Annotated in this window: 144 protein-coding genes and 3 pseudogenes; 83 read left to right on the top strand and 64 right to left on the bottom strand. The window is 58.4% G+C overall.

Annotation, left to right across the window (positions count from 1 at the left end; all coding sequences use genetic code 11):
* The first annotated feature begins 184 nt into the window (after window positions 1-184).
* From benA to KRR23_RS19500, 7 genes are all read left to right on the top strand, one after another.
* Window positions 185-1,549 (top strand): benzoate 1,2-dioxygenase large subunit, encoded by a 1,365-nt coding sequence (gene benA / locus KRR23_RS19530; protein ID WP_216743842.1) that lies wholly within the window; start codon window positions 185-187, stop codon window positions 1,547-1,549.
* Complete coding sequence (gene benB / locus KRR23_RS19525) at window positions 1,546-2,034, top strand: benzoate 1,2-dioxygenase small subunit (RefSeq protein ID WP_216743841.1); 489 nt, start codon at window positions 1,546-1,548, stop codon at window positions 2,032-2,034. The genes benA and benB overlap by 4 nt, the downstream gene beginning before the upstream one ends.
* Window positions 2,035-2,044: 10 nt before the next feature.
* Window positions 2,045-3,058 carry a benzoate 1,2-dioxygenase electron transfer component BenC gene (gene benC, locus KRR23_RS19520; protein ID WP_216743840.1) on the top strand — a complete coding sequence of 338 codons (1,014 nt, stop codon included), beginning with the start codon at window positions 2,045-2,047 and terminating at the stop codon, window positions 3,056-3,058.
* Window positions 3,059-3,073: 15 nt separating this feature from the next.
* Complete coding sequence (locus KRR23_RS19515) at window positions 3,074-3,847, top strand: 1,6-dihydroxycyclohexa-2,4-diene-1-carboxylate dehydrogenase (protein WP_216743839.1); 774 nt, start codon at window positions 3,074-3,076, stop codon at window positions 3,845-3,847.
* A gap of 119 nt (window positions 3,848-3,966) precedes the next feature.
* Window positions 3,967-4,725, top strand: coding sequence for a DNA polymerase III subunit epsilon (gene dnaQ, locus KRR23_RS19510; protein WP_145016520.1), 759 nt, complete (start codon window positions 3,967-3,969; stop codon window positions 4,723-4,725).
* Window positions 4,726-5,059: 334 nt separating this feature from the next.
* Window positions 5,060-7,315 carry an Orn/Lys/Arg decarboxylase N-terminal domain-containing protein gene (locus KRR23_RS19505; RefSeq protein ID WP_216743838.1) on the top strand — a complete coding sequence of 752 codons (2,256 nt, stop codon included), beginning with the start codon at window positions 5,060-5,062 and terminating at the stop codon, window positions 7,313-7,315.
* Window positions 7,316-7,329: 14 nt separating this feature from the next.
* Complete coding sequence (locus tag KRR23_RS19500) at window positions 7,330-7,944, top strand: GNAT family N-acetyltransferase (protein WP_216743837.1); 615 nt, start codon at window positions 7,330-7,332, stop codon at window positions 7,942-7,944.
* Here the strand turns inward: KRR23_RS19500 and KRR23_RS19495 are convergent.
* Both KRR23_RS19495 and KRR23_RS19490 read right to left on the bottom strand, forming a co-directional pair.
* The gene (locus tag KRR23_RS19495; protein WP_216743836.1) at window positions 7,910-8,803 is read right to left on the bottom strand and encodes a LysR substrate-binding domain-containing protein; all 894 of its coding nucleotides are present in this window, start codon (window positions 8,801-8,803) and stop codon (window positions 7,910-7,912) included. The two genes, KRR23_RS19500 and KRR23_RS19495, sit on opposite strands and share 35 nt — an antisense overlap.
* A gap of 88 nt (window positions 8,804-8,891) precedes the next feature.
* The gene (locus KRR23_RS19490) at window positions 8,892-9,128 is read right to left on the bottom strand and encodes a hypothetical protein (protein WP_216743835.1); all 237 of its coding nucleotides are present in this window, start codon (window positions 9,126-9,128) and stop codon (window positions 8,892-8,894) included.
* 184 nt (window positions 9,129-9,312) lie between these two features.
* On the opposite strand from KRR23_RS19490, the gene KRR23_RS19485 reads away from it, so the two are divergent.
* The 4 genes from KRR23_RS19485 (at window position 9,313) to KRR23_RS19470 (ending at window position 12,844) form a co-directional block, all read left to right on the top strand.
* On the top strand, window positions 9,313-9,870 hold the full coding sequence (locus KRR23_RS19485) for an NADPH-dependent FMN reductase (RefSeq protein ID WP_054597141.1): 558 nt from the start codon (window positions 9,313-9,315) through the stop codon (window positions 9,868-9,870).
* 100 nt (window positions 9,871-9,970) lie between these two features.
* Window positions 9,971-11,074 carry a DUF2855 family protein gene (locus KRR23_RS19480; RefSeq protein WP_216743834.1) on the top strand — a complete coding sequence of 368 codons (1,104 nt, stop codon included), beginning with the start codon at window positions 9,971-9,973 and terminating at the stop codon, window positions 11,072-11,074.
* A 96-nt stretch (window positions 11,075-11,170) separates the two neighbouring features.
* The gene (locus KRR23_RS19475; RefSeq protein WP_216743833.1) at window positions 11,171-11,518 is read left to right on the top strand and encodes a metalloregulator ArsR/SmtB family transcription factor; all 348 of its coding nucleotides are present in this window, start codon (window positions 11,171-11,173) and stop codon (window positions 11,516-11,518) included.
* A 42-nt stretch (window positions 11,519-11,560) separates the two neighbouring features.
* On the top strand, window positions 11,561-12,844 hold the full coding sequence (locus tag KRR23_RS19470; protein ID WP_216743832.1) for an arsenic transporter: 1,284 nt from the start codon (window positions 11,561-11,563) through the stop codon (window positions 12,842-12,844).
* A 153-nt stretch (window positions 12,845-12,997) separates the two neighbouring features.
* On the opposite strand, the gene KRR23_RS19465 is transcribed toward KRR23_RS19470, so the two are convergent.
* Window positions 12,998-13,948: a DUF1853 family protein gene (locus KRR23_RS19465; protein WP_103314475.1), complete on the bottom strand. Its 951-nt coding sequence runs from the start codon at window positions 13,946-13,948 to the stop codon at window positions 12,998-13,000.
* A gap of 101 nt (window positions 13,949-14,049) precedes the next feature.
* Between KRR23_RS19465 and KRR23_RS19460 the strand changes: the two genes are divergently transcribed.
* From KRR23_RS19460 to KRR23_RS19400, 14 genes are all read left to right on the top strand, one after another.
* On the top strand, window positions 14,050-14,940 hold the full coding sequence (locus KRR23_RS19460) for an NAD(+) kinase (RefSeq protein WP_019690613.1): 891 nt from the start codon (window positions 14,050-14,052) through the stop codon (window positions 14,938-14,940).
* Window positions 14,937-15,911, top strand: a complete 975-nt coding sequence (locus KRR23_RS19455; RefSeq protein WP_216743849.1) for a metallophosphoesterase — start codon at window positions 14,937-14,939, stop codon at window positions 15,909-15,911. Before KRR23_RS19460 ends, KRR23_RS19455 begins: the two co-directional genes overlap by 4 nt.
* Entirely contained in the window at window positions 15,908-16,783 is an 876-nt protein-coding gene (locus KRR23_RS19450; RefSeq protein ID WP_216743831.1) for a rhomboid family intramembrane serine protease, read from the top strand. Before KRR23_RS19455 ends, KRR23_RS19450 begins: the two co-directional genes overlap by 4 nt.
* 44 nt (window positions 16,784-16,827) lie before the next feature.
* Complete coding sequence (locus KRR23_RS19445) at window positions 16,828-17,088, top strand: YeaC family protein (RefSeq protein ID WP_019690610.1); 261 nt, start codon at window positions 16,828-16,830, stop codon at window positions 17,086-17,088.
* On the top strand, window positions 17,085-17,915 hold the full coding sequence (locus KRR23_RS19440) for a DUF2797 domain-containing protein (RefSeq protein WP_216743830.1): 831 nt from the start codon (window positions 17,085-17,087) through the stop codon (window positions 17,913-17,915). Before KRR23_RS19445 ends, KRR23_RS19440 begins: the two co-directional genes overlap by 4 nt.
* A gap of 12 nt (window positions 17,916-17,927) precedes the next feature.
* Window positions 17,928-20,591, top strand: a complete 2,664-nt coding sequence (pepN, locus tag KRR23_RS19435; RefSeq protein ID WP_216743829.1) for an aminopeptidase N — start codon at window positions 17,928-17,930, stop codon at window positions 20,589-20,591.
* A gap of 397 nt (window positions 20,592-20,988) precedes the next feature.
* The gene (locus KRR23_RS19430) at window positions 20,989-22,041 is read left to right on the top strand and encodes a YCF48-related protein (RefSeq protein ID WP_216743828.1); all 1,053 of its coding nucleotides are present in this window, start codon (window positions 20,989-20,991) and stop codon (window positions 22,039-22,041) included.
* A 15-nt stretch (window positions 22,042-22,056) separates the two neighbouring features.
* Complete coding sequence (locus KRR23_RS19425; protein ID WP_216743827.1) at window positions 22,057-24,441, top strand: RND family transporter; 2,385 nt, start codon at window positions 22,057-22,059, stop codon at window positions 24,439-24,441.
* Window positions 24,442-24,597: 156 nt separating this feature from the next.
* Window positions 24,598-24,888, top strand: a complete 291-nt coding sequence (locus KRR23_RS19420) for a DUF5629 family protein (RefSeq protein WP_103314690.1) — start codon at window positions 24,598-24,600, stop codon at window positions 24,886-24,888.
* The gene (locus KRR23_RS19415) at window positions 24,875-26,050 is read left to right on the top strand and encodes a lactonase family protein (protein WP_301542428.1); all 1,176 of its coding nucleotides are present in this window, start codon (window positions 24,875-24,877) and stop codon (window positions 26,048-26,050) included. Before KRR23_RS19420 ends, KRR23_RS19415 begins: the two co-directional genes overlap by 14 nt.
* A 158-nt stretch (window positions 26,051-26,208) precedes the next feature.
* Complete coding sequence (locus KRR23_RS19410; RefSeq protein ID WP_054597153.1) at window positions 26,209-26,388, top strand: hypothetical protein; 180 nt, start codon at window positions 26,209-26,211, stop codon at window positions 26,386-26,388.
* Window positions 26,389-26,599: 211 nt separating this feature from the next.
* Window positions 26,600-26,725, top strand: a complete 126-nt coding sequence (locus KRR23_RS29320; protein WP_301542427.1) for a hypothetical protein — start codon at window positions 26,600-26,602, stop codon at window positions 26,723-26,725.
* A 115-nt stretch (window positions 26,726-26,840) separates the two neighbouring features.
* The gene (locus KRR23_RS19405) at window positions 26,841-27,050 is read left to right on the top strand and encodes a hypothetical protein (protein ID WP_216743826.1); all 210 of its coding nucleotides are present in this window, start codon (window positions 26,841-26,843) and stop codon (window positions 27,048-27,050) included.
* On the top strand, window positions 27,047-27,304 hold the full coding sequence (locus tag KRR23_RS19400; protein ID WP_216743825.1) for a hypothetical protein: 258 nt from the start codon (window positions 27,047-27,049) through the stop codon (window positions 27,302-27,304). Before KRR23_RS19405 ends, KRR23_RS19400 begins: the two co-directional genes overlap by 4 nt.
* A 4-nt stretch (window positions 27,305-27,308) precedes the next feature.
* Here KRR23_RS19400 and KRR23_RS19395 read toward each other — a convergent pair whose 3' ends face one another.
* The 10 genes from KRR23_RS19395 to KRR23_RS19350 all read right to left on the bottom strand — a co-directional run bounded on the left by KRR23_RS19395 (window position 27,309) and on the right by KRR23_RS19350 (window position 41,057).
* Window positions 27,309-27,920 (bottom strand): glutathione S-transferase, encoded by a 612-nt coding sequence (locus tag KRR23_RS19395; protein WP_216743824.1) that lies wholly within the window; start codon window positions 27,918-27,920, stop codon window positions 27,309-27,311.
* A complete protein-coding gene (locus tag KRR23_RS19390) occupies window positions 27,917-31,558 on the bottom strand; it encodes an AAA family ATPase (protein ID WP_216743823.1) in 3,642 nt (1,213 codons plus the stop codon). The genes KRR23_RS19395 and KRR23_RS19390 overlap by 4 nt, the downstream gene beginning before the upstream one ends.
* The gene (locus tag KRR23_RS19385; protein WP_216743822.1) at window positions 31,555-32,799 is read right to left on the bottom strand and encodes an exonuclease SbcCD subunit D C-terminal domain-containing protein; all 1,245 of its coding nucleotides are present in this window, start codon (window positions 32,797-32,799) and stop codon (window positions 31,555-31,557) included. The genes KRR23_RS19390 and KRR23_RS19385 overlap by 4 nt, the downstream gene beginning before the upstream one ends.
* 62 nt (window positions 32,800-32,861) lie before the next feature.
* Window positions 32,862-34,502, bottom strand: coding sequence for a BatD family protein (locus KRR23_RS19380; protein ID WP_216743821.1), 1,641 nt, complete (start codon window positions 34,500-34,502; stop codon window positions 32,862-32,864).
* On the bottom strand, window positions 34,499-36,250 hold the full coding sequence (locus KRR23_RS19375; RefSeq protein ID WP_216743820.1) for a VWA domain-containing protein: 1,752 nt from the start codon (window positions 36,248-36,250) through the stop codon (window positions 34,499-34,501). The genes KRR23_RS19380 and KRR23_RS19375 overlap by 4 nt, the downstream gene beginning before the upstream one ends.
* Window positions 36,247-37,323: a VWA domain-containing protein gene (locus tag KRR23_RS19370; RefSeq protein WP_216743819.1), complete on the bottom strand. Its 1,077-nt coding sequence runs from the start codon at window positions 37,321-37,323 to the stop codon at window positions 36,247-36,249. The genes KRR23_RS19375 and KRR23_RS19370 overlap by 4 nt, the downstream gene beginning before the upstream one ends.
* A complete protein-coding gene (locus KRR23_RS19365; protein WP_054597167.1) occupies window positions 37,316-37,810 on the bottom strand; it encodes a DUF4381 domain-containing protein in 495 nt (164 codons plus the stop codon). The genes KRR23_RS19370 and KRR23_RS19365 overlap by 8 nt, the downstream gene beginning before the upstream one ends.
* On the bottom strand, window positions 37,807-38,751 hold the full coding sequence (locus KRR23_RS19360; protein WP_054597168.1) for a DUF58 domain-containing protein: 945 nt from the start codon (window positions 38,749-38,751) through the stop codon (window positions 37,807-37,809). The genes KRR23_RS19365 and KRR23_RS19360 overlap by 4 nt, the downstream gene beginning before the upstream one ends.
* A 5-nt stretch (window positions 38,752-38,756) precedes the next feature.
* Window positions 38,757-39,716, bottom strand: coding sequence for a MoxR family ATPase (locus KRR23_RS19355; protein ID WP_019690591.1), 960 nt, complete (start codon window positions 39,714-39,716; stop codon window positions 38,757-38,759).
* Between the two features lie 279 nt (window positions 39,717-39,995).
* Window positions 39,996-41,057 carry an autotransporter outer membrane beta-barrel domain-containing protein gene (locus KRR23_RS19350; protein ID WP_216743818.1) on the bottom strand — a complete coding sequence of 354 codons (1,062 nt, stop codon included), beginning with the start codon at window positions 41,055-41,057 and terminating at the stop codon, window positions 39,996-39,998.
* Between the two features lie 771 nt (window positions 41,058-41,828).
* Between KRR23_RS19350 and ccrA the strand changes: the two genes are divergently transcribed.
* The 7 genes from ccrA to KRR23_RS19315 are packed head-to-tail and all read left to right on the top strand — an operon-like array spanning window position 41,829 to window position 54,258.
* Window positions 41,829-43,037, top strand: coding sequence for a crotonyl-CoA carboxylase/reductase (gene ccrA / locus KRR23_RS19345; RefSeq protein WP_216743817.1), 1,209 nt, complete (start codon window positions 41,829-41,831; stop codon window positions 43,035-43,037).
* A 4-nt stretch (window positions 43,038-43,041) separates the two neighbouring features.
* Window positions 43,042-44,898 carry a non-ribosomal peptide synthetase gene (locus KRR23_RS19340; RefSeq protein ID WP_216743816.1) on the top strand — a complete coding sequence of 619 codons (1,857 nt, stop codon included), beginning with the start codon at window positions 43,042-43,044 and terminating at the stop codon, window positions 44,896-44,898.
* A gap of 1 nt (window position 44,899) precedes the next feature.
* Entirely contained in the window at window positions 44,900-50,689 is a 5,790-nt protein-coding gene (locus KRR23_RS19335) for a type I polyketide synthase (RefSeq protein WP_216743815.1), read from the top strand.
* A complete protein-coding gene (locus KRR23_RS19330; RefSeq protein ID WP_216743814.1) occupies window positions 50,679-51,407 on the top strand; it encodes a thioesterase II family protein in 729 nt (242 codons plus the stop codon). Before KRR23_RS19335 ends, KRR23_RS19330 begins: the two co-directional genes overlap by 11 nt.
* On the top strand, window positions 51,397-52,302 hold the full coding sequence (locus tag KRR23_RS19325; RefSeq protein WP_216743813.1) for a serine hydrolase: 906 nt from the start codon (window positions 51,397-51,399) through the stop codon (window positions 52,300-52,302). The genes KRR23_RS19330 and KRR23_RS19325 overlap by 11 nt, the downstream gene beginning before the upstream one ends.
* A 17-nt stretch (window positions 52,303-52,319) precedes the next feature.
* The gene (locus KRR23_RS19320) at window positions 52,320-53,078 is read left to right on the top strand and encodes a class I SAM-dependent methyltransferase (RefSeq protein WP_216743812.1); all 759 of its coding nucleotides are present in this window, start codon (window positions 52,320-52,322) and stop codon (window positions 53,076-53,078) included.
* Entirely contained in the window at window positions 53,065-54,258 is a 1,194-nt protein-coding gene (locus KRR23_RS19315; protein ID WP_216743811.1) for an MFS transporter, read from the top strand. Before KRR23_RS19320 ends, KRR23_RS19315 begins: the two co-directional genes overlap by 14 nt.
* Before the next feature lie 53 nt (window positions 54,259-54,311).
* Here KRR23_RS19315 and proS read toward each other — a convergent pair whose 3' ends face one another.
* The 13 genes and pseudogenes from proS to KRR23_RS19250 all read right to left on the bottom strand — a co-directional run bounded on the left by proS (window position 54,312) and on the right by KRR23_RS19250 (window position 72,698).
* Window positions 54,312-55,802 carry a proline--tRNA ligase gene (proS, locus tag KRR23_RS19310; protein ID WP_216743810.1) on the bottom strand — a complete coding sequence of 497 codons (1,491 nt, stop codon included), beginning with the start codon at window positions 55,800-55,802 and terminating at the stop codon, window positions 54,312-54,314.
* A gap of 267 nt (window positions 55,803-56,069) precedes the next feature.
* Window positions 56,070-56,222, bottom strand: a pseudogene (locus KRR23_RS19305) (EEP domain-containing protein); the annotation flags it as partial.
* 7 nt (window positions 56,223-56,229) lie between these two features.
* Window positions 56,230-56,988 carry a PIG-L deacetylase family protein gene (locus tag KRR23_RS19300; RefSeq protein WP_216743809.1) on the bottom strand — a complete coding sequence of 253 codons (759 nt, stop codon included), beginning with the start codon at window positions 56,986-56,988 and terminating at the stop codon, window positions 56,230-56,232.
* Window positions 56,989-57,218: 230 nt separating this feature from the next.
* Window positions 57,219-59,378 (bottom strand): glycogen debranching protein GlgX, encoded by a 2,160-nt coding sequence (gene glgX / locus KRR23_RS19295; protein WP_216743808.1) that lies wholly within the window; start codon window positions 59,376-59,378, stop codon window positions 57,219-57,221.
* 116 nt (window positions 59,379-59,494) lie between these two features.
* Complete coding sequence (locus KRR23_RS19290) at window positions 59,495-59,812, bottom strand: DUF2934 domain-containing protein (protein ID WP_216743807.1); 318 nt, start codon at window positions 59,810-59,812, stop codon at window positions 59,495-59,497.
* 21 nt (window positions 59,813-59,833) lie between these two features.
* Complete coding sequence (locus KRR23_RS19285; protein ID WP_216743806.1) at window positions 59,834-62,620, bottom strand: malto-oligosyltrehalose synthase; 2,787 nt, start codon at window positions 62,618-62,620, stop codon at window positions 59,834-59,836.
* Window positions 62,617-64,698 carry a 4-alpha-glucanotransferase gene (gene malQ / locus KRR23_RS19280; RefSeq protein WP_216743805.1) on the bottom strand — a complete coding sequence of 694 codons (2,082 nt, stop codon included), beginning with the start codon at window positions 64,696-64,698 and terminating at the stop codon, window positions 62,617-62,619. The genes KRR23_RS19285 and malQ overlap by 4 nt, the downstream gene beginning before the upstream one ends.
* On the bottom strand, window positions 64,695-66,500 hold the full coding sequence (gene treZ, locus KRR23_RS19275) for a malto-oligosyltrehalose trehalohydrolase (RefSeq protein WP_216743804.1): 1,806 nt from the start codon (window positions 66,498-66,500) through the stop codon (window positions 64,695-64,697). The genes malQ and treZ overlap by 4 nt, the downstream gene beginning before the upstream one ends.
* A 13-nt stretch (window positions 66,501-66,513) precedes the next feature.
* Window positions 66,514-68,082, bottom strand: a complete 1,569-nt coding sequence (gene glgA, locus KRR23_RS19270; RefSeq protein WP_216743803.1) for a glycogen synthase GlgA — start codon at window positions 68,080-68,082, stop codon at window positions 66,514-66,516.
* A 551-nt stretch (window positions 68,083-68,633) separates the two neighbouring features.
* A complete protein-coding gene (locus tag KRR23_RS19265; protein WP_216743802.1) occupies window positions 68,634-69,587 on the bottom strand; it encodes a D-2-hydroxyacid dehydrogenase family protein in 954 nt (317 codons plus the stop codon).
* Window positions 69,588-69,684: 97 nt separating this feature from the next.
* A complete protein-coding gene (locus tag KRR23_RS19260) occupies window positions 69,685-70,119 on the bottom strand; it encodes a YqaA family protein (protein ID WP_216743801.1) in 435 nt (144 codons plus the stop codon).
* Window positions 70,119-70,562 carry a DUF411 domain-containing protein gene (locus KRR23_RS19255; protein ID WP_054597178.1) on the bottom strand — a complete coding sequence of 148 codons (444 nt, stop codon included), beginning with the start codon at window positions 70,560-70,562 and terminating at the stop codon, window positions 70,119-70,121. Before KRR23_RS19255 ends, KRR23_RS19260 begins: the two co-directional genes overlap by 1 nt.
* Window positions 70,563-70,703: 141 nt before the next feature.
* Complete coding sequence (locus KRR23_RS19250) at window positions 70,704-72,698, bottom strand: methyl-accepting chemotaxis protein (protein WP_216743800.1); 1,995 nt, start codon at window positions 72,696-72,698, stop codon at window positions 70,704-70,706.
* Window positions 72,699-73,141: 443 nt separating this feature from the next.
* Here KRR23_RS19250 and KRR23_RS19245 point away from each other — a divergent pair, with 443 nt between their 5' ends.
* Complete coding sequence (locus KRR23_RS19245) at window positions 73,142-73,678, top strand: hypothetical protein (RefSeq protein ID WP_145016560.1); 537 nt, start codon at window positions 73,142-73,144, stop codon at window positions 73,676-73,678.
* A gap of 57 nt (window positions 73,679-73,735) precedes the next feature.
* On the opposite strand, the gene KRR23_RS19240 is transcribed toward KRR23_RS19245, so the two are convergent.
* The gene (locus tag KRR23_RS19240; RefSeq protein WP_216743799.1) at window positions 73,736-74,731 is read right to left on the bottom strand and encodes an aldo/keto reductase; all 996 of its coding nucleotides are present in this window, start codon (window positions 74,729-74,731) and stop codon (window positions 73,736-73,738) included.
* 117 nt (window positions 74,732-74,848) lie between these two features.
* Here KRR23_RS19240 and KRR23_RS19235 point away from each other — a divergent pair, with 117 nt between their 5' ends.
* On the top strand, window positions 74,849-75,775 hold the full coding sequence (locus KRR23_RS19235; protein ID WP_216743798.1) for a LysR family transcriptional regulator: 927 nt from the start codon (window positions 74,849-74,851) through the stop codon (window positions 75,773-75,775).
* Here the strand turns inward: KRR23_RS19235 and KRR23_RS19230 are convergent.
* The 6 genes from KRR23_RS19230 to KRR23_RS29315 all read right to left on the bottom strand — a co-directional run bounded on the left by KRR23_RS19230 (window position 75,733) and on the right by KRR23_RS29315 (window position 83,295).
* Window positions 75,733-76,698 carry a GNAT family N-acetyltransferase gene (locus KRR23_RS19230; RefSeq protein ID WP_216743797.1) on the bottom strand — a complete coding sequence of 322 codons (966 nt, stop codon included), beginning with the start codon at window positions 76,696-76,698 and terminating at the stop codon, window positions 75,733-75,735. The two genes, KRR23_RS19235 and KRR23_RS19230, sit on opposite strands and share 43 nt — an antisense overlap.
* A complete protein-coding gene (locus KRR23_RS19225; protein WP_216743796.1) occupies window positions 76,695-77,987 on the bottom strand; it encodes a phenylacetate--CoA ligase family protein in 1,293 nt (430 codons plus the stop codon). Before KRR23_RS19225 ends, KRR23_RS19230 begins: the two co-directional genes overlap by 4 nt.
* Before the next feature lie 34 nt (window positions 77,988-78,021).
* A complete protein-coding gene (locus KRR23_RS19220) occupies window positions 78,022-80,454 on the bottom strand; it encodes an acyl-CoA reductase (protein ID WP_216743795.1) in 2,433 nt (810 codons plus the stop codon).
* 1 nt (window position 80,455) lies between these two features.
* Window positions 80,456-81,586, bottom strand: coding sequence for an acyl-protein synthase (locus KRR23_RS19215; protein ID WP_216743794.1), 1,131 nt, complete (start codon window positions 81,584-81,586; stop codon window positions 80,456-80,458).
* A 22-nt stretch (window positions 81,587-81,608) separates the two neighbouring features.
* On the bottom strand, window positions 81,609-82,856 hold the full coding sequence (locus KRR23_RS19210) for an MFS transporter (RefSeq protein ID WP_216743793.1): 1,248 nt from the start codon (window positions 82,854-82,856) through the stop codon (window positions 81,609-81,611).
* Between the two features lie 307 nt (window positions 82,857-83,163).
* Window positions 83,164-83,295: a hypothetical protein gene (locus tag KRR23_RS29315; protein WP_019690574.1), complete on the bottom strand. Its 132-nt coding sequence runs from the start codon at window positions 83,293-83,295 to the stop codon at window positions 83,164-83,166.
* A gap of 157 nt (window positions 83,296-83,452) precedes the next feature.
* Between KRR23_RS29315 and KRR23_RS19205 the strand changes: the two genes are divergently transcribed.
* Window positions 83,453-83,641, top strand: coding sequence for a hypothetical protein (locus KRR23_RS19205; protein WP_216743792.1), 189 nt, complete (start codon window positions 83,453-83,455; stop codon window positions 83,639-83,641).
* Window positions 83,642-83,654: 13 nt separating this feature from the next.
* On the opposite strand, the gene KRR23_RS19200 is transcribed toward KRR23_RS19205, so the two are convergent.
* Window positions 83,655-84,032 (bottom strand): fe2+ zn2+ uptake regulation protein, encoded by a 378-nt coding sequence (locus KRR23_RS19200; protein ID WP_216743791.1) that lies wholly within the window; start codon window positions 84,030-84,032, stop codon window positions 83,655-83,657.
* 355 nt (window positions 84,033-84,387) lie between these two features.
* On the bottom strand, window positions 84,388-89,217 hold the full coding sequence (locus tag KRR23_RS29165) for a DUF6543 domain-containing protein (RefSeq protein ID WP_253912181.1): 4,830 nt from the start codon (window positions 89,215-89,217) through the stop codon (window positions 84,388-84,390).
* A 253-nt stretch (window positions 89,218-89,470) separates the two neighbouring features.
* Between KRR23_RS29165 and KRR23_RS19190 the strand changes: the two genes are divergently transcribed.
* Window positions 89,471-90,511, top strand: coding sequence for an Ldh family oxidoreductase (locus tag KRR23_RS19190; RefSeq protein ID WP_216743790.1), 1,041 nt, complete (start codon window positions 89,471-89,473; stop codon window positions 90,509-90,511).
* A gap of 111 nt (window positions 90,512-90,622) precedes the next feature.
* Here KRR23_RS19190 and KRR23_RS19185 read toward each other — a convergent pair whose 3' ends face one another.
* Window positions 90,623-90,940: a YqjD family protein gene (locus KRR23_RS19185; RefSeq protein WP_216743789.1), complete on the bottom strand. Its 318-nt coding sequence runs from the start codon at window positions 90,938-90,940 to the stop codon at window positions 90,623-90,625.
* Between the two features lie 165 nt (window positions 90,941-91,105).
* On the opposite strand from KRR23_RS19185, the gene KRR23_RS19180 reads away from it, so the two are divergent.
* Complete coding sequence (locus tag KRR23_RS19180; RefSeq protein ID WP_019690567.1) at window positions 91,106-91,357, top strand: hypothetical protein; 252 nt, start codon at window positions 91,106-91,108, stop codon at window positions 91,355-91,357.
* Between the two features lie 16 nt (window positions 91,358-91,373).
* Here KRR23_RS19180 and KRR23_RS19175 read toward each other — a convergent pair whose 3' ends face one another.
* Complete coding sequence (locus tag KRR23_RS19175; RefSeq protein ID WP_216743788.1) at window positions 91,374-92,297, bottom strand: LysR family transcriptional regulator; 924 nt, start codon at window positions 92,295-92,297, stop codon at window positions 91,374-91,376.
* Window positions 92,298-92,381: 84 nt separating this feature from the next.
* Between KRR23_RS19175 and KRR23_RS19170 the strand changes: the two genes are divergently transcribed.
* Window positions 92,382-93,302 (top strand): carbon-nitrogen hydrolase family protein, encoded by a 921-nt coding sequence (locus tag KRR23_RS19170; protein ID WP_216743787.1) that lies wholly within the window; start codon window positions 92,382-92,384, stop codon window positions 93,300-93,302.
* Here KRR23_RS19170 and KRR23_RS19165 read toward each other — a convergent pair.
* The 4 genes from KRR23_RS19165 to KRR23_RS19150 form a co-directional block, all read right to left on the bottom strand.
* Window positions 93,295-93,840, bottom strand: a complete 546-nt coding sequence (locus KRR23_RS19165; protein ID WP_216743786.1) for a GNAT family N-acetyltransferase — start codon at window positions 93,838-93,840, stop codon at window positions 93,295-93,297. The genes KRR23_RS19170 and KRR23_RS19165 overlap by 8 nt on opposite strands.
* 53 nt (window positions 93,841-93,893) lie before the next feature.
* The gene (locus KRR23_RS19160) at window positions 93,894-94,367 is read right to left on the bottom strand and encodes an LEA type 2 family protein (RefSeq protein WP_054597189.1); all 474 of its coding nucleotides are present in this window, start codon (window positions 94,365-94,367) and stop codon (window positions 93,894-93,896) included.
* A 58-nt stretch (window positions 94,368-94,425) separates the two neighbouring features.
* The gene (locus KRR23_RS19155; RefSeq protein ID WP_216743785.1) at window positions 94,426-95,898 is read right to left on the bottom strand and encodes a nucleobase:cation symporter-2 family protein; all 1,473 of its coding nucleotides are present in this window, start codon (window positions 95,896-95,898) and stop codon (window positions 94,426-94,428) included.
* A 321-nt stretch (window positions 95,899-96,219) separates the two neighbouring features.
* A complete protein-coding gene (locus KRR23_RS19150; protein ID WP_216743784.1) occupies window positions 96,220-96,594 on the bottom strand; it encodes a DUF6124 family protein in 375 nt (124 codons plus the stop codon).
* Between the two features lie 449 nt (window positions 96,595-97,043).
* Between KRR23_RS19150 and KRR23_RS19145 the strand changes: the two genes are divergently transcribed.
* From KRR23_RS19145 to zapE, 3 genes are all read left to right on the top strand, one after another.
* Window positions 97,044-97,760: a YafY family protein gene (locus KRR23_RS19145; protein ID WP_216743783.1), complete on the top strand. Its 717-nt coding sequence runs from the start codon at window positions 97,044-97,046 to the stop codon at window positions 97,758-97,760.
* 51 nt (window positions 97,761-97,811) lie between these two features.
* On the top strand, window positions 97,812-98,153 hold the full coding sequence (locus tag KRR23_RS19140; RefSeq protein WP_216743782.1) for a nuclear transport factor 2 family protein: 342 nt from the start codon (window positions 97,812-97,814) through the stop codon (window positions 98,151-98,153).
* Window positions 98,154-98,277: 124 nt separating this feature from the next.
* Window positions 98,278-99,396: a cell division protein ZapE gene (zapE, locus tag KRR23_RS19135; protein WP_216743846.1), complete on the top strand. Its 1,119-nt coding sequence runs from the start codon at window positions 98,278-98,280 to the stop codon at window positions 99,394-99,396.
* Between the two features lie 10 nt (window positions 99,397-99,406).
* On the opposite strand, the gene KRR23_RS19130 is transcribed toward zapE, so the two are convergent.
* Window positions 99,407-100,312, bottom strand: coding sequence for an AraC family transcriptional regulator (locus tag KRR23_RS19130; RefSeq protein WP_054597194.1), 906 nt, complete (start codon window positions 100,310-100,312; stop codon window positions 99,407-99,409).
* 89 nt (window positions 100,313-100,401) lie between these two features.
* Window positions 100,402-101,265 (bottom strand): phospholipase, encoded by an 864-nt coding sequence (locus tag KRR23_RS19125; RefSeq protein WP_216743781.1) that lies wholly within the window; start codon window positions 101,263-101,265, stop codon window positions 100,402-100,404.
* A gap of 305 nt (window positions 101,266-101,570) precedes the next feature.
* Here KRR23_RS19125 and KRR23_RS19120 point away from each other — a divergent pair, with 305 nt between their 5' ends.
* Window positions 101,571-102,407, top strand: coding sequence for a phospholipase (locus KRR23_RS19120; protein WP_216743780.1), 837 nt, complete (start codon window positions 101,571-101,573; stop codon window positions 102,405-102,407).
* 62 nt (window positions 102,408-102,469) lie between these two features.
* On the opposite strand, the gene KRR23_RS19115 is transcribed toward KRR23_RS19120, so the two are convergent.
* Window positions 102,470-103,765 (bottom strand): glycosyltransferase, encoded by a 1,296-nt coding sequence (locus KRR23_RS19115; protein WP_216743779.1) that lies wholly within the window; start codon window positions 103,763-103,765, stop codon window positions 102,470-102,472.
* On the opposite strand from KRR23_RS19115, the gene KRR23_RS19110 reads away from it, so the two are divergent.
* Together KRR23_RS19110 and KRR23_RS19105 are read left to right on the top strand one after the other, a co-directional pair.
* Window positions 103,764-103,928, top strand: a complete 165-nt coding sequence (locus KRR23_RS19110) for a hypothetical protein (RefSeq protein WP_216743778.1) — start codon at window positions 103,764-103,766, stop codon at window positions 103,926-103,928. The two genes, KRR23_RS19115 and KRR23_RS19110, sit on opposite strands and share 2 nt — an antisense overlap.
* A 17-nt stretch (window positions 103,929-103,945) precedes the next feature.
* On the top strand, window positions 103,946-104,824 hold the full coding sequence (locus KRR23_RS19105; RefSeq protein WP_054597198.1) for a GntR family transcriptional regulator: 879 nt from the start codon (window positions 103,946-103,948) through the stop codon (window positions 104,822-104,824).
* A 2-nt stretch (window positions 104,825-104,826) separates the two neighbouring features.
* Here KRR23_RS19105 and KRR23_RS19100 read toward each other — a convergent pair whose 3' ends face one another.
* Entirely contained in the window at window positions 104,827-105,189 is a 363-nt protein-coding gene (locus tag KRR23_RS19100; protein ID WP_216743777.1) for a response regulator, read from the bottom strand.
* Between the two features lie 194 nt (window positions 105,190-105,383).
* On the opposite strand from KRR23_RS19100, the gene KRR23_RS19095 reads away from it, so the two are divergent.
* The 4 genes from KRR23_RS19095 to KRR23_RS19080 are packed head-to-tail and all read left to right on the top strand — an operon-like array spanning window position 105,384 to window position 111,320.
* Window positions 105,384-108,872 (top strand): response regulator, encoded by a 3,489-nt coding sequence (locus KRR23_RS19095; protein WP_216743776.1) that lies wholly within the window; start codon window positions 105,384-105,386, stop codon window positions 108,870-108,872.
* Complete coding sequence (locus tag KRR23_RS19090) at window positions 108,873-109,694, top strand: protein-glutamate O-methyltransferase CheR (protein WP_216743775.1); 822 nt, start codon at window positions 108,873-108,875, stop codon at window positions 109,692-109,694.
* The gene (locus KRR23_RS19085) at window positions 109,684-110,898 is read left to right on the top strand and encodes a hybrid sensor histidine kinase/response regulator (protein ID WP_216743774.1); all 1,215 of its coding nucleotides are present in this window, start codon (window positions 109,684-109,686) and stop codon (window positions 110,896-110,898) included. The genes KRR23_RS19090 and KRR23_RS19085 overlap by 11 nt, the downstream gene beginning before the upstream one ends.
* Before the next feature lie 44 nt (window positions 110,899-110,942).
* Window positions 110,943-111,320 carry a response regulator gene (locus tag KRR23_RS19080; RefSeq protein WP_216743773.1) on the top strand — a complete coding sequence of 126 codons (378 nt, stop codon included), beginning with the start codon at window positions 110,943-110,945 and terminating at the stop codon, window positions 111,318-111,320.
* Window positions 111,321-111,652: 332 nt separating this feature from the next.
* Here KRR23_RS19080 and KRR23_RS19075 read toward each other — a convergent pair whose 3' ends face one another.
* Window positions 111,653-112,708 carry a HEAT repeat domain-containing protein gene (locus KRR23_RS19075; protein ID WP_216743772.1) on the bottom strand — a complete coding sequence of 352 codons (1,056 nt, stop codon included), beginning with the start codon at window positions 112,706-112,708 and terminating at the stop codon, window positions 111,653-111,655.
* Between the two features lie 175 nt (window positions 112,709-112,883).
* Here KRR23_RS19075 and KRR23_RS19070 point away from each other — a divergent pair, with 175 nt between their 5' ends.
* From KRR23_RS19070 to KRR23_RS19060, 3 genes are read left to right on the top strand one after another with little or no spacing between them, the layout of a single operon-like run.
* A complete protein-coding gene (locus KRR23_RS19070; protein ID WP_216743771.1) occupies window positions 112,884-115,019 on the top strand; it encodes an FUSC family protein in 2,136 nt (711 codons plus the stop codon).
* The gene (locus tag KRR23_RS19065; protein WP_216743770.1) at window positions 115,009-115,209 is read left to right on the top strand and encodes a DUF1656 domain-containing protein; all 201 of its coding nucleotides are present in this window, start codon (window positions 115,009-115,011) and stop codon (window positions 115,207-115,209) included. The genes KRR23_RS19070 and KRR23_RS19065 overlap by 11 nt, the downstream gene beginning before the upstream one ends.
* A 4-nt stretch (window positions 115,210-115,213) precedes the next feature.
* Window positions 115,214-116,179: an HlyD family secretion protein gene (locus tag KRR23_RS19060; RefSeq protein WP_216743769.1), complete on the top strand. Its 966-nt coding sequence runs from the start codon at window positions 115,214-115,216 to the stop codon at window positions 116,177-116,179.
* A gap of 122 nt (window positions 116,180-116,301) precedes the next feature.
* Here KRR23_RS19060 and KRR23_RS19055 read toward each other — a convergent pair whose 3' ends face one another.
* From KRR23_RS19055 to mexE, 3 genes are read right to left on the bottom strand one after another with little or no spacing between them, the layout of a single operon-like run.
* Window positions 116,302-117,723, bottom strand: a complete 1,422-nt coding sequence (locus KRR23_RS19055) for an efflux transporter outer membrane subunit (RefSeq protein ID WP_216743768.1) — start codon at window positions 117,721-117,723, stop codon at window positions 116,302-116,304.
* The gene (locus KRR23_RS19050; RefSeq protein ID WP_216743767.1) at window positions 117,720-120,899 is read right to left on the bottom strand and encodes an efflux RND transporter permease subunit; all 3,180 of its coding nucleotides are present in this window, start codon (window positions 120,897-120,899) and stop codon (window positions 117,720-117,722) included. Before KRR23_RS19050 ends, KRR23_RS19055 begins: the two co-directional genes overlap by 4 nt.
* 15 nt (window positions 120,900-120,914) lie before the next feature.
* Window positions 120,915-122,168, bottom strand: a complete 1,254-nt coding sequence (gene mexE, locus KRR23_RS19045) for a multidrug efflux RND transporter periplasmic adaptor subunit MexE (protein WP_216743766.1) — start codon at window positions 122,166-122,168, stop codon at window positions 120,915-120,917.
* Window positions 122,169-122,828: 660 nt separating this feature from the next.
* On the opposite strand from mexE, the gene KRR23_RS19040 reads away from it, so the two are divergent.
* Entirely contained in the window at window positions 122,829-124,115 is a 1,287-nt protein-coding gene (locus tag KRR23_RS19040) for an MFS transporter (protein WP_216743765.1), read from the top strand.
* 96 nt (window positions 124,116-124,211) lie between these two features.
* Here the strand turns inward: KRR23_RS19040 and KRR23_RS19035 are convergent, their stop codons facing one another.
* The 6 genes from KRR23_RS19035 to KRR23_RS19010 all read right to left on the bottom strand — a co-directional run bounded on the left by KRR23_RS19035 (window position 124,212) and on the right by KRR23_RS19010 (window position 133,445).
* Complete coding sequence (locus KRR23_RS19035; protein WP_216743764.1) at window positions 124,212-127,232, bottom strand: EAL domain-containing protein; 3,021 nt, start codon at window positions 127,230-127,232, stop codon at window positions 124,212-124,214.
* A complete protein-coding gene (locus KRR23_RS19030) occupies window positions 127,220-128,239 on the bottom strand; it encodes a substrate-binding domain-containing protein (protein WP_216743845.1) in 1,020 nt (339 codons plus the stop codon). The genes KRR23_RS19035 and KRR23_RS19030 overlap by 13 nt, the downstream gene beginning before the upstream one ends.
* 554 nt (window positions 128,240-128,793) lie before the next feature.
* Entirely contained in the window at window positions 128,794-129,117 is a 324-nt protein-coding gene (locus KRR23_RS19025) for an isochorismate lyase (protein WP_054597213.1), read from the bottom strand.
* Between the two features lie 36 nt (window positions 129,118-129,153).
* Window positions 129,154-130,380 carry a histidine decarboxylase gene (locus KRR23_RS19020; protein ID WP_216743763.1) on the bottom strand — a complete coding sequence of 409 codons (1,227 nt, stop codon included), beginning with the start codon at window positions 130,378-130,380 and terminating at the stop codon, window positions 129,154-129,156.
* A gap of 27 nt (window positions 130,381-130,407) precedes the next feature.
* On the bottom strand, window positions 130,408-132,243 hold the full coding sequence (locus KRR23_RS19015) for a (2,3-dihydroxybenzoyl)adenylate synthase (RefSeq protein WP_216743762.1): 1,836 nt from the start codon (window positions 132,241-132,243) through the stop codon (window positions 130,408-130,410).
* Window positions 132,244-132,269: 26 nt separating this feature from the next.
* Complete coding sequence (locus KRR23_RS19010; RefSeq protein WP_216743761.1) at window positions 132,270-133,445, bottom strand: isochorismate synthase MenF; 1,176 nt, start codon at window positions 133,443-133,445, stop codon at window positions 132,270-132,272.
* A gap of 131 nt (window positions 133,446-133,576) precedes the next feature.
* On the opposite strand from KRR23_RS19010, the gene KRR23_RS19005 reads away from it, so the two are divergent.
* Window positions 133,577-137,911 carry an amino acid adenylation domain-containing protein gene (locus KRR23_RS19005; RefSeq protein WP_253912179.1) on the top strand — a complete coding sequence of 1,445 codons (4,335 nt, stop codon included), beginning with the start codon at window positions 133,577-133,579 and terminating at the stop codon, window positions 137,909-137,911.
* Window positions 137,912-138,002: 91 nt separating this feature from the next.
* The gene (gene basC / locus KRR23_RS19000) at window positions 138,003-139,322 is read left to right on the top strand and encodes a putative histamine N-monooxygenase (RefSeq protein WP_216743759.1); all 1,320 of its coding nucleotides are present in this window, start codon (window positions 138,003-138,005) and stop codon (window positions 139,320-139,322) included.
* Between the two features lie 58 nt (window positions 139,323-139,380).
* Here the strand turns inward: basC and KRR23_RS18995 are convergent, their stop codons facing one another.
* Window positions 139,381-141,549, bottom strand: a complete 2,169-nt coding sequence (locus KRR23_RS18995) for a condensation domain-containing protein (RefSeq protein ID WP_216743758.1) — start codon at window positions 141,547-141,549, stop codon at window positions 139,381-139,383.
* Window positions 141,550-141,777: 228 nt separating this feature from the next.
* On the opposite strand from KRR23_RS18995, the gene KRR23_RS18990 reads away from it, so the two are divergent.
* The 8 genes from KRR23_RS18990 (at window position 141,778) to KRR23_RS18955 (ending at window position 152,156) form a co-directional block, all read left to right on the top strand.
* The gene (locus KRR23_RS18990; RefSeq protein WP_103314543.1) at window positions 141,778-142,296 is read left to right on the top strand and encodes a sigma-70 family RNA polymerase sigma factor; all 519 of its coding nucleotides are present in this window, start codon (window positions 141,778-141,780) and stop codon (window positions 142,294-142,296) included.
* A 160-nt stretch (window positions 142,297-142,456) separates the two neighbouring features.
* Entirely contained in the window at window positions 142,457-144,247 is a 1,791-nt protein-coding gene (locus KRR23_RS18985) for an ABC transporter ATP-binding protein (RefSeq protein ID WP_216743757.1), read from the top strand.
* Window positions 144,241-146,010, top strand: a complete 1,770-nt coding sequence (locus KRR23_RS18980; protein WP_216743756.1) for an ABC transporter ATP-binding protein — start codon at window positions 144,241-144,243, stop codon at window positions 146,008-146,010. The genes KRR23_RS18985 and KRR23_RS18980 overlap by 7 nt, the downstream gene beginning before the upstream one ends.
* The gene (locus tag KRR23_RS18975; RefSeq protein ID WP_216743755.1) at window positions 146,007-146,951 is read left to right on the top strand and encodes an ABC transporter permease; all 945 of its coding nucleotides are present in this window, start codon (window positions 146,007-146,009) and stop codon (window positions 146,949-146,951) included. Before KRR23_RS18980 ends, KRR23_RS18975 begins: the two co-directional genes overlap by 4 nt.
* A complete protein-coding gene (locus KRR23_RS18970) occupies window positions 146,948-147,898 on the top strand; it encodes an iron chelate uptake ABC transporter family permease subunit (RefSeq protein WP_216743754.1) in 951 nt (316 codons plus the stop codon). Before KRR23_RS18975 ends, KRR23_RS18970 begins: the two co-directional genes overlap by 4 nt.
* Window positions 147,895-148,677, top strand: a complete 783-nt coding sequence (locus tag KRR23_RS18965) for an ABC transporter ATP-binding protein (RefSeq protein WP_216743753.1) — start codon at window positions 147,895-147,897, stop codon at window positions 148,675-148,677. Before KRR23_RS18970 ends, KRR23_RS18965 begins: the two co-directional genes overlap by 4 nt.
* A complete protein-coding gene (locus KRR23_RS18960; RefSeq protein WP_216743752.1) occupies window positions 148,674-149,657 on the top strand; it encodes a siderophore ABC transporter substrate-binding protein in 984 nt (327 codons plus the stop codon). Before KRR23_RS18965 ends, KRR23_RS18960 begins: the two co-directional genes overlap by 4 nt.
* 459 nt (window positions 149,658-150,116) lie before the next feature.
* Window positions 150,117-152,156 (top strand): TonB-dependent siderophore receptor, encoded by a 2,040-nt coding sequence (locus KRR23_RS18955; protein ID WP_253912178.1) that lies wholly within the window; start codon window positions 150,117-150,119, stop codon window positions 152,154-152,156.
* Window positions 152,157-152,313: 157 nt separating this feature from the next.
* Here KRR23_RS18955 and KRR23_RS18950 read toward each other — a convergent pair whose 3' ends face one another.
* Together KRR23_RS18950 and KRR23_RS18945 are read right to left on the bottom strand one after the other, a co-directional pair.
* Window positions 152,314-153,360 carry an alpha/beta fold hydrolase gene (locus tag KRR23_RS18950; RefSeq protein WP_216743750.1) on the bottom strand — a complete coding sequence of 349 codons (1,047 nt, stop codon included), beginning with the start codon at window positions 153,358-153,360 and terminating at the stop codon, window positions 152,314-152,316.
* Between the two features lie 422 nt (window positions 153,361-153,782).
* Window positions 153,783-154,157, bottom strand: coding sequence for a helix-turn-helix domain-containing protein (locus KRR23_RS18945; RefSeq protein WP_216743749.1), 375 nt, complete (start codon window positions 154,155-154,157; stop codon window positions 153,783-153,785).
* 102 nt (window positions 154,158-154,259) lie between these two features.
* On the opposite strand from KRR23_RS18945, the gene KRR23_RS18940 reads away from it, so the two are divergent.
* The 3 genes from KRR23_RS18940 to KRR23_RS18930 all read left to right on the top strand — a co-directional run bounded on the left by KRR23_RS18940 (window position 154,260) and on the right by KRR23_RS18930 (window position 157,933).
* Window positions 154,260-155,378 carry an NADH:flavin oxidoreductase gene (locus tag KRR23_RS18940; RefSeq protein WP_216743748.1) on the top strand — a complete coding sequence of 373 codons (1,119 nt, stop codon included), beginning with the start codon at window positions 154,260-154,262 and terminating at the stop codon, window positions 155,376-155,378.
* A 457-nt stretch (window positions 155,379-155,835) separates the two neighbouring features.
* On the top strand, window positions 155,836-156,462 hold the full coding sequence (locus tag KRR23_RS18935) for a TetR/AcrR family transcriptional regulator (protein WP_216743747.1): 627 nt from the start codon (window positions 155,836-155,838) through the stop codon (window positions 156,460-156,462).
* Window positions 156,463-156,661: 199 nt separating this feature from the next.
* Entirely contained in the window at window positions 156,662-157,933 is a 1,272-nt protein-coding gene (locus KRR23_RS18930; RefSeq protein WP_216743844.1) for an OmpP1/FadL family transporter, read from the top strand.
* Between the two features lie 111 nt (window positions 157,934-158,044).
* Here KRR23_RS18930 and KRR23_RS18925 read toward each other — a convergent pair whose 3' ends face one another.
* Both KRR23_RS18925 and KRR23_RS18920 read right to left on the bottom strand, forming a co-directional pair.
* Complete coding sequence (locus KRR23_RS18925) at window positions 158,045-158,830, bottom strand: SDR family oxidoreductase (RefSeq protein ID WP_216743746.1); 786 nt, start codon at window positions 158,828-158,830, stop codon at window positions 158,045-158,047.
* A 140-nt stretch (window positions 158,831-158,970) separates the two neighbouring features.
* Window positions 158,971-160,431: an efflux transporter outer membrane subunit gene (locus tag KRR23_RS18920; protein WP_216743745.1), complete on the bottom strand. Its 1,461-nt coding sequence runs from the start codon at window positions 160,429-160,431 to the stop codon at window positions 158,971-158,973.
* Between the two features lie 220 nt (window positions 160,432-160,651).
* On the opposite strand from KRR23_RS18920, the gene KRR23_RS18915 reads away from it, so the two are divergent.
* Genes KRR23_RS18915 through fabF form a run of 3 tightly spaced genes read left to right on the top strand, consistent with a single transcriptional unit; the run spans window position 160,652 to window position 166,258 of the window.
* On the top strand, window positions 160,652-161,761 hold the full coding sequence (locus tag KRR23_RS18915; protein WP_216743744.1) for an efflux RND transporter periplasmic adaptor subunit: 1,110 nt from the start codon (window positions 160,652-160,654) through the stop codon (window positions 161,759-161,761).
* The gene (locus KRR23_RS18910) at window positions 161,758-164,907 is read left to right on the top strand and encodes an efflux RND transporter permease subunit (protein WP_216743743.1); all 3,150 of its coding nucleotides are present in this window, start codon (window positions 161,758-161,760) and stop codon (window positions 164,905-164,907) included. Before KRR23_RS18915 ends, KRR23_RS18910 begins: the two co-directional genes overlap by 4 nt.
* 58 nt (window positions 164,908-164,965) lie before the next feature.
* Window positions 164,966-166,258 carry a beta-ketoacyl-ACP synthase II gene (gene fabF / locus KRR23_RS18905; RefSeq protein ID WP_216743742.1) on the top strand — a complete coding sequence of 431 codons (1,293 nt, stop codon included), beginning with the start codon at window positions 164,966-164,968 and terminating at the stop codon, window positions 166,256-166,258.
* Between the two features lie 63 nt (window positions 166,259-166,321).
* Here the strand turns inward: fabF and KRR23_RS29160 are convergent.
* Window positions 166,322-166,565, bottom strand: a pseudogene (locus KRR23_RS29160) (integrase); the annotation flags it as partial.
* Between the two features lie 122 nt (window positions 166,566-166,687).
* Complete coding sequence (locus KRR23_RS18900) at window positions 166,688-167,602, bottom strand: LysR family transcriptional regulator (protein WP_253912177.1); 915 nt, start codon at window positions 167,600-167,602, stop codon at window positions 166,688-166,690.
* Between the two features lie 267 nt (window positions 167,603-167,869).
* Here KRR23_RS18900 and KRR23_RS18895 point away from each other — a divergent pair, with 267 nt between their 5' ends.
* The 4 genes from KRR23_RS18895 to pgm all read left to right on the top strand — a co-directional run bounded on the left by KRR23_RS18895 (window position 167,870) and on the right by pgm (window position 174,195).
* Window positions 167,870-168,892 carry a zinc-dependent alcohol dehydrogenase family protein gene (locus KRR23_RS18895; RefSeq protein WP_216743741.1) on the top strand — a complete coding sequence of 341 codons (1,023 nt, stop codon included), beginning with the start codon at window positions 167,870-167,872 and terminating at the stop codon, window positions 168,890-168,892.
* Between the two features lie 599 nt (window positions 168,893-169,491).
* Window positions 169,492-170,967 (top strand): hypothetical protein, encoded by a 1,476-nt coding sequence (locus KRR23_RS18890; protein ID WP_216743740.1) that lies wholly within the window; start codon window positions 169,492-169,494, stop codon window positions 170,965-170,967.
* 55 nt (window positions 170,968-171,022) lie between these two features.
* The gene (locus KRR23_RS18885) at window positions 171,023-172,423 is read left to right on the top strand and encodes a PLP-dependent aminotransferase family protein (protein WP_216743843.1); all 1,401 of its coding nucleotides are present in this window, start codon (window positions 171,023-171,025) and stop codon (window positions 172,421-172,423) included.
* A gap of 125 nt (window positions 172,424-172,548) precedes the next feature.
* Entirely contained in the window at window positions 172,549-174,195 is a 1,647-nt protein-coding gene (gene pgm / locus KRR23_RS18880; protein ID WP_216743739.1) for a phosphoglucomutase (alpha-D-glucose-1,6-bisphosphate-dependent), read from the top strand.
* 204 nt (window positions 174,196-174,399) lie between these two features.
* Here pgm and KRR23_RS18875 read toward each other — a convergent pair whose 3' ends face one another.
* Window positions 174,400-175,095: a pirin family protein gene (locus KRR23_RS18875; protein WP_216743738.1), complete on the bottom strand. Its 696-nt coding sequence runs from the start codon at window positions 175,093-175,095 to the stop codon at window positions 174,400-174,402.
* A gap of 276 nt (window positions 175,096-175,371) precedes the next feature.
* Here KRR23_RS18875 and KRR23_RS18870 point away from each other — a divergent pair, with 276 nt between their 5' ends.
* A complete protein-coding gene (locus tag KRR23_RS18870) occupies window positions 175,372-177,846 on the top strand; it encodes a UvrD-helicase domain-containing protein (RefSeq protein ID WP_216743737.1) in 2,475 nt (824 codons plus the stop codon).
* Window positions 177,847-177,933: 87 nt separating this feature from the next.
* On the opposite strand, the gene KRR23_RS18865 is transcribed toward KRR23_RS18870, so the two are convergent.
* Window positions 177,934-178,206: a DUF1652 domain-containing protein gene (locus tag KRR23_RS18865; protein ID WP_054597310.1), complete on the bottom strand. Its 273-nt coding sequence runs from the start codon at window positions 178,204-178,206 to the stop codon at window positions 177,934-177,936.
* Between the two features lie 258 nt (window positions 178,207-178,464).
* Between KRR23_RS18865 and KRR23_RS18860 the strand changes: the two are divergent.
* The 10 genes and pseudogenes from KRR23_RS18860 to KRR23_RS18815 form a co-directional block, all read left to right on the top strand.
* Window positions 178,465-178,599, top strand: a pseudogene (locus KRR23_RS18860) (spermidine/putrescine ABC transporter substrate-binding protein PotF); the annotation flags it as partial.
* A gap of 462 nt (window positions 178,600-179,061) precedes the next feature.
* A complete protein-coding gene (locus KRR23_RS18855) occupies window positions 179,062-180,486 on the top strand; it encodes a serralysin family metalloprotease (RefSeq protein ID WP_216743736.1) in 1,425 nt (474 codons plus the stop codon).
* Window positions 180,487-180,589: 103 nt separating this feature from the next.
* Complete coding sequence (locus KRR23_RS18850) at window positions 180,590-180,976, top strand: AprI/Inh family metalloprotease inhibitor (protein WP_216743735.1); 387 nt, start codon at window positions 180,590-180,592, stop codon at window positions 180,974-180,976.
* 216 nt (window positions 180,977-181,192) lie between these two features.
* Window positions 181,193-182,986: a type I secretion system permease/ATPase gene (locus KRR23_RS18845; protein WP_216743734.1), complete on the top strand. Its 1,794-nt coding sequence runs from the start codon at window positions 181,193-181,195 to the stop codon at window positions 182,984-182,986.
* 14 nt (window positions 182,987-183,000) lie between these two features.
* Complete coding sequence (locus KRR23_RS18840) at window positions 183,001-184,317, top strand: HlyD family type I secretion periplasmic adaptor subunit (RefSeq protein ID WP_216743733.1); 1,317 nt, start codon at window positions 183,001-183,003, stop codon at window positions 184,315-184,317.
* Window positions 184,318-184,319: 2 nt separating this feature from the next.
* The gene (locus KRR23_RS18835; RefSeq protein WP_216743732.1) at window positions 184,320-185,684 is read left to right on the top strand and encodes a TolC family outer membrane protein; all 1,365 of its coding nucleotides are present in this window, start codon (window positions 184,320-184,322) and stop codon (window positions 185,682-185,684) included.
* Between the two features lie 60 nt (window positions 185,685-185,744).
* Window positions 185,745-188,711, top strand: coding sequence for an autotransporter serine protease (locus tag KRR23_RS18830; RefSeq protein WP_216743731.1), 2,967 nt, complete (start codon window positions 185,745-185,747; stop codon window positions 188,709-188,711).
* 112 nt (window positions 188,712-188,823) lie between these two features.
* Complete coding sequence (locus KRR23_RS18825; protein WP_216743730.1) at window positions 188,824-191,919, top strand: autotransporter domain-containing protein; 3,096 nt, start codon at window positions 188,824-188,826, stop codon at window positions 191,917-191,919.
* A 43-nt stretch (window positions 191,920-191,962) separates the two neighbouring features.
* Window positions 191,963-193,657, top strand: coding sequence for a polyurethanase (locus tag KRR23_RS18820; protein WP_216743729.1), 1,695 nt, complete (start codon window positions 191,963-191,965; stop codon window positions 193,655-193,657).
* 93 nt (window positions 193,658-193,750) lie between these two features.
* Window positions 193,751-195,604, top strand: coding sequence for a polyurethanase (locus KRR23_RS18815; protein ID WP_216743728.1), 1,854 nt, complete (start codon window positions 193,751-193,753; stop codon window positions 195,602-195,604).
* Window positions 195,605-195,711 lie beyond the last annotated feature (107 nt).

The raw sequence follows: 195,711 nt of genomic DNA, 5'->3' as shown, positions 1-195,711 counted from the left end.
AACTCAGGCCGCTCAGGCATAGACATGTAAACGTCCAGCTTTTTGGGGTCAGATCAGAGCGTGGGAACGATCAACCTGAACCCTTTGCACAAAACGGATAAAGGTCTGCACCCAGCGGATATTGTCCAGTAGTCGCCCGCCCTAGCATGAGCCTGCCTGAATAAAAACAATGGAGGCGGCGGCCATGTCCCTGCGACCCGAATACCTTCACTCCCTGCTCGAAGAAGACAAAGACCAGGGCATCTACCGCTGCAAGCGGGAGATGTTTACCGACCCACGCTTGTTCGATCTCGAGATGCAACACATCTTCGAAGGCAACTGGCTGTACCTCGCCCACGAGAGCCAGATTCCGAACAAGAATGATTTCTACACCACCACCATGGGCCGGCAGTCGATCTTCATTGCGCGCAACAAGGACGGCGAGCTCAACGCGTTCATCAACGCCTGCAGCCACCGTGGCGCGATGCTCTGCCGACACAAGACCGGCAACAAGGCTTCCTACACCTGCCCGTTTCACGGCTGGACCTTCAACAACTCCGGCAAGCTGCTCAAGGTTAAGGATCCGGCGTCGGCCGGCTACCCGGCGAGCTTCAACTGCGAAGGCTCCCACGACCTGACCAAAGTCGCGCGCTTCGAATCCTATCGTGGCTTCCTGTTCGGCAGCCTCAAGGCCGATGTGGTGCCGCTGGTCGAGCACCTGGGCGAGTCGGCGAAGATCATCGACATGATCGTCGATCAGTCCGCCGATGGCCTTGAAGTACTGCGTGGTTCATCCAGCTACATCTACGAAGGCAACTGGAAACTCACGGCTGAAAATGGCGCCGACGGCTATCACGTCAGTTCCGTGCACTGGAACTATGCCGCCACCCAGAACCAGCGCAAGCAGCGCGAATGCGGTGACGAGAACCCCACCATGAGCGCCGGTACCTGGGCCAAGCAGGGCGGTGGTTTCTACTCCTTCGACAAGGGCCACATGCTGCTCTGGACTCGTTGGTCGAACCCGGAAGACCGGCCGTTGTACGAGCGCCGTGATGAACTGGCCAAGGACTTTGGCCAGGCCCGCGCCGACTGGATGATCGAGAACTCGCGCAACCTCTGCCTGTACCCCAACGTGTACCTGATGGACCAGTTCAGTTCACAGATCCGCATCGCCCGGCCGATCTCGGTCAACCGTACCGAAATCACCATCTATTGCATCGCTCCCAAAGGCGAAAGTGACAGCGCGCGTTCGAGCCGGATTCGTCAGTACGAAGATTTTTTCAACGTCAGCGGCATGGCCACTCCGGACGACCTCGAAGAATTCCGCTCCTGCCAGACCGGCTACCAGGGCAGCGTCACCACCTGGAACGACATGTCCCGTGGCGCCGAGCACTGGGTTGAAGGTGCCGATGAGGCGGCCAAGGAGATCGACCTGCACCCGTTGCTCAGCGGTGTGCGTACCGAAGACGAAGGCCTGTTCGTGCTGCAACACAAGTACTGGCAGGAAACCATGCTCAAGGCCTTGAGCGAAGAACAGTCGGAATTGATCAAGGTGGAGGAGCTGTCATGAGCATCACTTACGACGCCGTGCGCGACTTTCTTTACCGCGAAGCGCGCTACCTCGACGACAAGGAGTGGGACAGCTGGCTGGAGCTGTACGCCGCCGATGCGTCCTTCTGGATGCCGTCCTGGGACGATAACGACGAGCTGACTGAAGACCCGCAACGGGAAATCTCGCTGATCTGGTACGGCAATCGCACGGGCCTGGAAGACCGCATTTTCCGAATCAAGACCGAGCGCTCCAGCGCCAGCGTGCCGGACACCCGGACCTCGCACAACATCAGCAACATCGAACTGCTCGAGCAGGTCGACGGGCTGTGCAAGGTGCGCTTCAACTGGCACACCCTGAGCTTTCGCTACAAGACCGTCGACAGCTATTTCGGCAGCAGCTTCTACACCCTCGACGTGCGTGGCGACAGCCCGCTGATCAAGGCCAAGAAAGTGATCCTGAAGAACGATTACGTTCGTCAGGTCATCGATGTCTATCACCTGTGAGGCAGCCGTCATGACTCATTCCATCGCACTCAATTTTGAAGACGGCGTCACCCGTTTCGTTGACGCCAACCCTGGCGAAACCGTGGCCGACGCAGCGTATCGCCAGGGCATCAACATCCCGCTGGACTGCCGCGACGGCGCCTGCGGCACCTGCAAATGCTTTGCCGAGGCCGGGCGTTACGATCTCGGCGAGGAATACATCGAAGACGCCCTGAGCAGCGACGAGGCCGAAAAAGGCTTTGTACTGACCTGCCAGATGCGCGCCCTCAGCGACTGCGTGGTGCGCGTGCCGGTGTCCTCGGACGTCTGCCGTACTCAAAAGGCCCACTACAGCGCGGCCATCAGCCAGGTACGTCAGCTGTCGGACAGCACGATTGCGCTGTCGATCAAGGGTGAAGCCCTGAGCAAACTGGCGTTCCTGCCGGGGCAATACGTCAACCTGGGCATTCCCGGCAGCGAGCAAACCCGTGCCTATTCGTTCAGCTCGTTGCAACGTGACGGTGAAGTCAGCTTCCTGATCCGCAACGTGCCCGGCGGGTTGATGAGCAGCTTCCTCACCGGTATCGCCAAGGCCGGTGACAGCATGAGCCTGGCCGGGCCGTTGGGCAGTTTTTACCTGCGCGACATTCAGCGTCCGTTACTGTTGCTGGCCGGCGGCACGGGGCTGGCGCCGTTCACCGCCATGCTGGAAAAAATTGCCGAGCAGGGCAGTGAGTATCCGTTGCACTTGATCTACGGCGTGACCAACGACTTTGACCTGGTGGAACTGGACCGGCTGCAAGCCTTGGCCGCGCGGATCCCGAACTTCAGTTTCAGCGCCTGCGTGGCCAACCCGCAAAGCGCGCACCCGCTCAAGGGTTATGTGACCCAGCACATCGAACCCAAGCACTTGAACGACGGTGATGTCGATGTCTACCTCTGCGGCCCGCCGCCGATGGTCGAAGCCGTGAGCCAGTTCATCCGCGAGCAGGGCGTCGCGCCGAAAAATTTCTACTACGAAAAATTCGCTGCGAGTGCTGCGTAAGCGCGGGAGGGTTTGATGAACAGATTTCATGAAAAAGTCGCGCTGATTACCGGCGCGGCCCAAGGGATTGGCCGTCGCGTCGCCGAGCGTATGGCCGCCGAAGGTGCGCGGCTGATTCTGGTCGACCGTTCCGAACTGGTGTTTGAGCTGCAAGAGCAGCTGGGTCAAACCAGTGAAGTGCTGACCCTCACCGCCGACCTCGAACAGTACGCCGAGTGCCATCGTGTGATGACGGCGGCCATCGAGCGTTTCGGCCGTCTGGATATATTGGTCAACAATGTCGGCGGGACCATCTGGGCCAAGCCTTTCGAGCATTACGAAGAGCATCAGATCGAAGCGGAAGTCCGTCGTTCGCTGTTTCCGACACTGTGGTGCTGCCATGCCGCATTGCCGTTCATGCTGGAGCAGGGCAGCGGCGCCATCGTCAACGTGTCATCCGTTGCCACGCGCGGGGTCAATCGCGTGCCTTACGGCGCAGCCAAGGGCGGAGTCAATGCGCTCACCGCGTGCCTGGCGTTTGAAACCGCCGAACGGGGCGTGCGGGTCAATGCCACCGCGCCGGGCGGCACCGAAGCGCCACCACGGCGGATTCCGCGCAACAGTGGCGAGCAGAGCCCCCAGGAGAAGGTCTGGTATCAGCAGATTGTCGATCAAACCGTCGACAGCAGCCTGATGAAACGCTACGGCACGATTGACGAGCAGGTCGGGGCGATCCTGTTTCTGGCCTCCGACGACGCGGCCTACATCACCGGGCTGGTAATGCCGGTTGGCGGCGGTGATCAGGGCTGAGCCGCGCAGGTTTCGAGCCGATACCCGACGGGACAACTGCCGGGTATCGGCGGCACTTTCAAGCTCTGTGTTAACATCGCCGCCTTATGCAAAACGGCACGAAGAGGGGTTGAAAGAAGATGGCTCAGAGGATGGTGGTGCTCGACACCGAAACCACCGGCATGCCGGTGACCGACGGCCACCGGATTATCGAGATCGGTTGCGTCGAGTTGATCGGTCGACGCCTGACGGGCCGGCACTTCCATGTTTATTTGCAACCAGACCGGGAAAGTGACGAGGGCGCGATTGGCGTCCACGGCATCACCAACGAGTTCCTGGTGGGCAAGCCGCGTTTCGCTGAAGTGGCCGATGAGTTCTTCGAATTCATCAAGGGCGCACAGCTGATCATCCATAACGCGGCGTTCGACGTTGGCTTCATCAACAACGAATTCGCGCTGATGGGCCAGCAGGATCGGGCGGATATCACCCAGCATTGCTCGATCCTCGATACCCTGATGATGGCGCGTGAGCGTCACCCGGGGCAGCGCAACAGCCTCGATGCCTTGTGCAAACGCTATGGCGTCGATAACTCCGGCCGTGAGCTGCACGGCGCCTTGCTCGACTCCGAGATTCTCGCTGACGTTTACCTGACCATGACCGGCGGCCAGACCAGTCTGTCGCTGGCCGGTAACGCGTCTGACGGCAACGGTTCGGGTGAGGGCTCGGGCAATCAGGCGAGCGAGATCCGTCGTCTGCCAGCGGATCGCACGCCGGCACGGATTATCCGCGCCAGTGAAGCGGAGCTGGCCGAGCACGCCTCGCGCCTTGAAGTGATCGCCAAGTCTGCCGGTGCCCCGGCGCTCTGGACCCAACTGGCCGAGGCCGAGGCACAAGCATAACCACCGAGCATGAATAGGACGGGCTCCTGTGGTGAGGGAGCTTGCTCCCGCTCGGCCGCGAAGCGGTCGTAATCCGGCAATCGCATTCCATCTGAATACTCGCGGTGCCTGATTTTAGGGTCGCTTCGCGACCCAGCGGGAGCAAGCTCCCTCGCCACAAGGTATGAACTCGGCGAGTTTTTCCTTAACTGACTGGCATCAGGGCAAGTCCCGTCGCCACAGTATCGAATGGGGCGTGACCTGTTTTGGGGCATCCTCTCGCCACACGGGCCGCAACCCTCTACCCTGAGTGTATTGGCAGACCACGGTCTGCTGCCTCAGGACGCCGAGCCCCATGTATAAAGACTTGAAGTTCCCGGTCCTTATTGTCCACCGCGACATCAAGGCTGATACGGTCGCCGGTGATCGCGTGCGTGGCATCGCCACGGAGCTTTCACAGGAAGGTTTCAGCGTCCTTTCGGCGGTGGATTACACCGAAGGGCGGTTGGTCGCTTCGACTCACCACGGCCTCGCGTGCATGTTGATTGCCGCCGAAGGCGCCGGGGAAAACATCCACCTTTTACAGAACATGGCCGAATTGATTCGTGTGGCCCGCGCCCGTGCGCCGAATTTGCCGATCTTCGCCCTGGGCGAGCAAGTCACCCTGGAAAACGCCCCGGCCGATGCCATGAGCGAACTGAACCAGTTGCGCGGCATCCTTTATTTGTTCGAAGACACCGTGCCGTTTCTGGCGCGCCAGGTCGCCCGGGCGGCGCGCAGCTACCTCGATGGTTTACTGCCGCCGTTTTTCAAGGCGCTGGTGCAACACACCGCCGACTCCAACTATTCCTGGCACACCCCAGGGCATGGCGGGGGTGTGGCTTATCACAAAAGCCCGGTAGGGCAGGCGTTCCACCAGTTTTTTGGGGAAAATACCCTGCGTTCGGACCTGTCGGTCTCGGTGCCGGAACTCGGCTCGTTGCTGGACCACACCGGGCCACTGGCGGAAGCCGAGGCCCGTGCAGCAGGTAATTTTGGCGCCGATCACACGTTTTTCGTGATCAATGGCACCTCGACGGCCAACAAGATTGTCTGGCAAGCCATGGTCGCGCGTGACGACCTGGTACTGGTGGACCGCAACTGCCACAAATCGGTGTTGCACTCGATCATCATGACCGGGGCGATCCCGTTGTACCTGTGTCCGGAGCGCAATGAACTGGGGATCATCGGGCCGATTCCACTGAGCGAATTCAGCCGTGAATCGATCCAGGCCAAGATCGATGCGAGCCCGTTGACCAAGGGCCGAGAGCCAAAGGTCAAGCTGGCGGTGGTGACCAACTCGACGTACGACGGCCTCTGTTACAACGCCGAGCTGATCAAGCAGACATTGGGCAACAGCGTCGAAGTCTTGCACTTCGACGAAGCCTGGTACGCGTATGCGGCGTTTCACGAATTCTTTGCCGGGCGTTATGGCATGGGCACTTCGCGCACTGACGACAGCCCGCTGGTGTTCACCACCCACTCCACCCACAAACTGCTGGCGGCCTTCAGTCAGGCGTCGATGATTCACGTGCAGGATGGCGGCGCTCGGCAACTGGACCGCGACCGTTTCAATGAAGCGTTCATGATGCACATCTCCACCTCGCCGCAATACAGCATCATCGCCTCGCTGGACGTGGCGTCGGCGATGATGGAAGGCCCGGCCGGCCGGTCGCTGCTGCAGGAAATGTTCGATGAAGCCCTGAGTTTTCGCCGGGCGCTAGCCAACTTGCGCCAGCACATCGCCACCGACGACTGGTGGTTCTCGATCTGGCAGCCGCCGCTGGTGGAGGGGATCGACAGGGTCACGACCTCCGACTGGCTGTTGCAGCCCGAAGTCGACTGGCACGGCTTTGGCGACATCGCGGAAGATTACGTGCTGCTGGACCCGATCAAAGTGACGCTGGTGATGCCCGGCCTGACAGCCGGTGGCGCGCTGAGCGAGCGGGGGATTCCAGCAGCAGTGGTCAGCAAGTTCCTCTGGGAACGCGGGTTGGTGGTGGAGAAAACCGGTCTGTATTCATTCCTGGTGCTGTTTTCCATGGGCATTACCAAGGGCAAGTGGAGCACCTTGCTCACCGAGTTGCTCGAATTCAAACGCAGCTACGACGCCAACGTCAGCCTGGCGGCGTGTCTGCCGTGTGTCGCGCAACGAGACGTGGCGCGTTATCAAGGCATGGGGCTGCGCGACCTGTGTGATCAATTGCACACCTGCTACCGCAGCAATGCCACCGCCAAGCACCTTAAACGGATGTACACCGTACTACCGGAAATCGTCATGAAGCCGGCCGACGCCTATGATCAATTGGTTCGTGGTGAGGTCGAGGCGGTGTCCATTGATCAATTGCAGGGACGTATTGCTGCGGTAATGCTGGTGCCATATCCGCCGGGGATTCCACTGATCATGCCCGGCGAACGTTTTACCGAGTCGACGCGCTCGATCATCGATTACCTGGCGTTTGCCCGCACGTTCAACAGCAGCTTCCCGGGCTTCGTCGCCGATGTACACGGCCTGCAGCATGAAGGCGAGGGCAGTGGGCGGTGTTACACCGTCGATTGCATAAAAACTTGAGGACTTTTCCGAGTATGCAGCCGGTCATCAATCCCAAGCACCCGGGTTTGGCGGTACGTGTCGCCGATCAGGGATTCGCTGCGTATATCTGGGGCAGTGACTTCAGTTTTGAGGTCCGGGCCTACGCGGTCGCAGAGCTCAATAAGCCGGTGGATCAGTGGCCGCTGGAAACCATTACGCCCTACCGCAAGTGCTATGGCATCGACCCGGAGGAGTTCGCCAGTTACCGGAACGCGGTCGACAGTGCGATTTTCATGGCGTTTCTCGACGATCACCCGGTGGGGCACATTGTGATCAGCACTAACTGGAACGGCTTTGCCCATATCGATGAGCTGGCAGTGCACGCCCCGGCGCGTCGCCACGGGGTGGCCAAGGCGTTGCTGGATGTCGCGCAGTTCTGGAGTCGCAAGAAGAAACTGCCGGGCATCATGCTGGAAACCCAGAATAACAACCTGGGTGCCTGTCGACTGTATGAGCGTTGCGGCTATGTCCTGGGTGGCATCGATCACTTGCGTTATCGCGGCATCGATCCGCAAACCGCTGAGGTGGCGTTGTTCTGGTATCGGCTGTTCGATAATCCGTTGGAAAGTCCGATCAGCTCGCCAGCATCGCCTCGGCTTGTTCCTTGATGATCTCCAGTAACGCCTGGGCCGCAGGCGCTATCTCGGCATTGTTCAGGGTCAAGGCGTAAAGACTGATCGGAACAGCCGGCGAGACGGGGCAAACGTCCAGTCCGCTGGCCTTGGCGCCGATCGCGGTAAACGGATCGACAACGGCCAGGCCTTCGCCGGCCTCGACCATGCTGCGCATCATCTGATGGGTCTGAACCCGGGTTTGCACCACCGGTGCCGGGCGCAAGGCCTGCAGTTTGCTCTCGAACATCACGCTGAGCGGGTCGTGACCTTCCAGCCCGACCATCGACTGGCCGGCCAGGTCCTGCACGGAAATGTATTTTTGCTTGGGTTGCAGCCAGCCATGAGGCGCCAGGAGCTGGAGTTTGCCTTGGGCAATGATCTGGCACTGAATGTCGGGGTGGTCGGGGTCGTGCAGGCTCAAGCCGAGATCGCTTTCACGCAGCAACAGGCTTCTGACGATGTCACGCGTGGGTTGGCTGAGCAGCGAGCAGGGCGCATCTGGAAAACGTCGACGCAGGGTGGCAATGCCCTGTGGCAACAATTGCTGCGCCAAGGGGGGCGTGCAAATGATCCGCAACGGCGGCGCCAGGTATTGTTTCAGGCTGTTGGCCAGCCGCTGCAGCGGTTCGAGCGCGTCAAAGACGTGGGCAATCTCGACCTGCAACTCCCGCGCCTCACGGGTAGCCTGCAATCGCCCGCGTACGCTGGCAAACAGCATGAAGCCGAGTTGATCCTCGGCTTCGCGCAAAATCCCCTCGACCCCGGCCACCGGCAATTGCAGCATCTCGGCAGCGGTGCCCAGATGACCGGTCTGCAGGAGCGCCTGGATCACTTCGATATGACGTAAACGCATGCGTGAAGTCCATGTTCAGCAGGTGAGGGAGTCAGTGTCTGAATCCTAACTCAAGTCCGTGCCTATGACTTCAGCTCATAACGGAGGCTTATGAGGCGACGTTTGGTTCAGGCTCTCGGATGATGGTAACGCCCGATTGAACCAATACAAATTCGTTGTCATCAAGTTTGTTGATGCGATCGCCAATCGCCAGCTTATAGGTGGTGACAGGCGCAAGGCCGGCGATACCGTCCGGCGACGGGGTGGATTCCTGGAACTCATGCACTGAATAAACACGGCCTTCCGCGTCTCTTGCATGGAATTGTCCGACGAGTACTGCTGCCATCTGCTTAGAACCTCTGGAGATAAGTCACTCAATTTGCGGTTCTGTAGACCGTCGATAAGCTTGGTAAGTTTTCCTACAGGAAAAAAATAGTATTTAACCGCTATTCCGCGACACGGAGCACGTTAAGTGGTGCCGAATCATCTATAACTACAGGCTCCTTTAGCCAGATAGTCGGGAATTTCCAATGAGCAAGGTCTATACGATTGCTGTCCTGGTTGGCAGCTTGAGAAAACAGTCGATCAACCGCAAAGTCGCGCTGGCGCTGGCTGAACTGGCTCCGGCAAACCTCAGGCTGAACATCGTCGAGATTGGCGACCTGCCGCTCTACAACGAAGACATCGACGTAACACCGCCGGCAGCCTACAGCACTTTCCGTCAACAGGTGAGCTCATCCGACGCGGTGCTGTTCGTGACGCCGGAATATAACCGCTCGGTGCCTGCCCCCCTGAAGAACGCCATCGATGTCGGTTCCCGACCTTATGGCAAGAGTGTCTGGGGCGGTAAACCGGGGGCGGTGATCAGCGCATCCCCCGGCGCTATTGGTGGTTTCGGTGCTAACCATCACTTGCGTCAATCCATGGTGTTTCTCAATGTGCCTTGCATGCAGCAGCCGGAAGCCTACCTGAGCAACGCCGGTACGGCGTTCGACGAGTCGGGCAAGGTGTCCGAGTCGGTCCGGCCGTTTTTGCAGAGTTTCATCAACGCCTACGCCGAGTGGGTCGAGCAATTTAAAAAGGATTGATCGATTGGGGGGCCAGTGCTTGCGCGCAGGAAGCGCTGGCCAGTCGACTGATGATCGAACCATTGGATAGTGGACGGCCACACGACAAGGAGTCTGAATAATGCAAAGCCTGGGCACGGTCACACGGCTGATCACCCGTAAAAACGCCATCGACCAGAGTCGTGTCGAGCATGAGCAGCGCAGCCTGGTTCCGGCGGTTGGTGAAGTGATCCTGAAGATTGATCGCTGCGCTCTGACCACCAATAACATCACCTACGCAGCCTACGGCGATTCGATGCATTACTGGGAGTTTTTCCCGACAGGGCAGGTGGAGTGGGGCCACATCCCGGCCTGGGGGTTTGCCGATGTGCTTGCGTCTGGAGTCGATGGCATTGTGGTCGGGGAGCGCCTTTACGGGTACTTTCCACTGGCCAGCCATCTCTGGGTGCGTCCAGAGCGGGTGACCGAGCGTGGTTTTCATGACGCCGCCCCGCACCGTCAAACACTGAGCTCGGTTTACAACCAGTACACCCGTTGTAGCTGGGATCGGTACTACAGCCCTGCAAATGAAAACCTGCAAATGCTGCTTAACCCGCTGTTTTTGACGTCATTGATGTTGGCAGACTTCCTACAGGACAATCAGTTCTTCGGTGCGACTCGCGTGGTGTTCTCCAGCGCATCGAGCAAAACCGCTTTCGGCACTGCTATTTGCCTGGAGGACCAGTCGAATCTGCAACGAGTGGCGCTGACATCGACCGGGAACCAGGCGTTTGTTGAGCAACTCGGGTGTTACGAGCGCACGCTTGAGTACGCCGAGTTGGCGTCGTTGCCCGCTGACCGTCCGACCTTGTACGTGGATTTCTCTGGCCGTCTGGACTTACGCGATCAGGTGCATCAGCATTTCGCCGAGCAATTGGTTTACAGCTGCGCTGTAGGTTCTACCCAGAGCACGGATGAGGCGCAGCTGAGCGCTATAACAGGGCCGCAGCCGGCGTTTTTCTTCGCGCCGATCCAGATTCGCAAACGCAACGCTGAATGGGGAGCTCCGCGGCTTATCGAGTACATCGGTGAGGGCGGGCAGAAGTTTTATCGGCGAGTGATGGCACCGGCCAATCCATTGCTCAGGGTGGTGGAGAGTGATGGGCTTGAAGCAGCGCAAACGGTGATTTCGCGGCTGTTTCACGGGCAGATCGCGCCGATCGAGGGGCATGTGATCCGTTTGTGAGGCTCTACGGGTTGCGTGCAATGCAGTTTATTTGCTTTACCGCATATTCGAAATTCCATATATTCGCGCTTCGTTTGTTCAGGCGCATTCACTTCCATGTCCGATTCCTGCAATCCCGTCGATGTGTTCAAGGCGTTGGCCGATGACACCCGCAGTCGTATCGCTTTGCTCATTGCCAAAGAGGGTGAGCTGTGCGTGTGCGAGCTGACGGCGGCGCTGGACCTGAGCCAGCCAAAAATCTCCCGTCACCTGGCGCAATTGCGCAGCCATGGTTTGCTGGCGGACCGTCGTCAGGGGCAATGGGTGTTTTATCGCCTGCACCCGCAATTATCCCCGTGGGTCATGACGTTGTTGCATGGCGCGCTGGCAGCCAACGGTGCATGGCTTGGCGCTGATGTCGCGCGACTACAGGCGATGGGCGACCGTCCGGTCCGTTGCTGCTGATTCTCCCTACACCTTTTTACCCCTTACTCAAGGCTGTTTCGAATGCTGATCGCGTCGTTGATTTTCCTCCAGACCATTACCCTGGTGATCTGGCAACCCAAAGGCCTTGGCGTCGGCTGGAGTGCGGTGCTGGGTGCTGTGTTGGCGCTGCTCTGCGGGGTGGTCCAGGTCAGCGACATTCCGCTGGTATGGGACATTATCTGGAACGCCACCGGGACGTTTGTGGCACTGATCATCATCAGCCTGCTGCTGGATGAAGCGGGTTTCTTTGCCTGGGCGGCGTTGCATGTGGCTCGCTGGGGGCACGGTAACGGGCGCAAGCTATTCGCTTACATGGTATTGCTCGGGGCGCTGGTATCGGCCTTGTTCGCCAATGATGGCGCAGCGTTGATCCTCACGCCCATCGTCATTTCGATGCTGCTGGCCTTGCGATTTTCTCCGACGGCGACGCTGGCGTTCGTGATGGGCGCCGGGTTTATCGCCGATACCGCGAGCCTGCCGCTGGTGGTGTCGAACCTGGTGAACATCGTCTCCGCGGACTTCTTCCACATTGGGTTCAACCGTTATGCAGCGGTCATGGTGCCGGTCAACCTGGTGGCCGTCGCGGCGACGCTGGCGGTGTTGCTGTGGTTCTTCCGACGCGACGTTCCTGCCGATTACGACCTAGAACAACTGGAAGACCCGAAGACCGCGATTCGCGACAAGCCAACGTTCATTGCCGGTTGGTGTGTGCTGGTGATTTTGCTGCTTGGCTGTTTTGCCCTGGAGCCGCTGGGGATTCCCATCAGCGCGATCTCTGCGGTATGCGCGGCATTGCTGTTGGCCATTGCCGCCCGAGGGCACAAGATTTCCACGCGCAAGGTGATGAAAGAGGCACCGTGGCATATCGTGATTTTCTCCTTGGGCATGTACCTGGTGGTTTACGGCTTGCGTAATGCCGGGTTGACCACATACCTGGCCGGTTGGCTGGACGTGTTCGCGGACTACGGCGTGTGGGGCGCGGCCATGGGCACCGGGCTGCTGACCGCGCTGTTGTCGTCGATGATGAACAACCTGCCGACGGTGCTGATCGGTGCGTTGTCGATCGATGCCAGCCAGGCCACCGGGGTGGTGAAAGAGGCAATGATCTACGCCAACGTGATCGGCAGCGACCTGGGGCCGAAAATCACCCCGATCGGTAGCCTCGCGACCTTGCTTTGGTTGCACGTGCTGGCGCGCAAGAATATTCAGATTGGCTGGGGATATTATTTCAAGGTCGGGATCGTATTGACGGTGCCGGTGTTGCTGGTGACCCTGGCGGCGTTGGCGTTGCGCCTGTCCATCTAAATAGCTTCCTGTAGGAGCACGGCTTGCCGGCGATGGTGTCCTTGAGATCGCCATCGCGAGCAAGCTTTGCTCCTACAGAGTTCTTCGTAGGATAGAGGGTCCCGTGTGGGAGCGAGCTTGCTCGCGATAGGGCCGGTCCAGACGCCACAAGGCTCAACCCTGGCCCGGTACGTTCGGCCACAGATCCGCCACCAGAAACAACCGCTCGGCTTCTTCCCAGTCACCGTCGACGTTTTCAGTCAGGCGTACCAGCAACTGCGCGGGTGCCTGAGGGTCGAGCCCGCTCAGCCAGGTCTCCAGTTGTGTGCGCTCCCAGGTGTGCTCGGCAAGATAATGGGCGGGCGCGAGCCAGGCGTGCCGTGGCAAGGGTTGCCAGCGACCGGGCGGGCTCTGGGCGATAAAGTGAGCCCAGTCTCGCTGATGCAGCCAGCGTCCTTTGAGGTGTTGCGGATGCGCACAGTCGGGTGACCGGGTTTTGCCGGGCCATGGGTACAGCAGATAACCGCCCAGCCACAGGTGTGCGCTGAACCCCAGGATATCCAGCGCGGCCAGCGCATCACGGCTTTCGGAGCGCGCGGAGATCGGCAGTTGATGGTGGGTCAGGTGCGCCAGCTTGCGGTCCAGTCGGTCATGGCAGCCCGGTCCGAGCCACTGGGCAGTGTCGTGGCCTTCGCCGTTCTGGGGGCCCAGATACAATTTGATCGCCAATTCCAGGTGATGCACGCCGTCGCGGTCACGCAGCAGCATGTCCAGCTCGCCCAGCGTATGGCCCTCGCGGCGAATCGGCAGGTTGGCGGCAATCAACTCGACGCCCGGCGCGTGCTGCACGGCAAACTGCCAGAGGCGTTCGTAATACAGGCCCAGGCGACGAGTCGGGCCGAGCGCCAGCCAGCGCTGCAGCTCGCGGCTGTCCTGATCGAGCTGAAGCAGCCAGTGTTGCAGTCGTTCGGGGGCTTGTACCCAGTCGCTGCCGGCCAGTGGATGGCGTTGTGGCCAGGGTGTTTCGCAGAGCATCGGTGGCGCGAGGATGACCCAGGCCAGGTCGCGCACTTCGGGATGGCGCAACTGACGAGGTAAAGCCAGCAAGTCAGGAAATAAGGTCATCTTGCGAGCATAGCGCTTTGGTTCGCGGCTGAAAGGATTTTGTCTGCGGCGCGCTTTCGCCCATAATCGTGTTTTTCGCCGTCGTAGACCCTCGGAGTCCCATGGAGCAATTTCGTAATATCGGCATCATCGGTCGCCTGGGCAGTTCGCAGGTGCTGGATACCGTTCGCCGACTGAAAAGATTCCTGCTTGACCGGCACTTGCACGTGATTCTCGAGGACACCATCGCCGAAGTCCTGCCTGGCCATGGCCTGCAAACGTCATCGCGCAAGATGCTCGGCGAAGTCTGTGACATGGTGATTGTGGTGGGCGGTGACGGCAGCCTGCTGGGCGCCGCTCGGGCATTGGCACGGCACAACATTCCGGTGCTGGGGATCAACCGTGGCAACCTGGGCTTTCTGACCGACATCCGCCCGGATGAACTGGAAGTCAAGGTCGCCGAAGTGCTCGACGGGCACTATCTGGTCGAAAACCGCTTCCTGTTGCAGGCCGAAGTTCGCCGCCACGCCGAGGCCATCGGCCAGGGCGATGCGCTGAACGACGTGGTGCTGCACCCGGGCAAATCGACGCGGATGATCGAGTTCGAGTTGTACATCGACGGCCAGTTCGTTTGCAGCCAAAAAGCCGACGGCCTGATCGTCGCCACACCCACCGGTTCCACGGCCTATGCGCTCTCGGCGGGTGGTCCGATCATGCATCCCAAGCTCGATGCCATTGTGATTGTGCCAATGTACCCCCATACCTTGTCAGGAAGGCCGATTGTGGTCGATGGCAATAGCGAGCTGAAAATCGTCGTGTCGAAGGATATGCAGATTTACCCGCAAGTCTCCTGTGACGGGCAGAACCACTTCACCTGCGCCCCCGGTGACACCATCACTGTGAGCAAGAAGGCGCAGAAACTGCGGCTGATTCATCCGCTGGACCATAACTACTACGAAGTCTGCCGGACCAAGCTGGGCTGGGGCAGCCGGTTGGGCGGTGGAGGCGACTGATGCTCGATCCCGCGCGTAGCTACGACCTGATCGGTGACGTGCACGGTTGCGCTCATACCCTTGAGCATTTGCTGGACCGACTCGGGTATCACAAGCAAGCCGGCGTCTGGCGCCATCCGTCACGCATGGCCGTGTTTCTCGGTGACATCATCGACCGCGGCCCGCGGATTCGCGAAGCGCTGCACATCGTTCACGACATGGTCGAGGCCGGTCAGGCGCTGTGCATCATGGGCAACCATGAATTCAACGCGCTCGGCTGGAGCACGCCAGCGCCGCCCGGCAGTGGCAAACAGTTTGTGCGTGAGCACACGCCTCGGCATGCGCGCCTGCTCGACGAAACCCTGACTCAATTTGCCGATCACCCGGCGGACTGGCACGACTTTCTTGCCTGGTTCTACGAGATGCCTCTGTTCGTCGACGCCGGACGCTTCCGGGTCGTCCACGCCTGCTGGGACGGTGGCCTGATCGATGTGCTGCGTGCGCAGTATTCCGATGGCTGCATCGATGAACACTTCGTCCAGGCAGCGGCGGTTTCCGGCAGTTTTGCCTGCATGGCCTTCGACCGCTTGCTGCGCGGCACCGACATGCGCCTGCCGCATGGCTTGACCATGACCAGCGGCGACGGTCTGACGCGTTCGTTTTTCCGCACCAAGTTCTGGGAAGACAACCCGCAAACCTATGGCGATATTGTGTTCCAGCCAGATGCCTTGCCCGAATCCGTGGCTCGCACGCCGCTGTCGCCGGTAGAAAAAGATAACCTGTTGCGCTACGGCATCGACGAACCGCTGTTGTTTGTCGGGCACTACTGGCGCAGCGGCAAACCGGCGCCGATCCGTCCGAACCTGGCCTGCCTGGATTACAGCGCGGTGTTGTACGGCAAGCTGGTTGCCTATCGGCTGGATCAGGAAACCCGTCTCGATCCACACAAGTTTGTCTGGGTCGATGTTGAACGGCCAGAGGTATTGCGATGAGTGTCGTTGCTGTTTTACGTCTGCCGCTGGCGGTGGACCTCAGTGGTTTCGTCAAATTGCTGCAACGCATGCACGTGCCGCATCGGGTCAGCGAAGAAGCCGGTGAGCAGGTGCTGTGGGTGCCGGACGCGATCAGCGAAGACGTGCGCTCGCTGTACGAACGGTTCCCTGCGGGCGATCCCGAGCATCAACTGGATATCCCGGCTGCACAAGCGAACATTCAGCGTCCGGGGTTCGTCGAACAACTGCGCAACAGCCCGGTGACGGCGCTGATTCTGCTGTTGAGCATGATCGTCGGCGCGGTGACATTGCTCGGCGAGAACCTCGACACGATGCGCTGGCTGACGTTCCTCGATTTTCGCGTGGTGGGCGAGTACATCCACTTCACGCCGTTGGCCGACAGTCTGGCAGCGGGGCAGTGGTGGCGTCTGGTGACGCCAATGCTGATTCACTTCGGCGTTCTCCACCTGGCCATGAACGGCATGTGGTACTGGGAGCTGGGGCGGCGTATCGAGTCGCGTCAGGGCAGTGTCAACCTGCTGGGGCTGACGTTGCTGTTCAGCCTGGTGTCGAACTACGCCCAATATTATTACGGCGGCGCGACCTTGTTCGGCGGCCTGTCCGGGGTGCTTTACGGCCTGCTCGGGCATTGCTGGATCTACCAGTTGCTGTCGCCGAACCCGGCGTATCGCCTGCCTCGCGGGGTGTTGGTGATGATGCTGGTGTGGCTGCTGCTGTGTATGTCGGGGCTGATCTCGATGATCGGCTTCGGCGAAATTGCCAATGCGGCGCACGTCGGCGGGTTACTCGTCGGATGCTTCACCGGTTTGTTGGGCGGCTTGTACAGTCGCCGTAGACTCTCTGTCCAATAAACTGCCGTCTAAATTGTGCTGTGAATAACGAGCGCGGAGACCTGATGTCCTCTTTTAACGAAATGATCAAAAACATCACGCCTGAGATCTACCAGAGCCTGAAACTGGCGGTAGAGATCGGCAAGTGGTCCGACGGCGGCAAGCTGACTGCCGAGCAGCGCGAACTGTCGTTGCAGGCGATGATCGCCTGGGAAGTGCAGAACCTGCCCGAGGAACAACGCACCGGCTACATGGGCCCGCAGGAGTGCAGTTCGAAGTCGATCACTGTGCCGAATATCCTGTTCAAGTCGGATGCCATCCATTGATCGAGATTGGCCGCGGTGCAATCAGCAAGATGTCGGCGCGCCTCGAAGCGTCGACCGTGCAATACGCTTTTCGCCTGGGCGATACCGAGGTGCCGGTCAATCCCATGATCGGCAGCACGGTTCGCCTGGAATACCTGGGTGCGATCCACTGCATCCATTGCGGACGCAAAACCAAAACCAGCTTCAGCCAGGGTTACTGCTACCCGTGCATGACCAAACTGGCGCAGTGCGATGTCTGCATCATGAGCCCGGAGCGTTGTCATTACGATGCCGGGACCTGCCGTGAACCGGCTTGGGGCGAGCAGTTCTGCATGACCGACCACGTGGTGTATCTGGCCAATTCGTCGGGCGTCAAAGTCGGGATTACCCGCGCCACTCAACTGCCGACCCGCTGGCTCGATCAGGGCGCCAGCCAGGCATTGCCGATCATGCGCGTGTCGACCCGCCAGCAGTCCGGCTTCGTCGAAGACCTGTTCCGCAGTCAGGTGGCCGACAAGACCAACTGGCGCGCCTTGCTCAAGGGCGATGCGGCACCGGTTGACCTGAAACAGATTCGTGATCAACTGTTCGAAAGCTGTGCCGAGGGCATGCAAGGACTGCAGGAGCGCTTCGGCCTGCAAGCTATTCAACCGGTATTTGATGTCGAGCCGATTGAAATCCGTTACCCGGTCGAGCAGTACCCGGCCAAGATTGTCAGCTTCAATCTGGACAAGAACCCGATTGCCGAAGGCACGCTGTTGGGGATCAAGGGGCAATACCTGATCTTCGATACCGGCGTTATCAATATTCGTAAATACACGGCTTACCAGCTCGCCGTGCATCAGTAAAAGGACTCCAGCATGCGCACCGAACAACCGAAGATGATCTACCTGAAAGACTATCAGGCGCCCGAGTACCTGATCGACGAGACGCACCTGACCTTCGAGTTGTACGAGGACCACAGCCTGGTCCATGCGCAACTGGTGATGCGCCGCAATCCTGCCCGTGGCCCGGGCCTGCCGCCGCTTGTACTGGATGGCCAGCAACTCGAGCTGCTGTCGGTAGCCTTGGGCGACGCCGAACTGAGCGCCCGCGACTATCAACTGACGGAAAACCATCTGACCCTGCACCCGACCAGCGCCAGTTTCACGGTCGACACCAGCGTGCGGATTCATCCGGAAACCAACACCGCGCTGGAAGGCCTGTACAAGTCCAGCGGGATGTTCTGCACCCAGTGCGAGGCCGAGGGCTTTCGCAAGATCACCTATTACCTCGACCGCCCGGATGTGATGAGCAAGTTCACCACCACGGTGGTCGCCGAGCAGCACAGCTATCCGGTGCTGCTGTCCAACGGCAACCCGATTGCCTCGGGTCCCGGTGAAGACGGTCGGCATTGGGCGACCTGGGAAGACCCGTTCATGAAACCGGCCTACCTGTTCGCGCTGGTGGCCGGTGACTTGTGGTGCGTCGAAGACACCTTCACCACCATGACCCAGCGCAGTGTGGCGTTGCGCATTTACGTCGAGCCGGAAAACATCGACAAGTGCCAGCACGCCATGAACAGCCTGAAGAAGTCCATGCGCTGGGACGAAGAAGTCTATGGTCGCGAGTACGATCTGGACATCTTCATGATCGTTGCGGTCAACGACTTCAACATGGGCGCCATGGAGAACAAGGGCCTCAATATCTTCAACTCCAGCTGCGTGCTGGCCCGCGCCGAAACCGCGACCGACGCCGCGCACCAGCGGGTTGAAGCGGTAGTGGCCCACGAATATTTCCACAACTGGTCAGGCAACCGCGTGACCTGCCGCGACTGGTTCCAGCTGTCGCTCAAGGAAGGTTTCACGGTGTTCCGTGACGCCGAGTTCTCCGCCGACATGCACTCGCGCACCGTCAAGCGCATCGAGGACGTGGCCTACCTGCGCACTCACCAGTTTGCCGAAGATGCAGGTCCCATGGCCCATGCGGTGCGCCCGGATGCGTTCATCGAGATTTCCAACTTCTACACCTTGACCGTCTACGAGAAAGGTTCGGAAGTGGTGCGCATGATCCGCACCTTGCTCGGCGCCGAAGGTTTCCGCAAAGGCAGCGACCTGTATTTCGAGCGTCACGATGGCCAGGCGGTCACCTGCGACGATTTCATCAAGGCCATGGAAGATGCCAACGGCGTCGACCTGACCCAGTTCAAACGCTGGTACAGCCAGGCCGGTACACCGCGTCTGGCGGTGAGCGAGTCTTATGACGCGGCGGCGAAAACCTACAGCCTGACCTTCGGTCAGAGCTGCCCGGCAACCCCGGACAAGGTTGAAAAACTGCCGTTCGTGATTCCGCTCGAATTGGGTCTGCTGGACAGCAAAGGTGCGGCGATCGCATTGCGTCTGGCCGGTGAAGCGGCCGCTGACGGGACTTCCCGCGTGTTGTCGGTGACTGACGCTGAGCAGACTTTCACCTTCGTCGACATCGCTGAACAGCCGTTGCCATCGCTGCTGCGCGGTTTCTCGGCACCGGTGAAACTGAGCTTTCCGTACAACCGCGATCAGCTGATGTTCCTGATGCAGCACGACAGCGACGGCTTCAACCGTTGGGAAGCCGGCCAGCAATTGTCGGTGCAGGTGTTGCAGGAACTGATCGCTCAGCATCAAGCGGGTCAGGCGTTGGTGCTGGATCAGCGTCTGATCAGTGCATTGCGCTCGGTGCTGGCGGATGAATCCCTGGATCAGGCCATGGTCGCCGAAATGCTCTCGCTGCCAAGCGAGGCTTACCTGACCGAAATCAGCGAAGTGGCGGACGTCGATGCGATTCACGCAGCCCGTGAGTTCGCCCGCAAGCAACTGGCGGATAACCTGTTCGACGTACTGTGGCTGCGTTATCAGACCAATCGTGATCTGTCGAAGCAAACCCCTTACATCGCTGAAGCCGAGCATTTCGCCCGTCGTAGCCTGCAAAACATCGCACTGTCGTACTTGATGCTGAGCAGTAAGCCAGAATTTCTGGTGATGGCATCGACGCTGGAGCAGTTCGAGACTAGCGACAACATGACCGAGCGTCTGACCGCATTGGCGGTGCTGGTGAACTCGCCGTACGAGGCCGATAAGGCCAAGGCACTGGCCAGTTTTGCCGAGCACTTCAAGGACAATCCGCTGGTCATGGACCAATGGTTCAGCGTACAGGCCGGCAGCACGTTGCCGGGTGGCTTGCAGCGAGTTCGGCAGTTGATGAAGCACCCGGCGTTCAACATCAAGAACCCGAACAAGGTGCGGGCGCTGGTCGGTGCGTTTGCCGGACAGAACCTGATCAACTTCCATGCGGCCGATGGTTCGGGGTATCGCTTCCTTGCGGATCTGGTGATCGAGCTGAATGGCTTCAATCCGCAGATCGCTTCCCGTCAATTGGCGCCATTGACGCGCTGGCGTAAATACGACAGCGCCCGTCAGGCGTTGATGAAGGCGGAGCTGGAGCGCATTCGCGGCTCGGGCCAGCTGTCCAGTGATGTGTTTGAAGTGGTCAGCAAAAGTCTGGCGTGAACCTCGGGCTTTCATCTGTAGCAACTGTGGCGAGGGAGCTTGCTCCCGCTGGGCTGCGAAGCAGGCCCAATTCTCAGTCACCTCGTCCTGTATGGCAGGGAGGCTGAGATTGGGAGTCCTTCGGCCTCCAGCGGGAGCAAGCTCCCTCGCCACATTCGTACATCACCCCACCGAATACTCCCTCATTCAGCGCCTGCCCATAACCTGCGGGTTAACAAAACATAACGTGGCGTTGATTGTCAGACCTTTCGAAAGCTGGATAGGATAGGCCAGCTTCCGAAGGGGCTCTAGATTGCGCGTTTCAGGACTATGCTCCAAAAACGCTCAATCGCTACGTGTACCCCTGCGGCGCCCTGAAAGGTTGAACGACCTAACAATAATAATGGGGGAAAGGTCTATGAGTGAGCCTGTCATGGGTGTGGGTTTTGGCCGCCCGCCGGCGTTACGCAGATTCGCGTTGCTGGCTACAGCGCTCTCGCTGTTGGGTTCTGCCGTGCTGTCGGCACCCGTTTTGGCCGCTGACGCACCGGCGTCCGATACGGTCTATTCGATTGAGTCCGCGAAGTCCGCCAAGGGTCTGATGCTTGATGTTGCGCATGCAGGCAAGCGACTGGTGGCCGTCGGCGATCGTGGCCATATTCTGTATTCCGATGACCAGGGCCAGACCTGGACCCAGGCCAAAGTGCCCAGTCGGCAACTGCTGACCGCGGTCTATTTCGTCGATGACAAGCATGGCTGGGCGGTCGGTCATGACGCGCAAATCCTCGCCAGTGAAGACGGTGGCGTTACCTGGATCAAACAATTCGAAGATTTGAAGCGCGAAGCGCCACTGCTGGCTGTCTGGTTCAAGGACCTCAGTAGCGGGTTTGCCGTGGGTGCTTACGGCGCTCTGCTGGAAACCACTGACGGTGGAAAGAACTGGGCAGACGTCGGCGATCGCCTCGATAACCCGGATCAGTACCACCTCAACGCGATTGCAGCGGTAAAGGATTCCGGGCTGTTCATCGTGGGCGAGCAGGGCAGCATGTTCCGTTCCCCTGACTGGGGGCAAACCTGGGAACGCCTTCAAGGTCCCTACCAGGGTTCGCTATTCGGGGTGATCGGCACCGCCAAACCGGCGACGTTGCTGGCCTACGGTCTGCGCGGCAATTTGTTTCGCTCCACTGACTTTGGCAGCACCTGGGAGCAGGTCGAACTCAAGGCTGCGCGCGGCGCGCTGGAGTTCGGTTTGTCCGGTGCGGCCTTGCTCGACGACGGCAGCATCGTGATCGTCGGCAATGGCGGCAGTGTGGTGCGCAGCAGTGACGACGGTGTGACCTTCAGCGTATTCAACCGACCCGACCGCATTTCCGTTTCGGCGGTCACGGCGGCGGGCAATGGCAACTTGATTCTGGTAGGACAGGGCGGCGTTCGCGCTACTTCGCCAATCGGCGCCGAGCTGGGCAAATAATAAGAAGGCGGAGCTATGACATCCATGAGCAGTCATCATCAGGACAAGGCGACGTTTCTCGAGCGCCTGATTTTCAACAACCGCCCGGCAGTGATCGTCATCTGCCTGCTGGTCAGCATGTTCCTGTTCTGGCAGGCGACGCTGATCAGGCCGTCCACCAGCTTCGAAAAAATGATCCCGCTCAAGCATCCTTTCATTGAAAAGATGATGGAGCATCGCAATGACCTGGCCAACCTCGGCAATACCGTGCGTATTTCCGTGGAAGCCACCAATGGCGACATCTTCTCCAAGGAGTACATGGAAACCCTGCGCCAGATCAACGACGAGGTGTTCTACATCTCCGGTGTCGACCGTTCCGGCCTCAAGTCGCTGTGGAGTCCGAGCGTGCGCTGGACCGAAGTGACCGAGGAAGGTTTTGCCGGAGGCGAAGTGATCCCGCAGAGCTACAACGGCTCGGTCGACAGCCTCGATCTGCTGCGCAACAACGTGCTCAAATCCGGTCAGGTCGGTCGGTTGGTGGCCAACGATTTCAAGTCGAGCATCGTCGATATCCCGCTGCTGGAGTCCTACCCGGACCCGCAGGACCAGGGCAAGTTGCTGGCGCTGGACTACCAGAAGTTCTCCCACGAACTTGAAAACAAGATCCGCGACAAGTTCGAAAAACAGAACCCCAACGTACAGATCCATATCGTCGGTTTTGCCAAGAAGGTCGGTGACCTGATTGATGGCCTGATCATGGTGGTGATGTTCTTCGGCGTGGCGTTCGTCATCACCCTGATCCTGCTCCTGTGGTTCACCAACTGCCTGCGCAGTACCGTGGCGGTGTTGAGCACCACCCTGGTGGCGGTGGTCTGGCAACTCGGGTTGATGCACGCCTTCGGCTTTGGTCTGGACCCGTACTCGATGCTGGTACCGTTCCTGATTTTCGCCATCGGTATTTCCCACGGCGTGCAGAAGATCAACGGGATTGCCTTGCAGTCCAGCGATGCGGACAACGCCTTGACCGCTGCCCGGCGCACGTTCCGACAGCTGTTTTTGCCGGGGATGATTGCGATCCTCGCGGATGCGGTGGGTTTCATTACCTTGCTGATCATCGATATCGGGGTGATCCGCGAACTGGCCATCGGCGCGTCCATCGGCGTGGCGGTGATCGTGTTCACCAACCTGATCCTGCTGCCGGTAGCGATTTCCTACGTCGGCATCAGCAAACGCGCTGTTGAACGCAGCAAGAAAGACGCAATCCGCGAGCATTCGTTCTGGCGTTTGCTGTCCAATTTTGCCAGCTCGAAAGTCGCCCCGGTTTCTATTCTCCTGGCGCTGATCGCCTTCGGTGGTGGTCTCTGGTACAGCCAGAACCTGAAAATCGGCGACCTTGACCAAGGTGCGCCGGAGCTGCGCCCGGATTCGCGCTACAACCAGGACAATAACTTCATCATCAAAAACTACTCCACCAGCTCCGATGTGCTGGTGGTGATGGTCAAGACCAAGGCGGAAGGCTGTTCGCGTTACGAAGCCATGGCGCCAATCGATGAACTGATGTGGAAGATGCAGAACACCGAGGGCGTGCAGTCGGCGATTTCCCTGGTGACCGTCTCCAAGCAGATGATCAAGGGCATGAACGAGGGCAACCTGAAGTGGGAAACCCTGTCGCGTAACCCGGACGTGCTGAACAACTCCATCGCCCGTGCCGATGGCCTGTACAACAACAGCTGCTCGCTGGCGCCGGTGCTGGTGTTCCTCAACGACCACAAGGCCGAAACCCTCGACCGTGCAGTGCATGCGGTGCAGGACTTCGCCAAGGAAAATAACAAGGACGGCCTGGAGTTCATCCTGGCTGCCGGGAACGCCGGGATCGAAGCGGCCACCAACGAGGTGATCAAGGAATCCGAGCTGACCATCCTGGTGCTGGTGTACATCTGTGTGGCCACCATGTGCATGATTACCTTCCGTTCCTGGGCGGCGACCTTGTGCATCGTGTTGCCGCTGGTACTGACCTCGGTGCTGGGCAATGCGCTGATGGCGTTCATGGGCATCGGCGTGAAAGTCGCGACCTTGCCGGTGGTGGCGCTCGGGGTGGGGATTGGCGTGGATTACGGCATCTACATCTACAGTCGCCTCGAAAGCTTCCTGCGTGCCGGTCTGCCGTTGCAAGAGGCTTACTACCAGACCCTGAAGTCCACCGGTAAAGCGGTACTGTTCACCGGTCTGTGCCTGGCCATTGGCGTGTGCACCTGGATCTTCTCGGCGATCAAGTTCCAGGCAGACATGGGCCTGATGCTGACCTTCATGCTGCTCTGGAACATGTTCGGTGCGCTGTGGCTGTTGCCGGCGTTGGCGCGTTTCCTGATCAAGCCTGAGAAGCTCGCGGGAAAGAAGGGCAACTCGTTGTTCGCTCACTGATCGAGGTCGAAAATAACAAAGCCGCAACCTTCGGGCTGCGGCTTTGTTATTTCTCGAATTTCACACCGCCCCCTGTGTGCGAGCCTGCTCGCTCCCACAGGGTTTGCGGCAACAATGCGCTATCATTGCTGTTTTCCCCTGAAAGACATGATTGCCATGACTGCCGAAACCCTTCTCAACGCCCTCGAACACTGCACCATGGTCGAAATCGACGGCTTTCACGCCTTCGAATTCGCTCTCGACGAAGACGACAATCTGCACATCGAATGCATGGATGGCCGAGCGGCCAAGCACTGGGAGTTCAGCCCGGCTCAGGTTAAGGCTGCGACCTTCGATCAAGACCTGCAGAGCTGGCTGATCATCGGTGATTCCGGTGAGCATCGTCTGGTCTGCCTGGACGCGTTCGGCGGTAACGACGACGAAGACGAAACCAATGAAGATGCGTAAACTCTGGCCGCTGCTGATGGCCGGCAGTGTCGGGGCAATGAGCCTTTCCAGCGCATCCGCCGAGAGCTTCCAGTTGCTGATCGGCACCTACACCCAAGGCCAGAGCCAGGGGATCTACCGACTCAAATTCGATAGCCAGAGCGGTCAACTTGACGCGACGCCGTTGCAGGTGGTCAAGAGCGCCAACCCGTCGTGGTTGACCTTGTCCAGCGATCAGCGTCGACTGTTTGTGGTTAACGAAAACGGTCCAGGGCAAGCCGATCCGGTAGGGCGCGTCAGCAGTTTTTCGGTCGAGCCGAAAACCCACCAACTGAGCCTGATCAGTCAGGTCCAGAGTCTGGGCAATGAGCCGACCCATTCCAGTCTGAGCGCTGACGGCAAGCACCTGTTTGTCAGCAACTATTCGGTGGCCGAAGACCCGGGTGGCAGCCTGGCGGTATTGCCAGTGAGCGCCGATGGCAAGCTGACGCCGCCTGTGCAGTTGAGCAGCCATCAGCCGAGCCGGGTCAATCCCGAGCGGCAGATGTCGGCGCACGTGCATTCGACAGTGTCCTCGCCGGACGGTCAGTACGTGTTTGCCAATGACCTGGGCGCCGACAAGGTCTTTGTCTATCGCTATGACCCCAAGGCCAACCCAGAGCGACCGCTGACCGCAGCCACACCAGCTTCGGTTCAGTTGCCGCCCGGCAGCGGGCCGCGGCATTTGCTGTTCAGTGCCGACGGCAAGCACGCGTACCTGACCCTGGAAATGAGCGCGCAAGTCGCGGTGTTCGATTATCAGGCCGGCAAACTGACCCAGCGGCAAATGGTCGACCTGGCAGCCGGCAAACCTCCGGCGCAGAAAGCCGCCGCTGCGCTGCATGCCTCGTCGGATGGCAAGTTCCTCTACGTCAGCAACCGGGGCACCACTAACGAGTTGCTGGTGTTTGCCATTGATCCGGTCAGTGGCGAGCTTAAGGAGCTTCAGCGCCGTTCGGTGGAGGGTGATCACCCGCGTGAGTTCAGTCTCGATCCGAGCGGCAAGTTCGTGCTGGTCGCCAACCAGAAGAGCAACCAGATCGTTATCATCGCGCGTGATGTGAAGACCGGTCTGCTGGGCAAAACCGTGCAAAAACTGCCGTTCGATTCACCCAGCGATATCAAGTTTTTCCTGCGTCAATAGGCCGCAGGCCCTGTGCGCCGGGGCCTGCACGGTTCTATTAATCTGAGTGATATCCGCTACTGCTACAAAAGATTTCAAGAGCGTCAACCCTCGGGCGTAAGTTTGCTTCACGGCCTGAACAGGCAAGCAAGCCAACTGAATCTACGAGGGTTACCACCATGAACTTCAATCTCTTCTCCGTGATCGCCGCATCCGCCATCTCAGCCAGCGTTGCTCTGCCAGCCAGTGCCAACACTGAGATCAGCTCGAAAAAATCCGGCACCCACAGCTACACCCAGAAATACCTGCAACAAAGCGCCAACTTCTACGCCGCGCTGGATCACAAGATCCAACACTGAGATTAAAGCCCTGCCGACTTTATGCAGGAGCGAAGTCACTTGATCCGATCAGCGATCCTTTCGCTGGAAAGACCAGAGTGATGTCGCTCCTGCATAAAGCATTTGCGACTCCGCACCCCAATCAGCACAAATATCTCGTGTAATGTCACATGGCCATGTGTTTAAATTTGACGCTAATTTATTGACTCAATCTTTCCCAAGGATCGATGACATGGCGATGCGTCTGGCAGTGGTGCTGCTGTTTCTCTATTCCACCCCGATTCTCTCGGCTGCCCGCCCGGTTGACGGCGAGCCTGAAGCCGCACACGAGCGTTTGATGAGCGTGTTGCAGGGCTGAAAGTTGTCGGATTTTCGATCAATTAAACTGATAGCTACTATGCATAAAGGTCGCTATTCATAGCAGGCTGATTGATTGATCCTGTGGGCACTGAAACATGCCCACGGAGAATCCCATGGCCAGCGCAATCCTTTCTTCTGCCAAACACGGCGCGTATGTAGCCATTGGTTTATACGTGGCGATGGTTTTGGTGGTCAGCCTTTCGGCCCAGTCGCAGCGCGTCATGCAAGCGCCGATTCAGGTCGCTTATCCCGCCATCCAGTTTGAGCACGCGCAGCACGTCAGCGCTGAGCATTCCGACGTCGCGGGAGCCGTGGGGGTATGAAAGGGCGCAAACTGATGGTCGTCGCCTTCCTGGCATTCCTGACCAATGGATCTTCACTGCTCGGCATCGGCCAAGGCTCGGCGGGTTCGCTGGCACGGGCCATCGAGTGCAATCACAACATCGCCCACAACATCCAGACCGCCAAGGCGCTGGGGTTGTTGGCGGGTAATCCGCCGGCCAAACCCAAAGCAGTGGTTCTGGGGCCGTTTGAGGTTGATTGCTCGGCGCTGCAAATGTGCAGCGCGTTGGCGTAGGAAGTCAGGTTGGTTGTTTGGCCATGATGGCGCCGAACAACGCTGATTCAAGAATCCCCTGCAACCAGGCCTGAAGTTGCCGATACGGCGTCTGCGCAAACCACTCGCGGTCGACATGCGCGAACTGGCGTATGAACGGCGCCAGGGCGATATCCGCCAGGCTCACATGATCGGCCACCAGATAAGCTCGCTGTTGCAGCAACTCATCCAGTTCGCGCAAAAACACTTCGCCTTCCGCGCGGTAATGCTCCATGGGATGTTCCGGGTAGCGTTCAGCGTATTTGTAGCGATTGAGGTGCAGCTTGAATGTCTGATCGTTTGCTTCGATCAGCGCCGCGCCACGTTGCTGCGCCGCAGGATCGTCCTTGAGCAACCAATCCTGCGGGTCGTTCTGTTCCAGCGCCCATTGCATGATCTCCAGGCTTTCCTCGATCACCCGACCGTCCAGGCTCAGCACCGGTACGGTGCCTTTGCTCGACAGCGCAAGCATCTCCGGCGGCTTGGCTTTAAGGCTGACCTCGACAATGTCCACCGCCACTGAACTGTAACGCAACGCCATGCGTGCGCGCATGGCGTAGGGGCAGCGGCGGAAAGAGTAGAGCGTCGGCGTGCTCATTTGACCTCCAGCGTACTCAGGCCATTGCCTTGTCGACGCACCTGGATCTGCACCGGGATTCGCTCGTGCATTTCCTGTACGTGGGAGATTACGCCGACCTTGCGACCCTGCGCCTGCAGGCCATCGAGGGCGTCCATCGCCAATTGCAGTGACTCGGGATCGAGGCTGCCGAAGCCTTCATCGATGAACAGCGATTCGATTTTCAGCGTGCTCGACGCCATCGAGGCCAGGCCCAGCGCCAGTGCCAGCGACACCAGGAAGGTTTCGCCGCCCGACAGCGAATGCACCGAGCGCAGTTCGTCGCCCATCTCCGTGTCCATCACCAGCAAGCCGAGCATGCTTCCGCCGCGCTTGAGCCGGTAGCGGCGCACCAGTTGGCGCAACTGGGCGTTGGCGTGATGCACCAGCAAATCGAGGTTGTAGGCCTGGGCGATCTTGCGGAAAGTGTCTCCGGTGGCCGAGCCGATCAAGGCATTCAGCCGTGCCCAGCGCTGCCACTCGTTGTAGGCATCGCTAATGCGTTGTGCCAGCGCCTGATTGGCGTCCTGACGGCGTTGATCTTCGGCTTGTTGCGCACGCAGTTCGGCGCAGAGCTGTTCGCTGATCCCGAACTGGTTTTGCAGCTCGCCAAGGGCTGTGGCCAGTTGTTCGGCATCGAGGTTGCCGTTGTGCTGCGCCTGATGGCTGTGCAGGCGCTGTTCGCGTTCATGCAGCAGAACCTTGGCTTGCTCGATGGCTTTTTCGCCGAGCTGAAGCTGTTGACGCAGCTGGCTGACGTGCTCGTCGCTGAGCGCCAGTAACTGCTCCAGACCGCCATCGTCGAGTTCTGGATGATGGGCGCGCCATTCGGCAATCCTGCCGCTCAGCTCATGACTTTCGGCTTCCAGCGCGTGCTGGCGTTGTTGTTCCGCCCTGAGCTCGGCGGCCAGTTGAATCTGCTGGCTGCGGACTTCCTGCAAGTGCTGATTGGCCACCGCTTCGGCCTGTCGAGCCTGTTCGACGGCCTGATCCAGTTGCTGTTGCCACTGTTCGGCGCTCGGCTGCTCACCCAGCAGTTCGGCGAGTTTTTGTTGGGCGGCGTGTTGCTGCTCGGCGAGTGCGCTGAATTGCAGCTGTGCGGCTTCCAATTGCTGCACGCGTGTCAGCTGCCGGTCCTGTTCTTTCTCGAGGGTTTGCTGACGCTGTTGTTGTTCGCTGAGTTCTTCGCGTTGCAATTCCAGCTGTTCCAGCCGCTGGGCGACCTGCTGATCGAGTTGCATGAAGGTCGCAGCGGGCTCGTTGCGCAAACCGTCAAGGGTCGCCGCCGGAAGCAGGGCGCTGAACGCTGCCAGTTCTTCTTCAAGGCGCTGGCTGTCATTGCTCAACTCGCGCTGCTGGATCGCCAGTTGCTGGGCAGCCTGCTGGCTGGCCTGGTCGGCGGCTTGCAGCTGTTGCTGAAGACGTGCGGCGTCTTGCTGCAAGGTGAGCAGGGCGCTTTGTCGCTGTTCGTCCTGGGCAATGCTCTGATTCAGCTGAGCACTTTGCTGATTCAGCCAGGCGTCACGTTTGCCGGTTTCCTGGATCAGCAACTGGGCGGCCAGTGGATGCGCTTCAACGTTCGGTGTCAGGCTCTGCTGCTGGGCTGCCAGCTGTTCCTGTTGTTGCAGCAGTTCTTTTTGCTGGGCAATCAGCCCGCCGACTTCGGCACGCAGGTCCGCGAGTTTTTCCTTGAGCAGGTCAACGGCTTTTTGTGCATTGGCCTGTTCGCTTTCATCGTGCCGGCCGAGGCTTTGCAACAATGCTTCTGGCTGATGATAAGGATGCTCGACGCTGCCGCAGACCGGGCACGGTTGATCGTCCTGTAACTGCCCGCGCAACTCTTCGACGCTGGCACTGCGCGCCAGGCGCTGACGCTCCAGCAGTTCCCGGGTGACTTTCAGGGTCTGCTCGGCGACAGTCAGTTCGGCCTTGGCCTGGACGCCTTCGCGGGTCAGGCGTTCGCGTTCTGTCTGGACGGTCTGCAGGCGCTGTTGCAGTTCCTGCGTGCGCTTGTCCAGTTCCTGCTGACGGGCCCACAATCGCGCGAGCTCTTCGATGGCGCGTTGCTGCTTGCGGTTGTCTTGCAGCAGGCTGCCGAGGATCTGAATCTGTTCGGCAACAGCCGCAGGTTCAGCGCCGGCTTCGCTGTAGAGCAGCTCCAGGCTTTGCCGTTGCGCGCTGAGCTGGGCGGCGGTGTCCGCCGCCCGTTGTTCCATTTGGAGCAGTTCGGCCTGACCCTTTTTCAGGCGATTGCCGACCAGCATCAGTTGCTGTAATCGTTCGCGGTAAGCGTTCCAGGCGTCACTGACGGGAGCCAGTTGGAGGCTCTGTTCCAGTTGCGTCGCAATCGTCGCCAGGCGTTCGGCAGCCCGTTGTTGCTGTTCGAGCATTTGCGCGATGGCTTGTTGGCCTTCAGTGCTGGCCAGTTCGGCGTTGTGCTTGAGTTCGGCTGAGGCGTTGATGGTCTGGATCAGGCGTGCCAGGTTGCTCTGTTCTTCGAAGGCCTGACGCAGCAGTGGGGCGTTGTTGCTGTGCTGGCTTTGGGCCTGGATCAGCGCGGCTTTTGCGGATTCCACGCTGTGTTCGAGTTGAACCTGACGGGTTTGCAACTCGCTCTGTTGTTGAGCGTGTTGCTGAATCAGCGCGGCCAATGGGCTTAGTTGCGCGCGCAGCTCGGTTTGCCGGGCAAACTGATGCCGCTGCGGTGCCAGTTGTTCCAGGCGCGCCAGGTTCAGCCGTTCGCCAGCCTGGGCGTCCCACGACTGTTGTGCCTGTTGCAACTGCTCGGCGGCGGCCTGTTGCTGGTCCTGCAACTGCTGCAGTTCTTTGAGCCAGGTGTTTTGCAGCTCGAGCTGCTTGAGCTGTGCTTGCTGGTTTTTGAGTTGTTGCTGGGCTTCGTTGAAGCGCTGATCGAGTTCAGCGCGGGCCTCGGGTTCAAGGGGCGTTACGCCAGTGGCCTGATCTTGCAGCAACTTGTGGGCTTCGCGGGTTTCCTTGCTTTTGTCGAAAGCACGCTTGCCCAAGCGCGTGTAGAGCGCGGTGTCGGTGAGTTTTTCCAGCAGTTCGCTACGATCGTTGTCATCGGCCTTGAGAAACGCGCTGAACTCGCTTTGAGCGAGCATCACCGCGCGGGTGAACTGTTCGAAGTTCAGGCCCAGCACGGCTTCAAGTTGAGTTTTGTATTCGCCTTTCTGGCTGGCCAGCAGTTGATCGGTGTCGAGGTCGCGCAGGCTTTGACGGCTGGCTTGCAGTTTGCCGTTGGCTTTTTCACGGGCGCGATTGGCCTCCCAGCGTGCACGGTAGCGACGGCCGTCGATGCCGACAAAGTCGACCTCGGCATAGCCGTCACCGGTGCCACGGCGCAGCAGGGTGCGCGGGTCGCCGGTGGCGATCTCGCCGTCTGCATCCGGTACTTTGGCGTCTCGTCCGGTGTTGTTGAGGCGCGGCACTGCGCCAAACAGCGCCAGGCACAACGCATCGAGCAAGGTGCTTTTGCCGGCACCGGTTGGCCCGGTAATCGCAAACAGACCGGAACTGGCCAAGGGTTCGGCGGTGAAGTCGATTTCAAAGGGGCCCGCCAGCGAGGCGAGGTTTTTCAGGCGGATCGCGAGGATTTTCATGGCTGTTCGCTCTCCTGCTGAACGTCTTGCAGCAGCACCGCAAAGTCCTTGAGTGTCTGTTCGTCGACGGCGCTGCCGTAGTTATCGAGCCAGGCACGGCTGAATAATTCCTGTGGCGTGAGCTGGTCCAGTTCGACCAGCTGACCCGTATCATCCGCGCCGTCTCGACCGCCATTGCCTGCGTATTCGGCAGCGATTCGCACCAGCCGCACGGCTTTGCCTTGCAGGGCGGTTTCGACCTGTTGGCGCAGGTCCGGTTGCGGTTCATCGAGGCGTACGCGGACTTCAAGCCACGGTTGGCGCTGGAGATCGGCCAACAGGTCGATGTTCGGCAAATCCGCGAGCTGCGTCAGGATTTCACTGAGCGGAGCAGGGCCCAGGCGTTGCAGGTTGACCGCCCGGGGGATCAACCGGGGTTCGACGCTGAGCAGCGTCTCGCCGTCGAGCGTGATGTCGAGAATCTGATGCTGATAGCCGATTTCGGAAAACGACAACGGAATCGGTGAGCCGCTGTAGCGAATGCGCTCCTCGCCGTTGACCTTCTGCGGCTTGTGCAAATGGCCAAGGGCAACATAGCTGATACTCGGCCCGAACAGGCTGGCGGGCAGGGCTTCGGCGTTGCCAATGATCAGGCTGCGCTCGGAGTCCTCGGACACCGAACCACCAGCCATGTGCGCGTGGCTGATGGCGATCAATGCCTGACCGGGTTGGCGCTTGGCATTGGCAGCTTCGATCAGCCATTCATGCACCTGACCAATGCCGCGTAGATAGTTGTCGCCCAGATGCGCGCCGGTAACTTCGGCGGGTCGCAGAAACGGCAGTGCCAGGCACCAGCCAGCGATTTCACCCGAGGCATCGGGCAGCGGAATCAACAAGCGCTCGGCGTCCAGTTGCCCGTCATCGAGCCACAACACCCGACCCAGTGCATGAGTGCGCAACCGGCGCATCAACGGCGCGGGCAATTCGATCCGCGAGCCGGAGTCATGGTTGCCGGCGATCATCACGATGGTCAGCGATGGCTGTTGCTCGTGCGCGCTGACGATGAAGTCGTAGAGACGTTCCTGGGCTTTGACCGGTGGATTGACCGTGTCGAAGATGTCGCCAGCGATCAGCAGCACCTCGGGCTTTTCGAGCGCCAGCTGACGCAGCAGCCAGTCGAGGAAACAGCCGTGTTCAAAGTCGCGCTCCTGGCCATGCAGGTTTTGCCCAAGGTGCCAGTCGGAGGTGTGGAACAGACGCAAGGCAAACTCCGCGAATACTCAATATGAAAAAAGAACCCGTTGATTGGGTTTGGGACGAGCGGTTACTTCGGATAAAGCGGCGGCAAACCACTGTCGCCCACCGGGTCATGGACCCGTTCGGCAATCGGGATGGCGCGGATCGCGCGCCAGAGTTCTTCGCCTTGCCAGTAATGCCCGGTTTCGCTGTAGAGCGCGCCATTCAAGCCGTCCAGGGCGTCGGACAGCGGTACGAAGCGTGCAGCCATGTCGGCCAGGGTTTCCGGCTGTTGGCGGGCCCAGGCGTCGAGCGCCTGACGGGTGGCTTGAGGGTCGTTGGCCTGGCACGCACGCTTGAGGTCGTCAAGTAGCGTGCGCGGGCTCGGGCCCGTTTGCGCGGCGCGCAGAATCGCCGGCTGCCAACGCGCACGCCACCACAGGCCGAAGCCAAGCAAGGTGGTGCAGGCGAGGATCAAGGTGCTGAGCTTCCAGTACCAGAGCGCTTCACTGCCGAGCGCTACCGTAGCCGGCACGTTGCCCGCTGGAGTGTCGACCATCAGGCTCGGGTTGCTCACGGTGTTCAGGGTGCGAGCGGGCAGGCTGCTGCGCTCCAGATGATCTTGAAGGGTGTTCCACCAGACCACTTCCACGGGCGGCAATTCGATCTGCCCGATACGAGTGGGCACCAGTGCTTCGCGGTCTTCGCGGATGCCGGTCAACCCCCGGTCACTGGGCTGATTGCTCAATTGTGGCTGATCGGGATAACGCCGCAATCCGCTGGTTTCAGTGGCGGGCAGGGGCGGCAGTTGCGAGCTGGCCAGGCCTTCGGCTTTCAGGGTCAGGCTGCGGGTCATGGAGTCGCCCACTTGAACGTGATCAGGCGTAGGGTTCCAGCTTTCACTGAGACTCAGGCTGCGTGCTGGTAGCCAAGGAGCGTCGGCGGGATAATCGGCCGGTTTGGGCTTGACGGTCAGGTTGAGCCCGGTGGAGCTCACGCGAATCAGTTTGCCCGCTTTTGGCCCTTGCGGGGCCGACTCCTGAGAGGGTTGTGTCTCCACCAGGGTGGCGCTGAACATCTGCGCGGGAATCGTCAGCACGCCACTGTGTTGTGGGTAAATTGCGTAGCGCCGTTCGATCACACCGTGGCGCAGGTCATTGATGACTTTTTCGTAAGTGCGCGACTCGCCGAGTTGTTCGACGCGCGCATCGGGGATTTGCAGCGGGGTCAGGCTGCTGTCGTCATACAGCGACACCGAGTGATAGATGCGCAAGGTCAGAATCGCCTGGGCCTGCACGTACACCGTGTCCTGATCGAGGCTGGTCTCGATGAACACGGGCGCCAGTTTGTCGGCGCTGTCCTGCTTCTCGCTTTCGACCACCTGCAAGTTGATCGGCTGGCTTTTGTACTCACCAAGCGCCAGGGACGGGATGACCAGTGTGCCGTTGTGGCGGGGCAGAAGGGTGATGATCCAGCGGGTGGTGGCGTGGCTGTCGTCGCCCAGGGTTGTGAGCTGGTTGACCTGGCGGGTGCCGCGAACCTCGAACAGTGGGTCAAGTGCGCTCAGGTCAGGTTTGCCGAACTGCGTGACATCGCTGGATTCGAGGGTCAGTTCGACCGTCTCGCCGGAATTCACGCGGCTGCGATCGATGCTGGCAACCAGACCCGCAGCCTGGGCACCCACGGTCCAGAGCGAAAGGCTGAGCAATAGAACGGTGAAGCGGGTCATCGAGTTTTTCCCTGATCCTGATGTTGTTGCTGTTCGTACCAGAATTTACGTTTAAGCAGTTCGCCCGGCTCATCCGGGATTTTACGCAGCCATTGCTCCAGGGCCTGGCGGTGCTCGCCGTCGAAGTTGGCGTCGGCGGTGCGGATCGGCGGTGTGCTGCGTTGTTCATCGCCCAACTCACTGCCCGGCACTTCATTATTGCCCGGTTGTGGCGGGCTGTCGGTCTGGTTTTCGCTGTTGGCGTCGACGTGCGATTGCGCGGTTTGCGTGTCGGTCTTTTGCTCGTCACCGGTCGAGGTTTGTGTCGACGCACCCGGTGGCGGGGGTTGCTGGGTTTGCAGGTGCTCTTCGCCGTCGGTTTTATCGGGCTCATTGGATGAAGTGGAGGCTTTCTGTTTGATCAACGCTTCTACCAGCGCTTTGTTGGTCTGCGCCGGGCGTAAATCAGGTTGCAGCTCAAGGGCTTGTTCATAGGCATCGACGGCAGCTTCCAGTTCACCGCTTTTAGCCAGGGCGTTGCCGCGATTGTAGTTCGCACGGGCGTCGTTGCCTTCGGCGAAACGCTCGGCGGCAGCAGCATACTCACCGGCCTCATACAGCGCGACGCCTTGCCATTGCCGATCCTGAAAACGCTGCGCGGCCTCCGCGGGCTGGTGTTGCTTGAGCAAGTGCAGGCCCTGTTGGTCCGGGCGCAGCCAAAGATCGTTGAACTCGAAGGCGTAACTCGGTTGCGGCAGCATGAACAGCAATGGCAGGCAAAACAGCCAGCCTCGGCGTCCGGCGCAGGCCGTCAGCAGCAACAGCGGCAGTAACAGCCAATAGCCCTGATCGGCCCAGGTATCGAGGCGCAGGGTCTGGCCATCGTTACGCACGCTATGCGGGCTATCGAGCAGCCCGAGACCGCGCAGGTCGCTGTCGTCCAGCTGCGCTTGCCGGTAACTCCCCTCCATTTCGCTGGCAAAGGCTTTAAGGCTTGGCCCGTCGAGACGCGGCACGAGGATCGCGCCTTGCGCATCCTTGAGGAAGCTGCCGTGTTCGTCAGCGATCGGTGCGCCTTGCGGGGTGCCGATGCCGAGCATCAACCATTGCGGTGCCTGACCGCGCAGAGCCTGACGAATACCCTGGCGCTCCTGTTCGCTGAGGGATGAGCCAATCAGCAGAATCCGGCCCTGGCCGAGGGCGCCGCGGTTGAGTAATGTCAGCGCCTTGGTCACGGCCAGATCGGCGCGATGACCGGCCTCGGGCATGATCGAAGGTTTCAGCGCTTCCAGCAGGTTGCTGCTGGTGGCCAGGTCGTCCGAGAGCGGCACCAGCGTGTGCGCGCTACCGGCATAGACGACGATGGCGGTCTGTGCGTCGCTGCGGGCTTGTAATAGATCGAGCAGCTTGCGCCGGGCCTGTTCAAGGCGCGTGGACGGCACGTCGGTGGCGAGCATTTCCGGGGTCAATTCAAACAGAACCACCAAGGGGTCGGCAGGTTTCTGCGCGGATTGTTCGACCCGTTCCCAGCTGGGCCCCAATAGCGCCAATACCGCCAGAACCCAGGCCAGGCCCAGGGCGACCCACGGCAACTTGCTTTCATGCCCGTTGCCACCGCTGAGCAGGGTGGCGTGGAAGGCCGGCGGCAGGATCATCTGCCAGCGACCCGCGCGTTTTTGCCGGTGCCAGAGTTGCCACAGCAACCAGCCCAATAGCGGCAACAGCAGCAGCCACCAGGGACGGAACCAATGCGGCCAAAGCGCGATCATCGGCGCCTCCGCAGGCGCAGGCGTTTAAGCCGCTGGCGCCAGTCAGGGTGCTGTTGCAGAAAATTCGACCGGGTGAAAAAACGTTGCATCGGGTTGTCTGGCCAGCGTTCGCGAATCACCAGCAACAGGCTCATCAGCAACGCGGCGGCCAGCGGCCAGTTGTACAGCGCTTGCGCCGGGCGAGCCTGGGTTGGTTGTTGAGTCACAGGTTCCAGTTGATCAAGGGTCTTCTTGATCTCCAGCAATTCCTTGCCGTCACGTGCACGGAAGTAGCGCCCGCCGGTAGCTTCGGCGATGGCTTTCAAGGCGGGTTCATCGAGGTCCATGGTCGGGTTTCCCGCCAGAAAAGCCAGAGGGCCGGCTTGCTCCGGATCGGCACCAATGCCGATCGGGTAGATTTTCACGCCTTCTTCGGCAGCCAGTCTTGCCGCGGTCAGCGGATCGATTTCACCGCCATTGTTGGCGCCGTCGGTGACCAGAATCAGCACGCGGCTCTGCGCCGGACGTTGGCGCAAGCGCTTCAAGGCCAGGCCGATGGCGTCGCCAATGGCGGTGTTCTTGCCGGCAATGCCGATCCGCGCTTCGTCAAGCCAGATGCGCACGGTGCGCCGGTCGAACGTCAGCGGTGCTTGCAGATACGCCTGGCTGCCGAACAGGATCAGGCCGACGCGATCGCCATCGCGCTCTTCAAGGAAGTCACCGAGCAAGTGTTTGACCAGTGTCAGGCGGCTGACGTCTTCGTCTTGCCACTCCATGTCGGGGAAATCCATGGAGCCGGAAACGTCGACGGCCACCAGCAGATCGCGCCCACTGGCGGCAATCGGCAGCGGCTCGCCGAGCCATTGCGGGCGTGCGGCGGCGATCAACAGCAGCAGCCAGAGCAGGATGAACGGTGCTTGCTGGCGCCAGGTCGGCAGGTTGGCACGCGCGCGACGCCGGGCCAGGCCTTCAAGGTCGGACAGAAAGCTGACCTTGAGCGCCGGTTCGCCGCTGTCGGCGACCGGCAGCACAATCCGCATCAGCCACGGCAGTGGCAGCAGGGCGAAGATCCAGGGCCAGGCGAACTCAAACATGCTTGCGAATCCAGGTGTCGACGGCTTGTGTCAGGCCGGCGATGGCCTTGTCGTCGAGTTTGCATTCCGGTTTGTAAGCGCCTTCAACCAGAATCATCCAGCGGGTCAGGCCGGCAGCCGGGCAACGGTTGTCGAGAAACGCCAGCCATTTACGACCGTTCAGGGTGTGGCTCTGGCTGTAGGGGTAATGGTTGCGACACAGGCGCTTGAGCAGCCCGTTGAGTTGCTGCAACCAGGCACCGGCGGGCGCACCGTCATAGGGTTTGGGCATTTGCGCCAGTTCCGCCAGTGCTGCCAGTCGCACCGGGTCCAGCGGCTGTTCGGCGCGCACGATAGAGCGCTTGACGGGAATAAAGCGGCGCAGTTGCCACAGGCCAAAGCCGATCAGTGGCAGCAGCACCAATAGCAGCCACCAACCCGGCGCCGGCGGCCAGAACTCGATGGGCGGCGGAGTCATCAGGGGTTGCAGTTGATCGAGGCTGTTCATTGGCTTTTACCCGGACGTTTCGGGTTCAGGTATTCACGCAATTGTTCGACCATTTCGCTTTGAGTGCTCAGCGGCATTAACAGTACGCGCAGTTTCTGCGCCAGCAATTCCCAGCGGGCGATGCGGGCTTCGGCCTGGGCGCGATAACTTTGGCGCAGGTCGACGTTCAGCGTATCGAGTTCAAGTTGAGCCCCGCGCTCGGCAAAACGCAGCAAACCGGCAGCGGGCAGGGCGTGGTCCAGAGGGTCGGAGACTGGCAACAACAGCAAGTCACAGTGCCGCGACAGCAGGCTCAGTTGCTGTTCGGCGCCTTCGGACAAGGCGCGCTCGTCGCAGATCACGATCACCAGGCTCCCCGGGCGCAGCACTTCGCGCGCGCGGCGCAAGGCCATGCCCAGACTGTCGCGATCCGGCTCGCTTTCGGTCGTGAGGGACTGGTTGACGCGCACCATGCGGTTGAGCAATTGCAGCAGGCTTTGCTTGCTGCGCCGGGGTTTGATTTCGTAGTGCTCGTTGTCACCGTACACCAGCCCGCCAACACGGTCGTTGTGTCCCAGTGCAGCCCAACCGATCAGGCTCGCGGCTTGTGCGGCCAACACCGATTTGAACATCAGCCCCGAGCCGAAAAACAGCCGACGACTTTGCTCGACCATGATGAAAATCGGCCGCTCGCGCTCCTCATGAAACAGCTTGGTGTGCGGCTCCTGGGTGCGTGCGGTGACGCGCCAGTCGATGGTTCGCACATCGTCGCCAGCCTGATAGACCCGCACCTGATCGAAGTCCACGCCACGCCCGCGCAACTTGGAATGGTGCAGGCCAATCAGCGGGCTGCGCTGACTCGGGGTGGAAAACAATTGCACTTCGCGCACGCGATGGCGCATCTCGATCAGCTCGGAGAGACTGACACGGATACCCGGTTCGGGCGCAAGCGGCTTGGTCATCGGGGTCAAGCGACGGCAACGACGTCGAGAATCCGCTGGACCACACGGTCCTGGTCAATACCAGCGGCTTCGGCTTCGAAGGAAAGAATGATGCGATGGCGCAACACGTCGAACAGCACCGCTTGAATGTCTTCGGGGCTGACGAAGTCACGACCGGCCAGCCAGGCGTGAGCGCGGGCGCAACGGTCGAGGGCGATGGAGCCACGCGGGCTGGCGCCATAGGCAATCCACTCGGACATTTCCGGGTCGAACTTGCCCGGCGTGCGGGTCGCCATGACCAACTGCACCAGGTATTCCTCCACGGCGTCAGCCATGTACAAACCGAGGATTTCCTTGCGCGCGGCAAATATCGCTTGCTGGCTGATCCGGCGCTCGGGTTTGGTTTCGCCGTGCAGCGCTTCACCGCGGGCCTGTTGCAGGATGCGTCGTTCGACGGCCGCGTCCGGGAATCCGATTTTGACGTGCATCAGGAAACGGTCGAGCTGGGCTTCAGGCAGTGGGTAGGTGCCTTCCTGTTCGATCGGGTTTTGGGTCGCCATGACCAGAAACAGCGGCGACAGCTCATACGTGCTGCGCCCGACGCTGACCTGCCGCTCGCCCATGGCTTCGAGCAAGGCCGACTGGACCTTGGCCGGTGCCCGGTTGATTTCGTCGGCCAGCACCAGGTTATGGAAGATCGGTCCCTGCTGGAACACGAAGCTGCCGGTTTCCGGACGGTAGATCTCGGTGCCGGTGATGTCGGCAGGCAGCAGGTCGGGCGTGAACTGGATGCGATGGAATTGTGCTTCGATACCTTCGGCAAGCTCTTTGATGGCCTTGGTCTTGGCCAGGCCAGGGGCGCCTTCGACCAGCATGTGGCCGTCAGCGAGCAGAGCGATGAGCAACCGCTCGATGAGTTTTTCCTGGCCGAGAATCTGCGTTGAAAGAAAGGTTCGCAGCGCAAGCAGCGCTTCACGATGTTCCATCGATGACTGTTCCTGGAGAGGGTGAGCAAAGGCGTTCGAATAACGCCAGGGCTGGGGGCGCTACTTTAATCCATCGCAGGGGGTGGAGACTAACGGCGATCAGGGATTTTTTGGGTTTTGTGGGTTGGTTTGGGGGATATTCAGGTTTTTTGCTGTGCAGAGCCTGAATCAGCGCTGTTTTGCGCGCGACGTGTGGGCGCATGTTTGCCGGCGATGGCGATTTTACGGCTGCCATCGCTGGCAAACCGTGCGCCTACGGTTCGCAAATCTTCCTGACAGTCACCAAAGCATCCGCACCCCGAGGCTGCCGATCAACCCGTTCAAGTCGTTGTTGACGGTCGCGCTGTTGTAATCGCCGCTGACATACAGGCTGACAGAGGGCGTGACTCTGGCCACCAGGCCCAGTCCCAGTTCAATCGAGGACGCGTTCCGGCTGCTGCTGAGCTTGTCGACCTGACCGAGGGTCACAGTGTCGGAGGTATTGACCGTATGCCAGAAGTTGGTACGAACATAGGGTTCGATCGGTAGGCCCTTGATGTCATAACTGCCTTTCAAGCTTGCACCGACCCTGCCGCTCCAGGACGTCAGGTCGGTGGATGAGGCATTGCCGCTACCGGCATACGGGGTGTCCAGGCTAATACGCTGGTTGATCAATTCGGCCTGGGGTTCGATTACCCAGTTTTCGCTGATGCCGATGGGGAACCCGCCTTGCACCGAGAGGGTCATTGCGCTGCCTTCGGCAGCTTGGCGCTGGCCCTGATCATTGAGGCTGTAGCCATTGACCCGACCACCGCTGGCGGTCAAATCCACGTGCCAGCCGTTTGCGCCGGTCAGGCTCCAATAGGCGCCAAGATTGGGGCCTTGCACGTTGAGGGTGTTATTCGGGTCGACAATGGCAGAGCTGACAAGGCCATTGCCATTGCCCTGAAACTGGTTTATACCGCCCATCAGGCCAACACGCTGAGTGCTGCCGCCGCTGCTTTGCAGGGTAATCAACGCCGGGCCCTTGAGTTCCGAACCGCTCACGCCGGAAAACGGTGAACTGAGGACGTCGCGCTCTGCGCTCCTGGCAGGCTGGCCATAAACTCGATCCCAGGCAGAAGGAGCGGCTTGCTCGACTGTCAGCAACTGGTTATCAAGACCGGGATTGCGGATGAAGCGGATGCTGTTACTCGTATCAGGCGTCGGCAGGGTGAGCGCCGGGACATCTAGCTGATACCAGGGTATCGCCTCGTTCTCGGTAGGGGACGCCTGAACCTCCATGGATGTGCACAGCAACAACGAAGTGGAGACGGTGTACAGGGTGATTTTGATCTCGTGTTGGATGAGGGAGGTGTTCATGGAGGTCTACCTTGCAATCGCATGCCATGACTCTGTTTGGCGTCTCTCCTACCCCGAATGAGGGGCGACCGATTTCATTGAGGCAAGACCCGGCGGCCCGCTTTAACGGGTTTTCGAGGCGTGCCCCAGGAGGTATTTCCGGGGGTAGTAACGTTTAGCTAAGAAGACCGTTGGCGTTGCGTCAAGAAATTGAACGATGAGCGGTATGACTAATTTAGGCGCTGCAACTGGCTGATTATTGGTAATTATCTAAGTTGTTGTTTGTCTGGATAATCATATTTTGACGTCAAATTTGAGGTTTTTTTCGCGTCCCAAAGGCTTTGGTCCAAGGCGTGAGTGGTGCCGTGAGAAGTTTTTCTTGGAGGTGTCATCCTCCGAACGGCTTACGGTCCGCCTTATGTTCCATAACAAGAAAAAATCTTACCGCTCGTTTTGTTTCGGTGAATATAGAGCCTTGCAAGCAACTAATAAATTGATGTTCATATGTTGATATGGTTGTAGGAAGAAAGTTACGCAATTTCGAGAAATTTCTGGAGTTGAATTAGGATTAGTAGTTCGCTGATTGTACGTAAGTTCCGAAATTTTGGGGTTTTCTTTGCGATAATTTTTTATCTGTACTAGTTTTGGTTTGTCGGCGATCTGGCGTCGATTTATCTACTGGTCTACTTTGCGGTGTTTTTCGAATAATTGATCTGCTGTTTGTTGGGTTTGGTACGGCTGGTAGAAAGGATTTCTAATCAAATAATAAAAAATCCCAAGGATGATCAGAATATGAATAGGGTGGTTATGATCCCTGATCCTACAGATCTCAATGTTCCTGAGATGATGTTGGCTCAAACTATTAGACCTGAAAGGTATGGCGAACCTTTAAGCGCTTTTGCTCTTGAGTCTGTACCTGTGCCTTATTTCCAGTCTGATGAGTGCTTAATCAGGGTCATGGCTGCAGGTGTCAATCACAATGGAGTTTGGGCTGCACGAGGATATCCAGTCGACGTCATTGATCTTCAAAGATCCCGTGGTGAGAAACATGATTTTCATATCGCCGGGTCTGATGCCTCAGGCATCGTGGTGGCTGTTGGCGCTGATGTCGACGATATAAGTATTGGGGATGAAGTTGTTTTGCACTGTGGTTGGTGGGACTCAGATTCCGTTGCCGATGAGATCATGGACAAATCGGCAAGAATCTGGGGGTACGAAATCAACTTTGGCGCGTTTGCCGAATTCACCCGGGTCAAGCGGCAGGCGATCCTACCCAAACCCGCTCACTTGAGTTGGGAGCAGGCGGCTTCCTATATGCTCTGCGGCGCGACGGCCTATCGCATGCTCCACGGCTTTGCCCCCCATACGGTCAAACCAGGTGAGGTGGTCCTTATCTGGGGTGGTAGCGGCGGAATGGGGTCGATGGCCATTCAACTCGTCAACGCCGTTGGAGGGATTCCGATCGCTGTCGTCAGCAGCGACGAAAAAGCCGCTTACTGCCGGCAGATTGGTGCCAAGGGCACTATCAATCGCCAGGATTATGGGCATTGGGGCGTGCTGGATGATATCGAGAATCCGGTCGAATATGCCCGATGGTTAAATGAAGCCAGGCGTTTTCAGAAGGAAATCTGGTGCCTGGTAGGGGAGAAGAAAAGTCCCAGTATTGTCATTGAACATCCTGGCGAAGATACCTTTCCGACGTCCTCCTTTGTGTGCGCTCCCGGTGGCATGGTTGTTATTTGTGCTGGCACCAGTGGGTATAAGGGAACGTTTGATATTCGTTATCAGTGGATGCGGCAAAAAAGATTCCAAGGATCTCACTTTGCCAATTCAGCCCAATGCAGTGCGTTCAATAAACTAGTTTGTCAGGGTGTAATAAATCCTTGTCTGACAAGAGTTTTCGACTTCGAAGCTTTGCCGTTGGCTCATCAGATCATGTTTGAGAATCGGGAGCCTCTGGGTAACTTTGTGATTCGAGTCGGTAGTCAACGGGAGGGATGACTGAATGTTATTTATTCAAAGATTTGTCGGCGTCGTTCGTGCTTCTCCGGAAGCATCGGGAGTTCTCGATACTTTTTCGGAGGTCTCATACGGTGAGTTACATAGTCGGGCTCTACGTTTGGCTGAAGTTGTCGGAGCGCAAAGCTCGGGTGTAATGATCGGTGTGTTGATGGAGAAAAGTGTCGATTATATCGTCTCAATACTGGCTGTTCACTTGTTGGGGCGAACGGCCGTACCACTGGACAGCAGTTACCCGGTAGAGCGATTGAGGCAAATGATCACATCAATCGACTTGTCTTTATGCCTGGTGAACCAACAGCACAGTATCGAACTGACCAGGATGCTGGACGAACATACCCACCTGTTGCGTATGGACGAGCCTGTGGCGATGTCGGTACATGCCTCTGGCCTCGAGATCACTCCTGAGGCGCTGGATGAAGTCCCTGCCTACATGGTTTTTACCTCAGGGACCACCGGGCAGCCCAAACCAGTAATGGTGCCTTATCGATCGCTGAGTACCCTTATTGACTGGATGGTGGAGGCGCCGGGCCCGTCTGGCACCACCCTGCTTTATGCCGCCCAAGGGTTTGACGTCTCATTTCAGGAAATCTATAGCGCCTTGTGTCGGGGTGATCGTCTGCTGGTCATCACGGACCTGCAAAAGAAGGATCTGCACGAACTGACTCGGCAGTTGGCCTCAAGGGCGGTCACCCGTCTGTTCTTGCCGACCTCCATGCTGATCCCTTTCGTCACGTTTAATCTGCACGAAGCGCAGGCATTGGCAGATCTCAGGGAAGTGATCTGTGCCGGAGAGCAGTTGAAGATCACTGACGCCGTCAGGCAGTGGTTCAAGACGCATCCCCAGTGTCGCCTTATCAATCACTACGGTCCGGCCGAAACCCATGTAGTGATGGAGCATCGACTCAATAGCGAGCCACAAGGCTGGCCGGATCTTCCGCCCATCGGCCAAGTCACCCTTGCCAGTAAAGCCTATTTGCTGGACGACCAGCTACAGCCTGTAGAGCCGGGCACAGTTGGACAGCTCTATATCGCAGGCCGGTCACTGGCGCTGGGGTACTACGGCATGCAGATGCAAACGGCTGAAAGATTTGTTACGCATCCCCAAACACATGAGCGGATGTACAACTCCGGCGACATCTGTGTCCTGAACGAACAAGGGTTATTCGAGTACAAGGGGCGCTGTGATCGGCAGTACAAGGTTCGGGGTTACCGGGTTGAGTTGAAAGAGATCGAGGCGACAGCCATCGCCTCCGGGCTGATTGACGATTGCCTCGTCGTTGCCCGGCAGTCAGGTCTGACCACTTCGCTGATCATGTACTTTACTGCGCAGGACAGCGATCAAGACATCAGCTTGAGCCTACATGGACACTTGGTGGCAAGACTACCCGATTACATGCTGCCCTCGTTCTACAAAAAAATAGTGGCCATACCATTGACGCTCAATGGTAAGGCCGATGTCGACAAGTTGCCCCTGGTCGGTGGGCTAAGGTCCGAAGTGTCGTCGAGCTACCTTGCGCCGCAGGGCGAACTCGAAACGACCCTGTGTGTGCTGGCGGCGTCCTGCTTCGGTCTGGATCGGATCGGTGCCAACGACAACTTTATCGAAGCCGGCGCGAACTCCATCACTCTGGTTACTCTGGTGGCCGAGTTGCGTTACCTGCTGGCCTATGACTTCCGCCAGACCGATCTGTTCGAGTACCCCACTCCGAGGCTTCTGTGCAGCTTTTACCAACGCTCATTAAGCGCGACGGGAGAGATTGCCCCGACCATTGCGCCCGCCAGCAGTTGGAAGCTGAGAGCGGCGGTCATTCATGGTTTTCAGGGAAGAAAGAGAGGCTGACATGCACGATCACGAGGAGCATCAAGTATCGCCGGTTGAATGCGGCATTGCGATTATTGGCATGTCCTGTCGTTTTCCAGGGGCCACATCGGTCCACCAGTACTGGCAAAACCTCTTGTCCGGTGTTGAAAGCATTCATGTCGAGACCGAAGCCGATGGACGAATTTGTGCTCGCGCCGAACTTCCCGGTATTGAAGACTTCGATTACAACTTTTTCGGATTCAGCTTCAAGGAGGCCCAATTGCTGGATCCGCAGCACAGAGTATTGCTTGAGTGCGCGTGGGAAGTACTTGAGGACGCATCGCTGCACGCTCATACCGAGTCTATTGGCGTTTTCTGCGGCGCCGGGCCTAGTTCCTATTTCATCAATAATGTACGCGGCCTTCATGCTCGCGACGGTGCCAGCGGTTTGTATCAGTCATCCGAGACGCTAGCGCAATTTATGGCCACGGACAAAGAGTTCCTGGCCAGCCGTATTGCATACAAACTCAACTGCTGCGGCCCTGCCGTTAACGTTCAGGCAGCCTGTGCGACGTCGATGTTCGGCATTCAGGCCGCTATTCAGGCGTTGTTACTAGGGGAGTGCGATGCCGCGTTGGTCGGTGCAGCTGCGGTCTCGGTTCCGCAATCGATACCGTACTTTTTCGAGCCAGGTATGCCTTTTAGTTCCGATGGGCATTGTCGCCCGTTCGATGCTAGGGCCAGTGGAACGGTGTTCGGCTCGGGTGCAGCTGTCATAGGGCTCAAGAGGCTTGCCGACGCTCTGGCTGATGGTGATCAAATTCATGCTGTGATTCGCTCGGTCGCCACCAACAACGATGGTGCTCATCGAGCAGGGATGTCGGCGCCTTCTGTGGCAGGTCAGTCGCGGGTCATTCGCGAAGCACTCGATATTGCGGGTATCGGCCCCGAGCACGTGAGCTACATCGAGGCTCATGGCACCGCGACGCCTATTGGTGATCCCATCGAAATCAAAGCCCTGGCCAATGCCTTTAACAGTCGTGACCGCGAGCAAACGTGTTACTTGGGGAGTGTCAAAGGCAACATTGGGCACCTGGGCTGGGCGGCCGGGATGGCCGGTCTTATCAAGGCAGTATTGATTGCCAGACATAAAGTGATTCCCCCAACCCTCAACTTCGAACAGTACAATCCTGAGTTGTACATCGAAGAAACACCCTTCGCCATCAACCGGCAATGTGTTGCCATACAGACACCTCACGTCATCGTGGGTGTCAGCAGTTTTGGCTTGGGCGGCAACAATTCGCACTTGATCGTAGAGTCTGCACCAGCACGGGAGCCTGCACATTCATCGTCTACCAATGATGCGCTTTGCTTGATCCCTATGACGGCGAGGGAGTGCGACGGCTTGCAGCACTTGTGCGGCAGCTACCGGCAGTTCCTCGACACGCAGTCTGACGAATGTTTCCCGGCATTTGTCGATAATCTCCTGCGATCCAGATCGTTGTTTGTACAGCGTACGTTTATCGTCGCGAGCAGCCGCAAGGAAGCGATCGACAGTCTGGCCGGCTTGTCTGTCAACGTCGAAACGCATACCAAGGGCGCACCTCAGGTTGGCCTGATGTTCTCCGGGCAAGGAGGCGAACATCGAGCAATGGGGCTGGAACTCTACAAATATGAAGCTGTATTCAAAGCTGAGCTGGACGCTTTCGACTCAGTCTGCCTGGACGTCTTCGGAGCCACTGCCGCGATGCTCTTGTTCGATCCGCAGATCAATGAGCGGATTGAGCAAGATATTGCCTGTTCGCAGCCCATGACGTTCGCCTTACAGGTTGCGATGGCGCGTCTGCTTCTTAGTTACAACGTCACCCCAATGGCTTTTTTTGGACACAGCCTTGGAGAGTACGCAGCTGCCTGCATCGCGGGAGTGTTTACTCCTGAGCAAGGTTTCAGAATGCTGGTGGAACGTAGCAGGCTTCTGGATTCGCTGGGTGATATCGGTGCTATGGCGGTCCTGGGGTGCGATCAAGAGCGCGCGTTGAAGTTGATTGAGGTTGCGGGGGCGAGTCTTTCGATTGCCGCCTTGAATGCAGCGAACAACACTGTGATTTCCGGAACCGTGGAGGCAATTGAAAAGCTCATTGAAGCCGCGGGTGACACAGGGCTGAATGCGACACGGTTGAAGATTTCGCGACCCGGGCATTCCTATTTGCTCGACCCGTTGCTGGACCGGTTTGAGGTCTATCTGGACAGCGTCGAGCTGAGCGCACCCACACACCCATTCATCTCGAGTGTGACGGGGAAACTGGCTACTCATGAAGTAGCAACCTCACAGTACTGGCGTCGTCATCTGCGTGAAACGGTAGATTTCAGGGCTAGCGTTGTCTACGCACATGACTTGGGTTGTACCCACCTTGTCGAGATCGGGCCAAAAGCCACGCTGTCGGGCCTGCTGATCAACGGCGCAGAGGATATGTTGACCGCGCTTCCTATGGCCAGGGGCGGTCATAGGGATCATCGGCAGTTTTTGACTGTGCTGGGTGAGCTGTTCCGGGCTGGTGCCGACATTCACTTCGCAACCACAGGTTGGCGGGCACCTGTGCTGGAGGGATTACCAATCTATCCTTTCCAGCGCGCTCGCTGCTGGATCGAAACGGCTGAGCCGGTTCAATCCATTGCCGACAATACTTATCAGACGGTCTGGCATGCGTTGACGGTTGACCAGATGAACAGCCAACCGACTGCCTGCCAAAAGGTTCTGTTTCTTGCTAGAAACGAGGTGTACAACGACGCGGAGACCGGTTTTCTGGAAAAGGTCTTCGATCAGTTTCACTGCTTCGCGTTGAATCGGCTGGCTTGCGTTCATGCGCCGTCTGGTGGGGCCCAGTACAAACCAGCACCACAAGATTACGATCAGCTATGGGGGGAATACCGCGACGGTATCGATAGGGTTTATCTCGACCTGCGGCACTCCCTGGCATCGCCGGCCACACTGGAATCGGGGAATGACGTGGCAACAGCGGTCAGTACCTGTTCGCTGGTCTTGAATCTGTTGCGCTCGGTGATCGGATTTTTTGAGCTGCGACCGCAGATTTGCATCTTGTTTTCCACTGCAGCCAGCGGTGATAAGGACATGATGCTTAACCCTGTGGCGAACAGTGTCGTTGGCATGATCCGTTCGTTGTTGATCGAGGAGCCAGGCTTAAAGGTCATGGCCCTGAACTTCATCAGAGAGCAGCCGCTCACGGGAATAGAGGAGGCCAGCTACCTCCAATTGTTGCCGTTGACCGATGAGTTCGTCATCACTGTAAGGCAGACCGAAGCCTTTGTGCCCCGGTTGGAAAAGACAGTGTTCAATGACGTTTCTTGTTTTACCTACTCTAGCGATCAGAGCTACTTCCTGATCGGAGGCGGTGGAGGAATAGGTAGGCGATTGATCGAAAGCCTCTGCGCCGACAAGGCCCGATCCATCTATGTTGTCGGGCGGACGGAACATCCTGGCGAGGCGTTGAGCGAGCTTATGGAACGTCACCCGACGATCCGGTATCTCGGGCTCAATCTGGCCACCGGCAAAGATCGCCGCGAATGTGCGAAGTGGCTCGAGACCTTGCGGATTCAGAGGGTCGCAATTTTCAATCTGGCTGTCGATCTCAATGACAAGCTGTTTGACGAAGTTCAGGAAGAGGATCTGACGCGCTCGTTTCAGTCCAAATGCAGTAGCGTCCTGACCCTTTACCAACTGTTGTGCAACCATGGAGCGGCGGTCGACTTCGTTTTCAACTTCTCTTCGGCCACATCGATTTTAGGCAACGGCGGGCAGTCGGCCTATGGCGCTGCCAGCGCGTTTCTTGATGCTGCCCATTCGCATTTGTTCGCCAACGCCGGGAGCGTACTGACGGTCAATTGGGGTATATGGGGCGATGCTGGAAAGCTGCGCGCCGACGGTCAGCGAATGCAGGTGCTCAAATCCAGTGGTTTGAACAGTCACAGCAGCGAGCAGGGTCTGCTGTTTATCCGCCAGCTTTTGGCCGGGCCTTCTCGTTCCGCTGCTTTCATGAACATTACGGCAAACGTCCTGCGCAACAGAACTCCGGTCACGGCACGTTTTCTTGAACGGCTGACGACTCATGATACGGGCAACGACAGAGCGCAGGCGGTCAGCGTTTCGGCACGCATACTCGGTTGTGCCGACGAAACCCAGGTTGCCGGCATCCTCGAGACCTGGCTCGCAACGACAGTCGATGACCTTGTCGGTCTGGAGGTGTCGACCCGTGGCCGCTATGACTTGATCAAGGATGTCGATTTCAGGGCGCTAGGTTTCGACTCCCTGGCACTCGTGCAGCTCAAGAATGCACTCATCGCCCAGTTGGGCTTGCATTGCACTCTCAAGAGCTTTTATTCGATGCGGGCATTGAGTGAACTCCATGCCACCCTCGCGTCCCACGTCAACACGTCGGCGTGGCGTGATATGAATCGCGACGTCAACAACGATGCTGATACGTGTGCGCAGGAAACAGCCGTTTCGTTGCAACAGACGAGGTGGATTTCGCTTATCGGCAAGGATTACGGCCTGCGCATCATTCCATATCTGATCCACTGTCCGCTGAATGCAGAGCACTGTCGAAAAGCGTTGGCCCAGGTTGTGGACGAGCATCGGTTGTTGAGGACCTTTTTCCCCAATGGGCGGCCAACGGTCAGAACAACAGGGCAGGTGCTCGCTGATTTTGGGGCGTTATGTACGGACCTGTCGTTGCTAACACCTTTGGACAAGGCGAAGCAGATCGGGGATCGTGTTCGGGTAATGGCGCGGGATCTGTCCAAGCCAGAGGATAACGTCACTTGGGCTATCCATTTTATCGATGTCGGCGAACCTTTCTTTATTGCGCTGCTGGGCGTTCAGCACCTGGAGTTCGATGGTAAATCCCTGACCTTGCTGTTCGATCGATTGGGCGATTGTTTGCATGACCTTGCCGCCAATGAACCATTGACTCCGATCGAGAACGAGTTTGGCTATGTCGATTATGCGCGACGTCAGCAGCAATATCTAAACCAACAGTGGCCAACCGATGCGGGCTTCTTCAAGGGACTTTACAACGCATTCGAAAGCACCACGGTGTTACCCGCGCATCCGGGCTTCGCATTGACGACCGCCTGTTCGTCGTCCCGACACAGCGTCGAAGTTCCGGGTGCTAACCGTACCCTGGTTGAGTTGGCAAAGCGGCAAGGGTTCAGCGTCTTCAATGCGATTTTGTATGTCTACGCCACGACCATGGCCGAAGTCATCGGTTGCGATCAGTTGATTATCAGCGCGATCAATAGCGGCAGGGGTTTGAGCGAATTCAACAACGTCATCGGTCCCTTCACTTCGCCGTTGCCCGTGCCAATCACGGTGCATCACGACTGGTTGAGCGGAATCTCGATGGTCGCACGCACATTGGAGGCCATTCAAGGCTATCCACTGATGCATCCGTCAATGTTGATAGGTGAAGTGTCGGCTTTTTCAGGGATGGCACAAGACTCCTACTTCTCGGACCTTGGGATCAACTTCCTCAACTATCGCCAAACCGCCGACTCCCCCGGCAAGGTGCAGATCGAAGGCGTGGAGATCCTCGGACCGGTGTCGGGTGATTTGCTAGCTGGCGCAAATATCGAAGACATGCGACGGGTACCGGGGTTGCATTTGGTGGTGGAAATCAACGCTGATGATTTGCGCTTCAACTTCTGGTTCCACACCCAGCGTTTTTCGACCGCTGAGGTTGAAGGCTGGGGGCGTCGCATGGTCGTCCACCTGGGGCAATTGCTGGAAATGGCGAGGACAACTCATGGCCAATGAGCCACTGTCTCTACTGTGCTTCTCGTACGCTGGCGGTAGTGCAGGGTTCTACTCGCGCTGGCGTCGTCTGCTTCCATATATCAAGGTTATTCCGATCGACATTCCTGGGAGAGGACGGGCGCTGGATATACCGGCACTGGTGACGCGCGACTCCTTGATCGACTACCTGCTGAGCCACTACGCAAAGTTGTGTGTGCCGCCATTTGCGCTTTTCGGTCATAGCCTAGGGGCGCGGATTGCCTTTGAATTTCAGTGGGCACTTGAGCAAGTCCTCGGACTGAAGGCCGCAAGGTTGTTTGTCAGCGGATGCTTGGCACCAGAACGATTTGCCCGGGCAATGAGTATCCGGGAGCAGGATCTGAGCGATGAAACACTGCTTCGTGTACTCGAAGACCTGGGTGGCACTCCGCCGGAACTTATGTCCAATCCAGGTTTGATGGAGGCGGCTCTGCCAATGATCAGGGCCGACTTTCTCTTAGCCATCGATCTGTCAACAAGCCGCGGCACGTTAATTGACGCACCTATCAACCTGTTGCTGGGTAGCCGGGACAAGGTGACCAACCTGTTCGAAGATTATCCGGGGTGGATGCGTCATACCACCCAGCAATGCCAAGTATCGGTCATCGAAGGGGATCATTTTTTTATCCGATCCCAAACAGCATTGGTCGTGAGTCTGGTGGGTGAGAAGCTGAAGGAGTTTGCATTGAATGTGGACTGACTACGAAGTGCTGCGCGTAATGAATGACGGTGGTTATTCGTCCCTTCAGGTCATCGGGCAACGAATGATCGAATGGGCACAACGCGAGCAGGCCTGTTCATACCGCTGGTATATACGTGACGTCGTTTGCGGTACCCATCATGATTTCAATGGCCGTGCTCGCAGTCCCTCCTCAAGTACCCGAAAGCTGTACATCTTGGTCACGGTGCTCTTGCTGATTGAGCGTGGGGAGTTTGCCCTGAGTGACAGCATCCTTGTGGATAAGGAGAGGGCGGGTCATCAAACCTGCGGTTGTCTTTGGTTACTGGATAGTCCGCGAGCTTTCACGGTTGCAGAGTTGCTTAAGTTAATGATGGCGCTGAGTGATAACGTCGCCACTTTCTATCTTGTGGAAATGGTCGGTCTTGATCGCCTTAACGCCTTGTCGAGTGTCTTGGGACTATCCGGAACCTGGCATTTGTCTGCTGTGCCGAGTCAGGCATTGACCGTTGATCATGCATTAAGCGCAGTCAATACCACCACTGCATTGGATCTGGTGACGGCCTTGTCGGTACTCGTCAACGGCACGAAAAACCGGTTGCCCCACGACGGGTATTTCATCGGCAAGGCGTTGTGTGAGTTTGGTCTGCACGTAATGCGCGGGCAGCAGGACACGACCGCCATCAGGAGTTGGTTGACCGATGTAGAGCAGGTTGGCGACAAACATGGCATCGGTTATCGCAACTACAACAACGTGGGTTATCTGGTGTGGGGAGGCGAAGTGAAAATTGTTTTTTCGATCATTGTCGACGACCTGCATCGCATTGAAGAACCCAGGCCTGCCTTTGCTTATGCCAGGGATTTCATTGCCTTATTTTCGCGCTTGCTGGATGACTACAGCCGGCTTGAACACTAATTCCGAGGACCACCAAATTGGCAAACTCCTTAGCCACAGCCTATGTGAATAAATCCGAAATCTATGACAGTGCGAGACCTTCCTATCCGCAAGAGGCCGTCGATTTCATCAAGAGTCAGCTTGATATGTCGCTGGCATTACCCGTTCTTGATGTGGGGTCCGGAACCGGGATACTGACCCGGCAATTGGCGACAACGGGCATGCCTGTGATCGGGGTTGAGCCCGATGCACAGATGCTGGACAGGGCCAAGCGGCACGAGGTGCAACAGAGTGCGATCTATCATCAGGGCTCGGCAGAACACTTGAACGTCCGGGACCGTAGTGTGGCTGCGTTGATATGCGGGCAATCCTTTCATTGGTTCGAGCCGAACAATACCAGGCTCGAATTCAAGCGGGTGCTGGCTACCGATAATCCAGTGTTTCTTGTCTGGAATATTCGAAGCCCGGATTGCGATGGGTTTCATGTCGCCTACGAGCGTCTGTTGAGCGGTGCCTTCGACCGATACTCGGAGACATTGCAAATCGACGATGCGTTGGAAGACAAGATTCGGCAGTTTTTCAGCGGGCCCTTTCAGGAGCGGACTTTCCACAACTGTCAGCGGTTGAGCGCATCGGGACTGCTGGAAAGGACCATGTCCTGTTCGTATGCGTCACAGCCTGGGACACCCGAGTATGTGGCGGCCAGTAACGCCTTAAACACCTTACATCAGGAACACCAGCAAAACGGCGAAGTCACGCTCAATTACAGAACGCGTGTTGTCTATGGCCGTGTTTAAGGCCATCCGAAAAGGTTCGCTGTTCAGTGGTTCGGCAATCGTTGTACCACTGTCTTTCTTTCCGACGCTGGCAAGGGCCGCCTTCCTATCTTATTTTTTGATTTTTCTAAAGGAAAGGTTTTCACTTTCAGTCGATGAGATCGGGCTTTTTGTCGGCGGCTTTATTCTCTTGAGTTCCTTGGCCAGCCTGTTGTTCGGTGCGGTACTCGACAAACTGAGCATCAAGGCACTGATGCTCACGTCATCGATCATTCAGTCGGCGATGTACATGAGTCTGTTTGTGTTCAACTCGCTGACCCTGGTTTTTGTACTCTGTCTGTTACTCAACTTTGCATATCTAACGCTGGAAACTGCGGTACGCATGTGCATTGCTCGGTTGTTTCCCCCGCAGGAAACCTCGTCGGTGCTATCGCTCAAGTACACTTTCACTAACACAGCCTATGCATTAGGGCCCTTGGTCGGGCTTTGGCTTAATCGGCAAGGCGTTTCGCCGTTATTGTTTTGCAGTGTATCGGCGTTGTTTTTTGTCCTAGTGGCTGCCAGTCCCTTCGCACTGCCACGTGTGGTCGAACAGGAAAACGTCGAAGGCGAAGGCGTGTTCGGTTCTCTGGCAATCATGGCCAAGGATCGCAACCTGTTGAAATTCACCATTGCCAGTGTTCTGTTGGCAGGTGTGTTCGGGCAGTTTCATATTTATGTGGGCCAGTATCTGATCACGACCCACTCCACGGCCCAGATGTACGAGATCATCAACGTTGTATTTGTCACGAATGCCCTGACTTCGATACTGCTGCAGTATCTGATCGGTCGACGGGTTGCCGCTGAACGATTCAGAATCTGGATCGCCGGGTGCATTCTGGCATTCGTAGTCGGGCTGATCGGCTTCGCTTTTTCCCAGACCCTCTACGCCTGGATCTTCTTCACTGCTATTTTTACTGTGGGGGAAATTATCATTCAACCCCTGGAATTTTTTTACATCACCCGTATTGCGCCGGCCGGGATGAAAGGGGCGTATTACAGCTCGCAAAACCTGACCTACCTTGGAGCGGCCTCGACGCCAGTGGTATGCGGTTTCATCCTTGCGGGCTTGAATCCGCTCTATTTTCTTTTGTATTTGATGGTTTTGCTTCTTGTGGGGGGGCTGATCTTCTATGTCGAAGGCGGCAAGCTGGCTCAATAAGAATTGTCTAAAAAAAACAGCCCCTTTCAGGAGGGGCTGGTCATGATCAAGGATTAATACGATTTCGCGTAAAGAGCCCACGTATTGGTTGGCTTTCCAGTGAATAAACAGGTCGCTGTATTCTTGGGTTGAACCAAAGGGATGCAGCGGACTGTTACGCCGAACTCTCCAATGGCCTTTTCAACTTTTTCATCCTCAATGAAAGGCGCCAGAATGAACGCATTCAATTTATCTTTTCGCTGGAAGGCGTTCTTGAAGTCTTTGAGGCTGGTCACTGTTTTGGTGTGTGCGGAAAGTTTTGATTTTGCACTGTCTAGCATTGATCTCTGAATAGTGAGTAGAGTTCGCTGGATTTCTTTGACAAAAGCGTCCGAGTCAACTTTCAAAATGCTTTTGATGTTGTCTCTGCAAGAATAAGAGACCACATTTTGTTCGAGCTCCTTTATTCCCACTTCAACCCGAACGGGCACGCCGCGTTTTATGTGATACCACTTCTTCTCGCCGCCGTTCATCTCGCGTTTATCGATACTGACTCTGAGGTACTGGCCTTTTATTTTTTTGCGAGAGATTTTCTTTTTCAGATCATTACAGTAAGCATAGATAGCCTCGGCATCCTGTTCGTTGCGGACTATCGGAACGATGATGATCTGTGTTGGTGCTACCAACGGCGGTATTACCAGTCCGTCGTCATCTCCGTGGGCCATGATCATGGCACCAATCAATCGTGTGGAAACGCCCCATGAGGTTGTCCAGGCAAGCTCCTTGATCCCGTCCTTATTGACGAAACGAATGTCCGAGGCCTGGGCGAAGTTTTGACCCAGGAAATGCGAGGTTCCGGCCTGCAAAGCCTTGCCATCCTGCATCATCGCTTCAATGGTGTAGGTGTTTACAGCGCCAGGGAATCGCTCCCATGAACACTTTTCACCCTTGATAACCGGTATGGCCAGATAGTCGACGGTGAAACGCTCATAGATATCGAGCATCTTCAATGTCTCGTCCAGAGCCTCTGCTTTGGACGCATGAACGGTATGACCTTCCTGCCACAGGAATTCCGACGTTCTGAGGAAGATCCTTGGGCGCATTTCCCAGCGGAGCACATTGGCCCACTGATTGATAAGTAAGGGTAAGTCTCGGTAGCTTTGCACCCACCTTGAGAACGAGGCACCGATAACTGTTTCACTGGTGGGTCTTATGATGAGTGGCTCTTCCAGTTCACCGGCAGGGATCAATTTTCCATTAGCTGATTGTTCGAGTCGATGATGGGTTACAACTGCACACTCTTTGGCAAAACCATCTACATGCTCTGCTTCTTTTTGAAGGAAGGATAGCGGGATTAAAAGTGGAAAATATGCGTTCGCATGCCCTGTTTCTTTGAATTTTTGATCAAGTTCTCGCTGAATCTGTTCCCATATTCCATAGCCCCAAGGGCGGATGACCATGCAACCTCTAATGGGAGAGTTTTCAGCAAGTTCAGCCTGGCTGATGACTTGCTGATACCATTCGGAAAAATTTTCATTTCTTGTAGGCGATATCGCGTTTTTCATAATGCCTCGGGCCTAGAAAAGGCTGCGTGTGACTTTGGATTTGGTGTTGAATAGGTCTATGTATATTTTTTGGAGGTTGGAATTTCAAGTGTTTATGTTTTTGTTTGGATATTTCGGAAATTTCTTTCAGATAAATCTGCTCTTTGACAGAAGGGGCGCGCTTAAAGATGTGGTTCATTCGGCAATCAGGATCGTTTGTAGTAACAAGAAGAAACCGAGGAATTCACCTGCAAGCCCAAGGAGAAACATTAAACATACACTTCAACCGCCAGCCATGATCCCGGGGGCGTCATCCGGCAGCGACTCGATCAATTGACAGAGCAGGGCAAACTGCAATTGGCGATGGTTTTCCAACAGGCACAGGTGGACACAGATCGCGTGTACTTCGGTGTGCCCCGGCACATCGAGCACGCAATGCAGCTCGCATTTATACAAAAACGATTTCATAGGGCTGACGCATCCGCGCCAGGATAGCCCTGGGTAGCTTCGGCGCGATGCCGATCTCCGGTTCACCGTTCAGCTGGCTGGCGTACGCATGGGTGGCGTGGCATTTGCGCGCGACGGTCCAGGTATCGAGGCGAACCTTGCGGGCGCGGTGCCAGGGAATCAGCCCCTGATCGCGGGCCGGCCAGTGCCAGGCCCAGACCGGCACTTCATTGAAACTCGCGCCCACCATAAGGGCGGCTTTTGCGCTGGCCCGACCTACGGTGTCATGGTCGATGATGCCGTCCTCGCTCCAGGTGCTGAACACCACATCACCCGGTCGCAGGTAGCGTGCGATGAATTGCGTCAAATGGAGTTCACGCTCGGCCAGTCCGTTGTCGGTAAAACCGCCGCGAATCCATTTCAGGCTATGCATGGGCAAACCGAGGCGACGCAGGGCTTCGACGCTCTCCTGGGGGCGGAACACACTCAGGCGCTTTTCCGACCACAGGTTCGAGCCTGGATGACTGGCGCTGCCGTCGGTGATCGAGATCAATTGCAGAGGGTGGCCGAGGGTGGTCAACAACTGCAGCAGGCCACCGCAGGTCACGACTTCATCACCCGGATGCGGTGCGATTATCACCGCGCGAGCACCTGCGGGAATAAGGGTAGATGTGCTGATGACTGGAATATTGTCCAGTTGCCGGGCAGTGTTCCAGATCTGCACAGGCAAACTACTATCGACGAGGGTAGTGGATTTCATGGCGATACGTCCTTGTTCTGGTGTGCCGTCACACGTATTGCAGCTGGCTGAACACGCCGGCGCAGACCCCTTGCGGCTGGATGATCGCAGGGCACAGCGCTCCAAACCCTGGATTGCTGCGAGCAGAGTATTGCTCATACATCACCATTCGTCGCCCCCGTCACCTCCCTAACGGGCGTTTTTGTGACGTAGCTGGCTCAAACGCTGCCGATGAGGGGCGCAATTGCGTATCAGTCTTGCTCCTCATGCTGCAACTCGAACAACAGCAACGAGCGTCCGGTTACCGAATATTGATGATTGAAGTCGAACCGCTCCTGGCCCTGAATCGAGGGTTGGTTGGTGTCAATCATGCAGGTCCAGAATCCGCCGTCAGGCACTTCTGGCAGTTGAAAATTGACAATGTCGTGATGAGCATTAACCACCAGCAGCAAGGTAGCGTCGGCGCCTTTGCGACGGATTCCGGTTTCCTGGGCGCGTCCATCGAGCAACATCCCCAGGCATCGCCCGTGGCTATCCTGCCATTGTTCGGTGGACATTTCGCTGCCGTCGGGCGCCAGCCAGGTGACGTCCTTGACGCCAATATCCTCGTTGTAATTGCCCACCAGAAAACGTCCGCGCCGCAGAATCGGATAGGCCAGGCGCAGCTTGATCAGGCGTTTGACAAATTTGAGCAAGGCCTTGCCGTCTTCGCTCAAGTCCCAGTTGACCCAGCCAATTTCGCTGTCCTGACAGTAGGCATTGTTGTTGCCGTATTGGGTTCGGGCAAATTCGTCACCGGCCACCACCATCGGTGTGCCTTGGGCCAACAGCAGGGTGGCGAAGAAATTACGCAACTGCCGCTGGCGCAGCGCATTGATCTCGGGATCGTCAGTGGGGCCCTCAACGCCGTGATTCCAGGACAGGTTGTGATTACTACCGTCCTGATTTTCTTCGTCGTTGGCTTCGTTGTGCTTTTCGTTGTAGGAGACCAGGTCATTCAAGGTGAAGCCGTCATGGGCGGTGACGAAGTTCATGGAGGCGTAGGGACGGCGGCCGCGTTGATTGAACATCTCACCCGATGCCGTCATGCGTGCGGCGAAGTCGGCGAGCTGGCCGTCATCGCCTTTCCAGAAGGCGCGCACGGTGTCGCGGAAGCGGTCGTTCCACTCGACCCAGCCTGGCGGAAAATGGCCGACCTGATAGCCACCAGGGCCAATGTCCCAAGGCTCGGCGATCAATTTTACCTGACGCAGAATCGGGTCCTGGCGGCAGGCAACGAGGAAGCTGTGACGCTCGTCAAAACCATCGTGATATCGCCCGAGGATGGTCGCCAGGTCGAAGCGGAAACCGTCGACGTGCATTTCCGAGGCCCAGTAACGCAGCGAATCGGTGACCATTTGCAGCACACAGGGATGGCTCAGGTCCAGCGTGTTGCCGGTACCGGAGTCATTGATGTAGAAGCGTTTGTCATCGGGTTTCAGTCGATAGTAGGAGACATTGTCGATGCCGCGCATCGACAGGGTCGGGCCTTGTTCGTTGCCCTCGGCGGTGTGGTTGTAGACCACGTCCAGAATCACTTCAAGATTGGCTTCGTGCAGGTGCGCGACCATTTCCTTGAACTCGGCGATCTTGCCACTGGCCAGGTAACGCGGATCGGGGGCGAAGAAGGCGATGCTGTTGTAGCCCCAGTAATTGGTCATGCCCTTGTGCAACAGGTGCTGGTCATTAACGAAGGCGTGTATCGGCATTAGCTCCACCGACGACACGCCAAGTTTGCGGATATGTTCCAGCAGGTCATCGACCATCAACCCGGCGAAGGTCCCGCGCAGCGCTTGCGGGACGGACGGGTGACGCATGCTGATGCCGCGTACGTGAGCCTCATAAATGATCGTTCGATCCCACGGCACATTGACCCGATGGTCATGGCCCCAGGTGTGCGCCGGGTCGATGACCTTGCACTTGGGCACGAAGGGTGCACTGTCGCGCTCATCGAAACTGAGGTCGGCGTCGGGGTGGCCGATGGTGTAGCCGAACAAGGCTTCGGACCACTTCAATTGCCCCACCAACTGTTTGGCGTAGGGGTCGATCAGCAATTTGTGATGGTTGAAGCGGTGACCGTTTTGCGGGTCGTAAGGCCCATAAACCCGGTAGCCGTAGATCAGCCCCGGATGAGCGTCCGGCAAGTAGCCGTGAAAGATTTCGTCGGTGTATTCCGGCAGTTCGATACGTTCGAGCTCGACTTCGCCGGCATCGTCGAACAAACACAGTTCGACCTTGGTGGCGTTAGCCGAAAATATCGCGAAGTTGACCCCCAGACCATCCCAGGTCGCACCGAGCGGGAAGGGCAAGCCTTCACGGATTCGCGAGGCCTCGACGTGAGGTTCTGGCGCGGTCTTTTTTGGCGTGGTCATCATTGCTCCTGCAATTGGGCTTGGGTGATGGCGCCGGCATTGCTGGCCTCTCAAGGCCGCGCCATCCCCGAAGTGGCGAATCTGCTCGCCACGCGGTCAATCAGGATCGGGCCCCCTCAACTGGCCGGCTTGTGTGGCGCTCGAGGCTTTTTCGCGGTCACAGGCTTTTCACCCGGTGGCGTTGCGACCTTGGCGGGTGTAGTGGCTTTGGTTTTGGGCTTGGTCGCCGTGGGTTTGCTGGCTGCTGTTTTACTGCTGTTGGTTTTGCCGCTATTGGTTTTGGCGGTCCGGGCAGGCTTGGTCGGGGCCAGGGCTTCGGCCTCTGCCAGCTTGCAGGCCATCTCCCAGTGGCGCGCTTCCTGGCCTTCGGGTTTCCCCTCGGACTCCCAGATCTGATAGGCAAATTCACGAACGCGTTTGTCATCGGTACTCATCGCAATGCTCCTGAGTTGAACTCAAGTCTGGATAAACAGATTGACCGGGAAGTCTCCCAGCGCGGCGCTAATCAGCAACTCCTTGTGGTGTGTGACTGCACCTGTTGTAAAAAGTCCCTTCAGTTTTTCTTCGGCGGTGGAGAACGGCAGTTTGACTCGGGTGTCGCCCCAGAGCAGGGCAGGCACCTGCGGTGTGGCACTGCTTTCCAGCAGCGACGCAACCCGCACCGGCACCAGCACAATCGCCCGTTGGCCGTCGAGTTCGCGGGCGAAAGCCAACACCCGCCCGGCCTGACTGCCCACCACCTGCAACGCTTGATAACGGCCCCGCCGAAACAGTTGCGGGTATCGCGCGCGTAACGCCAGCGTGTGGGCGATCAACGCCTGTTTGATGTGCCCGTCACGCCAGTTGTGCAGTAACTGTCGAGTGTCCACCGGGGTGTGCAATGCCTGCTGGCGGACGCTGAAATCAACCGCTCGCCGATTGTCCGGATCCACCAGGCTGAAATCCCAGAACTCATTGCCCTGATACAGATCCGCAACCCCCGGCACCGTCATACGCAGCAAGGTTTGCGCCAATCCATTGAGCGCACCGCCGCAGGCAATCGCTTGCGCAGCATCGGCGATAGCACCGCGTAAAGGCAGGCCTTCGGGGCTGAGCAGAAGGCGCTCGAGGAAGGCCCGCGTGGCCTGCTCATAAGGCTCGTTCGGTGCGCTCCAGCTGCTCTGGAGTTTGGCTTCGCGCAGGGCTTTTTGCTGCCACTGCCACAGTCGCTCGGTGTAGGCCGTCATCGACTGCGCGTCTTCGCAATGCAGCTCCAGTGGCCAACTGGCGAGCAAGGTCTGGTAGAGCAGCAGTTCATCGGCGGGTGAGGGCATCGACGGATCGCGGCGCAGGGCAGCACTCCGTGTCCGCCAGCCTTCGACTGTTTCGGCATACCAGGTACTGCGTTCGCTGAGTAATGCCAGACGTGCGCGGCTGTCTTCACCGCGTTTGTGGTCATGGGTGGCGCTGGTCAGCAGCGAGTCCGGGAATTCGCCGAAGCGTTGGCTGCACGCCGTGTGGAAGTCGGCGAGTGGGGCGCTGAACTGCTCGGTGTTGAAGCCGACATCGTTCCGTGACAACAACACGCCTGAGCGATAGAGGGCGGTGTCTTCCACGGCTTTGGCGGCGGTCGGCGAGGTCAGTTGCTGAAAGCGCACGCAGGCGTGCTTGAGGATCTTGCGTTGACGGCCCACCGGGCGCTCGCGCCAGGGCTGCCCACCCAGCCACAGCGCCAGATAGTCGAGCACCGGCCAGTCGGCTTCGCTCAAGGTCTGGCGCGCGCCGCTCATGGCCTGCTGAAAAAACACCTGGTCTTGCGCCGAGCGTCCGCACGGGCCGATGTACGTTCGGTACACCGGGAAATGCACGATCAGTTCCTGCAATGCCCGACGAATCGCACCAAGGGTCAGGTCTCGGCTCATCAGGTCATCGCGGGCTACTTGCAGCAAGGCCTGCGCGACACTTTCGAAGTCGCCGGCCAGCGAACCGTTGAGCATTTGCTGGCGTGCCAGTTGGGCTTCCTCGATGAACGCTGCGGGCCGTTCGGTATGTCGGCTCCACAGTTCGCCAAGGACTTGCTCGCCTTGCGGGTCGTGTTGCAGCAACGACAGCTGATTCATGAACTCATAGCCCGTGGTGCCATCGACCTGCCAGTCGCGACGCAGCGTTTCACCGTCGCCGAGGATTTTTTCGACATAGATCGGTACGTGCCGCAACGGTGACAGGGCGTTCACCCGACGCCTGAGTTTGCGACAGTAACCCCGCGGGTCGGCAAGTCCGTCGATGTGGTCGATACGCAATCCGTCCACCAGTCCCTCGGCAATCAGCTCGAAAATTTTTGCATGGGTAGCTTCGAACACGGCCGGGCGTTCGACCCGCAGCCCGGCCAGCTCATTGACGTCGAAGAAGCGCCGCCAGTTGATGTCATCGGCCGCCGTGCGCCAACTGGCCAGGCGATAGCTTTGGCGTTCGAGCAGCTCGTGCAGACGGCTGAAACCTTCAGGTTGGCGGGAGTCATGGCGGCTGAGGTTGTACTCGATGCAGCGCAAGATCGCCGGATCAGTCGCCAGTGTGATCAGCGCTTGCTGCAAGGGGTGCGCAAGGGAGTGGGCATCGGTCTGGTAATGCAGGGTGGTGAATTGATCGGCCAATGCCTTGAGTTGCAGTACCCGTTCGACGTCGAGCGAATCGTCAGGCTTGAGCAGTTCAGCGTAGTCGGTGGGGCAGATCGGAAAGTGGTGCTCATAGTGTTCGACATGGAAGCTGCCCCGTCCCGGATCGAAGCGCAGCGTCAGCGTGCCGTCCTGCAAGGCGCTGCCGTAATCGCTACCCAGAAACGGCAGCAATAGCTGGCCTTCGAGTAACGGGTCTGGCGAATGCCATTGAATGTCGAAAAACGCACCATAAGGACTCAGCCGCCCCCATTCCAGCAAGTCCAGCCACCAGGGATTGTCGGCGCCGCCGACGGCCATGTGGTTGGACACGATGTCCAGGATCAGCCCCATGTTCTGGGCGCGCAGCGCACTGACCAGTCGCCGCAGGGCTGCCTCGCCGCCCAGCTCGGGATTGACCCGGCTCGGGTCGACCACGTCATAGCCGTGCATCGACCCGGCCCGCGCACTCAACAGCGGCGAGGCATAGAGGTGGCTGATGCCCAAACCGCAGAAATACGGCACCAGCGGTACGGCGTCATCCAGGGTGAATCCCTGATGAAACTGCACGCGCAACGTCGCCCGTACCGGGACGGTTGGCACCTCACTCATTGATCACGCTCGGCTGCCTGAAGGCGTGCGCAAGCGAGCAGTTCCAGCCGTCGTGCGGCATCCGTATCGTCCAGCAGCACGTCGCTTTCATCGGCAAAGCGCCGACGCCAGTTCGGATGACTGTCGGTGGTGCTGGGGAGGTTGGCCTGTTCATCAATGCCCAGCGCATCTTCCAGCGGCAGCAACACCAAAGGGGCGCGGGTGTGACCCAGGAAGCGCACGCTGGCGTCGAGCACCTGGTCGGTCTCGTGGGTCTCCTCGCGGAAGTTTTGCGGGTCCTGACTCAAGGCCCGACGCAAACCTTCACGCTCGCGCTGACGGTGTTCACGCCATTGCTGTTCACCGTGGCTGTCGACCAGCCCCAAGCGGACACCCCATTCGATGTCGCGACCATGCCACCAACCGTTGAGCGTCGGCAGGTCATGGGTGCTGGTGGTAGCCAGCGCGTTGTCCGGCCAATCGAGAATCGGTTTGAAGTGTGCCCCGTGGTCCTGCTCGAACAGCAGTACGCGCATACCCAGGATCGAGCGGGCGATGAGTTTGTCGCGCAGGCCATCGGGCACGGTGCCAAGGTCTTCGCCAAGCACGATCGCCTGATGTCGATGGGACTCCAGCGTCACCAAACGCAGCAGATCGTCCACTGGGTAATACAGATACGCGCCGTCACTCGGCGGCGCACCGAGGGGAATCACCCATAACCGCTGCAAACCCATGACATGGTCGATGCGCAGACCACCGGTATGGGCAAAATTGGCCCGCAGCATTTCGATAAACGCGCGAAACCCATTGCGTATCAGCCCTTCGGGGGAAAACGCAGAAATCCCCCAACCTTGCCCCGTGCGGTTGAGAATGTCCGGGGGCGCGCCGACGGTGAGGGCCGCCAGCAATTCGTCCTGACGACTCCAGGCCTGGCTGCCACCGCCATCCGCACCGACAGCCAGGTCGGCGATCAAGCCGATGCCCATGCCACTGCTACGCGCAACGGTTTGTGCGCGTTGCAAACTGCGGGCGATCAACCATTGGCAAAAGGCGTAGAAGCCGATGCGATCTGCATTTTTCTCGGCAAATACCGTCAGTTCGACACTGCGCGGGTCGCGCCAGTGCTCAGGCCACTGGCGCCAGTCGAGGCTTTCGCCAAGGGCGGCACAGGCTTCCTGGAGCGCCTCGAAACGGCAGTGGTTTTCCAGGGCCTCGCCACCGTCGTGACGAAAGCTGCTGAAGTCCGCGTGCAAGGGATGATCACCCTGGGAGAATCCTTCATACAGCGCTTGCAACAATTGCTGTTTGGCCTTGGCAGCCGCGGGCCAGTCGATCAGCGGTTGCTCTTCCAGGTGCTTGAGTTCGTCGGCCAATTCAGTGGCATCGATGGCCAGGCGCAGGGCGCGTTCGCCGAGAACTTCCCCGGGTGAGGCGTACAGGCTATTGAGAAACAAACGGCTGGAGGGCGAGTAAGGGCTGTAGCGTTGTGTGTCGTTACTGAACATCGCGTGCAGCGGGCTGATGGCTAACGCATCGGCGCCGCGCTCACCGGCAACGCGGGCGAGGTTTTCCAGTGCCTGCAGATCGCCGAAGCCGCCGTCGCCGGGGCGTCGTAGTGAATACAATTGCACACTCAGGCCCCAGGCCCGGGGTATCGGGTTGTCAACGGCAGCGGCCACGCTATGGCACTGCAAGGGGGCGACGGCGAGTGTGAAGCATTGGTCGGCGATGTGAACTTCCTGATAGCCGATCGGGATCAGCCCCGGCAGAACCGCTTCGTCATCGAGTTTAAGGTGGAGGATCGCGCCGTCTTCCAGGTGAATCTCGCAGGGCGTTTCAGGGGCAAAGTGAAGCGCGAGGTCGAGGCCGGCGCCGACGTCGACGGTCATCATTGGCGGCAAGCGTTTGTTTTGTTGGTTCTGTTGCAGTTCCTGCAGGCTGGCGTCGATTTCCTGAGCGCTGCCAGCCGGGTGGCCGAGCCCGCTGAGGATCGCTCGCAATGCCGCCGGAGCGACTTTTTGGGGGCGGCCGTTGGCGTCGATCCAGTCGACTGCCAGGCCGGCTCGGCTGGCGAGGATTTCCAGTTGCGCATCGCTCATGGACGCTCTCCAGTGGTGGGTAGCAAGGGTGTCGTTGCCGTCAGACTGACCAGCGCGCAGTAGGGGGCGAGGGTGCCTTGTTGCAGGGCTTCGAAGGACCGCTGCGGGTACTCGAACAGCAACCGGGAATGGGCTTGTGATGAATGGGACACGGGCTCCGTGGTGAGGTTCAGGTCGATGCACAGCAGGCTGCCATCGCCCATGTGCCAACGTGCACTTATCGCACCCGTTGCCAGCACCGTGGCGCCCAGCGCGTGAGCACCGGGCAGGCGCGGGATGATTTCTCGATGACGGATCAGCAGCAACTGTCGATACAGCGTCAGGGTTGCTTGCTGTGTCAACGGTTCAGATGATGTCAGTGTCGGCCGCGAAGCGGTGAACGTGTGCAACGCATTCGGGTCGGGAATCTGTTCGCGGGTGTGCGGATCGGCAAAGGCGCTGAACGCCGCGAACTCATTGCGTCGACCTTCTCGCACCTGCCTGGCCAAGACTCCATGGTGGCTGGTGAAAAACAGAAACGGCTCGTCAGCGGCGTATTCGTCGCCCATGAACAGCAACGGGATCATCGGTGACAACAACAGAAGGACCGTCGCCGCGCGTAACGCCTGAGGTGCAGTCAACTGGTGGAGACGCTCGCCAAAGGCACGGTTGCCGATCTGGTCATGGTTTTGCAGAAACAGCACGAAGGCACTGGGCGGCAAATGCCCACTGGGTTCGCCTCGGGCACGGCCATGGCGATTGGTATGGCCCTGATAGGCGAAGCCCTGGCTCAGGCAGCGGGCCAGTTTTTCGCTGGGGCCCTCGGCAAAGTCGGCGTAATAAGCCTCGGTTTCTCCGGTCAGCAGTACGTGCAGCGCGTTGTGCCCATCGTCGTTCCACTGCGCGTCGAAGCCCTGCTCCAGCAGGCTGGCCTGGTTGTGCTCGTTTTCCAGGGTGAGCCAGACATGACGGGGCGGGTCGATGTGCTCGCGCACCGTCGCCGCCAGTTCCTGAAGGAAATCCGGATCTTCGATGGCGTGTACCGCATCCAGACGCAAACCGTCAAAGCGGTACTCAAGGAGCCACATCAGCGCGTTGTCGATAAAGAAGTCGCGCACCTCGCGTCGGCGGAAGTCAATGGCTGCGCCCCAAGGCGTGTGCAGGTCTTCGCGGAAAAAGCCCTTGGCATAATGATGCAGGTAATTGCCGTCAGGGCCGAAATGGTTGTAAACCACGTCGATGATCACCGCCAGACCCAGACCATGGGCGCTATCGATCAGGTGCTTGAGCGCATCAGGTGTGCCATATGACGACTGGGGCGCGTAAGGCAGCACGCCGTCGTAGCCCCAGTTACGCTCGCCGGGAAACTGCGCCAGGGGCATCAGTTCGATCGCGGTAACGCCCAGTTCTGCCAGCCGTGGCAGGTGCTTTTCGACTTCGGCAAAACCACCCAGCACACCCACATGCAGTTCGTAGATCACCGCTTCATGCCAGGGCCGGCCTTGCCAGAAACAGTGCTGCCAACGGTAAGCATGCGGGTCAACCACCACACTGGGTGACGCAAGACCGCCGGCTTGCGCCCGGGACGCGGGGTCCGGCACGTCGCGTTCGCCCTCGATGTTGTAGCGATAGCGAGTGCCGGCCGGGCAACGGGTCTCAATCACGAACCAGCCGTTCGCCTGGGGCAACATCGGCAGTGATTGCCCGTCTTCAAGCTCGACACTCACATAAAACGCATCGGGCGCCCACAGGGCGAACCGGGTGTGTTCGGCATCCAGCATGACGGCGCCGTGGGGCCAGGTTTCCGGAGTCCGTAACGGCATTCAAGAATCCCTCTCACTGCTTGACCGACTGACCCAACGCCTTGGCGACCAGTTGTTCATAGAGTTCAGCATAGGGTTCGACCGCTTTGCACCAATTGAACGGCGCGGCCATGGCCCGGCAACGCATGGCGTTCAACAGGGGCGGGTGGGCGAACACCTTGAACGCCCGGCTCAAGGCTTCCTCGTAGCTGGCAACCGTTGACTCGTCGAAGAGAAAACCGGTGACGCCATTGTCGATGGTGTCGGCCAGCCCGCCGGTATTGCGCGCGACCGGCAACGAGCCGAAACGCTGCGCATACATCTGGCTCAAGCCGCACGGTTCATAGCGTGAAGGCATCAACAGGAAATCACTGCCGGCGAACATCCGTCGCGCATCGGTTTCATTAAAACCGATGCGTACACCGATCTGCCCCGGAAAACGCAGGGCGAGGGCGCGCATGGCTTGTTCTTCTTCAGGCTCGCCACGGCCGATGATCGCGATTTGCCCACCCGAAGAGACGATGAACTCGGACACGGCTTCGGTCAGGTCCAGGCCTTTTTGGTAGACCAGTCGTGAAACCACGGCGAACAGTGGGCCCTTGGAGTCCTTCAGGCCGAACAGTTTGCGCACGTGGGCGGCATTCACCGCTTTGCCGTCCCAGTCGCCGATGCTGAACGGGCAAAACAGGTGGGGGTCGGTCGCCGCATCCCAACTTTCGTCGATGCCATTCGGGATGCCGCTGAGCAGGCCTTGTTGGGTCTTGCTGGCAAGGAAACCGTCGAGACCGCAGCCGAAGGCCGGGGTGGTGATTTCCTGGGCGTAGGTCGCGCTGACGGTGGTGATATGGCTCGAATAGGCCATGCCAGCCTTGAGGAACGACAGTTTGCCGTAGAACTCCATGCCTTCCTGTTGCAGGGCATGTTCGGGAATACCCAGCTCGGGGCAAGAGGCGAGGCTGACCACGCCTTGATAAGCCAGGTTATGAATGGTGAACAGGGTTGGTGTGCGCTGACCACGCCAGTGCATGTAGGCCGGGGCCAGGCCTGCGGGCCAGTCGTGGGCGTGCACCAGATCCGGGCGCCAGTGGATGTGTGCCAGGTTGGCGGCGATGTCGGCGGCAGCCAGGCCCAGACGGGCAAAACGAATATGGTTGTCCGGCCAGTCGCGGCCATTGTTGGCGCCGTAGGGCGAGCCCTCGCGTTCGTACAGTTCGGGGCAGATCAGGACGTAGATGACCAGCCCGTCCGGCATGTCCATGCGGCCGATCTTGCAGGGTGGCAATGCGGCGTGTCCGCCCAGTTCGCCGATGATATGGATCGGGTTTTCGCTGTGCATCACTTGCCGATAACCGGGAATCAACACCCGGACATCGTGCAAATGGGCCATGGCGCGGGGCAATGCGGCAGAAACGTCACCCAGGCCACCGGTTTTCACCAGATCGGCGATTTCCGAGGTCACGAATAACACTTTCTTCTTGTTTGGATTCTGACGTGGAGCGGGCAGTACCGTTTTCGCACCCGGGGCAAGAACCGACATCGAGGTCGGCTCGCCGATTTGCTGGTGAGAACGCTCTCCCTGGATTTCTAAAGCGGCACCGTTCATGTGTTTCTCCCGTTTTATTGATCTGTTTCAGGCATCTCACCCCATGATGCAGGTGGCCAGTTCCTGTGGCCGGGCGCAAAAGCGCTACGCAAGGAGCAGCAAACGCTGGTCAATGCGCTGAATCTGAAAGGCTGTAGTGGTCGTTGCAAGGATTGCACCAGTCGCTGCGGCCCCACCTTTAACCTGACCCGTTGCGTCGGCAGAAAGTTTCGATTTTTTCCCCACGAAATGACCGGCCGGTTTCCAGTCACAAAATGGAGTCTAGGTCAGAACTTAGAGCGGGGTGTGTGACGTTTTGAAATTGTTCGACAATCGGTCTGACGTCACGATTTCCGCGCTCAATGAGCTGCGCCCGCACCGACGAAGTGCAGGTTCTGTCGCCGCCAAGGCACAAAAGGGGGGAGGCGGTTGCCAGAGAGTGGAGCGTGGCAAAGAGTTGTCCGCACTGTATTGGTGCGAACAACTTGTAGAAGAAGACACTGCCAACCCCGTAGCAGCCAGCTGCTACGGATTGTGTGTCGGGACAGCGGTCACGGAATTTTCGGTATGGCCTAATTCAACATTCGGATCGAGTGGCCGGTTGTCCAGGCTTGAATATCTTCAATCATCTGTGAAAAGAACAACCGGTAGTTTTGCTCACTGACATAGCCGACATGCGGTGTGGCCAGTACGTTGGGCAACGTCCGAAACGGATGGTCGGCGGCTAATGGCTCGCGCTCGAAGACATCCAGCGCTGCACCCTTCAGGCGGTTCTGTTCAAGGGCCCGAATCAATGCGGCTTCATCGACAATCGGTCCACGCGCGGTATTGATCAGTAATGCAGACGGTTTCATCCAGCCGAGTGCCTGTTCATCGACCAGGCCCCGGCTGCGCTCGCTGAGCACCAGATGGATCGACAGCACATCGGCTTGCTCGAACAGCTCGCGCTTGCTGACATAAGTAACCCCGGCTTCGGCTGCGCGCTCGGCAGTGAGGTTTTCGCTCCAGGCGAAAACGCGCATCCCGAACACCTGACCGTACTCGGCGATCCGTTTGCCGATGCTGCCCAGGCCCAGAATACCCAGGGTCTTGCCGTACAGGTCGCCACCCAGGCCTTGTTGCCAGTGACCGGCCCGCAGGGCGTTGGCTTCTGCGAGCAGATTGCGGGTCAGGGCCATGATCAGCGTCCAGGTCAATTCGGGCGCCGCCTGTTTGTAGCTGTCGGTCCCGCAAACCTGAATCCCCAACGCCGCGGCGGCCTTGAGGTCGATGGCGGCATTGCGCATGCCGCCGGTGACCAGCAATTTGAGTTTGGGCAGGCTACGCAGGAGTGCTTCGTCGAACAGCGTGCGCTCGCGCATCACGCATATCACCTCGAAGGATCGCAGGCGGTCGCTCAGTGTGGCGTGGTCGGCAGGGTAGTCATGCAAAAAGCTGACCTCGCCGATGCCGTCCAGCACCGACCAATCGACCACATTGCCGGCCACACCCTGCCAGTCATCGATCACCGCAATCTGCACAGTCATGAGCATTGTCTCTTCAAAGGGGGGCGTGGATTTAACCGTTGGCCGAGGCTGTAACGTCGCGATTATGGCGACATTAACAAGGAGGCGCACCCAAGGTTCAAGGCATCCAGCCCAGTGTCGCCAGCGCCAGCACACCATAACGCGCGCCTTTGGCGAAGGTCACGATCAGCAAAAAACGCCCCACGGGTTCTCGCATCACGCCGGCCACCAGGGTCAGTGGGTCGCCAATGATCGGCACCCAGCTCAGCAGCAGTGACCAATGGCCATAACGTTGATAGTGAGTGCGGGCTTTTTCCAGATGAACAGGGCTGACCGGAAACCAGCGACGCTCCCTGAAGCGCTCGACGCTGCGTCCTAGCCACCAGTTCAGCAACGAACCCAGCACGTTGCCGAGCGTGGCGACGGCAAGCAGCAACCACACCCCATGCTCGCCGTTGAGCAGCAACCCCACCAGCACGGCCTCGGACTGCAACGGTAACAATGTTGCGGCACCGAATGCCGCGAAGAATAGCCCGAGATAGCCAGCGAGCATTACCGGGCCGGGTAGTCGGCGATCACTTTATCGGTGCCATTTTTAGTCAACCCTATGACCTGATAAGCATCGGCCATGCCGTCCATTTCCATGCCTGGCGAGCCCATGGGCATACCCGGCGCGGCCGCGCCGAGCAGGTCGGATTGACTCAAGGCCAGTACCTGTTCGGCGGGGACATGGCCTTCGACGAACTTGCCGTTGATCACCGCGGTGTGGCACGACGCCAGTCGCGGCGGGACGCCGAGGCGTTGCTTGACTTCGCTCATGTTGGTTTCGACGTGATCGTTGACCTTGAAGCCATTGGCTTCCAGGTGCGCGATCCACTTTTTGCAGCAACCGCAATTGGCATCGCGGTGGACATCGATCGGAATCAGCTCGGCGGCCTGGGCCAGGGAGCTGATGAACAGGGCGCCAAGGGCGGCCAGACGCAGTGTGGTTTTCATCGGTTATCTCTCGTTGATCATTTCACGCAGCGCATTTTGACCATTTTCCCCGATGAAAAAGAGTGCTTATGTTTCAAAGTTATTCACGGATATCCCTTGAAGGTTATGCCCACGCGGAACGCACGGGCGGCATTCACTGGTTCACTTGACCTTGAAGCGCCCCATGATCGAACTGACCCGGCTATTGGCATCCAGCAACTGGCGCGTGTTGAGGTCGGTGGCGTGACCGCTTTGCACCAGCTCTTCGACCATATGGCGGATTTGCACCATGCTGCGGTTGATCTCCTCGGTCACCGCGCTTTGCTGCTCGGCGGCCGTGGCGATCTGGGTGCTGAGGCTGTTGATGTGGCTGACCGAGCCGGCCATTTCGTCCAGACCTGCGTTGACTCGCGCCGTCGCATCGGCGGCGGACTGACAGCTGGCCTGAGTGTTTTCCATCGCCGCCACCGAAGAACTGACGCCTTGTGTCAGACGACTGAGCATCTCGTTGATCTCCGAGGTGCTGGCCTGGGTGCGGGCGGCGAGGGCGCGGACTTCATCGGCGACCACGGCAAAGCCTCGACCTTGTTCACCGGCTCGCGCGGCTTCAATCGCGGCGTTGAGTGCCAGCAGGTTGGTTTGCCCGGCAATGGCGCCGATCACGCCGAGGATTTCGGTGATGCGTTGGGCGTCCTGCTGCATGCTTTCGACTTTGTGGGTGGCGCTGGCCACTTCGCCGATCAATGCGCTCACGCTGCTTGAGGCTTCGCCCACCACCACCCGCGAGCGGTCGGCGTGTTCGTTGGCGCGCTGGGTAAACGCGGCGGTTTGTGCGGCGTTCTCGGCAACGCTGTCGGCGGTCGAACTCATCTCGGTGATGGCGGTGACGGTCTGGTCGGTCTCCGAGGCGTGACGCTGCAGTATCTGGTTGGTATGCGCCGAGGTCTGTTGCAGGTTTTCCAGGCTTGAGGCCATGGCGCCCGTGGCCTGGGTGACTTCGCCGATCATGTTTTGCAGGTAAGCGATAAAGGTGTTGACCGAATGGCCGATCGCGCCCAGTTCATCCTCGGCGCGAATGGTGATGCGCCGGGTCAGGTCGGCGTCGCCGGTGGACAGCGCGTCGATGTTGGCTTTCAAGGCTTTCATGCGCTGGATCAGTTGGCGGATTGCATAGATTTGCAGCAGCACCAGCAGCAAAACCATCGGGATCTGCAACAGGCTCAAGGTGCTCAAGACATCGTCGCGTTGAGCGGTAATCAGTTTGGTCGGCAGGGCGGTGGCAAGGAACCACGGTGTGCCTTCGATCGGACGCATGAAGAAAGTGTTCGCCACGCCTTGATTGTCGAACTCGACGCGTTGCAGCGAAGCATCACGGCGCTCCAGTGCGGTTTTGATCTGCGCCGCAAACGGTGAATTGCCAGCCAGTTCACTGATGTTTTTCAGGACAATCGGAGCACTGATGCGCGAGCTGTTGCTGATGATCTTGCCGTCGGCCTCGACGATCAGCATTTCGGCGCCCAGGTCTTTTTCCTTGCGCGCCACCAGGTCATTGAAGAAGCCCAGGGTGACGTCAATGGTCGCGACTCCGTACGGCACGCCATTGCGCGCTATCGCCATGGCGCAGTTGGTGCGCGGTTCGGCGCTGGCATCGTCTTTATAGGCCGCGGCCCAGGCGCATTGGCCGCGGGGTGTCTGCATGCCACCCTTGTACCAGGGCTGATCGTAATAGTTGGGCGCTGCGTCGCTGTTCCAGAAGGTGTTGACGGCCAGTTTGCCCGACGCATCCCGGTGCCAGAAGGTACTGAATTTATTGCGTCCCGCTTCGCGCTGGCCAGGCAACGGCCAGATCCCGCCACCAAACACCTTCAGTTCACCGTACTGGTCCACCAGGCCCGGCAACACAGTGTCGATGGTTGCGCTGTCGAGCAGGGGAATGGTTTGGGTGATGCTGCGTTGTTGCGCTTGAACCTTGTTCAACTCGCCTTGGATCTGTTCGGCCACTTCGGCGATGCGGTTCAGTGCGACCTGTTCTTCCGTGTGCCGAAGTTTCGGCGCGACCAACTGGCTGATGCCCACTACCGTCAAGGCGAATAACAACAGGATGAACAGCACCAGAAACAACATGTAACGGGCTTGAATAGTACGGAATGCGGGCATTGAACCGGTCCTTGTGCTGAGCGCTCTTGTTGATTTATTGCGGCGTTTAGCAGCTATCGGCCCGCGGCAGGCTGTCTTTAGCACCATAGTCCCAAAAAATGGTTTTTACGGACGACCGGTTGATCATCGACATGGGCCATGTGCGGTTTCATCTTGGGCTGGCGACGTGGTTTCTTTCGTGGTTTTCAAGCTTGATTCATTGACGGTCTGATTGTTAAACAATTGTTTCAAGTCAATTAATTCAAGGGTTTGGTTATTTGTATCCGAAATGTACAAGAATTGTAAAAAGCTGAAATATTTGTAGTCCGAGGGACGCTGGCACATTGATACTCGCGTACCAATTCGTCAGTTGAACAAGGACTTTTTATGGTCACCTTACAAGGACGTCTCCGCGCTTCGGGGCAGCTCCCGGTCTGGCTCACGCCGCGCACAGGAGCACTCTCATGACCATCGGTTATGTCGGAGGCTGGACCAGCAAGGCCGGATTACTGATTCGCGAGGGCGGGACGAGTGGCAGTAAACCCGTACCGCAGAACGTCAAGGTCAAGCAGATGCTCGCACTGGTGGGCAACGATCCATTGGCGCTGAACACCGCGAAAATGAACGAGCAGAAGCTCTACAAGAATTTCAAGGGATTCGACCCCGAGACCGTCACGGTCAAACAGCTCGGAAACATCAGCGCCTTTTTGCGCGATCGCGGTTTGATCAGCGATGTGACGGCCCTGACGCTGCTCAACGCCGGCGACAAGTTCGATCGCTTTGGGGTGCCGAAAAATCTGGATGAAAAATTCAATGCGCTGGAGTACTTCGCCACGCAGCTGGATAACATCCAGAGCAACAACCTCAAAGGCAACAAGTACGCCAACCACCTGATTCCCGAGTACAAGAAGGCGATTTACGTACTGCAGAACCTGAAGACTTATGGCATGGGCAATGGCCCCGCCGTTCCGAACACCAAGGGTGTCAGCGGCAAAGCCTGATCTTCAAGTGCAACAGGCCCGTCATACACGGCATGAACGGGCCTGCGACGCTCAATGTTATCGATCGAGCATCTGCATGACGGCTTGCGGGTAACGCGCCCCGAGCACCGCGTCATCCGGAAAAATCGCCTCCAGCGCCGACAAGTCTTCCAGACTTAATGCAACGTCCAGTGCGGCGACATTCTCCTCCAGATACTTGCGTTGCTTGGTACCCGGAATAGGGATCAGGTAATCGCCTTGCGCGAGTACCCAGGCCAACGCCAGTTGCCCTGCGGTCACACCTTTTTCTGCCGCCAGCGCTTGCACCTGTTGGACCAACTGCAAATTCCGCTTGAAGTTTTCGCCCTGAAAGCGCGGGCTGAAGCGCCGGTAATCGTCCGCTGCAAAATCGTCGGGACTTTTCAGGGCTCCAGTCAGAAAGCCTCGACCGAGCGGGCTGTACGGCACAAAGGCAATCCCCAGGCGCTGACAGGTGGCCAGGCAATCGTTGTGCTCCTGATCGCGGCTCCACAGCGAATATTCGCTTTGCAGCGCGCTGATCGGGTGAACCTTATGCGCTCGTTCAAGGGTTATCGCCGAGGCTTCGCTCAAGCCGAGGTAGCGCACTTTACCGGCCTGGACCAGTTCGGCCATGGCGCCCACGGTCTCTTCGATGGCTACCTCAGGATCGACGCGATGCTGGTAATACAAGTCCAGAGTGTCCACGCCCAGACGTTTCAGCGTGCCGTCGATGGCGGCACGGATGTACTGCGGTCGGCCGTCGACTCCACGTGCAGTGGGGTTGGCCGGATCACGCACGATGCCGAATTTGCTGGCCAGGAATACCTGGTCGCGCTTGCCCGCAATCGCTTTGCCAATCAGTTCTTCGTTGGTGTGCGGGCCATACATGTCGGCGGTGTCGAGCAAATTGACGCCCAGCTCCATGGCGCGATGCAATGTCGCCAATGCCTCGCGGGTATCGCCGCCCGTGGTGTAGAAGTCGGTCATGCCCATGCAGCCCAGACCGATCGCAGAAACCTGAGGGCCGTTTTTGCCCAATTGACGAGTGTGCATGGTGTCGCTCCTTTTTTGATGTGGACCCATTGTTGCGCTCGACAAAAACAAGATAAACCGGCTAAAAGTGCTATCACTGTTTGTAATTTCTAAATAATCCGCGGGTAACCAAGAGCAATGGACCGTTTTAATGCCATGCGAGTATTCACTCGCATTGTCGAGCTGGAAGGATTTGCCAAGGCCGCGGACAGCCTGCAAATGCCCCGGGCTTCGGTAACCATCCTGATCAAGCAGCTTGAGGTGCATTTGGGCGTGCAACTCTTGCAGCGCACCACACGGCACGTCAGTCCAACGGCCGATGGCTCGGCGTATTACCAACGTTGCGTGCGATTGCTGGCTGATCTGGACGAGACAGAGGCAGCGTTTTCCACCTCTCGGCAAAATCCACGCGGGCTTTTGCGTATCGACATGCCTGCCGGCATCGGGCGTTTGCTGGTGATCCCGGCCTTGCCGGAATTTACCCGGCGTTACCCGCTGATCGAGTTGGAAATCGGCTTGAACGATCGCCCGGTCGACCTGATTCGCGAGGGCGTCGATTGTGTGCTGCGCGGTGGCTTGTCTCTGGATGATTCGCTGGTAGCGCGACCGCTGGCGATGCTCGATCAGGTCACCTGCGCCAGCCCCGACTACTTGCGACGCCAGGGCACGCCGCACTGCCTGGAAGACCTGGTGGGGCATCAGATGGTCGAGTATTTCTCCAGCACCACTGGCAGGCGTTTCGGCCTGGAATTTGACATAGACGGACACGTGCACCCGGTGAACCTGCCCAAACAGGTGGCGGTCAACAGCGCAGATGGTTATCTGGCCTCTTGTGAAGCGGGTTATGGTCTGGTCCAGACGCCGTACTATCACGTTGCACGGCAGTTGCGCGAGGGAACGTTGTGCGAGGTGTTAGAGCATCTGCCGCCGCCAGGGTTACCCCTGACGGCGCTCTATCCTCCGCACCGCCAGTTGTCTCTGCGGGTGCGGGTGTTTGTCGACTGGCTGGTGCAACTCTGCGCTCAGCCGGGTAACGGGTTGGTGCGCACCGATTCAGGTAACTGACGGTGAGGCGACTCTGGCTGCCGGTGGAGTAAGGTGTCGTGCAGTTGCTGCATGTGCGGACAGTAGAAACTCACAGGCCGCGGTTTTGCACCACGATGAAACAATGCATACCAGCCAGATGCCGCGGGCGCAGGCATCAACCCGGTAAATACGAAATCGATGGCGCAGAGTCGACGCATGTTCTGTGGAGAATGCTGCGACAGATCAAGCTTGATCGAGATCATCCAGTGCGCGGGTAGCTGCTGGAGCTGCAACTGCACGCTCTTGTCCAACTGATAAAGCACGACTTCCACTCGCTCATGGTGCTGGCTGATCTGCATTGGAAAAGAGTGTTGTGGTGGCGAGTCGTTTCGGGTGCCGAATGAAGCAGACAGTTGCCTCATGAAGGTTGCACAGGTCGCAGGCCATTCCAGTTGCGGTAACGGACGTGCATGCCCTTTGACCATTTGATAGCCAATGACAACACTTTCCTCATGGGACTCACCAAAGGGCGAGGGAACATAGTCGGGAAGCAGCCCGATGTTTTTGAAACCGAGTTTTTGCGCCATTTGCTGAGTGTAGAGATGATGGGTGACCTGCTTGATCGAGACGCTCTTGAGGCCGAGTCGGCTCGCACGTCGCAACAGTTCGCGACCCAGCCGGGTGGCGATGTTTTTGCCCCGGGCTTGCGGCTGTACAAGGCACAAGGCGAATTCTGCGTGATCCAGGCTATGTGCATCCCTGCACAATGCCGCGTGGCCAACAATGCGTTCATCGATCAACGCCAGCATTGAGTGCCATCGGTTGTCGGCGTTGTGTTGGCCAATCATCGACGGCAAATAGACATCAGGCTGTACATAATTTTCCCCATACACCTGGCGAAACAATGCACTGACAGCGCTAGAGTCCGCTTGCCTGAAACGTCGAAACCTTATTGTACTCATGGAGCAGGCTCCCGCTGAGGGGCGCTATACACGCGCAGGTCAACGATCCGGCGCTGCTTTCCCGAGCGTGGATGCAGCAGCAATGCGCCGGCCGTGCAGGGGCTGACGACACATTCAAGCTGACCACTGCCGATCATTTGGCTGATGTCCGGGTACTGACCCAGCAGTGCTGTGTGAATGGCCGGGGTTGAAGCGTTTATTGACCTCGAGTCGTGCGCGGGCACCCACCTCAGGGTCATTCGATCCTTGACCCCGACACTTTCGATCACCAACTGCCATTGCCAGCAATCGGCCAGGCGTTGAAGGATTTCGGCGATCTCCTCCTGGAACAACGAGATGACACCGATGCGAATACGAATGCTCTGTTCGCTACGTCCCAGCAAGGCGAATTTGCGTTGCCGGGTACCGCTCGGCTCGCGCCAACACGCGCGATCACCGACTGGATAACGCAGCAGTGGCATTAACTTTCGGGTCAAGTTGGTGATGATCAATTGGCCTGGGCGATGACATTCCTCGATGACCTCGTGGGTGTGTTCATCGACAATTTCCACCACCGTCTGTTGATCAAACACCCGGTGTTCACCCACCTCACAATCCCGGGTGCTGGCGCCCACGAGTCCTGCGTCGACACAGGCATAGCCAATGGACGCGACGCGTGCATTGGGAAAGACCTGAGCCAGCATCGGCAATTGTGCGGCAAACAGACTTTCGCCACCGTAGAGCACGGCGGTTATCTGTGGCAGGACGCAGTGTCGCTCGGCCAGACCGGCGGCGAATCGCAGAAGTTGTGCGGGTACGCCAGCGAGGACATTGATCTGGTGTTCGGCAATGGCCGCTGCAAGCGTTGCGGAGTCGACTTCGCCGGCAAACGGGAACTCGCAGATGGAAGGCGACACATGGGCCAATGATTCATGGATAAACAGAAAACTGGCATAAAGGTCGCCGGCAAAAAACAGATTGGCAACCCGGTCGCCGTCGCACAGTTGTCCCGAGAGGGCGTTCCCGAAGTGAGTCACCATGTTCTGCCATTCATCACGGGTGTACGCCACCAGTTTTTCCTGGCCGGTTGAACCACCGGTTTTGTAAATCAGGGCGTTTTCGGTTTTACCGGTCAGTACCGGCCAGGTGTTTAAATTGTGGCTGCCATTCCAATAGTCTGAAGCGACGATGAGTGGTAGATCTTCGACAGTACAATGATGTTCTGGCAGATGATTGAAGTGTGTTTTGTAATAGTGAGAATGTTTTCGTGAGTGCAGCAGCAACTCTTCGAATGAATAGTTAGTGTTCATGAATTCAGGCTCTTGATAGTTTGAAAGTAGGCGTTCAGTTGTGATGCTTGTTCGCTGAAAATTCAGTTCTCAAGTCAATAATCAGGGGTACTTTTCCGCTGTGCCTGTTGCGTTCGAACCGGTCGGGAGAACACCTTTGAACATCAAGTTCCAGCAGGCGGTTATTTACGGCTGTTGAAATAACGGGGATGTCCAGCACGCGTTGGCGCAGAACCTGCGGATCGTGTTCCGCGCGTACCACCAAACGTTCGGTTCCGTTCGAGTCGTGATCAAGGACAAGCTGCAGTTGAGTGGCGGCTTTTTCTTCCAGATCGCTGATCGAGACAAAGTCCGAAGCGATCCGCAACAGTCGACCGTGCCTCCCTTGCAGTTCAAATCGAGGCGTGTCCAGGCCACAAGGGCAGGTTCCTGGCAGCCAACGTCCAGTGTCCCCGACCTCGTAACGGTTGATCGTCTGACCTTCGCGTGCCCGCGAGGTAAAGAGCAAACGACCGACTTCGCCGGGTTCAACAGCAGCGTCGTGTTCAAGGTTGACGATTTCCAGCCACTGAATGTCGCTCATCAGGTGAAAAACGCCATCTGCGCTCGCCGGGCACGCATGACCGAGAGGGCCGGCGTCGACAGAACCGTAGAGGGCGGAACGAATCGTCGAGACCCCACAACGCTCCATCAACCGTCGGCTGGCATTGCCAGAATGTTCGCCGCCCATGAAGACTTTATTGACCCCACCGTAGGCCTTGAGGCGATCCTGCTCGCTGAAAAACAGACGCTGCAACGTGCTGGGCATGCCAATCAGCGTGTTGATGCGCTGGTCCACAATCAGTTGGGCTATTTCACTGAAGTCGTCGTCGTGGGGGCCGCCCATGGGGAAGTGCGTGACCCCCATCTGTTCAAGGATCCTGGAAAAACTGAACAGCCCGCCATAGAGGCTGCCACCGTAGAACAGATTCATCACTCGATCCTGCCCCGGCGTCAGTCCGTTGGCGAACATGCCGTCAGCCGCCGCGCGCATCTGCCGGTTAAAGTCCCGATAGCTGTAGCCAGCCAAGGCGGGAGCGCCGCTGGTACCACCTGAGCGGAAAAACAGTTGAGCGTCGGACGACCCGGATTGCGCGATGAAATCCGCCTTGTTCATCACTGCGCACGCGTTCAGTTGCGCTGGGGCGCCAGGAGGCTGGTCCAGTGTCGCGCGGTTGCTCGATAACTGCGTCGGCAAGGTTACCGAGGTCCTGCGGGTCAAGCGTGACAGGGCAAAAACACCGTCATGGGGTTCTCCTGCATAGCCGTCATGAATCAGCTCGGGAGGGGCGATTCGATTGACGCCCGCGCTCAGCAGTTGCCTGACCAGGCTTGGCGTTTGCCGGGGTGTGCAGATCAGTGCACAACTTTGCAGATGCGTGCGCCACGGCAGCAGGGACTCGGCAATCAACGCGTTTGGCATCGGCCGTAACAACAGCGTTCGAAACAACGGAGAAGGTGCCAATCGGCGATGGTGCTCCCACATGATGCGCCATCCATCACCGGACCAGACGCGTCCTGTCTCATCGGCAAAACTTTGATCGAGTCGCGCCAAGGCAATCCGGGTGGTGATCTCGCAGGCTTCCTGAGGTGTGGGGGGCAACGCTGGCCAGCGGCTGGCGCGGCGTTCGAACGCATCAGCGAGTTGTCCGCCGACAGCGTGCAGGGTTTGCGGATCATCACTGTCAACCAGCAGCCACTGCGGGCTGGAGCACGCTTGTTGGTCGAGCCGACACACTTCATCGACCAGGGCATCCAGCACTGCGGGGGACACGGCTTCAGGCGACAGGTAGGCAAAACTGATCTTGTGGCCCCAGTCGATCCAGCGACAACCGCTGGGAATCAGCCGGCGAATGGCATTGAGTGCTGCGTCGCCACCCCATGCGCTGACGCCATCGGCGTGAGCGCATAGAAGATCAAGGCAATCGGTATCGACAGGCAGCACAGCGATGCAGTTGGCCAGTAATCCGCTGGCGTCGCATTCGAGGAACGCCGCCAGTAATTGTGCACTCAGGCTGTTGTCACTGGAGCTTGGGCGCAGCCAGTTGATGTTGCCCACCAGCAGGCTTTCCAGCACTGCGCAGAACCCCAGCAATGGCGCGTTGGCAGGCGTGATATGCACCACGAGTCCTAACGGGGACCAGTTTTCGTACTGCGGTTGATCGTAGGCAATACGCCGTAATGACCGCGGCTGCACGCCCAATTCACGCTCCAGTTTTGCACTCAAGGCGCTCCGTTGGCAGAACGCGATCAGTTCCAGGCGTTGCCCCTCATCGAGTTCAAGGCTGTGTTGATGGGTCAGCAGTTTCTGTGTGAAACGGTCCGCGCATTCAAGAACCCTTTCGCTGGTCGGTGGTTGCCCCAGTTGTTGCGCCAATCCTGGCAGCAGCGTGTCGAGGGCCGCCTCAGGTGTGAGTGAGTCGTGCAGTTGGCCATTGATCAGGTACATATCAAGCTCCCCCGATCAGTTCGGCTGCGGCCATCGCACAACTGCGACTGGCGCTGGTTCCGGCGCGGCCATGCAACTCAAACCAGTCGGTAGCCAGGCCACAGCCACAGGCGGCACCGGGGTGCAGCGTCGCCAGGTCACTCATGACCACGGCGTGTGCCGGGCTCGATGAAATATAAGGCGATACGAAGTGCAACAGACCCCGCTTGCCGTAGGGCTGGACGGCGAAGTCGCTTGGGTTGCGGACAAACACCTTTGAGTAAACCGGTGCATGAAAGTGATGGTTGGCGCATTCGATATACGGCACGGCATGCTCGACAGCGCCGTACCCGTCTCGACAACGACGGGTATCTATCCTCAATTGCTGCGCAATCCGGGAATAAAGTTGCTGTCTGGGGACTTCCTCGCTCGCCCGGGTTTTCCAGCCACCGCCAAGGAATACCAGCGAATCGGGATGCAGCTCAAGGTCGGGTGCTTCAAGGGATTGCATGCGTTGCAAGGCCTGCCAAAGAAACGCAGGGAAGCCAAAGATGCGCACCGGTAAACCTTCAATTGCAAACTGGCGCAGGGCTTCGATCACGCCGAACACATCGAACTCGTGGCCGCCGCGGCCTGTGGCCCGTAGCGCATAGACCACCCGGTTGACCGGCGCGTATTGGCACAGGAACTGGTCGGTATAGGACGTTCCCAGGCTGATGGCGCCTACAGGCTCATAACTCAGCAACAGATAGTTGCACGGGGTGTGGCTGATCCAGTCGTAATGTTCGAAGATCCGAGTCACCATGTTCTGCGCCGCGGTGATGCTTCGCACGTCATAGCGCATGCGGCTTTTCTGGCCGCTGGTGCCCGAGGATGTCAGCTCCAGGGCGTCCTGCCCGGTGGGGCTCAGCAGCAGGCGTTGCTTGAAGTAGTTGGCGTACAGGGGAGGGAGGCGCGACCAGTCGTCCAGGTCATCCAGCGCGCTGGCACGCAGGCCGTTAGCCTCCAGCCAATGCTCATAACCGGGTGTGTGATGGCAGTGAAAGAGGCTGGTTTCACGCATCGAGTTGTCAAACAACCCTGGCGGGACAGCGTCCAGACAATACGGCCGTGGCAATGCACATAAGGCATCGGTGTGGGGTAGATGAATCATCAAAAATCCTTTTTTGATTGAGTTATAGAGAGTGCACGGGCGCAGGCGTGGCCGGCAGCAGTACCCAACGTAATGGCACCAGTGCCAGAAGCCCGGCGATACCGACTGTCAGGGCGAAGTAACGCGGATCTTCGCCAGCACCCAGCGTTGCGATCAGCGAGCCTGCGCCGGCCATGAGTGCGATGGAGATCATCCCCAACATGGCCGAGACCAATCCTTTGCTGTCGTCACTGGTAAACAGCGCCGCGCGGTACAGCGCGGCATTGCTCATCCCAAGACCAATGCTGTAAAGCATCAGGCCACCGACGAGAACCGGGATCGAAAGGGCAAACCGGCTGGCAATGATGAGCGCCACAAGGCCCGCGCAGAATGGCCAGAGCGCCCATTGAATCAAGCCTTCCAGATGGGTCCTGGAAATAATCAGGTTCAGTATCAGATTGCCGATGATGACGGCGGCGAAGACCGGGATCTGCCACAGGCCGTACTCAAGAACGGATAACCCTTGCCCCTGAATCAACAGCAATGGGGACAGGCCGATCCAGGCGATCAGCGGCAAACTCATCAGCCCGAGCGCAGTACTGGCGCAAATAAATCTAAGGTTCCCGAGAAGGGCGATGTATCGATGAGCTATCGCACGCAGCTTGAATGGCGTGGGGTTTAGCCGGTTACCGTCCTGACGTAGTACGCCTATGGTTTCCGGCATCACCCAATAGAGCGCCAACCACACCACGATGCCAAGGACGCCGAACATGAGAAACAGCTCACGCCAGGAAATCCATTTCAGTATCAGGCTCCCGAGCAGGGGGCCAAGGAGCGGGGAGAGCAGGGCAACATTACCCAGCAAGGCCATGATCCGGACTGCGTCGGCTTCACAGAACACCTCCTGCAGCGCGGGGTAACTGACGGCGATGACAAACCCCAAGCCCATGCCCTGAAGCAGGCGCAGCAGGTTGAATGCAAAAATACTTTGCACCCAGAGTGTCATGATGCAGGTCATGGCAAAGACTGCACAGCCGATCAAGAGTACTGTCCTGCGTCCAAAACAATCCGCGAGCGGGCCAATCAGCCATTGCAGAAGAACACCCCCCAGCAAGTAAAGATTGAAGGCCGATGGAATATGCCGAGTACTGGCGTTCAAGTCATCGGTTACTGTCAACATGGCAGGCATTATCATGTCGCTGGCCAAGTAGGTCAGTAACTCAAAAGCTGTAATCGCCAGGCAAAAGCCTAGCGCTCGAAAGGATCCGATTTTTATAATGGGCTTGAGCATAAAATTCCAGGGTGTAGTGCTGATTTATATAAAAGTACCGCGGCATGAGTGAGAGTAGTCTGGAAAAGTAATAAGCCAAGTCAAATTATTGTTTTGAGGGCGGTAATAGTTGTCGCGTTATTTCTGGTGGGTATATTGAGTCATTATGCCGATGCCTGTTTTTGATATTACCTTACAGACCAAAGTGCAGTGCACTTGTACGAAAAAGCCCGCGGGGTGGCGGGCTTATGTCGTGGTGTTCTCAATAGTTGTCAACTATCGAGAACAGGGGAGCACATAATGAGGAGAGCGCCCCGCTTGATTCAGGTCAACGGCGGTAGTAGCCATCATGGTGATAGCGGTGGTCGCCATGCCAGCCACCTCCGCATGGGAAACATACACAACCGCTCATGGTCAGGATAATCAGCAGGGGAATCAGCAGTGTGATTCGACGGAACATTTCTCAATCCTCATCGTTTGAACCGCATGCAGCCAAAATGCTTCATGGGCTGTAACATGAGACCCCGCTTGCAGCTGCTCATCCCCGAAGAAGCGTATGGGCTTGGCATGCATCACGATACAAACCGGATACATATCTTCAGGTTCAGGAACCCGCAATGACCCAGTCGCAACGTTTGAAATATTCGATTCTGATCTCCCTTGTCGTGCTGGGGATCATGTTTGGTCTGTCGTACATGCAGAACGCCGGAATGATCAGCGAGAAGCTGTTCCAGTACATCGCTATTGGCGTTGCGGTGATCGTCGTGGTGATCAATGGGGTGATGCGTCGCAAGGTAAAACCTTAAGCGACGCGGGGCATTATCGGTTGCCGTAGAGCACGGCTGCGGCTTGCGGGTGCAGGCTGTAGCTCTTGTCTTCGTTCAAGACAATCAGGCCTTCGCTGCACAGTCGCTTCAACACTTCGCGAACGCTGAGAAAGGACAGGGGAATACCCAGGTCCAGCAAGTGGCTGTGCACCCCGCGTACTCCCTGCGGACGATCGTTTTCGGCGGCGGTCAGTAGCGCGTCGATCACTTTCAGGCGAATCAGGCTGGTTCGCAGGCCAAAGCTTTTGAGCAACTGCCTGATGCGCTCGTTGTTGTGGCGTTCAGCGTTTTTGGTGAGCGCGCGAGCGTCCAGGTTCAGCGAACCGCTTGCCGCAGGGGTGCCATCCGTTGGCAATTGCGAGTTGTACATGCAAAAACTCCTTTTCAGAGCCTGATCAGTAAAAAAGTGATGGGTGCTCTCATTGATTAATGACGAATGAGCTGCGTAAATCATGAGGGCTGGGATGTAGAAAATTTGTCGGAACCACGTCAGTGCAAGGTGAGATGTGCTGTTTTGTCGGGGTCTGCACCATTAAACTTTTTTCATGTTGGCTCGTTACTAGCAAGGCACATTAACGTGCAGTCAGGCCAAATGAAGGCCGCGACCCTCATCAGGGTTGCGGCCTTCAGTGTTTTCAGCTCGCTGATGTTGTAAATGCCGCCAACGCGAAGCATGCCGGTGGCCGTGTCCGCGAGCATTACCCTTCACGTTTGATTCACGGGCATCAATTTTCGGCCAAAGGCACCGGGTCGAGTTGACGTCCCATTTCACAGACCAGACGTGCGACAGAATCGGCATTGCGAAGGATGGTGTCGATCCGCCGATCCGCTGAGGCCCGGTCGCGAAACACTCGGCGGGCTTCGCTCAGATTGCTGGTGCCGGTGATGGTCTTGATCTGGCCACTCAGATGTTTGGCGGCAGGAATGTCATCGAGGTCCTGCCAGGTTTTCTGCGCGCTGTTCCAGTAGGCGAACAATTCATCGACGGGGGTGTGCATCGACAATGCTTCGCGCTGAAATTGCTCTTGATCCTGTTTCAACTGGCTGGCTTGAGTGGTGATCGTCGAGATCAGGTCGCTGAAGGGTCTTCTCGCTTCCAGGTACGCGATATCCAGCGTATTTGAAAACAGGTGCGAGAACTCATGGATAAGCGTTGCCGCCTGCGCATGGGCATCGACATCAAAGGGCTCTGTCAGCACATGGTTGTAGTGGTGTAGATTTTGATCGAAGAACTTCTCTGTAAAGTGCACTTTCTGTTGCTGGTCATCGTCGAGTACAAAGGCAATCAAGCCGTCCTCGGGATAACGGTTTGAACCGACGACAAAACGCTTGCTGTCGAGCCTGTCCAGTGTCGGATCTACCAGTGCTTTGCACAGCGGAACGATGGTTGCCTTGATTTTATCCAGAATGGCTCTATCGATCGTCGGCACATCAAAGAACGCTTTGAGAAAACCATCCAGTCGTGTTCCGGATGTGGCCACTTTCAATTGAGCCAGATTATGCAGGCTGTTAAATGCGTAGAACCGTGCCAGATCCAGCGACTGGACAATCATCCGGGCCCTTTCCGGGTAGAGCTGTCTGATGGCCTCCATGCCCTGGGCCTCAATGCTTATCTGCTTTCGCGCATCATGGCCAGACTGGTACTTGTTGTGCAGTCGTGACATGGCTTTACCGAAATGAACGGTATGCAGGTCGGGATCCAGCACCCACTGCGTTCCCCTGTTCTGCAGATACGGGCCCTGGCGTTGATCATCGACGATGCGAGTTGCCACACCAAACTTTTCGATTTGATACACCTTGCCGTCGACCGGGGCGTACTTGCGTCTGGTTTTCGAGTCACGGTAAGTGCCGTCGACAGCCTTGGTACCCGTTTTTTTCAACTCGATGGCGCTGGCTTCAAAGGATTGCAGCAGAGTGCGAGAAGGAGAGGTGAGATCGACCTTGGCAATGTCGGTGGCAACGAAAGGCTTTTCGACGACGGGTCCGTTGTGCACAACCGGCTCAGCGGTCGAAGCGCCAGGTTGATGCAGCAACTTGCCCAGTGTCGCCATTTGTGACACCCCATTGATAAAGGTCTTGAGCGCAGTCTTCCAATGATGGTCCTGTAGGGCCTCGGCCGACTGTTTGAATGACGTATAGCTTTCCCATAGAAGGCGCGGGAGCGCCAGTTTGCCTGGCAGAAACTCTATGCCGTACCGGAGGCCTTTGCTAAACAATGCCTTGAGCGCCTCCCAGTCGGACTGCCCGGCAGGTTGCGATTGACTGTCGAGCATGTGTGACAGCAGCGTTTTGTTGTCGATAAACAGTTGATGCAACAGATTTCCTTCGATAGGACTGGACGCGAGTCGGATGTCAGACGTGCCGCTGCCGGCCAGCAAATTTTTGTAGGTCGCCTGATGCGGATCCGGCAGGCGTCTGATCAGCAGATCCTGCAAAGCCCCCGGAAGGTTGATTGCGCTCAGGACGCTGGCTTCGTTTTCATACTCGGTGATCCCCAGATGCTTGTCGTATGGCGCGTACAGAATTTGTGGTCCGGCAGCGGGCTCCCCTATCAGGTAGAGCCCTAGTGTCTTGACGGCCGCAGCGCCTTCGGTCGCGATCAGCTCCAAGGGACGAACGATTGCGTTGGCGCCCGTTACTGCTGCGCGTGCCAGGGCATCCGGCATGTCCAGAACTTGCTGAACCAAGCCGAAGCCGCGTTCGGAAAGTTTTCCCTGAAGCTTCAGCGTGTGGGCATGCAACAGCAGTTGCCAGGGCAGCTGCTTGATGAATCGAAGCAGTCGGGTCGCGACACCTGGCGCGTCGATCGCCAATGTATCCGAAAGAAATTGACGATAGGTCGCCTTGATGTCCAGCTGCAACAAAAGCCTTTTGACTGCGCTGGCATCAAGGGCCGTCGGGAGCGTCTGGGCGATTTTCGAGGCAATGCTGAACCCGGTGTTTTGCAATGTATTGGTATGGTTCAGCGCAAAATCGGTCAATGTTCGCGCAGGACCGGCCAGCGCCAGATTGGGCGTCACCCACAGTTGATCCGGATCGAGACTGGCTCCCGGAAACTGCCTGGTCATTAGCGCTTTCAGTTGTTCGCGGGCATAGTCCGTCAGCGGCTTGACATCATGCAGGTAGTCTTTGCCGCTCTCTATGCTGTGGCGTAATTGCTCCAGTATTTCCAAGTGTCGCAGCACTTCATTCTCGGGCGCCGCCCCGAGCCAGACGGGGAGTGATTGTTGCGTAACGATCCCCTCGGCAATCTGCATCGCACGCTGAAGGTTGAGTTGGGTGGGAGTCTGTTTGTGTTGCTCGAAATCAGCCCGTACCACCGAGCTCGGCAACTCAAGTGAATGGGTATGCCTTCGGGCGTCCAGATACTGTTTGATGGCCGACTGTTGACACTCCTGAAGCATATTTCTTTCAATCAATCGAAACGGCCCAAGCGTGTAGGTTCGGTGTGGGCGATATTGCGTACGAGGGATATTTTCCAGGAGCAACATTCGTTGCTCGTCATCCAGGAGGCGCCTGCCCAGCTCGACCTTGACACTGGTGACGGAGCTGAAGGTTTCGAGCCCGCGCCCGGGCGTCCACAGGATCGCCCGACCGGAGTGTGACGGGTCAAGCCCGCCACGCTCGGTCAGCAAAAAGCAGTTGGCCAGCGGCATCAGATCCGGCTCGTTCGAGCACTCAAGCGTCAACGACCAGGCATCTGGCCGAAACCCGTGCAGCGCTTGCCTTTGCTTTCGGGTCGGTTTGTCGGGGTTGAGCACGGTATCGATGATGGCCTTTTCGTCCGCATGGAGCGTCTTGGTGCTCACACGAAGTGCGGCCTCACCGCGGATTCCCACCGACATTGCATGGGCGAGATCGGTCTTGATGGTCTCCAGAAAAGTGCCTTGTTGTTCAACACTTCCCGAAGGTTGAGCGGCTGTTTTCACCTCAAGGGAGGATTGAACGCTGCGTATTGTTTTTAGCGACAGGGCGGCCTTGTCAGCCAATACGACCGAAGGGCGATTGTCGCCGGAAATCAGCGGGCGCGTGCTCCAGCGCTCCGTGGTTGCTGTCGCCAGCAACTGATTGTCGAGCACGCCACGCACATCCAGCGCCCGGTCGAACAAGGCCTGGACATCGATGGCACCATCGCTGTGTCGGCAGGTGTCCAGTGCATCCGTGATGCTGTGTTGTTGCTTGGCGATGATGTCGTCGACCATGTCGTGAAAGACCGGACCGAACATCGGTACTCCCGAAACCTCGGGCTTGTCGAAGCCCAGAAACACATCACGCTGTTGCCGTGTCAGCAAGCTGTATAGTTCGTCGTCGTGTCCGGCCGACCTGACCATGGTTTGGATGATCGCTTTCAGGTCTGCGTAATCTTTCAGGACCTGCAAGCCATTGGACTGGGTATACAGATAAGCCGTGGAGTCGCTGTTCAGCATCATGGCGCCAGCAAGTTCGACGAAATGCTCGCGGTGTTCCCAGATGCGGATTTTTTCCGGTTTCAGGTCGCTGGCAGCGTTGTTGCGTATAGCACTTTCGCGGTCGAGGAGTGCGGTTAATGCCAGGCTTTGCTCAGGGCTGATGATTGCGCTCTGGCGCTTCAACAACAGATCCGTTCGGGCCTTGTCGCTCATGGCTTGAGCAAAGAAGTCCCGGCGAGAAACACCTGTATGCACGTCTGTTGCCCAATAGACCTGCAGCAGACTTGCCAGCATGGGCATCAAACTCGCTGCGAGCTCTTTTGTCGCCTGCTCCCACTGATACTGATGTACCGGGTTAACGGGGGAGGAGGGTTGTAGAGGATTGGTGAACTCGCGAACCTGCCCCGAAGGCCATGTCTGATGCAGGTAAAAACGCAGTAGCGCATCACTCAGGGGCATGGAGTCCACCTGGTGTCGAGCGATGGCGGTGTTCGTCGTTCCCGCGGCCCGGCTTTCAACGAAAAAGCTGACATGGGTGGCGCTTTGATCGAGCCTGGGAAAGGATTTGCGCAGCGCGTTGTTGAGCAATTGATTGAGCATGGCCGTCAGTGTCGGTATTGCACTCAGCTCCTGGAGCATGAGCTCGACATTTTTACGATGGCACTGTTTCAGAATACGGGTCTGATCTTCGAATACCAGGCCGTCAATGACTTGGCCTGTCAATGTGAATGCGTTGTTGGTACTTAGCGCAGTGCGTCGGGAGATGGGAAGAAAGCGCAACAGGTCCTTGCGCTCTGTAGCATTTTTCAGTTTGTCGTCCAGCGCCTTCAACAATGCTTGCCGGTCATCGAACTTTTGCAGCCCGCCATAGGGTGTGTAGAGGATGGCCTGTGAGCCGTTGGGCACCGGATGCATCACGAAGCTGCCCGCAAGGGGCTCGGCGTCTGACCCAGCGGCCTTCAGCATGATGTTCTCGACGGTCATTGGCGATGTTTGCGCCGAACGAAGCGCGTGGGTCGCCAGTTCAACGGTACGCAGCCAGGACAGGTCCGCGAGTGTGAAACCCATGGCCCTGATGCGTGGGCTCAATATTCTGGTGTCGCGTAATGCTTCAGGAAAAAAAAGCGGTAACGAATCGTCAGTCATTGTTTTTTGCCTCAGCTGAAGCGACGGTTCTACGTCGCAGGAAGAAAGCGCAAGGCTAGAGTCGTGGCAGTGTCAAACGGTGGTAGATAGTTAGTGCATGCGCGGCGCCTGCATCGTTGATGATCAGGTCTGTGGCAGGTCTTGGCAGCATTGAACGACGAAGGTTGACAGAGGGCTCGCAAAACGGTGTTTAATCAGCCCGTAAGGTCCCCGTACGCTGTTGCCCCCTCCAATAAAAAACCTGGAGCTTCAGATGTCTGTGCCACACGATCATGCCGTCAATGCAGTCTCGCAACACTTGTCGTACGAAGAGTTGGTTGGCTTACTGGAATCGATATTTCTAAGGCATGGCACAAGCCCCGAAGTTGCCCGGGTGCTGGCGCAAAACTGTGCGGGCGCCGAACGCGATGGTGCCCACAGCCATGGAGTGTTCCGGATGCCTGGCTATGTCTCGACGCTGAACAGCGGTTGGGTCAATGGCAAGGCCGTTCCAGTGGTCGAGGATGTGGCCTCGGGTTTCGTCCGGGTGGATGCCGGCAACGGCTTCGCCCAACCGGCGTTGGCCGCAGGCCGCGAACTGTTGGTGGCGAAAGCCCGCAGCGCCGGCATCGCGGTCATGGCGATCCGCAATTCCCATCATTTCGCTGCACTTTGGCCAGACGTCGAACCCTTTGCCTATGAAGGTCTGGTGGCGCTGAGCGTGGTCAACAGCATGACCTGCGTGGTGCCGCACGGTGCTGATCGCCCGCTGTTTGGCACCAACCCGATTGCGTTCGCGGCACCCCGTGCGGGTGCAGACCCGATCGTGTTCGACCTGGCCACCAGCGCCATCGCCCATGGCGACGTGCAGATCGCTGCGCGCAAGGGCGAGCGTCTGCCACCCGGCATGGGTGTCGACAGCCTGGGCCAGCCAACGCAGGACCCGAAAGCCATCCTGGAGGGCGGCGCTTTGCTGCCATTTGGCGGGCACAAAGGTTCGGCCTTGTCGATGATGGTCGAACTGCTGGCGGCGGCTTTAACCGGAGGCAACTTTTCGTTCGAGTTCGACTGGTCGAATCATCCCGGGGCGAAAACCCCGTGGACCGGCCAGTTACTGATTGTGATCGACCCGAGCAAAGCCGCCGGGCAGAACTTCGCCGAACGCAGTCAGGAACTGGTCAGACAGATGCATGCTGTGGGACTGCGGCGTTTGCCGGGTGACCGACGTCATCGCGAGCGGGCCAAGTCGTTGGCCGGGGGCATCGCGCTCGATGCGCAGACCCTGGCGCAATTGCACGAACTGGCGGGTAATTGACGTAGAAAGGCGAGCCCATCGACGCATGGGGGATCGCCAAGATCGCAGCCTGCGGCAGCTCCTACAGGGGCTGCGTGCACCGCAGGCTGCGATCTTTTAGGGCATGTTTGTTCAGCGACGGCCCAGCAGCAATCCCACCACCAGACCGAACCCGGCCGAGATCGCAACGGTTTGCCAAGGGTGACCGCCGATGTAGGTTTCGGTCGCCTCGACCACCGGCCGGGTCCGCTCACGCACGCTGGAGACGGAATCGCGTGCCTGCCGCAGTTTCAGCGCGACTTGTTCGCGCAGGTTTTCAGCGTCCTCTCCGACCAGCGAGGCACTGCTTTTGAGCAGTTTCTCCGATTCTTCGATCAACGCTTGAAGCTCGCTGAAGACTTGATCCTTGATTTGCTCATCGTTTGCTTGCACCGGGGTTTTTCGGGCCATCAGGTGACTCCTTGCTGGTTTTGGGACAGTGATCAATGGAGTGTAGGCGCGACGGAAAAGTTGCAGGCTTTTTGCCCTGAAACTCAACGTCAATGGAAAATCCGCCCCCGGAGATTTCCACCTACAGTGTAAGATGTTGCCTATTTTATGCAGCAGGTAACTCCCATGAGCTTCAATCTGGCCGACAAGCCCCTTGCCGAGCGCGCTGCGCTTGAAGATGAAAAGTCCCGTCTGTTCGACCTCTGGCAGAGCAACCTGGGTAAATCCAAAGGTGAAGCGGCACGCTTGTTTGGCGAGCGCTCCAAGCGCAAAGGCAAATGGGCGGAGTGGGTGCGCTCCGAACTGGACGCCATGTCACCGCCGGAATACGCGAACATGGTCCGCAGCGAAGTCAATCGCTTGATGGCTGCCAAGTAGGAACCTGCGACAGCTCCTACACGGGCGGTGTTTGTAGGAAGCTGGCGACGATTGCTTCGCGGACCTTCAGCAACAGCGGATCCAGCTGGCTGTTGGTCCGCCAGCCCAGTTCAATTGGATAGCGCGGCAGTACCAGCGGGCAGGGCAGCACTGTCAGCCCGCTGAGTGCGGCGATGCTCTGCGCCGCGTGGGCCGGGATGGTTGCCACAGCCCGACTACCCTTGAGCAAGAACGGCAACGCGGCAAAATGCGTGGTTGATGCGCACACCCTCCGACTCAGCCCCAGCCCCGCCAACCCCTCATCGGTAATGCCGATAAACCCTCCGGACGACACCAGAATGTGCTCGCGAGCGACAAACTCGTCGAGGCCTATTGCCTGTTGTCCGTCGGCCAGGCTGTCGGGGTCGACCAGGCACTGATAGCCGCCTTCACCCAGCACCTGACGGCTGAGCAAGCGTTCGGCAAAACCGCCGGCGGTGATCGCCAGGTCAACGCTGCGCTCCATCAAGGCCTGAGCCACGATCTGGCTGTGGGTCTGGCGAAAGATCAGCCGCAGCTTTGGCGCGCGCTGGGCGATTTCCTCGATCAATCGCCGACCGTAGGCAATCTCGAAATCATCCGATAAACCCACAATCACTGAACGACCTTCGTACTGGCTGGCGGCCGGATCGACCATTGCCAGGCTTTGTCGGCATTTGTTCAGCGCATCGCTGATGACCGGTTTCAATTGATTGGCGCGCAATGTCGGCGCCAGGCCGCGACCAGTACGTACGAACAGTTGATCGGCGTAGACGTCGCGCAGTCGGCGCAATGCTGCACTCACGGCGGACTGCGTAACCCCTAAACGCAACGCGGCGCGGCTGGCGCTGGACTCGTCGTGCAGCGCTTCGAAGACTTTGAGCAAGTTGAGGTCGATGTCGGCGATATTCATTTGGCTCATATCTTTCAGCAGTGAACGGGGCTTTATTCATGATCGACGGTGGCCGGAGAATGAGCAATACCTCACTGCTCAGGAGTTACCGCGATGCCAAAATCCATTGTTGCTGCGCTGCAAATCGGTTCGTTGCCAGGTGGCAAGGGCGAGACCCTGGAACAGATTCTTTCTTATGAACAGGCGATCATCGAGTCCGGCGCCGAGCTGGTGGTCATGCCCGAGGCGCTGCTCGGCGGATACCCCAAGGGCGAAGACTTCGGCACGCAGTTGGGTTACCGACTGCCGGAAGGTCGTGAGGCGTTTGCGCGCTATTTCGCCAATGCCATCGATGTGCCGGGCGCCGAAACCGAAGCCTTGGCGGGATTGTCCGCGCGTACCGGTGCGAATCTGGTGCTGGGGGTGATCGAGCGTTCAGGCAGCACCTTGTACTGCACCGCGTTGTTCTTTGAACCGCAAGCCGGGTTGGTCGCCAAGCACCGTAAACTGATGCCCACCGGCACCGAACGATTGATCTGGGGCAAGGGCGACGGCTCGACGCTGCCGGTGATCGACAGCCAGGTCGGGCGCATTGGCGCCGCCGTGTGCTGGGAAAACATGATGCCGCTGCTGCGCACGGCGATGTACGCCAAAGGTGTGGAAGTCTGGTGCGCGCCAACGGTCGACGAGCGCGAAATGTGGCAAGTCAGCATGCGCCACATCGCTCATGAAGGCCGCTGTTTCGTGGTCAGCGCCTGCCAGGTCCAGCCATCGCCACAAACCTTGGGGTTGGAAATTGCCAACTGGCCGGCCGAGCGCCCATTGATTGCCGGCGGCAGTCTGATCATCGGCCCGATGGGCGACGTGCTGGCCGGGCCGTTGTTGGGCGGTGCGGGGCTGCTCACGGCCGAGATCGACACCGATGAACTGGTGCGTGCGCGCTACGACTACGACGTGGTCGGGCACTATGCGCGCCCGGACGTGTTCGAGCTGACCGTGGATGAACGGGCCAAACCCGGTGTGCGGTTTATCTGAGACGCCGCCACTCTTCGCGGGTGATTTCCCAGAGCTCCCTGGGAAAACGCCCACCGACAAAATCGCCTTCGTCGCTGTGAATCAAGCGCATCCCGGTGCGCTCCGACAGCCGCCGCGAAGCCAGGTTGGGCGCGGCCTTGGGCACCCGCATCAGTGAACGGTCGAGGGTCTCGAACCAGTATCGAGTGACTGAGGCGCTGGCTTCGGCCATCAGCCCTAGGCCTTGCCATTGCGGACTGAGCCAGAAGCCACGGTTGTTGTCCGGCTCGTTCATCAGGCTGACGTTGCCGATCAACTGCTCGGGCGCTGATTTCAAGCGAATCGACCAATGCCATTCTTCGCCACGGGCAATCGCCGGCAGGGCGATGTCGCGCAGGTAAGTCAGCGCGCCATCCGCTGGATAAGGCCACGGGACCAGGGCATTCAGATAGCGCACCACTTCCCAGTGCGGAAAGTGCTGTTGAATCGCTTCGGCATCGGCCAGTTCCAGTGGCCGCAGGATCAAGCGTTCGGTGTACAGCGTGGGGGATCTTTCCATGGTGAATCCACTTCCCTGTTTGTCAGCAATCAGCACTGTGCTCTGCGGCTGATTTACCAGATGCCGGCTGTCGAGCCCGGCAGGTTGAGTGTGCCTTTGTCGACAAAACGGATGGTGCCTGACACGCCGCCAGACAGTTTGCCGCGTAATACATAAGGCAGGTTGTTGAGGGATTGTGTCTGGCTCAGGCCAAGGGTCTGGCGCAGCACGGAGAACGCCGAAATACTCACGGGTACGCTGATGATCGCTTCCGAGTAACGCGGGATCGATCCCGTTTGATCGCTCACGCCGGTGGCGAGGGGTTGGCCGTTGACCTCCAGGCTCAGGGCCACGCCGTTGTAATTAATCGGCGTTTCGTTGGGGTTTTGCAGACGCAGTTTCACTGCAAAGCGCACTTCCAGGTCCTGGTTTTGCAGCGGTTCAATGCCGACCACGTTGATGTTCAGCGGATCACGATTGGGGAACAGGGCGCAGGCGCTCAGGCTGAGCAACAGCAGGGAAAGGCTTAAGGCGAGGAATCTGCGCATGAACGAGCTCTCGTAAAGATAAGGGTCGAACCGCCGACGGCTCGACCCTAGAGCGGCGTTAGCGGTTCACCTGTGCGACCACGGAAGGCTTGAGTGGTTCGCCGTGGGGCGAGACATCCGGGTTCTCCATGACCGTGAGGATTGAAGCTTCCGGATCGAAATCGTCTTCTTCCAGCTCGATGAATTCTTCGGGCAGAAAGATATTCAGCACGATAGCGCACAATGCGCCGACGGTGATCGGCGACTCGAAGATGTTGTGCAACGCCTTGGGCAATTCGCGCAGCACTTCCGGTACAGCCGCAACACCCAGCCCCATACCCAGCGAAATGGCGACGATCAGCATGTTGCGCCGATGCAGTCCGGCCTCGGCGAGGATCTTGATCCCGGCCACCGCCACGGTGCCGAACATCACCAGCTCCGCGCCGCCCAGCACCGGTTTGGGCATCAGTTGCAACACGGCGCCAATCATCGGGAACAGCCCGAGCAACACCAGCAGTCCGGCAATAAAGAACGCGACGTAACGGCTGGCCACGCCGGTCAGCTGGATCACCCCGTTGTTCTGCGCGAAGGTCACCATTGGCATGCTGTTGAAGACCGCCGCCATTGCCGAGTTGAGGCCGTCGGCAAGCAAGCCGGACTTGATCCGCCGAATGTAGATCGGGCCCTTGACCGGTTGCTGGGAAATCATCGAGTTGGCGGTCAGGTCGCCGGCTGCTTCGAGCGGCGATACCAGAAAAATCACCGCCACCGGAACGAACGCCACCCAGTCGAAGTTGAAGCCGTATTTGAACGGCACCGGAACGCTCATCAACGGCACGGCGGTCATGTTGGCGAAATCGACATCGCCCATCAGCCACGCGACGACGTAGCCGAGGGTCAAACCGATAACAATGGCGCCCAGACGCAGGAATGGCACGTCGATCCGGTTCAACACCACGATGGTGCCCAGCACCAGTGCGGCCAGCGCCAGGTGGCTCGCGGCGCCCAGATCCGTCGCGCCAAAACCACCGGCGATATCGGTCATGGCGACCTTGATCAACGACAAGCCCATCAGGGTGATGATGGTGCCGGTCACCACTGGGGTGATCAACATCCGCAGCTTGCCGATGAACTGGCTCAGCACCACTTCGATGAACGCGGCAAAGAAGCACACGCCGAAAATCGTCGAGAGGATTTCATCGGTGCCACCACCACGCGCCTTGACCATGAATCCGGCACTGAGAATTACGCTGATGAACGAGAAACTGGTGCCTTGCAGGCACAGCAGGCCGGAGCCGATCGGCCCGAAGCGCCGCGCCTGAACGAAAGTGCCCAGGCCCGAGACGAACAGCGCCATGCTGATCAGGTAGGGGATTTCGCTTTGCAGGCCCAGGGCGCTGCCCATGATCAGGGTCGGCGTGATGATCCCGACGAAGCTCGCCAGCACGTGTTGCAATGCGGCGAAGACCGTCGCGGTGAAGTGCGGGCGGTCGTAGAGACCGTAGATCAGGTCGGAACGAAGCGCAGTTTTCGAGTGGTCAGATGAGGTCACGGGGAGGGCGCCAAAAAGGCCAGGTCAGAAAAGGGAGGCGCAGGATGCCAGCCGCGGGCATCGAGGGCAACGCGCGGAAACGACAAACCCGCCAGCCTTGTGAAAAGGTGGCGGGTTTTGTGTTGTCTGTGGACACGGTCCAAGGGCGGACACTGACCTGTGGCGAGGGAGCTTGCTCCCGCTCGGCCGCGAAGCGGTCGTAATCCGGTAATCGCGATCCCTCTGGATACTCGCGGTGACTGATTTTAGGGTCGCTTCGCCCGAGCGCGGACCGACCCGCGGGAGCAAGCTCCCTCGCCACAATGACTGAAGCCGGATTGGCTACTGCGGCGAATCCGGTGGGTCGAGGTGATCGAGGGCGCGATTCACGGCGAGTTCGGCCAGGGAAATCATCTGCTGGATCGCCAGTGCGGTATTGCGTTTGGGACCCTCGAGTTCAAATGCCAGATCGCTGGCCATGACATTGGCCGAGGCGAGGGTTTCGCAGGCGTGGGCCAGCAGGGTTTCAGAGTCGACATCCGGGGCAATGACGAAAATGCAGCCGGGACGGCGGTCGGCTAGCAATGTCTTGGTTTCCGGCAGCACCAGGTAATGATCGAGCGCACGGTGCGCGGCGGCGTGGAGTTCTTTTGAATCGAGGGAAGCGTAGGGGGAAACCGGATCGGTTTCGGGGGGATTGGGAGTGGCTTTGAACATGGCGAATCTCCTTACTTAAAAGTGGAGTCGCAACCTATTGCTACCAAACATTAGGGTGGCGACTGAACGCAGGTTGGTAGACCGGGTAAGGAAACCGGCGCACCCGAAGGCGCCCTGCGCACAGCCGCCATAACAAACAGCAGACGACAAAAAAGCGTCAACTGAATGGAAATGTCGGAGCTGTGCGCCTTACCCGGGCTACCAAACCCGATCACTGATAGTCAGCGACACGGAAACGATAGAGGCGAGGACCAAAGCGCACAAGCCGGCGGATTCTGGCGCAGGTGTAGGCCGTGACGCAAGGCGTTGTAGCCTGTGGCAGACGTTTCGCGATACGAATAAACACTTTGATCGCGCCATGCTCTCACAAGGTGTATTTGCTGCTGACAGTTTCTGACAGTGGCCTCTGCTAAGCTCCGCCGACCTTCATTCCATTGAGCAGGCGGATCGTGTCGCGTACCAGTCGTTTGTTGACCTTGTTGCAAGTGCTGCGCGCTAAAAGTCGTCCGGTGACGGCGGCGACACTGGCCAGTGAACTGGAGATCTCGGAGCGCACGCTGTACCGCGATATCGCGGAACTGACGGCCCTCGGCGCGCCGATCTTTGGTGAAGCAGGCATCGGTTATGTGCTGCGCAGCGGTCTGTTTCTGCCACCGCTGATGCTCAATGCCGACGAGACAGAAGCGGTGGTGCTGGGTTTGCGTTATGTCGATCAGCGTGGCGATGAGGTGTTGAGCAAAGCCGCCGCCGATGCGTTGGCGAAGATTGCCGCTGTGCTGGCGCCCGACGCTCAGGAGGCCTTGCGCAACCCGACGGTCTTGCCGGGGCCGCCGGGCTATGGCTATCCGCAAAACGCGGTGGAATTGAACGTATTTCGCCAGGCGATTCGTGCGCAGGCCAAGTTGCATATCGATTACGCGGACGTGAACAAAACTCCTAGCCAGCGGTTGATCTGGCCGTTGGCGCTGGGGTTTCTGAATGAGGCGCGGGTGATCGTTGCCTGGTGCGAGTTGCGCGGGGATTATCGAACGTTTCGTACCGACCGGATTGCCGCCGCCCAAGAGCTGGGTGAACGCTATCCAGGTCGTCGCAGTGACCTGTTGCGCGCGTGGCGCAAGGCAATGCAACTGGATGAAACGGGGCGTTTCACTCCTGACAAGAATTGACACAGCGTTGTTTTAGCATGGCTCCAGAATCAATCAACAAGGAGCCGTACCATGTCGAACCCAGCCGTTTCACTCGCACCTGCCATTGCCGCCTATATCGCTGCCGCCAATGCCCGTGACAATTCGGCGGTCGCCAGTTTTTTCGCCGAGGATGCCAATGTTTTCGATGAGGGCGCCCATCAGGTCGGCACCCAGGCCATCGCCCAATGGATGGAAGACACCGCACGCCGTTACCAGCCTCGGGTCGAGGTGCTGGATGTCCAGCAACGCACCGGCAAGGTACTGGTCAGTAACCTGATTTCCGGCACGTTCCCCGGCAGCCCGCTGGAATTGCGCTACGTGTTCCGTCTGAACGAGCAAGGCAAAATCACCCGACTCGACATCTCGCTCTAACCACATTCCCTGTGGGAGCCTGGCTTGCCAGCGATGGCGTCCGTGAGATCGCCATCGCCGGCAAGCCGTGTTCCTACACGGAGCGTGCCATACTTGGCGTTTTGTGCACTGACCCATGGCCGATATGACTTTCGATTCGCCCCTCAGCGCTTACCACTACGCAATCAAGCAAAAAGGCTTCGTCCCCGATGTCGCGCAAGAACATGCCGTTCTGGCGTTGCAGCAGTGTCACGAAGCCTTGCATCAAGGCCGAACGCCGGTCACCGGGGTTTACCTCTGGGGGCCGGTCGGGCGTGGCAAGACCTGGTTGATGGATCAGTTTTACCAAAGCCTGCGGGTGCCGGCGCGGCGTCAGCACTTTCACCATTTCATGGGCTGGGTGCATCAACGCTCGTTTCAACTGACCGGCACGGCCGACCCGCTGCGAGCGCTGGCCCGTGAGTTGGCGCGGGATGTGCGGGTGCTGTGTTTCGACGAATTGTTTGTCAATGACATCGGTGACGCGATCATCCTCGGGCGATTGTTTCAGGTGATGTTCGACGAAGGCGTGGTGATGGTCTGCACCTCCAATCAACCACCGGATCAGCTCTACGCGGACGGTTTCAACCGTGACCGGTTTTTGCCGGGGATTGCCGCGATCAAAGGCCACATGCACGTGGTGGCGGTGGAGGGTGGCGAAGATCACCGATTGCATCCTGGTGCAGCGCTGCAGCGTTATTGGGTCAGCGCACCCGGTCAGCCCGATCCGATGAGTGAGGTGTTCAAACAACTGACCGAAGGGCAGCCGGTATCCAGCGATCCGGTGATCATCGGCTATCGCTCGGTGACTGTCGTCAAGGCCAGTGAAACCGTACTCTGGTGCCGTTACGCGGACCTGTGCGAGCAACCATATGCGGCGATGGACTTCATGGCACTGTGTGACCGCTTCAACGCTGTTCTGTTGAGCGAAGTCCCCAGTCTCAGCGCCCATCAGCGTCCCGGCCGCATTGCCCGAGGCACTGAGGATGGCGCCGAGCGCGTCGAGGCCGGCGACCGTGAACTGCCGCAATTGTCTATACACGATGACAGCGTGCGGCGCTTCATCGCGCTGGTTGACGAGTGCTACGACCGCAAAGTGCCGCTGTACCTCGACGCGCAGGTGCCGATGGATGAGCTGTATACCGAGGGCTACCTGGAGTTCCCGTTTCGCCGGACCCACAGCCGGTTGAAGGAAATGCAATTACGGCGCTTTGCCGAAGCCTGAAACTATTAGGCTAACCAAGATTTTGTTCAGTCAAACGCTGCACCGCCAGCCGACGGTAATGGGAAGGGGTCATGCCTTTGAGTTGCTGAAAGCGCCGGTTGAAGTTGGAAATATTGTTGAAGCCCGACTCGAAGCACACCTCGGTCACCGGTTTATCGCCATCGGCCAGCAACTCGCAGGATTTGCTGATGCGCAAGCGATTGACGAACTCGATGAAACAGCGCCCGGTCGCCTGCTTGAAGACTCGCGAGAAGTAGGTCGGTTTCATGCCCAGGTGTTCGGCGACTTCTTCCAGTGGCAGTTCGCGAGCGTAGTGGGCAAAGATGTAATCCACCGCCCGGTTGGTGCGGTCGATGTTGTGTTCGTCGGCCAATTGCGGCGTGGTGGCGCCGGACAGCAACTGGTAATCGTCGGTGGCCGCCAGCAACTCCAGCAGAATGAAAAAGTACCCGAGGCGGGTAACGCCTTTGGCGTCGGCAATCCGCTGCATCAGGTCCATGGCCTGGCGGATTGTGTGTTTACAGCGAAACTCGATGCCGTACTGCGCACGCTCCAGCAGGGGCGTCAGGCTCTTGAGCTCGGTGAACACCTGATGGCCGCTTTCGAACAGCTCATCGGTGAAGTTCACCAGCATGTCGCGCTTGGGTACCACTTCGTCTTCGGCGACCTGGCTGATCCAGTTGTGGGGCAGGTTAGGGCCGGTCAGAAACAGCGTTTCGGGGTAAAAGTTGCCGATGTAATCGCCGATGAATACCTTGCCCGAGCTTGCGACAATCAGGTGCAGTTCATATTCCTTATGGAAATGCCAACGCACCAGCGGGCAGGGGAATCCGTGCTGGCGATAAATGATGGACAACCCATTGTGGTCGTCCATCAATTCGTATGCGGGGTCGGTGACTCTTGCCGCTCGGGTCATGGCTGCACGCTTGTGGGTAACTGCAGCCGATAATGCCTTCTTCAAGAAAGGGACACCAGTCTTGAGATGCGCGCCTGGCGCTAGCACGATCAGCGCATGCTGACGGCCTTCATACTGTTGGCTATCCAGCAATAACGAACAATTTCAGACTCTTCGACAAAGTCGGTGTTGATAATGCAGCAGCGACTCACCCAGTCTCGTGATTGATGAAACCAGTCGTTGATAGCGTTCTTGATGTCCACGGGACCTCCAAGAAACGAATAGCTGGTGGCTGACAGGGACCATAGAAAATTGCCGGAATGCTCAGTACTCAAGGTGTTGGCAATGTGGTTGCGCAAATCGTCGATATCAGTGAATGCCTTGTCGCTCCACTTGTGAACAACTCTTGGCCAGAACGTGGTTTCATCAAGATCATCCGGCCCGTGGGCGGCCAGCACTAGCCTGCGATGAGGGCTGGCTCGCTTCAGTTGCCCGATGGAGAGGTGCGATTGTGAAAATGGAATGGTTGTGTGTCCCAGCCGTCTCAAGAGCAAGGCGTTGAACTTTTTATAGTCGAAGGAGTGCTTGCCACCCGCCAGAAGGTGAAAGTCAAGCACGATGAACTCGTTGGGATTGCGTTGAAGAAACGCCAGAACGGCGTCGATAAGTTCATCCAGTACGCGATGAGACTCCAGGCCATTGTGGTGAAAATAAAAAATATCCTGATCGTGTCCCGGCTTATACCCCAGGCGTATATCGAACGCTCTGACACCCTGGGCCAGTTGCCAGGAAAATGTATCGTTTTGACAGGTTGTCCAATGGCCGATAACGACGTCGTAGTTAGGGGCCTTTTTATCCATGCCGCAATTGTGGGCGCCTGGCCAGATAATGTCGGTTAACTTCAGGGTGTCGATATCCAGGACTTCGTTCATCCAGGCCTGCTTGTTTAAATGTCCTGCAGTGTTTCGTGGCATGTGTGCTCCTGCTTTCTGTTGCACGTGTCAATCCATAGACGCGTGGTATGTTTTTTGGGTGTTGAGCGCTGAGCCTTTGCGGGCACAGGCTGCATATAACAAGATAAGTGCAGTGTGTGCCGGGTGACAGCTACTACGATCCTTTTGTTACGTAGGAATACGCTGGCGGGACAGTAATATATTGTCAATCTTGATGTTGTTGGGTGAGTGGTTAGTTGGCGTGTATGCGGATATAAAGATAGCGAAAGTTGCGAAGAGCACATTGTCATGCTACGCGCAAAAAACACATACGTATTGGATGAAATATGGCTAACAATTTTTATAAATGGATGACCGACATGCCTGTCCTCGACGGCTTGACATTGGGAGAGTTGGTATTGCCAGGCGCTCACAATTCGGGCGTCGACAAAAAGGCTGCTTATGCCGTTCCGGGCGTCAGCCACTGGGCAGCTTGCCAGAATAATAGTTTTTACTATCAACTGGTCAACGGTGCCCGTGCACTTGATCTCAGGCTTGAGTATGACGGCAAGGGCGGCTTCTGGTTTCAGCACAATGGATATCGATCTTCTCGGGCCCTGGAAGATCTGATCATGGCCGTGGACAGATTCCTTGAGCAAAATCCCGGTGAGTTCATTGTCCTGAATTTTCAGCAGCTGAGCTCCAATAGCAGTCGCTTCGACGAAAAAGAATTTTCTCGACTGCTGACGCAACACTTGGGAGGCCGGGTGATTCCCCCCGAAAATCGTTATTTGACGTTGGGGGAACTAAAAAGAATCAGTCCGTTTCAACGTATCATGCTGGCGTCTTATGGAGACGTTGATCGCAGTTACTTCAATTGGGGACTCAGAGGCGAATGGACGGGGATAGACCTTGCCAGTGTCGCTGATGTGAAGGTGTTTATTACCAAAACCATAGAGTATCCAGATGGTGTTGGGATGCCATGGTCAATGTCCGCCACGAGTTACGGTTTGGCACAAGGGCCTGTGAATATAACCACTCATTTGAATGAGTGGTTTGACCCGGCTCGCAATGAAAGGGTGTTGAATTGCAGCGTGATCAATGTTGATTTCTTTGAAGAGTCGGCGCTGGTTGCTCATTGCATGGAAGCCAATCTTATGAAGGCGAAAGCGAAACAAAAGTGACGCTTTGTTGTGTCGGGCTCGACCGAAAAGTCAGTATGAACGCCCCGCAAGTTAACGAACACTTATCCGTTAGTGCGGTTTTTTTCTTCAATCCACTGCGACATATATTGAGTGCTCTTGTGCTGATGGTGCCGCAACATACTGCCGATGAAGTTATCGTTGCGCTGTTTCAACAGGTTTTCGCGGCAACCCATCAGCCGATCAATCAGTGCCGGGCCATGGACGCGCTGTTGGTAACGACCGGCCAATAGTTTTATGCCGGCGTTTTGAGCAAGGGTCCACTGCGTCTTGTCTTGATATAGGCGCACAGCTGCATCGGCAAGGCTCTGGGCGCTTTCGGCGATCGCGCCCGGCCAAGGCATGTCCCCGGACATACCTTCGGCACCGACCGGCGTGGTGACATTCGGTGTGCCGCACAGCATGGCGTCGACAATCTTGCCCTTGATGCCAGCGCCGAAGCGCAGCGGAGCCAGGCAGATGCGTGCCGCGGACATGACCTGCAAGGCGTCTTCGGCCCAGTTCATCACGTGAAATCCCTGGCTCGGGTTGTGCAGCGCGGTCGCCTTTGGCGGCGTATAAGCGCCATAAATGTGCAGTTGCGCACCGGGCAGTTGTTGCCGGATCAGTGGCCAGAGGGTGGTTTTCATCCAGAGCACGGCGTCCCAGTTCGGCGCGTGGCGGAAATTGCCGATGCTCAGGAAGTGCGCACGGTCCTCGAAGGGTGTGAACGGCCGAGTGATCGGGTCGATCATCAGCGGGCACCAGTGCAGCACCTGGCGCGGCAGTTTGAACTGCTCGATCAGCAACTCAATCTCGACCTCCGAGACCATAAGGTTCAGGTCGCAACGGAACAGCGCGGCAATTTCACGCTTGGCCAGATCGGTATCGGCCATGAGCTCGAACTCTTCACGCAACGCTGGGGCGAACAACTCGCTGAAGTCATTGGCGTCGTCACTGGCCTTCAGGCGCTCCTTGAGCCGCTGGTGGCGGGCATGTCGCAAGCTCTGCAGGTCAGAGGTCTCAAGTACGCGCAAGGCATCAGGGCAATGTTTTTCGACACGCCAGCCGAACTGTTCTTCCATCATGAACTGATCGAACAGCACGATATCCGGAGCCAGATCGCTGACGAAGGTATCGAAGCTGCTGTTGTTCAGCTCGATGGGGACTTCACGAATACCCAGCTCCGTCAGATCGGCCTTGTGTTCGCCCGCACCGGCCGGGCTGCTGAACGTGATGTCCCAGCCTTGTTGTAAAAACGTTTCAAGGATTTGCATCACGTGTCCGCTGGCTGCGGATGAGCGCGGCTCGGGCCAGACGTAACCAATGACCAGGACTTTGGTTGCGCGGGGCTGACTCATGAACGGGATTTCCTTGATGCAGGCAAAAGACTGGGGAGAAACGCGGGGCGCAATTAAACCACAGCTAATGATGTTTATTGTGCCCGGCAATCGCCCAACGATGCCTTATGCGCTTGTATTGACTGGAAGTTTGCCGATTCATGAGTTAGCGTCTGACAGCTGATTCATGGACGTTTTTCGATGACCCAACCCACCGCACTCCAGACCAAAGTCGCTTCGCAGATTCTCATGGCAATCCGGTCTGGCGAGTTAACCCCCGGCAGTCACCTCAAAGAGGTCGAGCTGGCCGAGCGCTTTGGCGTGTCTCGCTCGCCGATTCGCGGGGCGCTGGTCTATCTGGCGCAAGAGCAGGTGATCGGACGCTTGCCCCATCAGGGTTATTGCGTGCTGGATACACCGCTCAGCGATGAGTTGGCCAAGGTCAGTCTGCCGATCGGTGAGGATGAGGAGCTGTATCAGCGGCTGATCGACGATCGACTGGCTCAGGCGATTCCCGATCAGGTGATGGAGAGCGATCTGTTGCGTCGTTACGGTGCCAGCAAAGCGGTATTGCGCCGTTGCTTGTTGCGGTTGTCCGACGAAGGTGTGATGCAGCGCAAACACGGGCACGGCTGGATGTTTTTACCCACCTTGGGCTCGGCCGAAAAGCGCTTCGAAAGTTATCGCTTTCGTATGCTCCTGGAGCCTGCGGGCTTGCTCGAACCGACCTTCAATCTACCGCGTGAACGCTTGCAGCGTTGCCGTGAGAAGCAGCAGGCATTGCTCGAAGGCACTCCCGACAGCCTGAGCTTTTTCGAAGCCAATGCCGAGTTTCACGAGTTATTGGCTGCTGCGTCCGGTAATAGCTTCATTCTGCAAACCGTGCAGCAGCAAAACCGCCTGCGCCGGCTGACCGAATTCCATACGGTGTCGAACCTGGAACGGGTCCGTACCTCATGCCGTGAACACCTGGAAATTATCGATGCGCTGGAGCAGGGCGATCGGGAATGGGCGTCGACCTTGCTGTACAGGCACTTGAAAGTGGCCAGTACCTTGAATGAAGTGCGCAAGAAAAGCTGAGCTCAAGCTGCAAGCATGCTCAGGACCTTGTCGCGCAACTGCTCGATAGAGAACGGCTTGCCAATCACCGACATGCCCTTCGGCACTTCAATACTTTCCGCATAGCCACTGGCAAACAGTATCGGCAACGCCGGGTGCAGTACACGCGCCTGAGCGGCCAGCTCCCGGCCATCCATCTCCGGCAATCCCACATCGGTCATCAGCAGATCGATGATTTGCGCGCTATCGTTGAGCAGGGCAAGCGCTGCTTTGCCACTGTCGGCCTCCAGCACCTTGAACTTGAGTTCTTCCAGTACGTCGACGATCAGCATGCGCACGATGGTGTCGTCTTCGACTACAAGGATGGTGAGCGCTATGTCTGACATGGTGGTGGCTCTCGGAAGAAGGCATTCGGTCAGCGGTCGATTGAAGTGATCGGCTTGAATCGACAGGGTAACCGTTCTGACTGAATCATGCAGAGTGATGCGGGATATTGTCGGCTAGGCTGTCAGAAAAATGGATCAAAAATGCGTTCATGGGGCAAGTTCCTTCACTAACCACAGTTCACCAAGGCCATTCAATGACCACTTCGTCTTCGGTTGATGAGCAAGGTTTCCACAAACTTTTGAGCCGCAATATCAGCCTGCCGTTGGGTATGGGCGTACTGAGCGCGGTGTTTTTTGTCTGCTTGATCACCTATCTGTTGTCGGTGATCCAGTGGGTCGAACACACGGATCGGGTGATCAATAACGCCAACGAAGCGGTAAAGCTGACGGTCGATCTGGAAACCGGGATGCGTGGTTTTCTGTTGTCCGGCGAGGAGCATTTTCTCGATCCCTATGAAACCGCCAAACCGAGAATCATTGTCGCGCTCAAGACCTTGCAGGAACTGACGGCCAACAACCCGCCACAGGTCGATCGCCTGCGCAGGCTTGAAGCATTGCAGGTTGAGTGGAACGAATACGCGCAGGCGCTGATCAATTTGCAGCGCAGCGGCGGTGACTACCGGGCCGTCGTGAAAACGGGCAAGGGCAAGCGTCTGACCGATGAAATCCGCAAGCAGTACGAAGATGTCATCGACATGGAGCAACAACTGCGCATCACGCGCAACGAAGAGGTTCGACGCACGACGATCTGGACCATTTCCCTGTATGTGCTGTTTGTTGCCGGTATCAGTGGCTTGTTGGCCTACGCTGGCCGTCGCGATTTGCTCAGCCTGTCAAAAAGTTACGGCGCCAACCTGGCTGCACAGCAGACCAGTGCGCAACGTCTGGAACAACAAGCCTGGTTGCGCAATGGCCAGACCGAGCTGGCGGAGCAGCTGCTTGGGCAACTGACGCTGAATCTGCTGGGCCGCAATATTCTGCAATTCTGCGCGCAGTACCTGAACAGCGCTGTTGGCGCGATGTACGTGAAAGAAGAGCATGGAGGCCTCACGCGCATAGCCTCTTATGGTTTCTCCCGTGAGCAGGAAGAGCGCGAGCAGGCGATCTACAGTGGCGAGGGCATTACCGGCCAGGCCGCGCAGCAGGGCCGACTGATTCGTCTGGATGACGTGCCTGCCGACTATTTCAAAGTCAGCTCCGGGTTGGGTGAGGGCGCGCCGCGCAGTGTGCTGGTGGTACCGACCAGTGATGACGAGCGGGTCAACGGTGTGATCGAACTGGGTTTCCTGCGCGCCCTGAGCGAGCGTGATATCGAATTGCTGGAGTTGATTGCCGGGAACATCGGCACCTCCATCGAAGCGGCACATTATCGCCAACGATTGCAGGAAGTGCTCGCCGAAACCCAGCAGCTCAATGAGGAGTTGCAAGTGCAGCAAGAAGAACTGAGGACCGCCAACGAAGAGCTGGAAGAACAGTCGCGGGTGCTTCAAGAGTCCCAGGCGATCCTGGAGACTCAGCAGGTCGAGCTTGAGCAGACCAACGAGCAGCTTGCCGAGCAGGCACACATCCTGGCCGAGCAGCGCGATGCGATGGATCTCAAGAACGGCGAGTTGAATCAGGCCCAGGCACAACTTGAAGTCCGCGCGCAAGAATTGCAGCGCTCCAGCCAGTACAAGTCCGAATTCCTCGCCAATATGTCCCACGAGCTGCGCACGCCGCTGAACAGCTCGTTGATTCTTGCCAAATTGTTGGCAGAGAACCCGCAAGAAAACCTCAGCGCTGAGCAGGTGAGGTTTGCCGAATCGATCTACTCGGCCGGTAACGATCTGCTCCACCTGATCAACGACATTCTTGACATTTCCAAGGTCGAGGCCGGCAAGCTTGAAGTCCACCCGGAGAATGCCAGCGTCGCGGGTCTGGTCGGTGGTTTGCGTGGAATGTTTGAACCGCTGGCTGCGGACAAGCATCTGGCGTTCGACGTCGTACTGCAAGCCGATGCACCGTTGATGCTGTTCACCGATCGTCAGCGTCTGGAGCAGGTGCTCAAGAACCTGCTGTCGAATGCCATCAAGTTCACCGAGAAGGGCAGCGTCAGCCTGACCGTCGCCAGGCAGCCGGCCGAGGGTATTGCTTTTATCGTTCGTGACTCGGGCATCGGTATTTCCAGTGATCAGCAGGACAGTGTTTTCGAAGCCTTCCGGCAGGCCGATGGCAGCACGAACCGTCGTTACGGTGGCACGGGCCTGGGATTGTCGATTTCACGTGACCTGGCGGCGTTGCTCGGCGGGTCGATCAGTGTCATCAGCGAACCGGGGCAGGGCAGCTCATTCACCCTGGTGCTGCCTGTGCAGTATGTCGAACCCGGCGATGAGCCGCGTGAGCTGCGCAAGATCGCCCCGGTTGTCGCAGTGCCCAAGGTGACTGCCGCGCCAGCAGCGTTGATCGCCGAAGTGAGCATTCCGCGCTTTGCCGATGACCGTGGCAAGGCGCCGTTCACCCGCCGTTGCATTCTGGTGGTGGAAGATGAAGTGAACTTTGCACACATCCTCTTCGACCTGGCCCACGAGCTGGGCTATCAATGCCTGGTGGCTCACGGCGCCGATGAAGGTTACGACCTGGCGACACAATTCATGCCGGATGCAATCCTGCTGGACATGCGCCTGCCGGACCATTCCGGGCTGACGGTGTTGCAGCGCCTGAAGGAACATGCCGAAACCCGGCACATCCCGGTTCACGTGATTTCCGTCGAGGACCGCGTCGAGGCCGCCATGCACATGGGCGCCATCGGTTATGCGCTCAAGCCGACCACCCGCGAAGAGCTCAAGGACGTGTTCGCGCGACTGGAAGCCAAATTGACGCAAAAGGTCAAGCGCGTGCTGCTGGTGGAAGACGATGACTTGCAACGCAACAGCATTGCCCGGCTGATCGGTGACGATGACATCGAAATCACCGCTGTCGGCCTGGCCCAGGAAGCACTGGACCTGCTGCGCGAGACGATCTATGACTGCATGATCATCGACCTGAAACTGCCGGACATGCTCGGCAATGACTTGCTCAAGCGCATGTCCACCGAAGATATCTGCTCGTTCCCGCCCGTGATCGTCTATACCGGGCGTAACCTGACCCGTGATGAAGAGGCGGATCTGCGCACGTATTCACGCTCGATCATCATCAAGGGCGCGCGCTCGCCAGAGCGCCTGCTCGACGAGGTGACACTCTTCCTGCACAAAGTCGAATCGCGGTTGTCCCATGAGCGGCAAACGATGCTCAAGACTGCCCGCAGCCGCGACAGGGTCTTCGAAGGCCGCAAGGTGCTGTTGGTGGATGATGATGTGCGCAACATCTTTGCCCTCACCAGCGCACTGGAGCACAAGGGCGCTACCGTGGTGATTGGCCGTAACGGTCGTGAAGCGATCGAGAAACTCAATGAGGTGGAGGACATCGACCTGGTGCTGATGGATGTGATGATGCCGGAGATGGACGGTTACGAAGCCACCGCCTCGATCCGCATGGACCCGCGCTGGCGCAAGCTGCCGATCATCGCGGTGACGGCCAAGGCCATGAAGGATGATCAGGAGCGCTGCCTGCAAGCAGGTTCCAACGATTATCTGGCCAAGCCCATCGACCTGGACCGCCTGTTCTCGCTGATTCGCGTGTGGTTACCGAAGATGGAACGTATCTAAGTGCAGAGAAATACCGACATCGAGCTGCGGTTGCTGGTCGAAGCGATCTACCTCAAATACAGCTACGACTTTCGTGATTACTCCGGCGTTTCGATCAAGCGTCGGGTCAATCACGCCTTGCATCAGTTCGAGTGCAAGACCATTTCCGCGCTGCAGGAGCGGGTGCTGCACGACCCGACGGCGTTCATGCAGTTGCTGCAATTGCTGACGATCCCAGTCAGCGAGATGTTTCGCGACCCGGCACACTTCCAGGCCATTCGTCAGGAAGTGGTGCCACTGCTCAAGACCTATCCTTCGATCAAGATCTGGATTGCCGGGTGCAGCACGGGCGAAGAGGTCTATTCGATGGCCATTCTGCTGCGCGAAGAGGGCTTGCTGGAGCGCACCATCATTTACGCCACTGACATCAACCCACGCTCGCTGGAAAAGGCCAAACAGGGGATCTTTTCGCTGGCGAACATCCGCGCCTACACCCATAACTACCAGCAGGCCGGTGGTCTGTGCTCGTTCGCCAACTACTATACGGCGGCGTATGACCACGCGATTTTCGACAAGACCCTGTGTGAGAACGTGACTTTCGCCGATCACAGCCTGGCGACTGACAGTGTCTTTTCAGAAACTCAATTAATTTCATGTCGTAATGTATTGATTTATTTCAATAAAAAATTACAGGATCGCGCCTTCGGGCTGTTTCATGAGTCGCTGTGTCATCGTGGTTTCCTGGTGCTGGGCAGTAAGGAAACCCTGGACTTCTCGACCTATGGCAAGCAGTTCGAACCTTTGGTCAAACAAGAACGGATCTACCGCAAGCATGCTGAGTAATATCCAGGCCAAATTGCTGATCGTCGACGATCTGCCTGAGAACCTGCTGGCGCTCGAAGCGTTGATCACGCGTGAAAATCGCACGGTGTACAAGGCGCTATCCGCGGACGAAGCCTTGTCATTGCTGTTGCAACACGAGTTCGCCATCGCCATCCTCGATGTGCAGATGCCCGGCATGAACGGCTTCGAACTGGCCGAGCTGATGCGCGGTACCGAGAAAACCCGGAGCATTCCGATTATTTTCGTCAGTGCGGCCGGGCGAGAGAGTTATTACGCGTTCAAGGGTTACGAAAGTGGCGCCGTGGACTTTTTGCATAAACCGCTGGATATCCACGCGGTGAAAAGCAAGGTCAACGTGTTTGTCGACCTGTACCGGCAGCGCAAGGCGATGAAGCTGCAGGTCGACGCCCTGGAGCAAAGCCGTCGTGAGCAGGAGGCGTTACTCAAGCAATTGCAGGCCACGCAGAGCGAACTGGAGCAGGCCGTGCGCATGCGCGATGACTTCATGTCGATCGTCGCTCACGAGGTCCGTACACCGTTGAACGGGCTGATCCTCGAAACCCAGCTGCGCAAGATGCACCTGGCCCGGGACAATGCTGCGGCGTTTACCCTGGAGAAGATGCACGCGATGGTCGATCGCGATGAGCGGCAGATCAAGAGCCTGATTCGCTTGATCGAGGACATGCTCGATGTGTCGCGGATTCGCACCGGCAAGCTGTCCATTCGCCCCAGCCGTTTTGACCTGGCGCAGTTGACGGGTAACCTGTTGCAGAATTTTGCACCGCAGGTGGAGTCTGTCGAGTCGTCGGTGACGTTTGTCGCTCCGCTACCGGTGGAAGGCAATTGGGATGAGTTTCGCATCGAGCAGGTGGTGTCCAACCTGCTGACCAACGCTCTGCGTTACGGTGCCAAGCGTCCGATCGAGGTGCGCGTGTACAGCCAGGACGGTGAAGCGCGGATGGAGATCAGGGACCAGGGGATTGGCATCAGTGAGGAAAACCAGAAACGTATTTTTCAGCAGTTCGAGCGTGTGTCGGCGAAAACCGTGGTGGCCGGACTGGGTTTAGGGCTATTTATTTCCGAGCAAATCGTCGCCGCCCATGGCGGATCCATCACCGTTGAGAGCAAGATTAATCAAGGTTCGTTATTTCGTGTTTGCCTACCGCTGCAGGAAAACAGACAAAGCAACGCAACCTCTGCGTGACCGAAGGGTCGTATCAGCAGCTATTGACCGAACAAAGGCTTCCCATGAGTGAAGATGCACAAGACGTCGTATTGATCGTTGAAGATGACCCCTCGATCCTGATGGTGCTGGTCGCCTATCTGTCGGGTGAGGGCTATCGGGTTTTGCAGGCTGTAGATGGCGAGCAGGCTTTCGAAATTCTCGCGAGCAAACCGCACCTGGATATGATGATCACCGATTACCGTCTGCCCGGTGGCATCTCCGGGGTACAGATTGCGGAACCTGCGGTGAAGCTGCGACCTGAACTCAAGGTGATTTTCATCAGCGGTTACCCGCAGGAAATTCGTGAGTCCGGCAGCCCGATCGCGCAAAAGGCGCCGATCCTGGCCAAGCCGTTCGATCTGGACGAATTGCAGGGCTTGATGCACGAAATGCTTTCGTAAGCCCCACGCAATACCCCGAGCAGCCGAAGGTTCGGGCCGCGTTCGGACGCAGTCCTCGCAAATCCTGCATACGCGGTTTACCTGTACGAACGTGTTACCTGACTTTACGACTGCTTCGCCCGAGCGCGGACCGAGCCGAACGCAGCCTCGCAAGCTCGACAGCTGCTACGGGCGCGGCCCTTGATCGTTCCCACGCTCCCGCGTGGGAATGCAGCCCGTGACGCTCCGCGTCACTGGACGCGGAGCGTCCCTAGAGGCATTCCCACGCAGAGCGTGGGAACGATCAGTGCTTTCGTAAGCCCTACGGCGCATCTATCGAACCTGGTGGTCTTTTATAGTCCCTGCTGCAACGCCGGGTCATCCGGATTCATCTGCTCAAGCTGTGCCAGCAGCACCTGAACATTCTGCAGCTGGCCACTTTCCTTCCAGTAGTTGATCAACGTTACCCGCGCCTTGCGATCGGCCGGGTGACGCTGAACGATTTCTTGAAGCTGCTTTTGTGCGGCTTCGAGTTCTTCCTGGCCGTGCAACGTGGTGGCCAGGTCGTAGCGGTATTCCTTGTTGTCGGGCGCAAGTTCCACTGCTTTTGAAAGGCCGAGCAAGGCAAACTCGCTTTGCCCGTGATGCAGTAGCCATAGCCCCAAGGCATGTTGCAGATAGGCGGAGTCAGGTTGGGCCTTCAACTGCCTGGCAAGCATTTGTTGGGCAGCATCGGCCTGGCCCTGTTTATCCAGGACCTCGATCTGCATCACCAGCGCCGGCAAGTTGCCCGGGTCCAGGCGCAAGGTCTGATCGAGCGCTTGTTGTGCTTCTTTCAATTGGGCGTTGTGCAGGTGCAGGCGAGCCAGTTGGTATTGGGTCTCGGCGCTTTCAGACTGACTGTTAAGCGAGTGCTCGTATTCATCGATGACCTGCTGCAAAGGGCCGAAGTACAACCCCAGATCATCCGGCGAAAGCCCCAGCAACGCGTTCGCGGTGGCAAAACGCACGACTTGCTCGTGGTCGTCGAGCAATGGCCCGAGCAACAGACTGCGTTGGCCATTGGGCACCAGCCCGACGATGCTTTTGATCGCCGCCTGGCGAACCTCGACCACAGGGCTTTGCAGGTCGGCGTCTGCCAGTTTCAGTGCCTGCGGGCTCGGGTAATTCGCCAGTTCGGCATGCAACAGGACACGGCGCGTGTCCGACAAGTCCGGACGTGCCAACTGCTGATAGAGCACTCGCGCCGCACCGGGTTGGCCGTTGCGGGCCTTTTCCATGGCGTCGTGATAGCCCTGCTTGATCGCGGGGGGCACTTCTGGCGTCGTACTGCGCAGAGAAAACCAGGCAATGCCGACGGCAAACAGGACAAGCAGGCTGATGTACAGGTAGCGGCGAGGCATGGGCATGCAGGAATCCGGAATCTGACAGTGTTTGCAAAGCTGCCAGCATCGGTCAGCTGGCGCTGCGAGTCAAACCCGGGACGTGGTTAAACGCATACTTGATGGGCTCAAGTCGAGCCGAAACCTCTCACGTGTCGTCGTAGTGACTACGCTTGCTGGAGATGCCCCGACGAGTGTTGTCATGCAAGCGTTGCTGCAGTACTTCAAGGCGATCCTCCACCCCGGCCCCGGGGTGTTGCTGTTTGCCTTGAGAACGATCACCGCCGGGTTGCTGACACTGTACCTGGCGTTTCTGTTTGATCTCGACCAGCCCAAATGGTCGATCATGGCCGTGGTCATCGTCAGCCAGCCCCTGGCCGGCATGACGCTTGCCCGCAGTTTTGGCCAGGTCATCGGCACCACGCTGGGCGCGGCCGTGGCGGTGGTGATCATGGCGATCTTCCCCCAGGCGCCGGTGCCTTTCGTGATGACGTTGTCCCTGTGGCTGGCACTGTGCACCGCCGGTGGCACCTTGTTGCGCTACACCAGTTCTCAGGCGTTTGTGCTCAGCGGCTATACGGCGGTGGTGGTAGGGCTGTTGGCGGTCCCTGATCAGGACGGTACCTTTCTGCTGGCCGTGACCCGCGTGACCGAGACGTTGCTGGCGGTTGCCTGCGTCTGTGTGGTCAGCCTGCTGACCGCGCGTCCGGAGGCCGTGGCCAAGGATTACTTTGCCAGGATCGATCAGGTGATCAAGCTGCTGGCGACCCATGCCAGCGCCGTCATTCGAACCGAGGAAAGCGAGGCCGACTTCCACCGTCGGCAAATGCAGCTGCTTGGGCAGATCAGCGCGCTGGAGGGGGTACGCCGGCATTTGTATTACGACGCGCCGCGTTTGCGCAGTGCCGACGACCTGGTGCAATTGCTCGGCAATCAACTGCTGTTGCTGACTGCGCGGCTCACCGCATTGCGCCATCAGCGCGAGCTGTTGCTCGAGCGCTGGGAAGGCGAGATACCTGGCGAAATCCAGCATTTGCTAAACGAAGAGTTGGCCTTTCTCGATGAACTGGCCCGGCAGGGGCGCGCGCTGTCCAGCGAGCAGCGGCACCAGTTTGCGGCGTTGCAACAGCGTTTCGATGCACTGGCCTACCGTTCGGAGCAACTGACCGAGCCCTTGAAGGCTACCTTGCGCTCGCTATCGTGGTCACTGCGTTGGGAACAGGCGCGAATGCTGCAGCAGCTTGAAACGATTCTGGAGTTGAGCGACGCGATCCAGAGCGGACGCAAGGCCAGTAGCGTTTTTCGCGGTCAGGCCAATCCGCTGCACCTGGATTTCACCCTGGCGACGATGAACGCCATCCGCGCGTTCTGCGCACTGATGTTGGCTGGTCTGATATGGATCGAAACCGGTTGGGACGGCGCTCGGGGCGGGATGATTGTGGCGGGGATCCTCTGCTCGTTGATGGCGACGTTTCCGCGGCCGTTGTTGGCTGCCCAGAGCTATGCCCGGGGCTTGGGGCTGGCGGTGGTGGTGTCGGCGCTGCTTGAGTTTGCGCTGGTGCCGATGATCAGTAACTTCGAACTGTTGGCCCTGTTGCTGGCGCCATTGCTGTATGCCGTCGCGGTGGGGTTGTCCAGTCCGCCGACCACGGGTACGGGGATCGGTCTGGGATTGTCGACGTTTCTGTTATTGGGCCCGCAGAACACCGGGCTGGGGCAGAACACCGCGATCCAGTGGTTTGAATTTGCTGGCGCTTACACTTGCGCCACCGTTCTGGCGTTGAGTGTGTATGCCTTGATCTTCCCCTTCAGGCCTGTTCTGCGTATTCGCCGGCTGCACCAGGAAAATTGCGAGCAGGTCTATGCATTACTGAAAACCCCGGCCACCGATGAAAACCAGTTTGCCTTCGAGAGTCGTCTGGTCGACCGTCTGACCACGATGCTGGGACTGTTGCCAGCCATCCAGGACAAGCCGGCGCGCGACCTGTTCGAGGTCAGCCTCGGCTGCCTGGCCCTGGGCATTGCCTTGAACCAGCTCAGGCAGCAGGGGCAGAACAACGTGCTACTGGGCCCGCAGACGCAAACCCGGTTGTTCGCCACCGTTCGGGAAACCGGGCGGCTGGTCGCCGGTCGGCCGAACATCGAAGTGAATCGCGTGATCGACAGCCTGCACGGCTTGGGTGATGAACTGGACGCGCTGCACTCCAGCGTCCATGAACACCTGTGGTCAGTGTTTCGCATGCGCGTGGCGTTGTTGATCGTGGTGTCGTTCCTGGAGCGCCACCGTGGTCACTTTGAGCCTGTCACCTTGCAAGGAGTACCTGCGCTTGACCATTGATCTGGAAATAGGTGGTGTCTATCTGCCGCCGATTGCCCAGGCGCTGCTGCTGGGCTTGCCGATTTTCCTGGTGCTGGACTGGATCCTGCGGCGCCTCGGCGTGTTGCAGTTCGTCTGGCATGAAGCCTTGTTCGAAGGCGCGTTGTACGCCTGTGTGTGCGCGGTGTTGATTCTGGTGATGGGAGCCTGATGCCTTGAAGAAGATCCTTGCCCAACTCTCGACTCTGGCGGTGGTCGTGCTGGCTCTTGTACTCGGCTGGTTTGCCTGGGAGCACTACACCCGCGCCCCCTGGACCCGGGACGCAAGGGTGCGTGCCGATGTGGTGACCTTGTCCGCCGATGTTGCGGGACGCATCGTGCGCCTGGGTGTGCAAGATAACCAGCATGTGGAGAAGGGACAGTTGCTGCTGGAAATCGATCCCTCGCGTTACGCCCTGGCGGTGGAACATGCCAAGCGTTCGGTGGAAGTGGCGAAGGCCTCGCTCGGTCAATCACAAGCCACCATCGTTGCCAGCCAGGCGCTGCTCAAGCAGCGTCAAAGCGAGGAGCTGCGTCGACGGACCCTCAAGGAACGCATGGCGGTCTCTGGCGAGGAGTGGGAAAAATCCAGCACCGAGGTGTCGGTGGCCCAGGCCGATTTGCTGCGCAACCAGGCCAACCTGGGTTTTGCCCAGGCCAATGTGCAACTGGCCATCGCCGCATTGGCCGAGGCTGAACACGATCTGGAGCGCACCCGGGTCGAATCGCCGGTCAGTGGCTACGTCACCAATCTGCTGACCCGGCAGGGCGATTACGCGACAGCGGGCGGTCCGCTGGTGGCGCTGGTGGACAGCGATTCGTTTTATGTCAGCGGCTACTTCGAAGAAACCAAACTGCCGCGAATCGCAGAGGGTGACCGGGTCGACATCGAACTGATGAGTGGCGAACGTTTTGGCGGCACCGTGCAAAGCATCGCCTTCGCTATTGCTGACCGGGAAAACCTGCCCGGCGGCCGTTTGCTGGCCAACATCAACCCGAGCTACACCTGGGTCAAACTGGCGCAGCGGGTGCCGGTACGGATTCAGATCGACGCCGACTACGCCGGCAAAAACACGCTGCGCGCCGGGACCACGGCTACGGTGACTGTCCAGGAAACCCGCAAATCCGACGATCACCGCTAACACGGGGGGGATTGTGGGGAGTCACCAAAGTTTGCAGGCAAAAAAAAGCCCCGCGACCGAATGAGGCACGGGGCAAAGAAATTGGTTGGTTGCGGCCAACCAAAGGAGCTCTTGAAAAGGGGTTATCTGCTGGCGACCGTCTCGGGTTGCCAGCCACCGCCGAGGGCCTTGTAGATGGCGACGATGCCACGGTAAAGATCGACCTCGGCCTGCGCCTGGGAGTCCTCGGCTGCCAGGCGCTCACGTTGTGCGTCGAGCAGCACCAGGAAATCCACGGTGCCTTCGCGGTAGCGAATTTGCGCGAGGTCGGCCGCGGCACGGCTCGACTCACTCTGACGAATCAGCGAGATCAGGCGTTGCTGGCGTTTACCGTAATCGGAGAAAGCGTTCTCCGACTCTTCCAGCGCTAACAACACTTGCTGCTCGTAGGTCGCCAGGGCGCCTTCGGCGTTAGCATCGGCTGCCCGCAAGCGAGCGCGGACGCTGCCCAGGTCGAAGGCTGCCCAGGTAATGCTTGGGCTGAGCGCCCAGGCGCTGGCTGCCGACGAGCCGATCTGCGAACCACGCCCGGCGGTGAAACCGAGGAAACCGCTGAGGCTGACCCGTGGAAACAGATCGGCCTTGGCCACGCCGATGCGGGCGGTGGCGGCCGCCAGTTTGCGTTCGGCGCTGCGGATATCCGGGCGGCGTTGCAGCAGTTCACCCGGGTCACCAATCGGCAAGGCCTTGGCAATCGCCGGCAAGTTGGCCGGGCTGAGGTCGACGGTCAGTTTGTCTGGCCGCTCACCCAACAAGGTCGCAATCCGGTTGCGTTGGCGCACCTGCACTTCTTGCAGTTGCGGCACGCTGGCTTCGACAGAAGCGAGGCGGGCATCAGCGCGAACTACATCGAGCTGATCGCCGACGCCGGCATCACGCAGGCTCACGGTGATCTTGCTCGACTCTTGCTGGTTCTGCAGGTTGGCCAGCGCAATTTTCTCCCGCAGTTGCGCACCGCGCAGTTGACCGTAGGCGTCCACCAGTTCGGCAATCATGCTGACTTGCAGTTGGTGCAGATCGGCTTCGGCAACCTGTTGATCGGCATCAGCTGCTTCCAGGTTGCGCTGGATTCGGCCGAACAGGTCGACTTCCCAGGCCATGTCCAGGCCCAGGTCATAGCGTTCGCTGTTGACGCGGTTAGTGGTCTGGCCGGGAATCTGGCCCTTGGCCAAATCGCTGCTGGCACGGCTGGTGACGTTGGGTGTGGTCTGGGTGGCCGCGTCATCACGAAACGCCCGAGATGCCTTCAAGCGGGCATACGCCACCCGCAGATCACGGTTGCCCTGCAACGACTGGGTCACCAACTGATTGAGGACCGGGTCATCGAACTGCTGCCACCAGACACCTTCGAAGCGTGCGCGGTCGAAGTTCTTCTGACCGTTGGCGCCGTCGGTGGCGGCCGTGATGTTGGCCGCCTCCGTAGCTGGGGTCTTGTAGTCCGGGCCGACGGCACAGGCACTCAGGGCCAGTACCAGCAAGCTCGGCAGGAAGACTTTCAGACTCATTGTTGCGCCTCCAGTTTCAGGGCCTTGGCTGCTTTGCGTGCATCGCTGCGCTCCACAAAACGACGGATCAATATGTAGAACACTGGCGTCAGCAACAGACCGAAGAAGGTCACCCCGAGCATCCCGGAGAACACCGCCACACCCATGGCATGACGCATTTCTGCACCGGCACCGCTGGAGAACACCAGAGGCACCACACCCATGATGAAGGCGAAGGAGGTCATCAGGATCGGCCGCAGACGCAGACGGCAGGCTTCCAGTACCGCGCTGAGCGAGTCCATACCTTCCTCTTGCTTGTCCTTGGCGAACTCGACGATCAGGATCGCGTTCTTACAGGCCAGCCCCACCAGTACGATCAAGCCGATCTGGGTGAAGATGTTGTTGTCGCTACCGGAGAGAATCACCCCGGTAATCGCCGACAGCAGGGTCATCGGGACGATCAGGATCACCGCCAGTGGCAGACTCCAGCTCTCGTATTGCGCGGCCAGTACCAGGAACGCCAACAGTACGCAGAGCGGGAACACGAACAACGCGGTGTTGCCGGACAGAATCTGCTGGTAGGTCAGGTCGGTCCACTCGTAGGTCATGCCGTTAGGCAGTTCGTCCTTGAGCAGTTTTTCGATGGCCTGTTGCGCTTGGCCGGAGCTGTAGCCAGGGGCTGCGGCACCGTTGATTTCAGCGGTGATAAAGCCGTTGTAGTGCATCACGCGGTCCGGGCCCGAGGTGTCGCTGACCTTGATGAAGGTCGCCAGCGGGATCATCTCGCCTTTGTTGTTGCGCACTTTCAGCTGGCCGATCTGATCCGGTTCGAGGCGGAACTGTTGCTCAGCCTGAACGTTGACCTGATAGGTGCGACCGAAGCGGTTGAAGTCGTTGGCATACAACGAACCCAGGTAGATCTGCAGGGTGTCGAAGATGTCGCTGACGGCCACGCCGTGGGTCTTGGCTTTTTCACGGTCGATGGCAGCATCGACCTGTGGCACGTTCACGGTATAGCTGGTGAACAGCCCGGCCAGTTCCGGCACGCTGCGGCTCTTGGTGATGATGTTCATGGTTTCTTTGTACAGCTCGTCATACCCCAGGTTGCCCCGGTCTTCGATCTGCAGGCGGAAACCACCGATGGTGCCCAGGCCCTGAACTGGCGGCGGCGGGAAGATCGCCATGTAGGCTTCCTGAATCCCGGCGTATTGGCCATTCAAGGCACCGGCAATCGCACCGGCCGACTGGCTTGGGTCCTTGCGTTGGTCGAACGGTTTCAGGGTGACGAACACGATGCCGGCGTTAGGGCTGTTGGTGAAGCCGTTGATCGACAGGCCAGGGAAGGCCACCGCGCTTTCCACGCCAGGCTGTTTCAGGGCCAGGTCGGACATGCGCTTGATCACGTCTTCAGTGCGGTCCAGGCTCGCCGCGTCCGGCAGTTGGGCGAAAGCCACCAGGTATTGCTTGTCCTGGCCCGGCACGAAACCGGTTGGCGTGTTCGAGAAGCCAAGGAATGTCAGCGCCATCAGGCCGGCGTACAGCAGCAGGGCGATGCCGCTGCTGCGGATTACACGACCCACGGTGCCTACATAGCTATGGCTGGCACGATCAAAGAAGCGGTTGAACGGACGGAACAACCAGCCACCGAAGATCCCGTCGAGGACTTTCGAGAAGCGGTCCTTGGGCGCGTCATGGCTTTTGAGCAACACGGCAGCCAAAGCTGGCGACAGGGTCAGCGAGTTGAAGGCCGAGATCACCGTGGAGATCGCGATGGTCAACGCAAACTGCTTGTAGAACTGCCCGGTCAACCCGGAAATGAAGGCGGCCGGGATAAACACCGCACACAGCACCAGCGCGGTGGCGATGATTGGTCCGGTTACTTCACGCATGGCGCGTTTGGTCGCTTCGACCGGTGTCAGCCCGAGGCCGATATTCCGTTCGACGTTTTCCACCACCACGATGGCGTCGTCGACCACGATACCGATGGCCAATACCAATCCGAACAATGACAACGCGTTCAGCGAGAAGCCGAACAGGTGCATCACGGCGAATGTACCGATCAGCGATACCGGGACCGCCACCAACGGAATGATCGAGGCGCGCCAGGTTTGCAGGAACAGGATCACCACCAGCACCACCAGAATCAGTGCTTCGAACAGCGTGTGCACCACAGCCTCGATGGAACCGCGAACGAAGATCGTCGGGTCATACACGATGCTGAAGTCCATGCCTTCGGGGAAGCTCTTCTTCAACTCGGCCATTTTGGCGCGCACTTCGTTGGAGATCTCGATAGCGTTGGAGCCCGGACGCTGGAAGATCGGGATCGCCACGGCGGGTTGGTTGTTCAGCAGGGAGCGCAAGGCGTACTGGCTGGAGCCGAGTTCGACGCGAGCAATGTCCTTGAGGCGAGTGATTTCACCGTTTTCGCCAGAGCGAATAATGATGTTCTCGAACTCTTCCTCGGAGACCAGGCGACCTTGGGTGTTGACCGAGAGCTGGAACGCGGTGGCGTTCGGCGCAGGCGGCGCACCCAGGGCACCGGCGGCAACCTGACGGTTCTGCTCGCGAATCGCGTTGACCACATCGGTCGCAGTCAGGTTGCGCGAAGCGGTCTTGTTCGGATCGAGCCAGACCCGCAGCGAGTAGTCGCCCATGCCGAACAGTTGCACGTCACCCACGCCGCCCAGCCGCGCCAGCTCATCCTTGATGTTGAGCAAGGCGTAGTTGGACAGGTAGAGCATGTCGTAGCGTTTGTCCGGCGAGGTCAAGTGCACAACCATGGTCAGGTCGGGCGAAGCCTTGTCCACCGTGATGCCGATCCGGGTCACTTCGGCGGGCAGCTTGGGCTCGGAGCGGGTGACGCGGTTCTGTACCTGCACCTGAGCGTTGTCCAGATCGGTGCCCAGCGCAAAGGTGATGGTCAGGGTGATCTTGCCGTCAGCGGTGGACTGCGAGGACATGTACAGCATGTTCTCGACGCCGGTGATGGCTTGCTCCAGCGGAGCAGCCACGGTTTCACCGATGACTTTAGGGTTGGCACCCGGGAAGTTGGCGCGGACCACCACGGTCGGTGGCACGACTTCCGGGTATTCGCTGATCGGTAGCTGGAACAGCGAGATGCTGCCGGCGATCAGGATCAGCAGCGAAAGCACCGCTGCGAAGATCGGCCGTGAAATGAAGAATTGGGAAAAATTCATCGGAGTTGTCGTCCCTTAACCGCGTGGAGTCGCAGCGGCGAGTTTCACAGCCGTACCCGGCGCAACCTTGGCAGGTGCGACTTGGGGCAGGTTGCTGGCTTCAAGCGCTTGGCGTTGTTGAGCGAGGGCCGCGAGGGTTTCCTGGCTGGCCATCGGGATCACTTCAGGCGTCACCGGGGAACCCGGACGCACCCGTTGCAAACCCTTGACGATGATCGTGTCGTCCTTGTTCAGACCGCTGCGCACAATGCGCAAACCTTCGATCTTCGGGCCCAGTTCGACGGCGCGATAAGCCGATTTATTGTCGGCGTCCATCACCAGTACAAACTTTTTACCCAGGTCGGTACCGACGGCTTCGTCGTTGATCAGCACGGCGGAATAGGTCCCGCTGCCCACCAGTTTCAGGCGAGCGTAGAGGCCGGGGGTGTATTCGCCCTTGCTGTTGTCAAACACCGCGCGACCACGGATGGTGCCGGTTTTCGGGTTGACCTGGTTGTCGACGAAGTTCATCTGGCCCAGGTGTGGGTTGCCTTCTTCATTGGACAGGCCAAGGTAAACCGGAGTGGTTTGACCGCGTTGGCCCTGGCGGGCGAGCTGGGTGTACTTGAGGTACACACGCTCATCGGCGTCGAAGTAGGCGTAAATCTTGTCGGTGGAGACCACGCTGGTCAGCGCGGTGACATCGGCGGTGACCAGGTTGCCGGCGGTGATTTCGGCACGGCTGACGCGGCCGCTGATCGGTGCGGTGACGCGGGTGAAACTGAGGTTCAGTTTGGCCAGGTCCAGTTGCGCCTGGATTGCGCCGACAGCGGCTCGGGCTTCTTGGGCGGCGCTGCTGCGCGAGTCGGCCAGTTCTGCGGAAATCGCGTTGCTGGTGCGCAGGCGTTCACCGCGTTGGGCTTCGTTTTCGCTGCGGGTAGCATTGGCTCGGCCCTGGGCAACCAGGGCTTCAAGACGGCGGACCTCAGCCTGGAACGGGCGGGGGTCAATCTGAAACAGCAAATCGCCCTTTTTCACAAGGGCACCTTCGGTGAATGCGACCTCGTCGATCTGGCCAGACACCCGAGGACGAATCTCGACGGTTTCCGGTGCTTCGAGGCGGCCGGTGAAGTCGTCCCATTCGTTGACCGGTTGTTCCAGCACCTTGGCCACGCTGACTTTGGTCGCAGGCATGGCGGCAGCGGTGCCCGGAGTCTTGCCGCAGGCGCTCATCACCAGCAAGGCCAGAACGGCCAAGGGGAAGCGCAAATGTTTGAGTGACTGTTCCATGGATGCATCCGCCAATGTATTGAGATGGACGGATGATGCTCGGCGGGGCTGTATCGCACGAATCGAATGAGGCAAAGGTAACTATCATTCGGAATGATATAAGCGCCGAGTGAGCCCTCTAGCATGGGGCTTTCGTTAGGCGGCTATCAATGTGCCTGATGACAATTCAGTGTTGCGGGGAGTGCAAAGGTCAGGTTGAAAACCGAGCCGCGGTCATCGCGAGCAAGCTCGCTTCTTGCTGTCTATTCGGACGTAGTTAACTTCGGCTACAGGAAAACACCAGGGTCAGGGAATGATTATTTGCCGCAATGGCGCACCTTCAATCTGTACGCTCTATGTCCCTGATAATGCATCCTGCCTTATCCTGGCCAGTGTTTTAAATCCCCCGGCTTGCGGGCACCGACCGTCATTCGATAAGTAAACAGAGTACTTCCTTTTATTGAGTAATGAACTTCCAACTCAGTACATTCACAACCTTGAGAACTGACCTGGCACTTCTCCGGATGACGCATTTTGGTTGTTGCGTGCTGGTAAGATTTTATTCGAATCATTTATGAAGTTACCAATGTTAGAGCGCGCCCTGTTTTGATGCTTGATGCGCCGATATGGGTGGCTTGCAGGTCCGTTGCATGACGGGTCTTCATTTGCGGAATTGATGATATGAAGTTGTTTAGACCGTTGCTTCAGCGGCCTGTGGCGTTGCTATGGGGAGGGCTGGCGCTATCCTCGATCGGCGACGAATTGTTCGCGATCGCTGTCGCCTGGATGGCGGTGCAGATCGCCGGCACCGATGCGAGTTGGCTTAGTGCGTTGCGCGGCGGGGCGGCGCTGGCGGGCGCGTTGCTGGGAGGGATCTGGGCCGAGCGCTGGGACCATCGGCGCACGATGATCGGCGCTGACCTTGCGCGCGCTGGGCTCGCGCTGATTCCGATGCTGGCTTGGGCGTTGGGCATCATGAGCCTGTGGATGCTGGCGGTGCCGGTCATGCTCATGATGATTGTCAACTCTTTGTTCGAACCGGCCTTGCGCGCCAGCCTGCCACGCATTGTCGCGGCGCCGGACCAGTTGCAGGCCGTCAACGCGCTGTTCGACGCGATCATCCGGGTGGCCCGGGTGATCGGGCCGATGCTGGCCGCAGCCATTACCCTGCTGATTCCGCTTGAACATCTGTTTACCCTCAATAGCCTGACTTTCCTGATCTCGGCCTGGGCGGTGATGAAGCTGAGCAAGGCATTGCCTCGCCAACCGGTCAAGGTGACGAGTCGGCGTGCCGCCTTCATCGCCGGTTGGCGCAGCCTGGTCGGTCGTCGGCAGATGCAGGCGGTGTATGTGTGTGCGGGGTTGGGCAACGTCGCCTGGAGCCTGGGCATTTCCATCGGCATGGCGCTGGCCGTGGTCAAGTACGACATCCAGGGTTTCGGTGTACGGGGCTTTGCCGTCTACGGCCTGATCATGGGCGCCTATGGTTGCGGCAACCTGATCTCTATTTTTGTCGTCGGCAACCTGCATATCCGACGCTTGTACGGTGGTTTTACCTTCGGCTCGGTGGTCAACGGCCTGGGCATTGCGACCATCGGTGCGGCGGTGATGTACCTGCCAGCGGAGTACGTCCTGGTCGGGATGATGTTCGGCGCAGGCCTGGCCGCGCTCGGCGGGCCGCTGATCGACATCTCGTTCATTCTGCTGATTCAAACCACGTTCAGGCAAAGCGAGATTGCCGGGTTGGCAAGGTTACGCTATGCCGCGCTGGGGGCCTCCATTCTCATTGCCGGGGCCTGCGGTGCGGCGCTTTATGCCCGGTTCGAAACCGGCATGGTCATCGTCGGTAGCGGGATTTTTGAAGTCATCGTCGGTGCGATTGTGTTGCTCGTTCCCAAGGACAATGAAGCGGTCTATGCGAACACGGGCGAAGAGCCTCTGTTGGATGGCAATGAGGTCACCCGATGAGCGCTTTTCATGAGCATGTGAAAGACCACGCCGATGATGGCGTCCCATATGGAATGGTTAGGATTGCCGCTGATCACGTTAACGCACGCTGAGTCATTAATGCCCGGGCATTGGACTGCTTGGGCGTTTTACATCGCGTTTTCGCCTTGCCGAGTCAGGGCTCGCAATGCGGCTTGATTGAGGCAACCGCGGCGTACGCAGTAACAGACTGATTTCCTCTGCGCTGACCGCTCTGCTGAAAAAGTGGCCCTGAATTTCATCGCAGCCGTTTTCACGCAGGAAGGTTTGCTGCTCTTGGGTTTCGACACCTTCGGCAATGACCCTGAGGTTCAGTGTGTGCCCCAACGAAATCACTGCGGTGGCGATGGCTTTGTCGTTCTCGTTGTCGGGCAGATCGCGCACGAAAGACTGATCGATCTTGAGTCTCGCGATCGGGAAGCTTTTCAAGGCTGCAAGGCTGGAGTAGCCGGTGCCGAAGTCGTCGATCGAGAGGCTGATCCCCATTGATTGCAGTTCTTTCATTTTGTTGATGGCTTGCTGAAGGTCTTGCATGATCAGACTTTCGGTCAGCTCCAGCTCAAGGTACATCGGGTCCAGTCCGGTTTCTTTCAAGGCATGCCTCACTCGGTCGATCAGGTCCCTTTCGATGAACTGGCGTGCTGAAATATTCACCGATATGGTGATCGGCGGCCAGCCCGCATCCTGCCAGTCCTTGTTCTGTCTGCATGCGGTATGAATCACCCAGTCGCCGATGGGCACGATCAACCCGGTCTCCTCGGCCTGCGGAATGAATTTGATTGGAGACACCATGCCGAGCTCGGGGTGCTGCCAGCGGATCAGTGCCTCTACGCCGATAATCTGACCTGACTGCAAATCCACCTGTGGCTGGTACAGCAGCAGGAACTCGTCATGGTTGAGTGCATTTCGAAGCCCGTCTTGCATGGCGAGCTTGCCCTGGACCTTGTTATTCATCTCGCTCGTATAGAACTGGTAACTGTTGCGACCCAGCTCCTTGGCCCGGTACATCGCGGCGTCCGCGTTGCTGAGCAACGTGTCGGTATCGCTGCCGTCGGCAGGGTAAGTGGCCAACCCCATGCTGCAGGTGACGTGGAGTGTATGTCCGCTTAGCTGAATCGGCCGCAGGATGGCTTCCTGGATTTTGTGCAGGGCAGGGGTAACGCCGTCGAGGTCTGAGGGCTGGTCGAACAGGATGATCACAAACTCGTCGCCACCCAGTCGCACGACGGTGTCGGTGCGGCGTACACATTCCAGCATGCGCTGGGCGACGGTTTTCAGCAGTTCGTCTCCAGCACTGTGCCCAAGGCTGTCATTCACCAGTTTGAATTTGTCCAGATCGAGAAACGCCACCGTCACCTGACGGTTGTAGCGCTGAGCATAAAGTATTGCCTGCTTGAGGCGGTCTTCGAGCAGTGTGCGATTCGGCAGCCCGGTCAGTGCGTCATGGTCGCCCATAAAGCGAATGCGCTGTTCGGTAAGTTGGCGTTCTATTGCAATGCCGGCAAGCGGTGTCGCCATGTCGATCAGTCGCGTCTCGGTCGAGCTAGGGCTGCGTACGGTGTTGGAATACAAGGCAAACGTCCCCAATACCTTTCGCTCATGGGACAGAATCGGCGTCGACCAGCAGGCGCGAAATCCATAGGGCGCAGCGGCTGATCGGTACTCCTCCCACAGCGGATCCAGCTCGATATCCGTGACGATGACTGGCTCTCGTCGATACACCGCGGTGCCGCATGAACCGACACTCGGACCGATCGCAATCCCGTCAATGAGCTGGTTATAGGCTTTCGGCAAACTGGGGGCAGCCCCGTGCAGCAGGTGCTTGCCATCCTCATCCAGCACCAGGATGGACACCATCATCCCCTCCAGTTGGGACTCGACCAGGTGAGCCAGGCTGTCGAGGACTTCTGCAAGCTCGGTACTCCTGGCGATCAGCTCCAGGACATGACCTTGTCCGGCACGGATGATGGCTTCTTGCTCTAATCGGTTGTTTTGCAGGGCGAGCCGCTCTGTGGCGATACTCAATTGAACCGATTTTTTTTCCAGCTGAAGTCGGTCTTTGAGGAATTGATTCACCGCGCGAGCCATGTTGGCGATCTCGTCCTTCCCATGTTCTGCCATCATCAAATGCGTTTTGTCAGTGTGTTCCTGACGCAATTGCCGGCTTATTGCATTCAGGCGCACGAGCACATGACGGCCCATGAAGACCCGGGTCACAAACCAGGCGAACACCAGGCTGGCGCCCAACATGATCAGCACCCATTGCTGGCTACGGTTTGAGGCCTCCACCAGGCGCTGTACGGCTTCGCGATAGTCTTCGGTGTAAGCACTGGATTGCGCACGGGCCAACGCGACCAGAACCCCGGCCTCATTCTTCAGCTCCTCATTGAACCGCTGTATGACGTTGTGCTGATTGATAAGCTTCAGGCGCAGGGAGAAGAGCTTGGGCATCTCTACATCAGCGTCGGATAACTTGCCTGTGGTACGTGACAGGTGCTCATACCGGATCCGCAGGCGTTGCACGGCATCACTGTCAACAGCCTGCGGCAGATCGAAAAGTAACACTGCCAGCTCCAGGCTGGCCCGGGTCTGGGTCGCGGTTAACCGGGCAGTGTGATCCTCCAGGGTTTGCTCGAAGGTGACCTCGGTTTGCAGCAGGCTTTCTCGCAATTGCGCAACGATGTTGGCGGTATTGCGGAACATCTGACTCGACTGATACATATCGAGTATCGCCACGCCACTGTTCGCGGCAGTCAGCTGCTGCACCAGCTGATCAAGCGCTTCAAGTTGTTCGACGGTCGCTGCATAGCTTGAACGCAGGGTGTCGGGGGAGCGGGTTGTCAGAAGCTGATCGGTCTGGCGCTCGATCAGCAAGGTACGATGCAACATGTCTTGCCCATTTTGCATGCGGACCAGTCGTTCATCCGTCAGCTGGCGGGTGGCGCTGTTTGATGTGCGCAACGCGTAGACCGCAGTTGCACCACCCGCCAGGATCAGCAGCGCCAGCGTCAGAAACGCCAGTGTGAACTGTGCGCGTAGCGATTGCGGCAATAGCTGGCGTCCGAGCCGGGAAATGACGTCCAATGTCAGGGGTTCCATTGGTGGCGATAGATGTCTCGATAACCATTGTCAGGGTCGTACTGGAATTTCTTCCCGCCGTCGAAGGCGATATTGTCGGCATTGACCAGGTGAATCGGCGCTACGAAGCCGCTCACCGGCTGACCTGCAAATAGCCGGTTCAACTCATCCATCACTTGCCAGCCATGCAGGTTTAGCGGCTCGGCCACGGTGACGGTCTGGTAGGTTTTTGCCTGTATGCGCAAGAAAGCCGAAGCGCTGCCATCACCGGCAGACAACAGGCTGATGCCGTCACTGGGTATTGCGGCGTTGGTCAATGAGGCAATCGAGTAGTCGAAATAGATATCGTTGATGGCCAGCGTGTGGGTCCAGCGCTTGCCATAGCGCTGAAGCAGCTCGTTGGTGATCGCCGGCATCTTCTCGCCACTTTCGGAGATCGCGACATCGCGCACTTCCAGCAATGTACATTCCCGACAGGCCCGAATGACGTTTTCCATGGCGTTGGCTTTCGCCATGGCGATGCTGTATTTGGAGTCGGTCAGGATGACCACGCCGGCGTGGCCGTTTGACTGTGCCACTGCCGCCATGGCCGTGAGGCGAGCCACTTCGAGCGGGTCGGTCGTGACGTTCATGGCCACCGGCGTGCCGTCAATCGGCCCGGGGCGTGCCCCAGCGTGCCAGCCGACCACCGGCACATCCCTGTTGGCGAAGAGGATCAGCGCCGGATTGTTCTCAAGGGCATCGGAACCGCACAGAATGAGGCCGTCGGGTTTCGCTGCCAGAGCGTCGGAAAAGGCCTTTGCGCGCCCGGCCGATGACCCAGCGCCATCGAATATTTTCAGCGTCCAGCCCATCGCCCTGGCTGCCTCGCGAGCGCCCTGCGCGACACCGACAATTCCACCGTTACGCAAATCTTCTGCGACAAGGGCGATGCTCTTGCCCCGCAGGGCTTGCGGGCCGGATTCAGGGCCGCTCCAGCGAACGGCTTCGAGGGTGGCCCTGGAAACGATTTCCTGCGCTTGAATCACCGTAACCGTGGCGTTTTCGACACCCGCTGCAGTTGGCAGGTTCTGGCCGTATCCGGGAGTTGCCGTGAAAAGACAGAAAACCGCAATTGAAGCCATCCAGGGTAACCAAGGCCTGATCAGACAGGTTCGATCACCGCATGTGATGGCGGGTCTGGAGCCGATGGCGCGATCATAGTCTGGCATGGCGTCCCTTTTTGCCGAGAGTGCAGCGTTCACTATCCGCAAGGATAGTCGGTTCTGCTGTCATCAGGTCTTTTGTGGGTAAAGCCTGTGAACTTTAGTCCTGAGCATTCAGGAAATGGGACAGGGTCCATGACACAAAACAAAGGACGAAGGCCAATTGCATCGTTGACTACATTGGAGATGTCTTCGAGCGGCTTTAGGCCGAGAAACGCTCTTCACCTGTGACGTCTGCCACGAATTATGTACGCCTGGTCATCCACTCGGACGATAAACCGATTGAAAGTGCAGGGCGCCCCTCTCTGGCGCCCTTTCAGAACTATAAACCCGGAAATGTCTACACAGTAGACCTGGTCATACGCTCATCTATGGGCTTATGCGGTATTTCGGTCGGAATAAGTTTCTTGCCAGTGCAGAATCTGCTGTTGGATATTCCAATGAATAATGTGCTTGTAGAGTTTCTCGACGAAGGCCACTTCGAACCCGGCGGCGACTGCCCACTCGCGACGGTCTTCGAGCATCGCCGCGACCCGCTCTGGAGCGGGGATAGCCCGTTCATTGGCTTTGAATTGCGCAGCGGCTTTTACATAACCCAGGCGTAGTTTCAAGGACTCAAGGATCTGGCGATCATAAAAATCGATGCCTGCCCGAATATCATTGAGGTTTTCGCAGGCTTCAGGTGTTTTAAGTGGCGACATGGTGCTTGTCTCAAGGTGTGTTGAAAATAGCCAGTTTCAGATGACATCGAATCGGGGGCACGTTTCCCTGATGGAGTTTGAAGGTCGTCGCTCATTCCCCCCTTGTTTGACATGCACCCCCCCGAATTGCCAGGCATCCGTCTCAAGCTCGGTAATGACCTCATCGATCAATGCGTCGATCATTACGTTGTCGTGATGATGGGGTGTCGTTATCAAGTGCGCTGTATCGCCAGATACCGCCAGGCAATATTTCTTCGCAATCCTCTGCGACGGACAAGGGAACACTACGGTGATGGAGTTCTCGTTGCGCCAGGCATCAATCCCCGCAGCCTGGAATCGATCCACTGCATACTGGGCTTTTTCCAGGCTGTGGTGGACACGCTGGCGCCAGTCAGCGAACGAGTGGCTGCGTAGCGCCGCCCACATCATCAAGGGTGTATGGCCATTGCGCGAGCCGCTGATGGTCTTGTCATGGGCCAGGATGTAGTCCACTTCCACCGAGATGCGCGCAACGTCCTTGCGTTTGGCCACGACGATTCCGCAAGGAATGGGCGAACCGATCATCTTGTGGCCGGAGACGCAGATCGAGTCGATGCCATCGGCGAACGAGAAGGGCTGTGGGTGATCGACGAAAGGCAGGATCATCCCGCTCAGCGCTGCGTCTGCGTGCAGGTAGTAGTCATGACGGGCAATGCCCGCCTGCTGCAGACGCTGTTGAATGGTGGCGATATTGTCGACGGCTCCGCGTAGGGTGGTGCCGATGTTGGCGAAGATGATGGGGTGGCGTTCCTGGTCGGCGGTTATTTTTGCCATCAGGTCGTCGTAGTCGATTTCGCCATTGGCCAATGACTCGACTGCACGACATTTGATCCGTAGCAACTTGACGATCTTCGCAACGGAGTAATGGGTGTCTTTCGAGTAGTACAGGGTGCCATTCGGGAACAGTTCGCGACCCAGGTAGCAGCCAAACATGTTGCCTTCGGTCCCCCCGTTGGTGACGTAGCCCCAGCTGTCTTCGAGCGCGATGTTGAACAGCTCGGAGAAGTACGTCATGACGTCCTTCTCAAAGTCGAATGAGTTCAACAGGTAGTTGCTGTATTCGTTCCAATCCCCGCAGTTATTGATCGAAAAGCGCAGGAAACGATGCAACTGGGAGTAATCGAAGTCCGCTGATTCGGGGTACCCGATATTGAAGTACTGATTCGTCACGCAGTGCTGCCAGAAGCGCTCAAGCCTGCTTTGGTCGGCAGTGGATAAAGTCATGCCTAACTCCTTTTAGAAGCCGCCCGGTCAGGCGGCTTTTTGCTTGGTGTCTACCAGCGACCACCAACTGGCGAGCGTGGGCGAGGCCGCCAGCTCTTCGAAGCTCACAGCGATGCCGCGTTCTTTGAGCTCCGCAGCGAGCTTCATCACCCGCAGGGAATCGAGGCCGTAGAAAATCAGGTTTTCCTCCGGGTCCAGGTCTTCACAGTCTTCGACAAGTTGCAGTACGCGGGTGTGTAGCCAGGCGCGGGTGGTTTCCGCCGCCAGGAGTTGGCGTAGTTGCTTTTTGTCGATCTTGCCCACGGCCGTCAGCGGCATGGTCTCGATGAGCCGGATACGATCGGGGAGTTTGTATTCGGCGATGCCGAGTTCCATCAAGTGGCGTCTCAAGGCCGGTGGTTTGAGATGGGGGTTGCGGGTGACGACGAAGGCGCAGCTCTTTTCCCCCAGTCTGTCGTCGGGCATGGCCACCAGGCCGGCGTGGGTCACGTCCGGGTGGAGGACGATGAGGTTTTCGATTTCCTCCGAGGCTACTTTTTCGCCACCGCGGTTGATCTGATCCTTGACCCTGCCGACGACCCGCAAATCGCCTGTCGGTGTGAGCTCAACGAGATCGCCGGAATAGTAGTAACCCTCATTGTCAAACGCCTGGGCATTCTGTTCGGGGCTTCGGTAATAGCCGCAGAACGTGTAGGGACCGCGAGTGGCGAGCATGCCAGGCTCGCCGTGGGGGACGGGAATGCCTTGTTCGTCAACGATTTTGATTTCGTCATCCGGGCTGATCGGACGGCCTTGAGTGGTGAAGATCTGTTCGTTTGAGTCGTCCAGGCGGGTGTAGTTGATCAGGCCCTCGGCCATGCCGAACACCTGCTGCAACTTGCAGCCGAGCACTCCGGGAACCTGGCGTGCCAGCGAGTCGGCGAAACAGGCGCCGCCGACCTGGAGGAATTCCAGCGATTGCAGTTGCTCTCTGTGCTCCGGCGCGGCCTGCAACCACAAGGCGACCGCACTTGGAACCAGGGCCACGGTATTCACTTCATGGCGCGCTATGATCGAAAAGCACGTCGACGGCTCCGGGCTGGGAGCCATGACGACAGTGCCGCCGGCATACAGGACACCCAGGGCGCCGGGCGAGCTGAGCAAGAAATTGTGCGCCGCGGGCAGGGCGCACAGAAAGCGCGTTTGTGCAGTGAGCTCGCATACTTGCGCACTCGCCCGGGCGTTGTAGTGATAGTCGTTATGGGTGCGCGGGATGAGTTTGGGGGTGCCTGTGCTGCCGCCCGACAATTGGAATAGCGCCACTTCGCCCGGTTCGCTGGGGGAGAAGTCCACAGGGTGCTCACTTGGGGTTTTGATCCAGGCGGCGAGGTTGTTCTGGTGACGCGGTTCGCCCAGCAGCAGGGTGATTTCGGGGCTGGAACCCACTTCCTTGAGGTCTGTGATGTAACTGTCGTCGCGAAAGACTTCATGCTCACGAGAGGCGATCAGCAGCCTTGGCGTGATTTGCTTTGCGTAGCTCTTGAGTTCCAGTTTTCGATGGTTGTAGAGCGCGTTGAGGGGCGCAATCCCGGCCTTGAGCAGCGCGAACAAGACAATGTAAAACTCCGCAATATTGGGCAATTGCACCAAGGCGCTGTCGCCGTTGCCAAGCCCGCTGGCCGCCAGGCGCGAAGCCAGGTTGGACGACAGCTGCTCCAGCTCGGCATAGCTGAAACGACGATCACCGCAAATGATCGCCGATGCGTGAGGTTGCGACTGGCTGCGTGCCTGGAGAATGTGTGTGAGTGGTTGGTCGATCCAGTAGCCTTTTTCCCGATAGCGCTGTGCTCTGTCGAGGGGCCAGTGATTGAATTCTATAGTCATGATTGTCACTACTGAAAAAGTTCGTATTAGTGGGCCAAACCGCATGCGCGCAGCATGGTGCCGAGTTTGGTCTGGACTTCTGTCCATTCGGAGTCGGGGCTCGAGGCTTCGACGATGCCTGCGCCGGCGAACAGGCGGACCCTGTTGCGTTTGACGGTGCCGCAGCGAATGGTCACCACCCACTCGCCATTGCCTTGGGCGTCGCACCAGCCAACCATGCCGGTGAACAGGCCACGCTCGAAGGGTTCGACGAAGCGGATCAGGCGCCGGGCGCGCTCGGTGGGGAAGCCACAGACAGCAGGGGTTGGATGCAGGCGACAGGCAAGCTGCAAGGCCGAAACTGTCGGATCCGCCAATGTGCCTTCGATACGCGTGGAGAGATGCCAAAGTGCGGGCGTGCTGATGAGGGTAGGGCGCTGGGGCACATTCAGCTGTGTGCACAGCTCCCCAAGTTGAGTGGCGATGTCCTCGGTCACGAGGCGGTGCTCGTAGTGATCCTTTTCCGAGGCTGACAGCCAATCTGCGTTGCGCCGGTCCGCTTGTGGATCAGTCATGCGTTTGGCCGAGCCTGCCAGCGGGTTGGAAACGAAGTTCAGACCGTCCTTGTGAACGAGCAGCTCGGGGCTGACGCCGATCAGCGTAGCGCCGTCCGGCATGGGTACACGGAAGTGATAGCCGCTTTGATTCTGGGCCCGCAGATTGTTCTGCATGGCGACCACATCCACATCCTGCGCAAACACCAACTCACGTTGCACCGAAAGCACGGCCTTGCGCACATCACTGTGGCGGAAGTTGACGATCGCGTGCTCTACCGCACGTTTGAAACCTTGCTCGTCCGGTATGTTTTTTTGCTCGATCAGTTCAGGCAGTGCTGCGACGCCTGTCCGTACGGTGGCGCTTCGTGCTCGCCACTCGGCGTGTTCGGGAATGTAGAGACAAGAGGCTTCAGCAGGATCGAAGGGGATGGCGCCGACGACTATCGGGTTGTTCTGACCGGTCTTGCGCGCCCGGTCGAGGGCTTGCTGCACGGTTTTCTGGAACAGGCTATTGGCGTTATCGCCGCCAATGGCAGGTGTTTCGATTCGCTGAAGCATCCCGGCAACTGTTAGTTCTCGATCGCCGGAGGTAAATGAAAAACTCTCTTTTTCATCAATAGCTTGCACCTCATCCGTGTCATTCGCTCTTAGGGTGCCCGATCTCATTTGGGGAAAGCCTCCGTGGCCTATGGGTAAAAAATTAAGTCTTGAAATATAATCATTATCGTTTCTATTATGGGACGCTAATCATTTAGATTTGTCAATCACATGAGTGAGCCATGAGAGAGTTAACTTCAATGCAAGCCGCCTGTTGGATCGGGCGTGCTGCTCATGCGTCTTTAGGGAGCGTTTCGGCTCATCTTTATGCCGAGTTCGATGGTCGTTCCATTGACCTGGAACGGCTGCGCACGGCGCTTGAACGGGTATGCCGGCTGCATCCCATGCTGCGGGTCCGGCTGAATGCGGATGGCCTGCAATCCATTGCTTCGATGGACCAGTCACCGCAGCTGGAAGTCGAAGATCTACGCTCGATGACCGAGCCGGAAGTAGCATGGCATCTGCTCTGCAAGCGTGAGGAATGGACTCATCAGCAGCTTGATCTCGGCCATTGCCCGGGCGTCCGTTTCTCGGTCAGCCTGCTGGCAGACGATGAGTTCCGCTTGCACGTCGATACGGACATGATCGCCATCGACCCATCGAGTTTTCGCACGTTAATCGAAGACCTCGCACGGTTTTATGATGACCCCGACGGACCGGTTCCACACACGCCTTCTTTCTTCGATTGGTACGACAAGGCACGTACCGATACCTCGCTCAAAGTCGCCCGGGAACGAGACCGTATTTGGTGGCGTGAGCGCCTGGCTGAAGTCGCTCCTGCGCCCACATTGCCGTTTCTCGAGGTTCAGCCTGATCAAGCCCGCAGCCATCGATTAAGCACATGGCTTGGCCCCGATGAGCGCCAGGCGCTGCAGCGTCTGGCCCGTGAGCGAAGAATGACCCTGTCGACCTTGATGATGGGGCTTTTCGCCGCTGTACTCGGGGCGCAGACGGGGGACCAGAAATTCCGCCTCAACGTGCCCTCATTCTGGCGTCCGCCATTGGTGGATGACGTCGAGCGGGTAGTCGGTGATTTTGCCAACGTGCTGATTCTCGATGTGGATATCGAGTCGGCCCGCAACCCTGCAGCCCTTTGTACGCAGATGGCGAAAAAAATGGTCGACTTGCTCGAGCATTGCGCCTATCCAGGGGTGAATCTGATGCGCGATCTATCTCGCCATCATGGTTCGCCGCAACTGGCACCGGTGGTGTTTACCGCAGCACTGGACATGCCGGGCGGCGATCTTCTCTCGGAGCGCGTCCGGCGTGTCTTCGGGCCGATGAACTGGGTGATCTCCCAAGGGCCCCAGGTTGCACTCGACGCGCAGATCGCATGCGCCGACGGCGGCATATTGATCAATTGGGATATTCGCCTTGATGCTCTGCCGCAAGCCTGGGTGTCGGATCTGTTCGATCGCTTCGTGGCGATCGTGCGTGAGGCGTCTGTCTGCTCCGCTGTCCTGGATCTACCGTTCTCTCAGCGCAGGCTGCCGCTGAACGCTCTTCAGCAGGCCTATCTGCTTGGGCGCAGCCCGCAGATGCCGCTGGGCGGTGTGGCCATGCAGGAGTTTCGCGAGTACCGCGGCTCTTTGGATCCTGCTCTGCTGCGAAACCGTTTGGCCGGGATGGTCCAGCGCCACGAAAGCCTGAGAACACGGATCGATGCGCAAAAACTCGTGCAGTTTGCCAGTGACGAGGTGCAGATAAATCTGCAGGAAGTCGACCTCACGGCTCTGTCGCCAGAAGATGCCCTTGGCTATGTTGAGGAGCGTCGTGAGGCGTATGCGCATGCGCTGTTCGAACTGGATCGCTCGCCCTGGAATGTCACGGTCTTCCTGCTCCCGGAAGGTCATCTGAATGTTTTTGTGCGCCTTGATGCATTGATCCTCGATGGGCGATCGATCGCAACCCTCATGGTTGAACTGTTCGACGGTGTCGTCGGCGAGGAACCGTTCACAGAGGTCATGCCCGAGCCAGAAGACCTCGCCCGCCAACGCAAGGCGGATGCCGTTTATTGGAAAGCCAAACTTGCCAGCGTGAGCGGTGCTCCACGTTTGCCGTGGATCACCCCGCTGGACCAGGTGGGCGCTTCTCGCTATGAGCGACAGAGTCTGTTGGTACCCAAGGCGGTGTTCAGCGCGTTCTGCAAACTGGGAGCGCGGCAACGGCTGTTCAAGAATTCCGCCCTGATGGCGCTGGTGCTGGAAGTGCTTTCCCACTGGGTCGATGAGGGGGGAGTGTGTGTCGCGGTGCCTGTTGCTCCGCAAACGAGTGGTGCCTTCGCCAATCGCTCAAGCTTTATCGCGGTCAATTGGAGCACCGATCCAGACGGTTTTGCGCAGCGGGCTACCCAGCTGCAAGTCGATGTGCTGGAAGGTTTGCAACATCTGGCCTTTTCAGGGGTTGACCTTGCCCGGTTGCTGTTCGAATCCCACGGCCCGGGCCCCGTCCTGCCCGTGGTGATCACCAACGGTTTTTCCTGGCCGGTCTCGATGGCGGACAGTCCCATGAGCCTGTGTGGCGGGCTGACCCAGACACCTCAAGTGGGGATGGATATTCGCTTCTCGGCGAATGCTGATGGTGCCTTGGTGTTCGACATCGACTATGCGCGCGAAGTGCTTGATCCGGCTGTGGTCAGCGATATCTTGAGCGCCTTCGAAAGGGCGATCGGTCAGATCACGGCAAACGGTGTTTTTGCCATTGATGCCCCGGCGATTATCGACAGGCGCCACTACCGGCTGAATAGCCCGGTTACCGAGGCGTGCCACGCAGCGTTTCTCGGGCAGATCGCGAGCAATATCTTTGATCGTAGCAACGCCAGAATCGCCCTCATCAGCGGTGACCGACAAATCAGTTATGCCGAGCTTGGTGACGGCGTATGTCGGGTGATCGCTGCATTGAAAGCGCGCGGACTTTCTCGGCACGATGTGGTTGCCATATGCCTGCCCCGTAGCCCAGAGCACACGATGGTGACGTTGGCCTGTGCACTGACGGGCTTGATCTGGGTCCCCATCGATGCTTCGGCACCTGAGGAGCGACGGCTTTTTCTGCTGGAAAACTGTCGACCTGATCTGGTGGTGATCACCCAGGGCGAGTCTGTCGAGCATCCTTACACGACACCCGATGAGCTGCTGGCAGTGCAAGCCGAGGTTCCACCGGTGATGGAGGACTTGTCGTCAAGCGAAGCGCCGGCCTATTACCTCTATACCTCGGGCACTACCGGAAAACCCAAATGTGTGGTGCTGAGCAACCGAGCCACAGCCAATGTCATTGGCAGCACCCTTGAGCGCTGGGCAGTGACCGAGCGCGATGTGTTCATGTCCGTAACTCCGCTTCACCATGACATGTCGGTTTTCGATGTGTTGGGCTGCCTGACAGCGGGGGCGACGCTGGTACTTCCTGGCCATGGCGAGGAAAAGGATGCGGTGCGCTGGAATCAGTTGATTGCCCGGCATCAGGTGACGTTGTGGTGTTCGGTGCCAGCCATCCTGGAGATGCTTCTTTCTTGCCGCGCCGCTCATGACTTGAAGAGCCTGCGCCTGATTGCGCAGGGTGGTGACTACATCAAGCCCGCCGTGATCGCCGAGCTGCGCGCGCTGCTGCCGGCTTCCCGGCTGATCTCCCTTGGGGGGCCGACGGAGACAACCATCTGGAGTATCTGGCACGAGATCACTGCCGATGACCAAGCGCTGATCCCCTATGGAAGGCCCTTGCCCGGTAACCGTTACTTCACCCTTGATTCACAGGGTGAGCATTGCCCGGTGGGCGTTGTCGGCCGAATTCACACGGCCGGTGTCAATCTCGCACTGGGCTACCTGGAAAACGGCGAGCTGACACAGAGCGAGTTCGTGACCGTCAGCGATGAACATGGCCAGGCTGTTCGTGCTTTCCGCACCGGTGACTGTGGTCGTTACCGTCGCGATGGCACCTTGATCTTCGACAGTCGGGTCAACGGCTATGTGAAAGTTCGCGGTGTACGGGTGTCGCTCCCGGATATCGAGATCGAATTGATCAATCACCCATCGGTCAGGCACGTGCTGGTCGTGGATTATGGCGAGCAGCGTCGAGGTGAGGTCTGCATCGGTGCGCTGTATGTCGGCCAGCAGGGTGCCGCAGAGCTGACGGCAACCGAGTTGCGCAACTATGCCCGCCAACATCTGCCGCACTCCCATGTACCCACGCGGTTCTTGAGCGTGGATGAGATGCCGCTGTCGCAAAACGGCAAGCCTGATCGCCAGCGGGCCCGCAGCCTGCTCACTGCGCCGGCGAATGAAGTGGCCGAGCCTGCCGCCAGGATCATCTCGACCAAGAGAAACAAGGTGCTGGACCTCTACTTGAGTGTACTGGGCCGCCCGTTGGAAGACGGGGTCAATGGCGCGGTGGATTTCATCAGCCTGGGGTTGCGTCCCCAGCATTTGAAAGCCATTTCGGCGCGGTTCCAGGAAGACTTTTCGGTGGTGCTTTCACCCGGGCAATTGCTGCGCTGTCGCAATGCACAAGACGTCGAACGGCTGCTCATGGCTGAAGGTTCGTGAGCGCCTCTGAATACTATTGAAATGAATGGAGTGGGGCACCCAGAGCGTGCTCCCTTCTAACCAAACAGCAGACCCTATGGAGATGGATTGGATGACGGATGTACCCACTGTAGATATTGCCGGTGTTGGCATTGGGCCCTTTAATCTCGGGCTGGCTGCATTACTGTCCAGGCACCCGGGCGTGACGGGTATTTTCCTTGATCGTAAAGCGGAATTTCGCTGGCATGAAGGACTTCTCTTGCCAGGCACGACGCTTCAGGTTCCCTTCCTGGCGGACCTGGTGACGATGGCTGACCCCACGCATCCACTGAGTTATCTGAACTACCTGCATCAGCATGATCGCTTGTATCAGTTCTATTACTACGAGAACTTTCAGGTGCCGCGGCGCGAGTACGACCATTACTGCCGATGGGCGTCGCAGCAGTTGCCCGCCTGCCACTTCGGCGAAGACATCTGTGATGTGAGCTATGACGCGAGCGTTGACCGATTCCTGATTGAAAGCCAGTCCGTGTCCGGCTTCAAACGCCGTTACTACAGCCGGGACCTGGCGATTGGCGTCGGCACCGTGCCGTTGTTGCCGAAATGGGCCGAGTTCAAGAGCACGGCGCCGGTCATGCATTCGGCGGAGTTCGGCAAAAGGCAGGAGCAGTTGGCGCAGTGCCGGCGGGTCACGGTGATTGGCTCCGGGCAGAGTGCGGCGGAATGCGTGCTGGCATTGTTCAACGAGTTGACCCCCGAACGGATCGCGGCCGGTGCTTCGATTCGCTGGATCACGCGTTCGCCGGGCTTCCATCCCATGGAGTATTCAAAACTTGGGCAGGAGTGCTTTACGCCCTCCTATATGGAGTACTTCCACAGTATTCCACGGGAGCGTCGCCGAGATATCGTTGCGGGGCAGGGCTTGCTGTACAAGGGCATCAGTTTTTCGACCATTGCCGAGATCTACGACCTGATCTACGAACGCTCGATTGGCGGCGCTGATACAGGCCTGACATTGCTTTCCAACTGCGAGGTCGAGACCGTGGAGGATGTCGACGGCACGCTGCGAATTGCCTACCGGCACCGTGAACTGGATCAGACCAGTACCCTCGAGGCAGATGCCATTGTTGCGGCGACGGGATACGGGCATGCCTGGCCGCAGTGGTTTGAACGGCTCAAAGGCGTCGTGCTTGAAACCGATGAATACGGCGACTGTATCGTCCAGGAAGATTTTACGGCGCGCCGCTGCGACGAAGGCACGGGCCGTATTTTTGTGCAGAACGCGGAGATCTTCCAGCATGGTGTTGGTTCGCCGGATCTCGGGGTAGCGGCCATTCGCAATGCGACGATTGCCAACCGGTTACTCGGTCGAACGCACTACCGCTTGCCCAAGCGCTCATCGTTCCAGCGCTACGGGATGCATGAAGCGTAGAGCTTGATGTGCAGGGTCTTGTTAACACTTTTGGCGTTACCAAGACCCTGATTGAGGGTTATGCGCGGATATGATTCAGGGCGACGCCGGCTGCATCTGGCGTTGTGAAGCGTGCAAACACGTGATCGATCATTGCGCTGAGGCGTGCCATCTGTTCGGCGCTGTAACGCTCCGAACGGTAGGTGATCACCAGGCGCAGTGAGCGTTTGCCGTCGATCAGGTTTTCCAGGATCTCGAACTGAATACCGAACATCGATTGGTTCTTGTCCGGGTCAATCTGTCGGTAGCGGATCGTTCCTGCGTCTGGCGTGCTCAACGTGCCGTTCAATGCGTTGTTGGCATGAATCTGGATATAGACGTCGAACAGCAGGCCGTCCGCAGCTGTCATGCCCAAGGCTTGTTGAATCGTCTCCATCGGCACATCGGCATAAGCCATGGAGTCATTGATCAGGTGGGTGACGTTTTCGATCAGAGTGCCCACTGTCTGCTGAGGATCGAACTGCACCCGGTGCGCGACCATGGTGGTGAAGTAACCGACCGTTTCGTAAAACCCGGGATCGGTGCGCCCGGAAGCCGACGTGCCGATCACCAGGTCCTGCAAGTCACCGAGTTTGTGCAGGGACAGCGCAATGGCCGTATAGACCACGCCGAACAGCGACGAGTTGTTCTGTCTGGCGAAGGCATACAGGTTATCGGTGAGGTCTTGCTCGGGTTTGATTTCGAACCATTGAGCCTTCGTCGAAGCGGCTTCGGCAGGCGCGCTCGCCTGATGATCAGGGGAGGGCAGTGTCAAGCCGCGGGTTGCATCACGCAACAGGCTCGTCCAATAGTCGAGATGCTTTTGATTGACGCCGGTACTTTGTTCTTGCACGGCGAACTCATGGAATGAGCGGGCAGGCGCTTCCCAGGTCGGCGCCTTGTCGGCGGCACGGGCGAGGTAGGCTTGGGCCAGTTCTTCCATCATGACGTTGAGCGACCATTCATCAATGGCCATGTGATGGATCAGCAAAGACAGGGTTTGGCGCTTGCGCTGCGAGTCGTAAATGAAGCGAACCCTGAGGGGCAGTTCGCGGGTCAGGTCGAACTGATAAGTGGCTTCGCTTTCCAGCGTTACCCCTCGGCTCTCATGGCTGGGCCAGAACCATTTGTAGCGGGACAGTTGCGCGATCGGCACGATTTGCTGATACGCCTCAGCGTCCTGGAAGTGGAAGGTCGTACGCAGGCTGGCATGGCGTACGAGCAGGTCGCGGAAGGCTTGCTCGAACAGCGCTTCATCCACGTTATCGAGGAAGTCCAAGGCAAAGGGCAGGTTGAAAATCGTCCCGAACCCATAGGCGACATAGGCCCGCCCGAGGGAGGCCTGGGCCAGCGCGAAAGGTGCCCGCTGCACGTCTTGCGGCAGGTCTACCGCAGACGCTGTCGGGTTGTTTTGCGTGATGACGTGGGCCCGTGATGCCAGGGCCTCGGCGGTAGGGGCACTGAAAAAGTCATTGAACTGGACTTCGATGCCGTGATTGCTCAATAGCTTGCCAATGATGCGGGTGGCCAGCAGGGAGTGGCCGCCGAAATCAAAGAAATCATCCGTAAGTTGCATGTCGGGCTCAGCCAGGGCACCACGGAATTCGCCCAGGATAATCGTCGCCACTTCACTGCTGTTGGCCACTGGCCGGGCGTTGGGTGTACTGGCTGCTGGCGCTGCATCCTTGCCATCGGCCTGACGGCGTAACCACGGTGTGTCGCTGGTCGAGTGACCGACATAGGCGTTCAGGACCCCGCGATAGAGGTCGATCTTTTGGCAGGTCTGGTCGAGGATCTGATGGATCACGAACGCCAGGATAACGTTCTGCCTGGTTTGAATCATCAGCGCCTTGAACGGTGGCTGGCTTTGCGCGTCCCACGATGCCGCTTGCCGCGAGAGCAATTGCTCGGTGGCTTCGGCGTCGGAGGATGAGCGAATGAGTTCGACGCAGGATTTCCAGTCACTGGCGTGGACCTTGTCCACTTCGCCGTCGTCGTTGAATTGATAGCGTGCATTCAAATCGGGCAGTGTTTCGATGACGGCCTTGATCGCCAACTCGAGCCTTGAAAGATCGACATCAGCGTCGAGCCGCCAGGCGCAGAGGTGTTTGAGGATGCGTTCGGGGTATTGCTGTTGCAAGAGCCAGATATGCTCCTCGTGACCGTTGACAGATAGCTTCGGTAACGAATCTGGACTGAGTTCCATCATGGAAATTTCCCGCCTTATCAAACTGAACAGTAAGAAGTAGAGGTGGCACCGAGTGCCGACAGACCGATCCTCGGTCTGGTGTACGCCCAGGGTCCCGGGCATCAAAGGAGTTGCAATGAGGTCGCATTGCAGGGGCTCTATGAACACCGTATGATGTTAAATAATAATCATACCTATTCGCATTAGTCAAAATCTGATCGCGAAGACCATCGTCTCAGGAGAGGTGTTGTGGACAACGGAGCGTTCGCGTCCCAGGAGCAATTTGAAAAGCTGTATGTCGATCACCACCGCTGGTTGTGCAGTTTGTTGCGTCGCAAGCTGGGTAATTCGGTGGATGCAGCGGATCTGGCCCATGACGTCTATCTCAATCTCATCAGGAAGGGCCGGGTTCCCTCGACCGAGAACTCACGCCGTCATCTGACTCAAATCGCCAAAGGAATGGTGATAGATCTGTATCGCCGCCGGCATCTTGAGGCCAGCCATCTGGAAGGGCTGATGCAGCAAGCCGAGCCTCAGGTGCCATCAGAAGAGGTTCGTGCGCTGGCATCCGAGGCGCTGTCACAGATCGATGTTGCCTTGCATAACAAGCCACTCAAGGCCCGCGAAGCGTTGCTGATGTGCAAGTTGCATGGCATGGGCCACCGGGATATCGCGGCCGAATTGAAGGTGTCGGTGTCCTCCGTCGAGAAATACATCGCTGCGGGCCTTCGGGCCTGTCACCCATTCGCATCGGGGGCGGGCCTGTGATCGGTCGTTCGGTTCATGGCGGCGAACGGATTAATCCGCATTTCGATTGAGGGTTTTGCGTCGCCGTTCGGAATAAAGGTACGCAACGCGCAAAACGCTCGAACACAAAGGAAGTCAGGCATGCCTTCAGGCTGTCACCAGTGGTTATTCAGGAGAGCTCATGAGTGATAAAGACAAACCCGCCGCCGGCTCGGTATCCCGAATACTGAAACCCGTACGCGGCCGGCTGATTGTCGCCGCGGTACTGGCCGCTATCGGGACCATGCTGACGATGGTGCCACTGGCCGGCATCGCCCATATCGCACAGTTCTCGATGGGGCAGGCCGAGGTCGCTACCGGCTGGGTCCAGATGCAGAGTCAGGTCTGGCGGGTTATCAGCGTCAGCCTGGTGTGCCTGTTCCTCGGCATGACGTTGATTTCGGTGGGCGAGATGGTTGCGCACCTGGCCGACAATCACATCACCGGCCATTTGCGTCTGGCGATTACTCGTCGACTGGCCAAGGTGCCGCTGGGTTGGTTTACCAGTCGGGCTTCGGGTGAAGTCAAACAGGCAATGCAGGATGACATCGGTACGCTGCACAGCCTGACTGCGCATTTCTTTACCACGCTGGGCCGTACCGTTGGTGCGATCCTCATCGCCATCCTGTACCTGTTTGCCATGGACTGGCGCATGGCGATTGTCTCCCTGCTGCCATTCCCGCTGTTTTTCCTGTTTTTCTCCAGGGCAACCAAGGCCAGTGGGGCGAACATGCAATCGTTCGGTGCCGGTATGGCGCGTATCAACAACGCAGTGGTCGAGTTCGTCAACGGCATTCCCGTGGTCAAGGCCTTCGGTGTCGAGGGCAAGGCCCATGGCAGTTACCGTGAGGCGGTGGATGCCTTCGCCGAAGCGTTCACCGACTTCACCCGGCCGCTGGTCAGTGCGATGGCCAACGCCCATGCAATGGTCACCCCGGTTGCGGTACTCGGGGTGGTGCTGGCCTTTGGCACTTTGCTGGTGAGCCTGGGCTGGATCACGCCGGTAGAAGTCTTGCCCTTCGCCTTGGTGGCGCCGGGCATCTGTGCGCCACTGCTGCTGTTGAGCTACATCACCCACGACCTGAATAATGCTACCGCCGCTGCCCAGCGTGTGCATGGGCTACTGGAAACGCCGGTACTGGAAACCCTGGTGGGCGAATCCCAGCAGTTGCCTGAAAATGCCGAAATTCGCGTCGAGCAACTCGGCTATAGCTACGACGGCCAGAGCCCGGTGCTCAAGGACATTGGCTTCACCCTCAAGCCCGGCACCGTGACAGCGATTGTCGGTGCTTCCGGCTCCGGCAAGTCGACATTGGCACGCCTGCTGCTGCGCTTCTTCGATCCGACTGAAGGGCGCATTACGCTGGGCGGCGTCGACATCAGGCAGATCGAGAGCGCGCAGTTGTACCGGCGCATCGGTTTTGTGTTGCAGGAAGTGCGTCTTATCCATGCCAGCCTGCGCGACAACATTGCCTTGGGCAGGCCATCGGCCAGCCGGCAGGAAATCGAAGACGCAGCGCGCACCGCGAATATTCACGAGCGCATCCTCGCCTTGCCGCGCGGTTATGACTCGGTGATCGGTGAGGATGTGCAGCTCTCCGGTGGCGAGTTACAGCGCGTGAGTATCGCCCGCGCCGTGTTGCTGGACCCGCCGGTGCTGGTGCTTGATGAAGCCACGGCGGCAGCCGATGCCGAGAACGAGGTGAAGCTCCAGCAAGCGCTATCGCGATTCGCCCGGGGCCGCACCTTGATGGTGATCGCTCACCGGCTCGATACGGTGATGCACGCCGACCGGATCATTCTGATCGACAACGGTACGATTTGTGAGCAGGGACGTCACCACGAACTGCTCGCCCGCAAAGGCCGCTACGCCCGACTGTGGGCACTGGGCGGCTACGAACAGGCCAAGGAACAGGCGGTGCCGTCATGCTGAGAACCTTTATTCAACTGTTGGGTGACGATGCCCCGGTGCTGCGGCGCTATCTCTATATGACGCTGGTCTACGGCCTGCTCTGCGGGCTGACGATTGTCACCCTGGTACCGATACTCACCAGCTTGCTGGGCAGTGAAACGCGCGCAGCGGGGCAATGGTTGATCGGGCTGGTGATCGGCATGGTGATTTGCTGGGCGCTACGACGCACAGTGGAGAAAGCCGGAATCCGTGTCGGCATCGCCGTTCTCCAGCGGGGCCGCCATCGGCTCGGCGACCATGTGGCGCGTTTGCCGGTGGGTTGGTTCACCACGCAAAACACCGCGCGGCTAAACCATGTCGCGTCCCAGGGCATGATGGAAATGGCTCAGCTTCCCGCCCACGTTTTCACGCCACTGATTACCGGCGTGATCACGCCGGTAGTGATCCTGATTGCACTGTTCGCCTTGCACTGGCAGATGGGTCTGATCGCACTGGTGACGCTGCCGATCCTGTTGGGTGTCTTTGTATTGACCGCTCGCTTGGGGCAGCGTGCCGACCAGGACTTCCAGTACAACGCTGCCCACACCAGCCAGCGCATGGTCGAGTTCGCCCAGGCGCAATCGGTGCTGCGGGCGTTCAATGGCGAGGACGGTGGCACTCAGTTTCTTGAACAGGCCATCGGGCGCCAGCAGGACTCCGCGAGACGGTTGATTCACGTCTCGGCGATGTCTGTGGTGTTCAATGCCTGGGCTGTACAGGCGAGCTTTGCAGCCTTGCTGGTAGCCGCCACGCTATGGCTGAGTGAGCTGATGGGCGCAAGCCTGGAGGCGGGATCGGTCATCGCGGTCATTGTTTCACTGCTGCTGGTTAGCCGCTTTATCGATCCGTTGCTGGAAGTGGCCGGCTATAGCGAGGTGTTGCGTGGCGCGCGTGGCCAGTTGGGAGCCGTGCGTGAGATCTTTGCGGTCAAGCCGCTGCCTGAACCGCAAACGCCGCAGGCACCCGTCGATGGGTCCGTCGAACTGCGCAACGTGAGCTTTCGTTATGCCGAGGATCAGGCTGATGTATTACATGAGGTCAGCCTGCGTATCGAACCGGGCAGCATGACCGCTCTGGTCGGCGCTTCCGGCTCGGGCAAGACCACGCTGGTGAGGCTGATCGCACGTTTCTTCGACGTAACTCAAGGCTCTGTGATCGTCGGTGGCGTGGATGTGCGCCAGATGTCCAGCGAGCAACTGGCCGGCCAGATCAGTCAGATCTTCCAGGATGCTTACCTGTTCCAGGGCAGCATCGCCGACAACATTCGCATTGGCAAACCCGATGCCAGTGATACCCAGGTGATGGAAGCGGCACGACAAGCCGGGGTCGTGGAGATCATCGAACGACTGCCTCAAGGCCTGGATACACCCGTGGGTGAGGGCGGCGCCCGCCTGTCCGGCGGCGAACGCCAGCGGATTTCCATCGCCCGTGCGCTGATCAAGGATGCACCGATTCTGTTGGTCGATGAAGCCACTGCTGCGCTCGATGCCGAGAACCAGGCCGCTATTGCCGAGGCACTGGCACGCTTGCGTGGTACGCGTACGCTGATCGTCATCGCGCACCAGCTCTCGACGGTGGCCATGGCCGACCAGATCCTGGTGCTCGATAATGGCCAGATCAGCGAGCGAGGTTCCCACGCGCAATTGAGTGCCAAGCCAGGGCTCTACGCGCACTTTCTCGCTCAGCGCCGGGCCGCAAAGGGCTGGCGCATTGCCGGGGCGCTTGGCAGTGAGGACGATTCTTGAGTCGTGCAGCCTTGCTGAGCCTGTTTGTTGTGCTCTGTTGCCTTTCGCTGATGGTGGGAGTCAAGCAGGTCTCCTGGACAGCACTTTTCACATTTTCCGAAGATGCCTGGCTGACACTGACCGCCAGCCGCCTTCCGCGCCTCGCGGCCCTGATACTCACCGGGGTAGGGCTGGCCGTCTGCGGCGTGATCCTGCAGCAGATCGTGCGTAACCGGTTCGTCGAGCCCGCCACGTCCGGTGGGCTGGATGCGGCAAAGCTGGGCATTCTGATTTCACTGACGGTAGCCCCCGCCGCGGGTACTGTCGGCAGGATGCTGTTTGCCCTGGTGTTCTGTTTTGCCGCGAGCCTGATTTATATCGCGATCATCCGCCGTATCAAGTTCAAGAATACGGTGATGATTCCGGTTATAGGGCTGATGTATGGCAGCGTACTGAGCGCCATCGCCGAGTTCTACGCCTACCGTCACAACATCTTGCAGAGCATGCAGGGTTGGATGCTCGGTGACTTCTCGAAAATCGTGCAGGGCAATTACGAGATCATCTATCTGATCCTGCCGATTGTCGTGCTCACCTACCTGTATGCGCACCGGTTTACCGTACTGGGGATGGGTGAGGGCATGGCCAGCAGTCTGGGCTTGAACTATGCGGCCAATGCGGCGCTAGGTCTGATGCTCGTGGCGGTCACCGTTTGCGCCACGGTCATCACGGTGGGGGCGATCCCTTTTGTCGGACTGGTGATTCCCAACCTGGTGGCGCTGCACTACGGCGAAAATCTGGAGCGAACATTGCCCATCGTCGCCTTGTGTGGCGCGTCGTTGTTATTGGCCTGCGATATCCTCGGCCGCCTGCTGATCTACCCCTTCGAAGTGCCTATCGGCCTCACCGCCGGCAGTATGGGCGGCCTGTTATTTCTCGTGCTGCTGATCAGGAAGTACACATGAGGCACGTGGCTACCCGTTATGGTCTCTGGCTGCTGGTTCTGGCGCTGGCGATGGCGTTCCTGTTGTTGGGGGCCGGCTTCGACTTCGACTATGTCATTCCCAAGCGACTCACCCGTTTGGCGGCGATGTGCATTGCCGGGGTGTGCATTGCCTATTCGTCAGTGATTTTCCAGACCATCGCCGGCAACCGAATACTGACGCCGGCGATCATGGGGTATGAGGCGATCTACCTGCTGTTCCAGGCACTACTGATTCTGCTGCTGGGCACCCAGAGCCTGGTGTTGCTGGGGCGTGACGGTAACGTCCTGTTGTCGGTCCTGCTGATGCTCGGCTATTCATGGCTTATTCACCGTTGGCTGTTCCGTGACGGGAGCAACAACGTGTACCTGCTGCTCCTGTTGGGACTGGTACTGAGCATGGTGATGGGGACGTTTACCCAATTTATCCAGCTGAAGATCAGCCCCGGAGAATTCTCGATTTTCCAAGGGTTCAACTACGCCTCCTTCAACAAGGCGCAACCTGGGCAAGTGATCTATTCGGGCGTGCTGGTCGCGACGGTGTGCTGCATCGCCCAACGAACCTTGCCGGTGCTCGATGTGCTTTCCCTGGGACGTGACCAAGCCATTTCCCTGGGGGTCGATTACCCGCGCAGCGTGCGACTTCAACTGGCACTTATTGCCATTTTGGTGGCGATCTCGACGAGCCTCGTCGGGCCGACGGCATTCATGGGCGTGTTCGTTGCGAACATCTCCTATGCGCTTGCCCGAACCGCTCGGCACCGGGTCACGTTGCCCATGAGTTGCGCAATCGCCATTGGCATTTTCATTGTCGCCCAATACCTGGTCGAGCAGATATTCAACTACAACACCTCCGTCAGCATTCTCATCAACCTGGTGTGCGGTGTGTATTTCCTCGCGCTGATGATTCGAACCCGAGGCACCCCATGATCGCCCTCAATCACGTTTACAAGGCCTATGGCACCAAGCATGTCCTGAGTGACGTCAGCGTCCGGTTTCCACCGGGGCAGGTCACGTCGCTGATCGGCCCAAACGGGGCGGGCAAGACCACGCTGCTGATGTTGATCGCACGCCTGCTGGCGCCGACCCGGGGCGACGTGCTGATTGGCGGGCGCAGCATTCTGGATGTGCCCGTTCGCGACTACGCCAAGCGCGTGGCCACCTTGCGCCAGTCCCCGGATTTCAACCTGCGGCTGACCGTCGAGGAACTGGTCGCCTTCGGGCGCTTCCCCTACAGCCGTGGAGCGCTTACCGCCCAGGATCGCGAGGCAATCGATGAGGCCATCGAGTTCTTGTCTTTGCAGTCCCTGCGCCTCTCCTACATTGACGAACTCAGCGGCGGACAACGGCAGATGGCGTTCCTGGCGATGACCATTGCCCAGCAAACGGATTACCTGTTGCTGGATGAACCGCTCAACAACCTCGACATGAAGCATGGCGTACAAATCATGCGTGCCCTGCGCCGCTTGTGTGATGAGCAAGGCCGCACGGTGATCCTGGTGGTCCATGACATCAACTTCGCGGCCAACTATTCCGATCATATCGTTGCCATGAAAGGCGGGGGAGTTCACTGCCATGGCCCGGTCGCGGAGGTGGTTACCGAGGCGCACCTGCGGGAACTTTTTGATCTGGATTTCGAAATCCTGCAGAGCGAACAAGGGTTTGTCTGCAACTACTTCAACCCATCACCTTCAAGGGAACTGATATGAGCACGGATCACGCGAACAAATTCTGTGGAGTGCTACTGGCAATGGCCGTAGCGGCCGGGCTGCAGGGATGTGACAAGCCGGCGGCAGAGGCCACGCCGCCAGTGAGTGCACAGGCGCACTACGAGCCGATCAAGATCGAGCACCCTCTGGGCACAACCGTGGTGACCAAACTGCCCGAGCGCGTAGTGGCCTTCGATATGAGCGAGCTCGATACACTCGATCAGTTGGGGGCGCCGGTGGTGGGTATCGCCAAGGACTACGTCACCAGCTTTCTCGCCAAATACCGTGACGACTCGAATGTCATGGATGTAGGGGCGACTGTCCAGCCCAATCTCGAGCGGCTGCATGCGCTCAAGCCCGACCTGATTCTGATCTCTCCGCTCCAGGCACAAAGCTATAAGGAACTCAGCCAGATCGCCCCGACCGTCTACGACGACGTGGACCTGACCAACAAAAAAGGCAATCTCATCGGCACAGCCAAGGAGCATTTGACCCTCCTGGGACGCATCCTCGGCAAAGAGGAACTGGCCCGCCAGAAAGTCGCGGAAATGGAAGCCAAGGTGGAACAGACCCGCCGTGTCACCGAAGGGCGTCCAGAGAAAGCGTTGATCGTGCTGCATAACAACGGCGCCTTCACCTCCTACGGCGTGAAGTCGCGCTACGGCTTTGTCTTCGACACCCTGGGCGTGAAACCGGCCAGCACTGACATCGAAGCCGGTTTGCATGGACAGCCGATTTCCAATGAGTTTATCCAGCAGGCCGATCCCGACATTCTCTATGTGATCGACCGCACCGCGGTGATGGAACATCGTCCGGCACTGGACATCCAGAGCCTGGATAACCCGCTGCTGCGCAAGACCAAGGCCTGGACCAACGGCCGTGTAATCTTTGTCGATGCTCAGACCTGGTATCTGTGTACCGCTAGCGTGACCTGTCTCAATCGAATGGCAGACGAGGTGGTTCAGGGCTACAAGGGCTGATTCACGACGTGTATCTGCAGCACAAAGGGCTGGTCCTGTTCAGGTACCGGCCCTTTTTTGTGGCTTTCGAATGTTGCTTCGGTCATTGGGGATCACCACTGATCCAGCCCCGTGGAGTGTTCTTGGTGCGGTATATGCAAATTATTATCATTTGGGTTGAGGGATTGGCGTTCTGGTACGGAAACCTAATGAATGAACTTCAATTCTTCGCATCGAAAGGAATCCAGCATGTCGGAACACGGCCGCCCACACAGCGCCAATCCTGACTCATCGCAGGCTACGCAACGCGCTTTTTCGTTTACCTTGAATCGCACTTTCTCTGCCGTACACATGGCGCTATTGCTTGGGCTGACCGGGGGATCGATGGCAGTGGCTGCTGCGCCTGAGTCGTCAACACAGTCTCCGACGGGCACTGGCGAAGGTAGCCTCGTCCTGTCTGAAACGACGGTGGAGGGCACTATGGGCGCGTCTGCCGACCTGCCGCCCGCCTATGCGGGAGGCCAGGTTGCCACTGGCAGTCGAGTCGGGCTGCTGGGCACCAAGGACTTTATGGAGACTCCCTTCAGCGCCATCAGCTACACCGATGACTTCGTGCGCAACCACCAGGCGAAGGACATCGGTTCGGTAATCGGTGCAACCGATCCATCGGTGAATGTCCCCTCCAAACGGGCCATCCTCGAAACCTTCTTCATTCGTGGTTTCAATACCAGCGCCAACGACATCACCTACAACGGCCTGATCGGCATGGCGCCAAACCTGCGCGGCGCGACCGAGCTGGCTGAGCGCATCGAAGTGCTCAAGGGCCCGTCCGCGCTGCTGAACGGCATGCCGCCGGATGGCAGCGTCGCAGGCAGCATCAACATGGTGCCCAAGCGCGCCGGCGACGAACCGCTGACACGCCTGACGACCTCTTTTGAATCCAATGGTTTATATGGTGCACATGCCGATGTGGGTCGGCGCTTTGGCGAGCAGAATCAGTTTGGTATCCGCTACAACGGGGCGTACCGCGACGGCGACACCGCCGTGGACGATCAGAAACAAAACATGCAGCTCAATGCGCTGGGCCTGGACTGGCGCGCCGAACGCATTCGCCTGTCGTTGGACGCCTACAAGCACCGTGAACATCTAGAGGGCGCCAACTACTTCGGTATTTCCTCGATCAACCCCACAGTCACCAACGTACCCCGCGCGAAGAAGGGTGATTACGCGCTGGCGCCTGACTGGGCATACACCACCAACGACACCGAAACCTTCTTGCTCAGAGGCGAGGTCGATTTGAATGACTCGCTCACCGCCTTTGCGGCCTATGGGCAGAGGGAGGGTGGCCGCAACTCCCTGATGACCCGCGACACGCTGATCAACAACGCCGGTGATATCAGTGTTCTGGCTTATCGTTCGGATGGGCAGGGCATCCAGAAATCGGGCGAGGCTGGCCTGAAGGGCAGATTCGACACCGGTCCCGTAGGCCACCAATGGTCGCTGGCGGCTACACAGTACAAGTCGGAGATGAGTTTCAAGGATAAACAGATTGCCAACTACGTGACCACCAACTACTACAACCTCGACTTTGGCCAAACACCGCCCTTGGGCAATTTCGGCGCGGTCACCTCTCGGACCGAAGCCAAGCTGGGCAGTGTTGCTTTTCTCGATACCCTTTCGTTCCTTGATGATCGCATCCAATGGACGCTGGGCGTACGACGTCAGTCGGTGGAAAGCTCTAACCTGACCCCGGCGCGGGTCAAGACTTCTCACTACGACGAGAGCCGTGTTTCGCCGGCTACCGCGTTGTTGGTCAAGGTCACCGATGATGTATCGGTCTACGCGAACTACATCGAAGGGCTGTCTCAGGGGGGGACGGCTCCGACAACGGCAGCCAACCCGGGTGAAATCCTGAGCCCGATTCAGACCAAGCAGTATGAAGTGGGCGCCAAGCTTGACCTGGGTACGTTCGCCACCACGTTGGCCGTGTTCCAGATCGAAAAACCCAGCACCTTTACCGACCCGGTCACCCGCATTTTTGGCGTCAATGGTGAGCAGCGTAACCGCGGCGTTGAATGGAGCTTCTTCGGTGAGGCCCAGCCAGATCTGCGTTTGATGGGCGGTGTCTCCTACACGCAGGCAGTGTTGACGAAGGCGCAGGTAGCGGCGAACGAAGGCAATCAGGTGACCGGCGTTCCGAAAATCATCGGCAAACTTGGGGTCGAGTACGATCTGGAGAGGGTCCCTGGGCTAACCCTGACCGCAGGCACGAACTACGTAGGCAGCCGCTACGTTACGGACGACCATCGGATGGAGTTGCCGTCCTACACCGTTTTCGATGTGGGCGGTCGGTACACCACCAAGGTCATGTCCAAACCTGTGACCTTACGGGCTAACGTAGAGAACCTCGCCAACCGGGCATACTGGCTCGGTTCCTACAGTGGCGGCGACGGCAGTGGCCTGTCCGGCGGCCTGGGCGCTCCACGTACCCTACAGCTTTCAGCATCGGTTGATTTCTGACAGTCGGCCAGCCAAGAGGCGGGGGAGAGTTCTACGACTTTCTCCGGTCTTGGCAGTACGATACGGCCCGCGGGAATTCTCGCTGGATTTAACGATAAAGCCCCGATTGATCGGGGCTTTATCGTGTCTGTGGGTCAGAAATCAGGCGGGGGTAAGGCTACCGCTCATTACGAGGCGCCGGACTCAGAAATCCAGTAATCAGCGACGCCACTTGCTGATGAATCACCTCACGCGATCGCCCGCCGTCGCCATCCTGGCAAATTATGCCGTCCTCCGGCGCCTCGGCTTCGAGCAACTTCACCGCGCCCGGTTTGCACAGCGACAAGAAACTGAAGTGGCTGGCGTCGCTGATCTCGACGTAGCGCGTCGAGGCTTGTGGCAGCCGTTTGGCCAGGTCGGCAGACTCCATCTGCGCGGGAAGGTCTTCAGAGGGCACGCCCGCCGCGATCACCAGTGCCGGAACCGGCAGCGCCGCGAGGCTCGCATCGGTCAACCCGCGTGACAGGCCCAAGTCTAGCGAGACAATCGCGGTGACGCGTTTGTCGCTCAGGTCAGAGCCTAATCGACTCTTTGACTCTGGGATGCTGCCGGGGTTGATCTGTTGGTAAACGCTGCAACCGGCCAACTGCGGATGCGCCTTGCAGTCTTGGGCAAACCGCTCGGGATCGAAGCGTGCTCCGGCGATTTCCAGTGCGGTCCAGCCGCCGAGGGAATGACCGACCACTGCAATTCGACGCTTCGCGACCGCGCCGAATTGTTCCGGCTGAGCCATGACCGCATCGATGGTTCGGCTCACGTCGGCAGGTCGTTGCCACAGCTGGGCGGCCGCTTCAGGACTGCGATCCTTGGTGGTGGTGCCCGGATGATTGATCGCCGCGACGATGTAACCTTGGTGGGCGAGTGTGCTGGCCAGCCAGTCCTGATTGCCCAAGTTGCCACGGAAGCCGTGGGAGAGCACCACCAACGGATGTTCGCCGGCAGCCGCTGGCGCATTGCGTACGGCGAGGGCACCAACGAACGCCGGGCTGTCGGCGATCAATTGCGGTTTGGTAGAGGTTGCACTCGGGTACCAGACGACCATCTCCAGCGCACGCTTGTTGTGCGCGTCTGGCAGGGTCGAGGACTGGAAGCCGATAGGGTTGCTGTCAGCGAGTGCGTGGGGGCAGAGACAGGTCAGAAGCAGGGTGGCAAAAGCTTTTTTCATTGTTTTTATCTTCCTTGACTGGATCAACTGATGGAAAACTGGGCTGACGCGTCAGCCCTTCAAAGGCTCTCAGGGTCGCCAAAGAACATTTTGACTAGGCTCTAGAACAATATTTTTAGGCAGAAAAAGTTCAAATATGCCCCCAATTTTGCCCCCAGTTGCATCAAGTTTGCGAGCGATCGCGAATGGTGATCTCTAACAGAGACCAAGATGGATTCGGATTCCGCTCGCCCAATACCTGGTAGCGTTGCCTCTGCGATCGTCTGAGCCAGCAATAACTTCATCAGACGGTTGCAGATAAACCTAGAGTCAATTAGGCACTTAATGTGGGCGTTGGTAGGTTTAGGGATACCGCCAGCAATCTATCAAGTAATGCGTTGCAGGATGGCAATAGCGGCGAGTCGATAAAAAGAATCACACCGTCAGCTTACCTGCGTGGCTTCGTCAAACTTCAACCGGGCCGCTTCAACCTCGGGCAATTTGTCGAGCGTCCATTTATGCAATTCGCGAAATGGCTGCTGAAGTGTTCGACCAAGTTGGGTGATCTCATACTGCACTGCCACGGGCGAGAACGAGATGACCTGGCGCGAGACGAGACCATTTCGTTCCAGCCGTCGCAGGCACTGTGTAAGTGCCTTCTGAGTTACGCCCTCCAGGCGGCGCCTGATGGCATTAAAGCGATGCGGCCCGTCATCAAGCACCGCCAGAACCATCATTGACCACTTATCTGCGATTTGGTCGAACAGCGCCCGGCTTGGGCACTCCGACGAAAAACATTGCGGCTTTAATTCCAGCATCGAAGTTTCCTCATGTATACCTAGGCGACTCTAGGTGCCTAATTGACATTTGGTTTACAAAATATACTTATATGGCCTCCCAAAGCAAATGGAGTCCATCCAATGTCAAACCCTGATACCAGCATTTTATTTCGTCCTTTTTCCATCCGGTCGCTTGAACTGAAAAACCGGATTGTCATGGCGCCGATGACGAGGCAATTGTCGCCTGAGGGCATTCCCGGCGAAGCGAGCGCTGCGTACTACCGGCGGCGTGCTGAGGGCCGGGTTGGATTGATCTTGTCAGAAGGGACCGTCGTTGATCGTCCCGCTTCACGTAATGGTTCCGGCATTCCTTTTTTTCACAGTGAGGCAGCGCTAGCCGGATGGAAGAACGTGATTGATTCTGTTCACAATGCGGGTGGCCGTATGGGGCCGCAAATTTGGCACACCGGTGCAGTGCGTGACGTCACTGGCTGGGAGCCTGATGCGCTCGTCGAAAGCCCTTCTGGCCTCGATTCGCCAAATGACCCTCGCGGAGTGGCGATGAGCGAAGAGGATATTGCAGACACAGTTGCTGCATTCGCCAAGGCAGCGGCGGATGCCAAACGCCTGGGTTTCGACACCGTTGAGATCCATGGGGCTCATGGTTATTTGATCGATCAGTTCTTCTGGGCCGGCACCAATCAGCGCACCGATCGTTATGGCGGACTGACGATCAAGGAGCGCTCGCGTTTTGCCGCTGAGATTGTGTCTGCAGTGCGTCATGCGGTCGGGCCCGAATTCCCTATCATCATGCGCGTTAGTCAATGGAAGCAGCAGGACTTTGGAGTGCGCCTCGCCGAGACCCCTGCATTAATGGAAGACTGGCTGCTACCGTTGGTTGAGGCTGGTGTTGATGTTCTGCATTGCTCGCAACGACGCTTCTGGGACCCTGAATTTCCCGAAATTGACGGGGAGAATGGACTGAACTGCGCGGGCTGGGCGAAGAAAGTCACTGGAGCCACAACCATTAGCGTCGGTTCGGTCGGGCTGGATAATGATGTTACTCACGCATTCGCCGGCAAGGGATCAACCCCAGCGAGTCTGGATCGGCTCGTCGAGCGCATGGAGCGCGAAGAGTTTGATCTGATCGCTCTAGGGCGTGTTCTGCTGAGTGACAAGGATTGGGCCGCCAAAGTGGAAAAAGGCGACTACGCAGATCTGAAGGGCTTCAACCCGGCATCTTTAGCCGAATTGGTTTGAGCCTTATAGGGGAGTGGAGAGTGTGATGCCACAAAGGTTTTAGTCTGAAGGAATCAGAGGTCTAGCCTCGGATGCTGCGAGTTGGAGATCGTAATCTGCTGTTGAGTGCGCCATGACTGTTTCAATTGAGCGAACATGTCAAGGCCACTCAACATCCGCGCAAACAGGATTGCGTTGCAGTGTCGCTAGGTAATGTAGCGTTAGATTCTTCATGGCGCGGGGAGGCTCTGTCGTATGACTGAACTCATGTAGCGATTTCTCACGCCGGCAATATCCGCATTAGTCCTTGTGCCTCCATTGCCGTTCCATTCGTTACCGGCAAACCTCACCCGTGTCCCACGCCGGACCGGCTGGAGCTCATGGGCGCTTGGAAAAGTGTTCATCATGGTCGATTTGTGACTATATATCTTGTCGGTCACAAGTTGTCAGTCGGCGATTGGGTGAGTAAGCTGTTCGAATGAATCAGCCATCAATATCTTCATCTTCACCCAACGCCCGTGGCCCGGCCGATCACGACATTCGAGACCAGATTGTTGCGGCGGCTAACGAACACTTCAGTCAGTACGGCTACGGCAAAACCACGGTTTCCGACCTGGCTAAGGCTATTGGGTTTTCAAAGGCCTACATCTACAAATTTTTTGATTCCAAGCAGGCGATCGGTGAAGCCATCTGCGCAAATTGCCTGGCAGAAATCGTCGCTGCCGTGGAGCAGGCTATCAATGAAGAAGACCTGTCGCCGACTGAGCGCTTTCGACGTTTGGTCAAAACTGTGATCGCCACAGGTGTGAATCTGTTCTTTAACGACCGAAAACTCTATGACATTGCAGCGTTCGCGGCGTCGGAAAACTGGCCCAGTACGCAGGCTTATGACGCACAGATCAAACGCTTCGTGTTGCAAATCGTGCGAGAGGGGCGAGAGATTGGCGAATTTGAACGCAAGACTCCCCTGGACGAAACAGTAGAAGCGATACATCTGGCTTTGCGGCCTTTCGTCAATCCTTTACTCCTGCAGTACAACCTCGATTATGTCGAGGAGGCGCCCACGCTCACCTCCAACCTCATTTTGCGTAGCCTCATGCCTTGACCTTCGGCTAACGGTTTTACGTCATGCCTGTGTAAGCGACACATCACCAAAACGGATTTTCACTTTGCCCTTCTTCCAGTCGTCGAAGGGCATTTCATTTATTCGCATTGTGACCGTTGACTGAATTGGTCACATGAATAAATATGGTGAGCCATTGCTTCTACTGCTTCATCTCAGTGATCCCCATAGAGTTCAAACAATGAAAAAAATAGTGCTCAAGAGCCCACTTGGCCTCGCTGTCGTGCTCGCATCTTCAAATGTGTTTGCAAGCGGTTTCGCTCTCAATGAACAAAGCGTCAGTGGGATGGGGGCCGGGTTTGCCGGGCGCTCCTCATCCGCTGAAGATGCGAGCACGGTCTTCGGTAATCCCGCGGGCATGTCTCGCTTGAAAAGAGAGCAGGTCAGCGTGGGGGCTGCGACTCTTTTCGCTAAGTCCGACATAAGCCAGACCCGCAGTACATTCGGAGGCCAGGAAGACGGCGACATGGTGCCAACCACCACAGTGCCTATGGGTTACTACGTCAAGCCCATCGATGAGCATTGGGCGTTCGGTGTAGGTTTTTATGTACCTTTCGGTCTGATGACTGACTATGGCAGCGGTTTTGCCGGGCGTTACTACGCCAACAAAAGTGAGGTCACGACGCTTACGTTCCAGCCCACCATCAGCTATGCCTTTAACGACAAAGTTTCGATCGGGTTCGGTCCGACTATCAACCGCATCACCGGTGAGCTGTCCGGGATGGTGCCCAATCCACTGAGCCCAGGTCGCAATGACGGAAAACTCAAAAGCACGGGCGACGACATGGCCCTCGGTTTCAACGCCGGTATCCTGGTGCAGGCTACAGACCGAACCCGCCTGGGAATGACCTACCATTCCAAGGTCAGTTACCACTTGGACGCCAAGACCAAGGTCACTGACGGCATCTTTAGCGTGTTGGGGGTCAGCGGCCGGAGTTATGACGCTTCGCTGGATGTGGATACCCCAGAGTCTGTGGACTTCTCGGCGACTCATCAGCTCAATAATGACTGGACTCTATATTTGGGGAGTACCTGGACTCGTTGGAGTCGCTTCAAAGAGTTAACCATCGAGAACACGGGTTTACCCCCTGTGTTGAGCGGCGCGCTGGGCACCATTACCGAAGAACAGAATTGGCACGATACGTGGGCTCACGCTATAGGTGCGGCGTATCAACTGAACAACCAATGGGTACTTCGCGCAGGTCTTTCGGTTGATCAGTCGCCCACCAACAATACCAACCGAGGACCACGTATTCCCACGGGCGACCGGAAGGTTATCAGCTTCGGTGCTGGCTGGACTCCGGCGGACAATGTCACGATCGATGTTGCTTATTCCTACCTGTGGGAGGAGAGCGTGCAGGTCAACGAAACCTCGCCGACCAGAGGTGCATACAGTGCCAAATATAAGAACAGTGCGAGCGGGCTCGGTACGTCTGTGAGTTACCGCTTCTAATTGAGTGCTGTTACACGATAAATGTCCGGTCGGGAGCACGCGTTGCCTCCCGACCTTTAAGAACACATCTCGGGCCTTTCCCTTGAGGTAAAAGGCCTCTTTTTCGCCCCCTCAGACTCCCATCACCTGTGCCATCAGGCTCTGATGAAACCGACGTGGCGTGGCCCAAGTCAAGACAGTGATGACCTTGTTGCCAAAACCTGGCACGACACTCATACGTCCGGCTTGCAGGGCGCGGATTCCAGCTCGTACGACGGGTTCGGGCTGCATCATCACCCTTTTCAAGGCCGGCGTGATCTTTTGCTTGGCGCTTTCTGCAAATCCGGTATCCGACATTCCTGGGCAAAGTGCGGTAACGACGACGCCGTCATTTTTCAGTTCGCGATGAAGCGCATCAGAGAAGCGAAGAACATAGGCTTTCGCGGCAGAGTAAACGGCGAAACTCTTCACTCCCTGGAAGGACAGCAAGCTTGCGACCATCAGGATGTGCCCACGTTTGCGGGCTCGCATGTCGGCCGCGAAAAGGCGTGTCAGGGCTGTCAGGCTGGCGATATCCAAATCAATCATGGTCAGGGACTCATCCAGAGGTTGATCCAGGAAAGGCCCCTGCAATCCATGACCCGCATTGTTGATGAGCACATCGATCACTATATTGCGTTCGCTGAGTCGCTCATGCAGTTCGATGATCGCCGGGATCGAGGACAGGTCTACTTGTTCGACGATCACATCAACGCCGAAGCGTTCGCGCAACTGCGCCGATAGCGCTTCGAGCTTACTCAGCCTTCTTGCTACCAGAACGAGCGATTTTCCTTGCGCTGCATATTGCCGGGCAAACTCCTCGCCAAATCCGCTTGATGCTCCGGTGATGAGCACCCAGGAATTCTCGTTCGATTTCATTTCGCTTTACTCCGGTTGGTTTCTATTGAGCAATTGGCTGCTGACCGCGTCAGTCGGTGAGCGAACCCGCTCTCGGATTGGGTGGTAGCTGAAAGAGGAGGGGGAGGTGCGTGCATCAAGTGCTACGTCACCTGGTTAAATCATCGTGTCGCAACAGGCTGGGCTTCAGGAGGTTGCCAGCCACCACCTAGCGACTTGAATGCCGCAACCGCCGCTCGTGCCGATTCCGTTCGCGCTTGCGCCCGAGCATCGGAAGCCTGCAGCATCGTCTCGTCGGCGTGCAGGACGTCGATCAGGCTGGCCGTGCCTTTCTCATAGGCAATGAACGACGATTGGCGAGCCTGTGTCAGAGACGCCTCACCCCCGGTGAGGGTGGTTGCTTGAGCTTCCCGATTCACCAGGGAGGAGAACGCGTTCTCGACATCCTCGGTGGCGCGCAGCACGGACTGACGGTAAGCGGCCAGGGTTTCGGCTTCCTGTCCCTTGGCTTGGTCGATTTGGGCGTTTATGCGACCGAAGTCGAAGAGTCTCCAGCGCAGTCCCAATACGCCCGCCGACTGGCTGGCGCCGCTGGTGAAAAGATTACCTGCGGATACAGCCGTAGCACTACCCAGCAATGCGCTGAGGGAGAATTTCGGGTAGCACTCAGCAATCGCCTCCCCGATGCGCGCGTTTGAGGCCGCAAGACGGCGCTCAGCCACAATGAGGTCTGGCCTGCGGCGCAGCAAATCGGCCGGCGTTCCCATCGCCTTTAATTGCGGCGCTACAGGAATGCTCCCCGCACTTGCCAGTTGTGTGCGGTGAGTGCCTGGCGGCGTGCCGAGCATGACATCCAGCGCATTCATGGCAGCATCCAGACCGGTCTGCAGGACCGGCACTGTCGCCTGGACCTGCGATAGCGCCCCCTCGGCCTGGCGAACCTGATAGTTGGCGGCGAGCCCCTTGCTGTAGAGCAATTGGACTTTCTCTAGTAGCTCCTGCTGTGTTTTGACTTGTCGGTTCGCAATGTCCAGCCGGGTCTGCAGTCCGCGGATAGTGATGTAGATATCGGCGGTCTGTGCAGCGACGGCCAATCGTGTGGCAGCGACGCCCGCCTGGGAAGCCTGGTACTCGGCCAGAGCAGCCTCGCGTCCGCGGCGCAATCCGCCAAAGACATCTACCTCCCAGCTGGCATCGAGGTTGGCCTCGTAGGAACTTCCGTACCGATCATAGCCAGGTGTTGAGTTCAACACCTGGCCGAGCGGAGTCTCGATTGACTGGTAGGAGCGCGCGGCCTGTCCGCTGATGTTCCCCGAGGGCAGTAAAGCGGCATTTGCGGCGCCCAGTCCTGCCCGTGCCTGCGTGACTCGCGCCGACGCCTGCGCCAGATCCAGGTTCTGCTCAAGTGCCTTGGAGACGAAGTCGGCTAACAGCGGATCACCAAAGCCTTCCCACCAGGCGACAAGACTGGCCGGCGTCGCCCCAGGCCTCTGTTCGACAGAAGACTGCCCCAAGTAATGGTCCGAAAGTGGGGCGTCCGGACGGTGATAGTCCGGACCGACCGCGCAACCTGTCATCAAACTGGCACTCACCAAGAGAGCAATGGGGCGGAGGGGAGGCATTTAGGTACCTTCAATCGAGGATGTTTGTGACCATATTACGTTGTGGTCACATTCTGTCAATCGACGCTCTTTGAGCTGTGTTCGGAATTGGCTGAATAAGTGCGGCGGACCTGGTGCTTAGGTCGAGGGGCTTGGCAATTCACAGAATGTGACCATTGACAGTATTGGTCACTGGACTGAGAATATGACGCCTGTCCTATTTGTATAAGTAAGGGAACCTATGCGCCGGCTTCGACCTGTCCCCATTGCCGCTTGCTTGTTGCCTCTCGTCCTGACGGCGTGTGGCGACTCATCCACCGTTGAAGATCCACGTACGCATGCTCCTCTGGTGAGGTCCTCTGCGGTTCAGGGTTCGTCCGACGTCTCACGTTCTTTCACTGGCGTCGTGGCTGCCCGCGTCCAGGGCGATCTGGGTTTTCGGGTATCAGGCAAGGTGCTTGAGCGTCTGGTTGACACCGGTCAGACCGTTAAGCGTGGTCAGCCACTCATGCGTCTCGACCCAATCGACCTGGGGTTGCAGGCGCGAGCACAGCAAGAGTCGGTCATCGCCGCTCGGGCCCGAGCCAAGCAGACAGCAGATGACGAGGCGCGATACCGCAGTCTGGTTGCCGCAGGCGCTATTTCTGCATCGGCCTACGACCAGATCAAAGCCGCAGCGGATACCGCAAAGGCGCAGCTTGGCGCCGCTGAAGCGCAGGCCGACGTGGCCCGTAATGCTTCTGGTTATGCGGTGCTGTTTGCGGATTCCGACGGCGTTGTGGTGGAGACGCTCGCCGAGCCCGGGCAAGTCGTCAGCCCGGGGCAGCCCGTGGTTCGACTGGCGCGGGCGGGGCAGCGCGAAGCCATCGTGCATCTGCCCGAGACGCTACGCCCCGCAGCAGGATCCACCGCGCAGGCGACGCTTTATGGCAATACCACGGGTGCTGTTACAGCGAAGCTGAGGCTGCTTTCTGACTCGGCCGACCGTATGACGCGCACCTTCGAGGCGCGGTATGTGCTTGAGGGCGCACTGGCCAATGCACCGCTAGGTTCGACCGTCACACTTCGGATCGCTGAAAGCACCACGCAAGGGCAGGGGCTGCAAGTACCGATCGCTGCCGTTTATGACCCAGGCCAAGGCACTGGCGTGTGGGTCATCGCCGGTACACCGGCGAAAGTGACTTGGCGATCTGTTCAGGTCCTGGGCTTGAGCGACGACGCAGCGCGAGTCGCAGGCGATCTCAAGGTCGGCGAAAAGATTGTAGCGTTAGGCGCGCATCTGCTGCGCGATGGTGAGGAGGTGAGACTGGCTCAGCCGGGTGACGTCAAGGTTGCCGGGAGTCATCCATGAGCGAGGGGCGCTTCAATCTTTCCGCGATCGCCGTTCGTGAGCGCTCCATCACGGTGTTTCTGATCTTCCTGATCGCCGTTGCGGGTATTCTGTCGTTCTTCCAACTGGGGCGTGCGGAGGATCCTCCGTTTACGGTCAAGCAGTTGACGGTCATTACCGCGTGGCCGGGCGCTACGGCGCAGGAGATGCAGGATCAGGTAGCAGAGCCACTTGAAAAACGCCTGCAAGAACTGAAATGGTACGACCGCACGGAAACCTACACCCGTCCTGGCCTCGCTTTCACGATGGTGTCACTGCTCGATAGCACGCCGCCCTCGCAAGTGCAGGAGGAGTTCTATCAAGCGCGTAAAAAGCTCGACGACGAAGCCACCAAGCTACCGGCGGGTGTGATCGGGCCATTGGTCAACGACGAGTATTCGGACGTGACGTTTGCGCTGTTCGCGTTGAAAGCCAAAGGCGAGCCGCAGCGACTGTTGGTGCGTGATGCTGAGTCGTTGCGCCAACAACTGTTGCATGTCCCGGGCGTGAAGAAGGTCAACATCATCGGTGAGCAAGCCGAGCGCATTTTTGTGTCCTTCTCCCATGACCGACTGGCCACCTTGGGCGTTTCTCCCCAGGACATCTTCGCCGCGCTGAATAGCCAGAACGTGCTCACACCCGCCGGTTCCATCGAAACCAACGGGCCGCAGGTTTTCCTGCGGGTGGATGGCGCTTTCGATAAATTGGAGAAAATTCGTGACACGCCTCTGGCGATTCAGGGGCGCACGTTGAAGCTCTCGGACGTGGCGACGGTTGAACGAGGCTACGAAGACCCTGCCACCTTCCTGGTGCGCAATAACGGCGAAGAGGCCTTGTTGCTGGGGGTCATAATGCGCGAGGGCTGGAATGGCCTGGACCTGGGCAAGGCGCTGGACGCCGAGACGACGAAGATAAATGAAGGCATGCCGCTGGGCATGACGCTGACCAAGGTCACTGATCAAGCCGTGAACATTGACTCGGCCGTTGGCGAGTTCATGGTCAAATTTTTTGTCGCGCTGCTTGTGGTGATGCTTGTTTGCTTTCTCAGCATGGGCTGGCGGGTAGGCATCGTGGTCGCCGCGGCGGTACCGTTGACGCTGGCGATAGTGTTTGTAGTGATGGCGGCCACCGGAAAGAACTTTGACCGTATTACCCTCGGCTCGTTGATTCTGGCGCTTGGACTGCTGGTGGACGACGCCATCATTGCTATCGAAATGATGGTGGTGAAAATGGAAGAGGGCTACGACCGCATCAAAGCTTCCGCGTACGCCTGGAGTCATACGGCCGCGCCGATGCTTGCCGGTACGCTAGTGACGGCTATCGGCTTTTTGCCGAACGGCTTCGCGCAATCGACAGCCGGCGAGTACACCAGCAACATGTTCTGGATCGTGGGCATTGCTTTGATCGCTTCCTGGGTGGTTGCGGTCGCTTTTACTCCGTACCTGGGGGTGAAGTTGTTGCCAAACATCAAGAAGGTAGAGGGTGGGCATGCGGCTATCTACAACACTCCCCGTTACAACCGCTTCCGCGGAGTTCTGACACGGGTCATCGCCCGCAAATGGCTGGTGGCTGGCACGGTTATCACGCTGTTTTTCGTGGCAGTTTTAGGCATGAGCCTGGTGAAGAAGCAGTTCTTCCCGACCTCGGACCGTCCCGAGGTGATGGTCGAGGTGCAAATGCCCTACGGAACCTCCATCGAGCAGACCAGTGCCACTGCCGCAAAGGTCGAGGCCTGGCTGCAACAGCAGGAAGAGGCAAAAATCGTCACGGCTTATATTGGGCAGGGCGCGCCGCGTTTCTTCCTGGCGATGGCGCCAGAACTGCCCGATCCATCGTTCGCCAAGATCGTGGTGCTGACGGACAGTCAGGAGGCACGTGAAACCCTCAAGTTCCGTCTTCGCGAAGCGGTCGCTGCAGGCCTCGCCCCAGAGGCCCGAGTCAGGGCATCTCAAATTGTATTTGGTCCGTATTCGCCATTCCCGGTTGCCTATCGGGTGATGGGGCCTGATCCGTCAAAGTTGCGCGAGATTGCGGGCCAGGTACAGGACGTGTTGCAGTCGAGCCCGATGATGAGAACCGTCAACACCGATTGGGGACCGCTGACGCCGACGCTGCATTTCGCTCTGGATCAGGATCGCTTGGAGGCGGTGGGGTTGACGTCAAACTCAGTTGCGCAGCAACTGCAGTTCCTGCTGGCCGGAGTACCGATCACCGCAGTTCGTGAGGACATTCGCTCGGTGCAGGTGGTGGGTCGCGCAGCGGGGGATATCAGGCTCGATCCCGCCAAGATAGAAGGTTTTACGCTGGTAGGCACGGCGGGTCAGCGGATTCCGCTGTCTCAGGTGGGAGAGGTCGATGTTCGTATGGAGGATCCGATCCTCCGACGTCGTGACCGCACGCCGACCATTACCGTGCGCGGCGACATTGCCGAAGGCTTGCAGCCACCGGACGTCTCGAGCGTGATCATGAAGGAGCTGCAGCCGGTCATAGACAAGCTGCCTGGCGGGTACCGGATTGAGCAGGCGGGTGCAATCGAGGAGTCAGGCAAGGCTGGTAAGGCGATTTTACCGTTGCTGCCAATCATGATAGCCGTGACATTGCTCATCATCATTGTGCAGGTCCGTTCAATCTCGGCGTTGATCATGGTGTTCCTCACCTCGCCGTTAGGGTTGATTGGTGTGGTACCGACACTGCTTATCTTCCAGCAGCCGTTTGGTATCAATGCTCTGGTCGGTTTAATCGCGTTGTCGGGCATCTTGATGCGCAATACGCTGATTCTGATTGGGCAAATCCATCACAACGCGCAAGAAGGGCTGGACCCGTTTCACGCAGTAGTCGAAGCCACGGTACAACGTGCCCGCCCGGTACTGCTGACAGCGCTTGCGGCAATCCTGGCATTCATTCCGCTGACACACTCCGTCTTCTGGGGGACGCTGGCCTACACGCTGATCGGAGGCACGTTCGTCGGAACCATCATGACGCTGGTGTTCCTGCCAGCGATGTACTCCATCTGGTTCAAGATCCGTCCTGACAATACGGATCAACCTGAATCAGCGAAAAGGCAAGCAAACCTGGAGGATCGGACGCCACCCCGTCCTCTCGCCACTCACCTCACCACAAAGCTTTAGCCGTACGCCATAGCTTGCTGTTTTTATTGGGTGTCGACTGAAAAATGAAGAGGGTTCAATGATTAATCTCGAAAGTCAGAAGCGAATCGTAGTCACGGGCGCCGGAATTGTCGGACCTCTGGGATGCGGAGTAGAAGAAGTCTGGAAGAGATTGCTGGCCGGACGTTCTGGCATCCGTAACCTGCCCGACGATATTACTGAGGGTACGGGCGTTGCAGTAGGCGGCCAGGTGCCGTCTTTAGAAGATGATGCCATCGCGGGTTACGACCCGGAGCGCATTATCTCGGCCAAGGATCGCAAGAAGATGGATCGCTTCATCGAGTTTGCGCTTGTGGCCGCGCACGAAGCTCTGGAGCAGGCCGGCTGGCATCCGACGGATGTCGCGGACCAGGAGCGTACCGCTACGATCATTGCATCGGGCGTAGGTGGTTTTGGCGCGATTGCCGACGCTGTACGTACCACCGACGCGCGTGGCCCTCGCAGGTTGTCGCCGTTCACTGCACCGTCATTTCTCGCCAATATGGCGGCCGGGCACGTTTCCATTCGGCATGGTTTCAAAGGGCCGCTCGGGGCGCCCATAACGGCCTGTGCTGCAGGGGTGCAGGCTATCGGCGATGCGGCCAGGCTCATCAGAAGTGGCGAGGCGGACATCGCCATATGCGGCGGTACCGAAGCAGCGATAGACCGTGTGACTCTGGGGTGTTTTGCTGCGGCCCGCGCGCTATCCACTGGTTTTGCCCAGCGTCCGCAGGAGGCATCACGTCCCTTTGATCGCGATCGTGACGGCTTCGTTATGTCTGAGGGGGCCGGGTTGCTTGTAATCGAGTCGCTGGAGCATGCCCTCTCACGTGGAGCCAAACCCTTGGCGGAACTGGTCGGCTATGGCACCAGCGCCGATGCCTATCACCTGACGGCAGGTCCGGAAGATGGCAGCGGCGCACGGCGCGCCATGGAGCAAGCACTGCGCCAGGCCGCTGTCAGTCCTGCGGACGTGCAGCATATCAACGCGCACGCGACCTCCACTCCGGTTGGCGACAAAGGGGAACTGGCGGCAATTCGCTCGGTGTTCGGGAGTGACTCGGGCGTGGCGATCACTTCGACCAAGTCCGCCACCGGGCATCTTCTGGGAGCAGCCGGTGGCATTGAAGCCATCTTCACGGTACTGGCGCTTCGTGACCAGGTCGTGCCTCCCACGTTGAATCTGGTTCATCCCGATGAGGCGGCCGTCGGGCTCGATCTGGTCGGCCTAAAGTCCCGGAAGACGTTGATAAGGCACGCGCTCTCAAATGGGTTCGGGTTTGGTGGGGTTAACGCCAGCGTCCTGTTCCGCCGCTGGGAGCCTGAATTTTGAGTGTGGCGCCAACAGTCGGTTGTGAATTAAGAGGTGAGTGAGAGGGAAGGGAGATTCGATGGTGCGAGACGCTTCCCGGCGTTGCACCAGCAGTTGCGCGCGCATACATAGCCCCTGGCACTCCTGGCATCCGGTGAGATAACGACAGTTCGAGCACGATTGGATCGATACCTAAATGTTCATGGGCAATCGTCCGGTATGTAGCACGAAAGCCGTGGGCTGTTATGTCGTACTCCGGCCAGATACGCTGAAAGGACTTGAGCATCGACGTCGGGTTGATGGGGCGACCCGGATAGACCGGCGAGATTTGCCCTCAGTTATGCCCCCATACGCTCCGGAATCCAGTGGAACTGGACGGACGGCCCTAGACTGAAAAAAACCTATAACTTTATGTTTGTAAAAGGTTTTTTTGAGCCTGGCGGGGGTTTGTTACAGACTATCAGGGTCCCCAAAGAACATCTGAATCCGAGACCTTAGCCAGCGCTCGCCCGGATCGTTGTCCTGCGAGCCGCGCCAGGCCATGTGCAACTCGAAGGTTCGCATCGGCAGCGGCGGGTCTTCGGCGCGTACGCCACCGGCGGCAGTCAGTGCATCGGCGGTGTAATCCGGCACGGTGGCGAGAATATCGGTGCCGGCCAACAGCGTGCCCAATCCATTGAACTGCGGAACCGCGAGCACCACATGACGCTTGCGCCCGAGTTTCTCCAGTTCTTCATCGATGAAGCCGCTGAGGTCGCCAGCGAAGGACACCAGGGCATGGGGGCGAGCGCAGAAGTCGTCCAGGCTCAAGGCGCCGGGGACCGAGTCGGCGCGCAGCAGTTTCGGCATGCTGCGTCGTAGGACTTTGCGCTTGGCGTTGGCCGGCAAATCTGTGGTGTAGCTGACGCCAATCGAGATTTCGCCCGACGCCAACAAGCTCGGCATCAATAAATAGTTGACGCGTCGCACCACCAGCACGATGCCGGGCGCCTCCGCACGCAGGCGCTTCAACAGCATCGGCAGCAGGGCGAACTCGACATCATCCGAGAGGCCGATGCGAAACACCGCGGTGCTGGTGGCCGGGTCGAATTCAGCGGCGCGACTGACAGCGGTCGAAATCGAATCCAGCGCCGGAGAGAGCAGGGCGAAGATTTCCACCGCCCGGGCCGAAGGCTCCATGCTGCGGCCGGTACGCACAAACAGTGGGTCGTCGAACAGACTGCGCAGGCGCGATAACGCCGCACTGATGGCCGGCTGGCCGAGAAACAGCTTTTCCGCCGCGCGGGTCACGCTGCGTTCATGCATGAGGGTTTCGAACACGATCAACAGGTTCAGGTCGACACGACGCAGGTCATTACGATTCATCTGGAGTCCTGGCAGAGTCAGCAAACTTGACGAGAGCGGCCATATGAGAACAATGGCCGGCATGAATCTTACGGGGAAAGGCTGTTACTCTGCACCGAGTAATTCATTTTTCCCACAATGCTGGTTCGGTTTTCTACGTTGATGGACGTATTGCCGGGACTGCGGAATCAATGACAGGCATGTCGACTATTAATAGCCACTGATGGTCTTGGCCAGAAAGCCCAGATAGAGTTCAGGGCATTAGAGGTTACTTTGACGAGGTTTGCGATGTCCCGCACGATCCGTTTTCACAAGTTTGGTCCTGCCGAGGTGCTCAAATGCGAAGAGCATGCGGCAGCTCTGCCAGCGCCGGGCGAAGTGCAGGTGCGTGTCGAAGCGATCGGCATCAGTTGGTATGACATCCTCTGGCGCCAGAACCTGGCGTCTTCCCATGCCCGGTTGCCATCGGGCCTTGGCCATGAAATGGCCGGCGTGGTCACCGCCGTCGGCGAAGGTGTCGATGATCTGGCCGTGGGTGACAAGGTCGCCAGCTTCCCGGCAGAAAGTCCCAATGACTATCCCGTCTACGGCGAGCAGATCGTGCTGCCGCGTTCGGCGCTGACGCGTTATCCGGATGTGCTCAGCCCGATCGAAGCCGCTGTGCATTACACGCCGCTGTTGGTTGCCTACTTTGCCTACGCCGAACTGGCACGGGTCAAGCCTGGCCAGTTTGCACTGGTCACCGATGCGAGCCATTGTGCCGGCCCGTCCTTTGTGCAACTGGGCAAGGCCTTGGGTGTACGGGTCATTGCCGCGACCAAAACGACCAGCGAGCGCGAATACCTGTTATCCCTGGGTGCCGAGAAGGTGATCGTCACTGAAGAGCAGGATCTGCTCATGCAGATCAACAAACTCACCGACAACCGCGGTGTCGACGTGGTATTCGACGGCCTCGGTGGTCCGCAGATGTCGATGCTCGGTGACGTGCTGGCGCCTCGTGGCAGCCTGGTGCTGTATGGCCTGCAAGGCGGCAACCAGACTCCGTTCCCGGCCTGTGCAGCGTTCCAGAAAAACATTCAGTTCTTCGTGCATTGCATCGGTAACTTCACCGGCAAACCGGAACTGGGGATCATTCAGGACCAGGTCGCACTGCAACGGGCCTTGCGCGATATCAACCAGTTGACGGCTGACCGTGTACTGCTGCCACTCAAGACCCGGGTCTTCCCGTTTAGCGAGTTTGTCCAGGCGCACCGTTACATGGATGAGTGTCCGTGTCACGAACGAGTGGCGCTTCAAGTAGAACCTGCATGACGCTTGCGCAAGAGTCCGTGTTGACGGACTCTTGCGTTTTTGTTGTACGGGCAAACCTCTCATCCCCCCTTTGTCATCTGCCGGTTCAGCAACTGAACTGGTTTTTGCTCCTGATCTGTATCTTCTAATCATCATATAAGCCCTGATAATTGAATGATTAATTTCATCTCAAGGAATGAGTCATGGCTGGGCATCTTTTTTTAATGGGTACTGCTTTGGGTGCTATGTATTCGGACCATTGCTCGCCTGCGCTTCGTGTTGAAGCGCGGCAAGTAAGTGGTTCGCTTGTTAGTTATGGAAGTATTGCCTTGCTCTGGTTTCCTTATTTCTCGTGCTCATTGTCTGTGGGACGTTGTCGGAAAAATCCTAGGCCGCCCACCCGGCCCGTCGGAGCGCTTGGCCTCGGGGGTTGTGGGCGATTGACTCGGTCGTGAATGTTATTTCTATAACAATCGTTTCAAATAGTTACCACAACCAAAGTGTTAGCATTTGAAAGCAGATACTCACGATAAACCGTAATCAGCCATCACCGATCGCAGGTCGTGCAAGCAAATGATTGTTTGTGCGATGCCGACTTTTTGAATATCAGGTAAATGACAATGAGCACAACTCATGATCAAGCGATGAACTATGTCTATCAGCAAGTTTTGCAGCGGTTGCTGAGTTTCTTTTCTCGCGCGGAACGTACTGCATTGCAGCTGTTGATCCAGCGTCTGGTGGTGGCTGCCGGGGGAATGGAGAGAATCGGTACTTATAAGGTGCTGATGATGCACTCGGGAACGCGCGACAGTTGCTACACATTGGCATTCCTGCGTGCCGCGCAGTTGAGTATCGCAGGCCGAGCGCCAGCGACCTTCCAGTTGCGTGTCGCCACGCTACGGCTGGGCGGGACGACGCCGATGATCATGGAGAATATTCATAGCAGCTACGGTGCCCTGTTTGTCTACGACGATCCTCGGGTCGAGGTGGTGATGGTCGATAACCGCGAGGTGTTGCCCTTCAGCCATCTGACGCCGATGTCCGAGGCCGGTCGCGATTTGAATCGCACCAACATGCTGATGCTCGGCCATCTGCGAGGGGCTCACGGGGTGTTTGAAGCGTGTGACGATGGCTATCTGGCGACAGGCGAGTTCTACTTGCAGATGGCCCGATGGGAGGGCGGTGTCGATACGCTGATCAGCGGTGAAACCGTGCGTCAGCAAAAGCAGTTTTTGACCGGCCTGATGCGCGAGGCACAAAAGGCCGGCCTGCCGACAATCACACATCCGGCCTTCAGTTATGAAGGATTGTTCTCAACGCTCGATCATTTGGGCGGCGACTGTTATCGCGAGCTTTATGCGGGCCATGAAACGGTCGAGTGGCGGCCACGCGAGAGCTTTGAGACGCGACGCGGCGCAGACTACATCGATATCCAGGACCTGGTGACCGGCAACATGGAGGAGCGCTGGCCATTACTGACCGATTTTCTCGGGCTGCAACCGGATGAAATTGACGTTCACCTGCGCGAAAACGAATTCGCCAGCCCTTTGCTCTCGGCCCATTTGCGGGGCTTGCAGGCCTGCTTCGTGAACGGCCTGGCCTACGAAAACGGATTCAGCGAGTACATACAACGGGCGTTGTTGAAGATGCGTAAACGACGTCTGCCCGAGCGGCTTTGCGAGCAGGTGCTGGAGGTCTACGGCAATCCACGCGCGATGGCTGAGCTTCGGACCCTGGCGTCGGCCGAGGCTCAGCAAGCACTGGGTCTGAATGAAACACAGCAGCTGTGCCTGCTGTTCGCCCCCTTTGTCGATGCCGGTGCCGGGCTTGAGCACTTTTTGCGCCGCTGCCATCCCGGCATGTTGGTGGCGATGCCCGAACTGCACAAGGCGATGCAGGGCAATGCCGCTCCTGAGCAAGTCATGCAATGGATGATCGACGTCAGCGGTTTGTCGGTCAGCCTGATCTGCAAGCTCTACGGCATGCGCTCGGTGTCCGGGATCGGGCTCGAGGCGGGTGATTCGGTCTTGAGTGCCGAAGGCGCGGGAGAGTTTGAGGTGGATGACGCGCTGAGTGAACGGTCAGCGAGACGTTGAAGGAGTCTGGTTTGACCGATTCAAACACTACCTGCACAGCGATTGGCCAGCGTTCATGAAGGGGCAAAGGGAAACCGATTTTGCCTACCAGGCCGTGTACCGATACCTGACCAGCCTGATTAATGAAATGGCGACTGAAGCACCGATCAAGCTGCCTTCGCTAAGGCAACTGGCAGACCGGTTGAACGTGTCGATTTCAACTATCCAGTACGCCTATTCGCTGCTGGAGAAAGAAGGGCGAGTGTATTCGGTGGCAAAGTCCGGCTACTACGCGTTGCCGGTTTCCTTGAATACGTCGTTCAGCAGCGGCAACGACCTGCTTGAAACGGTCTATGTCAGCGCAAGGCGCCCGGGAATGCTGGTCCTGAGTATCGACGAGCCCGCGCTTTTGCAGTCGCTGGACAGTCCGCTGTTACTGCTGGAGCGGGAATTGGTGCGCCAATATCCGCGCCAGCCGCAGCTTCACTCGCAGCCGTGTGGCGAGCTGGAATTACGTACTGCGCTGGCGGCACGCTACACCACTTCACCGGCACGCTGCTGGCATGCCGATGATGTTTACATCGGTGCCGACTGGCGAGGTGTGCTGGAAATCCTGATCGCAGTGCTCGAACTCAAGGATGCGACCGTGCTGGTCGAATCGCCCTGCGACTGGGCCATTTTGCGCTTGTTCCAGACCGCTGGCGTGCAGGTGATCGAGTTGCCGATAGACAGCAACGGCTGCCTTGACCTTGAGTTACTCGAGCATTTGCTCCAGACCGAGGCGGTTCGCCTGGTGGTACTGTCGTCGGGCGTGAGCATGCCGCGCGGCAGCCTGATGCCGTCGGACAACCGGCAATCCACCGCCGAGCTGTTGGAACAACACGGCAGTTGGGTACTGGAAAACGACGTGTACGGTGAACTCGCTCATGAGCCGCATGAACGTCGTTTTCGCGATGTGCTCGATCCTGATCGACTGATCGTGTTTTCCACCTTCGAAAAGCTCATGGGGCCTGAGGCACCTTACGGGTATCTGCTTTCACGGCATTTGAGCGTGGAATTGCAGCGGCATTTTTTGCTGCGCGCGTTTCGCCTGTCGCCGATTCGTCAGAAAGCCATCGCACGCTTGTACAGCAGCGGCCGTATCGACCAGCACTTGCTGGTGCTGCGCCGGCTGTTGAAAGAGCGTAAAAGCCGAATGATCCAAATGCTGCAGGACCGTCTGAGCGACTCACTGGAGTTTGTCGAGCCAGCGGGCGGGGCGACCATCTGGGTGCGCTCGTTACGGCCGGTCGATGTGCGGCGGGTCTTCCAGCGCATGCTCAAGCAACAGGTGGTGATTGCCCCCGGCGAACTGTTCAGCCTGCATGGGTTGTATTCGCAGAACGTCAGGCTCAGCCACACATTCAGCGGGCAGCATGACCTGGAGGCTGCATTGACGATGCTGGCAGATGCGTTGAGGCTTGAACTCATTGATTGACCGGGCGTCAATATACCCAGCTGATATCTGGATAGATTTTGTCTGGATAGATATCGTCGCTCTCTGGTCAAACTGCCAGTAAACTGCGTCCCCATTCCTGAACCACTCTTTTTCAGAGGTTTTGCATGACACTCAGTCCTTTTGCGGGCAAACCGGCACCCGTAGAGTTGTTGGTCGACATCCCGCGACTGGTAACGGCCTATTACACCGGCCAGCCCGATGCCTCTGTTTCAACCCAGCGCGTTGCGTTTGGTACTTCAGGCCATCGTGGCAGCTCGTTCGAGCTGAGTTTCAACGAATGGCACGTTCTGGCCATCAGCCAGGCCATCTGCCTGTATCGCGAAGCGCAGGGCATCGACGGTCCGTTGTTTGTCGGCATCGACACTCACGCGCTATCGACTCCGGCCGGCGCCAGTGCGCTGGAAGTCCTCGCCGCCAATGGCGTGACCGTGATGATTGCCGAAGGCGACGAGTACACGCCGACGCCGGCTATTTCCCACGCAATTCTTTGCTACAACCACGGCCGTACGTCGGGGCTGGCGGACGGCATCGTCATCACGCCGTCCCACAACCCACCGCAAAGCGGCGGTTACAAGTACAACCCCACCAACGGTGGCCCGGCCGATACCCACATCACCAAGTGGATCGAGGCCAAGGCCAACGAGTTGCTGACCAACAAGCTTGCGGGTGTCAAACGCATCAGCTACGAGCAGGCACTCAAGGCCAGCACCACCCATCGTCACGACTACCTCAATACCTACGTCGCCGATCTGGTCAACGTGATCGACTTCGACGCCATCCGTGGCGCCAACCTGCGCCTGGGCGTGGATCCGCTGGGCGGAGCAGGGGTGCGCTACTGGTCGGCCATTGCCGAGCATTACCGCCTGAACCTTGAGGTGGTGAACACCCAGGTCGACCCAACGTTCCGCTTCATGTCCGTCGACTGGGACGGTCAGATTCGCATGGACCCATCGTCCAGCTATGCCATGCAAGGCCTGATCGGTCTGAAAGAGCGTTTCGACGTGGCGTTCGCCTGCGACCCGGACCACGACCGTCATGGCATCGTCACCCCGTCCGGTGGCTTGCTGGCGCCGAACAACTATCTGGCCGTGTCCATCGACTATCTGTTCCAGAACCGCCCGCAATGGCGCGCCGATGCGGCGGTGGGTAAAACCGTGGTCAGCAGTGGCTTGATCGACCGCGTTGTCAAGCGCCTGAACCGTCGTCTGTACGAAGTGCCGGTCGGTTTCAAATGGTTTGCCGATGGGCTGTTCGATGGCTCGCTGGGTTTTGGCGGCGAAGAAAGTGCCGGTGCCTCGTTCCTGCGTAAGGATGGTGGCGTCTGGAGCACCGACAAGGACGGCCTGATTCCTGCATTGCTGGCGGCTGAAATGACCGCTCGCACAGGGCGTGATCCAAGCCAGGCTTATCGCGCACTGACCGATGAGCTGGGTGAGCCGTTCTCGGTACGTGTCGATGCCAAGGCCAACCCTGAGCAAAAAGCCTTGCTCGGCAAGCTGTCGCCAGATCAGGTCAAATCGACACAACTGGCTGGCGAAGCGATCCAGAGCATTCTCAGCAAGGCGCCGGGTAACGACCAGGCGATCGGCGGGCTGAAAGTCATGACCGAAAATGGCTGGTTCGCGGCCCGTCCTTCGGGCACCGAGGACATCTACAAGATCTACGCCGAAAGCTTCATTGGCGACGATCACCTCAAGCAGTTGGTCAGCGAAGCCCAGACACTGGTGGACAGCGCGATCAGCACGAAATAATCGAAGGCCTGTGGCGAGGGGGCTCGCCCCCGTTGGGTTGCGAAGCGGCCCTGATCCTGATCATTGCTGTTCTTCAGACAGATCGCATACGCCATTTTGCGACTGCTTCGCAGCCGAACGGGGGCAAGCCCCCTCGCCACAATGGCTATGTAAAAAGGGGTGACCAAAACGGTCACCCCTTTTTTGCATCTGGCTTTCAGCGCATCAAGCCAGGTCCACCAACACGATTTCACTGTCCTCGATGGCGGTCACCCGCAGCACCTGCTCCTGCGCAACCGCTACACCGTCTCGAGCTTGTGCACGCAAGCCATTGACTTCAATGACTCCGGTGGCAGGCACCAGGTACGCCCGGCGACCGTTGTCCAGTCGATACTCGGCGGTTTCGCCAGTCTTCAGGTTCGCAGCCACCAACCTTGCATCAGCACGGATCCGCAGGCTTTGGTCGTCGCCGGCCTTGCCGCTGGCCAGGGTCACGAAACCTTCGCGCTGACCTTGGGGAAACGGTTTGGCACCCCAGGACGGCGCCAGCCCGGTTTCATTCGGGATGATCCAGATCTGGAAAATCTTCGTTGCCGTCGACTCCAGGTTGTACTCGCTGTGAGCAATCCCGGTGCCGGCGCTCATGACCTGTACATCGCCAGCCTCGGTGCGGCCCTTGTTACCCAGGTTGTCTTCATGGCTGATCGCACCTTCGCGAACGTAGGTGATGATTTCCATGTCCCGATGCGGGTGTTTCGGGAATCCGGTGCCCGGCGCAATCACATCGTCGTTCCACACTCGCAGGTTGCCCCAGTTCATGCGTTTAGGGTCATGGTACTCGGCGAACGAAAAGTGATGATGGGCATCCAACCAGCCATGGTGGGCGCCGCCCAGGGAATTGAAGGGTCTGAGTTCAAGCATGATCGTCTCCTGAAAAGGTTCGTCATGGGGCGGAACGCTTGAGCCGCAAAACGAGAACCGGTGGTTGATGGCAAGCATCATCTATCAGTTAACAATCGATAAAAAGCGTAAAAACTGCCTCAATCCAATCAGTTTATTAGATGTTAATTAAAGACTATATTCTACGTTTCAGCATTCACTTCATCGCTTAAACCAATGATGGATAAGCATTTGACTAGAACTCGCCGGCAAATGAAGACACCATAGCCTGCAACAGCCTCACACCCTGGAGTCAGCGTGCCGCGTCACAATTCCGATCTTCCTTCCGAGCTTTTGCCCCTGGCCGAGATGCCGTTGCTCAAACGCCTGGCCGCGCGTTTTTTTGGCCACGGCCTCAATCGTCTGCGCGCGCAGCACCGGGCGTCCTGGCTGCATGGCCAGGCCGACGGCTTTCGCAGCGGTCATAGCGCGGGCGTCGACTACGGCTACAAGGAAGGCAAGCTGGACGGAATAGAGGAAGGCCGTCAGGTATTGCTGATCCGCGACAGCCGATCCACCGAGCATCCGGCGCCGCGCATTGATGAAAACCTGTTCGACGACTGGCGGCTGCCCCTGAGTGCCGACATCAAGAAACGCATGAAGGCCGATGTCGCCCGCTTGTTGCCGGAGTCGGCGCAGCCGAGCGCCGCCCAGTGGAAGATGATCTTCAGCGACACCCCCTCGACCTCGGTGATTGCCGGGGCGGGCGCCGGGAAGTCGACGACCCTGGCGCTGCGCATTTTGCTGCTGACCCATTACCTGGGGTTTGAACTCGATTCGTTGACCGTGGTGACCTTCACCCGGGAATCTCGCAAGGACTTCATCAACAAGCTGATCGGGCTGTTTGCAGTGTGGGGCCGAGCGCTCTCCCAGAAAGACGCCCGCGATCTGGTGCGAACCTTCCACTCACGCATTCTGCCGATGGTCCGTAGCCTGCCGGGATTCGAGCGGCTGCAGGCTTTCGAAAACCTTAATGGCCGTTCGCTTTTCGATGACGCAGAGGTCGACAGCAACCCGTTCGATCTGCGGATCAACGACACCCAGCGCCAACAACTCAATGCCTGCTTTCACCGGCTGTTTATTCAAAACGAGCGCTTTCGCGAACTGATCACGCCGCTGTCCCGTCACGCCTTGCAGCTCAAGGAACTGGAGCGCGATCACCCGGATGTGCAAAAGCGCATGGCGGTGACCGAGCTGGCGGCCAAGCGCGATGAAGAACTCTGCGATGTCGTCGAAGATCTATGGATCCGCGCAGGCGCCTGGCCGATCAAGGGCATTGAGCCAAGCCGCCAGGTATTCGAGATCAACGGTTCGACCTTCCATTGCCACGGTTACATTCCAACGCTCGACGCCTGGGTGGTTCTAGGCTTCGACCCTCGTGAAAACCCGCAAGTCAGCCGTCCCAACGCCAAACTGACGGTTCGCGCCGAATGGGCAGTCAAGCGCACCCTGTTTCAAGCTTTCTGTCGTAAGCCTTTGATTTGGCTGGATAGCTACGAATCTTCAAAGCGCGTATTAGCCACACTGGCAGGGGATGCCAGCGCCGGACCGGGGTTCGATTACAAGGTCAAGGGCGAACTGGGTTCCGCGCCGCTGCTCGACTGTTTTGTCGCGGCGGCCAGCTTTATCGAAAACCTGGGGCTGGATGTTCCAGCTGCCGTGGGCCAGATGAGTTTCGCCAAGGACGATCCTGACCGTTTGTTCTTTGAAGCGCTCAGCCTGTACTGGCGAGCCCTGGAGGATCACCTGCTGGATCAGTCGCCGCCGGTGATGACCTACAACCGGATGTTCGCCTTGTTCAGTGAACATTCGCCAGAAAACCTCAAACTGCTGAGCGATGAGTTGCTGCGACCGATGTCGCATTTGATGATCGATGAATTTCAGGACGTTTCCCCGCAAATCGTCTCCTGGATTCGCGCAACCCTGAAGGAAATCCGCAGCCGTGGTCCGGCCATGCACATCGGGCGCGGGGCGCAACGTTCGTCGCTGCTGTGCGTCGGCGACGACTGGCAGTCGATCTATGGCTGGCGCGGCAGTTCGCCGAAGTACTTCATGGAATTCAACAAGGAATTTCCGTCGCCTGGTACCACGCGGGTAATGCTCGCCGAAAACTACCGCAGCCATCAGCACATCATCGACGCTGCCGAGCATATCGTGCGCGCCGCACCGGCGATTCCCGGCAAAAAAGCCAAGGCCAGTGGTGAACCGGGGGAACTGTTGCCGGTCAACGTCCATGATCGGGATGATTCGGCCATGGCCAAGCGTCTGATGGAACACTACCGAAACGGTGATTCAATCTTGATGCTGTATCGAAAAAGTAGCGATAAGTCATTGATTGAGGAGCATATTTCTCCTGTAGTTAATGCTGATTCTAGCTTGCCGTTCGAGGCTCGACGGCTCAAGCAGTTGACCTATCACAGTGCCAAGGGGCTTCAGGCCGATGCGGTATTCCTGCTCGGCGACTGCCAGCACCTGACCAGTTCACCGTACAAGAATCAGGTCTATCGCATGGCCGGGCTGGGCAAGGACGGCGATGCGGAGCCTTATGACAGCGCGCAGAAAGACGAGATTCTGCGGTTGGCTTACGTTGGCATCACCCGGGCAGTGACGCACTGCTATTGGTACGTCGATGGCCAGGACAATCAATCGGTCAATATGCCCAAGGCATCTGACAGGATCGCGCAGGGCAAGCCTTTCTTCGCCGATCAGCGAGTTGGCAAACAGTCGGTCTGAACAGGGTGGTGCAGAAATCTGGAATACCTTCGCACATGAAAAAGCCCACGCTGCGTGGGCTTTGCTTTGATACCAAAGGATTGTGGTTCAAGAAGCACTTTTCAGGGCCGGAGGAGCAAAGGCTTCAAGCTCATCCTCCACCGCTTCGATTATTCGCTCGACATCGGCGGCGTTCATCACTGTAGCGCAGGGAATTCCGGCAATGGCGATCATGGTCTCGCCACTGGCACGATCAAACAACCGGGCAATCATGCTGTCCGGGGCATCCATGCTCGCCTCGAATCCCATGGGATGAAAATACCAGCGCATCAGCTGGCAGGCGTTTGGAAACGTAACCTTGCTCAACGACACTCTATTCATGTGCTGCCCGCCTTGTTCATCGAGCGCGTCCGTTAGCCCGTGTTTAGGAGGGATGAGCCCTCATTGGCCCAACCGTTTGAATTTTAAAAATAGCACTCGTTGGTGAAAGGACCGTGAAATCTTTAAGGCCGTTTGGCGATTGAAGCGCTGTCATTGATCTGGATCATGTTTTGTAGGGTATCGGGCGAAGCGCCGCTGATGCTCGTTGCGTCAACCGGCATCGGTTTCAGCTATGACGTCTATGACAGCAATGAAACCAAGAGTGACACCAAGGTGTATCCGAGCCCGGAAATGATGGGCAAGCTGTTTGCCCGTGAGGCCATGCCACTGAACATCGACCGGGTTCGTACACGGTTGTGGAAGAAGATCCGGACGGGGGAGTTGAGGGGGTAAATTCCGTGCGGGGGCGAGAGCCAAAGATCAAAATATCGCAGCCTTCGGCAGCGCCTACAGGTAAACACCGATAGAGGAGCTGCCGAAGGCTGCGATATTTAGGTTAATGCACTTTAAGCCGAACGTTTACAGTGTGCTTTGAATGCAGCTAGATGGCGCAAAGCCACATAAAACTGCGACGTAGCAATCAAATACAACTGTACTGTTATTTAATATTTAAATAGATCATTGTCCGACAATCCATCAAGGAGATTGAACTACAAAGATTATTTCGACTCGCCGGTCATTGTTTTCGGGAGTTTTGTGGAGCAGTTCAATTTGACGTCAAAAAAGTAGTAGACGTTTGATTTCGAAATGTGTCAGCTTTCTTACGCCTTCATTGGGCGAGTGATAGGACGATCTCGCCAGAGATTGTCGCTGTCTGACAAAAACTGTTCCATTGCTAAACAAGGAAGTGTGTTTATGTCGAAAGTAAAAGTGAACGCTATTGACTCACTGGCCGCCACAAGTAGCGCCTGGTCGCAGATCGATAGTTTCAGCCATCAGTATGACCGTGGCGGCAATCTTACGGTCAATGGCAAACCCTCCTACTCGGTAGATCAAGCTGCGACTCAACTGCTGCGAGATGGCTACTCCTGGCACGATCTCAACGGCAGCGGCAAGATCGAACTGACCTACTCGTTTCTGACCGCCCCGACGTCGAATTTCAGCGGCCTGGGTGTTACTGGTTTCAGCCAGTTCAGTGCCTTGCAGAAATCTCAGGCCGTGCTCGCCATGCAATCCTGGGGCGACGTTGCCAATGTCACGTTCACTGAAGCCGCCAAGGGCGGCGACGGTCACATGACCTTCGGCAACTACAGCGGCGGCCAGGAAGGTGCAGCAGCGTTTGCCTTCCTGCCTGGCAGCGAACCTGGCTACGACGGCCAGTCCTGGTACCTGACCGGCAGTGGCTACAACGTCAACAAGACCCCGGGCGTGAACAACTACGGTCGTCAGACCCTGACTCACGAAATCGGGCATACCCTCGGCCTGTCTCACCCTGGCGACTACAACGCCGGGACCGGCAATCCGACCTACAACGACGCGTCCTATGGCCAGGACACTCGTGGCTACAGCCTCATGAGTTACTGGAGTGAAAGCAACACCGACCAGAACTTCAGCAAGGGCGGTGTCGAGGCTTATTCGTCCGGTCCGTTGATGGACGATATTGCTGCGGTGCAGAAGCTCTATGGCGCCAACATGAGCACCCGTACCGGTGACACCACCTACGGCTTCAACTCCAACGCTGGCCGCGATTTCTACAGCGCGACCTCGTCGTCGGACAAAGTCGTGTTCTCGGTGTGGGACGCGGGCGGCAAGGACACCCTGGACTTCTCCGGTTTCACCCAAAACCAGAAGATCAACCTCAATGAGGCCTCGTTCTCCGACGTTGGCGGCCTGGTAGGCAACGTTTCCATTGCCAAGGGCGTGACCATCGAGAACGCCATCGGCGGTTCGGGCAACGACTTGCTGATCGGTAACAGCGTGGCCAACGAGCTCAAAGGCGGTGCCGGCAACGACATCATCTACGGTGCTGGTGGCGCGGACAAACTCTGGGGTGGCAGCGGTTCCGACACCTTCGTGTTTGCAGCAAGCTCCGACTCCAAGCCGGGTGCGGTCGATCAGATCATGGATTTCACCAGCGGTCTGGACAAAATCGACCTGAGTGCCATTACCAACGGCGCAGGCCTGCACTTCGTGAACTCGTTCACCGGTGCAGCGGGCGACGCGGTATTGAGCTCGATCTCCGGTGGCAGCAGCCTTGCCATCGACTTCTCCGGGCACGGCGTGGCTGACTTCCTGGTCACCACCGTTGGCCAGGCAGCTACCACGGACATCGTGGCCTGAGTCGATGACTATGGGGGCAGCGCCGATGCGCTGCCCTTTGTCCTTGCCAGCACCGCTGCGGTAGGCGAGGCTGCACAGGCTACAACCTGGGACGAAGCACCTTATGACCCATAACGCCTTTACCTACAGGGCAATGGCGTGGCTGATTGCCACGCTGATGATGTTTTCTGGAGATGTAGTCATGGCAAGCAGCCTGAGATTAGCGGACCCGTCGGAGCTGGCCGGGAAATGGCAGGTTTACCTGACGGCACAGCCGCAGAACATCTGTTCACTGGAACTTGTGCAAAATCAGACATTGGCGGGCGATATTCAATGTCTCGCCGGTTGGCTGAGTGAAACACCTGTCGGTTGGTTCCCGGAACCCGACGGTATATCGCTGACCGGTAAAGAAGGTTCAAGAATTATTCATCTTGGCCGACAGCAGGAAGGGCGCTACCAAAGTACCAAACACTCTGATCCGCAGATTGTTCTGCAACGCGCTCCAGACTAAGAACATCAGGGTAAGTCGAGTCTTTTCCAGTAATGGAAATAACGACTCCCTCACAGTTTTCTGCTGACAGCTAAATAACCTGAACTCTATATCGTCATGACATAGAGTTCGTTCGCCTGCCAGTTGCACTATTAAAAGCATGTCCCCGCCAGAGTGGGGGCAGTTTATTGGAACCGTGTCGAACTACCGCGCGGGCTATCAGCTCAGGGAAGATCAATGAGAATGGCGAAGACCACTCCCACTGCACCGCTATTGAAGGCGCTGGGCGACTATAAAAGTATTCTGATCAGCGTTGGTTGTTTCACCGCATTGATTAACGTACTGATGTTAGTGCCGTCGATTTACATGCTCCAGGTTTATGACCGGGTACTCTCCTCGCAGAATGAAACCACGCTGGCCATGCTGTCGCTGATGGTGGTGGGCTTTTTTGCGTTTATCGGTTTGCTGGAGACCGTGCGCAGCTTCATCGTGATACGCATCGGCAGCCAACTGGAGCGACGTTTCAATCTGCGGGTCTACCAGGCCGCGTTCGAGCGCAACCTGTTCAAGGGCGAGGGCAACGCCGGCCAGTCATTGGGCGACCTGACGCACATTCGCCAATTCGTCACGGGACCCGCGCTGTTCGCGTTCTTCGATGCGCCGTGGTTTCCGGTCTACCTGTTCGTGATCTATCTGTTCAACGTCTGGCTTGGGGTGTTCGCTACCGTCGGCGCAGTGCTGTTGATCGGTTTGGCGTTCCTCAACGAGGCGATGACCAAAAAGCCTTTGGGTGAAGCTGGCGGTTACTCGCAACGGTCCACGCAACTGGCCACCAGTCACCTGCACAACGCCGAGACCATCCAGGCGATGGGCATGCTCGGGGCGCTGCGCAAGCGCTGGTTCCAGGTGCATTCGCGCTTTCTCGGCTTGCAGAACCAGGCCAGCGATACCGGCGCGGTCATCAGCTCCTTGAGCAAAACCCTGCGTCTATGCCTGCAATCGTTGGTGCTGGGGCTCGGCGCACTGTTGGTGATCAAGGGCGAGATGACCGCCGGGATGATGATCGCCGGCTCCATCCTGATGGGCCGGGTACTGAGCCCGATCGATCAGTTGATTGCCGTCTGGAAGCAATGGAGCGGGGCGAAGCTGGCGTACCGACGGCTGGACGCTCTGCTGCAAGAATTCCCACCGAGCAACGACGCCATGGAGTTGCCGGCGCCCAAGGGCCAGGTGACCTTCGAACAGGTCAGCGCCGGCCCACCGGGCAAGCGGGCGGCAACCTTGCACATGGTGAATTTCAACCTTGGGGCCGGCGAGGTGCTGGGCGTGCTCGGTGCGTCCGGCTCCGGCAAGTCGACCCTGGCGCGGGTGCTGGTGGGCGTCTGGCCAACCCTGGCCGGCACTGTGCGGCTGGACGGTGCAGACATCCATCGTTGGAACCGCGACGACCTCGGCCCCTACATCGGCTATCTGCCACAGGACATCGAACTGTTCAGTGGCAGTGTCGCCGAAAACATCGCGCGCTTTCGCGAAGCCGACCCGCAGAAGGTGGTCGAGGCCGCGCAGCAGGCCGGTGTGCACGAGATGATCCTGCGTCTACCACAGGGCTACGACACCGTACTGGGCGAGGATGGCAGCGGTTTGTCCGGTGGCCAGAAACAGCGCGTGGCCCTGGCCCGAGCGCTGTATGGCAAGCCGAGCCTGGTGGTGCTCGATGAGCCGAATTCGAACCTCGACACCGTTGGCGAGGCGGCATTGGCCAGTGCCATCGCACAGATGAAAGCCCAGGGTACCAGCGTGATTCTGGTGACCCACCGTTCCTCGGCACTGGCCCAGGCCGACAAGTTGCTGGTGCTTAACGAAGGTCGCCTGCAAGCCTTCGGGCCGAGTCAGGAAGTGCTCAAGGCGCTGTCTGGCGCACAGCAGTCTGGCGCACAACAGGAACAGCCACGGGAAAAACCCGCGACCGCACCGGCCGGGCTCAGCATGAGCCGCCAGTATCAGGCCCCGACCAAGAGCAGCGGTGTATGAGCAAGGACAGCGGCATGACAATCGAACAAGGTTACGCACCGGAGCGCCCTGAGCGCGACGCCGGTTTTTTTGCCCGCATGGGCTGGATGCTCGCCGTGGTCGGCGCCGGCAGTTTCTTTCTCTGGGCCAGCCTGGCACCTCTCGATCAGGGCATTCCGGTACAGGGCACGGTGGTGGTGTCCGGCAAGCGCAAGGCTGTGCAGTCGATGAGTGGCGGGGTGCTCAGCCGGATTCTGGTGCGTGAAGGTGAGGCCGTGAAGCAAGGCCAGCCGCTGTTTCGCCTCGACCAGACTCAGGTCGAAGCGGACGTGCAATCCTTGCAAGCTCAATACCGTATGGCCTGGGCCAGCCTCGCACGTTGGCAGAGCGAGCGTGACAACCTCAAGCAGGTGAGTTTCCCCGCCGAGCTGAGCAATGACCCCGACCCGCGTCTGGCGTTGGTGCTGGAGGGCCAGCGGCAACTGTTCAGCAGCCGCCGCGAAGCGTTTGATCGTGAGCAGGCCGGGCTGCGCGCCAACATCGAAGGCGCCACCGCGCAATTGGCCGGGATGCGTCGGGCACGTACCGACCTGACCGCGCAGGCTGAATCCCTGCGCCAGCAACTGACCAACCTGCAACCCCTGGCGGACAACGGTTACATCCCGCGCAACCGGCTGATGGAATTCCAGCGTCAGCTCTCGCAGGTGCAACAGCAGCTGGCGCAGAACACCGGCGAAAGCGGGCGAGTGGAGCAGGGCATTGTTGAAACGCGCTTGAAGTTGCAACAGCACAGCGAGGAATACCAGAAAGAGGTACGCAGTCAGTTGGCAGACGCGCAGCTCAAGAGCCTGACCCTGGAGCAGCAACTGACCTCGGCCGGTTTTAATCTGCAACAGAGTGAAATCGTCGCACCGGCCGACGGCATCGCCGTCAACCTCGGCGTGCATACCGAAGGCGCGGTGATTCGCCCGGGTGAAACCTTGCTGGAAATCGTGCCCCAGGGCACGCGTCTGGAGGTCGAGGGCCATTTGCCGGTGAACCTGATCGACAAGGTCGGTAGCCACTTGCCGGTGGACATCCTGTTTACCGCCTTCAACCAGAGCAAGACCCCGCGGGTGCCGGGCGAAGTCAGCCTGATTTCCGCCGACCAGATGGTCGACGAGAAAACCGGCGTTCCGTACTACGTGCTGCGCAGCAGCGTCAGCGATGTCGCCATGGAGAAACTCAACGGTCTGGTGATCAAGCCGGGCATGCCAGCCGAGATGTTCGTGCGCACTGGCGAACGCTCACTCCTCAACTATCTGTTCAAACCTCTGCTCGACCGGGCAGGCTCCGCATTGACCGAGGAATAAGGATGTCCCGTCGTATGAGCAAGCATTCCATTCTCGGGACCGCTATCGCATTGCTGGTCTGCACCAACGTTTACGCCATGGGGCCATTTGAGGTGTACGAACAGGCGCTGCGCAATGATCCGATCTTCCTCGGCGCTATCAAGGAACGAGACGCCGGCCTTGAAAACCGCACGATTGGTCGCGCCGGCCTGCTGCCAAAACTGTCGTACAACTACAACAAGGGCCGCAACAACTCCAAGGCCACGTCCCTGGACGAACGCCGTCGTAACCAGACCGAAGACCGCAACTACAACAGCTATGGCTCGACGTTCACCTTGCAACAGCCGTTGTTCGACTACGAGGCATACGCGGCGTATCGCAAGGGCGTGGCGCAATCGCTGTTCGCCGATGAAAACTTTCGCGGCAAGAGCCAGGAACTGCTGGTCCGGGTGCTGACCTATTACACCCAGGCGCTGTTTGCCCAGGATCAGATCGATATCGCGCAAGCGAAGAAAAAAGCCTTCGAGCAACAGTTCCAGCAGAACGAACAGATGTTCCGTCAGGGCGAGGGCACCCGCACCGATATTCTCGAAGCTGAATCGCGTTACGAACTGGCGACCGCCGAAGAAATCGAGGCCCGCGACGAGCAAGACGCTGCCTTGCGTGAGCTGGGCGCGCTGATCGGTACGCGGGATATTGATATCAAGGACCTCGAGCCGTTGAGCGAGTCCTTTGAGTCGTTCACCTTGCAACCGGCCAATTTCGACACCTGGCATGAACTCGCGCTGAGCAACAACCCGAACCTGGCTTCCCAGCGTCAGGCGGTGGAAGTGGCGCGGTTCGAAGTGGAGCGCAATCGCGCCGGGCACCTGCCCAGGGTCAACGCCTACGCGACAGCGCGCAAGAACGAGTCGGAAAGCGGCAACACCTACAACCAGCGTTACGACACCAACACCATCGGTATCGAGATCAGCGTGCCGTTGTATGCCGGCGGCGGGGTGTCGGCATCGACGCGTCAGGCCAGCCGTTCGATGGAACAGGCCGAATACGATCTGGACTCGAAAACCCGCGAAACCCTGATCGAACTGCGTCGCCAGTTCAGCGCCTGCCTGTCAGGGGTCAGCAAGCTGCGCGCCTATCAAAAGGCCCTGACCTCGGCCGAAGCGCTGGTGGTCTCGACCAAGCAAAGCATCCTCGGTGGCGAGCGAGTCAACCTTGATGCACTGAACGCCGAACAGCAGCTCTACACCACACGCCGCGACCTGGCCCAGGCCCGTTATGACTATTTAATGGCCTGGACCAAGTTGCATTACTACGCCGGCAACTTGCGCGAGGAGGACCTGGCCAAGGTCGATGAAGCCTTCGGCCCGCGCAAGATCACCCGATAAGCACCTCACTGCCGCACTCCCCCGGGATGGGGGACTACAAGTCTAATAAGGCGAGATGTCATGAACACGGATGTACGTCGTTATAGCTCCCGGCCGATCACCACCGGCTCATTATTGTTGCTCGTTGCCGCGTTGCCCGCCGCAGTTCACGCGGCCTACCTTGATCCGGGTCAAGTGGGCGATCCCGCCAGTTGGCGCACCGCTGAGTACCAGAGCGACTGGGGCCTGGATCGCCTCAAGGCGAATGAAGCCTATGCCGCAGGATTCACCGGTAAAGGGGTGAAGATCGGCGCGCTGGACTCGGGTTTTGATCCGAACCATCCCGAAGCCGCACGCTTTCATGCGGTCACGGCCACCGGCAACTACGTCAACGGCACACCGTTCAGCATCAGTGGCAATCACAACGCCAACAACGACTCCCACGGCACCCACGTCACCGGCACCATGGGCGCCGCGCGCGACGGTGTCGGCATGCACGGCGTGGCGTTCAACGCGGATGTGTACGTCGCCAATACCAATCAGAACGACAGCTTCCTCTTTGGTCCCGGCCCCGATCCGAAGTATTTCAAGGCGGCCTATGACGCCTTGGCCGATGCCGGCGTACGGGTGATCAACAACAGCTGGGGCAGCCAGCCGAAGGATGTCGACTACAAGACGATCGACAGCCTGCACGCCGCCTATGCCCAGCACTGGAACCAGAACACCTGGATCAATGCGGCCGCCGATGTCTCGCGTCGCGGGGTGATCAACGTGTTCAGCGCCGGCAACAGCGGGTACGCCAACGCCAGCGTGCGCGCGGCCCTGCCGTACTTCGAACCGGACCTGGAAGGCCACTGGCTGGCGGTGTCGGGTCTGGATAAAAACAACCAGCAAAAATATAACCAGTGCGGGGTCGCCAAGTACTGGTGCATCAGCACGCCGGGCGCGCAGATCTACAGCACCATCGTCGGCGGCGGTTATGCCAGCTACAACGGAACCTCGATGGCGGCGCCACATGCAACCGGTGCCTTGGCGCTGGTGATGGAACGCTACCCGTACATGAACAACCAGCAAGCCTTGCAGGTGTTGCTGACCACCGCGACCCAGCTCGATGGTTCGATCACCGACGCGCCGACCGCTCGGGTCGGTTGGGGCGTGCCCGACCTTGCGCGGGCGATGCGAGGGCCGGGGCAATTGCTCGGTCCATTCGACGCCAGTCTTGCCGCCGGTCAGCGTGACGTGTGGAGCAACGACATCTCGGACAAGGCGCTGATCCAGCGTCAGAACGAAGACGCGGCCGAGCACAGCGCCTGGCAACAGACCTTGAAAGACAAAGGCTGGGCAAACGGCATCGCGGCCAACGCCAGTCAGCAGGGCAAGACCGATTACGCAGTGGGCACGGCGAGGGATGCGGCCGCCGCCACACGACTGTATGAAGGCAGCCTGATCAAATCCGGCGCGGGTCAGTTGATACTGGCCGGGAACAACAGCTATCGCGGTGCGACCACGGTCAATGGCGGCCTGTTGACGGTCAATGGTTCGCTGAGCTCGGCGGTGACGGTCAATGACAGCGGCACCCTGGGTGGTTCCGGGCGAGTCGGTGGGTTGATCGCCAACCGCGGCGCAACCGTCGCGCCGGGTAATTCGATCGGCACCTTGCAGGTCAACGGTAATGTGACACTGGCCCCCGGTTCGACCTATGCGGTGGAGCTGTCGCCGACCAGCAGTGACCGCATTGTTGCCAGCGGTACGGCGACCGTCACCGGTGCCACTGTCAGCCTTGCGCTGGAAAACAGCCCGACACTGTTAAGTGCCAGCCAGGTCGAAAGCCTGCTGGGTCACCAGTACAACATCCTGCAAGCGGCGGGCGGTATTCAGGGGCAATTCGGTGCGGTAGTGCCGAACTACCTGTTCATCGGCGGCAGTCTCGACTACTCGGCGACTGGCGTGCAGCTGGCGATTCAACGCAACGGCACTTCGTTTGCCAGTGTTGGGCAAACCCCGAACCAACGTTCCGTGGCCGCTGCCACCGAGCAATTGGGCGCCGGCAATCCGGTTTACGAAAGCCTCTTGCTGTCGCCATCGCTAGCGTCTGCCCAGCAGGCGTTCCAGCAGTTGTCCGGGGAAATCTATCCGGCGCTCGACACCTTGTTGATCAACGACAGCCGCTACCTGCGTGATGCAGTGACGGAACGTTTGCAGGCAGATCCGGCAACGGGCGGTAGCGGTTGGGTCAAGGCGCTGGGCGCCTGGGGCAAGACCGATGAGCACAATGACACGGCGGGTTCGACCACCTCGATTGGCGGCTTGCTGGCCGGGGTCGACGGTGTGCTCGAAGAAGACACTCGTCTGGGTTTCGTCACGGGCTACAGCGACAGCTCGCTGAACCTGGACAGCGGCACCCACTCGCGGGCGCAGGTCGACAGCTACCACTTGGGCGCTTACGCCGGACGCGAACTGGGCGCACTGCGCCTGAGTCTTGGCGGCTCTTACAGCTGGCACCGGGCAGACATCAAGCGCGACCTGCACTATGGCGAAGTCAGCGCCAGGCAGAAAGCCAAGGTCGACGCCAACACCACGCAAGTGTTCACCGAAGCCGCCTACCGGATGGACCGGCAGCCGGTGGCACTGGAGCCGTTCGCCAACCTCGCCTATGTGCACCTGGACACTGAGGGTTTCACTGAAAAAGGCGATGCCGCAGCGCTGAAAAGTGGCCGCGACACGCGTGATGCGGTGCTCGGCACGTTGGGCGTGCGAGCGCTGAAAACCATCAACCTGTCCAGTCAGCAACAGCTTGACCTGGCCGGCACTCTCGGCTGGCAGCACAACCTGAGCGCTACCCAATCGGAAGACCATCTGGCGTTTGCCAGCGGTGGCCCGACGTTCGCTGTCGAAAGCGCGCCACTGGCCTGCGATGCGGCGCTGATTGGGGTTCAGGCAGGGCTGGCGCTGGCCAAGGACGTTCGTTTGAACCTCGATTACAACGGCCGTCTGGCCAGCGGCGAAAACAGCCACGGAGTAGGGCTGAGCCTGAATTGGCAGTTCTGATGACGTGAATGCCCCGAAAAGACTGCAGCCTGCGGCAGTTCCTGTGGATGGAGCGCGGCGGGTCATCTGGATGAGTAATAAAAGAAGAAAAACCACTAAGGAAGGTAGCTGGATGAAAGGCAAGTCTCGCAACAACCCACCTGTGCAAATCGGCATCAGCCGCAAGGCCAAAGCTCTCAATGGAGCCTTTATCGCTTATCTGGCGGCGATCGGAGTCGCTCAGGCCACACCCTATGTGGAAAGCGGCAAGCTCGGTGACCCGAACAGCTGGCGCAGCAGCGAGTTCAACGCCGAGTGGGGGCTGGGCGCGATCAACGCCCAGGATGCCTACGCAGCCGGGTACACCGGCAAAGGCGTCAAACTGGGCATCTTCGATCAACCGGTCTACGCCAAGCACCCGGAGTTTTCCGGTGTGGACAAAGTAGTGACGCTGGTCACCAGCGGTATCCGTGAATACACCGACCCCTACATTCCGGTCAAAGCCGGAGATGCCTTTCGCTATGACGGCACACCGACGGTAGGTTTCGACGGCAAGCTGGGGTCACATGGCACCCATGTTGGCGGGATTGCCGCCGGCAGCCGCGATGGCAGCCCGATGCACGGCGTGGCGTTCAACGCGCAAATCATCAGCGCCGACAACGGCGACCCGGGACCTGAAGACGGGATCATTCTCGGCAACGACGGTGCGGTCTACAAAGCCGGCTGGGATGCTCTGCGAGAAAGCGGTGCACGGATCATCAACAACAGCTGGGGCATCGGCATCACCGATCGCTTCAAAAAGGGTGGCAAGGACCCGGCGTTCCCGCATTTCACCGTGCAGGACGGCCAGGCACAGTTCGATCAGATCCAGCCGCTGCTCAACACCAAACAGGGCGGCGCGTATCGGGGCGCCATCGATGCGGCACGCAGCGGCATCGTGACCATCTTCGCCGCGGGTAACGACTACAACCTCAACAACCCGGACGCGATTGCCGGCCTGGGTTACTTCGTGCCGGACATCGCCGCGAACTGGGTCACTGTCGCGGCGCTGCAAATGAACCCGGACACCACTAGCGCCAATCCCTACATCATCAGCACCTTCTCGTCGCGTTGCGGTTATACCGCAGGCTTTTGTGTGTCGGCACCGGGTACCAAGATCTACAGCGCAGTGATCGGCGGCACCAACGCCGATGACCTGACCGTGGGCTATGCCAACAAGAACGGCACCTCGATGGCCGCGCCACACGCTGCCGGCGCCACGGCAGTGCTGATGGAGCGCTTCCCGTACATGACCGGCGCGCAGGTCGCCACGGTGCTGAAAACCACCGCCACCGACATGGGCGCACCGGGCATTGATTCGTTGTACGGCTGGGGCATGATCAACCTGCGCAAGGGCATCGACGGCCCCGGCATGTTTGTCGCAGATGCCGACATTCCGCAGGAATTTCGCGTGAACGGCTCCTATGGCTCCGGCCAGTTTGTCGCCGACCTGCCGGGCATTGGCGCGGTCATCGATGCCGGCAAACCAACGCAACGGATCTGTAACGACATCAGTTGCGGGTTCGACGTCTGGCGCAACGATATTTCCGGCCACGGCGGTTTGACCAAGCAGGGCATCGGCACACTGGTGATGACTGGCAGCAACACGTATGCCGGGCCAACATTGGTGAATCAGGGGCGGTTGGCGGTCAACGGTTCGTTGCTGTCGGCGGTCACGGTCAACGACAGCGGCATCCTCGGTGGCTCCGGGAAGGTCGGCGCATTGACCGCGAAAAGCGGCGGTACCGTCGCGCCGGGCAATTCGATCGGCACCTTGCACGTTGCTGGCGATGTGACCTTCGAACCCGGTTCGACCTATGCCGTCGAGCTGTCGCCCACCAGCAGCGACAGCATCGTTGCCAGCGGTAAAGCCACGATCCAGGGCGCGACCGTGAGCCTTTCGCGGGAAAACAGTCCGACGCTGCTGAGCCCCAGCGATGTGAAAAGCCTGATCGGTCATCAGTACAACATCCTGCAAGCGGCCGGCGGTATCCAGGGCCAGTTCGGTGCAGTGTTGCCAAACTACGCGTTTATCGGCGGCAGCCTCGATTACTCGGCGACCGGCGTGCAATTGGCGATCGAGCGCAATGGCAATTCCTTTGCCAGCGTCGGGCAAACCCCGAATCAACGCTCCGTGGCCGCTGCCGCCGAGCAGTTGGGCGCGGGCAACGCGGTGTATGAAAGCCTGCTGTTGTCGCCGAACGCGGCGAGCGCGCAGCAAGCCTTCCAGCAATTGTCCGGAGAAATTCATCCGGCAATCGGCACCTTGCTGATCAACGACTCGCGCTATCTGCGTGATGCCGTCGGTGAGCGCCTGCGCGATGGCGGTCTCTACGACGCCGCAACGCCCAACAGCAGTGAAAACAATGCCTGGGTCAAAGTGCTGGGCGCCTGGGGCAAGACCGACAGCGGCCACGACAACGCCAACTACACCAGCTCCATCAGCGGTCTGCTGGCCGGGGGTGACGGTTTGATTGCCGACCACACGCGTCTGGGGTTCGTCACCGGTTACAGCAACAGTTCGCTGAACATGGGCGATGGCACCCATTCTTCCGCCACGGTCGACAGCTATCACTTGGGCCTGTACGCCGGGCATGAAATGGATGCGCTGCGCCTGAGCGTCGGCGGTGCGCACAGCTGGCACCGCATCGATGCCAAACGCGACCTGCAGTTCGGCGATGTCAGTGCCAAGCAGAAATCCAAGCGCGATGCCCACACCACACAAGTGTTCACTGAGGCGGCTTATCGCCTGGACCTGCAACCGTTGGCGCTGGAGCCGTTTGCCAATCTGGCCTACGTGCACCTGGACAGTGACAGTTTCACCGAGAAGGGCGGTGCGGCGGCACTCAAGGGCGGCGACGACAACCGCGATGCGGTGCTTTCCACACTGGGCCTGCGAGCGAGCAAACGCCTGGCACTCACCGAACATCAGCAACTCGACCTGTCCGGGACCCTCGGCTGGCAGCACAACCTGAGCAACATCCACGCCGAGGAAAACCTCGCGTTTGCCTCCGGCAGTACGCCGTTTGCCGTGCAGAGCGTTGCCATGGACCGGAATGCGGCGGTGGTCGGTGTGCGCGCAGGGCTGGCGCTGGCACGCGATGTCACGCTGAACCTGGATTACAACGGACTGCTGGGCTCGCGGGACAAGACCCACGGTGTCGGGCTGACCCTCGACTGGCAGTTCTGATTTGAAAAACCGCAACACGTACCAGCAATGAAGAGGCAAGAAAATGGGTGTTTTTGATTACAGGAAGTTCGGCAGCGAGGCCAGCAAGGCCTTGTACAGCGATGCGATTGCATTGACGCTGTACGCCTACACGCCGACTGGCAAGCCATTGGCTACCGGCTGGACGCCGGTCACCGCCGGGCAATTGGGCTATCAAGGCAAGGTCGGCGCCCAGGGCACGTTCTTTGGCGAGCAGGAAGGTTTTACCAGCGCCGAAGCCGAAGTACTGGCCAAGTACGACGCCGCGGGCAAGCTGATCTCCCTCGGCATTTCCTTTCGTGGCACTGGAGGCCTCGGTTACAGCGATACCTACGGTGACATGAAGAACAACCTGCTGGCCGCTGTCGGTCCGAAGGATTATGCAAAGAACTACGCCAAAAGCGCCTTCGACACCTTGCTCAAGGATGTTGCCGCGTTCGCCAGCGCCAAGGGCCTGAATGCCAAGGACGTGCTGATCACCGGCCACAGCCTCGGTGGCCTGGGCGCCAACAGCGTGGCCGAATTGAGTGCCGACCACTGGGGCGGTTACTTCAAGGATGCCAACTACATGACCTTCGCCTCACCGACCCAAAGCTCGGCGGGCACCCATGTGCTGAATATCGGTTACGAAAACGACCCGGTGTTTCGTGTGCTCGATGGCACCACCTTCACCAGTTCATCGCTGTACAAGCACGACAAGGTTCAGGACTCGGCGACCAACAATATCGTCAACGTCAACGACCACTACGTCTCCACCCAGATGACCCCGTTCAGCATTGCCAACCCGCAACACTGGGCGGCCCACAGCTCCCTCGGTTATGCCGACGGCCTGAACCGGGTAATCGGCTCGAGCTTCTACGACCTCACCAGCAAGGACTCGACGATCCTCGTCTCGACCTTGTCGGAGCCGTTGCGCGCCAGCACCTGGATCGAAGACCTGGGCCGCAGTGGTGAGACGCACACCGGCAGCACCTTCATCATCGGCACCGACAGCAACGATTTGCTGCGCGGCGGCGCCGGCAATGACTTCCTTGAGGGCCGCGACGGCAATGACACCTTCAGGGACGCAGGTGGCTACAACATCCTGCTCGGCGGCAAAGGGCAGAACGTTTTCGACCTGCAACAGCCGCTGAAGAACTTCACCTTTGCCAACGATGGCGACGGCACGCTGTATGTGCGCGACAGCTACGGCGGCATCAGCATGACCCGCGACATCGGGGCGCTGGTCAGCAAGGAGTCGGGGGCGATGTGGGGTCTGCTGAACAAGGACGTTACCTACAACGTTACCGCCAAAGGTTTGTTGGCCGGCACCGAGCTGACTCACTACAACCACTCGCTCAATGGCGATGCCTATGGCAATTCGCTGGTGGCGACCGCCGACGGTGACTGGCTGTTCGGGTTGTCGGGCAACGACGTGCTGCGCAGCGACAAGAGCCAGGTGACGTTCGTCGGCGGCGAGGGCAATGACGTCATGTATGCCTCCGGCGGCCATAACACTTTCCTGTTCAGCGGTGCGTTCGGTTTCGACGCCATCAATGGTTACCAGGGCAGCGACAAGCTGGTGTTCATGGGCGTTCAAGGCGCAGGGCAGGGCTATGACTACAGCCAGCACGTTTCGCAATCGGGTAATGACACGCTGCTCAAGGTCGGCGACTACGCGGTGACGCTGGTGGGTGTTGGCCTGAACAACCTGTCTGGTGCGGAGATCATATTTGCTTAAACCACAGAAGCACTAAATAGAACGCCCTGCGCTGCGGGGCGTTCCAACTGCGTGAGCTATCTCTAACAATTTCAACAAAAGAGAGGCAATACCATGGGTGTCTATGACTACAAAAACCACAACTCAGCTGAATCCAAAGCGCTGTTTTCCGATGCGCTGGCGATCACGCTGTATTCCTATCACAACCTCGACAATGGCTTTGCCACCGGCTATCAGCACAATGGTTTCGGCCTCGGGCTGCCGGCGACGCTGGTCACTGCGCTGATCGGCGGCACCGACTCGCAAGGGGTGATTCCCGGCGTGCCCTGGAACCCCGATTCGGAAAAAGCCGCGCTGGACGCGGTACAAAAGGCCGGTTGGACCCCGATCACCGCCAGCCAGTTAGGCTATGGCGGCAAGGTCGATGCGCGGGGAACTTTCTTCGGCGAGAAAGCCGGTTACACCAGCGCTCAGGTCGAGATTCTCGGCAAGTACGATGCTCAAGGGCATCTCACGGAAATCGGCATCGCATTTCGTGGCACCAGTGGTCCCCGCGAAATACAGATTTCGGACTCCATCGGCGATGTGATCAACGACCTGATGGCGGCGCTGGGCCCCAAGGACTACGCCAAGAATTACACCGGTGAAGCCTTTGGCTCACTGCTCAAGAATGTCGCTGCATTTGCCACCGCCAATGGCCTGAGCGGCAAGGACGTACTGGTCAGCGGCCACAGCCTCGGCGGGCTGGCGGTCAATAGCCTGGCGGACCTCAGTGGCGATCACTGGAACGGCTTCTACAAGGATTCCAACTACATCGCCTACGCGTCACCGACCCAAAGCAGCACCGACAAGGTGCTCAACATCGGTTACGAAAACGATCCGGTATTCCGTGCGCTGGACGGTTCAACGTTCAACCTGGCATCGGTCGGCGTACACGATGCGCATCAGGATTCGGCAACCAACAACATCGTCAGCTTCAACGACCATTACGCCTCGGCGGCGTGGAACGTACTGCCGTTTTCGATCCTCAATGTCCCGACCTGGATTTCCCATCTGCCCACCGGTTACGGCGATGGCATGACCCGGGTTCTGGAGTCGAAGTTCTACGACCTGACCAGCAAGGATTCGACGATCATCGTCGCCAACCTGTCGGACCCGGCGCGCAGCAACACCTGGGTTCAGGACCTCAACCGCAACGCCGAGCCGCACAAGGGCAGCACCTTTATTATCGGCAGTAACGGCGACGATTTGATCCAGGGCGGCAAAGGCAATGACTACCTGGAGGGCGGCGATGGCAACGACACCTTCAGGGATGCCGGTGGTTACAACATCCTGCTGGGCGGTAAAGGCAGCAATACCCTGGACTTGCAGCAGTCGGTGAAAAACTTCGATTTTGCCAACGATGGCGTCGGCACTTTGTACGTGCGCGATGCGAACGGCGGGATCAGCATCACCCGCGATATCGGCAGCATCATCAGTAAAGAACCGGGGTTCCTCTGGGGCTTGCTCAAGGATGACGTGACTCATAGCGTCACCGACAAAGGCTTGCAGGTCGGCAATAACCTGACCCAGTACGCGTCATCGGTGAAGGGCGATGCGGGAGACAATGTCCTCACAGCGCATGCGGCTGGCGACTGGCTGTTTGGCCTGGACGGCAATGATCATCTGATTGGCGGCAAGGGCAATGACGTGTTTGTCGGCGGTGCCGGTAATGACCTGATGGAGTCGGGCGGGGGGAGCAACACCTTCCTGTTCAGCGGCAACTTCGGCAACGACCGGATCCTCGGCTACCAGAGCAGCGACAAGCTGGTCTTCCTCGGCGTCGAAGGCGTGGGGCAAAACTACGACGTACGCGACCACGCCAAAGCGGTTGGCGCCGATACCGTGTTGAGCTTCGGTAATGACTCGGTGACGCTGGTCGGGGTTGGGCTCGATCACTTGGCCAGTTCAGGGGTGGTGATCGCCTGACGTTAAAAAAACCGGCGCGAACCTCGGTTCGCGTCGCAATGCTGTTCACTTAAGGAAGTCTGGAGGCCTGAGAAGTATCTGTGGCGAGGGAGCTTGCTCCCGCTGGA

The sequence above is a fragment of the Pseudomonas sp. CVAP#3 genome (genome assembly GCF_018986375.1).
Taxonomy (GTDB): Bacteria; Pseudomonadota; Gammaproteobacteria; order Pseudomonadales; family Pseudomonadaceae; genus Aquipseudomonas; species Aquipseudomonas helvetica.
This window is presented reverse-complemented; position numbering and strand designations above follow the sequence as displayed.

Excerpts from the sequence above, each read along its gene's own strand:
- benA (WP_216743842.1), top strand. The coding sequence starts at position 185 with ATGTCCCTGCGACCCGAATACCTTCACTCCCTGCTCGAAGAAGACAAA.
- benB (WP_216743841.1), top strand. The coding sequence starts at position 1,546 with ATGAGCATCACTTACGACGCCGTGCGCGACTTTCTTTACCGCGAAGCG.
- benC (WP_216743840.1), top strand. The coding sequence starts at position 2,045 with ATGACTCATTCCATCGCACTCAATTTTGAAGACGGCGTCACCCGTTTC.
- KRR23_RS19515 (WP_216743839.1), top strand. The coding sequence starts at position 3,074 with ATGAACAGATTTCATGAAAAAGTCGCGCTGATTACCGGCGCGGCCCAA.
- dnaQ (WP_145016520.1), top strand. The coding sequence starts at position 3,967 with ATGGCTCAGAGGATGGTGGTGCTCGACACCGAAACCACCGGCATGCCG.
- KRR23_RS19505 (WP_216743838.1), top strand. The coding sequence starts at position 5,060 with ATGTATAAAGACTTGAAGTTCCCGGTCCTTATTGTCCACCGCGACATC.
- KRR23_RS19500 (WP_216743837.1), top strand. The coding sequence starts at position 7,330 with ATGCAGCCGGTCATCAATCCCAAGCACCCGGGTTTGGCGGTACGTGTC.
- KRR23_RS19495 (WP_216743836.1), bottom strand. The coding sequence starts at position 8,803 with ATGCGTTTACGTCATATCGAAGTGATCCAGGCGCTCCTGCAGACCGGT.
- KRR23_RS19490 (WP_216743835.1), bottom strand. The coding sequence starts at position 9,128 with ATGGCAGCAGTACTCGTCGGACAATTCCATGCAAGAGACGCGGAAGGC.
- KRR23_RS19485 (WP_054597141.1), top strand. The coding sequence starts at position 9,313 with ATGAGCAAGGTCTATACGATTGCTGTCCTGGTTGGCAGCTTGAGAAAA.
- KRR23_RS19480 (WP_216743834.1), top strand. The coding sequence starts at position 9,971 with ATGCAAAGCCTGGGCACGGTCACACGGCTGATCACCCGTAAAAACGCC.
- KRR23_RS19475 (WP_216743833.1), top strand. The coding sequence starts at position 11,171 with ATGTCCGATTCCTGCAATCCCGTCGATGTGTTCAAGGCGTTGGCCGAT.
- KRR23_RS19470 (WP_216743832.1), top strand. The coding sequence starts at position 11,561 with ATGCTGATCGCGTCGTTGATTTTCCTCCAGACCATTACCCTGGTGATC.
- KRR23_RS19465 (WP_103314475.1), bottom strand. The coding sequence starts at position 13,948 with ATGACCTTATTTCCTGACTTGCTGGCTTTACCTCGTCAGTTGCGCCAT.
- KRR23_RS19460 (WP_019690613.1), top strand. The coding sequence starts at position 14,050 with ATGGAGCAATTTCGTAATATCGGCATCATCGGTCGCCTGGGCAGTTCG.
- KRR23_RS19450 (WP_216743831.1), top strand. The coding sequence starts at position 15,908 with ATGAGTGTCGTTGCTGTTTTACGTCTGCCGCTGGCGGTGGACCTCAGT.
- KRR23_RS19445 (WP_019690610.1), top strand. The coding sequence starts at position 16,828 with ATGTCCTCTTTTAACGAAATGATCAAAAACATCACGCCTGAGATCTAC.
- pepN (WP_216743829.1), top strand. The coding sequence starts at position 17,928 with ATGCGCACCGAACAACCGAAGATGATCTACCTGAAAGACTATCAGGCG.
- KRR23_RS19430 (WP_216743828.1), top strand. The coding sequence starts at position 20,989 with ATGAGTGAGCCTGTCATGGGTGTGGGTTTTGGCCGCCCGCCGGCGTTA.
- KRR23_RS19425 (WP_216743827.1), top strand. The coding sequence starts at position 22,057 with ATGACATCCATGAGCAGTCATCATCAGGACAAGGCGACGTTTCTCGAG.
- KRR23_RS19420 (WP_103314690.1), top strand. The coding sequence starts at position 24,598 with ATGACTGCCGAAACCCTTCTCAACGCCCTCGAACACTGCACCATGGTC.
- KRR23_RS19415 (WP_301542428.1), top strand. The coding sequence starts at position 24,875 with ATGAAGATGCGTAAACTCTGGCCGCTGCTGATGGCCGGCAGTGTCGGG.
- KRR23_RS19410 (WP_054597153.1), top strand. The coding sequence starts at position 26,209 with ATGAACTTCAATCTCTTCTCCGTGATCGCCGCATCCGCCATCTCAGCC.
- KRR23_RS29320 (WP_301542427.1), top strand. The coding sequence starts at position 26,600 with ATGGCGATGCGTCTGGCAGTGGTGCTGCTGTTTCTCTATTCCACCCCG.
- KRR23_RS19405 (WP_216743826.1), top strand. The coding sequence starts at position 26,841 with ATGGCCAGCGCAATCCTTTCTTCTGCCAAACACGGCGCGTATGTAGCC.
- KRR23_RS19400 (WP_216743825.1), top strand. The coding sequence starts at position 27,047 with ATGAAAGGGCGCAAACTGATGGTCGTCGCCTTCCTGGCATTCCTGACC.
- KRR23_RS19395 (WP_216743824.1), bottom strand. The coding sequence starts at position 27,920 with ATGAGCACGCCGACGCTCTACTCTTTCCGCCGCTGCCCCTACGCCATG.
- KRR23_RS19390 (WP_216743823.1), bottom strand. The coding sequence starts at position 31,558 with ATGAAAATCCTCGCGATCCGCCTGAAAAACCTCGCCTCGCTGGCGGGC.
- KRR23_RS19380 (WP_216743821.1), bottom strand. The coding sequence starts at position 34,502 with ATGACCCGCTTCACCGTTCTATTGCTCAGCCTTTCGCTCTGGACCGTG.
- KRR23_RS19375 (WP_216743820.1), bottom strand. The coding sequence starts at position 36,250 with ATGATCGCGCTTTGGCCGCATTGGTTCCGTCCCTGGTGGCTGCTGCTG.
- KRR23_RS19370 (WP_216743819.1), bottom strand. The coding sequence starts at position 37,323 with ATGTTTGAGTTCGCCTGGCCCTGGATCTTCGCCCTGCTGCCACTGCCG.
- KRR23_RS19365 (WP_054597167.1), bottom strand. The coding sequence starts at position 37,810 with ATGAACAGCCTCGATCAACTGCAACCCCTGATGACTCCGCCGCCCATC.
- KRR23_RS19360 (WP_054597168.1), bottom strand. The coding sequence starts at position 38,751 with ATGACCAAGCCGCTTGCGCCCGAACCGGGTATCCGTGTCAGTCTCTCC.
- KRR23_RS19355 (WP_019690591.1), bottom strand. The coding sequence starts at position 39,716 with ATGGAACATCGTGAAGCGCTGCTTGCGCTGCGAACCTTTCTTTCAACG.
- KRR23_RS19350 (WP_216743818.1), bottom strand. The coding sequence starts at position 41,057 with ATGAACACCTCCCTCATCCAACACGAGATCAAAATCACCCTGTACACC.
- ccrA (WP_216743817.1), top strand. The coding sequence starts at position 41,829 with ATGAATAGGGTGGTTATGATCCCTGATCCTACAGATCTCAATGTTCCT.
- KRR23_RS19340 (WP_216743816.1), top strand. The coding sequence starts at position 43,042 with ATGTTATTTATTCAAAGATTTGTCGGCGTCGTTCGTGCTTCTCCGGAA.
- KRR23_RS19335 (WP_216743815.1), top strand. The coding sequence starts at position 44,900 with ATGCACGATCACGAGGAGCATCAAGTATCGCCGGTTGAATGCGGCATT.
- KRR23_RS19330 (WP_216743814.1), top strand. The coding sequence starts at position 50,679 with ATGGCCAATGAGCCACTGTCTCTACTGTGCTTCTCGTACGCTGGCGGT.
- KRR23_RS19325 (WP_216743813.1), top strand. The coding sequence starts at position 51,397 with ATGTGGACTGACTACGAAGTGCTGCGCGTAATGAATGACGGTGGTTAT.
- KRR23_RS19315 (WP_216743811.1), top strand. The coding sequence starts at position 53,065 with ATGGCCGTGTTTAAGGCCATCCGAAAAGGTTCGCTGTTCAGTGGTTCG.
- proS (WP_216743810.1), bottom strand. The coding sequence starts at position 55,802 with ATGAAAAACGCGATATCGCCTACAAGAAATGAAAATTTTTCCGAATGG.
- KRR23_RS19300 (WP_216743809.1), bottom strand. The coding sequence starts at position 56,988 with ATGAAATCCACTACCCTCGTCGATAGTAGTTTGCCTGTGCAGATCTGG.
- glgX (WP_216743808.1), bottom strand. The coding sequence starts at position 59,378 with ATGACCACGCCAAAAAAGACCGCGCCAGAACCTCACGTCGAGGCCTCG.
- KRR23_RS19290 (WP_216743807.1), bottom strand. The coding sequence starts at position 59,812 with ATGAGTACCGATGACAAACGCGTTCGTGAATTTGCCTATCAGATCTGG.
- KRR23_RS19285 (WP_216743806.1), bottom strand. The coding sequence starts at position 62,620 with ATGAGTGAGGTGCCAACCGTCCCGGTACGGGCGACGTTGCGCGTGCAG.
- malQ (WP_216743805.1), bottom strand. The coding sequence starts at position 64,698 with ATGAGCGATGCGCAACTGGAAATCCTCGCCAGCCGAGCCGGCCTGGCA.
- treZ (WP_216743804.1), bottom strand. The coding sequence starts at position 66,500 with ATGCCGTTACGGACTCCGGAAACCTGGCCCCACGGCGCCGTCATGCTG.
- glgA (WP_216743803.1), bottom strand. The coding sequence starts at position 68,082 with ATGAACGGTGCCGCTTTAGAAATCCAGGGAGAGCGTTCTCACCAGCAA.
- KRR23_RS19265 (WP_216743802.1), bottom strand. The coding sequence starts at position 69,587 with ATGACTGTGCAGATTGCGGTGATCGATGACTGGCAGGGTGTGGCCGGC.
- KRR23_RS19260 (WP_216743801.1), bottom strand. The coding sequence starts at position 70,119 with ATGCTCGCTGGCTATCTCGGGCTATTCTTCGCGGCATTCGGTGCCGCA.
- KRR23_RS19255 (WP_054597178.1), bottom strand. The coding sequence starts at position 70,562 with ATGAAAACCACACTGCGTCTGGCCGCCCTTGGCGCCCTGTTCATCAGC.
- KRR23_RS19250 (WP_216743800.1), bottom strand. The coding sequence starts at position 72,698 with ATGCCCGCATTCCGTACTATTCAAGCCCGTTACATGTTGTTTCTGGTG.
- KRR23_RS19245 (WP_145016560.1), top strand. The coding sequence starts at position 73,142 with ATGACCATCGGTTATGTCGGAGGCTGGACCAGCAAGGCCGGATTACTG.
- KRR23_RS19240 (WP_216743799.1), bottom strand. The coding sequence starts at position 74,731 with ATGCACACTCGTCAATTGGGCAAAAACGGCCCTCAGGTTTCTGCGATC.
- KRR23_RS19235 (WP_216743798.1), top strand. The coding sequence starts at position 74,849 with ATGGACCGTTTTAATGCCATGCGAGTATTCACTCGCATTGTCGAGCTG.
- KRR23_RS19230 (WP_216743797.1), bottom strand. The coding sequence starts at position 76,698 with ATGAGTACAATAAGGTTTCGACGTTTCAGGCAAGCGGACTCTAGCGCT.
- KRR23_RS19225 (WP_216743796.1), bottom strand. The coding sequence starts at position 77,987 with ATGAACACTAACTATTCATTCGAAGAGTTGCTGCTGCACTCACGAAAA.
- KRR23_RS19220 (WP_216743795.1), bottom strand. The coding sequence starts at position 80,454 with ATGTACCTGATCAATGGCCAACTGCACGACTCACTCACACCTGAGGCG.
- KRR23_RS19215 (WP_216743794.1), bottom strand. The coding sequence starts at position 81,586 with ATGATTCATCTACCCCACACCGATGCCTTATGTGCATTGCCACGGCCG.
- KRR23_RS19210 (WP_216743793.1), bottom strand. The coding sequence starts at position 82,856 with ATGCTCAAGCCCATTATAAAAATCGGATCCTTTCGAGCGCTAGGCTTT.
- KRR23_RS29315 (WP_019690574.1), bottom strand. The coding sequence starts at position 83,295 with ATGTTCCGTCGAATCACACTGCTGATTCCCCTGCTGATTATCCTGACC.
- KRR23_RS19205 (WP_216743792.1), top strand. The coding sequence starts at position 83,453 with ATGACCCAGTCGCAACGTTTGAAATATTCGATTCTGATCTCCCTTGTC.
- KRR23_RS19200 (WP_216743791.1), bottom strand. The coding sequence starts at position 84,032 with ATGTACAACTCGCAATTGCCAACGGATGGCACCCCTGCGGCAAGCGGT.
- KRR23_RS29165 (WP_253912181.1), bottom strand. The coding sequence starts at position 89,217 with ATGACTGACGATTCGTTACCGCTTTTTTTTCCTGAAGCATTACGCGAC.
- KRR23_RS19190 (WP_216743790.1), top strand. The coding sequence starts at position 89,471 with ATGTCTGTGCCACACGATCATGCCGTCAATGCAGTCTCGCAACACTTG.
- KRR23_RS19185 (WP_216743789.1), bottom strand. The coding sequence starts at position 90,940 with ATGGCCCGAAAAACCCCGGTGCAAGCAAACGATGAGCAAATCAAGGAT.
- KRR23_RS19180 (WP_019690567.1), top strand. The coding sequence starts at position 91,106 with ATGAGCTTCAATCTGGCCGACAAGCCCCTTGCCGAGCGCGCTGCGCTT.
- KRR23_RS19175 (WP_216743788.1), bottom strand. The coding sequence starts at position 92,297 with ATGAGCCAAATGAATATCGCCGACATCGACCTCAACTTGCTCAAAGTC.
- KRR23_RS19170 (WP_216743787.1), top strand. The coding sequence starts at position 92,382 with ATGCCAAAATCCATTGTTGCTGCGCTGCAAATCGGTTCGTTGCCAGGT.
- KRR23_RS19165 (WP_216743786.1), bottom strand. The coding sequence starts at position 93,840 with ATGGAAAGATCCCCCACGCTGTACACCGAACGCTTGATCCTGCGGCCA.
- KRR23_RS19160 (WP_054597189.1), bottom strand. The coding sequence starts at position 94,367 with ATGCGCAGATTCCTCGCCTTAAGCCTTTCCCTGCTGTTGCTCAGCCTG.
- KRR23_RS19150 (WP_216743784.1), bottom strand. The coding sequence starts at position 96,594 with ATGTTCAAAGCCACTCCCAATCCCCCCGAAACCGATCCGGTTTCCCCC.
- KRR23_RS19140 (WP_216743782.1), top strand. The coding sequence starts at position 97,812 with ATGTCGAACCCAGCCGTTTCACTCGCACCTGCCATTGCCGCCTATATC.
- zapE (WP_216743846.1), top strand. The coding sequence starts at position 98,278 with ATGACTTTCGATTCGCCCCTCAGCGCTTACCACTACGCAATCAAGCAA.
- KRR23_RS19130 (WP_054597194.1), bottom strand. The coding sequence starts at position 100,312 with ATGACCCGAGCGGCAAGAGTCACCGACCCCGCATACGAATTGATGGAC.
- KRR23_RS19125 (WP_216743781.1), bottom strand. The coding sequence starts at position 101,265 with ATGCCACGAAACACTGCAGGACATTTAAACAAGCAGGCCTGGATGAAC.
- KRR23_RS19120 (WP_216743780.1), top strand. The coding sequence starts at position 101,571 with ATGGCTAACAATTTTTATAAATGGATGACCGACATGCCTGTCCTCGAC.
- KRR23_RS19110 (WP_216743778.1), top strand. The coding sequence starts at position 103,764 with ATGAACGGGATTTCCTTGATGCAGGCAAAAGACTGGGGAGAAACGCGG.
- KRR23_RS19115 (WP_216743779.1), bottom strand. The coding sequence starts at position 103,765 with ATGAGTCAGCCCCGCGCAACCAAAGTCCTGGTCATTGGTTACGTCTGG.
- KRR23_RS19105 (WP_054597198.1), top strand. The coding sequence starts at position 103,946 with ATGACCCAACCCACCGCACTCCAGACCAAAGTCGCTTCGCAGATTCTC.
- KRR23_RS19100 (WP_216743777.1), bottom strand. The coding sequence starts at position 105,189 with ATGTCAGACATAGCGCTCACCATCCTTGTAGTCGAAGACGACACCATC.
- KRR23_RS19095 (WP_216743776.1), top strand. The coding sequence starts at position 105,384 with ATGACCACTTCGTCTTCGGTTGATGAGCAAGGTTTCCACAAACTTTTG.
- KRR23_RS19085 (WP_216743774.1), top strand. The coding sequence starts at position 109,684 with ATGCTGAGTAATATCCAGGCCAAATTGCTGATCGTCGACGATCTGCCT.
- KRR23_RS19080 (WP_216743773.1), top strand. The coding sequence starts at position 110,943 with ATGAGTGAAGATGCACAAGACGTCGTATTGATCGTTGAAGATGACCCC.
- KRR23_RS19075 (WP_216743772.1), bottom strand. The coding sequence starts at position 112,708 with ATGCCCATGCCTCGCCGCTACCTGTACATCAGCCTGCTTGTCCTGTTT.
- KRR23_RS19070 (WP_216743771.1), top strand. The coding sequence starts at position 112,884 with ATGCAAGCGTTGCTGCAGTACTTCAAGGCGATCCTCCACCCCGGCCCC.
- KRR23_RS19055 (WP_216743768.1), bottom strand. The coding sequence starts at position 117,723 with ATGAGTCTGAAAGTCTTCCTGCCGAGCTTGCTGGTACTGGCCCTGAGT.
- KRR23_RS19050 (WP_216743767.1), bottom strand. The coding sequence starts at position 120,899 with ATGAATTTTTCCCAATTCTTCATTTCACGGCCGATCTTCGCAGCGGTG.
- mexE (WP_216743766.1), bottom strand. The coding sequence starts at position 122,168 with ATGGAACAGTCACTCAAACATTTGCGCTTCCCCTTGGCCGTTCTGGCC.
- KRR23_RS19040 (WP_216743765.1), top strand. The coding sequence starts at position 122,829 with ATGAAGTTGTTTAGACCGTTGCTTCAGCGGCCTGTGGCGTTGCTATGG.
- KRR23_RS19035 (WP_216743764.1), bottom strand. The coding sequence starts at position 127,232 with ATGGAACCCCTGACATTGGACGTCATTTCCCGGCTCGGACGCCAGCTA.
- KRR23_RS19025 (WP_054597213.1), bottom strand. The coding sequence starts at position 129,117 with ATGTCGCCACTTAAAACACCTGAAGCCTGCGAAAACCTCAATGATATT.
- KRR23_RS19020 (WP_216743763.1), bottom strand. The coding sequence starts at position 130,380 with ATGACTTTATCCACTGCCGACCAAAGCAGGCTTGAGCGCTTCTGGCAG.
- KRR23_RS19015 (WP_216743762.1), bottom strand. The coding sequence starts at position 132,243 with ATGACTATAGAATTCAATCACTGGCCCCTCGACAGAGCACAGCGCTAT.
- KRR23_RS19010 (WP_216743761.1), bottom strand. The coding sequence starts at position 133,445 with ATGAGATCGGGCACCCTAAGAGCGAATGACACGGATGAGGTGCAAGCT.
- KRR23_RS19005 (WP_253912179.1), top strand. The coding sequence starts at position 133,577 with ATGCAAGCCGCCTGTTGGATCGGGCGTGCTGCTCATGCGTCTTTAGGG.
- basC (WP_216743759.1), top strand. The coding sequence starts at position 138,003 with ATGACGGATGTACCCACTGTAGATATTGCCGGTGTTGGCATTGGGCCC.
- KRR23_RS18995 (WP_216743758.1), bottom strand. The coding sequence starts at position 141,549 with ATGATGGAACTCAGTCCAGATTCGTTACCGAAGCTATCTGTCAACGGT.
- KRR23_RS18985 (WP_216743757.1), top strand. The coding sequence starts at position 142,457 with ATGAGTGATAAAGACAAACCCGCCGCCGGCTCGGTATCCCGAATACTG.
- KRR23_RS18980 (WP_216743756.1), top strand. The coding sequence starts at position 144,241 with ATGCTGAGAACCTTTATTCAACTGTTGGGTGACGATGCCCCGGTGCTG.
- KRR23_RS18970 (WP_216743754.1), top strand. The coding sequence starts at position 146,948 with ATGAGGCACGTGGCTACCCGTTATGGTCTCTGGCTGCTGGTTCTGGCG.
- KRR23_RS18965 (WP_216743753.1), top strand. The coding sequence starts at position 147,895 with ATGATCGCCCTCAATCACGTTTACAAGGCCTATGGCACCAAGCATGTC.
- KRR23_RS18960 (WP_216743752.1), top strand. The coding sequence starts at position 148,674 with ATGAGCACGGATCACGCGAACAAATTCTGTGGAGTGCTACTGGCAATG.
- KRR23_RS18955 (WP_253912178.1), top strand. The coding sequence starts at position 150,117 with ATGGGCGCGTCTGCCGACCTGCCGCCCGCCTATGCGGGAGGCCAGGTT.
- KRR23_RS18950 (WP_216743750.1), bottom strand. The coding sequence starts at position 153,360 with ATGAAAAAAGCTTTTGCCACCCTGCTTCTGACCTGTCTCTGCCCCCAC.
- KRR23_RS18945 (WP_216743749.1), bottom strand. The coding sequence starts at position 154,157 with ATGCTGGAATTAAAGCCGCAATGTTTTTCGTCGGAGTGCCCAAGCCGG.
- KRR23_RS18940 (WP_216743748.1), top strand. The coding sequence starts at position 154,260 with ATGTCAAACCCTGATACCAGCATTTTATTTCGTCCTTTTTCCATCCGG.
- KRR23_RS18935 (WP_216743747.1), top strand. The coding sequence starts at position 155,836 with ATGAATCAGCCATCAATATCTTCATCTTCACCCAACGCCCGTGGCCCG.
- KRR23_RS18930 (WP_216743844.1), top strand. The coding sequence starts at position 156,662 with ATGAAAAAAATAGTGCTCAAGAGCCCACTTGGCCTCGCTGTCGTGCTC.
- KRR23_RS18925 (WP_216743746.1), bottom strand. The coding sequence starts at position 158,830 with ATGAAATCGAACGAGAATTCCTGGGTGCTCATCACCGGAGCATCAAGC.
- KRR23_RS18920 (WP_216743745.1), bottom strand. The coding sequence starts at position 160,431 with ATGCCTCCCCTCCGCCCCATTGCTCTCTTGGTGAGTGCCAGTTTGATG.
- KRR23_RS18915 (WP_216743744.1), top strand. The coding sequence starts at position 160,652 with ATGCGCCGGCTTCGACCTGTCCCCATTGCCGCTTGCTTGTTGCCTCTC.
- KRR23_RS18910 (WP_216743743.1), top strand. The coding sequence starts at position 161,758 with ATGAGCGAGGGGCGCTTCAATCTTTCCGCGATCGCCGTTCGTGAGCGC.
- fabF (WP_216743742.1), top strand. The coding sequence starts at position 164,966 with ATGATTAATCTCGAAAGTCAGAAGCGAATCGTAGTCACGGGCGCCGGA.
- KRR23_RS18900 (WP_253912177.1), bottom strand. The coding sequence starts at position 167,602 with ATGAATCGTAATGACCTGCGTCGTGTCGACCTGAACCTGTTGATCGTG.
- KRR23_RS18895 (WP_216743741.1), top strand. The coding sequence starts at position 167,870 with ATGTCCCGCACGATCCGTTTTCACAAGTTTGGTCCTGCCGAGGTGCTC.
- KRR23_RS18890 (WP_216743740.1), top strand. The coding sequence starts at position 169,492 with ATGAGCACAACTCATGATCAAGCGATGAACTATGTCTATCAGCAAGTT.
- KRR23_RS18885 (WP_216743843.1), top strand. The coding sequence starts at position 171,023 with ATGAAGGGGCAAAGGGAAACCGATTTTGCCTACCAGGCCGTGTACCGA.
- pgm (WP_216743739.1), top strand. The coding sequence starts at position 172,549 with ATGACACTCAGTCCTTTTGCGGGCAAACCGGCACCCGTAGAGTTGTTG.
- KRR23_RS18875 (WP_216743738.1), bottom strand. The coding sequence starts at position 175,095 with ATGCTTGAACTCAGACCCTTCAATTCCCTGGGCGGCGCCCACCATGGC.
- KRR23_RS18865 (WP_054597310.1), bottom strand. The coding sequence starts at position 178,206 with ATGAATAGAGTGTCGTTGAGCAAGGTTACGTTTCCAAACGCCTGCCAG.
- KRR23_RS18855 (WP_216743736.1), top strand. The coding sequence starts at position 179,062 with ATGTCGAAAGTAAAAGTGAACGCTATTGACTCACTGGCCGCCACAAGT.
- KRR23_RS18850 (WP_216743735.1), top strand. The coding sequence starts at position 180,590 with ATGACCCATAACGCCTTTACCTACAGGGCAATGGCGTGGCTGATTGCC.
- KRR23_RS18845 (WP_216743734.1), top strand. The coding sequence starts at position 181,193 with ATGAGAATGGCGAAGACCACTCCCACTGCACCGCTATTGAAGGCGCTG.
- KRR23_RS18840 (WP_216743733.1), top strand. The coding sequence starts at position 183,001 with ATGACAATCGAACAAGGTTACGCACCGGAGCGCCCTGAGCGCGACGCC.
- KRR23_RS18835 (WP_216743732.1), top strand. The coding sequence starts at position 184,320 with ATGTCCCGTCGTATGAGCAAGCATTCCATTCTCGGGACCGCTATCGCA.
- KRR23_RS18830 (WP_216743731.1), top strand. The coding sequence starts at position 185,745 with ATGAACACGGATGTACGTCGTTATAGCTCCCGGCCGATCACCACCGGC.
- KRR23_RS18825 (WP_216743730.1), top strand. The coding sequence starts at position 188,824 with ATGAAAGGCAAGTCTCGCAACAACCCACCTGTGCAAATCGGCATCAGC.
- KRR23_RS18820 (WP_216743729.1), top strand. The coding sequence starts at position 191,963 with ATGGGTGTTTTTGATTACAGGAAGTTCGGCAGCGAGGCCAGCAAGGCC.
- KRR23_RS18815 (WP_216743728.1), top strand. The coding sequence starts at position 193,751 with ATGGGTGTCTATGACTACAAAAACCACAACTCAGCTGAATCCAAAGCG.